At 71.7% G+C, this 227915-nt stretch carries 202 protein-coding genes, 8 tRNA genes and 3 pseudogenes (2 of these 213 only partly in view); 101 read left to right on the forward strand and 112 right to left on the reverse strand.

Features of this window, described 5'->3' with window-relative positions; translation table 11 throughout:
* The 3 genes from J2S42_RS30050 to J2S42_RS30060 all read left to right on the forward strand — a co-directional run.
* Positions 1–1169: the 3' portion of a hypothetical protein gene (locus tag J2S42_RS30050; protein WP_307244480.1), read on the forward strand. It extends 484 nt beyond the left edge of the window; the window shows 1169 of its 1653 coding nt (coding positions 485–1653); the start codon falls outside the window, past its left edge; the stop codon is at positions 1167–1169.
* 123 nt (positions 1170–1292) lie between these two features.
* Complete coding sequence (locus tag J2S42_RS30055; protein WP_307244482.1) at positions 1293–2291, forward strand: GNAT family N-acetyltransferase; 999 nt, start codon at positions 1293–1295, stop codon at positions 2289–2291.
* 1493 nt (positions 2292–3784) lie between these two features.
* Positions 3785–3988, forward strand: a complete 204-nt coding sequence (locus J2S42_RS30060; RefSeq protein WP_307244484.1) for a DUF3072 domain-containing protein — start codon at positions 3785–3787, stop codon at positions 3986–3988.
* On the opposite strand, the gene J2S42_RS30065 is transcribed toward J2S42_RS30060, so the two are convergent.
* The 3 genes from J2S42_RS30065 to bioB all read right to left on the reverse strand — a co-directional run bounded on the left by J2S42_RS30065 (position 3981) and on the right by bioB (position 5820).
* Positions 3981–4535 carry a GNAT family N-acetyltransferase gene (locus tag J2S42_RS30065; RefSeq protein ID WP_307244486.1) on the reverse strand — a complete coding sequence of 185 codons (555 nt, stop codon included), beginning with the start codon at positions 4533–4535 and terminating at the stop codon, positions 3981–3983. The two genes, J2S42_RS30060 and J2S42_RS30065, sit on opposite strands and share 8 nt — an antisense overlap.
* Positions 4532–4717: a biotin synthase auxiliary protein BsaP gene (gene bsaP / locus J2S42_RS30070; protein WP_307244488.1), complete on the reverse strand. Its 186-nt coding sequence runs from the start codon at positions 4715–4717 to the stop codon at positions 4532–4534. Before bsaP ends, J2S42_RS30065 begins: the two co-directional genes overlap by 4 nt.
* A 107-nt stretch (positions 4718–4824) precedes the next feature.
* Positions 4825–5820 (reverse strand): biotin synthase BioB, encoded by a 996-nt coding sequence (bioB, locus tag J2S42_RS30075; protein ID WP_307244489.1) that lies wholly within the window; start codon positions 5818–5820, stop codon positions 4825–4827.
* Positions 5821–5877: 57 nt separating this feature from the next.
* Here bioB and J2S42_RS30080 point away from each other — a divergent pair, with 57 nt between their 5' ends.
* Complete coding sequence (locus J2S42_RS30080; RefSeq protein ID WP_307244491.1) at positions 5878–7023, forward strand: aminotransferase class I/II-fold pyridoxal phosphate-dependent enzyme; 1146 nt, start codon at positions 5878–5880, stop codon at positions 7021–7023.
* Positions 7024–7340: 317 nt separating this feature from the next.
* Positions 7341–8096 (forward strand): dethiobiotin synthase, encoded by a 756-nt coding sequence (bioD, locus tag J2S42_RS30085; RefSeq protein WP_307249127.1) that lies wholly within the window; start codon positions 7341–7343, stop codon positions 8094–8096.
* A gap of 224 nt (positions 8097–8320) precedes the next feature.
* Here bioD and J2S42_RS30090 read toward each other — a convergent pair whose 3' ends face one another.
* A complete protein-coding gene (locus tag J2S42_RS30090; RefSeq protein ID WP_307244493.1) occupies positions 8321–9466 on the reverse strand; it encodes a cytochrome P450 in 1146 nt (381 codons plus the stop codon).
* A gap of 103 nt (positions 9467–9569) precedes the next feature.
* Here J2S42_RS30090 and J2S42_RS30095 point away from each other — a divergent pair, with 103 nt between their 5' ends.
* Positions 9570–12620, forward strand: a complete 3051-nt coding sequence (locus tag J2S42_RS30095) for an EAL domain-containing protein (RefSeq protein WP_307244495.1) — start codon at positions 9570–9572, stop codon at positions 12618–12620.
* 120 nt (positions 12621–12740) lie between these two features.
* On the opposite strand, the gene J2S42_RS30100 is transcribed toward J2S42_RS30095, so the two are convergent.
* The gene (locus tag J2S42_RS30100) at positions 12741–13328 is read right to left on the reverse strand and encodes a TetR/AcrR family transcriptional regulator (protein ID WP_307244497.1); all 588 of its coding nucleotides are present in this window, start codon (positions 13326–13328) and stop codon (positions 12741–12743) included.
* An 82-nt stretch (positions 13329–13410) separates the two neighbouring features.
* On the opposite strand from J2S42_RS30100, the gene J2S42_RS30105 reads away from it, so the two are divergent.
* The gene (locus J2S42_RS30105; RefSeq protein ID WP_307244499.1) at positions 13411–14346 is read left to right on the forward strand and encodes an alcohol dehydrogenase catalytic domain-containing protein; all 936 of its coding nucleotides are present in this window, start codon (positions 13411–13413) and stop codon (positions 14344–14346) included.
* Between the two features lie 85 nt (positions 14347–14431).
* Here the strand turns inward: J2S42_RS30105 and J2S42_RS30110 are convergent, their stop codons facing one another.
* Positions 14432–14815, reverse strand: a complete 384-nt coding sequence (locus J2S42_RS30110; RefSeq protein ID WP_307244501.1) for a winged helix-turn-helix transcriptional regulator — start codon at positions 14813–14815, stop codon at positions 14432–14434.
* 135 nt (positions 14816–14950) lie between these two features.
* Here J2S42_RS30110 and J2S42_RS30115 point away from each other — a divergent pair, with 135 nt between their 5' ends.
* The gene (locus J2S42_RS30115) at positions 14951–15595 is read left to right on the forward strand and encodes an FMN-dependent NADH-azoreductase (protein ID WP_307244503.1); all 645 of its coding nucleotides are present in this window, start codon (positions 14951–14953) and stop codon (positions 15593–15595) included.
* Between the two features lie 349 nt (positions 15596–15944).
* Here the strand turns inward: J2S42_RS30115 and J2S42_RS30120 are convergent.
* The 5 genes from J2S42_RS30120 to J2S42_RS30140 form a co-directional block, all read right to left on the reverse strand.
* Positions 15945–16019, reverse strand: a tRNA-Val gene (locus tag J2S42_RS30120).
* Positions 16020–16037: 18 nt separating this feature from the next.
* Positions 16038–16108 (reverse strand) — tRNA-Cys (locus tag J2S42_RS30125).
* A gap of 35 nt (positions 16109–16143) precedes the next feature.
* Positions 16144–16216 (reverse strand) — tRNA-Gly (locus tag J2S42_RS30130).
* Positions 16217–16370: 154 nt separating this feature from the next.
* A complete protein-coding gene (locus J2S42_RS30135; RefSeq protein WP_307244505.1) occupies positions 16371–17372 on the reverse strand; it encodes a TAXI family TRAP transporter solute-binding subunit in 1002 nt (333 codons plus the stop codon).
* The gene (locus tag J2S42_RS30140) at positions 17372–19417 is read right to left on the reverse strand and encodes a TRAP transporter permease (protein ID WP_307244507.1); all 2046 of its coding nucleotides are present in this window, start codon (positions 19415–19417) and stop codon (positions 17372–17374) included. Before J2S42_RS30140 ends, J2S42_RS30135 begins: the two co-directional genes overlap by 1 nt.
* 183 nt (positions 19418–19600) lie before the next feature.
* Between J2S42_RS30140 and J2S42_RS30145 the strand changes: the two genes are divergently transcribed.
* The 6 genes from J2S42_RS30145 (at position 19601) to J2S42_RS30170 (ending at position 27647) form a co-directional block, all read left to right on the forward strand.
* A complete protein-coding gene (locus J2S42_RS30145; protein WP_307244510.1) occupies positions 19601–20203 on the forward strand; it encodes a TetR/AcrR family transcriptional regulator in 603 nt (200 codons plus the stop codon).
* Positions 20204–20499: 296 nt separating this feature from the next.
* Complete coding sequence (locus tag J2S42_RS30150; protein WP_307244512.1) at positions 20500–21732, forward strand: alginate lyase family protein; 1233 nt, start codon at positions 20500–20502, stop codon at positions 21730–21732.
* 174 nt (positions 21733–21906) lie between these two features.
* Positions 21907–22782: an FAD-dependent oxidoreductase gene (locus tag J2S42_RS30155; RefSeq protein WP_307244517.1), complete on the forward strand. Its 876-nt coding sequence runs from the start codon at positions 21907–21909 to the stop codon at positions 22780–22782.
* 40 nt (positions 22783–22822) lie between these two features.
* The gene (locus tag J2S42_RS30160; protein ID WP_307244519.1) at positions 22823–23869 is read left to right on the forward strand and encodes a LacI family DNA-binding transcriptional regulator; all 1047 of its coding nucleotides are present in this window, start codon (positions 22823–22825) and stop codon (positions 23867–23869) included.
* A gap of 228 nt (positions 23870–24097) precedes the next feature.
* Positions 24098–26851, forward strand: a complete 2754-nt coding sequence (locus J2S42_RS30165) for a helix-turn-helix transcriptional regulator (protein WP_307244521.1) — start codon at positions 24098–24100, stop codon at positions 26849–26851.
* A gap of 607 nt (positions 26852–27458) precedes the next feature.
* Complete coding sequence (locus J2S42_RS30170) at positions 27459–27647, forward strand: hypothetical protein (RefSeq protein ID WP_307244523.1); 189 nt, start codon at positions 27459–27461, stop codon at positions 27645–27647.
* A 9-nt stretch (positions 27648–27656) separates the two neighbouring features.
* On the opposite strand, the gene J2S42_RS30175 is transcribed toward J2S42_RS30170, so the two are convergent.
* Positions 27657–28880: a sensor histidine kinase gene (locus tag J2S42_RS30175; protein ID WP_307244525.1), complete on the reverse strand. Its 1224-nt coding sequence runs from the start codon at positions 28878–28880 to the stop codon at positions 27657–27659.
* Positions 28881–29130: 250 nt separating this feature from the next.
* On the opposite strand from J2S42_RS30175, the gene J2S42_RS30180 reads away from it, so the two are divergent.
* Positions 29131–29862 carry an ABC transporter ATP-binding protein gene (locus J2S42_RS30180; protein WP_307244527.1) on the forward strand — a complete coding sequence of 244 codons (732 nt, stop codon included), beginning with the start codon at positions 29131–29133 and terminating at the stop codon, positions 29860–29862.
* Positions 29859–32465 (forward strand): FtsX-like permease family protein, encoded by a 2607-nt coding sequence (locus J2S42_RS30185; protein ID WP_307244529.1) that lies wholly within the window; start codon positions 29859–29861, stop codon positions 32463–32465. Before J2S42_RS30180 ends, J2S42_RS30185 begins: the two co-directional genes overlap by 4 nt.
* A 40-nt stretch (positions 32466–32505) precedes the next feature.
* Here J2S42_RS30185 and J2S42_RS30190 read toward each other — a convergent pair whose 3' ends face one another.
* The 7 genes from J2S42_RS30190 to J2S42_RS30220 all read right to left on the reverse strand — a co-directional run bounded on the left by J2S42_RS30190 (position 32506) and on the right by J2S42_RS30220 (position 42490).
* Positions 32506–33474 (reverse strand): glycoside hydrolase family 6 protein, encoded by a 969-nt coding sequence (locus J2S42_RS30190; RefSeq protein ID WP_307244531.1) that lies wholly within the window; start codon positions 33472–33474, stop codon positions 32506–32508.
* Positions 33475–33529: 55 nt separating this feature from the next.
* Positions 33530–34996 carry a cellulase family glycosylhydrolase gene (locus J2S42_RS30195; RefSeq protein ID WP_307244532.1) on the reverse strand — a complete coding sequence of 489 codons (1467 nt, stop codon included), beginning with the start codon at positions 34994–34996 and terminating at the stop codon, positions 33530–33532.
* Between the two features lie 61 nt (positions 34997–35057).
* Entirely contained in the window at positions 35058–36185 is a 1128-nt protein-coding gene (locus J2S42_RS30200; RefSeq protein ID WP_307244533.1) for an LCP family protein, read from the reverse strand.
* 48 nt (positions 36186–36233) lie between these two features.
* Positions 36234–37421 carry a prenyltransferase/squalene oxidase repeat-containing protein gene (locus J2S42_RS30205; RefSeq protein WP_307244535.1) on the reverse strand — a complete coding sequence of 396 codons (1188 nt, stop codon included), beginning with the start codon at positions 37419–37421 and terminating at the stop codon, positions 36234–36236.
* Between the two features lie 173 nt (positions 37422–37594).
* Entirely contained in the window at positions 37595–38413 is an 819-nt protein-coding gene (locus J2S42_RS30210) for a cyclase family protein (RefSeq protein ID WP_307244537.1), read from the reverse strand.
* A gap of 91 nt (positions 38414–38504) precedes the next feature.
* Positions 38505–39374, reverse strand: coding sequence for an endonuclease/exonuclease/phosphatase family protein (locus J2S42_RS30215; RefSeq protein ID WP_307244539.1), 870 nt, complete (start codon positions 39372–39374; stop codon positions 38505–38507).
* 71 nt (positions 39375–39445) lie between these two features.
* On the reverse strand, positions 39446–42490 hold the full coding sequence (locus tag J2S42_RS30220) for an FG-GAP repeat domain-containing protein (RefSeq protein WP_307244541.1): 3045 nt from the start codon (positions 42488–42490) through the stop codon (positions 39446–39448).
* Between the two features lie 427 nt (positions 42491–42917).
* Between J2S42_RS30220 and J2S42_RS30225 the strand changes: the two genes are divergently transcribed.
* Together J2S42_RS30225 and J2S42_RS30230 are read left to right on the forward strand one after the other, a co-directional pair.
* On the forward strand, positions 42918–50627 hold the full coding sequence (locus J2S42_RS30225; protein WP_307244543.1) for a ricin-type beta-trefoil lectin domain protein: 7710 nt from the start codon (positions 42918–42920) through the stop codon (positions 50625–50627).
* A 66-nt stretch (positions 50628–50693) separates the two neighbouring features.
* Positions 50694–51074, forward strand: coding sequence for an SMI1/KNR4 family protein (locus tag J2S42_RS30230; protein WP_307244545.1), 381 nt, complete (start codon positions 50694–50696; stop codon positions 51072–51074).
* A 238-nt stretch (positions 51075–51312) separates the two neighbouring features.
* Here J2S42_RS30230 and J2S42_RS30235 read toward each other — a convergent pair whose 3' ends face one another.
* The 6 genes and pseudogenes from J2S42_RS30235 to J2S42_RS42030 form a co-directional block, all read right to left on the reverse strand.
* Positions 51313–51873, reverse strand: coding sequence for a GNAT family N-acetyltransferase (locus tag J2S42_RS30235; RefSeq protein WP_307244547.1), 561 nt, complete (start codon positions 51871–51873; stop codon positions 51313–51315).
* Positions 51874–51894: 21 nt separating this feature from the next.
* Positions 51895–52341, reverse strand: a complete 447-nt coding sequence (locus J2S42_RS30240; protein ID WP_307244548.1) for a universal stress protein — start codon at positions 52339–52341, stop codon at positions 51895–51897.
* Between the two features lie 93 nt (positions 52342–52434).
* Positions 52435–53925 carry an L-arabinose isomerase gene (gene araA / locus J2S42_RS30245; RefSeq protein WP_307244550.1) on the reverse strand — a complete coding sequence of 497 codons (1491 nt, stop codon included), beginning with the start codon at positions 53923–53925 and terminating at the stop codon, positions 52435–52437.
* Positions 53926–54086: 161 nt separating this feature from the next.
* Positions 54087–54434, reverse strand: coding sequence for a S24 family peptidase (locus J2S42_RS30250; RefSeq protein ID WP_307244552.1), 348 nt, complete (start codon positions 54432–54434; stop codon positions 54087–54089).
* A 6-nt stretch (positions 54435–54440) separates the two neighbouring features.
* Entirely contained in the window at positions 54441–54608 is a 168-nt protein-coding gene (locus J2S42_RS42025; RefSeq protein ID WP_370879445.1) for a LuxR C-terminal-related transcriptional regulator, read from the reverse strand.
* A 230-nt stretch (positions 54609–54838) separates the two neighbouring features.
* Positions 54839–55123, reverse strand: a pseudogene (locus J2S42_RS42030) (response regulator); the annotation flags it as partial.
* Between the two features lie 382 nt (positions 55124–55505).
* Between J2S42_RS42030 and J2S42_RS30260 the strand changes: the two are divergent.
* Positions 55506–56105 carry a hypothetical protein gene (locus J2S42_RS30260; RefSeq protein ID WP_442320094.1) on the forward strand — a complete coding sequence of 200 codons (600 nt, stop codon included), beginning with the start codon at positions 55506–55508 and terminating at the stop codon, positions 56103–56105.
* Complete coding sequence (locus J2S42_RS30265; RefSeq protein ID WP_307244556.1) at positions 56084–56353, forward strand: hypothetical protein; 270 nt, start codon at positions 56084–56086, stop codon at positions 56351–56353. Before J2S42_RS30260 ends, J2S42_RS30265 begins: the two co-directional genes overlap by 22 nt.
* Before the next feature lie 6 nt (positions 56354–56359).
* Here the strand turns inward: J2S42_RS30265 and J2S42_RS30270 are convergent, their stop codons facing one another.
* Entirely contained in the window at positions 56360–57181 is an 822-nt protein-coding gene (locus J2S42_RS30270) for a DUF6807 domain-containing protein (protein WP_307244558.1), read from the reverse strand.
* 114 nt (positions 57182–57295) lie between these two features.
* Here J2S42_RS30270 and J2S42_RS30275 point away from each other — a divergent pair, with 114 nt between their 5' ends.
* Entirely contained in the window at positions 57296–58165 is an 870-nt protein-coding gene (locus tag J2S42_RS30275) for a UbiA family prenyltransferase (protein ID WP_307244560.1), read from the forward strand.
* 261 nt (positions 58166–58426) lie between these two features.
* Here the strand turns inward: J2S42_RS30275 and J2S42_RS30280 are convergent, their stop codons facing one another.
* Complete coding sequence (locus J2S42_RS30280; RefSeq protein WP_307244562.1) at positions 58427–58900, reverse strand: response regulator; 474 nt, start codon at positions 58898–58900, stop codon at positions 58427–58429.
* A gap of 68 nt (positions 58901–58968) precedes the next feature.
* On the reverse strand, positions 58969–59529 hold the full coding sequence (locus tag J2S42_RS30285; RefSeq protein ID WP_307244564.1) for a CGNR zinc finger domain-containing protein: 561 nt from the start codon (positions 59527–59529) through the stop codon (positions 58969–58971).
* Between the two features lie 69 nt (positions 59530–59598).
* Between J2S42_RS30285 and J2S42_RS30290 the strand changes: the two genes are divergently transcribed.
* Positions 59599–60609 (forward strand): EamA family transporter, encoded by a 1011-nt coding sequence (locus J2S42_RS30290; RefSeq protein WP_307244566.1) that lies wholly within the window; start codon positions 59599–59601, stop codon positions 60607–60609.
* Positions 60610–60727: 118 nt separating this feature from the next.
* Positions 60728–61246 (forward strand): SsrA-binding protein SmpB, encoded by a 519-nt coding sequence (gene smpB / locus J2S42_RS30295; RefSeq protein ID WP_307244568.1) that lies wholly within the window; start codon positions 60728–60730, stop codon positions 61244–61246.
* On the opposite strand, the gene J2S42_RS30300 is transcribed toward smpB, so the two are convergent.
* Positions 61212–62234, reverse strand: coding sequence for a Gfo/Idh/MocA family protein (locus J2S42_RS30300; RefSeq protein WP_307244569.1), 1023 nt, complete (start codon positions 62232–62234; stop codon positions 61212–61214). The two genes, smpB and J2S42_RS30300, sit on opposite strands and share 35 nt — an antisense overlap.
* A gap of 39 nt (positions 62235–62273) precedes the next feature.
* Entirely contained in the window at positions 62274–62768 is a 495-nt protein-coding gene (locus J2S42_RS30305; protein WP_307244571.1) for a hypothetical protein, read from the reverse strand.
* A gap of 49 nt (positions 62769–62817) precedes the next feature.
* Between J2S42_RS30305 and J2S42_RS30310 the strand changes: the two genes are divergently transcribed.
* The 5 genes from J2S42_RS30310 to J2S42_RS30330 all read left to right on the forward strand — a co-directional run bounded on the left by J2S42_RS30310 (position 62818) and on the right by J2S42_RS30330 (position 65866).
* Positions 62818–63141, forward strand: a complete 324-nt coding sequence (locus J2S42_RS30310; RefSeq protein WP_307244572.1) for a hypothetical protein — start codon at positions 62818–62820, stop codon at positions 63139–63141.
* A 510-nt stretch (positions 63142–63651) separates the two neighbouring features.
* Positions 63652–64131, forward strand: a complete 480-nt coding sequence (locus tag J2S42_RS30315) for a hypothetical protein (protein ID WP_307244574.1) — start codon at positions 63652–63654, stop codon at positions 64129–64131.
* The gene (locus tag J2S42_RS30320) at positions 64128–64700 is read left to right on the forward strand and encodes a hypothetical protein (RefSeq protein ID WP_307244576.1); all 573 of its coding nucleotides are present in this window, start codon (positions 64128–64130) and stop codon (positions 64698–64700) included. Before J2S42_RS30315 ends, J2S42_RS30320 begins: the two co-directional genes overlap by 4 nt.
* 38 nt (positions 64701–64738) lie before the next feature.
* Positions 64739–65329 carry a hypothetical protein gene (locus J2S42_RS30325; RefSeq protein ID WP_307244579.1) on the forward strand — a complete coding sequence of 197 codons (591 nt, stop codon included), beginning with the start codon at positions 64739–64741 and terminating at the stop codon, positions 65327–65329.
* 3 nt (positions 65330–65332) lie between these two features.
* Positions 65333–65866: a GNAT family N-acetyltransferase gene (locus tag J2S42_RS30330; RefSeq protein WP_307244581.1), complete on the forward strand. Its 534-nt coding sequence runs from the start codon at positions 65333–65335 to the stop codon at positions 65864–65866.
* A 3-nt stretch (positions 65867–65869) separates the two neighbouring features.
* Here the strand turns inward: J2S42_RS30330 and rhaI are convergent, their stop codons facing one another.
* The 6 genes from rhaI to J2S42_RS30360 form a co-directional block, all read right to left on the reverse strand.
* The gene (rhaI, locus tag J2S42_RS30335) at positions 65870–67033 is read right to left on the reverse strand and encodes an L-rhamnose isomerase (RefSeq protein ID WP_307244583.1); all 1164 of its coding nucleotides are present in this window, start codon (positions 67031–67033) and stop codon (positions 65870–65872) included.
* A 5-nt stretch (positions 67034–67038) separates the two neighbouring features.
* A complete protein-coding gene (locus tag J2S42_RS30340) occupies positions 67039–67392 on the reverse strand; it encodes an L-rhamnose mutarotase (RefSeq protein ID WP_307244585.1) in 354 nt (117 codons plus the stop codon).
* Between the two features lie 15 nt (positions 67393–67407).
* Entirely contained in the window at positions 67408–68478 is a 1071-nt protein-coding gene (gene rhaS, locus J2S42_RS30345) for a rhamnose ABC transporter substrate-binding protein (protein WP_307244587.1), read from the reverse strand.
* 37 nt (positions 68479–68515) lie between these two features.
* A complete protein-coding gene (locus J2S42_RS30350; protein ID WP_307244589.1) occupies positions 68516–69511 on the reverse strand; it encodes an ABC transporter permease in 996 nt (331 codons plus the stop codon).
* Positions 69504–70454 carry an ABC transporter permease gene (locus J2S42_RS30355; protein WP_307244591.1) on the reverse strand — a complete coding sequence of 317 codons (951 nt, stop codon included), beginning with the start codon at positions 70452–70454 and terminating at the stop codon, positions 69504–69506. The genes J2S42_RS30350 and J2S42_RS30355 overlap by 8 nt, the downstream gene beginning before the upstream one ends.
* A 133-nt stretch (positions 70455–70587) precedes the next feature.
* Positions 70588–72054 carry a sugar ABC transporter ATP-binding protein gene (locus J2S42_RS30360; protein WP_307244593.1) on the reverse strand — a complete coding sequence of 489 codons (1467 nt, stop codon included), beginning with the start codon at positions 72052–72054 and terminating at the stop codon, positions 70588–70590.
* A gap of 237 nt (positions 72055–72291) precedes the next feature.
* On the opposite strand from J2S42_RS30360, the gene J2S42_RS30365 reads away from it, so the two are divergent.
* The 6 genes from J2S42_RS30365 (at position 72292) to J2S42_RS30390 (ending at position 81462) form a co-directional block, all read left to right on the forward strand.
* The gene (locus J2S42_RS30365) at positions 72292–73335 is read left to right on the forward strand and encodes a LacI family DNA-binding transcriptional regulator (RefSeq protein ID WP_307244595.1); all 1044 of its coding nucleotides are present in this window, start codon (positions 72292–72294) and stop codon (positions 73333–73335) included.
* 509 nt (positions 73336–73844) lie between these two features.
* Positions 73845–75902 carry a bifunctional aldolase/short-chain dehydrogenase gene (locus J2S42_RS30370; RefSeq protein ID WP_307244596.1) on the forward strand — a complete coding sequence of 686 codons (2058 nt, stop codon included), beginning with the start codon at positions 73845–73847 and terminating at the stop codon, positions 75900–75902.
* Positions 75899–77323 carry a rhamnulokinase gene (locus J2S42_RS30375; RefSeq protein WP_307244598.1) on the forward strand — a complete coding sequence of 475 codons (1425 nt, stop codon included), beginning with the start codon at positions 75899–75901 and terminating at the stop codon, positions 77321–77323. Before J2S42_RS30370 ends, J2S42_RS30375 begins: the two co-directional genes overlap by 4 nt.
* A 161-nt stretch (positions 77324–77484) precedes the next feature.
* Positions 77485–80199, forward strand: a complete 2715-nt coding sequence (locus J2S42_RS30380) for an AbfB domain-containing protein (protein ID WP_307244600.1) — start codon at positions 77485–77487, stop codon at positions 80197–80199.
* Positions 80200–80392: 193 nt separating this feature from the next.
* Positions 80393–81145, forward strand: coding sequence for an SAM-dependent methyltransferase (locus J2S42_RS30385; protein WP_307244603.1), 753 nt, complete (start codon positions 80393–80395; stop codon positions 81143–81145).
* A 95-nt stretch (positions 81146–81240) separates the two neighbouring features.
* Entirely contained in the window at positions 81241–81462 is a 222-nt protein-coding gene (locus J2S42_RS30390; RefSeq protein ID WP_307244605.1) for a hypothetical protein, read from the forward strand.
* Positions 81463–81504: 42 nt separating this feature from the next.
* On the opposite strand, the gene J2S42_RS30395 is transcribed toward J2S42_RS30390, so the two are convergent.
* Positions 81505–81990, reverse strand: a complete 486-nt coding sequence (locus tag J2S42_RS30395) for a hypothetical protein (protein WP_307244607.1) — start codon at positions 81988–81990, stop codon at positions 81505–81507.
* Positions 81991–82069: 79 nt separating this feature from the next.
* Positions 82070–82615 (reverse strand): histidine phosphatase family protein, encoded by a 546-nt coding sequence (locus J2S42_RS30400; protein ID WP_307244609.1) that lies wholly within the window; start codon positions 82613–82615, stop codon positions 82070–82072.
* 177 nt (positions 82616–82792) lie between these two features.
* Here J2S42_RS30400 and J2S42_RS30405 point away from each other — a divergent pair, with 177 nt between their 5' ends.
* The 5 genes from J2S42_RS30405 (at position 82793) to J2S42_RS30425 (ending at position 85637) form a co-directional block, all read left to right on the forward strand.
* The gene (locus tag J2S42_RS30405) at positions 82793–84922 is read left to right on the forward strand and encodes an ATP-binding protein (RefSeq protein ID WP_307244612.1); all 2130 of its coding nucleotides are present in this window, start codon (positions 82793–82795) and stop codon (positions 84920–84922) included.
* A gap of 370 nt (positions 84923–85292) precedes the next feature.
* Positions 85293–85366 (forward strand) — tRNA-Leu (locus J2S42_RS30410).
* 14 nt (positions 85367–85380) lie between these two features.
* Positions 85381–85455, forward strand: a tRNA-Leu gene (locus tag J2S42_RS30415).
* A 13-nt stretch (positions 85456–85468) separates the two neighbouring features.
* Positions 85469–85550: transfer RNA gene (locus J2S42_RS30420), tRNA-Tyr, on the forward strand.
* Between the two features lie 13 nt (positions 85551–85563).
* Positions 85564–85637: transfer RNA gene (locus J2S42_RS30425), tRNA-Cys, on the forward strand.
* A 16-nt stretch (positions 85638–85653) separates the two neighbouring features.
* Here J2S42_RS30425 and J2S42_RS30430 read toward each other — a convergent pair.
* Entirely contained in the window at positions 85654–86172 is a 519-nt protein-coding gene (locus tag J2S42_RS30430; RefSeq protein ID WP_307244613.1) for a YcxB family protein, read from the reverse strand.
* Positions 86173–86286: 114 nt separating this feature from the next.
* Here J2S42_RS30430 and J2S42_RS30435 point away from each other — a divergent pair, with 114 nt between their 5' ends.
* Positions 86287–87252 (forward strand): methyltransferase, encoded by a 966-nt coding sequence (locus J2S42_RS30435; protein WP_307244615.1) that lies wholly within the window; start codon positions 86287–86289, stop codon positions 87250–87252.
* On the opposite strand, the gene pflA is transcribed toward J2S42_RS30435, so the two are convergent.
* The 3 genes from pflA to J2S42_RS30450 all read right to left on the reverse strand — a co-directional run bounded on the left by pflA (position 87245) and on the right by J2S42_RS30450 (position 90991).
* Positions 87245–87979 (reverse strand): pyruvate formate-lyase-activating protein, encoded by a 735-nt coding sequence (gene pflA / locus J2S42_RS30440; protein ID WP_307244617.1) that lies wholly within the window; start codon positions 87977–87979, stop codon positions 87245–87247. The genes J2S42_RS30435 and pflA overlap by 8 nt on opposite strands.
* Positions 87976–90234, reverse strand: coding sequence for a formate C-acetyltransferase (gene pflB / locus J2S42_RS30445; protein WP_307244619.1), 2259 nt, complete (start codon positions 90232–90234; stop codon positions 87976–87978). Before pflB ends, pflA begins: the two co-directional genes overlap by 4 nt.
* A 106-nt stretch (positions 90235–90340) precedes the next feature.
* Positions 90341–90991 (reverse strand): HAD family hydrolase, encoded by a 651-nt coding sequence (locus tag J2S42_RS30450; protein WP_307244621.1) that lies wholly within the window; start codon positions 90989–90991, stop codon positions 90341–90343.
* A gap of 54 nt (positions 90992–91045) precedes the next feature.
* Between J2S42_RS30450 and argG the strand changes: the two genes are divergently transcribed.
* The 3 genes from argG to J2S42_RS30465 all read left to right on the forward strand — a co-directional run bounded on the left by argG (position 91046) and on the right by J2S42_RS30465 (position 94512).
* Positions 91046–92485, forward strand: a complete 1440-nt coding sequence (argG, locus tag J2S42_RS30455) for an argininosuccinate synthase (protein WP_307244622.1) — start codon at positions 91046–91048, stop codon at positions 92483–92485.
* 105 nt (positions 92486–92590) lie between these two features.
* Complete coding sequence (locus J2S42_RS30460) at positions 92591–93133, forward strand: SigE family RNA polymerase sigma factor (protein WP_307244624.1); 543 nt, start codon at positions 92591–92593, stop codon at positions 93131–93133.
* The gene (locus J2S42_RS30465) at positions 93130–94512 is read left to right on the forward strand and encodes a hypothetical protein (protein WP_307244627.1); all 1383 of its coding nucleotides are present in this window, start codon (positions 93130–93132) and stop codon (positions 94510–94512) included. The genes J2S42_RS30460 and J2S42_RS30465 overlap by 4 nt, the downstream gene beginning before the upstream one ends.
* A 172-nt stretch (positions 94513–94684) precedes the next feature.
* Here J2S42_RS30465 and J2S42_RS30470 read toward each other — a convergent pair whose 3' ends face one another.
* The 6 genes from J2S42_RS30470 to J2S42_RS30495 all read right to left on the reverse strand — a co-directional run bounded on the left by J2S42_RS30470 (position 94685) and on the right by J2S42_RS30495 (position 100034).
* The gene (locus tag J2S42_RS30470) at positions 94685–96460 is read right to left on the reverse strand and encodes a carbohydrate-binding domain-containing protein (RefSeq protein WP_307244629.1); all 1776 of its coding nucleotides are present in this window, start codon (positions 96458–96460) and stop codon (positions 94685–94687) included.
* Positions 96461–96816: 356 nt separating this feature from the next.
* Positions 96817–97548 carry a polyphosphate polymerase domain-containing protein gene (locus J2S42_RS30475; RefSeq protein WP_307244631.1) on the reverse strand — a complete coding sequence of 244 codons (732 nt, stop codon included), beginning with the start codon at positions 97546–97548 and terminating at the stop codon, positions 96817–96819.
* Positions 97545–98114: a DUF4956 domain-containing protein gene (locus J2S42_RS30480; RefSeq protein ID WP_307244632.1), complete on the reverse strand. Its 570-nt coding sequence runs from the start codon at positions 98112–98114 to the stop codon at positions 97545–97547. Before J2S42_RS30480 ends, J2S42_RS30475 begins: the two co-directional genes overlap by 4 nt.
* 131 nt (positions 98115–98245) lie before the next feature.
* Complete coding sequence (locus tag J2S42_RS30485; protein WP_307244634.1) at positions 98246–98800, reverse strand: hypothetical protein; 555 nt, start codon at positions 98798–98800, stop codon at positions 98246–98248.
* Positions 98790–99251 carry a hypothetical protein gene (locus J2S42_RS30490; protein ID WP_307244636.1) on the reverse strand — a complete coding sequence of 154 codons (462 nt, stop codon included), beginning with the start codon at positions 99249–99251 and terminating at the stop codon, positions 98790–98792. The genes J2S42_RS30485 and J2S42_RS30490 overlap by 11 nt, the downstream gene beginning before the upstream one ends.
* A 21-nt stretch (positions 99252–99272) precedes the next feature.
* On the reverse strand, positions 99273–100034 hold the full coding sequence (locus tag J2S42_RS30495; RefSeq protein ID WP_307244638.1) for a metallophosphoesterase: 762 nt from the start codon (positions 100032–100034) through the stop codon (positions 99273–99275).
* Positions 100035–100674: 640 nt separating this feature from the next.
* Here J2S42_RS30495 and J2S42_RS30500 point away from each other — a divergent pair.
* From J2S42_RS30500 to J2S42_RS30510, 3 genes are read left to right on the forward strand one after another with little or no spacing between them, the layout of a single operon-like run.
* On the forward strand, positions 100675–104796 hold the full coding sequence (locus J2S42_RS30500) for a hypothetical protein (protein WP_307244640.1): 4122 nt from the start codon (positions 100675–100677) through the stop codon (positions 104794–104796).
* Between the two features lie 10 nt (positions 104797–104806).
* Positions 104807–106603 (forward strand): RHS repeat-associated core domain-containing protein, encoded by a 1797-nt coding sequence (locus J2S42_RS30505; protein ID WP_307244642.1) that lies wholly within the window; start codon positions 104807–104809, stop codon positions 106601–106603.
* An 18-nt stretch (positions 106604–106621) separates the two neighbouring features.
* Positions 106622–106945: a hypothetical protein gene (locus J2S42_RS30510; protein WP_307244644.1), complete on the forward strand. Its 324-nt coding sequence runs from the start codon at positions 106622–106624 to the stop codon at positions 106943–106945.
* 278 nt (positions 106946–107223) lie between these two features.
* On the opposite strand, the gene J2S42_RS30515 is transcribed toward J2S42_RS30510, so the two are convergent.
* Both J2S42_RS30515 and J2S42_RS30520 read right to left on the reverse strand, forming a co-directional pair.
* Positions 107224–108198 carry a helix-turn-helix domain-containing protein gene (locus J2S42_RS30515; RefSeq protein WP_307244647.1) on the reverse strand — a complete coding sequence of 325 codons (975 nt, stop codon included), beginning with the start codon at positions 108196–108198 and terminating at the stop codon, positions 107224–107226.
* Between the two features lie 50 nt (positions 108199–108248).
* Positions 108249–109079, reverse strand: coding sequence for a PfkB family carbohydrate kinase (locus J2S42_RS30520; RefSeq protein WP_307244649.1), 831 nt, complete (start codon positions 109077–109079; stop codon positions 108249–108251).
* 69 nt (positions 109080–109148) lie between these two features.
* On the opposite strand from J2S42_RS30520, the gene J2S42_RS30525 reads away from it, so the two are divergent.
* The 3 genes from J2S42_RS30525 (at position 109149) to J2S42_RS30535 (ending at position 111176) form a co-directional block, all read left to right on the forward strand.
* Positions 109149–109316: a hypothetical protein gene (locus tag J2S42_RS30525; protein ID WP_307244651.1), complete on the forward strand. Its 168-nt coding sequence runs from the start codon at positions 109149–109151 to the stop codon at positions 109314–109316.
* Positions 109317–109447: 131 nt separating this feature from the next.
* Positions 109448–109957: an RNA polymerase sigma factor gene (locus tag J2S42_RS30530; protein ID WP_307244652.1), complete on the forward strand. Its 510-nt coding sequence runs from the start codon at positions 109448–109450 to the stop codon at positions 109955–109957.
* The gene (locus J2S42_RS30535; protein ID WP_307244654.1) at positions 109950–111176 is read left to right on the forward strand and encodes a hypothetical protein; all 1227 of its coding nucleotides are present in this window, start codon (positions 109950–109952) and stop codon (positions 111174–111176) included. The genes J2S42_RS30530 and J2S42_RS30535 overlap by 8 nt, the downstream gene beginning before the upstream one ends.
* A gap of 36 nt (positions 111177–111212) precedes the next feature.
* Here J2S42_RS30535 and J2S42_RS30540 read toward each other — a convergent pair whose 3' ends face one another.
* Positions 111213–112307 (reverse strand): glycoside hydrolase family 53 protein, encoded by a 1095-nt coding sequence (locus J2S42_RS30540; protein ID WP_307244655.1) that lies wholly within the window; start codon positions 112305–112307, stop codon positions 111213–111215.
* A 173-nt stretch (positions 112308–112480) separates the two neighbouring features.
* Between J2S42_RS30540 and J2S42_RS30545 the strand changes: the two genes are divergently transcribed.
* The gene (locus J2S42_RS30545) at positions 112481–113362 is read left to right on the forward strand and encodes an NAD(P)-dependent oxidoreductase (protein ID WP_307244657.1); all 882 of its coding nucleotides are present in this window, start codon (positions 112481–112483) and stop codon (positions 113360–113362) included.
* Positions 113363–113375: 13 nt separating this feature from the next.
* Here J2S42_RS30545 and J2S42_RS30550 read toward each other — a convergent pair whose 3' ends face one another.
* The 3 genes from J2S42_RS30550 to J2S42_RS30560 all read right to left on the reverse strand — a co-directional run bounded on the left by J2S42_RS30550 (position 113376) and on the right by J2S42_RS30560 (position 115931).
* Positions 113376–114146 (reverse strand): sulfotransferase family protein, encoded by a 771-nt coding sequence (locus tag J2S42_RS30550; RefSeq protein ID WP_307244659.1) that lies wholly within the window; start codon positions 114144–114146, stop codon positions 113376–113378.
* A gap of 72 nt (positions 114147–114218) precedes the next feature.
* On the reverse strand, positions 114219–114884 hold the full coding sequence (locus J2S42_RS30555) for a TNT domain-containing protein (protein WP_307244662.1): 666 nt from the start codon (positions 114882–114884) through the stop codon (positions 114219–114221).
* Positions 114885–114980: 96 nt separating this feature from the next.
* Complete coding sequence (locus J2S42_RS30560; RefSeq protein WP_307244664.1) at positions 114981–115931, reverse strand: GlxA family transcriptional regulator; 951 nt, start codon at positions 115929–115931, stop codon at positions 114981–114983.
* Between the two features lie 131 nt (positions 115932–116062).
* Between J2S42_RS30560 and J2S42_RS30565 the strand changes: the two genes are divergently transcribed.
* From J2S42_RS30565 to J2S42_RS30575, 3 genes are read left to right on the forward strand one after another with little or no spacing between them, the layout of a single operon-like run.
* Complete coding sequence (locus J2S42_RS30565) at positions 116063–116527, forward strand: hypothetical protein (RefSeq protein WP_307244666.1); 465 nt, start codon at positions 116063–116065, stop codon at positions 116525–116527.
* Positions 116528–116529: 2 nt separating this feature from the next.
* The gene (locus J2S42_RS30570) at positions 116530–116772 is read left to right on the forward strand and encodes a DUF3817 domain-containing protein (protein ID WP_307249130.1); all 243 of its coding nucleotides are present in this window, start codon (positions 116530–116532) and stop codon (positions 116770–116772) included.
* A gap of 24 nt (positions 116773–116796) precedes the next feature.
* Positions 116797–117165: a nuclear transport factor 2 family protein gene (locus J2S42_RS30575; protein ID WP_307244668.1), complete on the forward strand. Its 369-nt coding sequence runs from the start codon at positions 116797–116799 to the stop codon at positions 117163–117165.
* Between the two features lie 3 nt (positions 117166–117168).
* On the opposite strand, the gene J2S42_RS30580 is transcribed toward J2S42_RS30575, so the two are convergent.
* Entirely contained in the window at positions 117169–117777 is a 609-nt protein-coding gene (locus J2S42_RS30580) for a class I SAM-dependent methyltransferase (protein WP_307244669.1), read from the reverse strand.
* Positions 117778–117806: 29 nt separating this feature from the next.
* On the opposite strand from J2S42_RS30580, the gene J2S42_RS30585 reads away from it, so the two are divergent.
* Both J2S42_RS30585 and J2S42_RS30590 read left to right on the forward strand, forming a co-directional pair.
* Positions 117807–118475 carry a nucleotidyltransferase domain-containing protein gene (locus tag J2S42_RS30585; protein ID WP_307244671.1) on the forward strand — a complete coding sequence of 223 codons (669 nt, stop codon included), beginning with the start codon at positions 117807–117809 and terminating at the stop codon, positions 118473–118475.
* A 73-nt stretch (positions 118476–118548) separates the two neighbouring features.
* Complete coding sequence (locus J2S42_RS30590; RefSeq protein ID WP_307244673.1) at positions 118549–119199, forward strand: hemerythrin domain-containing protein; 651 nt, start codon at positions 118549–118551, stop codon at positions 119197–119199.
* Between the two features lie 7 nt (positions 119200–119206).
* Here the strand turns inward: J2S42_RS30590 and J2S42_RS30595 are convergent, their stop codons facing one another.
* Entirely contained in the window at positions 119207–121087 is a 1881-nt protein-coding gene (locus J2S42_RS30595; protein ID WP_307244674.1) for a DEAD/DEAH box helicase, read from the reverse strand.
* 46 nt (positions 121088–121133) lie between these two features.
* Positions 121134–122894: a site-specific DNA-methyltransferase gene (locus tag J2S42_RS30600; protein WP_307244676.1), complete on the reverse strand. Its 1761-nt coding sequence runs from the start codon at positions 122892–122894 to the stop codon at positions 121134–121136.
* Between the two features lie 112 nt (positions 122895–123006).
* Between J2S42_RS30600 and J2S42_RS30605 the strand changes: the two genes are divergently transcribed.
* The gene (locus tag J2S42_RS30605; RefSeq protein ID WP_307244678.1) at positions 123007–124431 is read left to right on the forward strand and encodes an amino acid permease; all 1425 of its coding nucleotides are present in this window, start codon (positions 123007–123009) and stop codon (positions 124429–124431) included.
* A 42-nt stretch (positions 124432–124473) separates the two neighbouring features.
* Here the strand turns inward: J2S42_RS30605 and J2S42_RS30610 are convergent, their stop codons facing one another.
* Positions 124474–124698 (reverse strand): hypothetical protein, encoded by a 225-nt coding sequence (locus J2S42_RS30610; RefSeq protein WP_307244680.1) that lies wholly within the window; start codon positions 124696–124698, stop codon positions 124474–124476.
* A 123-nt stretch (positions 124699–124821) separates the two neighbouring features.
* Positions 124822–125478, reverse strand: coding sequence for a class I SAM-dependent methyltransferase (locus J2S42_RS30615; RefSeq protein ID WP_307244682.1), 657 nt, complete (start codon positions 125476–125478; stop codon positions 124822–124824).
* 83 nt (positions 125479–125561) lie between these two features.
* Between J2S42_RS30615 and J2S42_RS30620 the strand changes: the two genes are divergently transcribed.
* On the forward strand, positions 125562–126719 hold the full coding sequence (locus tag J2S42_RS30620; RefSeq protein WP_307244683.1) for a PQQ-dependent sugar dehydrogenase: 1158 nt from the start codon (positions 125562–125564) through the stop codon (positions 126717–126719).
* Between the two features lie 52 nt (positions 126720–126771).
* On the opposite strand, the gene J2S42_RS30625 is transcribed toward J2S42_RS30620, so the two are convergent.
* Positions 126772–127884 (reverse strand): serine hydrolase domain-containing protein, encoded by a 1113-nt coding sequence (locus tag J2S42_RS30625; protein WP_307244685.1) that lies wholly within the window; start codon positions 127882–127884, stop codon positions 126772–126774.
* A 103-nt stretch (positions 127885–127987) separates the two neighbouring features.
* Entirely contained in the window at positions 127988–129193 is a 1206-nt protein-coding gene (locus J2S42_RS30630; RefSeq protein ID WP_307244686.1) for a serine hydrolase domain-containing protein, read from the reverse strand.
* Positions 129194–129271: 78 nt separating this feature from the next.
* On the opposite strand from J2S42_RS30630, the gene J2S42_RS30635 reads away from it, so the two are divergent.
* Positions 129272–130051: an aldo/keto reductase gene (locus tag J2S42_RS30635; RefSeq protein WP_307244688.1), complete on the forward strand. Its 780-nt coding sequence runs from the start codon at positions 129272–129274 to the stop codon at positions 130049–130051.
* On the opposite strand, the gene J2S42_RS30640 is transcribed toward J2S42_RS30635, so the two are convergent.
* Both J2S42_RS30640 and J2S42_RS30645 read right to left on the reverse strand, forming a co-directional pair.
* Positions 130052–131386, reverse strand: coding sequence for a glycosyltransferase family 2 protein (locus J2S42_RS30640; RefSeq protein WP_307244690.1), 1335 nt, complete (start codon positions 131384–131386; stop codon positions 130052–130054).
* A gap of 11 nt (positions 131387–131397) precedes the next feature.
* The gene (locus J2S42_RS30645) at positions 131398–132360 is read right to left on the reverse strand and encodes a glycosyltransferase family 2 protein (RefSeq protein WP_307244692.1); all 963 of its coding nucleotides are present in this window, start codon (positions 132358–132360) and stop codon (positions 131398–131400) included.
* A gap of 560 nt (positions 132361–132920) precedes the next feature.
* Between J2S42_RS30645 and J2S42_RS30650 the strand changes: the two genes are divergently transcribed.
* On the forward strand, positions 132921–133790 hold the full coding sequence (locus J2S42_RS30650) for an LLM class F420-dependent oxidoreductase (protein ID WP_307244694.1): 870 nt from the start codon (positions 132921–132923) through the stop codon (positions 133788–133790).
* A gap of 61 nt (positions 133791–133851) precedes the next feature.
* A complete protein-coding gene (locus J2S42_RS30655) occupies positions 133852–135246 on the forward strand; it encodes a M20/M25/M40 family metallo-hydrolase (RefSeq protein ID WP_307244696.1) in 1395 nt (464 codons plus the stop codon).
* 6 nt (positions 135247–135252) lie between these two features.
* Here J2S42_RS30655 and J2S42_RS30660 read toward each other — a convergent pair whose 3' ends face one another.
* Entirely contained in the window at positions 135253–135840 is a 588-nt protein-coding gene (locus J2S42_RS30660) for a hypothetical protein (protein ID WP_307244697.1), read from the reverse strand.
* Positions 135841–135992: 152 nt separating this feature from the next.
* On the opposite strand from J2S42_RS30660, the gene J2S42_RS30665 reads away from it, so the two are divergent.
* Positions 135993–136484, forward strand: coding sequence for a hypothetical protein (locus J2S42_RS30665; protein ID WP_307244699.1), 492 nt, complete (start codon positions 135993–135995; stop codon positions 136482–136484).
* A 16-nt stretch (positions 136485–136500) separates the two neighbouring features.
* Here the strand turns inward: J2S42_RS30665 and J2S42_RS30670 are convergent, their stop codons facing one another.
* Complete coding sequence (locus J2S42_RS30670; protein WP_307244701.1) at positions 136501–137793, reverse strand: FAD-dependent oxidoreductase; 1293 nt, start codon at positions 137791–137793, stop codon at positions 136501–136503.
* Between the two features lie 116 nt (positions 137794–137909).
* Here J2S42_RS30670 and J2S42_RS30675 point away from each other — a divergent pair, with 116 nt between their 5' ends.
* Both J2S42_RS30675 and pcaF read left to right on the forward strand, forming a co-directional pair.
* A complete protein-coding gene (locus J2S42_RS30675) occupies positions 137910–138785 on the forward strand; it encodes a serine hydrolase (protein ID WP_307244702.1) in 876 nt (291 codons plus the stop codon).
* A 49-nt stretch (positions 138786–138834) separates the two neighbouring features.
* Positions 138835–140037, forward strand: coding sequence for a 3-oxoadipyl-CoA thiolase (gene pcaF, locus J2S42_RS30680; protein WP_307244704.1), 1203 nt, complete (start codon positions 138835–138837; stop codon positions 140035–140037).
* A 12-nt stretch (positions 140038–140049) separates the two neighbouring features.
* Here the strand turns inward: pcaF and J2S42_RS30685 are convergent, their stop codons facing one another.
* The 7 genes from J2S42_RS30685 to J2S42_RS30715 are packed head-to-tail and all read right to left on the reverse strand — an operon-like array spanning position 140050 to position 146224.
* Positions 140050–140850 (reverse strand): IclR family transcriptional regulator domain-containing protein, encoded by an 801-nt coding sequence (locus J2S42_RS30685; protein ID WP_307244706.1) that lies wholly within the window; start codon positions 140848–140850, stop codon positions 140050–140052.
* Between the two features lie 11 nt (positions 140851–140861).
* Complete coding sequence (gene pcaDC / locus J2S42_RS30690; protein WP_307244708.1) at positions 140862–141995, reverse strand: bifunctional 3-oxoadipate enol-lactonase/4-carboxymuconolactone decarboxylase PcaDC; 1134 nt, start codon at positions 141993–141995, stop codon at positions 140862–140864.
* Entirely contained in the window at positions 141992–143425 is a 1434-nt protein-coding gene (gene pcaB, locus J2S42_RS30695; protein WP_307244710.1) for a 3-carboxy-cis,cis-muconate cycloisomerase, read from the reverse strand. The genes pcaDC and pcaB overlap by 4 nt, the downstream gene beginning before the upstream one ends.
* Positions 143397–143963, reverse strand: coding sequence for a protocatechuate 3,4-dioxygenase subunit alpha (gene pcaG / locus J2S42_RS30700; RefSeq protein ID WP_307244711.1), 567 nt, complete (start codon positions 143961–143963; stop codon positions 143397–143399). Before pcaG ends, pcaB begins: the two co-directional genes overlap by 29 nt.
* The gene (gene pcaH / locus J2S42_RS30705; RefSeq protein WP_307244713.1) at positions 143953–144663 is read right to left on the reverse strand and encodes a protocatechuate 3,4-dioxygenase subunit beta; all 711 of its coding nucleotides are present in this window, start codon (positions 144661–144663) and stop codon (positions 143953–143955) included. The genes pcaG and pcaH overlap by 11 nt, the downstream gene beginning before the upstream one ends.
* A gap of 8 nt (positions 144664–144671) precedes the next feature.
* A complete protein-coding gene (locus J2S42_RS30710; RefSeq protein ID WP_307244715.1) occupies positions 144672–145424 on the reverse strand; it encodes a CoA-transferase subunit beta in 753 nt (250 codons plus the stop codon).
* The gene (locus tag J2S42_RS30715; protein ID WP_307244717.1) at positions 145421–146224 is read right to left on the reverse strand and encodes a CoA transferase subunit A; all 804 of its coding nucleotides are present in this window, start codon (positions 146222–146224) and stop codon (positions 145421–145423) included. Before J2S42_RS30715 ends, J2S42_RS30710 begins: the two co-directional genes overlap by 4 nt.
* Positions 146225–146442: 218 nt before the next feature.
* Here J2S42_RS30715 and J2S42_RS30720 point away from each other — a divergent pair, with 218 nt between their 5' ends.
* Genes J2S42_RS30720 through J2S42_RS30735 form a run of 4 tightly spaced genes read left to right on the forward strand, consistent with a single transcriptional unit; the run spans position 146443 to position 149703 of the window.
* Positions 146443–147408: an ABC transporter substrate-binding protein gene (locus tag J2S42_RS30720; protein ID WP_307244720.1), complete on the forward strand. Its 966-nt coding sequence runs from the start codon at positions 146443–146445 to the stop codon at positions 147406–147408.
* On the forward strand, positions 147405–148169 hold the full coding sequence (locus J2S42_RS30725; RefSeq protein WP_307244722.1) for an ABC transporter permease: 765 nt from the start codon (positions 147405–147407) through the stop codon (positions 148167–148169). Before J2S42_RS30720 ends, J2S42_RS30725 begins: the two co-directional genes overlap by 4 nt.
* The gene (locus J2S42_RS30730) at positions 148166–148924 is read left to right on the forward strand and encodes an ABC transporter permease (protein ID WP_307244724.1); all 759 of its coding nucleotides are present in this window, start codon (positions 148166–148168) and stop codon (positions 148922–148924) included. The genes J2S42_RS30725 and J2S42_RS30730 overlap by 4 nt, the downstream gene beginning before the upstream one ends.
* Before the next feature lie 2 nt (positions 148925–148926).
* A complete protein-coding gene (locus tag J2S42_RS30735; RefSeq protein WP_307244726.1) occupies positions 148927–149703 on the forward strand; it encodes an ABC transporter ATP-binding protein in 777 nt (258 codons plus the stop codon).
* Positions 149704–150679: 976 nt separating this feature from the next.
* Here the strand turns inward: J2S42_RS30735 and J2S42_RS30740 are convergent.
* The 6 genes from J2S42_RS30740 to J2S42_RS30765 all read right to left on the reverse strand — a co-directional run bounded on the left by J2S42_RS30740 (position 150680) and on the right by J2S42_RS30765 (position 155564).
* Positions 150680–152140 (reverse strand): aldehyde dehydrogenase, encoded by a 1461-nt coding sequence (locus tag J2S42_RS30740; RefSeq protein WP_307244728.1) that lies wholly within the window; start codon positions 152138–152140, stop codon positions 150680–150682.
* A 235-nt stretch (positions 152141–152375) separates the two neighbouring features.
* Positions 152376–153188: a hypothetical protein gene (locus tag J2S42_RS30745; RefSeq protein ID WP_307244730.1), complete on the reverse strand. Its 813-nt coding sequence runs from the start codon at positions 153186–153188 to the stop codon at positions 152376–152378.
* Entirely contained in the window at positions 153185–153685 is a 501-nt protein-coding gene (locus J2S42_RS30750; protein WP_307244732.1) for a hypothetical protein, read from the reverse strand. Before J2S42_RS30750 ends, J2S42_RS30745 begins: the two co-directional genes overlap by 4 nt.
* 1 nt (position 153686) lies before the next feature.
* On the reverse strand, positions 153687–154124 hold the full coding sequence (locus J2S42_RS30755; RefSeq protein ID WP_307244733.1) for a hypothetical protein: 438 nt from the start codon (positions 154122–154124) through the stop codon (positions 153687–153689).
* Positions 154125–154320: 196 nt separating this feature from the next.
* Positions 154321–154827 (reverse strand): hypothetical protein, encoded by a 507-nt coding sequence (locus J2S42_RS30760; protein ID WP_307244735.1) that lies wholly within the window; start codon positions 154825–154827, stop codon positions 154321–154323.
* Between the two features lie 257 nt (positions 154828–155084).
* Positions 155085–155564, reverse strand: a complete 480-nt coding sequence (locus J2S42_RS30765) for a MarR family winged helix-turn-helix transcriptional regulator (RefSeq protein ID WP_307244736.1) — start codon at positions 155562–155564, stop codon at positions 155085–155087.
* Between the two features lie 184 nt (positions 155565–155748).
* Between J2S42_RS30765 and J2S42_RS30770 the strand changes: the two genes are divergently transcribed.
* Entirely contained in the window at positions 155749–157908 is a 2160-nt protein-coding gene (locus J2S42_RS30770) for an alkaline phosphatase family protein (RefSeq protein ID WP_307244738.1), read from the forward strand.
* On the opposite strand, the gene J2S42_RS30775 is transcribed toward J2S42_RS30770, so the two are convergent.
* From J2S42_RS30775 to J2S42_RS30785, 3 genes are read right to left on the reverse strand one after another with little or no spacing between them, the layout of a single operon-like run.
* The gene (locus J2S42_RS30775) at positions 157859–158422 is read right to left on the reverse strand and encodes a DedA family protein (protein ID WP_307244740.1); all 564 of its coding nucleotides are present in this window, start codon (positions 158420–158422) and stop codon (positions 157859–157861) included. The two genes, J2S42_RS30770 and J2S42_RS30775, sit on opposite strands and share 50 nt — an antisense overlap.
* Positions 158419–159198: an MBL fold metallo-hydrolase gene (locus tag J2S42_RS30780; protein ID WP_307244742.1), complete on the reverse strand. Its 780-nt coding sequence runs from the start codon at positions 159196–159198 to the stop codon at positions 158419–158421. The genes J2S42_RS30775 and J2S42_RS30780 overlap by 4 nt, the downstream gene beginning before the upstream one ends.
* 47 nt (positions 159199–159245) lie before the next feature.
* Positions 159246–159860 carry a TetR/AcrR family transcriptional regulator gene (locus J2S42_RS30785; protein WP_307244744.1) on the reverse strand — a complete coding sequence of 205 codons (615 nt, stop codon included), beginning with the start codon at positions 159858–159860 and terminating at the stop codon, positions 159246–159248.
* Positions 159861–159934: 74 nt separating this feature from the next.
* Between J2S42_RS30785 and J2S42_RS30790 the strand changes: the two genes are divergently transcribed.
* Positions 159935–160654 carry a GAP family protein gene (locus J2S42_RS30790; RefSeq protein WP_307244746.1) on the forward strand — a complete coding sequence of 240 codons (720 nt, stop codon included), beginning with the start codon at positions 159935–159937 and terminating at the stop codon, positions 160652–160654.
* Positions 160655–160696: 42 nt separating this feature from the next.
* Here the strand turns inward: J2S42_RS30790 and J2S42_RS30795 are convergent, their stop codons facing one another.
* The 8 genes and pseudogenes from J2S42_RS30795 to J2S42_RS30830 all read right to left on the reverse strand — a co-directional run bounded on the left by J2S42_RS30795 (position 160697) and on the right by J2S42_RS30830 (position 167742).
* Positions 160697–161506, reverse strand: a complete 810-nt coding sequence (locus J2S42_RS30795; protein WP_307244748.1) for an endonuclease/exonuclease/phosphatase family protein — start codon at positions 161504–161506, stop codon at positions 160697–160699.
* 154 nt (positions 161507–161660) lie between these two features.
* Positions 161661–162149, reverse strand: a pseudogene (locus tag J2S42_RS30800) (phosphatase PAP2 family protein); the annotation flags it as partial.
* Between the two features lie 45 nt (positions 162150–162194).
* Positions 162195–163313: a YihY/virulence factor BrkB family protein gene (locus J2S42_RS30805; RefSeq protein WP_307244750.1), complete on the reverse strand. Its 1119-nt coding sequence runs from the start codon at positions 163311–163313 to the stop codon at positions 162195–162197.
* Positions 163310–164299: a diacylglycerol/lipid kinase family protein gene (locus tag J2S42_RS30810; RefSeq protein WP_307249132.1), complete on the reverse strand. Its 990-nt coding sequence runs from the start codon at positions 164297–164299 to the stop codon at positions 163310–163312. Before J2S42_RS30810 ends, J2S42_RS30805 begins: the two co-directional genes overlap by 4 nt.
* 61 nt (positions 164300–164360) lie before the next feature.
* On the reverse strand, positions 164361–165008 hold the full coding sequence (locus J2S42_RS30815) for a hypothetical protein (RefSeq protein ID WP_307249134.1): 648 nt from the start codon (positions 165006–165008) through the stop codon (positions 164361–164363).
* 56 nt (positions 165009–165064) lie between these two features.
* The gene (locus J2S42_RS30820; RefSeq protein ID WP_307244753.1) at positions 165065–166543 is read right to left on the reverse strand and encodes an endo-1,4-beta-xylanase; all 1479 of its coding nucleotides are present in this window, start codon (positions 166541–166543) and stop codon (positions 165065–165067) included.
* 136 nt (positions 166544–166679) lie between these two features.
* Positions 166680–167018, reverse strand: a pseudogene (locus tag J2S42_RS30825) (carbohydrate binding domain-containing protein); the annotation flags it as partial.
* A gap of 190 nt (positions 167019–167208) precedes the next feature.
* Positions 167209–167742 (reverse strand): hypothetical protein, encoded by a 534-nt coding sequence (locus J2S42_RS30830; protein WP_307244754.1) that lies wholly within the window; start codon positions 167740–167742, stop codon positions 167209–167211.
* A gap of 206 nt (positions 167743–167948) precedes the next feature.
* Between J2S42_RS30830 and J2S42_RS30835 the strand changes: the two genes are divergently transcribed.
* On the forward strand, positions 167949–168413 hold the full coding sequence (locus J2S42_RS30835; RefSeq protein ID WP_307244756.1) for a MarR family winged helix-turn-helix transcriptional regulator: 465 nt from the start codon (positions 167949–167951) through the stop codon (positions 168411–168413).
* Here the strand turns inward: J2S42_RS30835 and J2S42_RS30840 are convergent.
* The gene (locus J2S42_RS30840; RefSeq protein ID WP_307244758.1) at positions 168396–169346 is read right to left on the reverse strand and encodes a TIGR03557 family F420-dependent LLM class oxidoreductase; all 951 of its coding nucleotides are present in this window, start codon (positions 169344–169346) and stop codon (positions 168396–168398) included. The two genes, J2S42_RS30835 and J2S42_RS30840, sit on opposite strands and share 18 nt — an antisense overlap.
* Before the next feature lie 101 nt (positions 169347–169447).
* Here J2S42_RS30840 and J2S42_RS30845 point away from each other — a divergent pair, with 101 nt between their 5' ends.
* On the forward strand, positions 169448–170830 hold the full coding sequence (locus J2S42_RS30845; RefSeq protein WP_307244760.1) for a family 43 glycosylhydrolase: 1383 nt from the start codon (positions 169448–169450) through the stop codon (positions 170828–170830).
* A gap of 16 nt (positions 170831–170846) precedes the next feature.
* On the opposite strand, the gene J2S42_RS30850 is transcribed toward J2S42_RS30845, so the two are convergent.
* A complete protein-coding gene (locus J2S42_RS30850; protein ID WP_307244762.1) occupies positions 170847–171443 on the reverse strand; it encodes a DUF3558 family protein in 597 nt (198 codons plus the stop codon).
* Positions 171444–171777: 334 nt separating this feature from the next.
* Between J2S42_RS30850 and J2S42_RS30855 the strand changes: the two genes are divergently transcribed.
* From J2S42_RS30855 to yicI, 5 genes are all read left to right on the forward strand, one after another.
* Positions 171778–172803, forward strand: coding sequence for a LacI family DNA-binding transcriptional regulator (locus tag J2S42_RS30855; RefSeq protein ID WP_307244764.1), 1026 nt, complete (start codon positions 171778–171780; stop codon positions 172801–172803).
* Positions 172804–172882: 79 nt separating this feature from the next.
* Entirely contained in the window at positions 172883–174187 is a 1305-nt protein-coding gene (locus J2S42_RS30860; RefSeq protein ID WP_307244766.1) for an ABC transporter substrate-binding protein, read from the forward strand.
* A gap of 74 nt (positions 174188–174261) precedes the next feature.
* Positions 174262–175173, forward strand: a complete 912-nt coding sequence (locus J2S42_RS30865) for a carbohydrate ABC transporter permease (protein ID WP_307244768.1) — start codon at positions 174262–174264, stop codon at positions 175171–175173.
* Positions 175174–175189: 16 nt separating this feature from the next.
* Complete coding sequence (locus J2S42_RS30870) at positions 175190–176044, forward strand: carbohydrate ABC transporter permease (protein ID WP_307244770.1); 855 nt, start codon at positions 175190–175192, stop codon at positions 176042–176044.
* Between the two features lie 21 nt (positions 176045–176065).
* Positions 176066–178342: an alpha-xylosidase gene (gene yicI, locus J2S42_RS30875; RefSeq protein ID WP_307244772.1), complete on the forward strand. Its 2277-nt coding sequence runs from the start codon at positions 176066–176068 to the stop codon at positions 178340–178342.
* A 50-nt stretch (positions 178343–178392) separates the two neighbouring features.
* On the opposite strand, the gene J2S42_RS30880 is transcribed toward yicI, so the two are convergent.
* The gene (locus tag J2S42_RS30880) at positions 178393–179565 is read right to left on the reverse strand and encodes a PLL family lectin (RefSeq protein ID WP_307244773.1); all 1173 of its coding nucleotides are present in this window, start codon (positions 179563–179565) and stop codon (positions 178393–178395) included.
* A 357-nt stretch (positions 179566–179922) separates the two neighbouring features.
* On the opposite strand from J2S42_RS30880, the gene J2S42_RS30885 reads away from it, so the two are divergent.
* Positions 179923–180987: a hypothetical protein gene (locus J2S42_RS30885; protein ID WP_307244775.1), complete on the forward strand. Its 1065-nt coding sequence runs from the start codon at positions 179923–179925 to the stop codon at positions 180985–180987.
* Between the two features lie 187 nt (positions 180988–181174).
* On the opposite strand, the gene J2S42_RS42035 is transcribed toward J2S42_RS30885, so the two are convergent.
* The gene (locus tag J2S42_RS42035; protein ID WP_370879292.1) at positions 181175–181345 is read right to left on the reverse strand and encodes a hypothetical protein; all 171 of its coding nucleotides are present in this window, start codon (positions 181343–181345) and stop codon (positions 181175–181177) included.
* Between the two features lie 358 nt (positions 181346–181703).
* Positions 181704–182468, reverse strand: a complete 765-nt coding sequence (locus J2S42_RS30895; protein ID WP_307244779.1) for a hypothetical protein — start codon at positions 182466–182468, stop codon at positions 181704–181706.
* A gap of 178 nt (positions 182469–182646) precedes the next feature.
* Between J2S42_RS30895 and J2S42_RS30900 the strand changes: the two genes are divergently transcribed.
* Positions 182647–183741, forward strand: a complete 1095-nt coding sequence (locus tag J2S42_RS30900) for a citrate synthase 2 (protein ID WP_307244780.1) — start codon at positions 182647–182649, stop codon at positions 183739–183741.
* A 1-nt stretch (position 183742) separates the two neighbouring features.
* Here J2S42_RS30900 and J2S42_RS30905 read toward each other — a convergent pair whose 3' ends face one another.
* The gene (locus J2S42_RS30905; RefSeq protein WP_307244782.1) at positions 183743–184468 is read right to left on the reverse strand and encodes a hypothetical protein; all 726 of its coding nucleotides are present in this window, start codon (positions 184466–184468) and stop codon (positions 183743–183745) included.
* A gap of 195 nt (positions 184469–184663) precedes the next feature.
* Here J2S42_RS30905 and ahcY point away from each other — a divergent pair, with 195 nt between their 5' ends.
* A complete protein-coding gene (gene ahcY, locus J2S42_RS30910) occupies positions 184664–186097 on the forward strand; it encodes an adenosylhomocysteinase (protein ID WP_307244784.1) in 1434 nt (477 codons plus the stop codon).
* Between the two features lie 48 nt (positions 186098–186145).
* Here the strand turns inward: ahcY and J2S42_RS30915 are convergent, their stop codons facing one another.
* On the reverse strand, positions 186146–187330 hold the full coding sequence (locus tag J2S42_RS30915) for a LolA family protein (RefSeq protein ID WP_307244786.1): 1185 nt from the start codon (positions 187328–187330) through the stop codon (positions 186146–186148).
* A gap of 98 nt (positions 187331–187428) precedes the next feature.
* Between J2S42_RS30915 and J2S42_RS30920 the strand changes: the two genes are divergently transcribed.
* Both J2S42_RS30920 and J2S42_RS30925 read left to right on the forward strand, forming a co-directional pair.
* Complete coding sequence (locus J2S42_RS30920; protein ID WP_307244788.1) at positions 187429–188088, forward strand: response regulator transcription factor; 660 nt, start codon at positions 187429–187431, stop codon at positions 188086–188088.
* Positions 188089–188139: 51 nt separating this feature from the next.
* Positions 188140–189450, forward strand: coding sequence for a sensor histidine kinase (locus tag J2S42_RS30925; RefSeq protein WP_307249136.1), 1311 nt, complete (start codon positions 188140–188142; stop codon positions 189448–189450).
* Here the strand turns inward: J2S42_RS30925 and J2S42_RS30930 are convergent, their stop codons facing one another.
* The gene (locus J2S42_RS30930) at positions 189451–193368 is read right to left on the reverse strand and encodes a tetratricopeptide repeat protein (RefSeq protein ID WP_307244790.1); all 3918 of its coding nucleotides are present in this window, start codon (positions 193366–193368) and stop codon (positions 189451–189453) included.
* 104 nt (positions 193369–193472) lie between these two features.
* Positions 193473–193937 carry a MarR family winged helix-turn-helix transcriptional regulator gene (locus J2S42_RS30935; protein WP_307244792.1) on the reverse strand — a complete coding sequence of 155 codons (465 nt, stop codon included), beginning with the start codon at positions 193935–193937 and terminating at the stop codon, positions 193473–193475.
* Positions 193938–193978: 41 nt separating this feature from the next.
* Here J2S42_RS30935 and J2S42_RS30940 point away from each other — a divergent pair, with 41 nt between their 5' ends.
* Positions 193979–194512 carry a VOC family protein gene (locus J2S42_RS30940; protein ID WP_307244793.1) on the forward strand — a complete coding sequence of 178 codons (534 nt, stop codon included), beginning with the start codon at positions 193979–193981 and terminating at the stop codon, positions 194510–194512.
* A gap of 15 nt (positions 194513–194527) precedes the next feature.
* Here J2S42_RS30940 and J2S42_RS30945 read toward each other — a convergent pair whose 3' ends face one another.
* The 4 genes from J2S42_RS30945 to J2S42_RS30960 all read right to left on the reverse strand — a co-directional run bounded on the left by J2S42_RS30945 (position 194528) and on the right by J2S42_RS30960 (position 196764).
* Positions 194528–194710 (reverse strand): DUF4236 domain-containing protein, encoded by a 183-nt coding sequence (locus tag J2S42_RS30945; RefSeq protein ID WP_307244795.1) that lies wholly within the window; start codon positions 194708–194710, stop codon positions 194528–194530.
* An 85-nt stretch (positions 194711–194795) separates the two neighbouring features.
* Complete coding sequence (locus J2S42_RS30950; protein ID WP_307244797.1) at positions 194796–195251, reverse strand: RrF2 family transcriptional regulator; 456 nt, start codon at positions 195249–195251, stop codon at positions 194796–194798.
* Between the two features lie 51 nt (positions 195252–195302).
* Positions 195303–196169, reverse strand: coding sequence for a helix-turn-helix domain-containing protein (locus J2S42_RS30955; protein WP_307244799.1), 867 nt, complete (start codon positions 196167–196169; stop codon positions 195303–195305).
* A gap of 163 nt (positions 196170–196332) precedes the next feature.
* Positions 196333–196764, reverse strand: coding sequence for an SsgA family sporulation/cell division regulator (locus tag J2S42_RS30960; protein WP_306833366.1), 432 nt, complete (start codon positions 196762–196764; stop codon positions 196333–196335).
* A gap of 332 nt (positions 196765–197096) precedes the next feature.
* Here J2S42_RS30960 and J2S42_RS30965 point away from each other — a divergent pair, with 332 nt between their 5' ends.
* From J2S42_RS30965 to J2S42_RS30975, 3 genes are all read left to right on the forward strand, one after another.
* The gene (locus J2S42_RS30965) at positions 197097–197525 is read left to right on the forward strand and encodes a TIGR02611 family protein (RefSeq protein ID WP_307244801.1); all 429 of its coding nucleotides are present in this window, start codon (positions 197097–197099) and stop codon (positions 197523–197525) included.
* A gap of 136 nt (positions 197526–197661) precedes the next feature.
* Complete coding sequence (locus J2S42_RS30970; RefSeq protein ID WP_307243119.1) at positions 197662–198924, forward strand: IS4 family transposase; 1263 nt, start codon at positions 197662–197664, stop codon at positions 198922–198924.
* Between the two features lie 347 nt (positions 198925–199271).
* A tRNA-Val gene (locus J2S42_RS30975) sits at positions 199272–199343 on the forward strand.
* A 286-nt stretch (positions 199344–199629) separates the two neighbouring features.
* Here J2S42_RS30975 and J2S42_RS30980 read toward each other — a convergent pair.
* Positions 199630–200478 carry a hypothetical protein gene (locus tag J2S42_RS30980; RefSeq protein ID WP_307244802.1) on the reverse strand — a complete coding sequence of 283 codons (849 nt, stop codon included), beginning with the start codon at positions 200476–200478 and terminating at the stop codon, positions 199630–199632.
* 89 nt (positions 200479–200567) lie between these two features.
* Complete coding sequence (locus tag J2S42_RS30985) at positions 200568–200942, reverse strand: peptidase inhibitor family I36 protein (RefSeq protein ID WP_307244804.1); 375 nt, start codon at positions 200940–200942, stop codon at positions 200568–200570.
* A 238-nt stretch (positions 200943–201180) separates the two neighbouring features.
* Here J2S42_RS30985 and J2S42_RS30990 point away from each other — a divergent pair, with 238 nt between their 5' ends.
* From J2S42_RS30990 to J2S42_RS31010, 5 genes are all read left to right on the forward strand, one after another.
* Positions 201181–202044, forward strand: a complete 864-nt coding sequence (locus J2S42_RS30990; RefSeq protein WP_307244806.1) for an AfsR/SARP family transcriptional regulator — start codon at positions 201181–201183, stop codon at positions 202042–202044.
* 143 nt (positions 202045–202187) lie between these two features.
* Positions 202188–203462: an ABC transporter substrate-binding protein gene (locus J2S42_RS30995; RefSeq protein WP_307244808.1), complete on the forward strand. Its 1275-nt coding sequence runs from the start codon at positions 202188–202190 to the stop codon at positions 203460–203462.
* On the forward strand, positions 203462–204346 hold the full coding sequence (locus tag J2S42_RS31000; protein ID WP_307244810.1) for a carbohydrate ABC transporter permease: 885 nt from the start codon (positions 203462–203464) through the stop codon (positions 204344–204346). Before J2S42_RS30995 ends, J2S42_RS31000 begins: the two co-directional genes overlap by 1 nt.
* Positions 204346–205167 (forward strand): carbohydrate ABC transporter permease, encoded by an 822-nt coding sequence (locus J2S42_RS31005; RefSeq protein ID WP_307244812.1) that lies wholly within the window; start codon positions 204346–204348, stop codon positions 205165–205167. Before J2S42_RS31000 ends, J2S42_RS31005 begins: the two co-directional genes overlap by 1 nt.
* A gap of 29 nt (positions 205168–205196) precedes the next feature.
* Positions 205197–206864 carry an Hsp70 family protein gene (locus J2S42_RS31010; RefSeq protein WP_307244813.1) on the forward strand — a complete coding sequence of 556 codons (1668 nt, stop codon included), beginning with the start codon at positions 205197–205199 and terminating at the stop codon, positions 206862–206864.
* 73 nt (positions 206865–206937) lie between these two features.
* Here the strand turns inward: J2S42_RS31010 and J2S42_RS31015 are convergent, their stop codons facing one another.
* Positions 206938–207135 (reverse strand): hypothetical protein, encoded by a 198-nt coding sequence (locus J2S42_RS31015; RefSeq protein WP_307244815.1) that lies wholly within the window; start codon positions 207133–207135, stop codon positions 206938–206940.
* A 125-nt stretch (positions 207136–207260) separates the two neighbouring features.
* Here J2S42_RS31015 and J2S42_RS31020 point away from each other — a divergent pair, with 125 nt between their 5' ends.
* The 3 genes from J2S42_RS31020 (at position 207261) to J2S42_RS31030 (ending at position 209234) form a co-directional block, all read left to right on the forward strand.
* Positions 207261–208694, forward strand: a complete 1434-nt coding sequence (locus tag J2S42_RS31020; RefSeq protein WP_307244817.1) for a NaeI family type II restriction endonuclease — start codon at positions 207261–207263, stop codon at positions 208692–208694.
* A 168-nt stretch (positions 208695–208862) separates the two neighbouring features.
* Positions 208863–209057, forward strand: a complete 195-nt coding sequence (locus J2S42_RS31025; RefSeq protein WP_307244819.1) for a hypothetical protein — start codon at positions 208863–208865, stop codon at positions 209055–209057.
* Between the two features lie 54 nt (positions 209058–209111).
* Positions 209112–209234 (forward strand): hypothetical protein, encoded by a 123-nt coding sequence (locus J2S42_RS31030; protein WP_307244821.1) that lies wholly within the window; start codon positions 209112–209114, stop codon positions 209232–209234.
* Positions 209235–209260: 26 nt separating this feature from the next.
* On the opposite strand, the gene J2S42_RS31035 is transcribed toward J2S42_RS31030, so the two are convergent.
* From J2S42_RS31035 to J2S42_RS31050, 4 genes are all read right to left on the reverse strand, one after another.
* Positions 209261–209908 (reverse strand): DedA family protein, encoded by a 648-nt coding sequence (locus J2S42_RS31035; RefSeq protein WP_307244822.1) that lies wholly within the window; start codon positions 209906–209908, stop codon positions 209261–209263.
* Positions 209909–209979: 71 nt separating this feature from the next.
* Complete coding sequence (locus J2S42_RS31040) at positions 209980–211632, reverse strand: DUF4153 domain-containing protein (protein ID WP_307244824.1); 1653 nt, start codon at positions 211630–211632, stop codon at positions 209980–209982.
* Positions 211633–211775: 143 nt separating this feature from the next.
* The gene (locus J2S42_RS31045; RefSeq protein ID WP_442320095.1) at positions 211776–212936 is read right to left on the reverse strand and encodes a HAMP domain-containing sensor histidine kinase; all 1161 of its coding nucleotides are present in this window, start codon (positions 212934–212936) and stop codon (positions 211776–211778) included.
* Positions 212933–213610, reverse strand: coding sequence for a response regulator transcription factor (locus J2S42_RS31050; RefSeq protein ID WP_307244826.1), 678 nt, complete (start codon positions 213608–213610; stop codon positions 212933–212935). Before J2S42_RS31050 ends, J2S42_RS31045 begins: the two co-directional genes overlap by 4 nt.
* A gap of 209 nt (positions 213611–213819) precedes the next feature.
* Here J2S42_RS31050 and J2S42_RS31055 point away from each other — a divergent pair, with 209 nt between their 5' ends.
* The 3 genes from J2S42_RS31055 (at position 213820) to J2S42_RS31065 (ending at position 218806) form a co-directional block, all read left to right on the forward strand.
* Positions 213820–214101, forward strand: a complete 282-nt coding sequence (locus J2S42_RS31055) for a DUF2087 domain-containing protein (RefSeq protein ID WP_307244828.1) — start codon at positions 213820–213822, stop codon at positions 214099–214101.
* Between the two features lie 147 nt (positions 214102–214248).
* The gene (locus J2S42_RS31060; protein ID WP_307244830.1) at positions 214249–216315 is read left to right on the forward strand and encodes a DNA gyrase/topoisomerase IV subunit B; all 2067 of its coding nucleotides are present in this window, start codon (positions 214249–214251) and stop codon (positions 216313–216315) included.
* 10 nt (positions 216316–216325) lie between these two features.
* Positions 216326–218806 (forward strand): DNA gyrase/topoisomerase IV subunit A, encoded by a 2481-nt coding sequence (locus J2S42_RS31065; protein ID WP_307244832.1) that lies wholly within the window; start codon positions 216326–216328, stop codon positions 218804–218806.
* Between the two features lie 1397 nt (positions 218807–220203).
* Here the strand turns inward: J2S42_RS31065 and J2S42_RS31070 are convergent.
* Entirely contained in the window at positions 220204–222039 is a 1836-nt protein-coding gene (locus tag J2S42_RS31070) for a LamG-like jellyroll fold domain-containing protein (RefSeq protein ID WP_307244834.1), read from the reverse strand.
* 166 nt (positions 222040–222205) lie between these two features.
* Here J2S42_RS31070 and J2S42_RS31075 point away from each other — a divergent pair, with 166 nt between their 5' ends.
* From J2S42_RS31075 to J2S42_RS31085, 3 genes are all read left to right on the forward strand, one after another.
* A complete protein-coding gene (locus tag J2S42_RS31075) occupies positions 222206–222601 on the forward strand; it encodes a YciI family protein (RefSeq protein ID WP_307249139.1) in 396 nt (131 codons plus the stop codon).
* A complete protein-coding gene (locus J2S42_RS31080) occupies positions 222598–223791 on the forward strand; it encodes an RNA polymerase sigma factor (RefSeq protein WP_307244838.1) in 1194 nt (397 codons plus the stop codon). Before J2S42_RS31075 ends, J2S42_RS31080 begins: the two co-directional genes overlap by 4 nt.
* 105 nt (positions 223792–223896) lie before the next feature.
* On the forward strand, positions 223897–225000 hold the full coding sequence (locus J2S42_RS31085; protein WP_307244840.1) for a glycoside hydrolase family 19 protein: 1104 nt from the start codon (positions 223897–223899) through the stop codon (positions 224998–225000).
* A gap of 118 nt (positions 225001–225118) precedes the next feature.
* Here the strand turns inward: J2S42_RS31085 and J2S42_RS31090 are convergent, their stop codons facing one another.
* Complete coding sequence (locus tag J2S42_RS31090; protein WP_307249141.1) at positions 225119–225691, reverse strand: class I SAM-dependent methyltransferase; 573 nt, start codon at positions 225689–225691, stop codon at positions 225119–225121.
* 308 nt (positions 225692–225999) lie between these two features.
* Between J2S42_RS31090 and J2S42_RS42040 the strand changes: the two genes are divergently transcribed.
* Both J2S42_RS42040 and J2S42_RS31100 read left to right on the forward strand, forming a co-directional pair.
* Positions 226000–226710: a CdiA C-terminal domain-containing protein gene (locus J2S42_RS42040; RefSeq protein ID WP_370879294.1), complete on the forward strand. Its 711-nt coding sequence runs from the start codon at positions 226000–226002 to the stop codon at positions 226708–226710.
* Positions 226711–226737: 27 nt separating this feature from the next.
* Positions 226738–227196 carry a SitI3 family protein gene (locus J2S42_RS31100; protein ID WP_307244841.1) on the forward strand — a complete coding sequence of 153 codons (459 nt, stop codon included), beginning with the start codon at positions 226738–226740 and terminating at the stop codon, positions 227194–227196.
* 8 nt (positions 227197–227204) lie between these two features.
* Here the strand turns inward: J2S42_RS31100 and J2S42_RS31105 are convergent, their stop codons facing one another.
* Positions 227205–227915: the 3' portion of a 3-hydroxyacyl-CoA dehydrogenase NAD-binding domain-containing protein gene (locus tag J2S42_RS31105; RefSeq protein ID WP_307244843.1), read on the reverse strand. It continues 1413 nt past the right edge of the window; the window shows 711 of its 2124 coding nt (coding positions 1414–2124); its start codon lies beyond the right edge, outside the window; the stop codon is at positions 227205–227207.

Consider the following 227915-nt stretch of genomic DNA (forward strand, 5'->3'; position numbering starts at 1 on the left):
TGAACAGGGGCCGTACCCAGCCGGACGGCACCGCGATGGAGGCGCCGGAGCGGGTCGCGCCCGGGTGGATCCTGGCGCTGCCCGCGGACGCGAAGGGCGAGGGGATCGGTGCGGGCCCGATGCCGGTGGGCGCGGCGGTGCCGTCCGCACCGGCCGGCACGGCCGCGGTGCAGGTCCCGGCCGCGGCGCCGACCGGTGGCTTCCCGGTGCTGCTCGTCGTGCTGATCGTGCTCACGGTCCTGCTCGTGGTGGGCGCGATCGTGGGCTTCCTGTTGTTCCGCAAGCGTGGTGCCGCGCCTGGCCCGGCCTCGGGCCGAACGGTCCACGGCGCCGGTAACGCCGGTGCCGGTAAGGCCGCTTTCGGCAGGGCCGCGAAGGGGCGACCGGACGTCGCGCCACCGGCCCGTACGTTCGACACCGCCGCCTCCTGGACCATCGACCGCGCGCTCAGCGTGCTGGTCGCGGCCGCCGGTGCGGCCGGTCGCCCGGTCCCGCCGGTCTACGGCGTCTCGCTGGACGAGCACCACATGTCGCTGCGCCTGGCCGCGCCGGACGTGGACACGGTGGAGCCGTGGGAGCCGGCCGAGAACGGCCGCGTCTGGCGGGCGCAGCTGCGCGACCTGCAGGCGCTGCCCGCGGTCACCGTCGGCAGCCCGACGCCGCGCCTGGTCACGCTCGGCACCGCGGGCGGCACCCGCGAGCTGATCGACCTCGGCCAGGCCACCGGCGTCATCAGCATCACCGGCGACGCCGCGGCCTCGCGCGCGCTGATCGGCGCGTGGGCGGAGGAGCTGACCGGCAGCCCGTGGTCCGGCACCGTACGCGTGGTCGCCGGTGACATTCGCCCGCACCTGGACGGCGGCGAGCGGCTGATGTCGCTGGGCAGCGTCCGGGACGCGATCACCGCGGCCGAGGGCGACCGTTCCGCGGACGCGTTCGCGCTGCGCGGCAACCCGTCCGGCGAGGGACCCGGCGTGCTCATCCTCGGCTCCGTGCCCGGCGCGAAGGACCTGGAGCGGGTGCAGGCGCTGCTCACCGGCCCGCACGCCACCTGGGTCGCGGTCGTGCTCGGCCAGACCCGCTACGACCGGTGGCGCTTCACCGTCGCGGCCGACGGCCGGCTGGACGCGGGTGCGCTCGGCCTCACGGTCTACACGAAGGGGCGCTGATTTTCCGCCGGACCGCCGTCCGGTGGACGTGATGAGGGGCACGCACCGAAGTTCGCGCTGAGCAATAGGTCAGTAACAGCAGCGTGCGACGCTGAGGTCTCGGCGGAAAGGAGCTGAGGCGTCGTGGGGCTGTGGCGAATCAGGGCGACGGTGGACGACCGTCCGGGCTACCTGTCCGTGCTCACCGCGAGCCTGGCGCTGAAGGCGGTGAACATCCTGGCCGTCCAGGTGCACACCACCGAGGGCGGCGCGGTGGACGACTTCCTGGTCGACGCGCCCGACGCGATGACCGAGCGCGACCTGCTCGCCGCCGTCGAGAAGGGCCGCGGCCGGGATCCTTGGATCGCACCGGCCGAGCCGCAGGCGCTGGCGGACGCACCGACCAGCGCGCTCGGTCTCGCGGCCCGGCTGGTCCGCGACCCGGACTCGCTGGGCGACGCGCTCGGCGGCATGCTCGGCGCCACCGAGGTCACCTGGCGGGCGGAGCTGCCGCGCACCACGCCGCCGACCCGGTTCGGGCTGGCCCGCTCCGCGATGCGGCTGGCCGACCCGGCCGGTGGCGTCTACGAGATCGTCCGGACCGAGCCGGCGTTCACGCCCGCGGAGTACGCGCGGGCGCAGGCGCTGGTCGAGGTGGCGGCCGCCGCGCTCCGCGCCGCCGAAGAGCCGGTCACGCTGCTGCTCCCGGACGGCGACGAGATCACGATCCGCCCGGCCCAGAGCGAGGATCTTCCCGCGGTACGGCGGATGCGCGCCTGCCGGCTGACCGCCGGACCGTCCCGGGTGCACCGGCTGATCCCGCACGGCATGGTCGCGCTCGCCGGCGAGCGGGTGATCGGCCTGGCCGGTCTGGTGCCGGAGGGCGACATAGCCGAGGTGGGCCTGCTGGTCGACGACGCCTGGCGCGGGCGCGGCATCGGCGCCACGCTGCTCCGCCGGCTGCTCGCGATGGCCGGACGCGCCGGGCTGGCCGCGCTGGTCGTGCACGTGCGGGCGCGCGAGGAGGCGATGCTCTCCACGCTGGAAAGCCTCGGCCCGGCCTCCGCGCTGGAGCGCGACGCCGGCCTGGTCACGGTCACCCTTCCGATCACCCCGACCCGGGCGGCCTCACCGGCGTCCTAGCCGGCGGTGCCGCGGCGCAGCCGCGTGATCTTCGCTCAGCTGCCGGTCCGTGGCCGCAAGCCCTCCACCGTCATCGCTTTGCTCTGCTTACCTGACCACCCGCCCTACCCAAGCACCGACATGTCCCTTGCACCCCCTCACCCCCCAGGCAGCCAGTCGATATACCTCGCAACCGGATTCGGCGCGAAGGCGCGACCCGGCCCGGAGGCGCGACCCGGCCTGGTACGGGCGCGCGCCGGGCACCACACGAACGCGCGAAGCGCAGCGTCGGGCCGCACTGCGCGACGCTGCGCGGTGGCTGCTTCGGAGCGTGCGTGAGGCCCGCGTCCGAAATGTCGGCATATCTCGCGCCGTCTTCGAGTGTCCGTGTTCGCGGGAATCCCGCCTGCCCGGCTGAGCGATCAATCAGTGGTGCAGAAAGGAGGTCAACTTCGATGTTTGATCTCCTTTTCGCTCCACTGATTGATCACTCAGCGCTGGCGATGCCGCCTTCGGGCCGGCCCGGCGGAGAGCCGCCGGGCGCCTCGCCCCGGATATGGCGATATTTCGGGCGTGGGGTACGGGCGGCCGCCGGCTCGGTCGTGCGGTGCGAGATGTGCACGCCGGTGCCGGCTGCTTCGATTCGCGCGAAGCGGCCACCACCACATCTGGATCTTCGATCCCCCACGGATGGAAGATCGCCCCGGGCATCGGCCCACCCGCGGCGGCGAGCGAATCACGAGCACCACGACCTGCACCGCCGGCATCAATGCGAGACCAGCGGCGCACGAAACACCCGCATCACGGCCGCGTTGGTTCGGGACCGGTGGCGTGCGAAGCGCGCGCGACCACCGAGAGTGCGGGCATGCGCTGCGGGCATCGGTCCGGGACTGATCGCATGCGAAGCACGCGACCAGGGGTCAGCGTGGGTGTGCGCTGCCGGTGTTGAGACAGGACCGGCAGGCAGGAGCGCCAGCGACGACCGGTACCCCTGCCACTCAACTTAAGTTGATCACGGGTCCTGACCTGGGTTTGACCACGTACACCACCGCGTCCGCTCCCTGCCCGCCGCACCGCACGGGACGGCATCTGCGCCGGCCAGGGACTCGCTGCCCCACCAGGTCCGCGTCGAGATCAAAATAAGCTGAGTGGCGTTGGACCGGTGCCCGCGGGAGCACGCGGAACTCCGCCACGCCGGAAGCGGGAAGATCGATTTCGATTTCCGGCTCTTCGTAACGCGTTACATGGGTGAGGGGACGGATGCGCCCACATCCGTCCCCTCGGTGTCCTCCACTACGCGTAGTCGCGCGCGGCTCCACGGACAGGAGCGAGTGTAATGCGTTCGGGCAAGGAATCGTGCCCGCCGATCGGCCGAACGGCGTGGCAGGGCTCACGGCGTAGTCCGGCCGCCGTCATACCGGCGGCACTCGACGGCGTGCGTCGAACATCGGTTTGACCAGCGTGCGGCCGGGTAGGGGTACAGGCGTTCGAGAAGATCGCGGAAGGGGCCCGGCATGACCGACCAGCAGCAGAATTCGGCGCAGAAGGACCCGGCGGACTGGACCACCGGTGACGAGCCGGCGACCGGACCGCAGGAGTCCTACCTGCACACGCTGGCGAACGAGGCCGGCGAGCCGGCGCCCGAGGGCCTGACCAAGGCGGAGGCGTCGCAGCGGATCGACGAGCTGCAGCAGAAGACCGGGCGCGGCGTCAGCTGAGCTCCTCCGCCAGGAGGTCCATCAGCAGGCCGTCGTGCCAGGAGCCGTCGGGGGACCGCTCGTACCGGCGCATCACGCCGACCGGGCGGAACCCGGCCTTGGCATAACACCGGATCGCGGCCGTGTTCGCGGCGGCCGGATCGATCACCAGCCGGTGGTGGCCGTGCGCGTCGACCAGGTGCCGGGCCAGCGTGCGGATCGCGTCCGGGCCGAGGCCACGGCCGCGCACGGCCGGGTCGAGGAAGATGTCGATGCCGGCGTGCCGGTACATCGGGTCCGTCTCCTCATGCCACTGGATCATGCCGGTCACCGTGCCGTCGACCACGATCGCGAACGTCGGCGTCTCCGCGTCCAGGTGGTCGTCGGTGACCTCGGCGGCCAGGTCGTCCCCGCCACCCCACCAGCGCCGCACGTCCGGGTGGCGGCGGATCGCGGCCAGCGCCGGGATGTCCGCCGCCTCGGTCGGGCGCAGCAGCACCGTCGCGCCGTGCAGCACGGCCGCGCAGGACGGACCGCAGAGGGCGCCGGGCGCCGCGATGACGTTCATCCCGCCATCATGCGCGTTCCGTGCTCCGCGCACACCGCGCTCCAGCCGGACGGGAGGACCTGCACCTTCATCCTGCGCCGGCAGTCCGGGCAGAACCGCGGCGGCTCCAGCCGGCGGGCCGCCGCGCACGCGGTGTGGTCTGCGCCGGACAGCGCCTCACCGCACCGGTCGCACCAGGTCATCGGCACCTCACTGCGGTTTCGGACGGGACGGGCGGGTCTTCGGCGGGTGCGCGCCGGGCGGGCGGGTGGTGCCCGGGCGCGGGTTCGGCGGGCGCGGTCTCAAGCTGTCACAGGGTCGCGGACAGCGCCTTGACCGGCATGCTCAGCTCGTTCAGCAGCTCCAGGTCCGCGGTGGCCGGACGGCCGAGCGTGGTCAGGTAGTTGCCGACGATCACCGCGTTGATACCGCCGAGCAGGCCGTCGCGCGTGCCGAGGTCGCCGAGCGTGATCTCGCGACCACCTGCGTACCGCAGGATCGTCCTCGGCATCGCCAGCCGGAACGCCGCGATCGCCCGCAGCGCGTCCCGCGGCGCCAGCACCGGCTGGTCGGCCAGCGGCGTCCCCGGGCGCGGGTTCAGGAAGTTCAGCGGCACCTCGTGCGGGTCGAGCGAGGCCAGCTGCGCCGCGAACTCGGCCCGCTGCGCCACGCTCTCGCCCAGGCCGATGATGCCGCCGCAGCAGACCTCCATGCCGGACTCACGCACCATCCGCAGCGTCTCCCAGCGCTCCTCCCAGGAGTGCGTGGACACCACGTTCGGGAAGTACGACCGGCAGGTCTCCAGGTTGTGGTTGTAGCGGTGCACGCCCATCTCGACGAGCTCGTCGACCTGCTCCTGGGTGAGCATGCCGAGCGACGCGGCGACCTGGATGTCCACCGCCGCCCGGATCGCGGCGACGCCCTCGCGCATCTGCTTCATCAGCCGCGCGTCCGGCCCGCGCACCGCGGCCACGATGCAGAACTCGGTCGCGCCGGTCGCCGCGGTCTGCTTCGCGGCCTCGACCAGCTGCGGGATGTCCAGCCACACCGCGCGCACCGGCGAGGTGAACAGGCCGGACTGCGAGCAGAAATGACAGTCCTCCGGGCAGCCACCGGTCTTCAGCGAGACGATGCCCTCGACCTCGACCTCCGGCCCGCACCAGCGCATGCGCACCTCGTGGGCGAGCTGCAGCGCGGCGGGGAGGTCCTCGTCCGGCAGGGTCAGCACCTCGAGGATGTCGCTCTCGCCGAGCCCGATGCCGTTCTCCAGCACCTGGGTCCGGGCGCGATCGAGGATGTCAGCCATGGTCCGTACCCTACAAGGCGGTTTGGTGATGACTCACAAGACGCAGGGGGTGCCGTGGTGACACGCTGGCTGGACGCCCTGGACCGCAAGGCCGGCCTGCGCGCGCGGGCCGGGCTGACCCGGCGGCTGCGTCCGCGCGGCGTGTCCGACGAGGTGACCGACCTCGCCGGCAACGACTATCTCGGGCTGTCCCGGGACCCGCGGGTGATCTCCGCCGCCACGTCGGCGCTGCGTCGCTACGGTGCCGGCGCGACCGGATCGCGCCTGGTCAGAGGCTCGACGGAGCTGCACGCCGCGCTTGAGGCCGCGCTCGCCGACTGGCTCGGCACCGAGTCCGCGCTGGTCTACTCGTCGGGCTACCTGGCGAATCTGGGCGCGGTCCGCGCGCTGACCCGGCCGTCCACGACGCTGATCACGGACGCGCACAACCACGCGTCGCTGGTCGACGGCGTCCGGCTCACCGGCAACGCGCCGCAGATCACACCCCACAACGACCTTCCGGGGGTACGGGCGGCGCTCGCCGCCGGGCCGGCCGTGGTGATCACGGAGTCGGTGTTCTCGGTCGACGGTGACCTGGCACCCCTGCGTGAGCTGCACACGCTGGTGTCCGCGCACGACGGGCTGCTGCTGGTCGACGACGCGCACGCGCTCGGCGTGCTCGGGCCGTCCGGCGCCGGCGGCGTCGCGGCCGCGGGCCTGGCGGGCGCGCCGGACGTCGTGGTGACGGCCACGCTGTCCAAGGCGCTCGGCGCCGCGGGCGGGGTGATCGCGGGGCCGGCCGCGCTGATCCGGCATCTGATCGACACCGGGCGCACGTTCATCTACGACACCGCGCTGCCCCCGGCGACGGCGGCGGCGGCACTGGCGGCGCTGGAGCTGGCCCGAGCAGACGACGCGGGGCGGGCGGAGCTGGCGGAACGGGCCGGGCTCGCGTACGCGCGCCTGACCGGAGCCGGTCTGTCCGCGGCGCGGCCGGCCGCCGGTGTGGTGTCGGTCACGGCGCCGGGGGCCGCGGAGGCCGTGGCGTGGGCCGCCGCCTGCTTGGACGCCGGGGTGGCCGTAGGCTGTTTCCGCCCGCCGACCACACCGGACTCCCGGTCCCGGCTGCGGTTGACCATCAATGTGGGCGTTCCACGACCTGATTTCGAGCGAGCCCTGGACGTGATCGTAAAAACCGCACCTGAGCCGGTCCCCGCCTCATGATCTCCACCGACGAACCGGTCACCGAAGCCCGCGTCCCGGCCACACCGGCTGTCCCATCGGCGCCGACGGCGCTGGCGGCATCTGCCGCTCCGGCGGCGTCTGCCGGGTCTGCCGCTCCGGCGGCGTCTGCGGGGTCTGCCGCTCCGGCTGGGTCTGCCGCGTCTGCTGCCCCGGAGGGGTCTGCCGCCCCGGAAGGATCTGCCGCGGATGCCGAGGAGAGCCGGTCGCCGGCCGGTAGCCTTCCGCCGGCCGAGGTGACCGAGCCCGAGCCGGCCGGTGTGCCCGCCGCGGAGCCTGGCGACGCATCCGACGCGGAGATGGCTGGTGCGGTCGCCGCGGTGCCGGCAGAGGCGGGGGAGTGGCGCGGGATCGTGCTGGTGACCGGCACGGACACCGGGGTCGGGAAGACCATCGCGACCGCCGCGATCGCCGCCGCCGCCCGGCACGCCGGCCTGCGGGTCGCGGTGATCAAGCCGGGCCAGACCGGCACCGCGACCGACGAGCCCACCGACGCCGAGGTGATCGCGCGACTCGCCGGCCCGGACACGGTCCGCACGCTCGCATCGTTCCCCGACCCGCTGGCCCCGCTCGCCGCCGCCCGGGTCGCCGAACTGGAGCCGATCGAGCTCTACGCGGTCGTCGACGAGATCCGCGCCGAGGCCGGTAAGCACGACCTGGTGCTGGTCGAGGGCGCCGGTGGCCTGCTGGTCCCGATGGGCCTGCGCCCGTCCGGCGAGCCCTGGACCGTCGCCGACCTTGCCGTCACGCTCGACGCCAAGGCCGTCGTCGTCGCCCGCGCCGGTCTCGGCACGCTCAACCACACCGCGCTCACGCTTGAGGCCCTGGACCGCCGCGGCGTCCCCGCCCGGATCGTCATCGGCGCCTGGCCCGCCGCTCCCGAGCTGGTCCACTGGACCAACCTGACCGACCTGGTCCCCCAGCTGGCCGGTGCCATCCCCGACGCGGCCGGCACCATCGACCCCGGTGTCTTCCGCCGCTCCGCCTCCGGCTGGCTCACCCCCACCCTCTACGGCGTCCTCGACGACTGGCGCACCTGGGCCGAGGAACTCTGACCGGTCCGCGGCTGATTCGTCCGGGGTTTGCCGGACCCACCGCGGAACCTGAAGGGAGGAGCACCAGCCACGACCGGTGCCCGACGCCACTCAGCTTATTTTGATCTTGAAGTGGACCCGGTGGGGCCGGAGTCCCTGGCCGGCGCAGATGCCGTCCTGTGCGATCCGGCGGGCAGGGAGCAGGCGCGGTGGGGTGCTTTGCGAAACCCGGGCCAAACCGCCCACTAGGTGGGTGTATGAGCTTTTTGAGGTGCCACCACGAACGCGTCCGGCATGCGGAACGTCAGGTTGTCCGGTGCCCACGGTGCCCGCAGCACCGTTACGGAACGTAACATTTCGCGCGTCTCCTCCGTGACCACCTCCGCCTCCATGCGGGCCAGGCTGGCGCCGACGCAGCGGTGTGCGCCCGCGCCGAAGGCCAGGTGACGACGGCTGCCGGGCTGGCCGGGACGGAAGTCGTGCGGGGCGGCGACCACGGACGGATCCTGGCCGGCGGCGGTCAGCCAGAGCAGCAGACTACGGCCGGCCGGCACATGGACGTCACCCAGCGTGGTGTCTCGTGCGGCCACCCGCCGCCACGTGACGATCGGGGTGTCCAGGCGCAGCGACTCCTCGACGATGTCGGCGGCGCGGGCGTCCGGCGCCACCGCGGTGGTGGCGAGCCGGTGCATGAGCAGCGTCAGGAACTGGGACGTGGTCTCCTGGCCGGCCACCAGCAGGAAGAACAGCGCGCCGGCGACCACGTCGCGACCGTGACCGGCGGCGCGGAGGCGGGCGGCGAGGCCGTCGCCGTGGGCGGCGAAGTCGCGCAGGACGGTGTGGAACTCGCCCACGACGGTGGCGAGGTGTTCCTGCCGGCCGGCCGACAGGGGCGCCCAGAAGAGCTCCAGCGCCGCGCGGGCGAACGTCTTGACCGCGGCCGCCTCGGCGTCCGGCAGGTCGACCAGCCGGGCCAGGACCAGCAGCGGAAGGTCGGCGGCGATGGTGGCGTGCAGGTCGACGGACTCGCCGCGGGACAATGCCGACCGGGCCGACGCCACCCGCGCGCGGACCACGGACGTCAGCCACGGGCGCTGACGCGCGACCGAGTGCGGGTGCAGCAGCTCGGCGACCTCGGCGCGGATCGCGGGGTGACTGGCGCCGCCGTTGTTGGCGAGCGTCGGCGGCAGCCGGAAGCCGTGCCGGACCAGGATGCGCAGCGCGCTCGCCGGCATCGGGGTGACCGCGTCGAGCGCGTTGTCCGGGCGGTACGTGTCCGGGTCGGCCAGCACCGCGCGTACCTCGGCGTGCCGGGTGATCAGCAGGTGCTCGCCGCCGACGCCGTCGGGGACGAGACCGGAAGCCGGCGATTCCCAGAGTCGAAACAGCACGGGATCACGCTACTCAGGCGCGGCTGGTGCCGTTTTCCCTCATCCGCGCCGGAAGCGCGCCGATTGTCCGATAGGCGGGAGAGGCAGTGCTGGGGGGTCGCGGATGTCGGCACGACGGGTGAGCGTCGGCTTCACCGTCTGGCTCGCCGTGCTCACCGTGCTGTTCTACGCGTTTCCGCAGCAGAAGGCCCTCACCTGGGTGCTGATCGGCCTGTCCGGCGCGGCTGCGGTGGTGACCGGCGTCCGGCTGCACCGCCCCCGCCGCCGGCTGCCCTGGTACCTGCTGTCCGCCGCGCTGGTGGCGTTGACCATAGGTGACGCGTACTACAACTGGCTCGTCGAGGTGGCCCACGACCCGGATCCGTTCCCGTCGTACGCCGATGCGGTCTATGTCGTCGTCCCGGTGCTGTTGGCCGCCGCGCTGCTCCGCTTCATGGCGGCCCGCACCGTCGGCCGGGACCGGAACGCGCTGCTCGAGGCGCTGATGGTGACGGCCGCGCTGGCACTGCTGGCGTGGATCTACCTGGTCGCGCCGTTCATCCGTGACTCCGGCATATCGGTCACCGAGCGGGTTGCCGCGATCACCGGGCCGGTCGGTGATCTGGTCTGCGTGGCCGCGCTGACCCGCCTGCTGGCGACCGGCGGGCGTCGTCCCGCGTCCGCGAACCTGCTGGTCCTGGGCGTGCTGTCGCTGCTGGTCACGGACTGCCTCTACTCGATCGGCCTGCTCTGGAGTGACTGGCGGGCCGGTGGCCCGGTCGACCTCGGCTGGGTGATCTTCTACGGCGCGTCGGGCCTGGCCGCGCTGCAGCCGTCGATGCGCTGGCTGACCGAGCCGATGCCGCGCCTTCCCGGGTACGCGTCCCGCGCCAGCGCCTTCCAGGGCTCGATGCTGCTGGCCGTGAGCCTGGTCGGGCCGGTGGTGCTGCTGGTCGAGGCGATGCGCGGCAACGTGACCGAGGTCCCGCTGATCGCCTGCGTCACGTTGCTGATATCGATGTTCGGCGTGCTCTGGTCGACCGGCTCCCGCGCCCAGTTCGTGGCGACGCTGGACCGCGAGGCCGCGCTGCGCGAGGCCGGCGCCCGGCTGGTCTCCGCGACCACGGTCGACGCGGTCGTCGAGGTGGTCCGCTCGACCGTCACCCGGCTGCTGCCGCCGGACGCGCCGCATGCGGTGGTGTTCGCCGACGGTTCGGCCGCCGACCACGATGAGGACGGCGAGATCGGCGACCTGGACCGGGAGCCGTCCCCGCCGGGCCGGCGCCCGTGGCTGGCCGACGGACGCGAGCAGACCGGCTTCGAACGGATGCTGTGCTGCCCGCTCGGTGCCGAGCCGGTGCACACGCTCTACCTCGGCGCGGCGGAGGAGCAGCTGCGCCTGCTGGCCGGCTCGATGGAGGTGCTGGCGTCGCAGACCGGGCTGGCGATGGCCCGGATCGCGCTGACCGAGGAGGTGCACCGCGCGCAGAGCGAGGCGTACTTCCGGACGCTGATCCTGCACGCCTCCGACGTCATCATGATCGTTGACCCGGACGACACGATCCGGTACGCCAGCCCGTCCGCGCACGCCGTGCTGGCCGCGCCGGACCTGGTCGGCGCCGCCCTGGAGACCGTGATCGACCTGGCCGACCGCACCCGGTTCCGGCACATGCTGGCGCAGGCCCGGGCCGGCGTCGGCCGCCATGACGGCATGGATTTCACCGCGGTACGCAAGGACGGCGTCCGACTGCAGATCGAGGTCAACTGCCGGGACATGCGCGACGAGCCGACGGTCGCCGGCCTGGTGCTGACGCTGCGGGACGTCACCGAACGGCGCACGCTGGAACGCGAGCTCACCCACCAGGCGCTGCACGACTCGCTGACCGGACTGGCCAATCGGGTCCTGTTCACCGACCGGGCCCAGCACGCGGCCGCACGAGCCGGCCGGGACGGCACTCTGGTGGGCGTCCTGCTCATCGACCTGAATGGATTCCGCCTGATCAACGAGGCGCTCGGCCACACCGTCGGCGACCGCCTGCTGGTCGGGGTCGCGGAACGCCTGACCGAGGTCCTGCGGCCCGGCGACACCGTGGCCCGCCTCGGCGCCGACGAGTTCGCCGCGCTGATCGAGGACGTCAGCCACCTCGCCGAACTGGAGGAGATCGCCGGCCGGGTGACCACCGCGCTGACGACGCCGTTCACCATCGAGGGCGAGCAGATCGGCGGCATCGCCAGCGTCGGCGTCTCCACCACCGCGGAGGCTCGCGACGCGAACGAACTGCTCCGCCAGGCCGACCTGGCTCTCAACATCGCGAAGGCCGCCGGCCGCGGCCAGTGGCGCCGCTACCAGGCCGAGGTGCACTCCGCGCTGGTCGCCCGCCTAGAACTGCGGGCCGCACTGGAGCAGGCGGTCAGCGGCGGCCACTTCGTGCTGCAGTACCAGCCGATCGTCGACCTGCTCACCGACGAGGCCGCCGGGTTCGAGGCCCTGGTCCGCTGGAAACACCCGACGCGCGGCGTGATCCCACCGGACCAGTTCATCAACCTGGCCGAGGAGACCGGCCTGATCGTCCCGATCGGCCACTGGGTGCTGGAGGAGGCACTGCGCTCCGCCGAACGCTGGAACCGGCTGGTGCCGTCGGACCGCCCGCGCTACGTCAGCGTGAACGTCTCCGCCCGCCAGTTCCGCAACCCCGGCTTCATGGACTCGGTGCGCCAGATCCTGGCCGACTCCGGCGTACCCCCGCGCGCCCTGCTCCTGGAGATCACCGAAAGCCTGCTGCTGCGCGACGACGAACAGGTATGGGCGGACCTGGCCGCACTGCGCCAAACCGGCGTCCGCATCGCCATCGACGATTTCGGCACCGGCTATTCGTCATTGAGCTACCTGCGGCACATGCCGATCGACGTCCTGAAAATCGACAAATCCTTCATCGACGACATGGTCCACAGCCGCAAACAACGCGCTCTGGTCTCCGCGATCGTCCAGCTCGCGGACACGCTCGACCTGCGGGTGATCGCCGAGGGCATCGAGGAACCGGTACACCGCGAGATGCTGGCCAGCATGGGCTGTCCCTACGGTCAGGGTTACCTTTTCTCCAGGCCGGTCAACGCGGCCGACATCTACGGCTGGCTCGCGTCCCGCAGCAAGGCCGCCAAACCCGCACCGGCGTGATTCTCCCCGCCGGCCTGCCTGAACCGCCGGCGGGTGCGGCCGGCCCGGCGCGCGGTGCGACGACGACGTCCGGATCGGCGGGCGCCACCTCGACGGCCGCGTCGACAACCGAACGGCGGGTCACGACCGGGAGGGGCGTGCCCGGTTCGTGAGTCCGTCCATGAGCAGAGCGAGGAGGCGGGCCGTGCGCCCGTCGTCGGCCACCGGGTCCGCAACCACGAGGATTCCGCTGAGAGCCGCGACGATGTCGTCCGCGCGCACGTCGCTCCGGAGAATCGACGACGCTTCCCCGGCGTCGAGGATCACCTGAACCGCATGCGTCAACAGCGTTGCCGACTCTGATTTCGTCACCGAACCCGACGACGTCAGTGACTTCAGGACATCGGACATGCCCTGCTTCGTGGCGACGAAGGCGGCCCATCGGCTCATCCACTCCCGCAGCGCCTCGTCCGCCGGCAGCGCCGCGACCAGAGTCGCGGCGTCTGCGCAGAGCGTCTGCAACTCGGTGCGGAACACCTCCTCCACCAGCGCTTCCCGGGTCGGGAAGTGCCGGAACATCGTGCCGATGCCCACGCCGGCGTCGCGAGCGATGTCTTTGAAGGTCGGCGCGGCGTCTCGCGCGAACGCCGTCGCCGCCGCGGCGAGGATCCGCGCCCGGCTGCGCCGCGCGTCGGCCCGCTGCGTCGGGGAACTGCCCGTCTGCGTCATGTGGAGTCGGCTCCGTTTTGTGCTACCGTCGGCTCAGGCGGAGCCGACTCCGGTAATGCTACTGGTTCCTCAGGAGCGCATCATGCGAGCAGTCACGATCAGCAAGAACAACGGTTCCACCTCGATCTCGATCGGGGACCGCCCTGCCGTCGAGCCGGAATCCGGGTCGGTGCGGATCCACGTGGCGGCGGCGAGCGTGAACCCGTCGGATCCGTTCCTGTGGCACGCCGTCGAGAACGGCCCGGATGGCGTTTCGGTCGTCCCGGGCCTCGACGCGGCCGGCACGATCACCGCGGTAGGGCCGGGCGAGCGCCGGCTGAGCGTAGGCCAGCACGTCATGGCGATCGTGAACCCGCGTCGGCCCGAGGGCGGCGCGCAGGCGGAAGAGATCGTCGTCCCGGCGGCATCGGTCGTCCCGGTTCCCGGCGGCATCGGCATCACCGAAGCGGCGACGCTGCCCATGACCGGCCTGACCGCGCTGGAGGGCCTCCGGCTGCTCTCCCTGCCCGTCGGCGCCGTCCTCGCCGTCACGGGCGGAGCGGGACTGCTGTCATCGTTGCTCATCCCGCTCGCGAAGCGGCAAGGCCTCCGGGTGATCGCGGACGCGAAGCCCGCGGACGAGGAACTGGTGCGGAGTTTCGGCGCTGACGAGGTCGTTCCCCGTGGCGAAGCATTCAACGGAGCGGTTCTCCAGCTCGCGCCCGGCGGCGTCGACGCCGTGTACGACACCGCGAACCTGACGCGCGCCGTTCTTCCCGCCATCCGCCCAGGGGGCGCCATCGCAGTGATCCGCGGCTGGGACGACAGCGGGGATCCGGAGCGTGGCATCACCGTCCACCCGGTCAGCGTCGGCAAGGCGTTCTCCGACACGGCGGGACTCGAACTCCTCGCCGCGGAGGCGGCCGCCGGCCGCATTCGTCTGCGCGTCGCTGAGACGTACGCCCCGGAGAACGCACGAGCGGCGTACGAGCGAATGGAAGCGGGCGGGCTGAGGGGCCGCCTCGTCCTCACTTTCTAGAGGTTTTCCGCACCGGATGCGGGCCCGCGTCGCCGGCTCCCGGCGACATCGCCACGCCGTACTCGTGATTGGCCGCGGGCCCGGATCAGCCGCCGGTGTTCTCCCGGTGCGCGCGGATCTCAACCTGGTGGTCGCCCGCCCACCGTACGAGCGCGGAAGCCGTCTCCAACAGGCTTTCTCCCAGGGGTGTCAGCGAATACTCCACCCGCGGTGGCACCTCGGCGTAGGCCTCGCGCCGCAGTAGTCCGTCCTCACCGAGCAGCCGCAACGTGACGGTCAGCATGCGCTGTGAGATCCCCGGCACGATCTGCATCAGTTCGGAGTAACGGCGAGGGCCGTCGCGCAGGTTGCCGATCACCAGCAGACTCCATTTGTCGCCGACCCGGTCGAGTATTTCACGGACGAATTCACCGTTGTCGGCCAGCAGGTCACCGCAATCCTGCGCACGCGCCGCCCCGGTACCGCTCATGACGCACATTCTCCTTCGCTACGCACATGGATGTGCGCGCTGATACGCACACGAAAGTGCCTTTTGTAAGAGCCGAAATTGCGGCGCATGATCTCACCACGCGCCACTCCCGCGCACTCCCACGAGAAGGAAACCATGTCCTATTTGCTCCACATCGACGGTACCCTGTTCGACTCCGAGTCGATCTCCCGCCAGGTCGCCCGTACCTTCCGCGAGAACTGGAACGGGCGGGTCGTGCACCGCGATCTTGCCGCTTCTCCGGTGCCACACCTTACTGCTCCCGGCCTCACTGCCCGCCTCACCGATCCGGCCACGCACACGTCGGAGATCGCCGCGGCGCGAGGCATCCAGGACGAACTCATCGACGAGTTCCTGGGCGCCGGCGGCTACCTGTTCACGGTGCCGCTGTACAACTACGGCGTACCGTCGGCCTTCAAGGCCTGGATCGACCAGGTTGCCGTCGTCGGTCGCACCATCGCCATTCCGGATGGCGTTCCGGCGCGGGGACGTCCGGCGCTCGTGGTCTCCTCCCGCGGCGGCGCCTACATGGAGGGAGCGTCCCACTACGGCCGCGACCACCTGGTCCCGCACCTGGAGACGATCCTCGGCCTGGAGATGGGCCTGGACCTCACCTTCATCACCCCGTCCTTCGGCCTCGCCCCGGTCGTCCCGCCGATGGCCGACCTGATCCCCATGCACGAAGCCTCCCTGGCCGAGTCCCACGAGCAGGCACGCAAGCTCGGCGAGTCCTTCTCCTTCCGCCCCGGGGCCGCCGCATGACCTCGTTGGGGGACCGGGAGGTCGGGCGGGCCGGCTACGGCGCGATGCGGCTGCAGTGGCCGCTCGACGACCGTGGCCGCGCCCTTCCCGATGCCGGCCCAGCGACCGGACGAGCTGCGTGCCCAGGTGGAGTCGAACCGCATGGCCCTGGGCGTGGAGCAGCTGCCGCTCGTGTACCTCCGTCGCTACGACGTCGGTCCCGGCCGGAATCGTCCTCACCCCGGAGGCGGCCGGCCTGCTCGACCGCGCCCTGTGACCAGCGGCCGCTCGTCAACGGCAGCCGGTGAACTCCTCGCGCACCAGTAAACGCAAAAGGCCCCATCTTCGTTGCCGAAGATGGGGCCTGAGCTGGTGGGCGATACTGGGTTTGAACCAGTGACCTCTTCCGTGTCAAGGAAGCGCGCTCCCACTGCGCCAATCGCCCTGGGCAAAACTACTGCCGAGGTGGAGACGGGATTTGAACCCGTGTACACGGCTTTGCAGGCCGTTGCCTCGCCTCTCGGCCACTCCACCGAGGTGACCCCCGCGTGTTGTGGTGGCCGTCTCCGAGCGGACGACGGGATTCGAACCCGCGACCCTCACCTTGGCAAGGTGATGCGCTACCAGCTGCGCTACGTCCGCGTGCTATTCAGTTGGTTCGTACTGCTTGTCTTTCGTGTCGCTCAGGTCCCGTTTCCGTTCCCCGCTGACGAAGAGAACTTTAGCGGACCCCGGCGCCCACCTCCAAATCAGGGTCCCCCCGCGCGTCGCGCGGGGGGACGTGGACCGCGGGGAACTATCCCCCGAGCAGCGTCAACGCCTCGGCGGCGCCGCGGTGGAGGGGGACCGGGTCGGTCTTGCGGGCGTTGGCGACGTTCAGTTCGGCGGCGGCGGGGGAGGCCTGGGTGATCTGGTCCTTGCGGTCGAAGAGGGCCCTGGTGAGCGCGCAGGCGACGTTCGCGTCGAGGTCGTTCTTCACCAGCAGGACGTTCGGGACGACGACGGTCGGGGTGTCGGCGGGCAGCTTGTACGTCGCGGCCGGGATGACGCCCTGCTCGTACACCGGGTTGACCTGCTTCATCGCGGGGAGCAGCGGCGTGATGTCGACGAATCGCACGGACGAGGCGGACGTGGTGAACAGGTCGGTCAGGTTGGGGGTGGGCAGGCCGCCGGACCAGAAGAACGCGTCGATGCTGCCGTCCTTGATGCCGTCGACGGTCTTGGTGAGGTCGAGGCGCTGGGCAGCGATGTCCGTGGCGGGGTCGAGGCCGGCCGCGGTGAGCAGGCGGTTGGCGATGACCTCGGTGCCGGAGCGCGGGGAGCCGGTGGAGACGCGCTTGCCGCGCATGGAGGCCACGTCCGTGATGCCGGCGGACGTACGCGCGATCACCTGGGTGTAGTTGGTGTGGATGCGGGAGAGCGCGGCGACCGGCTGGGGCGAGGAGAAGGCGCCGGCGCCGTTGACCGCGTCGGCGGCCGTGTCGGCCAGCGAGAACGCCACGCCGTACGTACCGGCGACGAGCTGTTGGATGTTCTGCACGGACGCGCCGGTCTCGGCGGCGGTCGCCTTGACGGTGCCGCCGGTGGCGGTCGAGATCTGTTCGGCGAACGCGTTGCCCATCGTGTAGTAGACGCCGCCGACGTTGCCGGTGGCGATGCCGATTCGGGTCTCGGCCGCGACCTGGCACGTCACCTCGCCGCCGGTGTCCGTGGCGGCCCGGTCCTGCCGCCCTCCGCACCCGCTGGTCACCAGCAACAATGCCAGAGCAGACCCCACAACCGCTTCGACGGTACGCATCAAGCCTCTCCTCCCCGTTCGGACGACCCGGCGGACGTTTCAGCAGAAGAACGAGCCGGCACGGCGGTGAGCACCACGGCGGCCACGACGAGCACCGCCCCGGCCGCGATGCCGGCCGGGTCGAGGTAGAGCAGCAGCAGCCCGCCCAGCGCGGCGCACACCCGCGCGGGCACCCCGGCCGGGCCGGCGCCGAGCACCCACCCGCCGGTCGCCACGGCCAGCGCGGCCACGCCGGCCAGCGCGGCGGCCGTCGCCCACAGCACGTTCAGCAGTGGGCCGCGGCCGAGCAGGTACGACCCGGCGGGCGTCAGCACGAACGCGATCGGCACCAGGAACGCGGGCAGCGCGTACCGCAGCGCCTGCCACATGGTGGGCACGATCCGCCCGCCGGTGATCGAGGCGGCGCCGACCGCGGCCAGTGCGGTCGGTGGCGTCACCTCGGAGAGCACCGAGTAGTAGAAGACGAACATGGCGACGGCCGGTGCGGGCACGCCGAGCTGGAGCAGCGCGGGGCCGACGATGACCCAGCCGATGATGAACGACGCGGTGACCGGCACGGCCAGGCCGAGCAGGCTGAGCGCCACGGCCGCGGCGAGCACGGTCAGTGCCAGCACCACGGCCGGGTGGTCCGCGATCGCCTGCGCGGCCCCGATCAGCCAGGCGGCCAGCTTCGTACCCAGGCCGGTCTTGGTGGTGGTGGCGGTGATGACGCCGGCGGCGGCGCAGACCGCGGCGACCGGCAGCACCCCGCGGGTCCCGGCGGCGAGCGCGGTCGCGGTCGAGCGCACGGTCGGCCGGGTGCGCGGGTCGAGGAACGCCAGCGCGAACGCGGCGAGCGTGGCGAACACGACCGCGCGGGTGGCGGTGACGCCGGCGGCGAGCAGCACCACGATCAGGATCAGGGACGAGAAGTGGTAGCCGAACCGGGCCAGCAGCCGCCACGGCGACCCGGCCTCGACCTCGACCGGGCGGGTGCCGAGCCTGCGGGCGTCGATCTCGACCGCCAGCAGGATGCCGAGGTAGTACAGGATCGTCGGGATCATCGCCCAGCCGAGCACGGTCAGGTAGGAGACCTGGGTGTACTCCGCGACGATGAACGCGGCCGCGCCGAGCGTGGGCGGGGACAGGATCGCACCGACGCCGGCCGCGGCGAGCATGCCGCCGGCGCGTTCCGCGGGGTAGCCGGCGCGGCGCAGGATCGGCCAGGTGACCGCGCCGACGCTGACCGCGGTGGCGGTGCCGGAGCCGGAGACCGTGCCGAGCAGGAAACCGGCGGTGACCGCGGTGCGGCCGGCGGCGCTGCGCGAGCGGCGGAACGCGGCCACGGACAGGTCGACGAAGAACCGGCCGGCGCCGGACAGGTCGAGAACCGCGCCGTAGAGCGTGAACAGCACGATGTACGTGGCGGCGACGTCCAGCGGCGTGCCGTAGAACCCGCTGCCGGAGTTGTAGAGCGCGTCCACGATCTGCGCGAAGTCCAGCCCGAGGTGCGCGATCGCGTAGTCCTGCGGCAGCAGCCCGCCGTAGTAGCCGTACGCCAGGAAGACAAGGCAGACCACGGGCAGGGCCCAGCCGGTGGTACGCCGGGCGGCCTCCAGCACGAGCAGCAGCAGCGCGGCGCCGAGCAGCACGTCGACCGGGTCGAGCAGGCCCTGCCGGTCGAGGAAGCCGTCGTACCCGCCGCGGAACGGCAGCACCGGGTAGAGGCAGACCGCGGCCGCGAGTACGGCGAGGACCCAGTCCGCGATCGCGGGCCGGTCGCCGCCGCCGAGCAGGGCGAGGCGCGCGCCGGACCGGTAGGCGACGAAGACCAGCGGCAGCACACCGGCCAGGAAGACGATGAGGTAGAACTGACTGCCCTGGGGCATCGGCCGGAACACCTGCCACAGCGCGAGCAGCGAGATCGCGAGCGCGACGCCGCCGACCGCCCGCGCGGGACCGCCGCGCAGCTCCCGGGAGGGGCGTTCCTCGTCGTCGAACGCGGGTTCCGGAACGGGGTCGCGCGCGACGGCGGGACGCGTGGCCGGGCCTCCACCGTCCAACATGATCGGACTTTACCGCGCCATTTCCCGTTTGTAACGGTCGATCCCGAGAACACATTTCTCGACCGTGGTAATCCCATGGTGGGAATTTGCGGGCCAACGGTAGCCCGAAAGCGACACGGCGCCGGTATGAGTGACGTAAAGGGGGCATCCGTGAACTGGTATTCATCGGCTACGGTGTGTTTCGTGACCAGACGCCTAGCCGAGGTGCGCCTCGACGCATTACTGCGCACAGCCTGCGACGTCATCGCCGAACGCGGCCTCGCGAACACGCGGACCGCCGATGTCGCACGTGCGGCCGGTGTCAGTCAGGCACTCGTCTTCTACCATTTCGCCACCAAGGAACGACTGCTCGCTCAGGCATTCGCCTATGCGACCGAGCAGGACCTGCAGAAGCTCGATGCCATCCTGAAGTCCGCCGCGCCGCCGCTGGACCGGCTGCGCAAGCTGGTGCGCCTTTACACGCCCGGCACGCGCGCCAAGGCGTGGACCATGTGGATCGACGGCTGGTCCGAGTCCCCGCGCACGCCCGAGCTGGAGAAGATCTCCCGCCGTCGCGTGCTGCGCTGGCGGGAGGCGGTCCGCGAGGTCATCTCCGACGGCGTCCGGGACGGCTCGTTCACGTGCGAGGACGCGCAGGGCGCCGCCTGGCGCATCACGTCCCTGATCGACGGTCTCGCGGTCCAGGCCTCCGCGCACCCGCGAATAGTGCCGAAGGCCGCGATCGGCGGCTGGGTCAATGAGGCCGTCGCCCGCGAGCTCACCCTCACTCCGGAACAGCTGGCCTGACGGTCAGTCCCATCAAAGGCTGTGCGCACCGGTTCCACCGGACCGGCCACATGCCGGTACGGGCGTGCCGGGCGCGCAGCGTGCACCAGACCGTGTCATGTGTGCCGCGGGGCAGATCGGCGCTGAGCACCGGGACCCCACCGGCCGTGACCGCCTCGCGAATGCCGGTGAGACCGAGTCCGCCGAGATCCGCGTGGCCGAGGAGATCGGACATTCGCGCGCTCCAGGGCTGGGACCGGCGGATATGCGGCGGCCAGATTAGCGGTCGGGCGCCGGAGTGGGATAACGATTTACCGGTGAGGATCACCCGTACCCGTGCCGTGGCTGTCGGTCTAGTGGTGTTGCTGGCCGCGATCGTGGGCGGGGTAGTGGTCGCGCGGCAGGAGAGTCGGCCGGTGATCGCCGCGGAACCGTGGGAGGCGGCGGCGCCGACGGTGCTGGACCCGATGCCGGGCGGGGCGTTCCGGCATCCGGGGGTGCTGGTGGGGGCGGACGACCTGGCGCGGGTCAAGGGAGAGATCGACGGCGGGGCGGAGCCATGGGCGTCCGCGTTCGCGCAGATGGCGGGCACGCGCTACGGGAACGCGGACTGGCGACCGAGGCCGCGCGCGGTGGTGGAGTGCGGGCCGTACTCGAACCCGGATCTAGGCTGCGTGGACGAGGCGGAGGACGGCGTCGCGGCGTACACCCAGGCCCTGCTCTGGCAGGTGACCGGCGACGAGAGGCACGCGCGGGCCGCGATCCGGATCATCGACGCGTGGGCGGCCGTGCTGGAGCGGCACACGAACGTGAACGGCCCGCTGCAGTCGGCGTGGTCGGCGGTGCCGATGGTGCGCGCGGCCGAACTGATCCGGTACGGCTACGACGGCTGGGACCCGGCGCCGGCCGCGGCGATGTTCCGGGAGGTCTACCTGCCCGAGGTGATCGGCGGCGCGACCTGGACGAACGGCAACTGGGAACTGATCATGATGGAGGCGGCGACCGGGATCGCGGTCTTCCTGGACGACCGGGCGTCGTTCGACCGCGCGGTGGACCGCCTCCGCAGCCGGATCAAAGCCTATGTATACCTTGAATCCGACGGTCCGCTGCCGGTTGCGCCGCCCGGGGAGACGAACGTGCCGGAGGAGCGGCTGATCTCGTACTGGCACGGGCAGCGCGACCTCCGGGACGGCGTCACGCAGGAGACCTGCCGGGACTTCGGGCACGCCGGCTGGGGCCTGTCCGCGGCGTCGCACGTGGCGGAGACCGCGCGGCTGCAGGGTGTGGACCTGTGGTCGGAGATCGCGCCGCGGATGACGGCCGCGCTGGAGCTGCACATGCCGTACGCGCTGGGCGAACCGGCACCGTCCTGGCTGTGCGACGGCGAGCCGGACACCGAGTCCTACGCACCGCTGCCCGAGGCGGCCCGCCACCACCTGGTGGACCGCCTCGGGCTCGAGCTGCCGGCCACCACCGCGTACGTCCGGCGATATCGCCCCGCGGAGGCGGCCTACTTCTTCGCGTGGGAGACCGTCACCCACGGCGGCTGACTCACGGCTCGGTCACCTCGGCCGGGCCCGGGCCGGATCCTCGCGGTCGTAGGAGGTGAGGACGGCGGCGAGCTGACCGAGCAGACGGTCCGCGTCCAGGCCGGTGAGGCACTTCTCCAGCAGCCGGCACGTGCGGCGGATCCGCCGGGGCGGCGTCCCCTGGACGATGGCGGTATGACGGACGTGACGGTGGTGGGTGGCGGGATCATCGGGCTGACCGCGGCGCGGCGGCTGCACGAGGCCGGTGCGCGGGTGACCGTGATCGCGGCGGATCCGCCGGAGGAGACGGTGTCCACGGTGGCGGCCGCGGTCTGGTACCCGACGCATCAGGACCCGGACCCGCGCGTGCTGCGCTGGTCCGCGGAGGCCTATGCGGAGTTCACCCGCCAGGCGCACGACGGCGTGCCGGGCGTGCTGCTGCGCCGCACCCGGATGCGGGCCGCGGCGGAGACGCTGCCGTGGTGGGCGCCCGCGGCCGGTGACGTGGCGTACCGCGACGGCGAGCTGCACTTCACCGCGCCCCTGGTGGAGATGTCGCCCTATCTCGCCTGGCTGGCCCGGGACCTGCGGATCGTCCGCCGCCGCGTGACACACCTGAGCGAGCTGGACGGCCCGGTGGTCAACGCGACCGGCCTGGCCGCCCGCGAGCTGGCCGCTGACGACGCGGTGGAGCCGGCCCGCGGCCAGGTCGTGCTGGTGAAGAACCCGGGCCTGGACGTCTCGATCCGCGACGAGTCCCGCTCGCTCTACATCCACCCGCGCAGCCGGGACGTGGTGCTCGGCGGCACGTTCGAGCAGGGCCGCGGCGACCTGACGCCGGACCCGGCCGAGGCCGCCGCGATCAGGGCCCGCTGCGTGTCGGTGGAGCCCGCACTGGCCGGGGCCGAGGTGCTCGGCACGAGGATCGGACTGCGCCCCACCCGGCGCGGCGGCCCTCGCCTGGAACGGGTCGGCGACGTGATCCACTGCTACGGCCACGGCGGCGCCGGGATGACGATGTCCTGGGGATGTGCACGGGAGGTCACCGAGGCAGCTCTCAGAGTATCCTGACGCTTTCCCCAGCCAGGTTGCCCCGGAGCAAGGTGGTGGAATGCGGGTGGCGGGTCCGACGATCAGCATCCGGGACGTGGCACTGCACGCGGGTGTGTCCGTGGGCACGGTCTCCAATGTGCTCAACCGCCCGGACATCGTCGCACCGAGCACCCGCACCCGTGTGCTGGACGCGATCACCGTGCTCGGCTTCGTACCGAACGAGTCGGCCAGGCAGCTGCGCCGTGGCCGTGGCCGTTCGCTGGGCCTGGTGGTGCTGGACGTGGCGAACCCGTTCTTCACCGACGTGGCCAAGGGCGTGGAGGAGGCGACCGGCCCGGCCGGGCTCCCGGTGATCTTCTGCAATTCGGACGGCGACGCGGCCAAGGAATCGGCCTACCTGGACCTCCTGGAGGAGCAGCGGGTGCAGGGCGTGCTGATCACCCCGGTCGACGACGCGAACGCGCGGCTGCTCCGGCTGCGCGAGCGCGGCGTGCTGGTGGTGCTGCTGGACCGGGTGTCGCCGCGCGCGGAGCTCTGCTCGGTCTCGGTCAACGACGTGCACGGCGGCGAGCAGGCGCTGCGCCACCTGGTCGAGATGGGCCACGAACGGGTGGCTTTCGTCGGCGGGCCGTGGGCGCTGCCACAGATGCGGGACCGGTTCCGGGGCGGCGTGCGGGCGCTGGCCGAGGCCGGGCTGCCGGCGGACGCGCTGCGCCGGTGCGAGACGCCGAGCCCGACCGTGGCCGCGGGCCGGGACGCGGCGGCGCGCATCCTCGGCGTGCCGAAGGGGGCCCGGGCGACCGCGGTGTTCTGTGCGAACGATCTGCTGGCGCTGGGCGTGCTGCAGGGCATGACGCGGCAGCGCATTCGCGTACCGGAAGAAATCGCGCTTGTCGGATATGACGATATTGACTTCGCGGCCGCGGCGGCCGTGCCGATCTCGTCGGTTCGGCAGCCCCGTCAGCGTCTCGGCCGGACCGCCGCCGAGCTGCTGCTCGACGAGGCCACCGACCCGGGGTCGCACGTACACCGGCAGGTCGTCTTCGAGCCGGAGCTGGTCGTGCGCGAGTCGAGCCAGTTCACCCGCGGCGCCGGGACGACGTAATTTAACGATCAACGAGTAAGCTGTTCTCAGCCCGCAGACCCGCCGGAACGCCCATAAGGCCCCGGTCGGCCGGCACCGCCGTGACATCGGCTCCCGCTGCGTGTGAGCTGAAGCGTTACCGGCGGTCGGCCGCTGATAACGGTTGAGGGCGCCCGCCTGGTGGGGACGGGCGCCGACAGTTCGGAGATCACGCTGACTACCGACGTCTCGGCCCACGGTGTCCCCCTGGTGGGGCGCGCGGCGCTGCTCGGTGCGATCGAAAGCCGGCTGCGCGCCGGCGGCGGCGTGGTGCTCACCGGCCCGAGCGGCATCGGCAAGACCGCGATCCTCGACGCGGTGGCCCAGCGCGGCGACCGCGTGCTGCGGCTGGCCGCCACCGCGGCCGAGCGCTTCCTGCCGTACGCGGGAATGGCCGAGCTGCTCGCCCAGGTGCCGGACGACGTGGTCGAGCGGCTCCCCGGGCCGCAGCGCGCCGCGTTCGACACCATGCTGGTGCGCCGCGGCGACTCCCGCGGCCGGGGCGGGCGTGCCGAGCTGGCCCGCCGGCTGGCCTGGCAGAGCTGCCTCGAGGCGCTCAGCGAGCAACCGGTCCTGCTGATCATCGACGACGCGCAGTGGCTCGACGGCGCGTCCGCGGACGTGATCGGCTACGCCAGCCGCCGGCTCGCGGACCGGCCGATCCGCGCCGTGATCGCGCAGCGCTCGCCGGAGAGCCCGGCGATCCGCGCCCGGGTGGCGCACCTGAGCCCGCCGCCGGTGCAGGAGCTGACCGTGCCGCCGCTGGCCGAGGAGGACGTGACCGCGCTGCTCGACGCGCACGGCCTGAACTACTGGGCCGCGGCCCGGCTGCACGCGGACAGCGGCGGCAATCCGTACCTGGCGCTGGCGCTGGCCGGCGCGTTCGCGTTCGACGACCCGCCGACCGGCGACGCCCGGCCGTGGCGCCCCTGGCGGCTGCCGGAACAGGTGCGTGACGCGCTCGTCGACCGGCTCGACGCGCTGCCCGCCGCGGTCCGCGAGACGCTGTTCGCGGCCGCGCTCGCCACCCGGCCCACCGCGGCCCAGCTGCGGATGGCCGGCCGGCCGGACGCGGACCGCGAGCTGCGCGCCGCCGAGGCTGCCGGGCTGATCGCGGTCGAGCACGGCGTCGTTCACTTCACGCCGCCCGCGGTCGCGACCGTGCTGGCCGAGGAGGCGCCGGCCGACCGCCGGTCCGCCACGCACCGGCAGCTGGCCGCGACCGCGTCCGACCCGGTCGAGCGCATCCGGCACCGCGCACTGGCCAACGAACACCCGAACGCGGAGATCGCCCGCTCGCTGGTGTCCGCGGCCGAGACCGCGCTCCAGCGCGGCGCACCCGGCCTGGTCGCCGACCTCTACCTGCTGGCCGCCGACCGGACCGGCGGCGACCTGCACCCGGAACGGACCGAGTGGCTGGTCGCCGCCGCCGAGGCCGCCGCCGCCGCGGGCCGCCGCGAACTGTGCGTGCAGGCCGCCGAGTCGGTCTTCGCGGCGGACGCGACACCGGCCCAGCGGGTCCGCGCCCGGATCGCCGTGCTGGACGGCTCCGGCCAGGCACTCGGCGGCATGGAGGAGATGCTGGCCGCCGCGCTGGTCGACGCCGGCGACGACCCGGCACTGCTCGCGCCGCTGCGGCTGCGGCTGGCCTGGCAACGGCACCACCAGGGCAAGACCGAGCTGACCGAACGCGAGGCGAAGGCCGCGGTCCGGCTGGCCCGGATCGTCGGCGACACCGCGGTGGAGAGCATGGCCGGCGCGATGCTCGCCCAGGTGACCCGCGCGTCCGGCCGGCCCGACTACCTCCAGGTGCTGGCCGAGGCGCTGGCCGTACCGGAGGAGGCGGGCCGCGGCCGGCTGCACCACTCGCCGCGCTTCCTGGCCGCCCGGTTCGCGCTGTTCGACGACCGCCTCACCGAGGCCCGCGCGGAACTGCTCCGCATGTTGCCCGAGGCGGAACGCAGCGGCCTGGAGGAGCTGGTCGACATCCTGCGCAGTCTGGCCGAGGTCGCCAGCCGTGACGGGCACACCCGGGACGCGCTCGACTACGCCGCCCGCGCCGCCCGCCTGTTCCAGGAGAACGACCTGCCGCTCGGCCCCAGCTGGTACGCGATGGCCATCGCCGAACTGGCCGGCGGCAGCCCCGCCCGCGGCCTCAACTACGCCGAACGCGGCGTCCGCTCCTCCGAGGCCGACGCCGACATGATCTACCTGACCCGCAACCTGCACGTGCTCGGCCAGGCCCAGCTGGCCACCGGCGACAACGACGCCGCCCTCGCCACCCTGCGCCGCCTGCAACGCCTGGAGGCCGACCGCGGCTACACCGACCCGTCCACGCTGCGCTGGCACGGCGACCTGGTCACCGCGCTGGTCAACGCCGGCGAGGCCACCGCCGCCGCCGCGGTGGTGACCGAGGCCCGGGAGGCCGCGCAACGCCTGAAACGCTCCCGCGGCGTCCTGGCCGAACTGGACCGTGCCGAGGCCCTGATCCTGGTCCACCAGGGTGAGGCCGCCGCCGGGGCCGCGCTCGCGGCCGGCGCCGCGAAGACGTTCGCCGACCTCGGCCAGCCGATCGCCCAGGGCAACGCACTGCTGGCCCTCGGCCGCGCCGAACGCCGCCGCCGTCGTTACGCCGCCGCCCGCACCGCGATCGAATCCGCCCGGGACATCTTCAGCCGCGCCCACGCGACCCCATGGACCCAGCGGGCCCAGCGCGCCCTCGCCACCCTCACCGTCGGCGCCCAGCGCCGCGCCCCGGAGGAGGAATCCACCGGCGGCGGCGAGGTCCTGACCTCGACGGAGGCCCGCATTGCCACCCTGGTCCGGCAGGGCGCCAGCAACCGCGAGATCGCCACCCAGCTGTACCTGAGCGTGAAGACCGTCGAGGCCACGCTCACCCGTATCTACCGCAAGGTCGGCGTCCGCTCCCGCACCCAGCTCGCCTCCCGCCTGACGGAGGGTTAGGGCCGACAAGGGTTTCCTCGGTTTCGCCGCCGGGTTTCCACTACGTAACGTGGTCCTCAGCAAGTCACGAGGTGCCGCCCCGCGGTCCCCGGAACCGCCCGCCGACCAGCGGACGGATCCGCCCGCGTGTCCGACCAACACCCCGAGTACGGACCGGGAGGATTACCCCGCAAGGGGGACCTGGCCCCATATCCTCGGCACCCCCATATTCCGCACCGCCCGGCTCCGACCGCACCCCCCGCGGGCAGCCGGGCGTGTGCTCTTTCCAGCCCCCCTCGCGGGCCGCTGAAGACCCGGATCAAATACTTGATCTTCCCGCTTCCGGCGTGGTGCGGCCCGCATGCTCCCGCGGGCACCGGTCGTCGCTGGCGCTCCTCCCTGCCGGTCGAGTGGGTGGCCGACGGAAACCCCGGACGGCACGCGGCCGCGTCGAAGCACCCTGCCCGGCCGGTGAAGCATCAGGTCCCGCCGATGCCCGCTGCTGCCGCTGCGGCTCCGCGCGTCCGCGTCCGTGCCACGAGTGGGTGCGGCGTGAGGTGGTGGATCGAGCCGGCGCATGGGTGGCGGGCGGTGGGGTACGCGGGTGCCACGACGGAAGGGGTGTGTGATGACGAACGTGCAGCAGCCGGAGTTGCGGCGCAGTGGTGAGACGGCGACGACGAAGCAGCGGATCGAGGACGCGGATCCGGTGGAGGCGCCGGGTGGGGCCCATGACAAGTCGGACAAGCGGCCGGTGCCGGAGGGGCAGGTGTCGCCGTACGGTCCCGGCGAGAAGACGGCCGGCGACCACTCCTGACGGGGGCGGCTAGCGATACGGGAGCCGGGCCGAGACCGTGAAACCGGCCGCGGTGGCCGTGGCGGTGAACGTGCCGCCGAGCGCCTCGGCCCGCTCCCGCATGCCCAGCAACCCGTGACCCGGGCCGCCCTCCGGCGCGGGCTTCGACGCCGGCCCGTTCGTGACCGTGACCCGCAGATGCTCGCCGGCGCACGACACGCTGATCCGCACCGGAGCCCCCGGTGCGTGCCGCCCGGCGTTGGTGACGGCCTCCTGGACGATGCGGTACGCGGCCAGTGAGACCGGCTCCGGCGGTTCCGGCCGCACGGGATCCATCGCCAGCGTGATCGGCATGCCCGCGGCCGAGGCGGCGGTGACGAGGGCGGGCAGGTCGGCCAGCGTGGGCTGCGGCGCGCGTGGCACGTCGTGGGACGTGCGGAGGACGCCGAGCAGGCGACGCAGGTCGGTGAGCGTGTCGCGGGCGGCGTCGGCGATCGCGGCGAACTCTTCCTTCGACGGGGCGGAGACGTCGGCGACGCGGTACGGGGCGGTCTCGGCGCGGACCGCGATCATGGACATGTGGTGCGCGACCACGTCGTGCATCTCGCGGGCTATGCGGGCGCGTTCCTCGAGGACCGCGCGCTGCGCGCGGGCCAGGTCGGTGATCTCCTCCTGCACCTCCAGGATTTTCTCGGCGTGGGTGCGGCGGCGGACCTGGTCGCCGAGGATCAGCACGCCGGCCAGCGGCAGCCAGGCCTGGACGGCCTGGCCGGCTGGCGCGAGAAGCAGGCAGGGCAGCGCGACCAGCACCCCGATCCAGACGGTGACGCCGGCCGTGGTGCGGGCCGCGGCGATGCCCAGAACCAGCATCACGACGGTCACCTGGATCACGGTCCACGGCCACGGGTCCGTCGCGTGGTCGAGCCACAGCGTGCTGGTGAACGCGCCGGCGTAGGCGATCCGGACGGCGATCAGCGGACGCCAGAGGACGAACAGCAGCGGCGCGGTGGCCACCGTCGACAGCAGCGTCGCCTCGGCCGCGCCGGACGTGTCGCGGCTCGTCTGCAGGTCGGCCACGTTCACGGCGGTCAGTACGGCGACCGCGAGCACGCCGAGCGGGGTGAGCCACGGGCGCAGGCGCGCGAGGCGCGTGCCCGGCGCGGGCGGCGCGGTGGGGAAGTCCGCGCCGGCCAGCAACCGCGCGAGGTCGCGCAGCGGCGTGAACGAGCGCCGGGATGCGGGCGTTGCGGGCATTCGCGCAGAGTATCCGCCGGGTCGGCGGGCGTCGTGGCACTCCGGTAGTCATACCGGGGTATGACGGCATCCCGGCAGAAGCGGGCCGGAACCCGCAGAGGACCGCTCCGACGGTACGGGCGGGCGCGTGCTCCGACTTTCGGCGGAGTGAGCCCGGCCGGTTTCTGGCTCCCTGGGGTGATGCGGCCCGGCCACCACAGGCGCGAGGCTTCGCCACCGAACAGCCCCGCCACCGAAGGGAAAATCGACGATGATGCTCGCCTGTCAGGCTCACGACCTGGTGAAGGTCTACGGCCGCGGCGATACCGCCGTCCGCGCGCTGGACGGCGTCTCCGTGGGCTTCGGCCGCGCCGAGTTCACCGCGATCATGGGCCCGTCGGGTTCCGGGAAGTCGACGCTGATGCACTGCCTGGCCGGCCTGGACCGCGCGACCAGCGGCGCGGTCATGCTCGGCGACGTGGACCTGACCCGCCAGTCCGACAAGGTGCTGACCAAGGTCCGCCGGGAACGGATCGGGTTCGTCTTCCAGGCGTTCAACCTGCTGCCGCAGCTGACCGCGGCACAGAACATCACGCTCCCGCTCGACCTCTCCGGCACCAAGCCCGACCCGGCCCTGTTCGGCCGCCTCGTCGACGTGCTCGGCCTGCGCGACCGCCTCAAGCACCGCCCGAGCGAACTCTCCGGCGGCCAGCAGCAGCGCGTCGCCCTGGCCCGCGCGCTCGTCTCCCGCCCGGAGGCGGTCTTCGCGGACGAGCCGACCGGCAACCTCGACTCCCGCACCGGCGCCGAGGTGCTGTCCTTCCTGCGCAACGCGGTCCGCGAGTACGGCCAGACCGTCGTCATGGTCACCCACGACCCGGTCGCGGCCTCCTACGCCGACCGCGTGATCATGCTCGCCGACGGCCGGATCTCCGGCGAGATCCTGCACCCGACCCGCGAGTCCGTCACCGACGCGCTGCACCAGCTGGCCGGTGCCCGATGACCGTGCTGCGCACCCAGCTCGGTCATCGGGCACCAGCTGGCCGGTGCCCGATGACCGTGCTGCGCACCCAGCTCGCCGGCCTCGCCCGCCGCCCCGCCCGGCTGCTGCTCACCGGCCTCGCACTCATCGTCGCCGCCACGGTCGTGTTCGGCACCGTGCTCGCCCAGCGGATCATGACGCAGACGATCCTGGACACGTTCAGCGGTACGTCGGCCGCCGCGGACATCGTCGTCGGCGACGGGACGGGCACCTCGGCCGCGGCGCTGGACGTGGTCCGCCGGACGCCCGGCGTCGAGTCGGCGACCGCGCGCAACGAGGCGTTCTACGACGTACCCGCGGTCGCCGGCACCTGGTTGCAGGTCATCGGTGACCCCGGATCCGGGCCGCTGTCCGCGGTAACGCTGGCCGAGGGCGCCTATCCGTCGGCACCGGGCCAGATCGCGGTCACGCCCCGCACAGCCGAACGGATGGGCCTGGTGGTCGGCGGCACGCTGCGGATCCGGGCCGGCTCCGAGGCGCCGCACCGCACGCTTACCGTCACCGGTATCGTGCGCCCGGCGTCCGGCGAGGGCTTCGCGGGCAGTGCCTACACCACGAGTGAGCTGGTCGACGCGATGCTGGTGGCGGACGGCGCGGCGTCGCTGTCCAGCCGGATCGAGGCGCACCTCGCGCCCGGCGCCGACCCGGCCGCGGTCGCCGGGGAACTACGCCGCACGCTGCCGCGGGTGCCGGACCAGGGCGGTGGTCAGACCGTGACCGCGGGCGGGCAGCAGTCGTCCACGATGGTCACACCGGACGTGGTGCTCGGTGCGGAGCTGCGCGACCGGGAGGCCCGGGCCGCCGCCGACTCGATGGGCGAGCTGTTCTACCTGGTCGGCTTGTTCGTCGCGATCGCGGCCGCGGCGGCCGCGCTGGTCGCCACGGCCACGTTCCGGATCGTGTTCGCGCAGCGCATGCGGCAGCTGGCGCTGATGCGCGCGATCGGTGCCGGACGCGGTGCGCTGACCCGCGCGCTCGCGGCCGAGGGTGCGCTCACCGGCCTGGTCGCGGGCGTGACCGGCGTGCTGATCGCCTACCTGCTCGGTCTCGCGGCCGGTCCGGCGGCGCGTGTGTTCCTGGACGCGCGGCTCGCGTCGCCGGGCCTGCCGGTCGTACCCGCGTTGCTGGTGGTCCTCGGCACGACGCTGATCGCGCTGGTCGCGGTGCTCTCCCCGGCCGCGACCGCGAGCCGGGTGTCGCCGCTGGAGGCGCTGCGCAGCGCGTCCGTCACCGGGGCGCAGAGCGCGCTCGGCCGGGGCCGGTGGGCGTTCGGCCTGGTCCTGACGGTGCTGGCGGTGCTGCTGCTCGGGCTCGCGGTCGCGGGCCTGCCGGAGGCGGACGTGCCGGACAGCGGCAGCCCGGAGCTGTCGATGACCGCGACCGTCGCGTCCGGCACGGTCGCGTTCTTCTCGCTGATCGTGCTCGGCCCGACGATCCTGCGCCCGGTGCTGTGGCTGGCCGGCCTGCCGCTGCGCGCGTTCGGGCCGGCCGGGCGGCTCGCGGTCGGCGGCGTCGGCGGCGCGCCGAAACGGGCCGCGTCGGTCAGCGTGGTGGTCGCGCTCGCGGTCACGCTGACCGCGGCCGCGCTGATCGCGGTCTCCACCACGCGGATCACGATGGAGCAGGAGCTGGCGCTGAGCGCGCCCGCGGACCTGCAGATCGCGGCGCCGGAGGGCGAGCCGATCCCGGTCGGTGCGCTGCGGGCCGCGCCGGAACTGACCGGCGTGCTGCCGTTCCGGGTGGCCGAGGTGGCGTCCGGGGCGTCGACGTTCACCGTGGCCGACCTGTCGCTGGCGTCGCTGCCCACCGGCGACGACATCCGGGTCTCCGCGGGCTCGCTGGCCGACGCCGGGCCGGGGAGGGCGATCGCCTCGGACTGGTCGGCCGGTCTTCTCGAGGCCGGTCAGGGCCGGCAGGTCACGCTGAGCCGGAACGGCAGGACCGTGACCGTGACCGTGGTGGCGACGGTCGGCGGGCTGCCGATGGAGTCGATGTTGCTGCTCGACCCGGCCGACCTGACCGCGCTCGGCACACCGGCGGAGCCGACCGTGGTGCTGGCCGACGCGGCCGGCGACCGCAGCGCCGCGGTCCGGGCCGCGCAGGCGATCGTCGCGGGCGGCGGCGTGACCGTGCTCGCGGACGCGCGCGACGATCTCGCGGAGCAGCTGCTGCTGATCACGGTGGTCGCGCTCGGTCTGGTCGGGATGACGGTGGCGGTCGCGGTGGTCGGCGTGGGCACCACCACCGCGCTGTCCGTGGTGGAACGTCTGCGCGAGGCCGGTCTGCTGCGCGCGGTCGGGATGAGCCGCGGGCGGTTACGGGCGACGCTGCTGCTGGAGGCGTCGCTCTACGGCGTGGTCGGCGCGCTGCTCGGCCTGGCGCTGGCGGTGCCGTTCGCCTGGCTGCTGCTCGCCGCGGCCGGGCTGGACGCGCCGCTCGCGCTGCCCTGGGGTCAGCTGGCGCTGGTGGTGCTGGTCCTGGGCCTGCTCACCGCGGTGTCCGGGGTGCTCCCGGCCCGCCGCGCGTCCCGGGTCAGCCCGACCGCCGCGCTGGCGATGGACTGACGGTCCGGGGGCCCGTCGCCCGGGGCCCCCGGGACACCGGTCAGGCGCCGGTGATCAGGTGCTTCGCGAGCGCGGGGTCGAACGTGCCGGCCGGCGTGGTCGGGGCGATCCCACACGTACCGTCGGAATTGCCCGGGTTCTTGATCCAGAGTTGCAGCGCGGCCGGGTTGCCGGTCGCGCGCGCGCCGAGGCGGCGGCCGGCCGGGTTGCACCAGCCGTCGCCGTAGCCGTTGCCGTTCCGGCTGGTGTCGATCACGTACGGCGTGGTGCTGCCGAGCCGGTCCTGGATCATGCGGGAGTAGTCCGTGGCCCACGCGGTGTCGATGTAGTTGGAGACGTTGACCGCGAAGCCGTGGACGCGGGAGACCCCGGCCGCCTTCAGCCGCTGCGCGATGACGGTCGGTGTCACCCACTTCGGGTTCGCCGCGTCCAGGTACGCCCAGGTGTTCGGTGCCTTCTCGGCGAACATCCGGCCGGCGAAGTTGAGCAGCGTGTTGCGCTCCGCGATCTGGGCCGCGCTCATGCACTCGAAGTCGCCGAGCGAGTCCGGCTCGATGATCACGATCGCCGGCCGGTTCCCGATCGCGGCCGCGAACGTCGAGATCCACTGCATGTACGCCTCGGCGTCCGCGGCGCCGCCGGCCGACTCCTCGCCGCACGCGTCCCGGCCCGGCAGGTTGTACGCGACCAGCACCGGCAGTTTGTTCCCGGCGTCGACCGCGGTGCCGGTGTAGGCCGCGACGGCCGATCCGATCTGCGCGTCGCTGGTGCCGGTGAACCAGCGGGCCATCGGCGCGGTGGCGATGTTCGCCCGGATCGACGCGGTGTCCGGGTGAGTGGGGTTGGCGGCGACCCAGCGCGCGGACGGCGACGTGGGATTGACGAACAGCCCGTTCGTGATCGCGAACGGGTCACCGGCGACCGCGGCGTCCGCGGTCATCAGGGGGCCGGTGGCGAGCGCACCCGCGGCCACTCCGACGGTGACGGCTATCGACATCAATCGGCGCATGGCCGCAGACCCTAACCGGCCCCGGGGCCACCGCTGCCGGTGGCCCCGGGGTAGATCACGCGTTGAGCGCGGTCTGCTTCGCGCGGATCGAGGCGAACATCGGGTCGGTCAGCCGGCCCTGCAACGGGCACGGATCCTGCGCCGATACCGGGTTGTAGAGCACGACGCCCCAGATGTTGACGCCGGCCACGCCGGTGTAGGCCAGGTACGCGTTCAGCTTCCGGGTGACCACCGAAGCGCGGGCGGTGAGCGTGGTGCGGCAGCCGGACGCCGCCGCCTGCAGCCCGGACTCGCCGATGATCAGCGGTTTTCCGATCGACTGCATCTTCGCGAGCGCCGGCGTGAGGTGCCCGGTCACGATCGCGTTGCTGTTCTGCCAGTCGTACTCGTACTCGTGGATCGAGGCGATGTCGACGTGCGGGCCACTGTGGACGTACGCGAAGTCGGACGTGCCGTAGAACGCCTGGTACATCGTGCCGGTCGCGACCAGATGGTTCGGGTCGGCGGCCTTGACCGCGGCCGCGGCCTCGTCGAAGAACGCCTTGATGATCGCGTCGGTGTAGGCCGGGTCGGTGAACGAGCCCGGCTCGTTGATCAGCTCCCACCAGGCCACCGCGGTCGCGTCCCGGAACCGGGACACCACGGACGTCGCCCACGGCAGGTAGTTCGCCCGGAACCCGCCCTGGTACCAGGCGAGCGTCTTGTCCGCGCCCTCCTTCGAGCCGTTCATGCCGTCGTGCTCGCCGCAGTAGTTGCGCCCGTCCGCCAGTGTGAGGCTGACCCGCTGACCGTGCCGTTCCGCCGCGGCCACGATCCGGTCCAGCACCGGCAGCCCGTACGGCTGGAACGCCCAGGTCCTGGTCACCGTGTTGGGCGCGAGCTGCCCGAAGTAGGAGTCCAGCTGCGCGTCGGTCCACGGCACGCTGCCGTTGTCGCAGCCGCTCATGCCGAACGCGTTCAGGCCGGCGAACGTGTAGGGGCGCCCGCCGAGCATCAGCTGCGCACCGGCGCGGGTGACAAAACCGAGATCCGAGGAGACACGGTACGTGTCCACCTCCAGGAACCGGTCGCAGGTGCCGTCGCCGTACTCGTTGAGGAAGCGGAACGAGATCGAGTGGCTGCCCGCGGCCCACGACCCGGTCCACTGGTAGCGGCTCCACGCGCCGGTCACCGCGGTCCGGCCGACCACGGTGCCGTCGACCGCGACCTCCATCCGCGGTGCCGCGTCGGTGCTACCGCAGACGCCGCCCATCGAGCTCACCGACAGCGTGGTGAACGGCGCGGCCGCGGTGAAGCCACCGGTCGCGGCCGCGTTGTTCCAGATCGCCAGCGCCCAGCCGCCGGACGCGACCGGATCCTGGTAGGCCGATCCGTACGCCGGGTCGATGGTCAGGGTCTCGGCCTCGAACCGCGTCGCGGCGTGCGCGCCGGGCGCGGGGACGACGACCGCGGCGAGAAGCGCGACACCGAACGCCGCGACCCTGGCCGACAGCCCGCGTGCCGTCGTACCTGTTCTGATCATGGCGGTCATGCTGCCACGGCGCGGCCCGCCCTGTCAGTCCCGTTCATCGATGGATCGCGGGTCAGCGCGAGTTCGCAATATATTGCGGGTGCTCGATCAGGAAGGTGCTGAGCGTGCCGTCCTTCGCGGCCGCGAGCATCTGCAGCGACTCCGCGTCCAGCTGCTCGGCGCCGGTCTCGGCGGACGTGTTGAACGTACCCGCGTTGGTCTTGATCAGGGTCAGGTCGTTCGCCGCCACACCCTTGAGCGTGAAGAAGAAGTCGGCCACCGGCGTGCCCCGGGTGTCCAGGATGAATGCCTCGCCGGCCGCCTTGACCAGCTCGTTCAGCTTGCCGAGATCGGTCAGCACGCCGGACGAGGTGGCCTTCTTGACGATCGCCTTGATCAGCTGCTGCTGGTGCTGCTGCCGCCCGTAGTCGCCGTTGTCCAGGCTCTTGCGGATCCGCGCGTAGTCCAGCGCCCGGGTGGCGTCCATCGACCGGCACCCCGGCTCGTGCACCAGCGGCCGGCTGCCCGGCGGCAGCCCTTCCAGCCGCGGCGGGAAGACCTGGTCGTTGTACCAGCCCTGGACCAGCTTGCCCTTCGCGTCGATGCCGAGGTGCGCGGACTCGGCCGGCTCGGCGATGCACATGTCCACGCCGCCGAGCGCATGCACGATGCTGTGGAACCCACCGAAGTCGATCACCGCCGCGCCGTTGAACTCGATCCCGGTGTGCTTGCGCAGCGTCGCCGCCAGCACCTCGGTGCCGCGCCCACGCTTCTCCAGCGCCGTGCCGGGCAGCCGCGAGCCGTAGTAGAACGCCGCGTTGATCTTCTCCGTGGACCCGTCGAACTCGAACTCCTCGTTCGGCGGGATCTCCACCATCCAGTCCCGCGGTATGGAGATCAGATAAGCCTGATCATGCGTCTTCGGGATGTGCAGAATGATGATCGTGTCGGCCCGGAAGTCCTGGTCGCCCTCCCGCGCATCGATGCCGACCAGCAGCAGATTCACCGCCCCGTCGATATCGTTGCCCTCGGCCCGCGCGGCGTCCCCGCCGCCCCCGATGAGGTCGGTCTGCGTGATCGACTCCTCCGCCTGACCGATCAGCGTTTGCGCCGCCACCAGCGTGCCTCCGCTCGAGACCACCAGCACGGCCCCCGCCACCAGCAACAGCCGCGCCCACAGCGGATCCTTTCTCCGTCTCACACCCCGAAGACCCCGCGGGGGTACGTCCGGTGGCAGCTGAGACTCGGGTCACAGCGCCCCGCGGACCAGCAGCCCGGCCAGGATGACCAGCTGGAAGACGATCGAGACCAGCACCGCGAACCGCCCGAGGCCGGGCCGCGGGGTGCGGTGGCGCGGCTCGGAGAAGACGCGGTAACGGTCGAGGAGGTCGAGGATCTCCTCGACCCAGTAGAAGGACACCTGCGTCACCAGCCGGTGGCTCCTGGTCCGTGCGACGGCCGCCGCGGTCATCAGCCTGGCGACCAGCGGTTCGTCGAGCGAGTAGGTCCGGACGAACCAGTCCGTCCCCCGCGCCGCGGACTCGTGACCACCGTCGCCGCCGAGCAGGCACAGCGCCTCGATGGCCTGCAGCGTGCAATAACAGGTCGTCTCCCACGGCCCGGGCCCCCAGCTCCCGTCCGTGGACTGGGTTCTCGCGAGCCACGCGTACGCCCGCCTCACCCGGTCCGGCGCCAGCGGGACCGGCCCGGACGACCGGAGGCCGGACAGCGCGCAAGCGGTCTGCCAGACGGCCGGCGCGGAGCTGTCGTAAAGATTCGCCGGGGACCGGAAGCAGGCCAGGTCGTCGTCCCAGAACTCCCAGATCTGATTGCAGGTGCGGAACGCCGACTCACTGTCACCGAACCGGTTGAACGCCTGCATGGCGGCGCCGAGGAAACCGGCACCGAACCAGTACGAGTCCCGGTCCGGCCACCCGTGCGCGACGTTGAACCGCAGCCGGCCCAGCCCGCGGTCGATGCAGGGGTCGCCCGCGCGGTAGCCGCAGAGGTGCAGAGCGAGCAGCACGTGCGAGGTGTCCCAGGCGTCCTCGCCCCAGCCCCCGTCGGCCCGCTGCACGGTCTCCAGCCACGCCGCGGCGCGCTGGACGATGTGCCCGGGGCCGAGCGTCTCCCGGCCGCCGTCGGCCGTCCGGCAGTACCGGATGCCCACGCGGGCCAGCATGACTATCGTCTGCGCGGTGAAGCTCGGCTTCTGTCGGGGCACGTCGTCCGGGCCCCAGGAGCCGTCCGGGTGCTGGGCGGACAGCGCATCCGCCATGATGCGGAGCAGCGCGTGCGGTTCCGCACCGGTGTGCGGCGGACATACGGCCGCGAAGAAGCCCCGCACGCGGGTGGCCCGCTCCCGGAGTGCGGCGGCGGTCGCCGCGGGATCGTGACCGGCAGGGCGGATGCCCGTGTGCCGTACGCCGGGATGCATGGCGACTCCCTTTGCCGGGAGTGACTTCCGGATCAGGGGCCGAATCGCGGTGACACTCGTGGTCCATCAGGCCGTCTTCCGCCGGGCCTGCTTCGTCGATGCGGCTACTGTAGGCGACGACCGTCGATGCGCCCCGGTTCACTCATTCATCACTCCCGGCGCGCGGCGCCGGGTCAGGAGAGGGCGAGGATGCGGGCCGGGCCGCCGGAGCCCTGTTCCCACGGGATCAGGCCGACCACGAGGGTGGCGCCGCGGGCCGGGACGGTTTCCAGGTGGGCCAGGTTCTCGACGCCGTAGCGGTCGGCGCCGAGCAGGGTGAAGTGGACCGGGTACGTGGTGGAGCGGCCCGGGTCGAGGCTGAGCGTGTCGATGCCGAGGCAGCGGACGTGGCGGGCGCTGAGCAGCCATTCGCAGGCGTCCGCGCCGAAGCCGGGGAAGTGCATGGTGCCCTGTGCGTCCGGGTTGCGGTAGTGGGCGGCGGAGGTGGCGCGGCGGTCCCAACCGGTGTGCAGCAGGACGGCGGCACCGGTGGGGATGCGGCCCCACTCGCGTTCCCAGGCGCGCAGGTCGGCGACCGTGAGGACGGTGTCGGCGTCCCGGGTGGCGCGGCGCGCGAGGCTGATCGTGACGGCGGGCAGGATCAGCTCGTCCGGGGTGAGCTGGGTGGCGGTGCGGCCGCCGGGGACGAAGTGGACCGGGGCGTCGACGTGCGTGCCGGTGTGTTCGACGATCCGCCACTCCTGCATGTAGTAGCCGTCGTCCGGGATGGTCTTGTACGGGCCGCGGCGTGCCTCCTCACCCGGTGCGAACGTGGGGAACGCGGTGCTGAACGGGTGCGTCAGGTCCCGTACCGTGTGCTGCCTCCGGGAAGCGACCGCGGGCTGGGACGGGCCGAGGGTGAGCGCGGCCGCGGCGAGACCGGTGAGCGCGGCCCGGCGGGAGACCTCGGCCTGTGGGGATGCGGCGTGACGCAGGCATTCCTCGGTGCACATGGTGACTCTCCCATCGTCGGGTCCTCACTCAATGTGGCGCACCGTGTTAGCAGCGCGGGCACGACACGCCACATCCCGACAGAGTGAAACGTCAGTCGACCGAGACGCTGTAGATCACCACGTGGTGGTCGGAGTAGGCGGAGTCGCCGACCGCGCACCAGCGCTTCGTCTCCGTGCTGAACACGTAGTCGAGCTTGCCGCTCTGGTTGTTCCCGGTCCAGGTATCCCGGCCGTCCCGGACCGCGCCGGTCTGGTCGCACTCGCGGTAGCCGGGCGTGCCGGCGTCGGTGGCCCAGAAGCCGTCGGCCCACAGCCACTTCCGGGCGTTACCGGGCCGGTCCTGCGGCTGCACGTTGAAGTCGCCGCCGACCACCAGCGTGGGGAACGCCGCGACGATGGTCTGGATGTCCTTCATCTGATCGTCGGCGTACTCCCAGTCGGGCTGGTCGGGGTTGTTCTTCGCCGGGTCGAGGTGCACGTTGCAGAGCCGGGTGTCCCAGTACGTCGCGGTCACGCAGTGGAACGGCCGGGCGAGACCGTTCCAGGCGTGCGTGATCTCGTAGTTCTGCGGGCTGGACATGCCGGCCTTGACCACGATCGCGGTGCCGATCCGGTCGGTCCGGGTACCGCCGCAGACGCTGGTGCGGCGCACGCCGTCCGTCGAGTGCTGGTACGGCGCGAACGACTTGCTCCAGCCGCTGCCGAGCTGGTTCATCAGCAGCGTGAGGTCGTTCTCGCAGACCTCCTGCAGCAGTGCGGCGTGCACGTAGTTCGTCTCCACGTGGTACTTCACCACGTCGATCTTGTCCTGCGGGCCGCCGTAGGCGTCACATCCCCAGTTCAGCGACCCGCACATGTTCCACGACATGACCTGCAGGTTCTTCGGGGCGGCCGACGCCGCGGTGGCGGGGGCGAGCACGGCGATCAGGACGGCGGCCAGTAGCGAGGCCAGTCTGCGCACGGTGGGACTCCTTCACACGGAGCGGAACGGGCCCGGCGGCAGCACCGCCGGGCCCGCAGGACGAACGAGAATCAGGCGAGGGCCTTGAACGTGCTCACGTTCACCGGCAGGACGATCTTGACCTCACCGTTGGTGTTGACCTTGCTCGGGTAGTAGACGCGCACCTGGCCGTCGCTGGCCCGGCGGACCCACATGTCCGGGATGGCGTCGCCGTTCTGGTCCGGGATCGAGACGACCGCGGTGATCGCGGCCTCGGACCAGCCGGTGCCGTACTGCACGTCGCCCTGGCGGGACGCCGCGGCGGACTTCAGCGAGGCCAGGTCGACGCTCTTCGCGATCGTGCCCGGCTTGCCGTGCCGGATCGACATGATGCCGGTGTCCAGGTGGCGGAAGAGCAGGTCGGGCGTGCCGTCGAGGTCGATGTCCGCGACGTTGACGATCTCCCGGCGGTCCCAGCCGGTCGTCTCCATCTGCACGGCCTCGGCGAAGCTCGCGCCGGTGTACCCGGTGAGCGTCCAGAACGCGGTGCCGGACCGGACGAACAGGTCGGGGCGGCCGTCGCCGGTGACGTCACCGACCGCCTTGATCTGCGTCCAGGTGGACGGCGCCGGCGTGCCGGACGGCAGCATCACCGAGATCCGGTCGTCGACGTCGAAGCTGCCGTACCCGTCGCCGGGGTAGAGCCAGAACTTGCCGTCCGGGGTACGGGCGAACACGTCCGTGATGCCGTCGCCCGGGTACGCGTCGCCGAACTTGGCGATCAGCGCGGCCTTGCCGGACGAGTCCGTCCAGTGCCCGGCCGGGTTCAGCTCGGTGCCGTTGCGGTAGCCCGCGGCCAGCGACGAGTCCACCTCGCCGGTCATGCCGCCGGGGTAGCTGCGCAGGTTGCCGCCGCCGTCGATGACCAGCAGGTCGGCGCGCCCGTCACCGGTGACGTCACCCGGGCCGTCCGCCTCCGGGCGCGGCGGCACGTAGAACGAGTAGACCGTTGGCTGGCTGGGGTTGCCGACCGAGTCGTACGCCTTGACCGTCATGTTGATCGGCCCGGCGTGCGGCGGCTTCAGGTCCGTGACGGTGACCGCGTTCGCCGACGTCTTGGAGACCTCGGTGACGCCCTCGAACGCGTACGTGAACCGGGCCGCGCCCTGCGAGGTGAACGTGACCGTACCGGCCTGGCCGAACGGCTTCGTGGCCCAGGTGGCGCCGTCGTCGGTCGCCTCCGGGAAGTCCACGCTGGTCACCTCGGGCGCCGGCGGGCCGGACGCGTCGATGGTCACCTTGCACGGCGTGCCGGGGGTGGCGAAGTTGGGGGACTTGGCCGGCGTCGAGTTGCTGTCCTCCGCGTACGCGTCCCAGAGGTAGACGGTCTTGTCGACGAGCGTGGTCGAGGCGATGGTGACGGAGGCTTTTCCGCTGCTCAGGGCCGTGTGCGGGGTGCCGGCCGTGGGCATGGTCGAGCCCGACTTCCAGAAGCGGAAGTACACCGTCTTGAGGTTGCCGTCCGGGTCACTCGCGGTCGCGTTCAGCACCAGGTTGGTGCGGGCGACCGTGATACCGGCCGTGGAGCAGCTGCCGCCCGGCGTGCTGGCGAGCGCCGAGGGGTTGGCCGGCGGCCGGTTGTAGACCGCGGACAGCGAGGCCGACTTGGCGGTGAACTTGCGCCAGGTCTGCGTGTCCCCCTCGGAGGTGGCCCGCATGCCCATGGTCAGGTTGTTCGCGCCCGCGTTCGCGGCCTGCTGGGCGAACGCCTTGGCGTCGAACGAGGCGTAGTCGTCCTTGCAGGCGTCGCGGCCGTGTGCGAAGTTGCGCTTGTTCGCACCGGGGCTCGTGTTCCAGGTCGGCTGCTTGTTCCAGGTGGTGGCCGTGGAGATCGGGCCGGTCCACGCCAGCTGGAACTCGCGCGTGGTGCACGACCAGGAGTGCACGTTGAGCACCTTGAACGTGGCCGACTCGATGGTCGCGCCCTTGATCGCGGCGTCGAAGCCCATCCGCCAGAACGAGCGGGCGGTCATGCCGGTCTCGTCCTCGTGGCCGACGCGCGCCTCGGACGTACCGTTGTTGAAGTTCGTGCCGTTGTTGAAGTTGCTGTTCGGGTGCTGCTTGGAGACGAGCGTCCAGGCCAGCGTGGCGGTGTTCATGGTCGGGTCGAGGAAGACCGGGAAGCGCACGTCCTTGCCGGTGAGCAGGCCGGTCGCGCCCGCGTCGAGCCGGAGCGTGGCGTTCCCGGTGTTGTCACCGTCCAGCTTCACCGGCAGCTGCGCCGACTTCGCGCCCGGCTCGATGCCGCTGAGGCCGGAGAGACGCAGCACGTCCGCGCTGGTCGCGACGGAGGTGCGGGCCGCGGCGCCGGGCGGCAGCTCCGGGTCGGTGCCGGCCGAGTCCCAGCCGAACGGCGTCGGGATCGCGGTGATTTCCTTGCCGGCCTTGTCCAGCACCTGCACGCCGCCGGTGACCTTGTCGGACTTGAAGACCGCGGTCGTCGAGCGCAGGCCGTAGGTGACGGTGCGCACCGCGGCCTGCTTCGCGGCCTCGGGCGTCTTGACGATCAGCAGGTTCGCGAAGCCGCCCTCCTCGCGCGCGACCAGCAGCAGGTCCGCACCGGGCAGCACCTCGGGGTAGAGCGCGCGCGGCCCGTCCAGCACCGCCTTCGGCAGCGGGCCGGGCCAGGTGTACGTGATGGTGTGCTCGCCGACCTCCGCCTCGGCGAGCACACTCTCCGTGCCGCTGGTCCCGCCCTCGGCGAACCGCACCGGCGCCGGCGCGTTCGCGGGCCGCACGACGCCGCCGGAACCGGCCAGCGTGATGTCGATCGGCGCCCACTGGCCCGAGGCGTTCTTCGCCCGGGCCGGCACCGCGGTGATATCGGTGCGCAGCTTGCCGGTCGGCAGTGCCCAGGTCTGCGAGGTCTGCGTGGTCGCGGTCTCGACCAGGACGTCAGTGCCGGTGCTGGCCGCCTCCGCCATCGCGGCCTGCTCGTCGCGGGGCGCGGGGACCGGTGGTGCCGGCGGGGCGGCCACCGGTGTCTCGTCTCGATGTATCCACAGTGGTGACAAGGCGGCGACGAGCACCGCGGCGAGCGCGCCCGCGGTCAATGTTCGCCGCGTGCGCGTGCGCACGAAAGGGACGGTCACAGCGTTTTACTCCCCAGGGGCCAGGCGACGAATTGGACAGCCCGAGCGGTCCCGGCCGGGTCCGCGGGGCAGAGAGCGGGCACACGATCGCATACCCAGTGTGTTCTCAGGGTGTTATGAGGCCGTTATATAGCTCCATGAATCGATTGCGTGACGACCGGTTATATCCGCTCTGGCCGTTTTGTGCGTGGGATTTGCGCCTACAACGTTGAGTACCCCTTTTGGGCGCTCCGTCGGTAAGGTCCAGCTTTGGAGCCAAACATCGTGTGATCTAAATCTCTCGACCGAACGTTCGGTGACTGTCCGTGTACTTGTCCGGATGATCGTCGTGCCGCACAGTGCCCAGGCACGCGCCTTGAGTGGCGTGTCTTTTGTGGTGCCTACACGGGGAGACGCACCGATGCATGGTGGTATGGGTCCATTGTGGCCGCGGAAACGCGGTCGACGCTGGTCAAGGCCGGCACGCGCGACACTGATCGCGCTCCTGTCGACCACGCTGGTGGTCGCCGGGACGGGAACGCAGGGACTGGCGGTGCCGCCGTCCGGCGCCGACCGCAATCAGCAGGTCGACCTGCCGCCGCTGCCGGAGACCGCACCGGTCGACCAGGACGAGTCCGCGGACCAGACGCTCGAACCCGCGCCCGAGGTGCCGGTCGACCCGTACGCGCCGACCAACGTCGCGCCGTGGAGCGAGGGCACCGGCACGGTCGACCTGACCGACGTCGACCCCGGTGAGCTGGTCAAGGTCGCGGACCTGCCGGTGTCGCTGGGTGTGCCGCAGGGCGTCGAGCCGGAGGCGCTGGACGGACAGTGGACCGTCGACCTGGCCGCGCCCGAGGCGTCGCAGGACGCCGGCGTACCCGGTCTGATCATGAAGCTTTCGGCGCCGGCCACGGCGGACCCGGCGGCGTCCGTCGCGCTGAGCGTCGACTACACCACCTTCGCCGACCTGTACGGACCGCAGGCCGCCGACCGCTTCGGCCTGATGCTGCTGCCCGACTGCGTCTACGACGCGGTCGGCACCGGCGACTGCGCCCCCAGCGAGGGCGAGGAGGAGCCGGCCGAGCCGACTCAGCTGCTCTCCAGCGAGGTCACGGTCGCCCCTGCTGCCGCGAATGCTCGCTCCGCTTCGGGTTCGTCGGCCGAGCGCCGGATCGTGACCGGCACCGTGCCGGTCTCCGGCCTGCTCGCGGCGCCCGCTCCCAACGCCGGCGCGCGCGCCGCCGCCGCGGCCGACGCCGGCGGGGTCGTCGGCGCGCTGGACACCGGTGCCTCGGTCTCCGGCGACTTCACCGCGACGCCGCTGCTCTCCTCCGGCTCCTGGGCCGCCGGCTCGTCGTCCGGCGCGTTCACCTACTCGTACCAGGTCACGGTCCCGCAGACCGGCGGCGGCATGGCGCCGCAGATCAACCTGGGCTACTCGTCGCAGTCGGTCGACGGCCGCACCTCGTCGACGAACAACCAGGCCTCCTGGATCGGCGACGGCTGGGACTACAGCGCCGGCCAGATCACCCGCACGTACGCGGGCTGCCGGCACGACTCGAAGAAGGCCGGCTCCAACAACGCCAAGCACAAGACCGGCGACATGTGCTGGGGCTCGCAGAACGCCACGCTCTCGCTCGGCGGCACCACCACCGAGCTGGTCTACGCGAACGGCACCTGGACCACCGCGAACGGCGACGGCTCGAAGATCGAGCAGAAGTTCGACACCAGCCGCGGCAACGGTGACAAGAACGGCGAGTACTGGATCGTCACCACCCGCGACGGCACCCGCTACCACTTCGGCCTGAACAAGCTCCCCGGCTGGACCGACGGCAAGGCGGTCACCAACTCGGTGCTCACCATGCCGGTCTACAGCAACCACGCCGGCGAGCCCTGCTACAACAGCGAGTGGACGAAGTCCTGGTGCACCGAGGCGTGGCGCTGGTCGCTCGACTACGTCGAGGACCTCCAGGGCAACGCGATGAGCTTCTGGTGGACCAAGGAGGACAAGGGCTACTACGCCCGTAACTTCAACTGGAAGGCCCCGGTCTCGTACGACCGCGCCGGCTACCTCTCGCGTATCGACTACGGTCAGCGCAAGGACTCCATCTTCACCGCGACCGCACCGGCCAGCGTCTCGTTCAGCGTGGCCGAGCGGTGCTACGCCGAGGGCAGCCTCACCTGCTCCGCGGAGAACTTCAAATCCAAGGACCCGGGCAAATACCGCATCTGGTACGACACGCCGGCGGACCTTCGCTGCGAGGCGAAGAAGATGTGCTGGAACGCCGCACCCACCTTCTGGTCCACCAAGCGTCTGGACAAGATCACCACGTCCGCGCTGCGGGTCTCCGGCAGCACCACCCGCCAGGTCGTCGACGAGTACAAGCTCGACCAGACCTTCCCGGTCCTGAAGACCGGCCCGAACACCGCGCTGTGGCTCAAGTCCATCACGCGCACCGGTTACGGCCTGAACACGGCCGCGAACGAGCACATCACGCTCAACGCGGTCAAGTTCGAGTCCAACACCGAGGACATGCCGAACCGGGTCAAGAACGACAACCGGCCCGGCTTCTCCCGTCTCCGCATCGGCCGTGTGATCAACGAGTACGGCGGCGAGACGGTCATCAACTACAAGAAGCCGGAAGGTGACTGCGCCACCGGAACCGGCCTGCCGGGTAAGACGGACACGGCCGCGCTGAAGAACAACACGCGGTTGTGCTACCCGTCGTACTGGCACCCGGATCCCGAGGCCGAGCAGATCGACTGGTTCCACAAGTACGTGGTCGACTCCGTCGAAGAGCTCCCGAACGTCGACGGCAGCTCGAACACGGTCACCCGCTACCAGTACAACGGTGCCGGCTGGAAGCTCGCCGAGCAGGAGTTCACCAAGAAGTCCACCCGGACGTACTCCCAGTTCGCCGGATTCCAGCAGCTCACGGTGCTGACCGGCGCGGATGAGCCGGACTTCGGCGGCAAGGCCAGCAAGTCGGTCACCCGCTACTTCCGCGGCATGGGCGACGACGTCTCGATGAAGGACATCGCTGGCGTCGAGATCGCCAAGGACCGGGAGCCGTTCGCCGGCCGGATCGCGGAGGAACTTACCTACCCGACCGCCACCTCGGACACGGCGACGGAGTGGCTGACCCGCTCGGTCACCGTTCCGGCAGCGCAGGAACTGGCCCGGCGTAACCGCGACGACGGGCTCAGCCCGCTGATCGCGTGGCGGGTCACCGAGCCGCGTGCGATCTCCTACACCCGCTCCTCCGGCACCGGCGACGACACCCGCACGCTGCGCGTGCTCGAGACCAAGACCACCTACGACACGGTGTACGGGCTGCCGACGCTGGTCGAGTTCGCCGGGGATACCGGCAAGGCCGGCGACGAGACCTGCACGAAGCTGGAGTACCTGCACCGTGAGGACAAGAACCTCATCGGTCTCTCCAAGCAGGTGCTCGTGCTGCCGACGCTCTGCGGTGCCAGCCCGGACTTCTCCGATCTGAAGAAGCTCAGCTCCGCGGCCCGCACCGCCTACGACAGCGCCGGTTACGGGGTCGCACTGACGGCGACCACGCGCGGCCTGGCCAGCCAGACCTTCTCCCTGAAGGCGGACAGCACCGGCTTCCAGTCCGACGGCACCACCGGCTTCGACGCTATGGGCCGGGTCACCTCGACGACAGACGTCGACGGCAAGACCTCGACCATCACCTACGAGCCGGCCTCCGGGCAGGCCTTCAAGATCACCGAGAAGAACTCGCTCGGGCACGAGCAGATCAAGGAGATCGAGCCCGGCCGCGGCGTCAGCGTGCGCGTCACGGACGCGAACAAGCTGGTCAGCGTCTCCTCCTACGACGCACTCGGACGGCTGGTCAGCGGCTGGGCGCCTGGCCGTACGCCGAGCGCCACCACGCTGCCGGACTTCCAGGCGACCTACAGCACAAAGGCGGGCGAGATCCCGTACGTGACCACGCTCACTCGCGGCCACGACAACAAACTACAGAGCTCGATCACGTTCTTTGACGGTCTCGGGCGCGAACGCCAGTCGCAGGAGGAGGCGATTGGTGGCGGTCGGCTGATCACTGACACGCTGTACAACGGCTCAGGTGAGGTCTGGCAGACCAACAACGCGTACTACACCACCAGGAGCCCCGAGCCGAAGCTGTTCTGGCCGGACGCGGACACGGCCGTGCCGAATGCGACTCGTTACACCTACGACGGTCTCGGGCGAGTGCTCACCGAGATGCCGGTACTGAACGGTGCCGACAAACCGGACCGGGCCACCCGGTACGAGTACGGCGCTGACTGGTCGACGGTCATCAACCCGGCCGGCGCCCCGTCCTACCGTGTATTCAGTGACGCGAACGGGCTGACCACGCGGATCGACACTTTCAAGGACGGCAACCGGGCGGCGTTCACCAGCCTGCGGTATGAGTTCGACGACCGCGGCCAGATGGTGAAGGCGTCGCACGGGAGCAACGCTGGCAAGCAGTGGTCCTGGACGTACGACCAGCGCGGCCGCATGGTCACCGCCACCGACCCGGAAACCGGCACCACGACCACCACGTACGACCACCAGGACCGCCCCCTCACCACGACGAACGCGCGCGGCGTGACGCTGTGGAATGGGTACGACCAGCTGTCCCGGCCGACTCAGCAGCGGCTCGGCGACGCCAATGGCACGCTGCTGGCGTCGTACACCTACGACACCGCGGCGAGGGGCATCGGCCTGCCGGCATCGGTCACGCGGTATACCGACGGGCTGCCTTACACGCAGGCGATCGGCGGGTTCACCACCGACTACCAGCCGACCTCCACCACGCTGACACTGCCGGAGAGCATTGCCAACGAGTGGGGCCTCAAACCCACCTACACGTATAGCTACGACTACACCGACACGGGTCTGCCGGAAACGATGCAGATGCCGGCGGTCGGCGGCTTCCCCGCCGAGAAGCTGCTGGTGCGCTACACCAAGGACGGTCTGCCGCTGACCGTGTCCGGCCAGGACTGGTACGGCAGTGAGACCGCGTACTCGCCGTACGGGCAGGTGCTCCGCTCGACGATGGGCACGCATCCGTACCGGGTCTGGGCGCAGTCGACCTACGACGAGGCAAGCGGCGCGCTGACCGCGCAGCAGGTCTACCGGGAGAACGCCGGAAACAAGGCGCTGGTCGGTGGCAATCTCGCGAGCAACCGTGAGTACAGCTACGACCCGGCCGGCAACGTCACCGCGATCCGCGAGCGCGCGGACGGCATCGCGGAGCGGCAGTGCTTCACCTATGACGGGATCGGGCAGCTCACCAAGGCCTGGACCGCGAAAGATCAGCAGGCATGTCACGCCGGTCCGGCCAACGCGGACGGCACGAACAACATCGCGCCCGGGCAGGATCTCTCCGGCTACTGGCAGGAGTACGGCTACGACGATCTCGGCAACCGGAAGTGGGTCGCCAACAAGGACATCACCGGCGACCGGGCCAAGGACGTCGCGACCGAGTACTCGTACGGCAAGGCCGACGGCAGCCAGCCCGGCACGCTGACGAAGATCAAGAAGCGGTACACGACGCCCGAGGGTGCCGAGGTCGCCGCGGAGGCCGAGCGGCTCTATGAGGTCACCGGCGAGACGAAGACTGTCACCTCGCTGGACACGGGTGACAAGCAGGAGCTGTCCTGGACGTACGACGGGCAGATCGAGCGGATCACCGGTCAGGGCGAGAGCGGCAAGACCGCCTACTACGGGCTGGGCGACAAGTGCTTGGACCTGCAGTCCGGGCTGGCTCAGGCTGGTCAGCCGCTTCAGCTGTACGCGTGCAACGCCTCCATCGCGCAGAAGTGGACGTTCAAGGCCGTACCAAATCAGAACGACCCGAACCTGGGCACGCTGTCCGGCTACGACTCGTGGTGCGTGCAGCCGTCCGCGAACACCGCCGGCTCGGCCGTCGGCATGCAGAAGTGCGACAGGTCGGCGGCGCAGCGGCTGAAGCGGAATGCGTCGGGGCAGCTCACCCACGTTGCGTCCGGGCTGTGCCTGGCGGTCAAAGACGGCACCAACGCCAACAGCACGCCGATCGTGCTGGCCGCCTGTGATGCGGCGGCGGCCGGCCAGAAGTGGGACCCGCAGAACCACACCCGGTACATCTACGGGCCGAGCGGGACCCCGCTGCTGAGCATCCAGGGCAAGCAGGCCACGCTGGACCTGGGCGAGGCTCAGGTAACGGTGAACCGCGGCGGCGGGCTGGTCAAGACGCACCGCGGTTACGCCACGCCGGGTGGCAGCATCCTCCGATACGCGTACGGCGCGGGCGGATCGTCGCTGGTGGCCATCGCAACAGATCAGCAGGGTACGCCGTCAGCGGAGATCGTGCTCAAAGAGGGCATGGAGACGCGGATCCGCAAGCAGGATCCGTTCGGCAACCCGCGTGGTTCCGCCGCGATGACCGCCAACATGCAGACCGGCGCCGGGTTCGTCGGTGCCGGAAGGGACGACGCATCCGGTTACACCCGGCTCGGGGCGCGGCTCTACGATCCGGCGATCGGACGCTTCATGTCCGCTGACCCGATCGTCGACCTGCAGGATCCGATCCAGTCGAACGGATACGCGTACGCGCACAACAACCCGGTTACCTACTCGGACAAGTCCGGGCTGTCCGTCTCGCTGACCCCGTCGGAGATGGCGGCGGCGCTTGCCGGCGCCGGGCTGTCCGCAGCCCAGGTCTCCCAGGCTCAGGCGACGATGAACCAGTCGCTGATGTCGGTGATCCTCTCGGCCGCCTGGGGCGTCCTGGCCGAATTCATCGGCATCAATGACGCGATCGGCTGCTTCGGCGGCGACATGTGGGCCTGCGGGAGCCTGATCATCGGGGCCATCCCGTGGGGCAAGGTCGCGAAGATCCCGGGTGTGATCAAGGCGGTCAACCGGACCATCAACGCCATCCAGGCGTGGATCACGGCCAAGAAGACGGCCGAACGGGTGCTGGCCGCGGCGAAGATCGCCACCAACCAGGCGCTCGCCGCCAAGAAGGCGGCGATCGAACGAGCGAAGAAGGCCGCGGAGGCGGCTCGCAAGAAGGCCGCCGAGAAGGCCAACACGACGAGCAACAAGGCGGTCAACGAGGCCAAGAAGACCGGTGCGCCCGTCCACAAGGACGCCCAGGCGAAGGCGGCGCCGAAGTCGTCGTCCGCAGCCGGCGCAAGACCCGCCGCTGGCAAGACCCAGTCGTCGAAGCCCAGCGGCAGAGAAGGCGGTGCTTCCCGGGCAAAGGGCGGCACCAGCGGCGACAGCGGCGCGGGCCGGGCCGGTGGCGGCAGCTGTAAGACCAATAGCTTCATCCCCGGCACCCAGGTGCTGATGGCGGACGGATCGGCAAAGCCGATTGAGGACGTCAGGCCCGGCGACGAGGTGCGTGCCACCGACCCGAACACGGGTGAGACCACGACCCGGACGGTCACGGCCACCATCACCGGCGAGGGGGTCAAAAAGCTGGTCAAGGTCGTCGTCGACACCGACGGTGACCGGGGCACGGCGAGTGCTGAGGTCACCGCGACCGACGGCCACCCGTTCTGGGTGCCGGAACTCGGCGAGTGGATCGATGCGGCCTCCCTGCAGACCGGTCAGTGGCTGCAGACAGGCTCGGGCTCATGGGTGCAGATCGCCGCGGTCGAGCGCTGGACGGTGCCGGACGCCACCGTGCACAACCTGACGGTCGGCGAGGTCCACACCTATTACGTGCTCGCCGACGCCGAATCGGTCCTCGTACACAACTGCGGGCTGGCGGAGATCGCGGCGGACCATCGCACCAATGCGAACGGCGGGCTGGGTGTCAAGGAAGGTAAGAACATCGCCGTCATGCACACGCAGATCGACGGGCAGTCGCCAACGGTGGGAGTGGCGACCAGCGGCAAGCATGTCAACCCCGGTGAGGTGGGCATGCCCAAGACCAGGCAATTCGTGCCGCCGAACCCGTCGAGGCAATTCGATTCCGAGGTGTTCCTCTTCGAGGATCTTGCCACCCGTCTCACTCCGACATCTACCGGAACCGTCAATCTCTACTCGGAGCGGATAGTCTGTCCCAGTTGTGGAGACGTCATCGATCAGTTCAAGGCGAGATTCCCTGGCATCAAGGTCAATATCACGACCGGGCAGGACTGAGCAATGCACTCAATTTCTGAGCTGGCGGATCTGATTCGTCGCGAGGATCCCGAAGCTGTGCGAGGTGTGACGGCGCAGCAGGTCGCCGAGATCCAGGAGGCGTGGGGCGTCCCGCAGCTGCCGGCGGTGTATGTGGATTTCCTTACCCACATGGGGTTCGGAGCGGGCAGGGTGCTTCGCGGTACCGACGCGTTCTTCCCGGCCGTGCGCCAGATGAAAAAGTGGGGAGACGATTTCTTCCACGAGAACTCAGGAATTTCGCGGCCGGGCGAGGCAGTTGTGTTCGCAATGCATCAGGGCTATCTCGTCTACTGGATGTCGGATATTTCATCGCCCGACCCTGAAGTTGTGCTCTGCGCGGAAGGCGACCCGTCGCCATCGCGCGTCTGGCCTTCTTTCACGGCTTTCCTCAACTCGCACTACGAGGATGAGCCGGGGGTGAAATAGGCGCCTTCCCGGTTGGTCGTCCGGAAGGATTGATATTGTGAGCGGGAGCCGGATCGCGAGATCCGGCTCCCGCTGTCGTTCGTCAACAGTGCAGCGAGGCACGCTGGAGGGAATCGACGGCAGTCGTGTGCATGACGACCCTCGGGCTGCCCTGTCGACTCTGTTCGCCTTTCCTCCGGACGGTCAGGAGAGGCGACGGATAGATACGAACGATTCGGCCGTAGTAGTTCTCCGAGCGCTACTCCATCGGCGAGAGGGGAATTGCCGGACGTGCATCGGTTGGGGCGGAATGGAGGTCCCGCTCGAAGAAACGCCAGTGCTGCCGCATGTGCGCCGGGATCTCCGTCTCCTCGTAGGGGCCGCGCTCGACGAAGCCACGCGACAGGTAGAGGCGCTGTGCGTCGGTCATGAAACGGCAGGTGTCGAGCCGGATCGTGGTCGCGCCGAGCGTGCCGTGGGCCTCGGTGAGCAGCCGATCCAGCAGCGCGGCGCCGAGTCCGAGGCCGCGGCCGCGCGGGTCCACGTACATCCGCTTGACCTCGGCCATCTCAGGGGTGAGCGTGCGCAGCGCGGCGACGCCTACCGGCTCACCGTCGCGTTCCGCGACGATCAGAAGCCCTTTCGGCGGTACGAACGAGGGCAGCGATTCCCGGATGGCGCTCAGGTCGGTGGGGGAGTCCTCGACGCCGTACTCCTCGCGCAGCCGTCCCACGGCCCAGCTTAGATAGTCGCTCATCAGTGCGGTTACCGCGTCCGAGTCGGTGCTGAGATCTGCGTGGCGAAGGATGGTGGCGCTCATGACCCGAAGCCTAGAACGGTCTCAAGGTACGACGGTGACCGGCCATTTCGCGGTCCGGACCAGCCGTATCGCGACCGACCCGGCCAGCCGGCGCCCGAGCCCGGCGGAGGCGCCCACGATGATCCCGCTGGCCTTGACCTCCGTGGCGACCTCGCCCAGCACGCGCAGCGGATCGCCCGGCCGGACCACCAGGCGTGCGTCGACGCCCCACTCGCGGGCCTGCTGGTCGAGCATCTCCAGTAGCTCGGACTCGACCTCGCCCTGCGCCTCGACCAGGGCCTGCACGGCCGTCCCGCCGAAGGTGAGGAACGCGCCGGGCTCGCGCCGGACGTAGACCGCGAAGAGCCGCGCGCGCTGCCGCCGGGCGAGACCGAGGGCGTAAGCGGCGGCGCGCAGTGAGCTCTCGGAGCCGTCGACGCCGACGACCAGGGCCGACGGGCCGTCGGTGCCGAGTTCGAAAGCGCCCACGATCGCGGCCTCCTGGCTGTGCCGAAAGTAGGCGCGATTCTATGGCGACGGCCCGGGGAACGCGATATCCCCGGGCCGTCACCGAAACAAGACCTACAGCGCCCGCGCGAGGCGGTAGTAGGCGCTGTTCCAGCGGACGCGGTCGGCGAAGTCGTGCGTGGTGGTGTTGCCGTCGATCAGCAGCAGTTCGGTCTGCAGCATCGTGGCGAAGTCGCGCAGCGTCTCCGTACCGATGGCCTGGGTGAGCACCGTGTGGTGCGGGCCGCCCGCGGTCAGCCAGCACTCGGCGGAGGTGGACAGCGACGGCGCCGGCTTCCAGACCGCGCGGGCGACCGGCAGCTTGGGCAGCGGCTCGTCCGGCGCGGTCACCTCGATCTCGTTCGCGACCAGCCGGAAGCGGTCGCCGAGGTCGGCCAGGCCGACCACGATGCCGGCGCCGGGGGCGGCGTCGAAGACCATCCGGACCGGGTCCTCGCGGCCGCCGATGCCGAGCGGGTGGATCTCCAGGCGGGGCTTCGCGGACGCGATGGTCGGGCAGACCTCCAGCATGTGCGCACCGAGGATCTTCGGCTCGCCGGGGCCGAAATGGTACGTGTAGTCCTCCATGAACGAGGTGCCGCGGCCGGTGCCGGTGCCCATCGCCTTGAACGTGGCGACCAGCACGGACGTCTTCCAGTCGCCCTCGCCGCCGAAGCCGTAGCCGTCCGCCATCAGCCGCTGCACCGCGAGGCCGGGGAGCTGGCGCAGGCCGCCGAGGTCCTCGAAGTTCGTGGTGAACGCGCCGAAGTCACCCTCGGTGAGGAACGTGCGCAGACCGGCCTCGATCCGGGCCGCGTAGCGCAGCGACTCGTGCCGCTCGCCGCCGACGGCCAGCTCCGGCGCGATCTCGTAGGTGTCGGCGTACTCGCCGATCAGCGCGTCGATCTCCTTGTCCGAGGCGCCGTCGACGACCTCGACCAGATCGTTCACACCGTACGTGTTGACCGAGACACCGAACTGCAGCTCGGCCTCGACCTTGTCACCCTCGGTCACCGCGACGTTGCGCATGTTGTCGCCGAACCGGGCCAGCCGCAGGCTGCGCAGCTTCGTGACACCGGCCGCGGCCCGGATCCACTCGTCCACCCGGCGGACCACCGTCGGGTCGGACGCGTGCCCGGCGATCGTCTTGCGCGGCACGCCGAGCCGGGCCTGGATGAAGCCGAACTCGCGGTCGCCGTGCGCGGCCTGGTTCAGGTTCATGAAATCCATGTCGATGGTCGACCACGGCAGCGACACGTTGTGCTGGGTGTGCAGGTGCAGCAGCGGCTTGCGCAGCGTGTCCAGCCCGGTGATCCACATCTTGGCCGGCGAGAACGTGTGCATCCAGGCGATCACGCCGATGCAGTCGCGGTCCGCGTTCGCGTCCAGCATCACCTGGCGGATCGCGCCGGAGTCGGTCAGGACCGGCTTGCCGACGATCTCGGCGCTCAGCCCGCCGGCGGTCAGCTGGTCCTGGATGTCCCGGCTCTGCGCGGCCACCTGCTCCAGGGTCTCGGGTCCGTAGAGATGCTGGCTGCCGGTGAGAAACCAGATCTGATGCGTCATCGCAGGTTCCTGTCTGCCGTGATCGTGTGGATGGTGGGCTTTCCGCGGAACGATACGCACTCCCCGTCGCCGTCCGCAGGGTCATCGGCGGAGGACGCACCGACCCGCGCACGGCGAAAGTGAGCGCTCACATCTTGGATCATGGCACAGCCCCGTGCGGCTCAGGGGGTCCGCGTCTTCCCCGCGGTGCGCGGCCGCCCCCGGCCCGCCACCGCGACGCAGATGCCGTAGACGCGGGCGTGGTTCGTCCAGCCGTTCACCCGGCCCCGGTTGTTGCCGATCTGCACCCGCCCGTTCGCCGCGTCGACCGCGGACACGAGGTGCAGATAGACCGCGCCGGCCACCCGGGCCAGCACGATGTCACCGATCTCCACGCGCGCCGGATCCACCGGCGCCACGGTGACCAGGTCGCGGCTGTGGATCAGCGGCACCATCGAATTGCCGGCCGGCCGGAAGCTCACGGTCGCACCGGCGGCCACCCGCGCAGCCACGCCGTCCAGAACACCCATCGCGGGTCAGCGTGCGCCTCCCGGCCCGGCCGCGCCACCGGATGTCGGCGCCACGACCCCACTGCGAAGAGCGATGACCGCCAGCTGGGTACGGTCGCGAGCGCGGAGTTTCGCCAGCAGGCGGCTGACGTAGGTGCGAGCGGTGGCCGGGCTGATGAACAGCGCGGCCGCGATCTCCGGGTTCGTCTCGCCGAGGCCGACCCGGCCAGGACCTTCAGCTCCCGCTCGGTCAGGCCGGCCAGCCGCGGGTCCGGCGGCGGGGGCGGGTCCTGGGCGGCCAGCCGATCCATCACGTGCCGGGCCACCGTCGGTGACAGCAGGTTCCCGCCGGCCGCGACGGTGTGCACGGCGCGGCCCAACTCCTCGGCGCCGGTGTCCTTGAGCAGATAGCCGGCCGCGCCGGCCCGGACCGTGGTGTCGATCTCGCCGGGCTCGTCGAACGTGGTGAGCACCAGCACGCGCGTGCCGGGCAGCCGGGCGGTGATCTCGGCAGTCGCCTCGACGCCGTCGCCGCCCGGCATGCGCAGGTCCATCAGCACCACGTCCGGGCACAGCCGGCAGGCCTCGGTCACGGCCCGGCGCCCGTCGGAGGCCTCGCCGGCCACCTCGATGCCGGAATCGTTGCTGAGCAGCGCGCGCAGCCCGGCCCGCACCAGAGCCTGGTCGTCGACGATCGAAACCTGGATCATGCGGTACGCCCCAGCGGCAGCTCGGCCTGGACGGTGAAGCCCGCGGCGGTGTGCGCGGTCCGGAGCGTGCCGCCGAGCGCCCGGGCCCGCTCCGCCATCCCGGCCAGCCCGGCGCCGGCACCGGCGATGCCGTGCGGCGGGCCGGCGTCGCCGTGTCCGGTGTTTCTCGAAGGCGGACCACGCCACCGCCGACATCGCCTACCACGCGCCGAGCGGCTTCACCGCGACGTTCGTCAACGACGGCGCCGGGAAGTGGCGCACGCCGCCGGCCATCGACGCGGACCTGACCCGGGACACCGGAACCGGTGAGCTGCGGCTCAAGTTCGACAAGAGCGAGGGCAGCTTCTACTTCGCGGACTCGACCGGGCGCCTGCTGCGCAGTGTGCACAAGAACAACAACAAGATCACCTTCGGGTACGACGGGGGCGGCAACGTCACCACGGCCACCGACACCCAGGGGCGCGTGGTCCGGTTCGCGTACGCGAACGACCGGCTCGCCACGATCACCGACCCGGCGGGGCGCGAGGTCGGACTGACCTACACCACCGCGAACAACCTGCAGACCGTCACGGACGCGGCCGGTGGTGTGACCCGATACGACTACACGTCGGACCGGCTGTCGAAGATCACCACGCCGGAGGGGCGGGTCGTCGACCTCGGGTACGAGCCGGACACCTCGCGGATGCTCGACTACTACGAGCAGACCAACCCGGGCGGTACGCCGAGCGTGGCGCGGTACACCTTCACGTACCACGCCGGGCGGACCGAGGTGACCGACCCGAACGGCTCGGCCACGTCCTCGACCACGGACGGGATCACGACGCATACGTACGAGGTGCGGGACCGGGTCAAGGAGGTCAAGGACGCGCTCGGGCATAAGCAGGAGCGGAACGCGGCAGGCGACTCGTCGAGGCCGGGCGCGGAGACGCCGGGGGCACCCTCGTGCTACGGCGGGGCGGCGTGGACGAAGCCGGCTTCCTGACGTGGATAAAGGTGAAGGTCGACGGGAATCTGGTGGCGTTGCTCGCCTTCGCTGCCGAAACCTCTGTGCATCTCGCACCGGGGGAGTACGAGATTTCCGCCGAGTTCAGCCGTTACCACGGCGGGCCGTTGCGGATCGCGGTGAACGAGGGCGAGACGGACGCCGTGCGCCTGCAGACCGAGATGCCCATGGACCTCGGATTCGGGTACGGGTCACGTCGTGACGTGATTCGGGTGGAGCGGGAGTAGCGCGGTTCAGGCGCCCAGCGCGGCGGCCTCCGGCGGGGTCAGCGTGCCGTCGGCGACGACGGCGGTGTGGCGGCGGGAGATGGTGCCACCGGCCGGGATGAGCAGCGGCTTCTCCCAAGCCAGCGCGACGCAGACGCCGGGGTAGATGCCGGTGCGGGCGAACCAGTGGTCGCCGTCGCCGAGGCCGGAGAAGACCAGGGTGTGGTCGGCGGCGGCGAACGCGACCCAGGGGGCGGTGCCGCCGTTGACCACGGTCTCGCCGCGAGCGCCGGAGGCGTCGAAGACCTCGGCGGGGCCGGGGGCGCAGCGCCAGAAGAAGCCGCCGTAGCCCGCGGCGTCCGGCCGGCCGTTCGTGGCGGGGCTGCCGAGCGGAATGTCCCGGGACGGCGGCGCGGCCAGCGTGTAGGCCACCTCCAGCGCCCACGCACTGTCCGACACCGGCCGTACGGAGATCGTGCGGTCCTCGGTGATCAGTAGTGTGCCGTCGCGATCGAGCCAGTGCAGCGTCGAGGTGAACGCGTCCTCGGCGGCAGTGGGGGAGAGCCGAGAGGTGACGATCCGGCCGTGGTCGTCGAGCCAGGTGTAGCCCTGGCCGCGGACGTACGTGCGGCCGCCCCACAGGTTGGTGCCGGCCACGTCCTGCATGGCGACGGACGCGCCGAGGTGCCAGCGGTGGTCCTCCGGGAACGCGTCGGTGACCGGGACGCCGGTGAGCGTGGTGACGGGGTGCAGGTAGGGGCGGGGGCCGAGTGTCGGGTCCACGTCGGTGCCGTCCTGGAGGCGGGCAACCACGGTGCCGCCGACGGTGAGCCGGGCTGATTCGGCCATGAGTGCCACCTCCGGACATAGGTGGGAAAGCGCTTGCCACACCCTAGCGGTCGTCGATGGGCGCCGTCACCCTTCTCAGGTTCGTCACAGCGGGCGACGGCCAGGATCGGTCGCATGTTGCAGCGGTCTCGCGTGCGTACCCATCGGGCGGTCGTTCTCGCGGCGGTGTCGCGGCCGTGGTTCTGGCCGGTGTCCTGGGTGCCGGCCTACCTCGGGCTGGTGCTGGCCAGCGGCGAGCTGTCGCCCCGCGACCCGTGGCGGGCCGGGCTGACGCTGCTGGTGCTGGGGCCGCTGATCTGGGGTGCGGTGCTCGCCCACAACGATCTGCACGATCTGCCGACCGACCGGCTCAATCCGCGTAAGACGAGCGCGGGTGCGGTGTCGCCGCGGAACCTGCGCGTTTACTCGGCGATCGCGGCTCTTGCGGCCCTGGGGACGGCCGCGCTGGTCGGGCCGCTGTTCGTGCTCGGTGTGGCCGGGGTGCTGGCGCTCGGCTGGGCCTACAGCGCGCCGCCGCTGCGACTCAAGGCCCGAGCGGGCGCGGACGTGCTGGTCAACGCGTTGGTCGTGGGCGTGGTCGCGCCGCTCGGTGGCTGGTCGGTGGCACGCGAGCCGTGGGATTTCCCGTGGCAGATGGCGTTGCTCGGGCTGCTCTTCGCGGCCGCGTTCTACATCCCGACCACGGTCGTGGACCGGCCCGCTGACCTGCGGGCCGGATACTCCACGATCGCGGTGCGGTTCGGTGCGGGTGGCGCCTACCGGCTGGGGCTGTCACTGTGGACGCTCGCGCTCGGCCTGTCGCTCGCCTGCGCCAGCGCGAACGTGTTGATCCCCGCCGCGACGCTGCCCTACCAGCTGGTGATGGTGCCGGTGCTGCTCGGTGCCTACGCCTGGCTGACCAGATCACCGTCGATTCCCCGGCTTGCCGTGCTCGCGCTGCTCTTCGCGCTCCCGTCGACCGGCTTCGCCCTGTCGATCACCTGAGCGCCGCCGGTCACCTGAGCGCCGCCGGTCACCTGAGCGCCGCCGGTCACCTGAGCGCCGCCGGTCGCCGGGGCCGACGCCGGTTGCCGGGGCGACGCCCGGTTGTCGGGGCGTTGGTCGCCTGAGCGACGCCACCAACGTCCGCCGGGAGGTCCAGAAGATCGAGGCGCTCCAACGACTTGAATGACGCCTCGCTCACCAATAGTCGCTGGTCAGGCGACTGAAGCGCCGCCGGCCACGGGAGGCTCGGCGCGGTGGCGGTCACCAGCGTACGGATGTGTTTCGTGGGCCGGCCGGTGTCGCGAAGCGGTGCGGGCGGGCGTGCGTCGGGACGCGGCGGCGGGCGGGGGCCTCGTGGTGCAGCAGCTCGGCCAGCCGGGTGCGGAAGCGGCGCGGAGAGAACGGCTTGACCAGGTAGTCGGTCGCGCCGGCCGCGTAGCCGGCCTCGATGTCCGCGTCGTCGATCGCGGCCGACACCATGATCACTGGCAGGTCCCGGAGCTGCGCCTGCGAGCGCACCAGGCGGCACAGCTCCAGGCCGGTCATGGCCGGCATGCCGACGTCCGTGATGATCGCCCGTGGCGTCGCGGTCTCCAGGATGCGCGCGGCGGTGATCCCGTCCGTGACACAGACCGCGCGCAGCCCCGCGCCCTCGACCGACATGGCGATCAGCTCACGCAGATCCGGGTCGTCCTCGGCGACGAGGACGAGGTCGGTGGCGGGTGCGTTGATCATCTGCACTCCTGGTCTCGGTGGGCGGTGCGGGTCTCATGCTGTGCGCCCGCCGGAGCAGCCGCGGGCCGCTACGGGTTGCCGTTGAGGTGCTTGCGGCTCCGGTGGGCGATCATGTTCATCCGGTTGCCGCACCGCACGCTGCAGAACCGCTTGGACCCGTTCTTGGACAGGTCGACGAAGACGCCGGTGCAGTCGGTCGCGCCGCAGACCCGCAGCCGGCCGGTCTCGTCCATCCGGATCACGTCGATCAGCGCGAGCGCGGCCTCGACCCGCATGCGCACGGCCAGCGGCGCGTCCGGGTCGGTGGCGTGCAGGTGCCAGTCCAGGTCGTCGTGGCGGGCCAGGTAGGGCAGTGCCTTTCCCTCGCGCAGCATCCGGTTGACCACCTCGACCGCGGCGTCCCGGTCCAGCGTCCACACCTCGCGCAGCAGCTCCCGGGTGCGCCGCACCGCGCGCAGCTCCGCCTCGTCGTAGTCGATCCGCCCGGAGTAGGTATAGCGCCCGATCAGCGCCCGCAGCTGTGCGATCGTGGCCAGCTCGTCGGTGCCGGACCGGGACGCGCCGGCCTCGGTGTTCATCAGCGCCACGATGAAGTCCAGCGCCTCCTCGGTGTCAGGGGCAAAAAGCAATTTGACTCCTCACGGGTACGGGCCTAGCGTCAGGGTCATACGAACGTTAACCCATGACAGGGGTGCATCGTGAAGCAGTCCACCGGCCTGGTCGCCGCGCTCGCGTCGGCCGCGTCCTTCGCCACGTCCGGCGCCTTCGTCAAACCACTCCTGGAAGCGGGCTGGTCCCCGGCGGCCGCGGTCTCCGCCCGTACCCTCTCGGCCGGTCTGCTGCTGTTGCCGTTGGTGGTGTGGTCGCTGCGCGGGCGCTGGGGCACGCTGTGGGCGGGGCGGTGGCGGGTGCTCGGCATGGGCGCGATCGCGGTGGCGTTCACCCAGTTCGCGTACTTCGCGGCGATCTCCCGCATCCCGGTCTCCACCGCGCTGCTGGTCGAATATCTCGCGCCGCTGCTGCTCGTGCTCTGGGCGTGGGTGAGCACCCGGCGGGCGCCGCACGCGATCGTGCTGCTCGGCTCGGTGCTCGCGATCGGCGGCCTGGTGCTGGTGATCGGGCCGGGCGCGGTGCGGGCGGTGGACCCGGCCGGGCTGACGCTGGCGTTCGCGGCGGCGGTGGGGTGCGCGGTCTACTTCGTGGTGGGTGCGCGCCCGTCCGCCGGACTGCCGCCGGTGGCGCTGGCCGGTGCCGGGCTGCTGCTCGGCGGGCTGACGCTGGCGCTGATCGGGGCGGTGGGGCTGCTGCCGTTCACGGCGGACTTCGGAGACGTGACGCTGCTGGGCTCCGCGGTGCCGTGGTTCGTGCCGCTGGCGGTGGTGGCCGTCTTCGGCACCGCGATCGCGTACGCAACCGGGATCTTCGGCGCGGGGCGGCTGGGGTCGCGACTGGCGTCGTTCATCGGACTGCTGGAGGTGGTGTTCGCCTCGATCTTCGCGTGGCTGCTGCTCGGTGAGAATCTCACGGTCATGCAGATGGCCGGTGGTGTGCTGATCCTCTTCGGGATCGCGGCCGTGCACGCGGCCCCGCCGCAGACCGTTCCGGCCACCGTCGGCACCGAGGCGGGCGGTGCGGCTCAGGTCGCCGAGACCGTCCCGGCCGGCGGCGAGACGGAGGCCGCCGGCATCGCTCCGGCCGCGCTCGGGTAGGCGTGCGGCTTCGTGATCAGGGCGTCCCTCGCTCTGTGTGAACAGCTTGCGGGGCGCCCTGATGGCGCCACGGAATATGTCCGCGCGCCCGTGAGCGCCGCCGCGTAACCTGGCGCGCATGGCGAAGCGGGAGGACGGCGACGGGCGCACGCTCGTCGCGTCGAACAAGAAGGCCCGGCACGAGTACACGATCGTGAAGACCTACGAGGCCGGGCTCGTGCTGTCCGGCACCGAGGTCAAGTCGTTGCGTGCCGGCCACGTCTCGCTGAACGAGGCCTTCGCCCAGGAGCTGAACGGCGAGATCATGCTGCACGGCATGCACATCGCCGACTGGGGCTTCGGCGACTGGACCCGGCACGCGCCGCGCCGCACCCGAAAGCTGCTGCTGCACCGCGTGGAGATCGACCGCATCCTGACCAAGCTGCGCGAGGGCGGCGGCCTGACGCTGGTGCCGCTGTCGCTCTACTTCGCGAACGGGTGGGCCAAGGTCGAGCTGGCGCTGGCGAAGGGCCGCCGGTCGTACGACAAGCGGCAGGCGATCGCGGAACGCGACGCGAACCGGGAGATCGCCCGCAACCTGGGCCGGCACCTCAAGGGTCAGCTCAACGATCGGCGATCCGCACCGCGGCCTCGATGATCTCCAGCCCGGCCAGCGACTCGGCCGGGTCGACCGGCATCGGCGTGCCGCCGGTCAGCGCGGCCGCCACGCCCGCGTAGAAGCTCGGGTACGCTCCGGCCTCGGTCGGCACCGGCTCGGTGGCGTCGCCGGCGCCGAGCAGGCCCCAGCGGGACGACGGCTCCGTGCCCCAGTCCGGCGCGGCCGGGTCGCCGTCGGCCGCGAGCGCCGGCTCCTGCCCGTCCAGCCCGTGCTTGACGAACGCACCCGCGGAGCCCAGCACCCGGAAGCGCGGCCCGGGCTGCGCGGCGAGGCGGCTCATCCACAGGTGCGAGCGCACGCCGGTGAGGTGCCGCAGCGCCACGAACGCGTCGTCCGGCACGGCCGAGCCGGACCGGACCACGCCCAGCTCCGCGTGCTCCACCTCGGCCGGGCCGAAGAGCAGCAGCGCCTGATCGATGACGTGCGAGCCGAGGTCGTAGAGGACGCCGGCGCCGGGCGCGGTCTCCTCCTTCCAGGAACCCTCCTTCAGCGCGGGCTTCCACACCTCGAACCGCGACTCGAAGCGGTGCACCGTGCCGAGCGCGCCGGAGTCCAGCAGCTTCCGCACGGTCAGCAGGTCGCCGTCCCAGCGCCGGTTCTGGAACACGGTGAGCGGCACGCCCGCGGCCTCGGCCGCCTCGATCAGGTCCCGGCCCTCCGCGGACGTGGGCGCGAACGGCTTGTCCACCACCACCGGCAGCCCGGCGTCGATCGCGGCGCGCGCCTGCGGCACGTGCTGCGCGTTCGGCGAGGCGACCACGACCAGGTCGACGGCGCCGGAGGAGAGCAGCGCGGGCAGGTTCGGGACGATCTCGGCGCCGGGATGCGCGGCCCGGGCCTGCGCCGCGCGGTCCGGGTTCCCGGTCACGATCGCGGACAGTTCCAGGCCGGGCGTGGCGGCGATCAGTGGCGCGTGAAACACCCGTCCACCGAGTCCGAAACCGACCAGACCCACGCGAATCGCCATGAAAGCCGCCTTACGTCGTACCGTCGGATGATCTTGATCTTAGAGAGGGAACTCCTGCGGCGTGCCGGAACCACCCGCGGCCGAGTGCGGGGGTGGCGGGCGCTCGACACCACGCGCGAACACGCCCGGACGCGGCCTGGTCACCGCGAGCGGCACCAGGTGCACCGGCGGACCCGGGTCCTTGATCGCGCCCGGCGACCAGCGCACCCAGAGCGCGACCCGGCCGGCCGCGGCCTCGGCGCGCAACTTGTCCACGGTACGGCGGCGATCCGTGTGGTCCACCTCGATCGCGATCGGCAGCGCGCCACCGGGCCGGGCGCAGGCCACGTCCAGCACCGACTTCTGCCGGTCGAGCGGCGGCGGCAGCGACACCACGCTCGGCGCCCGGCGGTAGACCCGCCAGCCCTGCTCGGCGGCCCACGCCACGATCTCGTCGATGACCAGCGCGGTCACCTGATCCGCACCGAGGCCGTCGAAGGTCACGCCGTCCAGGCGCGCGCCGAGCGCGGCGGCCAGCTCCACCCCGTCGTCCATGGCGACCAAGCCTAGTTTCCTCGGTGGCCGGCGAAGCGTTCACCCATACGTGAACGAGACCTACACGGTACGGGTAGGACAGTTCGGGCATCCGGCGCACGCGCTGCACCTGGCGCTGTCGTTCCTGACGCTCGGCTGGTGGGTGGCGGTCTACGCGGTGCACGGCCTGGTCTGGTCGCACCGCCGGGAGAGCGTGACGATCACGGTGCCGGAGGGGTGCCGGGTGGAGTGGCGCGGCGGCTACCCCGAGGTGCTCGAACCGGACGAGTGGCTGGAACCGCTCACCCCGGCCGAACGCCGCCGCGTCCTGCGCCCCTACCTGCTGCCGGCCGCGATCGCGGCCGTGGTGATCGCGGTGCTGCTTCTTCGGTGACCGGTGGATCACGGAGCCTGGGGTGCGGCCGCGGCCACCCGTTCCAGCAGCAGCGTGCGCTCGCCCCGGGAGACGCGCTGGCCGATCGTGGGCGACGGCACCAGGAACGCGCGGGGCGATCTCGTCCGTGCTGAGGCCGCCGAGCAGCCTGAGCGTGAGCGCGGTGCGGGATTCCCGGGCAGCACCGGGCGACAGGCCGTGAAGATCAGCGCCAGCAGGTCGTCTCCGATCTCCCGTCCGCCAGCGCTCCGGCGACCCTAGCCGCCGGCCGCGCGCTCTCATGCTCCTCGAACGGCGGGACACGCTCTTCGACACCGGCGAAGTTCTTCCAGAGGATTCCCTGGACCGAGTGCTATGCCACGAAATTTCGGACATGGTCGCCTCGCTCCCGGCAGGGTCAGAATCCTTTCATAACGTATGAAAGGATCTTTCGCCCCTAGGACGGCGATGCCGGTGCGAGGCCCGTTTCCGGCATCCGGCGGGGACGACGGAGGGGCGTAGGCTGCGGCCGTGGTCGATGGGGAGTGGGCTGATCAGCGGAGACGGGCGATCCAGGCGCATGCGACGGCGGCGGAGGCGAAGCGGGAATCCGAAGTGGCGGAGGCCCGCGAGCTGATGCGGCAGTTCGTCGGCGAGGCCGAGGCACGGGGGATTCCGGCGGAGGACCTGACCGCGGTGCCGTTCGGCGGCGGAAAAGGACGGCTGCGAACCGGGTTGCGCGGCTGGTACCTGCGGGCCGACCGGTCGGTGGCGGTCGGTACGGACGGCGAGTTCTACTCGCTGACCGCGCCCGGCGGGCTGCTGGCGCGGCTGACCGGCGTGACCGTCACCCCGTCGCGCCCCCGGCTGATCGTGGGCGAGGGCGGCCGGGACGGTGAGTCGATGCCGCTGGCCGAACTCCTGCGGCGACGGCTGGGCGAGCGCCGTGACGCCGGCGAGCGCCGTGACCTCGGCGGGCACGGCCGGCACGGCGTAGGGTGGGACGGATGATCGAGCTCGACATCACCCCCGGCAACGACGGCAGCGACGGCCGGGCGAAGCGGGAGCCAGGGCTGCGGGAGCGGCTCTCCGCGTACCCGCGGCCGGTGGTCGTCATGGGTTTCGTTCTGGCCCTGGTCGCGGCGAGCGGCGTGGGCTATCTGGGGCTGCGCGACACCGGCGGCGCCCGCGGGCAGGACCTGACCGCGCACGTCGCGGTCGGTGATGACGAGATGGCGATACTCGGTGACGAGGCGCGGCTGCGTGGTATCGCGACCGTGACGAACGTGGACGACGAACCGGCCGTGGTGCACGCGGTGAGCGCGGAGTGGCCAGGCGTGCGGATCACGGTGACCGACGAGCGGGTGCACCGGGTGGCGCCCGGCGCGACCGCGCCGATGGGCGTGACCATCACGTTCACGTGCGCGTACGACGCGCTGCGCGGCTTGCACGGCCGGGCGCTGGTGGACACGCCGGACGGCGGCCGGGGCGAGGTCGAGCTGCCGATCACGGCGGTGCGGCCGTGGCACGCGATGCGGCACGGCGCCTGCGAGACGATCCAGAGCCGCCCGGCGAACTGACCCCCGCGAACCGGCCCGCGCGGGAGTAGGGTGGCCCGGTGATCGAGCTGGACGTCACCCCGGAGCGCGCCGCCGAGCCGTCGCCGCGTTCCGGCTGGCTGGCCTATCAGCGTGGCCGGATCGGCGCGGTCCCGTTCCTGATCGCGGCCTTCGTCGCCGGGCTGCTGGTGGGCGGCGGCGGCGTGTACTACGCCGGGGTGCTGCGCCCGCAGGTGGTGGCGGCCCAGGAGGCGGAGGCGCAGGCCCGCGCGGCGCCGCAGCTGCTGGTCGCACGCGATCCGAACGTCTTCGAGACCACGCCGGCCGTGCACGCGGTCCGCGCGGCGAGCCGGATCCTGGTGTCGAACACCGGGCAGTCCGACGTCGTGGTGCACGCGGTGTCCGCGCAGTCCGGCGGCATCCGGATGACGACGGACGTGGAGAAGCCGCGCTGGCTGCAGCCCGGCGGCACGACCGCGCTGGACGTGACGATCGTGTTCGACTGCGACGTCGAGGCACCGGCGCCCCCGGCCACGCGCGTGCTGGTCGAGGCCGCGGACGGCACCCGCAGCGAGATCACCTCCGCGGTGGATCTGACGTCCGCGGACTGGCCCCTGACCTACCTGTCGACGTGCAAAGAGGCCGAGTAGCGGATGTTCTCGCTGGATCTGGGCGACGGGCTGCGGCTGACGCTGGCCGAGGAGCGGCACGCCGGGGCGATCACCGAGCTGATGGTGCGCAATCAGGCGCGGCTGGCGCTCTGGCAGCCGTGGGCCGCGTACCGGCCGACCGTGGAGAGCACCCGGTCGTACATCCGCGGTGGTCTGGACCGGTTCGCGGAGGGGCGCGAGCACTACCTGATCATCGAGCACGCGGGCGTGCCGGTCGGCGCGTGCGGCATGCGGCGGGACCCGCAGACGCTGATCGCGGACGTCGGCTACTGGCTGGACGCGGCCGCCGAGGGGAAGGGCCTGGTCACCCGCGCGGTGACGGCGCTGACCGAGGCCGCGTTCGGCACGTACGGCATGCGGCGGGTGGAGATCCGCACGATGGTGGCGAACGCGCGGGCCCGGGCGGTAGCGGAGCGCTGCGGTTACGAGTTCGAGGGTGTCATGCGGCGGGCGATGCGGTTCGCCGACCGCAACGAGGACGTGGCGCTCTACGCTGCCGTAGAGCGCCACCCGTAGGAACTACGCGCCCCAGCCGGCCTGCTGGCCACCGACCCGGTCGGCGACGATCTTCTTCTGGTAGCCGCTGCGCTTGTACGCCGCGATCGGGTCCGGGTCCAGGCCGGCGTCCTCGCGGACCTCGCGGAGCAGCGGCCGGACGTCCGTGTTGTACGCGTCCATCAGCACCGAGTTCGCCTCCAGCACGTCCCCGGCGGCCTGCGCGGCGAACAGCGCGTCCCGGTCCACCAGCAGCGCCTTCGCGGTCGCCTCCTGGATGTTCAGCACCGACCGGATGATCGCCGGGATCTTCGCCTCGATGTTGTGGCACTGGTCGAGCATGAAGTTGATACCGGCGGCGGTCAGAGCGTCGGCCCGGACGATCTCGTACATGATCCGGAACAGCTGGAACGGGTCGGCCGCACCGGCCATCAGGTCGTCGTCCGCGTAGAACCGGCTGTTGAAGTCGAACGCGCCGAGCTTCCCCTGCCGGAGCAGGAACGCCACGATGAACTCGATGTTCGTGCCCGGCGCGTGGTGGCCGGTGTCGATGCACACCGTGGCCTTCGGGCCCAGTTCCACGCAGTGCGCGTACGACGTACCCCAGTCCGGCACGTCGGTGGCGTAGAACGCCGGCTCGAAGAGCTTGTACTCCAGCAGGATCCGCTGGTCGCCGCTCAGCCGGTCGTAGGCCTCGCGCAGCGCCGCCGCGAGCCGGTCCTGACGCAGCCGCAGGTCGTCCTGGCCCGGGTAGTTGAGTCCGTCGGAGAACCACAGCTTCAGGTCGCGCGAGCCGGTCTGGTCCATGATGTCCACGGCTTCGAGCAGGTGGTCGGTGGCCTTGCGCCGGACCGCCGGGTCCGGGTTGGTGACCGAGCCGAGCTTGTAGTCGTCGTCCTGGAAGACGTTCGTGTTGATCGCGCCCAACTGGATGCCGTTCTCCGCGGCGAAAGCGGACAACTTCGAGTAATCCGCGACCTTGTCCCACGGGATGTGCAGCGCCACGCTCGGCGCCACCCCGGTGAACCGGTGCACCGTGGCCGCGTCCGCGATCTTCTCCTCCGGCGTGCGTGGCACCCCGGCCTGCGCGAACACCTTGAACCGGGTGCCGGAGTTGCCGAACGCCCAGGACGGGGTCTCGATCCGCTGCTCGCGAAGTGCCTGCTTCACCGCGTTCAGGTCAGCCATGTCACTCACTTCTCCGTGATGGACGCCAGTTGGTCGTCCAGGTTGAACACCTCGGTCAGCAGCACGAACCCCTCGTCCGGCGGGCGCCCGTCGATGCCGGTGAAGAACTCCGACATCTCCGCCTGCCAGCGCGCGTTGACCTCGGTCCGTGCCATCGCGGCCTGCGCCGCGGCCAGGTCGTCCGCCTCGACGTATCCGATGAGGAGCCCGTCCGGGCGCAGGAACAGGGAGTAGTTGCGCCAGCCGGTGTCCCGCAGCGCGGCCAGCATGTCCGGCCAGACGGCGCGGTGGCGCGACACGTACTCGTCGATGCGATCCGGCTTGACGTGCAGTTCGAAGCAGTACCGCGGCACAACCACTCCCTGATCAGATGGTCAGAAGTCGAACTGGTCGATGTTCTGCGCGGTGAACTCGGTGGGCGGGCCGAGCACGATCTCGCCGTTCGCCGCGATCGTGTACTCGCCGAGCTTGCCGGCCGTGAACGTCTCGCCCTCCGCGCCGGTGATCCGGCCGGACGCGAGCGCCGCGCCGGCGTACGCGGCCAGGTAGCCGATGTCCGACGGGACCCAGAGCGCGAACTTCGAGACGGTGCCGTCCTTGACGTACTCGCGCATCTGGTTCGGCAGGCCCAGGCCGGTGATCGCGACCTTGCCCTTGTAGCTGGAGGAGGAGACGTACCGCGCGGCCGCCGCGATGCCCACCGTGGTCGGCGAGACGATCACCTTCAGGTTCGGGTACGACCGGAGCAGACCCTGCGCCTCCTGGAACGACTTCTGGTCCTCGTCGTTGCCGTAGACGGTCTTGACCAGCTTCAGCTTGCTGTACTCCGGCTTCTTCAGCTCCTCCTCGACGACCTTGATCCAGGCGTTCTGGTTGGTCGCGTTCGGCGTCGCGGACAGGATCGCGATCTCGCCCTCGCCACCGGCCAGCTCGTTCGCCATCGTCGCCAGGCTCTCGCCGATGCCCTGTGTGGTGGCCTGGTTGATGAAGACGTCCCGGCAGTCCCTGGACGCGTCCGAGTCGAACGAGACGATCTTGATGCCGGCCTGGCGGGCCTGCTGCAGCGACGGGCAGACCGCGTTCGGGTCGTTCGCCGCGATGCCGATCACGTCCTGCTGCTGCTGGATCAGCGTATTGATGTAGCTGACCTGACTGGACGCGGCCGCGTCGTTCGGTCCGACCAGCTTGTACTCGCCCTTCAGCTCGCCGACCGCGACCTCGCCGCCACCGGCCAGCACGTCCGAGTACGGGTTGTTCAGCTGCTTCGGCAGGAAGGCGATCTTCAGGCCCTCCTTGAGCGCGGCGTTCGGGTCCGCGGTCGCGGTGGACGCCGGTCCGGCCGCGCCGCTGTTGTCGCCCTTGCTGGTGCCACCGCACGCGGCGATCCCCAGCGTCAGCAGCGACGCGGTGGCCACGGCCAGCGCGCGCGTGGTGTGAGTCCTCATGGGTGCCCTTCCTCTGTTGCCACGGGAGATGTGAAGATCAAGAACTTTTCGCGGGTACGGCCCGGAGGCGCCGCCGGCGCAGCGAGTCGCGGACGCCGGCGATGACGTTGGGGAGCAGGACGGACGCGATCAGCAGCACGCCGGTCACGATGTTCAGCGCCTGGCCGGACACGTCCCGCAGGCGCAGCGCGTTCTGCAGCGTGGCCAGCAGCAGCACGCCGGAGAGCACGCCCCACAGGCTGCCCCGGCCGCCGAAGATCGAGACACCGCCGAGCAGCACCGCGGCCACCACGGCCAGTTCCAGCCCGGCGCCGTTGTCGGCCCTCGCACTGGAGTACCGGAGCGTCCACAGCACACCGGCCAGGCCGGCGATCGCGCCGCTCACCACGTACAGCCAGAACTTGGTCCGGGTGACGTTGATCCCGGAGAAGCGGGCGGCCCGGTCGTTCGCGCCGATCGCGAACAGCGACCGGCCGACCGGCGTGGCGTGCAGCACCAGCCCGAACAGCACCGCGAGCACGACCAGCACGATCAGCACGTTGGGGATCGGGCCACCGCCGATCGTGCCGGTGACCCAGCCGGTGAACGTCCACGGGAAGTCCGCGACCGCGGCGTCGCCGAGCACCACCAGCGCGAGCCCGCGGTAGAGCGCGAGCGTGCCGATCGTGACCGCCAGCGACGGCAGGCCGAGCCGGTTGATCAGCACGCCGTTGACGGCGCCGAGCAGCGCGCCGATCAGCACGCAGAGCGGGATGATCGTCTCGATGGTCAGCCCGCGGTTCCACAGGTCACCCATGATCGCGCTGGTCAGGCCGAGCGTGCTGGCCACGCTCAGGTCGATCTCACCGGTGATCACGATCAGCGTCATCGGCAGCGCGATCAGCGCGATCGGCAGCAGATCCAGGATCAGGAACGTGAAGTTCGTGCTGTTGCCGAAGTTCTCCACGCCGATGCTCGCGGCGACGACGACCACCGCCGTGACTGCGATGATCACGCTGTCCCAGCTCGCGAGCCGGCCCCTCAGCTCAGACATGCGAGTCCCTCTTCCGAAGCGTCCGGGCGATGCGCACCGCGACCAGCCGGTCCGCGCCGATGGCCAGCACGATCAGCGCGCCGACGATGGCCTGCTGCCAGAACTGGTTGATGTCCAGCACGGCGAGCGCGCTGCCGATCACGGTGAGCAGCAGCGCGCCGAGGCCCGCGCCCCAGATCGTGCCGCTGCCGCCGAACACCGCCACGCCGCCGACCACCACGGCCGCGACCACCTGCAGCTCGAAGCCGTTGCCGGTGGCCGCGTCGACGGTGCCGAACCGGGACGCGTGCAGCACGCCGCCGAGCCCGGCCAGTGCACCGCTGATCATGAACGCGATCAGCGTGTTCCGGGCGATCCTGATCCCGGCCAGGCCGGCCGCCTGCGGGCTGGAGCCCATCGCGTAGAGCTCGCGGCCGATCCGGTAGTTGCGCATCATCAGGCCGGCGCCGGCGATCACCACCAGCGCGATCAGGACCGGCCACGGTACGCCGAGGAACGCGCTGTTCGCGAAGGCCAGGAAGTGCCGGGGCACCTCGTCCGCGGTGACCTGCCGGCCGCCGGCCCACGAGTAGGTGAGGCCGCGGTAGGCGTACATCGTGCCGAGCGTGACGACCAGCGCGGGCACGTTGCCGAAGTGCACCAGCACGCCGTTGACCACGCCGGCCACCGCGCCGATCAGCAGGCCCAGCCCGAGCGCGGCGACCATCGGCAGGCCCGGGTTGCCCTGCATCACGGTCGCCACCGTGAACGCGCTCAGGCCGAGCACCGAGCCGACGCTCAGGTCGATGTGCCGGGTGATCACCACGACCGCCGTGCCGGCCGCGAGCACGGCCAGGATCGCGGTGTTGAGCAGGATGTCCGTGATGCTCTGTGTCCCGAGGAAGCGCGGCTGGTTGATCGCGGTGTAGGCGACCAGGAGCAGCAGCGCGAGCACGATGCCCATCTCGCGCTGCCTGAGTGGATTGCCCAACCTCGGGGGCCTCACTGCGGTCACGGACGTCACGATGCCGGGCTCCCGTCTGTACTGCGGTTCCAGCGCGGTCGGCGCTGAGCCGATGATTCAGTGGCAAGCTCCCTCATGACACCCGCTGTCCCATCGCGGCGTACATCACGGACTCCTCGGTGGCCTCGGCGCGGGCGAGCTCCGCGACCAGGTGGCCCTCGCGCAGCACCAGCACCCGGTCGGCCATGCCGAGCACCTCGGGCAGCTCGGACGAGACCATCACCACGGCCATGCCGTCCGCGGCCAGCTGCGACATCAGCCGGTGCACCTCGGCCTTGGTGCCGACGTCGATGCCGCGGGTCGGCTCGTCCACGATCAGCAGCTTCGGCGCGGTGGCCAGCCACTTGGCCAGCACCACCTTCTGCTGGTTGCCGCCGGAGAGCGTGCCGACCAGGTCGGAGAGCCGGCCGAACTTGGTCTGCAGCTTCCGCGTCCAGTCGGTCGCCTCGCGCCGCTCCGCGCCGCCGAACAGCAGGCCCAGTCGGGCCAGCGCGCCGGAGCGGGGGAGCGTCACGTTCCGCTCGATCGACAGGTCCATCACCAGACCCTGCTGGCGGCGGTCCTCCGGGACCAGCGCCAGGCCCGCGGTCATCGCGGCGCGCGGGTTGCCCGGCCGGAGCCGCTTGCCGAGGAACGTGACGGTGCCGCTGTCGTACGGGTCGACGCCGAACACCGCCTGCATCACCTCGGAGCGGCCGGAGCCGACCAGCCCGGCCAGCGCCACGATCTCACCGGCCCGCACCTCGAACGAGATGTCGCGGAAGACGCCGGCCCGGGTGAGCCCGTCGACGGTCAGCACCACGTCGCCGGCGGTCACGTCCTGCTTCGGGAAGAGCGCGGAGAGGTCGCGGCCGACCATCCGGCGGATCATGTCGTCCACCGTCAGGTCCTCGACCCGCTCGGTGCAGACGTGCCGCCCGTCCCGCATGATCGTGACGCGCTGGCAGAGCGCGGTGATCTCCTCGAACCGGTGCGAGATGAACATGATCGCGGCGCCCTCGTCGCGCAGCGACCGGACCACGGAGAAGAGCCGGCCGACCTCGACACCGGAGAGCGCCGCGGTCGGCTCGTCCATGATCAGGACTTTGGCGTGCGTGGCGAGCGCCTTGGCGATCTCGACGATCTGCTGGTCCGCGATGGAGAGGCCGCGGGCCGGCCGGTCCGGGTCGATCCGCACGCCGAGCCGGGCGAACAGTCGCTCGGCCGTGGCCCGCATGGCCTTCCGGTCGATCTGGCGCAGCCGGGTCAGCGGCGCGTTGCCCATCGCGATGTTCTCCGCGACCGAGAGGTCCGGGAACAGCGTGGGCTCCTGGTAGATGACCGCGATGCCGGCCGCCTTCGCGTCGGCCGGGGAACCGAACGCGACATCCGTGCCGCTCGCGCGCAGCGTGCCGGTGTCCGGCCGGTGCACACCGGCCAGCATCTTGACGATCGTGGACTTGCCGGCGCCGTTCTCCCCGACGAGCGCGTGCGCCTCACCGGCGTGCAGCGGGAAGGAGACGCCCTGCACGGCGGCGACCGCGCCGAAGGACTTGCTCACGTCCAGGGCCTCTAGTAACGCCGGGCCTGACGACGTGCTTCGATCTGTCGTCACGGGCCACCTCCGCGTCTCGTCGATGTAGTTGAAACATTTCAAGCGAGTTAGGGTGACGCTAGGTGGCGTCGGTCACACGTGTCAAGGCTGCGCGGGAAATCGTTAGGAAACATGACGTCCGTGTGGAGGTGCGTACCGTAGGGTGTCTCTACAACGTTTCAAAGTCCCCAGGAGTTCGCCTTGGTGAGCCAGCAGCGTGCCCGGCCGGGTTCCCGCACGCCCTCGGTCAAGGACGTGGCGGCCGCCGCGGACGTGTCGCTCGGCACCGTCTCCAATGTGCTCAACCGCCCGGAGCGGGTCAGCCCGTCCACCCGGGAGCGGGTCGAGCGCGCCATGGCCGAGCTGGGCTTCGTGCGCAACGAGTCGGCCCGGCAACTGCGTGCCGGGACCAGCCGCACGCTGGCGTACGTGATGCTGGATGCCACCAACCCGTTCTTCAACGACGTGGCGCAGGGCATCGAGCTGGCCGCGGAGGACGCGGACCTGTCGCTGTTCATCTGCAACAGCAACGGCCGCGCCGAACGCGAGGAGGCGCACCTCGACCGCCTGCTCCAGCAACGCGTGCAGGGCATCCTGATCACGCCGGTCAACGCGGACGCGCCGTACCTGGACGAGATCTCCCGTCGCGGCATCCCGGTAGTGATCGTCGACCGGCACCGCGACTCCGGCGGCTTCTGCTCGGTCGGCGTCGACGACGTGCTGGGCGGGCGGATCGCGGTCGAGCACCTGATCGAGCAGGGGCACCACCGGGTCGCGTTCGTCGGTGGGCCCGACTCGATCGGCCAGGTGCGCGAGCGGCTGGAGGGCGCCCGGCAGATCTGGGCCGAGTTCGGCCGCGACCCCGCCGACCTGGTTCACCTGCCCACCGAGGCGGTCACGGTCAGCGAGGGCCGGTCCGCCGGCGAGCGGCTCGCCGGGCTCGCGGCCCGCCGTCGGCCCACGGCCGCGTTCTGCGCGAACGATCTACTGGCGCTGGGCCTGCTGCAGCAGGCCGTGAGCGCGGGCGCGCGGGTGCCGGAGGACCTGGCGATCGTCGGCTTCGACGACATCGAGTTCGCCGCCGCGGCCGCGGTGCCGCTCACCTCGGTGCGCCAGCCGCGCCAGGAGCTGGGCCGCGCGGCCGCGAAGCTGCTGCTGGACGAGGCGATCAACCCGCAGCACCGGCACGAGCAGGCCACGTTCATCCCGGAGCTGGTCGCCCGCGCGTCCACCGCGAACCGCTCCTGACCGGGTGGGCGACGTGATGGGACCGGTGATGCCGGCTGCCGGCGCCGCGTCCACCCGCCGGGGCGTCCGGCGTCGCTCGCGAGCGCGGCAGCGGCCGGTCGAGGATGCGATATGGCGAAATGCCGGTCGCGGTGCGCCGTGATGCCGGTCGCGGTGCGCCGTGATGCTGGTCGCGGTGCGCCGTGATGCTGGTTACGGTGCGCCGTGATGCCGGCGCGGAGCAGCGAAACGCCGAGCCTGGAGCGGCGAAACGCCGGTCGCGGAGCGCCGAAATGCCGGCGCGGAACGGCGAGACGCCGGGAGCGGAGCGCCGGGTGCCGATGCCCGCGCGCGCGACCGTGTGCCGGTCGGCAGCGGCCGGCTCGTTGAACGTTTCATCCGATGCGCCGGGGTTGACCCGGCCCAGTCGCGCGACGTAGCCTGTCCGTGACTCATGAAACGTTTCACGTCGGCCGGACCATCGGCACGGCGTGTCCGGAAGTCCCGACCACCTCCGCGAGAAGGACACCATGACGAACCCCGCAGTGCGTGACCTGCTGGACCGCAGCAACCGGCTGGGTGCGGACCCGCGCAACACGAACTATGCCGGTGGCAACACGTCCGTGAAGGCCGCCGGCACGGATCCGGTGACCGGTGCGCCGACCGAGCTGCTCTGGGTGAAGGGGTCGGGAGGGGACCTCGGCACGCTGCGGGAGGAGGGGCTCGCGGTGCTGCGGCTGGACCGGCTGCGGGCGCTGGTGGACGTCTATTCGCGGGGTGCCGGCGGAGGCGGCCCGGTCGGCTCGGCGCGCGAGGACGAGATGGTGTCCCTTTTCGACTACTGCCTGCACGGGCGTGGTGGTGCGGCGCCGTCGATCGACACGGCGATGCACGGTCTGGTGGACGCGGCGCACGTCGACCACCTGCACCCGGACGCGGGTATCGCGATCGCGACCGCGGCGGACGGGCCGGCGCTGACCAAGGAGATCTTCGGTGACCGGGTGGTCTGGGTGCCGTGGCGGCGGCCGGGGTTCCAGCTGGGGCTGGACATCGCGGCGGTGCAGGCGGCGAACCCGCAGGCGATCGGGTGCATCCTCGGCGGGCACGGGATCACGGCGTGGGGGGCGACCAGCGACGAGTGCGAGCGCAACTCGCTGACCATCATCGAGACCGCGGCGGCGTACATCGAGGCGAACGGGCGGCCGGAGCCGTTCGGGCGGCTGATCGTCCCGGCGCTGGGCGAGGAGGAGCGGCACGCCCGGGCGGCCGCGCTGTTCCCGGTGCTCCGTGGGCTGGTGTCGACCGACCGGCCGCAGGTCGGGCACTACACGGACGTACCGGAGGTGCTGGACTTCGTGGGCCGGGAGCGGCTGGCCGAGCTGGCGGAGAAGGGGACGTCCTGCCCGGACCACTTCCTTCGTACCAAGGTCAAGCCACTGGTGCTGGATTGTGGTCCGGACGTGTCGATCGAGGACACCGTCGCGCGGCTGACGGAGCTGCACGAGGCGTACCGGGAGGACTACCGCGCCTACTACGAGCGGCATGCGACCGGCGACTCGCCGGCGATGCGCGGTGCGGACCCGGCGATCGTGCTGGTGCCGGGCGTGGGCATGTTCTCGTTCGGGGCGAACAAGCAGACCGCGCGGGTGGCCGGTGAGTTCTACGTCAACGCGATCAACGTGATGCGCGGCGCGGAGGCGCTGTCCGGCTACGCGCCGATCGACGAGTCGGAGAAGTTCCGGATCGAGTACTGGGCGCTGGAGGAGGCGAAGCTGCGGCGCATGCCGAAGCCGAAGCCGCTCGCCACCCGGGTCGCGTTCGTGACCGGCGGCGGGTCCGGCATCGGCCGGGCGATCGCGCTGCGGCTCGCGGCCGAGGGCGCCTGCGTGGTGGTCGCGGATCGCAACGTCCGCACGGCGCGGACGGTGGCGCACGAGATCGGCGGCACCGATCAGGCGATCGCGGTGGAGGCGGACGTGACGGACGGCGCCGCGGTGGCCACGGCGCTGGCCGTCGCGACCCGGGCGTTCGGCGGCGTCGACCTGGTCGTCAACAACGCCGGCCTCTCCGTCTCCAAGCCGCTGCTGGAGACCACCGAGGCGGACTGGGACCTGCAGCACGACGTGATGGCGAAGGGTTCGTTCCTGGTCTCCCGGGAGGCCGCGCGGATCATGGTCGCCCAGGGCATGGGCGGCGACATCGTCTACATCTCCTCGAAGAACTCGCTGTTCGCCGGGCCGAACAACGTGGCGTACGGCGCGGCCAAGGCCGATCAGGCGCACCAGGTCCGGCTGCTCGCGGCCGAGCTGGGCGGTTACGGGATCCGGGTCAACGGCATCAACCCGGACGGCGTGGTCCGCGGGTCCGGCATCTTCGCCGGTGGCTGGGGCGCGAAGCGGGCCGCGGTCTACGGCGTGCCGGAGGAGGAGCTGGGCGCCTACTACGCGCAGCGCACGCTGCTCAAGCGCGAGGTGCTGCCGGAGCACGTGGCGAACGCGGTGTTCGTGCTGACCGCGGGCGAGCTGTCGCACACCACCGGCCTGCACGTCCCGGTCGACGCCGGCGTCGCCGCGGCCTTCCTCCGATGACCGCACGGACCTTCGCGGCTGTCGACCTCGGCGCCTCCTCGGGCCGGGTGATCAAGGCGACGCTCGACGGGGCGACGCTGAGCCTCGACGAGGTGCACCGCTTCCCGAACGAGCCGGTCCGGGTCAACGGCACGCTGCACTGGGACATCCTCGCGCTGTACCGCGGCGTACTGGACGGGCTGCGCAAGGCCGGGCCGGTGGACAGCATCGGCATCGACTCGTGGGCGGTCGACCACGGCCTGCTGGACGCGACCGGCGCGCTGCTCGGCAACCCGGTGCACTACCGGGACGCGCGCACCACCGGCGTCTGGCGGGACGTGGCCGAGGCGATCGGCGAGGAGCGGCTCTACGGCATCACCGGGCTGCAACAGCTGAACTTCAACACGCTCTACCAGCTGTCGGCCGCGCGTGGCACGCCGGTGCTGGCCGCGGCCCGGCACGTCCTGATGATCCCGGACCTGATCGCGTTCTGGCTCACCGGCGAGATCGGCGCGGAGATCACCAACGCGTCCACGACCCAGCTCTACGACCTGAACAAGCGCGCCTGGTCCACCGAGCTGATCACCGAGGCCGGCCTCGACCCGGGCCTGTTCCCGCCGCTGCGCGAGCCGGGCACGGTGATCGGCCGGGCCCGGGACCTGGCCGGGCAGCCCGCGGTCGTCGCGGTCGGCTCGCACGACACCGCGTCGGCCGTGGTCGCGGTGCCGGCCGCGGACCCGCACTTCGCGTACATCTCCTGCGGCACCTGGTCGCTGGTCGGCGTGGAGCTGGACCGGCCGGTGCTCACCGAGGCCAGCCGCGCCGCGAACTTCACCAACGAGGGCGGCGTCGACGGCACGATCCGCTATCTGCGCAACGTGATGGGCCTCTGGCTGCTCCAGGAGTCCTGCCGCACGTGGGGTTCGCCGGATCTCGCGGAGCTGCTGGACGCCGCGGCCGCACGGGAACCGTTCGTCTCCGTGGTCGACCCGGACCACGAGGACTTCCTGGCGCCCGGTGACATGCCGGCCCGGATCGCGGCGTTCTGCCGCCGCACCGGCCAGCCGGTGCCGGCCGACCGGCCCGCGGTGGTGCGGACCGTCATGGACAGTCTCGCGCTCGCCCACCGGCGGACGGTCCGGGAGGTCGCCGCGCTCTCCGGCACGCGCGTCGACGTGGTGCACATGGTCGGCGGCGGCGCCCGCAACACGCTGCTCTGCCAGCTCACCGCGGACGCCACCGGCCTGCCGGTGCTGGCCGGGCCGGTCGAGGCAACCGCGCTGGGCAACGTGCTGGTCCAGGCGCGGGCTGCCGGTGCCGCCGGTCCGGACCTGGCCGCGCTGCGCGCGCTGCTGCGCGACACGCAGCGGCTCACCCGCTATCAGCCGGCCGGCGACCCGGCCGCGTGGGCCGCCGCCGTCGCGCGTCTGGGCTTTTCCTGACCTGCCCCGGTACGAACGGCGACCGCGGCCCGCCCGGCACCGAGACCGAGCGAGCCGCGGTCATTTCATCGACGTCTGCCGTTGCGTAGGCGAAGGGCGCGTTCTATAAACAACGTTATGTGAAAGCGCTCTCTCGTTACCCCACCACTGGGAGCAGGCCGATGAAGAAGGTCCTGACCTGGCTGGCGACCGCCGTCCTGGCCGCCGGTTCCGCGATCCTGATGTATCCCGGCGCCGCGAACGCCGCGTACATCCCGAAGACGCCGCCGCTGTCCACGCCGTGGACCTCGCAGGTGTCGCCGACCCACCCGCTGCCGGAGTACCCGCGCCCGCAGCTGACCCGGCCGGACTGGCAGAGCCTGAACGGGCAGTGGCAGTTCGCCGCGTCGACGCAGATCACCACGCCGCCGGCCGGGCAGACGCTGGCGGAGACCGTGCTGGTGCCGTACCCGATCGAATCCGCGCTCTCCGGGATCATGCGGCACGAGGACACCATGTTCTACAAGCGCACGTTCACCGTGCCGGCGTCCTGGGCCGGGCGGCGCGTGCAGCTGAACTTCGGCGCGGTCACCTGGCGGGCGAACGTGTGGGTGAACGGCGCCGCCGCGGGCTCGCACACCGGCGGGTACGACGCGTGGTCGCTGGACGTCACGCCGCACCTGAACGGCGGGACCAACGAGCTCATCGTCGGCGTGCACTCGCCGGTGGACGCGGCCGGCATCCCGCTCGGCAAGCAGCGGCTCAACCCGGGCGGCATCTTCTACACCGCGGCGTCCGGAATCTGGCAGAGCGTGTGGCTGGAGCCGACCACGCCGGGGCGGATCACCCGGCTGGACACCACTCCGGACGTACCCGGGCAGGCCCTCGACCTTGATGTGCGGACCGTGAACGCGACCGGTCAGACCGTCACCGCGACCGTCTCCACCGGCGGTACCACGGTGGCGACCGCGTCCGCGCCGGCCGGCACCCGGCTGCGCATCCCGCTGCCGGGTGCGCGGCTGTGGAGCCCGGACGACCCGTTCCTCTACGACCTGCGCGTCACGCTCTCCGGCGGCGACAGCGTGGGCGGATATTTCGGCATGCGGTCCGTCTCGACCGCGGTGGTGAACGGGTTCCTCCGGCCGGTGGTGAACGGGCGGTTCTACTTCCAGATGGGCACGCTCGACCAGGGCTACTGGCCGGACGGCATCTACACCGCGCCGACCGACGAGGCGCTGCGCTTCGACCTGGAACGGCAGAAGGCGCTCGGCTACAACACGGTCCGCAAGCACATCAAGGTCGAACCGGCGCGCTGGTTCTACCACGCGGACCGGCTCGGGCTACTGGTCATGCAGGACATGCCGTCGATGCGTACCGGGGTCACGCCGTCCGCGTCCGACCGGGCCAATTTCGAGGACGAGCTGCGGCGGATGATCGACCAGCTGCGCGGGATCACGTCGATCGTGCAGTGGGTCCCGTTCAACGAGGGCTGGGGCGAGTACGACGAGGCGCGGATCACCGACCTGGTCAAGGCGTACGACCCGACCCGGCTGGTGAACGGCAACTCCGGCTCGAACTGCTGCGGGCGCGATCCGGGCAACGGCGACGTGGTCGACGATCACATCTACGTCGGCCCGGGTCTCACCCAACCACCGAGCACGACCCGGATCGCGCAACTCGGCGAGTTCGGCGGGCTCGGGCTGCGGGTGGCCGGGCACGAGTGGTCGCCGGGCAACGGCTTCGGCTACGAGATGGTCGCGGACACGACGGCGCTCAACCGGCGGTACGTCGAGGTGACGGACACGCTGCAGGGGCTGATCCGGTCGCGCGGGCTGTCCGGGTCGATCTACACCGAGCCGACGGACGTGGAGAACGAGGTCAACGGCCTCTACACGTACGACCGGCAGGTCTTCAAGATGAATGTCGATCAGATCCGGGCCGCGCACCTGGCCGTCCAGGGTGCGGCGGCGTGGCTGCGGCCCGGCGAATCGATCTCGCTCGGCGTGACCACGCCCGGTTTCACGGACCGCTACCTGCGTCACGCGAACTCGCTCGGCGTGACGTCCCCGGTCTCGTCCGACGCGCTCTCCCGGCAGGACACCACGTTCCGCGTCCGGGCCGGGCTGGCCGGCAGCGGATGCTGGTCGTTCGAGTCCCGCAACTACCCCGGCCGCTACCTGCGGCACGCGAACTCACGGATCCGGCTGGACGCCACCGACGGTTCCGCGCTGTTCGCCGCGGACGCGACGTTCTGCGCGCGGACCGGGCGGACCGCCGCGGGCATCTCGTTCGAGGCGTACAACCAGCCCGGCCGGTTCCTGCGGCACTACAACGGCGAGGTGTGGATCGCCGGCCCGGCCGAGAACCCCGCGTCGTACGCCGCGGACACCACCTGGCAGATCGCGTCCCCGTGGTGGCGCAGCGGCGCCGACCTGACCACCGGCGCGCGGATCTCGCTCGGCGTGACCACGCCCGGCTTCACCGACCGCTACCTGCGCCACCAGGACTCGCTCGGCGTCACGTCCGTGGTCACGTCCACGTCGGACGCGACCACCCGCGCGGACGCCACGTTCACCGTCCGTCCCGGCCTGGCCGACCCGTCCTGCTACTCGCTCGAGTCGGTCAACTACCCCGGCCGCTACCTGCGCCACTCCAACTTCCGCCTCCGCCTCGACGCCACCGACGGCGGCACGGTCTTCCCGTGGGACGCCACGTTCTGCGCGGAGCCCGGCACCGGCGGGGTGACGCTGCGGTCGTACAACATGGCCGGCCACGCGGTCCGCCACTACTCCGCCCAGGTCTGGATCGCCACCTCCGGCGGCCCGCACACCCCTCAGGACGCCGCAGCCGGCTTCCCCGCCGACACCACATGGCGGATCGCGGCGCCGCTCGGCTGACCCGCTCGTAGCTCCGGGCCGCACCCTGTCGCGGGCCGGAGCTCCGTGAGGCCGATGGGTCAAAACCCGTCGCGGGGACGGGCGGGGGACGTTAGCGTGCGGGGGAAGCTCGGAGCGGGAGTGTGGTGACCTATGACCGTCGTCGGTGTGTTCTCAGGGAAGCGATCAGGAGACCGAGACGACGTGAGGAAGCATGACCGTGGATCTACCGAGGCATTTTGTCATTCGAGAGAGTAGTCATCGGGTTCTGAACCCGATCGAGCCGGCGCAGCTGGCGACGCTGGGGGCGGCGCTGCGGCTGCCGGTGGGCGGTACGGTGCTGGATCTGGCCTGTGGCAAGGGCGAGCTGTTGTGCACCTGGGCGCGGGATCACGGGATCACCGGCACCGGCGTGGACATCGGCACCGCGTTCCTGGCCGACGCCCGGGAGCGGGCGGCCGGCCTGGGTGTCGCGGACCGCGTCGCCTTCGTGCACGGCGACGCCGGGGAGTACGTGGCGGCGGAACTGGTGGACGTGGTGGCGTGCATCGGCGCGACCTGGATCGGCGGGGGTACGCCGGGCACGGTGCGGCTGATGGAGCGGAGCCGGAAACCAAGCGGGATGCTGCTGGTCGGCGACGTGTTCTGGCGGGTGGATCCGCCGCGCGAAGCGGTGGACGCACTGTTCGGGGATCTGCGCGGCGTGGACTGCCTGCCGCTGCCGGAGTCCGTGGAGCGGTTCCACGCGCTGGGGTACGACGTGGTCGAGTTCGTCGCGGCGGACGAGCGTGGCTGGGACCGTTACGTGGCCGCCGGCTGGCTCAGCATGCGGCGGTGGCTGGACGCGAACCCGGACGACGAGCTGGCGCCGGAGATCCGGGCGGAATTGACCCGATCCCAGCTGCACCATGTGCGCTGGCAGCGGCCGTACCTGGGCTGGGGGACCTTCGCCCTGATGCGCCGGTAGGCGCTCGGCCGCCGGACGCGGGATCACGGCAACCGGCCGTCAAGATCGGTCTGCTAGCCTCTGCGCCGTTCCATTGTGGAAGACCTGGAGGACCCATGGCAGTCACCGGTGATCTGAGCAAGATCGTCGACAAGGAGTACCAGGACAAGAGCCTCGAGGAGATCGCGGCCGCGCCGGTCGCGGCCCTCGCCGGCATCAGCGAGACGGGTGCGAAGTACCTGCGCGACGCCCTGGGCATCAAGACGATCGGCGAGCTCGGCCGGAACAAGTACTTCCGCGCCTCCGCGGCGATCGTCGACCTGCTCGACGCCAAGTAGGAAGAGCACGAGGGGGTACGTGTCCGTACCCCCTCGTGTGTCTCACAGCAGAGCCGTGTTCCAGACCTCCGAGGCCTTCTCGTGGGAGCCGACGCCCTCGTGGAAGGCGTCCGCGATCTTCAGGAACTCCTCGCGTTCGACGTTGTCGAAGCCGAGGAACCGCGGGCGGTGCACGGCGAAACCCTCCCGGTCGGTGTGCGGGCGGTACGGGATGGCCACCGCCATGGCGCTCCGCTCCGGGAAGTAGGAGACGGCGCGCACGATCAGCGCGTCGATGCGCGGCGTGGCGGCGAGGTGGATGAAACCCTCGACGACGAGGGCGGCCCGGGTGGCCGCGAACTCGTTGGACTCGAGCGCATCCTGGCCGTTGCGGACCGAGATGCCCGGGTCGTCGCCGGCGAAACGGGCCATGGCGCGGTCGCCGTCGGCCTGCTCGTATCCCATCAGCGGGACGAGCTTGTCGCCGGTGGACACGCTCCAGATGGCGTGCGCTGCGAAGAACCCAGCTAAGCGGGCTGTCTCTTGCATGGCTCGAAAGGATACGGGACCCCGGCTACACCTGACGTTGCGCGCGTTTGTCAAGATGCCGATCCGGGTGAGGTCGAGATCACAAGTGGCTGACCTCGTTGAACGCCATCAGCGCGGGCGGCCGGCCGGGCCGGTAGAGGATCGTGGTGAGCCCGCAGTTGACCGCGTTCAATCCGAGCCAGCGCGGCTCCGGCGCGTCCAGCGCGTCCCGGACGAACCAGCCCACGGTGAACGCGTGCGTGACGATCAGCTCGTGCGTCTCGGTCTCGGCCGGCCGCGCGAATCTGGCCAGGGCCGCGCGGGCCAGTGCTTCGCCGAGCGCGTACTCCTCCTCGGTGACCTCCGCCAGGAAGTCCTGGAACACGCGCGGCAGCGCGGCCCGGTCACCGACCGGCGGGACGTAGTCACCACAGACATCGAGTTCCCGCACCGGTACGCCGGGCAGCCGCGACGCGATGATCCGGGCGGTCTCCGCGGCGCGCGGCAGCGGACCGTGGTGCAGCGACGCGATCGGTAACGCGGCCAGCCGGTCGCCGGTCGCCGCGGCCTGCCGCCGCCCGGTCTCGGTGAGCGCGCCGTCGGCCGCCTCACCGTGCCGGACCAGGTGCACGTAACGCGCTGTCATGATGTTGTCTTCATCCCTTTCGGACGGTGGGGTGCACGAAAAGTGACGGCCGCGACCGGGGATGATGACTCTGGGTATCTGAAAGCCGAGTTTTCTGTAACCCCCGGTATGACTTTCGGTAGATTGAACCCGATGGCCGGTCACTCTACGGTATGTCGAGTGAATGCCGTGAGATCAATGAGCGCCCTCCCGATCCGCTCCGTCGCGGACCGGCTGCGCCCGTCGTACCGGGCGGCGTTCCTGGGGCGGCAGCCGGAGATCACGGCGTTCCACGAGCTGCTGCGGCCGGACAGTCCACACGCGCTGCTGATGGTCGAGGGACCGGCCGGGATCGGCAAGACCGCGCTGCTGGCCCGGTTCGCCGACGAGGCGCGCGCGGCCGGCCGGCCGGTGCTGCGCGTCGACGGCCGGGACGGCGACGAGGAACGCGCGGGTACGGCCGGGCCGGGCGCGCCCGTGGTGCTGGTCGACGACGCGGACCGGATCCCGGCGCTGGAGGCGTGGCTGATCGACCGGCTGCTGCCGCGGCTGCCGATGGACGCGCGCGTGGTGCTGGCCGCGCGGCGGTCGCCGGTCACCCGGTGGAGCGCGGACCCGGGCTGGTTCCAGGCGATCCGTCCGCTGCCGCTCGGCCCGCTGAGCCGGATGGACTCGAGTTCGCTGCTGCACCGGTTCGGCGTCGCGCCGCAGCTGCGCCGGGAGATGATCGCGTTCGCCGGTGGGAACCCGTCCGTGCTCGCGCTCGCGGCCCGTACCGTGCAGACGTCCGGCCGGGACGGTGACGGCTGGGTGCCGACGCTGGAGCTGCTGGACCGGGTGGTCGAGGCGTGCGCCGGCCCGTTCCCGTCCGGCACCCACCGGCGTGCGCTGCAGGCCGCCGCGCAGTCCATCGTGATCACCGAGGATCTGCTGCGCGCGGTGGTCGGCGACGAGGCCGCCGCGATGTTCGAGTGGCTGCGTACCCAGTCGTTCATGCACGCGTCGCCGTTCGGCCTGCTCCCGAACGGCGCGGTCCGCGCCTCGGTGGACGCGCAGCTGGCCCGGCGGGACCCGGACGGCCACCGCGCGCTGCACGACCGGATCCGCGACTACCTGTTCGCGCGCGCCCGGGTCGCGGCCGGTGACGCGATCATGCCGGCCATGGTGATGCTCGGCTACCTGCACCGCCGGTTCGGCGCGACCGCGTTCTACGACCGGATCCTCGGCATGCCGACCGGCGCGCCGGAGGACTCGGCCACGGGACCGGCGACCAGCGGCGTGTACGAGGACGCGGTCGACCCGGCCGAACTGCCCGCGCTGCTGGCGCTCAGCGACGAGCCGGAGATGGTGGCGTTCTGGTTCGCCCGGCAGCCGTCCGCGTTCCGGGCGTACCGGCGGGAGGACCCGATCGCGCTGCTGGACATCGCGCGCGCCGGGCCGTTCCACCCGCTGGAGCCGCGGGCCCGGCGCGGCGAGCTGATCGGCTTCTCCGCGCTACTGCGGCTCGGCGTGGAGGACGTGGCCGCGTGCGAGCACGACCCGGTGCTGGCGGCGGCGTGGGCGTACACGCACACGGCCGCGCCGCTGACCGCCGGTGAGGAACTGGACGTGCTCCGATTCGTGGCCCGGCCCGCGACCGGCGCACCGGCGGCCCAGCGCCCGGCCGGTGAACGCCTGGCCGATCCGCTGGAGCGCCGCCGCGCCGCCGCGGTCCAGGACCTCGCGGTCTACCGGGTGCTCGGCCGCGTGGTCCGGGCCGATCATCCGGCGTGGACGTTCCTGGCGACCGCCGACCCGGCGCCGTGGGCCGGCGCGCTGCGCTACTTCGACATGCCGGGCACCGGGCTGACCGTGGCCGGCGGCGGCCGGGACCGGCACCTGTTCGCGCACGACTGGCGCGCGGCGCCGCCGGCGGAGTGGCTGGCCGCGAACTCCCGGCGCCCGGTCGAGGAGCTGCCGCCGCGCGCGGGCACCGGCCTGGCCGTGCTGACCCGAGCCGAGTTCGACACCGAGGTCCGGTCCGCGCTGCGCGCCTGGCGCCGGCCGGAGCGGCTGGCGGACAGCCCGCTGCTGCGCACCGGCCTGGTCCGCGACGCGGACGACCCGGTCGAGGCGCTGCGCCGCACGCTGGCCTCGGCGGTGGAGGCGCTCGGCCGGCAGAGCCGGACCGCGAAACAGCACCGCGTGCTGACCACCACGTTTCTGAGCGGCGCGCCGACCCAGGAGGCGGCGGCACGCCGGCTGGGGCTGCCGTTCAGCACGTACCGACGTCACCTCACGGTCGGCCTGAGCACGCTCTGCGACCGCCTCTGGCTCGGCGCGGACTGACGGCGGCGCGTTCGAATAAATGCTTGCTATTCTCCGCGGCGGGCTATTAACGTATTAACCAGCTTCGGCGAGCCGGAGTGACAGCTGTTTAAGTGACAGCTATTGAAGTGGCAGCTGTTTGAGTGACAAAAGCTGAGGGAGACGGTCATGTCGGGTCAGGTGCTTCGCGCGGCGCGGTCCGCGGTGGCGTTCCCGGCCCGGTCCTGTCCCGCGGCCCTTGGCTGTCTATATCTCTCCCTCCTTGCGCCTCGGGGCGGTTGTCCGAGCTGACCAGCGTCAGCGCGCGACCACGCCGCCCCTCCCGCAACGGGATCGGGCGGTTTTTCTTTGCCCGCCCACATTCACTTTCCGCAATCCTCTATTTCATCATGCCTTCGTATCCCAATTGGTAGAGGAACGGCGTTGAGGGCGCCGGTGTTGCGCGTTCGAATCGCGCCGGAGGCACGTAACAAAAGAGGGCCCGGGTAGCCCAACTGGCAGGAGGCACGCCGTTCAGGGCGGCGACAGTGTGCGTTCGAATCGCACCCCGGGCACGTACCACCCCGCGCGGGCGCGCCGACGCTGGAGAGTCGGGGGCGGCTGTAAACCGTCCGCATCGTCTGAGCAGGTTCGAATCCTGCCGCCCGCACGTACGTCCCCGCGTCCGCATGTCCGAGAGGCCAGGAGCGCGACTGCACATCGCGTCACACCGGTTCGAATCCGGTTGCGGACTCCAGTGCGCCCGCCGCGTGTCAGCGGGTGCGGAAGGGCTCGTCGATGATCATGCCGCGTTCGACGAGGAAGGTCTCCAGGGCCTGTTCCTGTTCGTCGGTGAGCGGCTCGCGCGGTACGTCGAAGGAACGGCCGCCCTCCTCGGCGCGGAAGAAGTACGCGTGCGGGATGCGGACCGCGTAGCGGATGGCGGCCCAGTTCCAGGTGGTGCTGCCGATCGGGGTGGTGGACTCGAGGGCCTCGTCGGTGATCAGCCAGTCGCGCGGCGTGCACCAGGAGGCGGGTACGGTCAGTTCGTCCTGCCAGATGTCGTGGGCGCGGATGCACAGGCCGATGCCGATCAGGATCAGCGCGAGACCGGCCAGCGCCAGCTCGTCCTTGATGCCGGTGGACAGCAGCGCGGTGAGGCCCCAGGCGGTCCCGGCCGGGATCAGCAGTACGCCGCCGAGCAGGCTCGGTGCGGCCGCGGCGCGGCCGGCCTGCGTGCGCTGCTCGCGGAAGTACTCCTGGGGGCGCGCGTACGTGAACTCGATTCGCACCGGTTGATCGTAGGGTGTCGCCCCCACGGGACACTGTGGAGGCGGCACCGGCGCGCGGTCGGCTGGCGGACCGAGTGATTGATCTGATCTGTCTTCGTCGATAGCCTGCCGCGCATGGACGTGGTGACGGCGGAGCGGATCATTCGGGTCGGTCGCGGGTTCGCGCTGGCCAAGGCGCTGTTCGTGGCATCGGAGGCGGGCCTCTTCGAGGCCGTCGGCGCCGGTGCGACGCTGGAGCGGATCGCGGAGCGGGTCGGCATGCCGGAGCGTTCGGTACGGCGGATCTGCCAGCTGCTGGCGGACGGCGGGCTGCTGGCCCACGAGGACGGGCGGTACCGCAACGCGCCGGACGCGGAGGCGTTCCTGTCCGGCCGCGGGCCCGCGGACCTACGGCCGATGCTGCGGTTCTGGGACGTGGTCAGCTATCCGGGGTGGACGGAGGCGGAGCGGGCGTACCGGACCGGCGAGGGCGTCTACCCGCCGCTGTCGCCGATGCAGGTGGAGGCGTACGAGTCGGGCGTGGCCGTGGTCACGGCCGCGGCGGCGGGCGCGCTGGCCACGTCGTACGACTTCGGCGCGCACAAGCGGGTGCTGGACGTCGGCGGCGGGCTCGGCACGTTCTTGCTGCCGATCCTGGCGCGCGCGCCGCACCTGACCGGCGTGCTGGTCGACCTGCCCGAGGTGGCGGAGCTGGCGGCGCGGCGGCTGGCCGGGGAGCCGCGGATCGAGGTGGCCGGTGCGGACGTGCTGACCGATCCGCTGCCGGCCGGGTGCGACGTGATCGTGGTGGCGAACGTGCTGCATCTACTGACCCCGGAGCGCTGCGTGGCGCTGCTCGGCCGGTTGCGCGAGGTGGCCGAGCCGGGCGGTCGGCTGTTGCTGGTCGACTGGTGGCGGGACCCGGTGGAACCGCACCCGGACAGTGTGAGCGGCGCGTCCGAGTTCCTGATGTTCAGCGGCGGCGACACGTACGAGGCGAGCGAGGCGGCGGACTGGCTGACCGGCACCGGATGGCGGCCGCTGGAGGTGCGCGAGGTGCTGCCGCCGACCGGCGTCCTGATCGCGGAGCCGGTCATGTGACGGTCAGCCCGCGGGCGCGGAAGACGTCGCGGGCCGCCTCCACCGCCTCGTGCGCCGGCGGCACCGTGTCACGCAGTGGGAACTCCACGCCGATCGCGTCGTACTTGTGCCGCCCGAGCCGGTGGAACGGCAGCACCTCGACGCGCTCGACCGTGGGCAGCTCCGCGACGAAGTCGGCGATCCCGGCGACGTTCGCCGGCTCGTCGGTCAGGCCGGGGACCAGCACGAACCGTACCCACATGGGCTTGTGCAGGGAGGCCAGCCGGCGGCCGAAGCGCAGCGTCGGCGCGATCTCACCGGTGCCGGTGACCCGGCGGTAGGTGGCCGGGTCCCACGACTTGACGTCCAGCAGCACCAGGTCGACCGCGTCCAGCAGCGTGTCCGAGGCCCGGTCGCCGTAGAAGCCGGAGGTGTCCAGCGCGGTGTGCAGCCCGTGCATCTTGCACGCGTGCAGGAACGCCTCGGTGAACCGGGCCTGCTGCAGCGGCTCGCCGCCGCTGAGCGTCACGCCGCCGCCGCTGACCTCGATGAACCGCTCGTAGCCGCGCAGTACGGCCATCAGCTCGTCCACGGTCATCAGCGTGCCGCTGCGCCGGTACCAGGTGTCGGGGGAGTGGCAGTAGAGGCAGCGCAGCGGGCAGCCGGCCAGGAACGCTACGAACCGGGTGCCGGGCCCGTCCACGCCGATCGACGTGTCGAACGAGTGGACGGACCCCTGGATGTTCACAGCGACCCGTGGAACGTCCGGGAGACCACGTCCTGCTGCTGCTCCCGGGTCAGCCGGACGAAGTTCACCGCGTAGCCGGAGACCCGCACCGTGAGCTGCGGGTACTTCTCCGGGTGCTCCATCGCGTCCTCCAGCGTCGCGCGGTCCAGCACGTTGACGTTCATGTGGAAGCCGCCGGTGCCGGTGTAACCGTCCAGCACGCCGACCAGGTCGGTGATCCGGTCCGCGCGGGTGTGCCCGAGACCGTCCGGCGTGACCGTGCAGGTCAGCGAGATGCCGTCGCGGGCCGAGGCATACGGCAGCTTCGCCACCGAGAGCGCGGCCGCGACCAGGCCGTGCTTGTCCCGGCCGTTCATCGGGTTCGCGCCCGGCGCGAACGGCTGACCGGCGCGGCGGCCGTCCGGGGTGTTGCCGGTGTGCTTGCCGTAGACCACGTTCGACGTGATGGTCAGCACGCTCATCGTCGGCTCCGCGCCCCGGTAGGCCGGCTGCCGCCGGATCCGCGACATGAACTCCTCGACCAGCCAGGTGGCCATCGCGTCGACCCGGTCGTCGTTGTTGCCGAAGCTCGGGTAGTCACCCTCGATCTCGTAGTCCACGGCCAGGCCGGTCTCGTCGCGGATGACGCGGACCGTCGCGTACCGGATCGCGGAGAGGCTGTCCACCGCCACGCTCAGGCCGGCGATGCCGGTGGCCAGGAAACGGTGCACGGGGTAGTCGTGCAGCGCCATCTCCAGCCGCTCGTACGCGTACCGGTCGTGCATGGCGTGGATGACGTTGAGCGCGTCCACATAGGTCTCGGCCAGCCAGTCCAGCGTGTGCTCGTACGCCGCCACCACCTCGCCGAACTCCAGCACGTCCGATTCGACGGGCCTGGTGGCGGGCGCGACCTGCTCGCCGGACATCTCGTCCCGGCCGCCGTTGATCGCGTAGAGCAGCGCCTTCGCCAGGTTCGCCCGCGCGCCGAAGAACTGCATCTGCTTGCCGACCCGCATGCCGGAGACGCAGCAGGCGATCGCGGTGTCCTCGCCGTACTCGGCGCGCAGCGCCTCGTCGTTCTCGTACTGGATCGCGCTGGTGTCCAGCGACACCTGCGCGCAGAACCGCTTGAAACCCTCGGGCAGGGTACGGGACCAGAGCACGGTCAGGTTCGGCTCCGGCGCCGGGCCCAGGTTGTAGAGCGTCTGCAGGTAGCGGAAGCTGGTCCGGGTGACCAGCGGCCGGCCGTCCACGCCCACGCCGCCGATGCTCTCGGTCACCCAGGTCGGGTCGCCGGAGAACAGCGCGTCGTACTCCGGCGTGCGCAGGAACCGGATGATCCGCAGCTTGATCACGAAGTCGTCGACCAGCTCCTGCGCCTCGATCTCGGTCAGGTCACCGGCCGCGATGTCCCGTTGCAGGTAGACGTCGACGAACGTGGCGGTCCGGCCGAGCGACATCGCGGCGCCGTTCTGCTCCTTCGTCGCGGCCAGGTAGGCGAAGTACAGCCACTGGATCGCCTCGCGCCCGTTCGTGGCCGGCCCGGAGATGTCGTACCCGTAGGACGCGGCCATCGCCTTCAGCTCGCGCAGCGCCCTGACCTGCTCGGCCAGCTCCTCCCGGTCGCGGATCACGTGCTCGGTCGAACGCGCCTGGTCCAGCGCGGCCTTCAGCGTGATCCGCTCGGTGATCAGCCGGTCCACGCCGTAGAGCGCGACCCGCCGGTAGTCGCCGATGATCCGGCCGCGGCCGTAGGCGTCCGGCAGGCCGGTGATGATGTGCGAGCGCCGGGCCTTGAGCACCGCCTGCGGGTACGCGTCGAACACCGCGTCGTTGTGCGTCTTGCGGTACTTCCCGAACGTCTCCCGCACGGCCGGGTCCAGCTCGTACCCGTAGGCCTTCAGCCCGTTCTCCACCATCCGCAGGCCGCCGTTCGGCATGATCGCCCGGCGCAGCGGCGCGTCCGTCTGGAGGCCGACGATCAGCTCGTTGTCCCGGTCGATGTACCCGGGCGCGTGACTGGTGATCGTCGACGGCGTGCGCGCGTCCACGTCGTAGACGCCGCGCTCGCGCTCCACCGGGAACATCGCCTGCAGCTTCGCCCAGACGTCCAGCGTCCGGCAGGTCGGGCCGGTGAGGAAGTGCTGGTCTCCCTCGTACGGCGTGTAGTTGTCCCGGATGAACCCGGCCACGTCGACGTCCCGCCGCCAGTCCGAACCGGCGAACCCCCGCCACGCGTCCGCGGTCGACGTCCGCGCCTGCACCTGTGCCGTCATCGCCGGCCTCCCCTCTCACCGTTCCCGCCCAGCGTCGTCCGGCGAGCGGCGCACGGACAGGGCCGGAGGTCCCGGCCGGTCCGGGCCCGAGGGCCGGCCTCGCGGCTCAGGTGATCTTTGTCAGGACGTCGTCGATGGTGGCGTCGGCGGCGCTGGTGAGGAGCAGGTCGGCGGCCGTGAAGCGGGAGCGGTCGGCGTGCGGGTTCGGGATCGCGACGCAGCGCAGGCCGGCCGCGTGGGCCGCGGCGACGCCGTGCGGCGTGTCCTCGAACGCGAGCGCGTCCTCCGGCGGCAGGCCGAGGCGGGCCAGCGCGAGGCGGTAGACGGCCGGGTCGGGTTTGTGCGCGGCCACCTCGTCGCCGGTCGCCACCGTCTCGAAGCGGTCCAGCAGGCCGGCCTGGTTGAGCATCGCGGCCACGTGCGGGCGCGGTGAGCTGCTGGCCACCGCGAGCCGCAGGCCCAGCTCGGCGGCCCGGTCGAGCCAGGCGACCACGCCGGGGGCCGGGGTGAGTGCGGCGTTCAGCGTGAGCCGGTAGGCCTGCCGGCGGCGGTGGCTGCTCTCCCGGTCGAAGCCGGCGCCGACCGCGGCGGCCAGCGCGTCGTAGCGGGGCTCGTTCGCGTCGCCGCCGTGGTCGGCGAAGAAGCCCGCCGGATCCAGTTCGAGACCGTGCTGCCGGTACGCCCAGCGCCAGCTCTCCAGCAGCGTGGTCTCCGTGTCCATCAGCAGTCCGTCGAAGTCGAAGATCAGCGCCCGCATGGAGACGAGTATCCCAGTTGCATGATCATGCGTGTGTCTGCATATACTTTCAACGTGTCCAAGGTGCTTACGTCATTGCCCGCCGGCGAACGTGTCGGCATCGCCTTCTCCGGTGGTCTCGACACCTCCGTGGCGGTCGCGTGGATGCGCGAGAAGGGTGCGGTGCCCTGCACGTACACCGCCGACATCGGTCAGTACGACGAACCCGACATCGCGTCCGTCCCGGGCCGTGCCGGGCAGTACGGTGCGGAGATCGCCCGGCTGGTCGACTGCCGCGCCGCGCTGGTCGAGGAGGGTCTGGCCGCGCTGGCGTGCGGCGCGTTCCACATCCGCAGCGGCGGCCGGGCGTACTTCAACACCACGCCGCTGGGCCGCGCCGTGACCGGCACCATGCTGGTCCGCGCGATGCTCGACGACGGCGTGCAGATCTGGGGCGACGGGTCGACGTTCAAGGGCAACGACATCGAGCGCTTCTACCGGTACGGTCTGCTGGCCAACCCGTCGCTGCGCATCTACAAGCCGTGGCTGGACGCGGCGTTCGTGGAGGAGCTCGGCGGCCGGCACGAGATGTCGGAGTGGTTGCAGGCCCGTGACCTGCCGTACCGGCACAGTACGGAGAAGGCCTACTCCACCGACGCGAACATCTGGGGCGCCACGCACGAGGCGAAGTCGCTGGAGCACCTGGACGTCGGCCTGGAACTGGTCGAGCCGATCATGGGCGTCAAGTTCTGGGACCCGTCCGTGGAGATCCTCCCGGAGGACGTGACGGTCCGGTTCGAGCAGGGCCGGCCGGTCGCGATCAACGGCAAGACGTTCGCGAACGACGTCGACCTGGTGCTGGAGGCGAACGCGGTCGGCGGCCGGCACGGCCTCGGCATGAGCGACCAGATCGAGAACCGGATCATCGAGGCGAAGTCGCGCGGCATCTACGAGGCGCCCGGCATGGCGCTGCTGCACATCGCGTACGAGCGGCTGGTCAACGCGATCCACAACGAGGACACGCTGGCGACGTACCACAACGAGGGCCGCAAGCTGGGCCGGCTGCTCTACGAGGGCCGCTGGCTGGACCCGCAGGCGCTGATGAGCCGCGAGTCGATCCAGCGCTGGGTCGGCGCCGCGATCACCGGTGAGGTCACGCTCCGGCTGCGCCGCGGCGACGACTACTCGATCATCGACACGTCCGGCCCGGAGTTCAGCTACCACCCGGACAAGCTGTCCATGGAGCGCACCGAGAACGCCGCGTTCGGCCCGATCGACCGGATCGGCCAGCTCACCATGCGCAACCTGGACATCGCGGACTCGCGTGCCCGGCTGGAGCAGTACGCGCGGATCGGCATCGTCGGTGGCACTCAGGTGATCGCGGCCCAGCCGTCCACCACCACGCTGATCGGCGCGATGCCGGCCGGTGGCGCCGAGGCCATCGCGGCCAGCCCGACGGTCCCGGCCGAGGACCAGCTGCTCGACGCGGCAGCCATGGAGTTCGGCACCGACTGAGCGGTCTTTCTGACGGAAGCCGGTCGCGGGGGTCCCGCGGCCGGCTTCGTCGTGTTCCGGCTCCCGCTCAACCATCGGCGGGGTACGGAGCGTTTGCGATGTGTGATGTCGATTGATTCGGGTCGAAGACCCCCCGACGACGGATTCCGCGAGTTCGTCCGGGCGCAGTGGGGGCCGCTGACCCGCACCGCCTACCTGCTCACCGGCGACCGCAGCTACGCGGAGGATCTGGTCCAGACCGCGCTGGAGAAGACGCACCGCCGGTGGCGGCGCGTGTCCGCGATGGACGCGCCGGTCGCCTACGTGCGCCGGGTGATGGTCACCACCGCCATCTCCTGGCGGCGGCGCCGCAGCCTCGGCGAGATACCCGCGCAACCGGCCGACCGGGTGCAGACCGGCGACCCGTACCAGCAGGTGGTGGAGCGCGACCACCTGCTCGCCGGACTGCGGGAACTGCCGCCGCGGATGCGCGCGGTCCTGGTGCTGCGCTACTTCGAGGATCTCAGCGAGACGGACATCGCGGCCGCGCTCGGCTGCTCGACCGGCACCGTGAAGAGCCAGGCGTCGCGCGGCCTCCAGCGCCTCCGCGACCGTGCCGGCACCGCCGACGCCGACCTGACCGTCGTCCTGAAGGAGAGCCGGGCATGAACGTCGAGACCATGCTGCGCGACGGGCTGGCCGGCCAGGCCGCCTCGCTGGAGCTGCCCGAGGACCCCTGGCCCGGATTCGCCGGCCGGGAGCGGCGGCACCGCCGTCGCCGTCGCGTTCGCGCCGGTGCCTTCGCCGTGGTGCTGACCGCGCTGGTCGGTCTGCAGTCCGGTGTGCTGCCGATGCCCGGCTGGGTGCCCGGCATCGCGATCGCGGCGACGAACAGCGCGCTGCTGAACAGCCCGCCCCGGGGCACGCTGGCCGGCGACGCCGGCTGGCAGGACGGGATGCGCGCCCTGATCGAGGTCGGCAACGTACCGGGCGAGAACTGGGAGATCACCGACCGGCGCGACATCACGTTCCTCTACGCGTCGGACGTCGGTGACCGGCGGCTCGCGCTGGTGCACGTGCCGCTGCGCCTCGGTTTCCTCACCGACCAGCAGCTCGCCTGGTACACCGGCCCGGCCGGCGCCGCGCCCGCCGAGATGGTGCCCGACAGCTTCAGCCGGGGGGTGGAACAGGCCCGGAGCACCATGTACGCCGCCGCGGACGCGCCTGGTGCCATCGCGGTGGTCGGCCCGGTCGGCTGGACCGCGTCGATCAGCAACGGTCACACGTTCGGCGCGGACGGACGGGTACGGCACGCCCCGCCGGTCACCGGTGCCGTCGGCAGCGGATTCGTCGAGATGGTGGTGCCGCCCACGCCGGTCATGCCGAGCCCGGTCATGACGCTCAGCCGCGGCGACGAGGTGATCACTCTCGACGTCAGCGGCTGGTACGACGGACCGGCCCACGATCCGGACGCCTACCGGGCGGTGGCCGCGGACGCGCTCGGCGACCGGGACTTCGACCCGAACCTGCTCGGCGAATGGATCAGCAACGCGATCGCCGTGCAGGGCCTGGCACTGGACGGACTCCGGGTCGAGGTGCGCTGGACGGGCATGATCGACGGGCAGCCGACGGCGTTGTTCACGGTGCAGCAGCGGCCGGGTGACGGCGTGCTGGCGTTCGCGGTGAGCGCCACCGGCGAGGGTGCGTCGCTGGAGACGCTGCGGCTGCTGCTCCCCGAACAGGGTGCGGCCCAGCGGCCGATCGGGTGGCGCAAGCACACCAGCACCTCCGAGCGCACCGACCGGATGGTCCTGGTCGGGCCGCCCGGCGCGACCACCGTGACCGTGGCCGTGGACGGCGGGACACCGGCCCGGATCACGCTGGACGACACCGGTCGCGGCGAGACGACGGTGCCGCTGGACGCGACATCGGTGCTGCTCGTCGCGTATGCGGCGGACGGCACGGAGATCGCGTCGTCGCCGGTGCCGCCGTTCGAGGGCGGGCCGGGCATCATCGGCGACTCACCGGCGACCCGGGTCGTTCCCTGACCCACGCGGCCGCCGAACGGGTGCCGTCCCGTTCGGCGGAGGCGGGACATGATGCGGCCGCAGCGGCTCTGCGGGGGCAGGAGGGCCGCTGCGGCCGGCGAGGAAGGGCGCCATCCGGGGGAGGATCGCGTGTCCTCTGTGTACCCGCGGCGGCCGGCGGGCAAACCTCCGGTCAGCCTCGGGTCTGGGTGCCGGCGGTGACCGTGGTGACCTGGGTGCCGGAGAGGGTGCCGCCGGTGTAGAGGCCGCCGCCGACCGCGGTGCCGGAGACGGCGCCGCCGGTGCGGATCGCGTAGGTGGTGCCGCGGGTGATCTGCGCGGAGGAGAAGACCACGCTGCGGAACGCCTTCGTGGACTGGAACGCGGCTAGCTGCGTGCCGGACGTGGTGGCCAGGTGCACGATCGTGCCGGCCGCCTGGTTCGCGGAGAACGTGACCTGCACCCATCCCTGGCCGGAGCTCGGCAGCGTGCTGGTGCTGGAGCTGATCCCGGCGGAGAGCAGCACGCCGGCGGTGATGGTGAGCGCGCCGTTCGCGTCCAGGCCGCCCTCTCCGCCGCCGCGGGTCGGTGAGCCGTTGACCACGACCGTGCCGCCGCCGACGGCGAGCGCGCCGTTGGAGTCGAGGCCGTCCGTGCCGCCGCTGACCACCACGGTGCCGCCGGTCACCGAGATCAGCGCGTTCGGGCTGTTCTGCATCTCGCCGGTGGCCGGGTCGGACGCGTTGACGGCGTCGTCGGTGGCGGTCGCGGAGATCGTGCCGCCGGACAGGAAGACCTTCAGGCCCTCGATTCCCTCGTACGACCGGGAGACCGTGACCGTACCGGCGCTGATCCGCACGTCCGTCTCCGCGTGCACGCCGTCGTCGCCGGTCGCGATCGTGGTGGTGCCGCCGTCGACCGTGACGCCGCCGTCCGAGTGCAGGCCGTCGTCGGAGGCGTCGATCGTGGTGCGGCCCTCGCTGATCACGGCGAGTACACCGGCCTTGACGCCCTTGGTGCTGGCGGTGCCGGGCGTGACGGTGCTGCCGCCGCCGGCCTTCGCGGTCACGGTCCCGCCCGTGACGATCACGTCGGTCTCGCCGTTGATCGCGTCGCCGGCGGTGGAGGTGGCGTTGACCGTGCCGGCGCCGACGTAGACGTACCCGCGGGTGGTGTCCTCGTCGTTGTCGGCGGTCACGCCGTCACCGGCGGACGTGGCCGTGATCGTGCCGCCCGCGACGTACACGTAGTCGCGGCCGCGGATGCCGTCGTCCTTCGCGGTCACGGTGATCGTGCCGGAGTCGATGTACAGGCCGTCCTTGCTGGCGATGCCGTCGTACGCGTTGCCGGTCACGGTCAGCGTGCCGGTGCCGGTGATCGTGGTGTCCGCGGCGGAGAACAGCGCGGCGTTCGGCTCGTCCACGCCGCTCGGGTAGCTGTAGACGCTCGCGTCGCTGAGCCGGTTCGTGCTGCCGGCCTGGAGCACCACCATGACCTCGTCCGCGGCGATCACGTTGACGGCCGAGGACGTGCTGTTCGCGACCGTGACGCCGTTCAGGATCAGGCGGACGAGGCCGGTGCCGGGGCTGTTCACCGCGATCTGGCCGTTGGTGAGCGAGCCGGAGAAACGGTACGTCCCGGCCGCCGTGACCGTGATCGTCTGGCCGGAGACCGTGACGTTCGGGCTGGTCGTGGTCGCGCCGGAGCCGGTCAGCGAGACGGCGGCGACGTCCGCCTCGGTCCAGGTGTGGTCGGCCGCGCTGTCGTGGTGCGGCTGGTTCGCGGCGAGCGCGGCCGCGGCGGCCGGACCGGCGGCGAGCACGGCGGCGCCGGCCGCCGCGGTGGCCGGGACGACGGCCGCGTGCGCCGCGGGCTGGGCGACGGTGGCGAGAAGGCCGAGTGCGGCGGCGGTGCCGATCGCGAGCGCGGCGGCGGCCGGCCGGCGTTTGTCGGGTGCGGAGCGTGACATGCGAGGAGTCCTTGTCGTGACGGGTCGGCGCGCTGGCCGATCGGGGTTCCCGCTGGTGGGTGCGGCTGGTCACCGTCCGGACCCGAGGCGGTCCGGCCGGGCGTTGCGTTATGTGGTCGTGCGATCGGGGTCGAGCCGGGGATCGGTCCGGTGCGAGGCTGGCCGGCGTCCTGGCCGGCCGTTGCCCTGCGCCGGCCGCACCCTGTTGCCGGTTTCGGTTCGGCCGGCCACCGGCCGGCTCTGTCCGTGCGCCCACTCGACGTGCAGGGAGGAGCGCCAGCGACGACCGGTGCCCGCGGGAGCAAACGGACTGGAGCCGCCGGAAGCGGGCATATCAGCTTTTGACCGGTCTTTCGTCAGACCGGCTTGAAATGGCGGCGAAGTGTGCGGCGCCAGGGGGCCGACGGCAGGTCCGGTCGCAGTGCGGCCAGGCCGGTCGCGTATTTGGAGATCGAGACCGGGCGGTGGCCGTGTGCCCAGAGCAGCCGGTCGACCGGGCAGGCGCCCGCACCGGTCTTCGTCTCGACGACCGCCACGTGCGGCAGTCGCAGGCCGCGCCCGTCCGTGTCCTCCCAGGTCAGGTCCGTGTCGATGGTCGCCCGTGCGGTCCCGGCCGGGTCGAGCAGCGTGCTCCGGCGGTAGCGGGTGACCAGCGTCGGCGCGAAGCTGGTGGCGTCGCAGTCGCCGAGCACGCCGGTCACGAACGAGGCGCCGGGCGCGACCGTGGCGTGGTCGTCCGGCAGGTACGGGAGGCGGTTCTTGACCGTGCCGCCGCGGCCGCCCTCGGTCTTCACCTCCAGCCAGCAGAGCGCGGACTCCACGTACAGCCGGGTTCTGATCTTGAATCGGTGCCGCCGCCGATGCGCGGTGAGCCGGAAACTGCGCAGGTCAGGCGTGTCGAAATAGACGGACTCGTAGCGGAACACGCGCCCGCCGTCGATCTCCAGCACCCGGGTGCGCGGGTCGAGCCGGGGGAGCAGCGTGCGCACGTCGGCCAGCGGCAGCACGTACTTGCGGTCGACCCGGGTCTGCAGCGCGGCCGTCGCCAGCAGTTCGGCCAGGCCCACCGGTTCCAGCTCCGCGATCATGCGGGCACCTCCACCAGCGTGGTCCGGTGCGAGTAGCGGACCTCGACCACGGTCGTCTCGTTCACCAGGTCGAGCCGTTCCACGGTCGCGGAGTGCACGCGCGCGCCGCCCAGGATCCGCTCCAGGTGGGCGACCAGCGCGGTCTGGTCCGTGATCGCGCCGTCCAGGACCATCACCTGCCGGCGGTACGTACGGAGCAGCCGCGGATGGTCGCCGACGTACATGACCACCAGGATCAGCGCCATCAGCGCCGGCCCGAGCCAGAACGGGCCGCCGCTGAGCGGGCCGAGGATGCCGAGCGCGAGCGCGGAGAAGTAGTACGCCACCTCGTGCTGGTCCAGCTCGGTGGAGCGGAGCCGGATGATCGACAGCACGCCGAACAGCCCGAGCCCGAGGCCCGCGCCGACGCTGCTGGAGCTCAGCGCGCCCGCCACCGCCAGCACGCCGACGTTGACACCGAGGTACGCGACGACCAGGTCGCGGCGCCGGTGGCGGGGGAAGTAGAGCCCGAAGACCAGCAGGTTCACCGCGATCAGGTCGATCGCGAACAACGCGAGCCGGGACATGAGATAGCGTCCTTCCGAGGTTGCCAGCCGGGGTGCGTCAGGTGAACGGCGCCCGACGTGCCGATGACATATTTATCGACACCGATGGCCAGAGTAAGCCTTAATTCGGGCTTTTCAACCTCAGAGTTACCTCAAAGTCCGGGCGTGCAGGCCCGCGACGCCGCGTCGTCCCAGCCGGTGCCCTTCAGCCCGAGCAGCTGCCGGGTCTGCCGCGTCACGCCGTCGTCGGTGGTCACCCAGACGTCCACCGGCACCGGCGCCAGCGGCACGCCCGGGTTGCAGTCGACCACCGCGACCGCCTCCATCGTGGTCGCGACGCCCGGCGCGATCCGCCGTTGCCGCTCGATGCCGGTCAGCGTGATCCCGGTCGCGGCACCCTGGAACGCCCGCACCTCGACCGGCAGCGGTCCCGCGTTGATCAGCAGGACCGGGCCGGTCAGCTGGGTGCGCAGCAGATTGCCGCCGGTGTGCCGCGGCGTCTCGCCGGGCTGGAGCACCAGCGTGACCACGGCGCTCCGCTCCCGGCGCGTGCGGTCGTGCTCCCATCGCGCGCCGAGCACCGCGCCACCGGCTGCGCCGGCTACCAGGACAACGGCCACCAGCGGTACGGACACGCCCGCTCGCCTGCGGTCGGCCCGGTCCTCGTCCGGCGGGCCGATCTCGATGATCCGCGGATCATCCGTCATGGTGTTCGGCTCGGGCGATCTCGTCGAACGCCATGGTCAGATAGTCGCCGAACGGCCGTGTGGCCAGCAGGCTCGCGATCAGCAGCGCACCGTGCCGGGCCTGGGCCGGCGCCTTCGGCGGCGCGTCGTCACCCTCCGGGTCGTAGACGCCGAGCGCACCGGCCAGCAGCACCAGCACCACCTGCGGATCCACGTCGTCCTGCCAGGCCATCGCGTCCCGCACGCAGGCGGCCAGCACCGCGCGGACGTCGTCGCTGTCCACGCCGTCCTGATGCGACTCCTCGACCAGCATGCGCACCACCGCGCCGAGCACCCGCCCGGTCCGCTCCTGGTCCTGCGCGGCCAGCGCCTCCACCGCGGCGCCGAACGCCTCGGCGTCCCGCGCCCGCGCGGCCTCCACCGCGTCGGTGGCGGGGACGGCGATCGCGCGGGCGGTGGCGGGAAGCTTCATGCCCCGGAGCGTAGTACGTCGCTACACCAGCACCGTCGCGTTGCGCAGATAGAGCGGAGACCAGGCCGGCGCGCCCGCCGTACCGTGCCGCGGGTCCACGCCGATGAACGGCATCCGCTTGATCATCGTGGTGGTGTGCCGCGCGTCCCGGTCCACCGTGGTCCGCTGCCGCAGCCGTTCGGCGCAGCGCCATTCCCCGCTCGTGAAGTCGACGATCGTGTCGTGCCCGTGCACCTGGCCGAACGGCGGGAAGTCGGTGCCGGTCAGCCACCCGTGGTAGAGATCCGGGCCGGACTCCGCCCAGAGCGGACCGCGGAGGCTGCGCAGGAGATCGTCGGGGCGGGTGTTGAGCAACTCGGCCGCGGTACTCGCGGTCACCGGCTCACCGAGCGCGCGCCAGGACTCGACGGTGAGGCCGGCGTGGGTGACGAGCAGGTCGTCGCCCTGGGCGGTGCGGACCGCCGCGGCGACGCGCATGCGGTCGCGGAGCCACCAGCCGGCGATGAGGCCGGCGTCCGCGTCGGCGAGCGGGTCGGGCCAGAACGGGGCGCTCAGGCCGGCGTAGGGGGCCTCGTGGTTGCCGATGAGCTGGATCCAGCGGGCGGGGGCGGCGTGCAGGCGCTCGGCGACCAGCTTGAGGACGCCGGCGCTGTCCGGGCCGCGGTCCACCAGGTCACCGACCTGGATGACGGTGATCTCCGGATCCTCTGTCAGCGCGGGAAGTACGGCGGCCAGCTGATCAGCACATCCACCCACATCCCCTACGATCACCACGGTCGACATCCGCCAAAGGTACCCACCCGGCCCGGTTACGGGTTTCATGGTCCGCTTTCGAGGGACAGGACGTCACCCCCCCGGCGCCGAATATGCCGGACAGGGCGACCCGGCGAAGAAAGAATGCCGCGCTGTGGGGCGCTATTTCGGATGGCCCGTTTCCCTTCAGTGCACGTGGCTTCCGGAATCACAAATCAATGAAGACGCACATTGCTTGCATGGTCCCCATGTCAATCGCCGAGTGGCGAGGCGTGGCGCACCCGGCGTGGGGCTGTTTAAGAAGTTTTGCCAACTTTATCCGCTTTTGCGCCTTTGCTATAAGTAAGTCCTCGGTAACCCTCCGCAATAATGAGTCTCTTTTATATCGCATCGCGGTATTTGTGGTAATCGACTGTATATAGACGTTGCAGAATGTTGATCAAGGCTTCTAGGGTGCGGCGAATCGTTTTTCAGGCGCCTGGGAGGAGCCTTCGTGCAAACAACATTCCGTTCATCAGCTGTTTTCCAACGATGGCGACCGGCAAACCCGTATCTCATCTCGTTCACGGCGGCGGCGCTAACCGCAACGCTGCTGATGGCAACCCCGGCGGCGGCCGCTCCGCTGTCGTCGGATCCTCGGATCGGTGACCGTTCGGTCACGGTGTCCGAGGTGAAGGCCACGTCGGTGACGCCGCCGAGTGCCGACGAGTGGAAGCCCGGCAAGGTCTCGCTGCCGAAGGCCGGCACCGCCGACCTGACGGTCTCGGGTGGCGACCGGGCGGTCGCGGTGGGCGGCCTGCCCGTCACGGTCGCACCAGCCGCGCTGGATGCGGACGTGCCCGGCCGCCGGGCGGAGGCGGAGGAGCGCCGGCAGCCGTCGAAGGTGCGGGTGACGGTGGTGGACCCCGCGGTTCTCGAGAAGATGGGTGCGGTTACTGCGGTGCGGGTCAGTCGTGCCGACGGCGACTCGGCGGCCGGTGCGATTCGGCTGACCGTGTCGTACGCCGGGTTCGCCGGGATGTACGGCGCCGCGTGGGCGAGCCGGGTGCGGATGGTGCAGATCCCGACCTGTAGCGATCTCGCTATGTCGGCCGGCGGCTGCCAGATCACCAGGACCGATCTGAAGGGCATAGCCAGGGACGGTGAGGCTGGCACGGTCACGGCGGATGTGCCGTTGGCCGGTGACGCCGCGACCACGGTAGCGCTGATGGCCGATGCCGTCTCGGACAACGGCACGTTCGCGAAGACGTCACTGGCGCAGTCCTACAGCTGGGCCGCCGGTGAGTCGGCCGGCGACTTCAACTGGTCGTACCCGATCACGGTGCCACCGGCGCCGGGTGGGTTCAACCCGCAGATCTCGCTCAACTACAACTCCGGCTCGGTCGACGGCCAGACCAACGGCGAGAACACCCAGACGAGCTGGCTCGGTGAGGGCTGGAGCTACGAGCCGGGGTATGTCGAACGGTCGTATCGTCCGTGCAAGGACGATCTGGCCGGTGCCACACCGGTGCACAACAATGCCACGAGCGACCTGTGCTGGCGTGACTACAACTTGACCATGGTGCTCAACGGCAGGGCCACCGAGCTGGTCCGGGACAGCACCACAGGTCAGTGGCGGCTGATGGACGACAACGGCGCGAAGGTCGAGTACGTCACCGGCAGTGGCAACACCGGGAACTGGCAGAACGAGCGGTGGAAGATCACAATGCCGGACGGTACGAAGTACCACTTCGGCTGGAGTCTCATCGACAACCGGGCGACCAACTCGGTGCTCGGCGCACCCGTATTCGGCAACCATGCGGGCGAGCCGTGCCTGCAGACCAGTAGCTTCGCGGCGTCGTGGTGCTCGATGGCGTACCGATGGAATCTGGACCTGCTCGAGGACCCGAACGGCAACGCCATCACGTACTTCTACTCCAAGAGGTTCAACTACACGGCGCTGGCTAACAATCCGAACCAAACCCATATCTACGACCGTGCCAGCGTGCTCAATCGCATCGAATACGGCGCCAAGGGATGGCCGCTGCCGGCGAGCCCGCCGATGCAGGTCATCTTCAAGACCGATGTCCGGTGCCTTGCCACCGCATGTGGGACCGAGGCCAGCCCCATCACCGCGGCTTGGCCGGACACGCCATGGGATTTGCGCTGCGGTGCGGGCAGCAGCGTCTGCAGCAACAACATCGCACCGTCGTTCTGGTCCACGGACCGGCTGACGGAGATCACCACCGAGGTCGCGGTGGGGTCGTCCTTCCAGAAGGTCGACAAATGGACGCTGGGGCATCAGTTCCCGGTCACCGGAGAGAACGAGAGGACCACCTCACCGGCCCTGTGGCTGGCATCGATCTCCAGAGAAGGCTTGACGAATGGGGCGACCACTTATCCGCTGCTGACATTCCACGGCACCCCGTTCGGTAACCGCACCGACTACAACGTTGCCTTGGACGTGCCGCAGACGAACAAGTACCGGATCACGCAGATCCGGACCGAGACCGGTGGGGCGATCGACGTCACCTACGAGGGCCCGGACTGCACTATCACCTCGCTACCGGCTGAGGTGGCCGAGAATACGATGCGGTGCTTCCCGCAGTACTACGCACCGCTGGCGAGCCCTGGCGGCTGGTCGTGGTGGAACAAGTACCGGGTCCGGAGAGTCGTCGAGCGAGATCTGGTGGGCGGCTCACCCGATGTCGTGCACGCCTATGACTACAACACCAGCGGCTCGTCCACGAATGTGCTGTGGGGTCACAACGACAACGCCTGGAGTGCGTCGCTGTCGTACCGCAGCTGGTCGGACTTCCGCGGTTGGCGGACCGTGATCGAGACGACCGGTGCGACCACGGAGACGCAGGAGAAGACGGTCCGCACCTATTTCCGCGGCCTGCACCAGGGCCGGACCGACGCGGGTGAGTTCGCTCGTACCGCGACCATCACGGATTCGCGCGGCACGGTCTGGAACGACGAGCTGCCGTACCGCGGTTTCCTGCTGGAGGAGCAGACGTTCGACAGCGTCACGGCCACGACACCGGTCCGCAAGGAGCGCAACCAGCCGTGGCTGCACCAGACCGCGCAGCGCAACCAGGCCAACTCGGCGCCGAGCGTGTTCAAGGCCAACTATCTGGAGACCGGCGTCGAGGAGACGTGGGACTACGTCGCCGCGTCGAACTCCTGGCGTAAGACCGAGGTCCGGCACGAGTTCGACACCACGTACGGGCAGGAGACGAAGACCACCGATCTCGGTGATGTGGCGACGGCCGCGGACGACACCTGCACGACGTACGCGTACGCCCGCAACACCACCACCTGGCACCTCGACTACGTCTCCGAGGAGATCACGACCGACTGCGCCACGCCGGGAACGGTGCTCTCCGGTACCCGGTCGCAGTACGACGGCGGCGCGCTGCATGCGGCACCGACCGCGGGCAACGTCACCAAGGTCGACGAGCTGACCACGGCCGGCGGAGGCTGGGAGACCACCGCCCAGACGACCTACGACCTGATCGGCCGACCGCTGACCGAGACCGACGGTCTCAACCGGAAGACGGAGACGACCTACACCCCGGCGGGCGCGAACCGCACCACGTCCATCAAGGTCAAGAATCCGGCCGGTCACGAGGTGGTCCGAAACCTCGACGTGCGTGGGCAGGACACGACGGTGGTGGACGAGAACTCGAAGACCACCACGACGCAGTACGACGCGCTCGGCCGGATCACGAAGATCTGGCTGCCGGGCCGGGCCACCAGCGCGTCGGCGAACGTCGAGTACGTCTACGGTGGCTCGAAGACGGTCGCGAACTGGGTGCAGACGATCGAGCTGGGCCCGAACGGTAACGCGATCAACTCGTGGGAGATCTACGACGGCCTGCTGCGCCTGCGGCAGTCGCAGAGCACCGCGCCGGACGGCGGCCGTACCATCTCCGACGTCCGCTACGACACTCGCGGCTACGAGGCGAAGAAGTCGGAGTTCTACAACGCGTCCGCGCCCTCGGACACGCTGCAGACCTTCTCCGATGCCGAGGTCGGCTCGCAGACCCGCTATGCGTACGACGGGCTCGGCCGGGTCTCCCGTGAGTCGCTGTGGTCGCTCAACGTCGAGAAGTCGGCGATCGTGACGACCTATGACGGCGACCGCGTCCACGTCGACCCGCCGGCCGGCGGCACCCCGACCACGACGCTGCTGGACGTGACCGGTAACCCGACCGCGCTACGGCAGTACACCGGCGCCGCACCGGCCGGCACCTACGACGAGACCACCTACGCCTACGACCGGCTCAACCGTCTCGTCACCGTGACGGACCCGGCCGGCAACGACTGGACCAGCACCTACGACCCGCGCGGCCGGGCTCTGACCCGCACCACGCCGGACGCGGGCACGACCAGCTACACCTATGACGCCGCGGACCAGATGGTGACCCGCACCGACGCCCGCAACGTCACGCTGACCGACACTTACGACAATCTCGGTCGTATCACCGAGCGGCGGCAGGGTACGACGCTGCTGGCCGCGTGGACGTTCGACACCGTCGCCAAGGGACAGCCGTCGACCAGTACGCGCTACAGCAACGGCAACGCTTACACTTCCGCCATCACCAGCTACGACGACGGCTACCGTCCACTGTCGACGACAGTGGCGATTCCGGCTGCCGAGGGTGTGCTGGCCGGCACGTACACCAACCAGTTCACCTACAAGCCGGACGGTTCGCCGAACACCGTCGTCACCGCGTCCGCCGCGGGCTCGCCGGTAGGCGGTCTGCCGCTGGAGACGCTGCAAGTACGGCTACAGCAGCGCCGGTGACGCGGTCTCGGTGTCGTCGCAGTCCGCGACCTATGTCTCGGGCACGTCGTACACGTTCGACCGGCTCGTCGCCCAGCAGATCCTCGGCGTCACCGCGAACCAGCGGCTGCGGGTCAGCAACACCTACGACCCGGCCACCCGGCGACTGACGAACCGGCAGATCGACGCGGAGAACGCCACCACAGCCAACTCCTGGGACGACAAGTTCACCACCGAGTACGGTTACGACGCCACCGGCAACGTCACCGCGATCGCCGGAAAGACCGCCGGCGCCCGCGACCAGGTCGAGTGCTACAGCTACGACCACCTGCGGCGCCTCACCCAGGCCTGGACCGAGGCCGACTGGGGCTGCACCACTCCGCAGCGCACCGGCGCCGACCCGTACCGGCTGTCCTGGACCTACGACAAGACCGGCAACCGCACGACGCAGACGGCGTACGGCGCCTCGGGTAACACCACCGACGTCTACACCTATCCCGCCGCCGGAGGCGCCAAGCCGCACGCCGTCACCAGCATCACCGACGGCTCCGGCACCGACTCCTTCACCTACGACAACGCCGGCAACACCACCGCTCGCACCGTCGACGGCGTCGCGCAGACGCTGACCTGGGACGCCGAGGGCCACCTGGCCACCGTCACCCAGGGCGCCGACCAGCACGGGTACGTCTACGACGCCGCCGGCAACCGCCTGCTGCGCCGCGCGCCCGGCACGGTCACGCTCTACCTGCCCGACGGCACCGAGCTCAAGCTCACCACCGCCTCCGGCCAGGTCGACGGCTCCCGCTACTACACCCACAACGGCGAGACCGTCGGCGTCCGCACGGTCACCGGCCTCACCCGCCAGTTCGCCGACCACCACGGCACCAGCAACGTCGCCGTGGCCGCCAACGGCACCATCACCCGCCGCCGCTCCCTGCCGTTCGGCGAATCCCGCGGCACCGACCCCACCTGGACCGGCGACAGAGGGTTCGTCGGCGGCACCAGGGACTCCACCGGCCTCACCCACCTGGGCGCCCGCGAATACGACCCGGCCACCGGCAGATTCATCAGCCAGGACCCGGTCATCGACTTCAACGACCCCCAGCAAACCAACGGCTACGCCTACTCCAACAACAGCCCCGCCGCCTTCACTGACCCCGACGGTCTCCGCTCTACCGATATCGTCACCAAGCGCGTCGTCAAGAAGGCCATGGGCTCAATCGCCAAGAAACCGACGGCAACCAAGACCGTCGCCAAAATCGGCACCAAGAAGCCTGTCGGTGGCAGCATCGGCAGAAAGGCCATCGTCACGCCGGTGAAGAAGACTGTCGGCAAATCTGGCACCAAGAAGCCCGCCGGTGGCAGCATCGGCAGAAAGGCCACCGTCACGCCGGTCAAGAAGGCTGTAGGAAAAACCGGCCGCAACGTAGGGGCGAGAGGCGTTTCAAAACCTCCGGCCTTCAGGGCGATAAAGAACCCATCGCCATCACCAATGCCAAGTCCCGGTGATGGTCCCGTCCAAAATTGCGCGGAACAAAGCAACTGCAATTTCTATAACTGTATGCCAGGCAGTATCTGCAACTTCAATCAGGGGAACCCGGTGCCTGTTCCGAACCCGTCCCCTGCGCCGGCCGCACCTCGGGACGGTGATGAATACTCACTCGATGAGTTGATCACGGACATTGGCATTATCCTCGCGGGTGCGGGCATTGGCCTCTTCCTGGGGCCTGTCGGTGCTGTGGCCGGCGCAGTTGCTGGGCTTGGTATTGTGCTGATGATTCGAGGCTGTGAGGCGACTAAGAGCCGCTGTCGTTTTGGGTCGCAATAATGAAAGTTGGATTAAGCTATGGGAACATTTAAGGACATTGTAAGCATTGCGGTGGACCGGGGTGCTGCATTGAGGCTGGCGCAGGAGGCGATTTCTAGCTTGCCCAACCTGAAAACCCATGTCCATGTTGGCGAAAGTGTTGTATCGGCTAGAACCAAGGTAAGCATTCTCTCTTGGGAGGAGGAGGTCATGTGCACCGCGTATGCGAGCTCGGTCGGTACGGACTTGCACGTAGAGAGTCGATCGTCGTTCCATCTGACTGCCGTTGATTACGGAGTCAACCGGAAAAATGTGGAAGCGATAGTCGAGCACATTCGCAGAATTGGCGCAATAGGCAACTGAAATGATAGCGTTCAATCTATCGATCTAGTTGATGATCAGATAGTATAGGAATGCATTGGATGTCGTCGCGGTCTGGTGAGATTAGTCGCCGGGCCGCGACGCCGATCTATCTGACCGTAGATCGTCATCCGCGGGAGTGCAGTGAGATGCAGAGTAGCCACCGCGCGCTCATCGTCAAAAGCCGGATCGATCGGGCTTTCGCTCCGGCACCGGTACCACTTGAGGTCCGATCTGCGAGGCCGCAGACGTTGGAGGCTGACGGTGGTCTGAGCTTCCCCCTAGAGCCACCCCCGCCGGGCTGCCTGGAAGGCTAGGCCGGTGCGGGTGTCGACGCCGGCGATGGACATCAGGCGGTCGAGGCGGCGTTGGACGGTGCGGCGGCTGACGCCGAGCTGGGAAGCGATCGACTTGTCCGGCAGGCCGGCCACGAAAAGCGACAACAGATGCTTCTCGGTCGCGTCCGCGTCCGCTTCCTCGATCAACCCGCCGGCCAGCCGCAGCGGCGTCGCGCGTTCCCAGTGCGACTCGAACAGCGCCAGCAGCGCGTCCAGCAGCTCGCTGCGGTGCACCAGCGCCGCGGTCGGCTCGACGAATCCGCGCTCCCCGTCCGGCACCAGCGGGCAGATCGCGGTCCGCCGGTCCGCGATCGCCAGCCGGACCGGCAGCGCGGGCAGCGTGCGGGCCTCCTCGCCCAGGCGCACGCTCTCCGTGATCCCGGTCAGTTCGCTCGGGTCGGTGAGCAGGTCGCGTTCGTATATCGCCCGATACCGCACCCCGCGCTGCAACGCGCCGGGCTCCTCCGTGTTCTCCGTACCGGGCATCGCCAGCGGGTTCGCCCGGCAGAACCACAGGATCTCCTCGCGCGCCTCCATCTGCACCGTGTGCAGCCGGGCGCGCAGTGCGGCGCGGCCGTGCACGATCTCGACCAGGCGGTCCGCGTCGCGGCGGCGGGTGATGTCGCGGAACTCCTCGGACAGTGCGGCGACCGAGCGGCGGGCCTCCTCCAGTGCGGCCTGACGGCGCAGCAGGCGGTCGCCGAGCGCGACGTCGGGGGCGAGTGCCACGTAGACGGCGCCGTCGCCGGTGCGTTCCGCGGCGAGGCCCTGGTCGCGCAGCGCGTGCAGGGCGCGGGCGGCCTCGTCGTGCCGGACCGACGCCCGCCGGGCGACCTCATCGACGTCGGCGGAGCCGAGCCGGATCAGCGCGCGGTAGACGCGGTCGTGCTCCGGATCCAGCAGTGCCCCGTCCTCCATGAGCACACTCTACGAAGGGGACATGAAATTCGGTCATACTGCCCCGGTCATCATGTGTCTGTATGGTGCATCCAGGTCCGGGTGCCGAAGTGCGCGCAGGCCCGCGACGCGGTGCGGGCCGCGGCGGCCAGCAGCGACGGGAAGCCGGCGAGCCCGCGCGCCGCGATCCCGAACGTGAGCGCGCCGTGGAACACGTCGCCGGCGCCGAGCGTGTCCACGACCGTCACCGCGGGCACCGGCACCTCGCCGGACGTGTCGCCGGGTCCCCACCAGCGGATCGGGCGCGCGCCGTCGGTGACCGCGAGCCACGGCACGTCGTACCGTCGAAAAGGAAAGTCGGCCGAGGCCGCGAGCACGTCGACCAGTGGCAGCAGCCGTTCGGTGCCGTCCTTCCAGCTGCCCGCGTCCATGATCGTGACGATCCCGCGCCGCCGCGCCTCGGTCAGCGCGGCCTCGGCCAGCGCCGGGTGGTGCCCGTCCACCTGAAGGGCCGACACCCCGTCAAAGTCAAAATCATCCGGCGGTACGAGGTGCGCGCCGGACGCGTTCGTGGACGCCACGGCCCGCGCGCCGGTCGCGGCCGTGACCAGGATGCTCGATACCGACGGCGGGCCGTCGTGGTCCGGCGTCAGGTCCCGCACCGCGACCCGGCAGGACGCGAGGTCGGCCCGGATGCCGCCCGCGAGCGGATGCCGGCCGATGCCGGTGAGCAGCGTCGCGGTGCCGCCGAGGTGGGCGAACGTGACGGCCGCGTTGGTGGCCGGGCCGCCCGCGGCGACGGTCTGCCGCAGCGCGGTCACCTTCTCGTTCGCACCGGGCACCCGGGTCACCGACTGGATCACGTCGAGCGTGCACAGACCTGCGAAGACGGCGTGGGCCACACCTGCGCACCCTACGGCCTGGGACGGCACCCGCAGTAGCAGGGCGTGCCGGGCGCCGGGCGATACCACGTGCGGGACGCCCATGGCCGCCGCGGCGCGAACGAGCGGCGCGGCACCGGCGGCGCATCATCGTCGATCGGCGTCGCGGCGGACGGCGTCCACGGCTCGTACTCGTCGCCACTGAAAGGGGTCACCGCGCTCACCTCCGCGTCCAGGAAGAACACTCACAGTCTGTAAGTGCGAGCCCGGCAGCGCCCACCGCAGCGGCTGCCGCGAAGGCGACATGGCGACATGTGGACACTCGCAGCATTTCCACGAGCCGGCGCGTGACAGGGTGACCCGTTCTTCACGCCGACAGGAGCGCGCCGATGGCTGACCCCCCTCCCGAGGAGTTCGCGGAGCTGTATCGCGGGCACTTCCACCGGCTCGCCGTGCAGCTCTACGCGTACCTCGGAGATCACGCGGAGGCCCAGGACCTGACGCAGGAGGCGTTCGTCCGCGCGCTGGAGCGGTGGGACACGATCAGCGGGTACGACGATCGCGCCGCCTGGGTCCGCCGGGTCGCCTGGAACCTGGCCACCAGTCGGCTGCGCCGCGTCCAGATCGCGTTCCGGCACCTGGCGCGGCAGCGTGAGCAGCACGTCGCCGGCCCGGAGCCGGATCACGTCGACCTGGTCCGCGCGCTCGCCACGCTGCCCGGCCGGCAGCGGCGCGCGCTGGTCCTGCACTACCTCGGCGGCCTGAGCACGGCGGAGATCGCGGTGCAGGAGAGCGTGGCCGAGGGCACGGTCCGCTCCTGGCTGACCCGCGGTCGGACCGCGCTCGCCGCCCGGCTCGACGACCCGATCCTGATCCTGCCGGAGGTGCGCCATGGCTGATCGCCTGGACGAGGCATTCGCGCGGTTCGAGGCGTCCGCGACGCCGCTGTTCCGGCCCGCGCCGGTGGCCGCGCTGTCCACGATGGCCCGCGCGCGGCGACGGCGGTGGCCCGGCCTGCTGGCCGGCGCGCTCGTGCTGCTGGTGGGCGGGCCGGCCGGCGCGCTCGCGGTGGCCGGCGGGGACCTGCGGGGGATCGCACCGGAGCCGCCCGGCATCCCGAACCGGGAGCATCTGCGGGAGCCGCAGTTCGGCTTCGCGCCCGGCATCGTCTGGACCTACGCGAACGGCAGGTGCGTCGAGACCGGGTGCTGGCCGTCCCAGCTGGCCTCGTCCGTGGATCAGGGCCGGACCTGGCAGGTCCGGACGGGCGCCGAGGGCTTCCAGGACGCGGAGCTGATCGTCTCCCCGCGCGGCACCGTCTTCCTGCGCGAACCGGGCGACAGCATCCATCGGGTGCTGCCCGAGACCGGTGCCAGCATCGTGACCGCGGCGCTGCCCGGGCCGCCGGAGCTGCTGCTGGAGAACGGCGGCGATCTGATCCTGGCGTGCCCGGGCCAGGAGACCTACGGCGGCCCGGACGCGCTCTCCTGCGACCGGCCCGAGGTGACCGACCTGACCACGGTCGTCACACCGGCCGTCCCCGGCGGCATGGGCCGCCTCACCCAGCTGGCCCGGGCCGGCGACGGGCGCGTCTGGCTGCTGGGACGCGACCCGGACTCCGGGACGTTCTGGCTCAGTTCCTCGGCGGACGACGGCGCGACCTGGGACCCGCCGGTGCGCAGGGACGGCGATCCGGCGGGCGTCCGTCTCACGGTCTCCCCGGTGGACGGCGACGCCTGGGTCGTGGCCGGCGGCCCGGTGCGCGTCTGGCGGCTGACCCACGACGGCGACACGGTGATCGTCGAGGACGGCGACGGCCGGAGCGTGGCGGATCACGCGGGCGGGGTCGCGGCGGAGGGCGAGAGCACGCAGTTCGACGCGGCGGAGCCGTCGATGGTCCGCGCGCTCGGCCGGGGCGTGCTCGCCGCCGCGACGCCGGACGCCGGCCTCTGGATCTTCCAGCCGGGCGACGGGCGGATGCCGATCGACGAGGACCTCGCCGCGGTGAGCGTGGACGTGCTCGCGGACGGCGCGCTGGTCGTCCGGGACGCGGCGGGCCGGTTCGGCATCGGTACCGGCGACGGCTGGGACCGCACCTGGACCTGGTCGGAGCCGTGACGGGGGCGGGCGGGGCGGTGCGCCCCGCCCGCACGATCAGCTGATCCAGCGCACCGCGGAGTTGAACACGCCGGTCCAGTTGAAGACCGCCATGTTGTCCCAGCCGTCGCCGGAGTTCTGGATGTCGTGCGGGTCCCAGCCGTTGCCGGGCACCGCGTACCAGGTCGGCTCCCAGTAGAAGACGCCGACCGCACCGCCCGCCTTCGCCGCGTTCTGCACCGCGGTGAACGCGGCGCCCTGGCCGGCCCAGGTGGCCGGGTACCCCGGGCAGGCGGTGGTGATGCTGTTGCCGGTGCCGTCCGCGTTGTTCAGCGTGAACGGCGCGGCCGTCTCCGCGAGGACCACCGGCTTGCCGTACCGGCTGATCATGTCCTTGATGACGGTGGTCAGGTTGGTCATCGTGCCGTGCCAGTTGCAGTAGTACGACAGCGCGGTGATGTCCCAGGGCACGCCGGCCGCGCGGATGCCGTCGTAGAACCAGCGCGCGTTCGCCAGGCTGTCCGAGTTCGCGGTGTGGATCAGCACCTGGGTGCCCGCGTTGCACGCCTTGACCGCGTTGTAGCCGGACTTCAGCAGCGTGGCGAGCGGGCCGAAGTCGTTGTTGACGATCCTGCCGTCGTTCCACAGCATGCCGACGTTGATCTCGTTGCCGATCTGGATCGTGTCCGGCGTCGTACCCTGCGCCTTCAGGCTGTTGCACAGCCCGTACGTGTGCTGGTAGACGTCCGTGGCCAGCGCGCCGAGCCCGTGGCTCGCCCAGGCCGCCGGTTTGGTCTGCACGCCCGGGTCGGCCCAGGTGTCCGAGTAGTGGAAGTCGATCAGCAGCGCGAGGCCCTTGGCCTTCACGGTCCGCGCGTAGGCCAGCACCTTCGCCGCGTTGTTGTAGCCGCTCACCGGATTCACCCACACCCGGAGCCGGATGTAGTTGACGCCCGCGCCGGCCAGGATGTCCAGCGGGTCGGCCGGCACGCCGGCGGCCGTGTAGTACCGCGCACCGAGATCGGTGGCGCGTTGCAGCGTGGAGACGTCCGCGCCGCGCATGGACAGCGTGCTCGCCTGCGCCGGTGACGCGACCCCGGCCAGCACGGCGGCACCGAGCACGGTCGCGGCGAGGGCGGATCGCAACGACATGGAGCCTCCTCGATTGAAGCTTTTCGATGGCTTGTGAGCGCTCACGGTAGACCGTCCGGACCAAAACCAAAAGACCTTCACGGTACGGTGGGAGCGCTCACAAGCGTGCTCCGAGACCGGCGCCGGGTACCCTCGCCTCCGCACAGTGCACGAACGCGAAGGTGAGGAACCCCATGGACGTCGGTTTCATCGGGCTCGGCGGGATGGGCCGGCCGATGGTCGCCAACCTGGTCAAGGCCGGTCACACGGTCCGGGTGTGGAACCGGTCGCCGGAGCCGGTCGCGGCCTCGGTCGCGGACGGCGCGATCGACGCCGGCTCGCTCGCCGAGGTGTGGCAGGCCGACGTGGTCATCTCCATGCTGGCCGACGACGCGTCCGTGCGCGCGGTGCTGCTGGACGACGTGCTGCTGGCCGGCGCGCGGGCCACCGTGCACGTGAACATGGCCACGGTCTCGGTCGCGCTGGCCCGCGAGGCCGCGGAACTGCACGCCGCGCACGGCATCGGCTACGTCTCCGCGCCGGTGCTCGGCCGGACCGAGGTGGCCGCGGCCGGCGAGCTGAACATCCTGGCGTCCGGTCCGGCCGCGCTGCGGGAGCGGGTCGAGCCGCTGTTCGCCGCGATGGGCCGGCGCACCTGGCCGCTCGGCGACGGCCCGGAGCAGGCGGTGATCACGAAGATCTCGGCGAACTTCATGATCGCGGCGGCGATCGAGTCGATGGGCGAGGCGGCCGCGCTGACCGAGGCGCACGGCGTCGACCCGGGCGCGCTGATCGAGCTGCTGACGAACAGCATCTTCCCCGGCGTGGTCTACACGGTCTACGGCAACATGATCAAAGAGCGGCGGTACGAGCCGGCGAACTTCCGGCTGCCGCTCGGGCTCAAGGACGTCACGCTCGGCCTGACCGCCGGCTTCGACGCGCGGGTGCCGATGCCGTTCGCCGGTGTGCTGCGCGACCAGTTCCTGGACGCGATCGCGCACGGCGACGCGGACCAGGACTGGGGTGCGGTCGCCGAGGTCTCCCGCCGCCGCGCGAACCTGCCCCGCGAGTCCTGAGCCGGACGGCCGCTCAGCGGCGGAGGCGGCGGCGCAGCAGCACGGTCGCGGTGCCGGCGACGGCGCCGGCCGCGGCGGTGGCCAGCACCGGCATCAGCGCCTTCCGCCGCTGGGCACCGCTGGTCCGGGCGAACTCCTGCTGGTCGTTGATGTGCGGGAACGGCTCGTCCGGCGGCGTGGTGCCGAGGAAGTCGCAGAGCGGCTTCCACCCGTCCGCCACCTCGAAGACCAGCAGGCGGTCGGCCGGCACGGTCGCGATCACCTCCGCCGTGTGCTCGTCGAACAGCCGCGCGAACCGTTCCGCGCCACCGCCCGGGTCACCGTGGAACGACCGCTGCACGACCAGCCGCTGGGTCATCTCGAAGAACGCGCCCATGTCCGGCCGCAGCCACCCGCCGAGCCGCATCAGCGGCCCGATCACCGGGTGCCGGGCCTGGCGCAACGCGCGCAGGATGGTGGCGTCCATGCTCCGGTACCAGCGGTACGGGTCACGCACGGTCAGGATCACGCGCGCGTCCGGGTACGCCTCGACCAGCTCGCGCCAGAACGCCACGCCGGGCCAGTCGAGCGTGCTGTCGAACCCGTCGAAGATCTCCTGCCACGGTGGGTCGACCGCGCCGTCCGCCGCGTCCGCGGCCTTCGCGGCGGCCAGCCAGCCGCGCGCACGGGACGGCTTCTCCAGCACCGCGAGCATGTGGTAGCACGGCCCGTAGCCCAGTCGCTCCAGCGCGACCTTCAGCGACGCCGTACCGGTCCGCCCGAATCCCACCCCGATGACCCGCATGCGTCGGACGCTACGCGCCGTGAGCGTGACGCGGATCGATTCGCCTTCTTTATTTCATCGACCGAAAAAGTCTCAGTCCGCGGCCGGGTCCTCCTCGACCAGATAACCGTGATCGATCAGCCAGTCGACCGAGATCTCGTCACCGGCCTCCGGCAGGTAACGGCCGTCCAGTCTGTACTGCAGGCCGAGGCCGGGCTGGCCGAACCAGGGCGCGATCGGGCCGGCCTCGACCGTGAACGGGCGCAGCACGCAGTACACGTGGTAGTTGCTCTGCGGCGTGCCCGCGGGCGTGTTCAGGTTCTGCGGCGGCAGCGCCCGCTGGAGGTAGAGCGTGTCCACCGGTGCGAGGAACCGCCCGCCGTCGTACCCGAACCGGTCGATCCGGCTGCCCGCGATCATGGTCTGCTGGTAGCGGACCGCGACGCCACGCAGGATCAGGAACCCGTCCTCCGGCGGGTACACCCAGCCCTGCGCCGTACGGTAGCGCGCGGTGAACGCCGCCACGCTCATCCCGCCGAACCGCCGGTACCCGGTCATCAGCGACTCGGCCGGCTCGCCGTCCGGCAGCTGCTCCGGACCGAGCTCGCCGCGGTCGGCGTAGAAGTCCGCGGTCGGTTCCGCGGCCGGCGGCGTACCCGGGCGGCAGGGGCCGGCGATCGCGGCGGCGGCCGGCGTCGGTGCGGCGACCGCGACGAGGACGGCCGTGACCACGGCGGTGGCGAGCGAGCGAATCTTCACCGGTACCCCCAGACGAAATGTCTCCAAACAGGAGCATTCTGGGCGGCGGTCGGCCGTGATGAGCCGGAATTCGGCAAGATCGCCCCGACCCGGCCACTAGCGGGTATGGTCCCGGAACGCCGACCGGTACGCGGCCGGGCTGGTCCCCACGGTCCGCCGGAACCGCTCCCGGAACGCGGTCGGCGACCCGAACCCGACCTGATCGGCGATCCGGTCCACCGGGTGCCCGGTCGTCTCCAGCAGGTGCTGCGCCCGCCGGACCCGGGCCCGCAGCAGCCACTGCAACGGCGTGCTGCCCAGCTGCTCGCGGAAGTGCCGGTTCAGCGTGCGCGTGCTCATCCCGGCCTGCCGTGCCATGTCGTCCAGCGTCAGCTCGCGGTGCGCGTGCTCCTCCAGCCAGCGCAGCAGCGGCTCCAGCTCCGACCCGCGCGGCGTGGCCGGCAGCGGCCCCACGATGAACTGCGCCTGCCCGCCCTCGCGCTCCAGCGGCATCACGGACAGCCGCGCCGCGTCCGCCGCCACCGCGGAGCCGTGATCGCGGCGCACCAGGTGCAGGCACAGGTCCAGCCCCGCGGCCGCGCCCGCGGACGTGAGCAGCTGGCCCTCGTCCACGTAGAGCACGTCCGGGTCGACCGTGATCTCCGGGTGCCGTTCCGCGAGCGTGGCCGCGGCCAGCCAGTGCGTGGTGGCACGCCGGCCGTCCAGCAGCCCGGTCCGCGCCAGCACCAGCGCGCCCGAGCAGATCGACGCGATCCGGGTGCCGCGCGCGGCCGCGTCCCGCAGCGCGGTCAGCGCCGCCGCCGGCACCGGAGCGTCCGGGTCGGCCAGCCCCGGCACGATGATCGTGTCCGCCGTCGCCAGCGCGTCCAGCCCGTGCGGCGCCCGCAGCGTGAACGCACCGGCCTCGACGTCGCGCGCCGGACCACAGACCAGCACACGGTACGGCGTGCGCCCGTCCGGCAGACGGGTGCGGCCGAACACCTCCAGCGGCGTCGCGAGATCGAACGGGACGACGCCGTCCAGCGCCAGCACGGCCACCGTATGCATGGCTGGAATTCAACCATGCGCGGGTCGGCCGCCCACCGTGTGACCAGCTGATTCACGGTTGGCGAGAATCCGTTGGAACATGGCAACTTCGCCACTGCCGCGGTGCGCCGGGCACGCCTACCGTCGTCGCGGTGACGAAGTTCCTCCTCGCCGTGCACGTGCTGGCGGCGATCATTGCGATCGGGCCGATCACGGTGGCGGCCAGCATGTTCCCGGCCATGATGCGGCGCGCGCTCGCCGTCCCGCCGGACCCGCAGGCCGCGTCCTGGGCCCGGCTGCTGCACCGGATCTGCCGCGTCTACGCGGTCGCCGGCGTGGCCGTCCCGGTGTTCGGCCTGGCCACGGCCAGCAGCCTCGGCGTCCTCACCGACGCGTGGCTACTGGTCTCGATGGCGCTCACCGTGGCCGCGGCCCTGCTGCTGACGCTCGTCGTGCTGCCCCACCAGGCCGCGCTGACCGCCGGCCTGGACGCGCCGGAGCCACCGGCCGGCCGCGCGATCCCCCGGCTGGCGATGGTCACCGGCATGTTCAACCTGCTCTGGGCGGTCGTCACGGTGCTGATGATCGTCCGGCCCGGCTCGACCACGGGGGCGTGACCATGGCACGCCCGCTGCGCTTCGCGGCGGCGGTCGAGGCACTGTCGCTGCTGGTGCTGCTGCTCAACCTGGCCACCGTGCACATCGACGCGGTCGCGTCCCTGACGGGCCCGATCCACGGCTGCGCCTACCTCTTCGTCATCATCGCCGCGTTCCGGCTACCCGGCCTCACCCGCGCCGGCCGGCTCCGCTCGCTCGTACCGGGGATCGGTGGTCTTCTGGTCCTGCGGGCCGGATCGACCTGAGACCAGCGTTAGAGCGGACCCGCCATGACCGCGAGCGTCATCGCGGGCCGGACGAGGGGCTGGTGCGTCGCGGACCTCAAGGGCCGCGACGAGGTGCTGGCCTACACCGGTGGGATCTTCGCGAGATTCGATCCGCTGGTCTGGCGCGGCCACGAGTGGACCGTGTCGCCGGACGGGCGGGCGGTGTTCTTCCACGGCGTCGGCGACATGGTCGTCGCGCGCATCGGACGGCCGTACCGGAACACGTACACGATGCGGTTCGACGTCGAGGACGGCCGGGTCGTCCGGATCGCCGAGTACGGGAACGCGCTCATGTTCGCCGGCCTGGATGTCCGGCCGAACCGCACGGAACTGCGCGCCCTGCTCCGGGCGGTCCGGCGTCCGGTTCGCTGACCGTCACCGTTCCGCGGCGACGGCCGCGAGCATGGCGTGCGGGCGGTGGCCGTCCTCGGCGGGGCGCTGGAGGCGGTCGGTCTCGGTGAAGCCGGCGCGGGCGAGGCGGTCGGACATCTCGTCCACCGGGTAGCGGTAGGCGGTGGTGACCTTGTGGTCGAACGCCTCCGTCTCCGGGCCCTCGAAGAAGCCCAGCACCAGCGTGCCGCCGGGCGCCGTGACCCGGCGGAATTCGGTGAGCACCCGGTGCAGGTCCGGCGGCGGCAGGTGGATCAGCGAGTAGAACGCCAGCAGGCCGGCGACGGAGTGGCCGGCGGCGTCCAGCGCGTCCAGCGAGCCGAGCCGGTAGCGGCCGTCCGGGTGGGTGGCGCGCGCGTGCGCGATGAACGCCGGGACCAGGTCGATGCCGGTCGCGTCCGCGCCGAGCGCGCGGAGGTGGGCGGTGAGGTGGCCGGGGCCGCAGCCGAGATCGAGCACCGGGCCGCGGTGACCGGCGAGGTGCCGGCCGATGAACGCGAGGTCGTCCGCGTGCACCCGGTCGGCGGCACCGAAGAGTGCGATGTAGAGGTCGGCGACGGCCGTGTACGACCGCCGGATCCGCTCGGTGTCCACGGCCGGACTATATCGGCGACCATGGGGCGATGGATCCGATGAAGGACGCCGGAGATCTCGTCGCCGATCGTTTTCCCGGAGCGACCTGGGCCATCCTCACCGGCAGCGTGCTCGGCCCGTACCGTACCCCGGGATCTGATCTTGACGTGGTGGTGATGCGCGGTGACGGGCCCGGCTATCGGGAGAGCCTGTACTTCCGCGGCTGGCCGGTGGAGCTGTTCGTGCACACGCCGGCGAACCTGGAGCGGTTCATGGCCCGGGAGCTGGCGGCGCGCAAGCCCAGCACGCACCGGATGATCGCGCACGGCGCGGTGCTGCGCGGCGATCCGGGTGACCTGCCCGCGCGGTGCGCCCGGGTGCTCGCGGCCGGGCCGCCGCCGTTGACCGGCGCGGAACGGGAGCGGATCCGGTACGGGCTGACCGACCTGCTCGACGATCACGCGCACGCGACCGACCCGGGCGAGCGGGCCGTGATCGGCACGACGCTGTGGCTGGAGACCGCGCGGGCGGCGCTGGCGTTCGCCGGCCGGTGGCTCAGCACCGGCAAGTGGCTGCTCCGTGACCTGCGGGAACTCGATCCCGCACTGGCCGCCCGCTGGCTGGCCGCCCGGGACGACCCGGCCGCGGTCGCCGGGCGGGTGCTGGCCGCGGCCGGTGGCCCGCTGTTCGACGGCTACCGGGTGGCGGCGCCGGACTGACGGCGTTTCGAGTGGATTTGCGCGGGTATGCGATAGCGCTGTCCACGGAACATTCGGGGGAAAGGCGTGGCTCATGGACGCGGTTGACGCGATCAAGCAGGACCACCAGCGGATGGAGGAGGTCTTCGCGCGGCTGGAGGCCGGGGACGGGGACCGGCGGGCGCTGCTGACCGAGGTCGAGAACCGGCTGGAGGCGCACTCGCTCGCGGAGGAGCAGGAGGTGTACCCGGCGATCAAGAAGGCGGCGCCGGACGAGGCTGACGAGGTCGACCACGGGTACGACGAGCACTCCGAGGCCGAGTCGCTGCTGCACAAGGCGCAGAGCCTGGTCGACTCGCCGGACTTCGACGACGCGCTGCAGGAGTTCCTCGAGGCGGTGCGGCACCACGTCAGCGAGGAGGAGAACGAGATCCTGCCGGCGCTGGCGGACGCGGTCGACGACGCGGAACTGGAGCGGCTCGGCGCGGCCTTCGAGGCGAAGCGGCGCGAGGAACTGCGCGAGTCCGGCCTCGACGAGGACGACGAGGAGCACGGCGCGGCCACGGATCTCGACGAGATCAGCGGCACGGCGTCCGGCATCACCGCGGCCGGCGGGGACGGCGCGTCGGCGGATCTGGGCGAGATGACGCGGGCGGAGCTCTACGAGGAGGCGAAGCGCGCGGAGGTGCCGGGGCGCTCGCACATGAGCAAGGACGAGCTGAAGGACGCGCTCCAGCACACGTGACCCGGCCCTACCGCCGGCGGCGGTAGGCGGCGGCGATGAGCTCGGCCAGCGCGTCGGTGGCCCGGTCGGCGGCGGCGGTGTCCCAGCGGGCACCGCCGCCGCTGCCGTCGCCGCCGTTGCCGTCGGGCGTCGCGGAGCGGCCGGCGAGGTAGGCGCCGGCCAGGCGGGTGGCCTCGGCGACCTCGGCGATGGTGGCCTCGACCAGGGGGAGGGCGAGCAGGCGGTCGGTGAGGTCCTGGACGGCTTCGGGATGGTCCCGCCGGTGCGGCCGGCCGTCGATCAGGAGACCGGCGGCGCTATCGGCACCACCGCTGCCCGCGCCGTCGATCAGGAACCGGGCGGTGTTGCCCGCGCTGCCGGTATCGGCAGCGCCGAGGCCCTCTACGCCCCCGGCGCCGATGGCGTAGGCGGCCCCGGTGGGAATCGCGGCCAAGGAGAACCGGGCGGCCCGCAGCGGCACCGGCGCCTTCCCGTCCGGCGCTTCCCCGTCCGGCGGCGGCACCGGCTCGATCGGCGTCCGGGCCGCGGTCAGCGCCCGGTCGTAGCCGCTGATCCGCAGCAGCGGCGCCGCGCCGACCGTGAGCGTGGCCTCGTCGCCCGCGTGCGCGACCGTCCCCCGGGAACCCGGCGCGATCGCGGCGCGCAGCTCGTCCGTACCGGCGAGCAGCTCGCGGTACGACTCGTGGGTCAGCACGTCGACGGCGTCGACCGCGGGCACGCCGACCCGGCGGCCGTAGGGCAGGCGCAGGCCGCGGCCGAGGACCTGTTCGGTGAGCGTCTCCGAGGCGAGCGCGCGCAGCGCCAGGATCACGCCGACATTGGGCACGTCCCAGCCGGAGCTGAGCTTGTCGACCGCGACCACCGCGCGTACCGGTGAATCTGTCTCCGACACGCGGGCCAGCGCGCGCAGCGCGTCGTCGCTCGACCTCGACGTCACCAGCAGCACCCGCCCGTCGCCCGGCAGCAGGCCGGCCAGCACGTCCGCGACCTGCGCGGCCTCGTTGACGACCCGGCACACCACGAAGATCAAAGGCGTCACCGGGGGTACGCCGTGCGCCGCCGCCCACGCGTGCCAGGCGACCTCCTTGGCCGCCCGCAGCCGACACGCCTCCCACAGCCGCCCCTCCCGATCCGCCGCCGCGGGATGATCCGGTGCGGCGGGGCGGTCGGGCGCCGTGGGGTGGTCGGGCGCGGCGGGGTGGTCGGGTGCGCCGACGAGCACCGGCACCGAGACCAGGCCGTCGGTGATCGCGGCGGCGAGCGGGTAGCGGAACACCACCCGGTCCCGGTCGGCCCGGTCCGGCGTGGCGGTGAAACCGATCAGCGCGCGCGGCGCCAGGTCCCGGACCGCCGCGCCGAACGCGCGTGCCGCCTCCCGGTACACGTGGTGCTCGTCCGCGACCACCACCAGGTCGTCCGTCTCCGCGAGCCGTTGGTAGAGGCCGGCGCCGAGCGTCTCGTCCACCGCGCGCAGCCGGCGGTTGACCGTGGCGCCCGGCCGGATCAGCTGCTGCACCGTGAAGACGTATAGCGTCAGCCCGTCTTGCGGCGGCGCCGGCCCGGTCACGACCGAGACCGGATGGTCCGCGCCCGGCACGAAGCGCGGATGCCCGGGCGTGAAGTTGCCGATCGTCTTGTCCCGGATCGCGGTGCCGGGCGTGACGATCAGGACGTGCCGAACGCCGCGTTCGGCCAGGTAGTCCACCAGCGCGGCGCTCACGTAGGACTTGCCGACGCCGGTGGCCAGCTCGCAGACCACCTCGCGCCCGTCGCCCGGCGCCACCGCACGGGCCGCCGCGGCCAGCGCGGCCGCGTTCGGCGCCCGCAGGTCCATCGCGGCCGCGATCTGCGCGACCAGCCCCGCGTCGTACGGCAGCCAGTCGCTCACCGCACCACCCACCGGCGCCAGAGCAGGCCGGCCCGCCGGATGCCGGTCATCGGGTCACCCGCCGGTGCCTTAACAGATCGTCCGGTGCCTTCAGCACGCGTGAGCCCGGCCGCAGCGTGCGCAGCAGCGCGGCCGTGCCGGGGAGCACGGCCCGGCCGACGATGGTGACCGTCTCGTCCGCGCGCAGTGCTGCCACGGCGTCCGCCGCGACCCGGTCGTCGACCACGCCGTCCGCGACCGCGAGCCGGGTGCGTCCGCGGACGCCGCTGAACGGGCCGTGCGGCAGCACCCGGAAGCCGAGCTGTGCCGCGACGAACTCCGGCGGCAGCGCGTCCAGCAGCAGCCGCCCGCCGGCGAGTGCGTAGCGCGCGGGGGCGACGGCCAGCGCCCGGAAACCGCCGCCGCCGGACCACTCGCGCACCACCGTGCGGCGGGTCCGGGACGCGTGGCCGAGCCGCCGGTGCAGCACGCCGAGCGCGTCCGCGCCGACGCCGTCCAGCAGGCCGGCACCCGCGAGAGCCGCCACGGTACGCCGTGCGGCCGCCACCTCGGCGGGCGTGACGCCGTCCGGCAGCGGCTCGGCGGGCGAGACGATCTCGTCGCGGGTGACGCCGCCCGGGTCCGCGCCGTCCACCACGGTCCGCAGCCGGGGGAGTGTGAACGCGGCGACCGTGGCCGCGCTCTGCTCGACCGCGACCCAGCGGCGGCCCAGCTTGTGCGCCACGGCCGCGGTGGTGCCGGAGCCGGCGAACCCGTCCACCACCAGGTCGCCGGGGCAGGTGGCGATCTCGATGATCCGGCGCAGCAGCGGCTCCGGCTTCGGCGTGGCGAACGGTTCCGCGCCCGGGAAGAGCCGGCGCAGGTGGTCGCGCTTGGCGTCCTGGTTCGTGCCCACCTCGTCGGCCGGCCACCAGGTGCGTGGCACCAGGCCGGGCTGCACCTCGTGCCGGTACCGCTTGATCACCGGCAGGCTGTCGCCGGTGCGGCCGAACCAGACCCGGCCCTCCGCGCGGGCCCGGTCCAACGTGGCCGGGCTGAACCGCCAGTACGACCCGGCCGGCGGGCGGACCACGCGGCCGGACGGCAGCTCGACCGCGAACCGGTTGCGCTCGCTGCCGCTCTTCGCGGTGCCGTTGTCGCCCTGCAGCCACGGACCGCGCGGGTCGCCGTCCGGGTTCCGGTACCGCCCGTCGACCAGCGCGGTGCGCGGCAGCAGGTTCCGTACCGTGCGCCAGCCGGGGCCGGACGGTGCGTAGACGTGGATGTAGTCGTGCGCGGAGGACAGGTCGGTGTCGTTGCGGCGGCCGCGGTCCTTCTCCCAGACCACGGTGCCGACGAACGCGGACCGGCCGAGGACCTCGTCCAGCAGCACCTTGCAGTACGCGCTCTCCGCGTCGTCGAGATGCACCCAGAGTGAGCCGTCCGGCGCCAGCAGGTCGCGGGCCAGCAGCAGCCGTTCGCGCATCATGGCCAGCCAGATCGAATGGTCGAGGCCGTCGTCGTACTGCGCGAAGGTCTGCCCGGTGTTGAACGGCGGATCGAGATAGACCAGCTTGGCCGCGCCCCGGTAGGCCGGTGCCCACTCCGGGATGCGGGTCAGCGCACGCAACGCGTCCCGGCAGTCGCCCTGGATCAGCAGGTTGTCGCGCGGCCCGCCGGTGACCTCGCCGACCCGCGCGGTCTCGCCGAGCAGCCGCACCTCGGCCAGGCGCGGATCCCCCGGATCCACCCACGAGTAGCCGCCGTTTCCGTCGCACAGCAGTGCCCGGTCCCGATGGACCCAGGAAAGGTGCAGGCGACCGCTCACAAATTGATTACCCTAGCCGTACCAGCGGCAGGTTTTTGCCCGGAAACGCGCAATCGCGCAGCAGATGAACGCCGAGTCGGCTTTCCGTCCAGTGCGGGTAAAGGCGTTGACCATGGTCGATTCCGTGGGTTTGCGCCGCAGACTGTTCGCCACCCGCTCGGTGGACTCACTGGTGGCCGACACGGCCGTGGACGGTCAGTCGCTGAAACGCGCGGTCGGGCCGGTGCAGCTGACCGCGCTCGGCGTCGGCGCGGTCATCGGCACCGGCATCTTCGTGGTGATCGGCGAGGGCGCCGCGCTGGCCGGTCCCGGCGTGATCCTCGCGTTCGTGCTGGCCGGGCTCGCCTGCCTGTTCTCGGCGCTGTCCTACGCGGAGCTGGCGTCGTCGATGCCGGTGTCCGGCAGCGCGTACACGTACACGTACGCCACGCTCGGCGAACTGGTCGCCTGGATCATCGGCTGGGACCTGATCCTGGAGTACGGCGTGGCCGTCGCCGCCATCGCGGTCGGCTGGGGCGGCAACGTCAACGCGTTCCTGGACGCCACGTTGGGCGTCGAGCTCCCGGCCGCGATCTCTCAGTCGCCGCCGGACGGCCGGTTCAACCTGCCCGCCGTGGCCGTGGTCCTGATGATCACCGCACTGCTCGCGCTCGGCGTCCGGGAGAGCGCCCGGGCCAACCTGGTCATGGTGGTGGTCAAGCTGGCCGTGCTGATCTTCTTCATCGTGGTGGCCTGCACCGCGATCAACACCGGCAACTTCACCCCGCTGCTGCCGCAGGGCGGTGACGGCGTGGTCAGCGCCGCCGCGCTCATCTTTTTCGCGTTCATCGGCTTCGACGCGGTCACCACCGGCAGTGAGGAGGCCCGCAACCCGGCCCGGGACCTGCCGATCGCGATCATCGGCTCGCTGGTCATCTGCACGGTCTTCTACGTGCTGGTGTCGATCGGCGCGATCGGCATCGCCGGTGCCGGCACGCTGGCCGGCAGCGACGCACCGCTCGCCGCCGCGCTCTCCGACGGCGCCGGGATCACCTGGGCGGCCGCGATCCTGGCGTTCGGCGCGCTGGTCGCGATCACCAGCGTGGTTCTGGTCATCCTCTACGGCCAGACCCGCATCTTCTTCAGCATGTGCCGCGACGGCCTGCTGCCCCGCCGCCTGGCCTCGCTGCACCCGCGCTTCGGCACGCCCGCGAAGCTGACCGTCGGCCTCGGCCTGCTGATCTCCGTGCTGGCCGCGCTGGTGCCGCTGAGCGAGATCGTCCGGCTCACCAACATCGGTACGCTGTTCGCCTTCGTCCTGGTCAACGTGGGCGTCCTGGTGCTCCGCCGCACCCGGCCGGACATGCCCCGGCCGTACCGCGTGCCGTTCTCCCCGGTCCTGCCGGTGCTCGGCATCGCGTTCGCGGTCTACCTGATGATCGACCTGCCGGGCAGCACCTGGCTCCGCTTCGCGCTGTGGCTGCTGGCCGGCATCCTGATCTACGCCTTCTACGGCTACCGCCACTCCCGCCTCCGCCGGCAGGACGCTTCCTCCTGACCTTCTTCGGTGCGATGCGGCCGGCGTCCGCGGTGCGGTGCGTCAGGTGGTCCGGCGGATGGCGGCGACCCGGGCGAGGACCTCGCGCTCCTTGATCTCACGGCCGTCGTCGGCGAGCTGGATGCCGCGCAGCTGGATCCAGTCGCGGCGCTGGCCCGCGCCGATCGCGGTTATCCGGAGCGTGAGCGTGCCCAGTCCGTAGCAGTAGTCGGGCTCCGGGATCTGGACGGTGTCGCCGATGCGCAGGGGTGCCGATGGGCCGGTCACGGCAGCCAGCTCCTTCGAGGTGCCGGGAACCGCCGCACGGTGGGCGCGGCAGGCTGTCGGAGGGTTCTGTGGATACAGCGCCAAACGACCCAGCAGCGCCCGGGTGATCGGAGGGACTGACGCCTAATCGGGGGACGACGGCCGCAGCACGGTGGCGTGCTTGGTGTCCGCGTTCTCCAGCGCACCGACCATCGGCACGTCGTATCCGGCGATCACGGTGAGCCGGCCGTGCGGCAGGTAGGCCCGGCCCGGGTCGCCGGCCAGCACGTCCGTGCCGCGCGCGGCGGCGCGTTCGAGGAACGCGAGCATGCGTGCGGACATCTCGCGGCTGTAGAAGACGTCGCCGGCGAGGAGCACGTCCACGTCCGGGCTCGCCGGAGCGGTCAATAGATCGTCGCCGTTCGGTGTCACCGTTCCATGTACCGCGTTCGCCCGGGCGTTGAGCGTGATGGCCGCGACCGCGTACGGGTCGATGTCGTTGGCGATCACCTGCCGGGCACCGGCGAGCGCGGCGGCGACCGCGACCAGCCCGGAGCCGGACGCGAGGTCCAGGACGGCCTTCCCGCGTACAATTTCCGGAAAATTCAGGATGTGGCGGGCGACGGCCTGACCACCGGCCCACGCGAACGCCCAGAACGGCGGCGGCTGGGAATCCCCGGTGTGCGACTCGGTGTGCTCCCACAGGGAGATCGCGTCCTGCGCCAGGTGCAGGCGTACCTCCGGCACGAACGGCACGGGCGCGAGCCGGGTGTGCGCCAGCACGAACTCGGTCGCGGACACGGGGTTGGCCTCCAGGGGAACGGGAACCGAGCAGGCTCTCGGTGAACCGGGTAGGAAGAAGGAAACCACGCGGGAGGTCGGGCATGACGCAGCGGGTAGGAACGAGCCTCGGGCTGGCGCTGATACTGGTGCTGGCGGCGGGCTGCACCGAGGACGAGCCCCCGGAGGCGGCCGCCACCACCGGCCCGCCACCGGCCGCGTCCGCGCCGGCTCCGGCTCCCAGCTCCGCGTCACCCGGCCCGAAGGGCCCGCCCGACCTCGGCGCGCAGCCGCGGGAGATGGCGACGGACCTCGAGGTGCCGTGGGGGCTGACGTTCCTGCCGGACGGTTCCGCGTTCGTCGCGGAGCGGGAGACCGCGCGGGTCCGGCACGTCCCGGCGAACGGCGGCGAGACGCGGGAGGTGTACGAGATCCCGGGCGTGGAGCCGGGCGGCGAGGGCGGCCTGCTCGGGCTCGCCGTCAGCCCGGACTTCGCGACCGACCGGTGGCTCTACGCGTACTTCACGGCCGCGGACGACAACCGGATCGTGCGGGTGAGGGTGCGCGCGGACAACCGGGGCGTGGACGGCGACCCGGAGGAGATCTTCACCGGCATCGCGAAGGCGAACATCCACAACGGCGGCCGGATCGCGTTCGGGCCGGACGGCCTGCTCTACGTGGGCACCGGTGACGCGAACGTGAAGCCGCGCTCGCAGGACCCGCGCAGCCCGAACGGCAAGATCCTGCGGCTCACGCCGGAGGGCGACGCCGCGCCCGGCAACCCCACCGAGGGTTCGCCGGTCTTCTCCCTCGGCCACCGGAACGTGCAGGGCCTGGCCTGGGACGCGGACGGCAAGCTCTGGGCGACCGAGTTCGGGCAGAACCGGCTGGACGAGGTCAACCAGATCGAGCCGGGCCGCAACTACGGCTGGCCGGACGTGGAGGGCGAGGGCGACACCGCGGACGGCAAATACACCAACCCCAAGGTCACCTGGGGTACGGCGGAGGCGTCACCGTCCGGGATGGCGATCGCCGGTGACACGATCTACGTGGCCGCGCTGCGCGGCGAGCGGATCTGGACCGTCCCACTGGACGGGCAGGACACCGGCGAGCCGAAGGCGGAGTTCGGCGGCGAGTACGGCCGGATCCGCACGGTGGCGATCGCGCCGGACGGCGCGCTGTGGCTGACCACGTCCAACACCGACGGGCGCGGCGACGTCCGCGACGGCGACGACCGGATCCTGCGCTTCCCGGCCGCATGAATGCGAGAACGCTCCGGGGGTACGCGTACCCCCGGAGCGTTCTTCGCCGGTGTCAGCGGCAGAACGCGGTGTCGACCGCGTCGAGCACGTGCTGGTGCCGCTCCGCGGAGTCCGGCGTCGTGGTGAGCGCGATCGAGACCGCGCGGCCGTCCGTGGTGGCGCCGCCGCGGGTCTCGAAGCCGGGCAGGTCACCGCCGTGTCCCCAGTAGACGCCGCCGCAGCTCAGCGGCGAGCTGGCCAGGCCGAGCCCGTAGCGGGCGCCGGGCCACAGCCCCGCGGACGCGTCCACCGTCCGCTGCATCTCGGCCAGCTCGGCCGCGCCGAGCAGCTTGCCGTCGAGCAGCGCGCGGAGGAACGTGTTCAGGTCGCGCGGCGTGGCGATCATCTGACCGGCCGCCCAGCCCCAGGACGGGTCCAACTCGGTGACGTCGGTCCGGTCCGGGCCCAGGTAGCCGCGCGGGTGCGGGGTGCGGATCGACTCGTCGCCGACGCCGGGGAAGTACGTGCGGCGCAGCCCCACTCGGTCGATCACCCGCTCGGTGATCTGCTCGGCCAGCGGCCGGCCCGTCACCCGCTGGATCAGCAGGCCGAGCACCACGTACCCGGTGTTGCTGTACCGCCACCCGGTCCCGGGCGCGAAGTCCGGCGCGTGCGCGAACGCGACGTCCAGCAGTTCGCGCGGCTCCCGGTAACGGTGCCGGCCGGTGTCGAAGCTCTCGTCCGGCATGTGATCGGTGTAGTTCGCCAGCCCGCTGGTGTGCTGCAGCAGCTGGCGGACCGTGATCTGCGCGCCGTTCGGGACCAGGCCGGGCAGGTACGTCTCGATCGGCTCGTCCAGGCCGACCGTGCCCTCGCCGGCCAGCTGGAGCACGACCACGGCGGTGAACGTCTTGGTGTTGCTGCCGATCCGGACGTAGCCGTCGCGCGGCGGTTTCGCGCCGGTGCTCAGGTCACCGACGCCGGCGGTGAGATCGCGCTGCCGGCCGGAGCGGTCCGTGACCGAGGCCAGCGCGCCCGGGAAACCGTGCGTCCGGACCAGCGCGTCCAGCGCGGACTGTGTGGCACCGCCGGCGTGGGCCGATACCGGCGCCGGCGCGGTGACCAGGGTGAGACCGGTGAGCAAAGCCAGCGCGGTAGCGGTGCACCGGCGGATCGTCGTCGTCATGCCGAGAAGCCTCGCGGAATCCGCGGCCGGAGACGATCCGGGCAGGCCCCGTTCCCGGGGTAGGGCCAGGCCTACCCGCAGAACGCGGTCTGCATCGCGCCGGCTACCCGCAGAACGCGGTCTCCACCGCGCCGACCACGTGCAGGTGCGCGGCGCGGCCGGACGGGCCGGAGGTGACCGCGACCGTGACCGCGCGGCCGTCCGCGCGGATGCCGCCGCGCGTCTCGAAGCCGGGCACGTCGCCACCGTGGCCCCAGTACGCGCCGCCGCAGCGCAGTGGCGTGCGGGTGAGGCCGAGGCCGTACCGCACGCCGGGCCACATCTGGCCGCCGGTGTCCACGGTCTTCCGCATCTCGGCGAGCTCGCCCGGGCCGAGCAGCCGGCTCTCGAAGAGCAGCGCGCGGAAGAACGCGTTCAGGTCGCGCGGTGTGGCGATCATGGCGCCGGCCGCCCACGCCCAGGACGGGTCGGAGACCGTGACGTCGTCGCGCGGGTCGCCGTCGTACGCCCGGGGGTGCGGCGCGCGCAGCGTCTCCTCGTCGCCCTTCGGGAAGTAGGTCTCGCGTAGGCCGAGCCGGTCGATCACGCGCGTGGTGATCTCGTCCGCGACCGTGCGCCCGGTGAGCCGCTCGATCATCAGACCGAGCACGACGTACCCGGTGTTGCTGTACCGCCAGCCCTTCCCGGGCGGGAACGCGGGTCCCTTCGAGAACGCTATCCGCAGCAGGTCGGCCGGGCTGCGGTAGAAGTGCCGGCCCTCGTCGAAGTCGGAGTCCGGCATGAAGTCGGTGTAGTTCGCCAGGCCGCTGGTGTGCTGCAACAGCTGCCGCACCGAGATGTTCTTGCCGCCCGGCACCACGTCCGGCAGGTAGGTCTGGATCGACCGGTCGAGCTGGACCCGGCCCTCCGCGACCAGTTGCAGCACCACCACGGCCACGAAGGTCTTGGTGTTGCTGCCGATCCGGACGTACCCGTTCTCCGGCGGTGCCTCGCCGGTGGCCAGGTCCCCGGTGCCCGCGGTGTAGTCACGGGCGTCGCCGCCGGGGTCCTCGACGGACGCGAGTACGCCCGGGAACCGGTCCGTGGTGATCAGCGCCGCCAGGCTGCGCCGGAACGCGACGTCCTGCTCGGTCTCCGCGGGCGGCGCGTCCGGAGTCTCCCGGACGGCCGGTGCCGGTGCCGGTGTCCCGGCCGGCGCTCGCGCGAGCTCCACGGCCGGCTCCCGTGCGGCCAGCGCGACCGCGGCGATGACGGCGAGGACGAGGAGCAGCGCGATCGCCGCGGTGATGGCCTTCGCGCGGATCGTCATGCCTCAAGAGTGCGGCACGACGGCATGTTCGCGAAACGACAATCGGTGCCCGTCGCCGGACCGCGATAGATTGCGGCCATGACGGTTCCCACGGTCACACTTCCGCTACCGGACGGTTCGGCCGCCGAGATGCCGATGGTCGGCTTCGGCACCTGGCGGATGCGGGGTCAGCAGGCCTACGACGCGACCCGCGCCGCGCTCGACGCCGGTTACCGGCACATCGACACCGCCACCATGTACGGCAACGAGGCCGAGGTCGGCCGCGCGCTCCGGGACAGCGGCGTGCCGCGCGAGGACGTCTTCCTGACCACGAAACTGCTGGCCGAGGACGCCGGCCGGGAGAAACGGGCGCTCACCGACAGCCTGCGCAACCTCGGCGTGCAGCAGGTCGACCTGTGGCTGATCCACTGGCCGCCCGGCGGGCTGGCCGCGCCCGGGGTGTGGCGGGAGTTCATCAGCGCGCAGGACAGCGGTTTCGTCCGGTCGATCGGCGTCAGCAACTACGCGCCGGAGCAGATCGACGAGCTGGCCGAGGCGACCGGGCGGCGGCCGGTGGTGGACCAGATCCCGTGGAGCCCGGCCCGGCACGACGCGCCGCTGCTGGCCGACCTGCGTTCGCGCGAGGTGGTGGTCGAGGGCTACAGCCCGATCAAGCGCACGCCGATGGACTCGCCGGTGCTGGCCGAGATCGCCGGGCGGCACGGGCGGACGCCGGCTCAGGTGGTGCTGCGCTGGCACCTCCAGCACGACATCGTCATCATCCCGAAGTCGGCGCACCCGGACCGGATCGCGGAGAACATCGACCTGTTCGGCTTCACGCTCACCGACGAGGAGATGCACGCCCTCGACCGTCTGTGATCAGGGATTGGCCGGGTAGTGGCGCTCGGCCAGCCGGCGGCGGCGTTCGTCGCGCAGACCGGTGAGGTAGGCGCGCGGGCCGGCCAGCAATCCGGCCCGGTGCGCGCCGCGCAGCTCGGCCGGTGCGCCCGCGGGCAGCAGCGGCGCGCGCAGGCTCCGCCGTGCCTGGCCGAGCAGCGGCAGCGCCAGCAGCGGCTCGGCCATCAGGATCGCGGTGTGCAGCGCGGCCAGCCCGGTGCCGCGCCCGGCCAGCTGCGCGCGCAGGCCGTCCAGGTCACGGCGGTGCCGGCGGCGGACCAGCACGGACGGCTCGTACGCGATCGTGCCGCCGTGCAGCCGCACCTGGGTGAACGCGAGCGTCTCGGCCGCGGTCCGGGCCGGTGTGCCGGCACCGAGCGCCACGTCCCAGCCGCCGATCCGCTCGATCACGTGCGGCCGGAACACCATGTTCGTGCCGGACCCGGGCGGTGGTGCCGCGGCCAGCGGATGCCGCCGGTGCTCGGTCGCCGGCCCGAACCGCTCCGCGGTGAACGACGGCTCGTCCAGCCGCTGCGCCCACAGCTGCGCGTCCGTCTCCAGCTCCGCCGGTACGACCGCGCCGGTGATCACGTCCGCGTCCGGGTGCCGGGCGAGCGCGCGGGCGATCTCGGCCAGCCAGTGCACGTCCGGCACCGCGTCGTCGTCGATGAACGCGAGCGTCTCGCCCGGTGCCGCGGCCACCGCCCGGTTACGCGCGTGCGACAGACCCGGGGTCTCCTCGCGCAGGTAGTCCACGGTGATCCGGCCCGGTGACTCGGCCGCGCGGGCGGCGTCCAGCACCACCTCGGCGGTCTCCCGGCTCTCCGGCGCGTTGTCCACGACGAGGATCCGGAACCGCGGGTACTCCTGCGCGAGCAGCCCGTCCAGGCAGCGGGACAGCGCGTCCGGGCGGTTCCGGGTGCAGATCACCACGGTCAGCCGCGGCGGGTCGGTCAGCAGCGCGACCCGGTCGGACAGATATGCCGGTACGGCCTCCGGTATCGCGCCGCCGAGGGGCAGCGGCCCAACCGCGTTGATCCCGGCCGCGGTCAGCCGGGACCGGACCGCGTCGCCGAGCCGGGCGTCGATCGCGTCCGCGACCGCCTCCGGCGTCAGCCCACCGTCCGGTACGTCCAGCAGCAGCGCGCCGACCGGCTCGGTGAACGCGCGGATCAGCAGCCAGGCGTGCGCGATCCGGCGCCCGTCCGCGTCGATCGCGGGCACGGCCGGGACCGGGTCGTAGAGCTCGACGTCGCGGACCAGCGCGGCGCGGGTGAGCCGGAGCGGGCGGAGGATCCGGCGGATCGCGTGGTCCATGCCGGGCAGGCTCATCGCCGTACCCCCGCCGTGACCTTCTGGGTCTGGACCGGCACCGGCCGGGGCGCGGGCGGCCGCGTGGTCAGCTCCAGCACGCCACCGGCCGCGGCGGCGGTCGCACCGGCGGCGACCGCACCGGCCCGGCGGAGCGCACCGGGGGCGCCGCCGCGCAGCAGCGCGCGCAGCGGCCGGGCCGGCGTGCCGGGCAGCACGGCGCGGAGCGGGCCGCGGCCGGACCTCGCGGCGATCCGGCCGGCGTGGAAGCAGCGGCGCAGCAGGTGCCGCATCGTCATCCGCTCCGGGGTGACCGGGTGGTGGACGCGCGCGTCCGGCACGAAGATCCAGAGGCCACCGGCCTCGGCCATCCGCCGGCACAGCGCGGCGTCGCGCGCTCCCGGCCGCTCCGCCGGACCGCCGTACGGTGCGGAGTCGTCGCGGTTGCCGAAACCGCCGACCGCGATGAACGTCTCGCGGCGCACGGCCATGGCGGCGGAGCGGACCTCGGCCGTGGGCGCGGCCGGCTTGGCCGGGTCGGTGGCGCCGACGGTCCAGAGCAGCTCGTCCGGGAACCAGGCGGGGCGGCGGCCGCTCCAGGCCGGCAGGATCGCACCGCCGGTGCCGGTCACGGCCCGGTCCGCGAACGGCGTGAGCAGCGCGGCCAGCCAGCCGTGGTGGGCGCGCACGTCGTCGTCGAGGAACGCGATCAGCGGGGTGATCGCGTGGAACGCGCCGGTGTCCCGGGCACCGGCCGCGCCGCGGCGGAACCGGTTCGCCAGCACGGTCACACCGGGCAGCTCGTGCCGGGCCTTCTCGTACAGCGCGGCGTTGTGGTCGACTACCACCACGATCTCGGCCGGCGCCGGGACCTGCGCCCTTGCGGACTCGACCGCGTGCCGCAGCGAGGTCCAACGGTGCTCGGTGCGGCAGGGGATGACCACGGTCACCGGGGAGATGGCGTGCACGTCTGTGTTCACCGAGGGTGACATGCGGGTCCTCTCAACGACGGCGGCGCCGGAGGGGGAGCGGCGCGCGTCTAGAAACTAGCCGCCGGTCACGAAGAGTCAACCGGCCTCGTCGCCGACCGCCGGAACCGTGCGTGACCGGGTTCTTCAGGTCCTGCTTGACCAGCGGATATCGGCGTCACCGGCGTCACGGTTTACGGTGTTCAAGAATCCGCCCGGCGGGGCCTGCACCGGGCCGGGCCGGGCGCGCGGGAGGGTCGTGCGTCGTCCGGATGAAGCGGGCAAATCGCCGTCACTGTGCGCAATTATGTGTTCTATGTCACAACGCCTCAGAACTACGGAGTGTGACCGGCGGGTTGCGATTGGGCCGCGAGTGCGCTGGATACAGTGCTCATGTGCAGGTCAAGCCGTGCGTCTGCGGGCATCCGAAGGCCGCCCACGAGCACTTTCGCCGTGGGTCGGACTGTGCCGTCTGCGGCCCGGAGAAGTGCCCGATATTTCGGCGGCGCCGATGGTGGCGGCGGACGTAATGTCGAGCTGACGGATTATCTGCCCGACGGAATGGATGCCGCGTGAAACTCGGCCTGCACATCTCCGACTTCACCTGGGGCGTCAGCGCGGACCAGCTCGCGCCGACGGTCGCCCGGATCGCCCGGGACGCCGACGACGCCGGCTTCGACCGGATCAGCGTCATGGACCACGTCTGGCAGATCGCGGTACACGGGCCGCCGGAGCACGAGATGCTCGAGGCCTACACCACGCTCGGCTTCCTGGCCGCGCACACCAGCCGGGTCAAGCTGCTCACGCTGGTCACCGGCGTGGTCTACCGCGAACCCGGCCTGCTCGCCAAGATCGTCACTACGCTCGACGTGCTCTCCCAGGGGCGCGCCATGCTCGGCATCGGCGCCGCCTGGAACGAGGACGAGTCGCGCGGTCTCGGCCTGTTCTTCCCGCCGACCAAGGAGCGGTTCGAGCGGCTGGAGGAGGCGCTGCGGATCTGCCGGCAGATGTTCGACGGGCCGGAGGGCGCATTCCACGGCAAGCACTACACGCTGGGGCGGACGCTCAACAACCCGCGACCGGTCAGCCCGCGGGTGCCGATCCTGATCGGCGGCAGCGGCGAGAAGAAGACGCTGCGGTTCGTCGCGCAGTACGCGGACTCGTGCAACCTGTTCGCCGGGCCGGATGTCGCGCACAAGATCGAGGTGCTCAAGCAGCACTGCGCGGACGTGGGCCGCGACTACGACGAGATCGAGAAGACCGTGATCTACCGGTACGACCTCGGCGCCGGCGGGTCGCGGGTGGAGCAGACGCTGGAGGACCTGGCGGGCCTGAGCAAGCTCGGCTTCGCGGTCGCGCACGGCGGCGTGAAGAACGTGGCCGACCCGGCGACGCTCGCGCTGTTCCGGGAGCGGGTCGTCCCGGAGGCCGCGAAGCTCTGACCCCGGCCGCCTCATCGACAGGTATGGACTTGACGGGCCGCGGCGGCCACAGTGGTTTCTCATGGACATCGATTCCGGCGGTGTCGGCCGCCGTACCGTGTTGACCACCGCTCTGGTGTCCGCCGCGACGGCGGCAACGGCCTCCCCGGCCGCGGCCGCCCCCGCCGTCGTCACCGGGCCCGGCGTTCCGGTCACGCCACAGCCGCCGGACGCGGAACTGCGGCGTGCGCTGCGCGAGGTCTCGCCGGCGCGGATCGAGGCGATCGTGCGGAAGCTCGCCTCGTTCGGGACCCGGCACACGCTGTCCGCGCAGGACGATCCGGTGCGTGGCATCGGTGCGGCGCGCGACTGGATCTTCGAGGAGCTGAGCCGGTACGCGGCGGCGTCCGGCGGGCGGATGACCGTGCGGAAACAGTCCTACACGCAGGAACCGGCGAACCGGATCCCGGTGCCGACGGTGATCACGAACGTGCTGGCCACGCTGCGCGGCGACGCGGAACCGGACCGGGTCTACCTGGTCTCCGGGCACTACGACTCGCGGGTCAGCGACGTCATGAACGCGACCGCGGACGCGCCCGGTGCGGACGACGACGCGTCCGGTGTCGCGGTCGCGATGGAACTCGCGCGGGTCTTCGCGACCCGGCGGGTCAAGGCCACGATCATCTTCGCCGCGGTGGCGGGCGAGGAGCAGGGACTCTACGGCGCCGCACACCTGGCCGGGCAGCTCAAGGCCGCGGGTACGGACGTGCAGGGCATGTTCACCGACGACATCGTGGGAGCGCCGAACGAGGCCGGGGGTGCGCACACCGTACGGCTGTTCGCGGAAGGGGTGCCCACGTCGGAGACGCCGGCGCAGGCGGCGACCCGGCAGTCCGTGGGCGGGGAGAACGACTCGCCGGCGCGGCAGCTCGCGCGGTTCGCGGTGAGCACGGGGGCGAACGCGGCGACCGGGATGCGGATCCGGGTGGTCTACCGGCGGGACCGTTACCTGCGCGGCGGGGATCAGATCCCGTTCCTGCAACAGGGGTATCCGGCGGCGCGGTTCACCGAGCCGCGCGAGGACTTCGCGCACCAGCATCAGGACGTGCGGGTCGAGGACGGGGTGCGGTACGGGGATCTGCCGGAGTTCTGCGACTTCCCGTACATCGCGCGGGTGGCGCGGGTCAACGGGGCGGTGCTGTGGGCGCTGGCGCAGGGGCCGGGGACGCCCAAGGGCGTGACCGTCGTGACGTCGAACCTGACCAATGACACCCAGTTGCGGTGGCAGGGCGGCGCGGCCGGATATGAGGTCGTGTGGCGGGAGACGACGGACGCGGACTGGACGCACGTGATCGCGGTCGGAGCGGTCAGCGCCGCTACGGTGCGGTTGTCGAAGGACAACGTGTTCTTCGGCGTGCGGGCCGTCGATGCCGCCGGACGGCGTAGCCCGGTGGCGTTCCCGGTGCCGGGGGCGTGACGCCGATCAGTCCGTGGGGCAGTAGTCCCAGACGTCCGGGTAGGCGGCGGGTGTGTCGCGGGCCGTCGCGTCGGCGCAGGCGAGGAAGCCGGAGTCCATGCTGTTCCAGGTGGTGAGCGTGCCGGTGATCGGGGTACTGGGGGCGCAGGTGACGCGGAAGGCGGCCTCGACCAGCGTGGTCCCGGTGTAGGCGAGCAGCCAGCCGTGCTGGGTGGAGTTCTCCAGCATGGTGTGCAGCTGGGTCAGTTCGTCCTGCGGCGAGGTGTCCGGACCGAGGCTCTGGTTGCGCAGCTCGCCGAGGGACCGGGCGAGCGTGGGGATCCAGGAGCGGTCGGTGCCGTCGCCGGTGACCTCGGGCGTGAAGGGCCGGTCGAGCAGGTCGCGCCAGGTGGTCCGGGTGTCGTCGCGGTAGCGGGCGACCACGTGCAGCAGCGCGGGGGTGGAGCTGGGCTCGTCCCAGTCGACGGCGCCGGTGTCGGGGGTGCACGGCGGTGGCGGCGGGGACGTGGTCGGCGCGGGCGCGGGGGAGCCGCCGCAGGCGGTGAGCGCGAGCAGGGCCGCGAACGCTGCGACGCGCCGAAACGGGGCCCTCATCGACCCAGGATGGCAGGCCGCGGGGGCGCGGATGGTGAGCATCGACGAAGGTGCATGAGATCGGCTAGGCTGCCGGGGTCGGGCCGGGCGACAGGGCATCCCCAGCGCGGCGGCAAACCGTGCCGCGGCGCGCAGCAGACGGAGGGATTCTCATGCGCTGGACCGGCTTTCCGCTGGTGGCGGCGGCCATGGTGGCGCTGACGGCCTGTGGCACGGCGCCGGGGGCGGGTGGCGGTGCGCCCGCGATGCCGCAGACCGCGGCGGCGGTGCCGAAGAGTGCGAACGTGGCGGACGCGCTCGAGGCGGTCAACGCCCAGTTCGCGGCGGTCAACGCGGGTGACTGGGCGAAGGCCTGGGACGGGTGGACGGACGCGGCCAAGGACGAGATCGCCAAGGACGTCTACGTGAAGACCAACGAGGCCTGCCCGGCGCTGGCCAAGGCCCGGTTCGAGCTGGAGCGGGTCACGCCGGTCGACGACACGACCGTGGACGTCGGGTGGCGGCGCGACGGGATCAGCGAGCACGGCACGTCCCGGCTGGTCGGGACCGTGTGGCAGTTCGACCCGGGCAGCACGCTGGTGGAGTACGCGGGCGGGGCGGACGCGGCGATCGCGAAGCGCAAGGAAGCGGGGCAGTGCGGCTGAGCGGGTGCGGCGGGGGTCACTTCCCGCCGCGCAGCACCCGCAGCACGATGCCCGGGCGCATCAGGTCGGCCGGCGGGCGCAGCAGGTGCTGGACCTCCAGCCAGACGCGGCGCACCTCGGGCACGGTGGTCGAGACCGCCGAGAGCCGTTTGATGTACGGCCGGGTCAGCGCGGCGGTCCGCGGGCGGTGGCCCATGGTCTCCGGGTACGCCAGGTCCGCGCCGGTCGAGAACCGCCACGGTGCCGCGGCGATCCGGCCGATCTCGGCGTAGAACTCGCGCGCGAAACCGGACGTGGCCCGCGGGTGCCCGTCGAGCAGCCGGCCGAGCGCGAGCGCGTCCAGCGCCGCGCACGCCATGCCCTGACCGTAGACCGGGTTGAAGCTGCAGAACGCGTCGCCCGCGGCCACGTACCCGGACGGGGGGTTTCGCAGTTTGTCGAAGCGACGCCGCCGGCTCGCCGGGTAGGTGAACGAGGCCGTGCCGGTCAGCGGCTCCGCCCGGGCGATGAAGTCGGCGAGCAACGACACCGGCAGCTTGCCGATGCTGTCCGAATAGGAACCGAGGGAGTTGTGCACGCCGGCCACCGAGATGATCCAGCGGTCGCCCTCCAGCGGCCACGCCATGCCGGCCGCCTTCTCCGCCGGCGCGACCGGGGAGATCAGCACCGCGGCGGCGCCGTCGAAGTCGCCGGGGGACCGCGGGTAGACGCGCGTGGCGTACTTCGTGTGGGTCGAGACCTCCTCGCGGGCCGGTGCCGGGAAGCCGAGGTCCGCGAGCCAGCGGTCGGACCGCGTGCTGCGGCCGGAGCAGTCCACCACCAGTTCCGCGGGCAGTTGCTCGCCGGTGTCCAGCCGGACGCCGCCCACGCCGCCGGCCGCGGGCAGCAGGGCGGCGACCGCGGTCCCGTCCCGGACCGTGACGCCGGGCAGCGCGAGCACCCGCCGGCGGAGCGAGAACTCCAGCAGCGGGCGGCTGACCGACAGGATGTCCAGCCCGACCGGGAATCGCGGCCAGAACCGGCCCTCGCGGTGGATCAGCATGTCGCCCGCGGAGTCGAACCGGACCGCACCGGCCGCGATCAGCTCGTCGCCCAGGCCGGGGAACAGCTCCTCCAGCGCGCGCCGGCCGGAGATGAGCAGGCCGTGCGCGTGTGCGGACTGCGGCGTGCCGCGGCGGACCGACGGCTCGTCCGGGAGACGGTCCCGGTCGACGACGGTCACCTCCGCGAAGCGGTCGGCGAGCGCCCGGGCGGCGCACAGACCGGCGATGCCGGCACCGATGACGATCGCGCTCGCCGGTCTCGACACGTCGCGCATCCTCTCCGTTGCTTCCGGTGACCCCGTACCCATTATTGAGCGTCTATTAAGATCATGAGGTGCCGGCGGTGAGACGGCTTCGAGACTTCGCTGGCAGCGTGCTCGCCATGCCACGTATTCCGCTCCCGTTCGCCCTGCTCACGGCCGCCGTCGTGGCCGTCGTCACGGGGTCGGTGCTCACCCTTCCGGTACGTCCCGGCGACGGGACTCCCGCGGCCGAGGCGGAGCCGCGCGTGACGGCCGACCCGCGGACCGAGGCGCGGCGGGCGTGGGACGCGCGGGCGGCGGAGCTGACCGTGGCGCTGGCCGCGGAGAGCGCGGGAGTCGCGGTGATCGACAACCGCACCGGCTTCACGTACGGCCACCTCGGCGGCGCCGCGTTCGAGTCGGCCAGCGTGGCGAAGGTCGGCATCCTGGCCGCGGTGCTGCTGCTCGCCCAGGATCAGGGCCGCGAACTGACCGCGGCGGAGAACCGGCTGGCCACCCGGATGATCGGCGTCAGCGACAACGACGCGGCCACCGCGCTGTACGCCGAGATCGGCGCCGCGGCCGGGTTGGGTGCGGCGGTCGCGCGACTCGGGCTGACCGGCACCGTGCCGGACGAGAGCTGGGGCCTGACCCGCACCACGCCGGCCGACCAGGCCCGGCTGATCAGCGCGCTGCTGGTGCCGGACAGCGCGGAGGGCGCGTTCAGCGACTACTCCCGGCAGGTCGCGGAGACGCTGATGACCTCGATCGACGCGGACCAGGACTGGGGCGTGAGCGCGGCGGCCACGCCCGGCGAGCGGGCCGCGCTGAAGAACGGCTGGCTGAGCCGGGACACCGAGGACGGCACCTGGATCGTGAACAGCGCCGGTCGGATCACCGGCGGCACCGCGGACCTGACACTGGTGGTGCTGTCCCACGGCAACGCCGGCTACCGGGTGGGCGTTGACCGGGTGGAGAAGGTCGCCATGCTCACCCGCGCCACGCTGGCCGTCTAGTCGGTACGCTGGACGCACTGGTGTGCGGAGAGCGAACAGGAGGCGGCTCATGGCGGAGGCGTACATCGTCGGCGGCGTGCGAACCCCGATCGGGCGGTACGCCGGGGCGCTCGCCCCGGTGCGGCCGGACGACCTGGCCGCCCACGTCATCCGCGAACTGCTCCGGCGGCACCCCACGGCGGACCCGGACGCGATCGACGACGTGGTCCTCGGCTGCGCCAACCAGGCCGGCGAGGACAACCGCAACGTGGCCCGGATGGGCGCGCTGCTGGCCGGGCTGCCGGTCGAGGTGCCGGGCAGCACGATCAACCGGCTCTGCGGCTCCGGCCTGGACGCGGTCTCCTACGCGGCCCGCGCGATCCGGTCCGGCGAGGCCGACCTGCTGGTGGCCGGCGGCGTGGAGAGCATGAGCCGGGCGCCGTTCGTGCTGCCGAAGGCGGAGACGCCGTTCGGCCGCGCCGCCGAGATCGCGGACACCACGCTCGGCTGGCGGCTGGTCAACCCGCTGATGGAGGCGCAGTACGGCATCGACTCGATGGGCGGCACCGCGGAGAACGTGGCCGAGGACCACCGGATCTCCCGCGAGGACCAGGACGGGTTCGCGCTCCGCTCCCAGCGGCGGGCCGCGGCGGCACAGGTCAGCGGGCGCCTCGCGGAGGAGATCGTGCCGGTCGCGGTGCCGGTCAAGCGCGGCGAGCCGATCGTCGTGGAGCGGGACGAGCACCCGCGCGAGACCAGCCTGGAGAAGCTGGCGAAGCTGCCCACGCCGTTCCGTCCAGGCGGCACGGTCACGGCCGGGAACGCGGCCGGGGTCAACGACGGCGCCGCGGCGCTGCTGATCGCGAGCCGCGCGGCGCTCGAACGGCACGGCCTCACGCCGCTGGCGCGGATCACCGGTGCGGCCACGGCCGGCGTCGAGCCGAGGATCATGGGCATCGGGCCGGTCCCGGCCACCCGGAAGCTGCTCGGCCGCGCCGGGCTCACCGTCGGCGACCTGGACCTGATCGAGCTGAACGAGGCGTTCGCGGCGCAGTCCCTGGCCGTGCTCCGCGGCCTGGGTCTGCCCGACGACGCCGCGCACGTCAACCCGAACGGCGGCGCGATCGCGCTCGGCCACCCGCTCGGCATGAGCGGGGCGCGCCTCGCGCTGACGGCGGCGCTCGAGCTGTCCCACCGCGGCGGCCGCCGCGCGCTGGCCACCATGTGCGTCGGCGTCGGTCAGGGCATCAGCGTGCTGCTCGAGGCCCCGTAGGAACGCGGCGGATCAGACGGCTCGCAGGGCCGGGGAGGGGCCGGCCATGCGGAGGTCCTCCTCGATCCGGGCGGCGGCGGCCAGCAGCGGCGGGAGGAGTTCGTCGTGCAGCGCGGCGACGGACGTGCGGCTGGCGTGGACGGAGATGTTCACCGCGGCGACCACCTTGCCGTTGCGGTCGCGGATCGGCGCGGCCATCGAGCGCAGCCCCTCCTCCAGCTCCTGGTCGACGATCGCGTAGCCCTGGGCGCGCACCCGGCCGAGCTCGGCGCGCAGCGCGGCCTCGGCCGTGACGGTGCGCGGGGTCAGCTTCTCCAGCCGGACGCGCCGCAGATAGTCGTCGAGCGTGGCGTCGGGCGCGGCGGCCAGCAGGACGCGGCCCATCGACGTCACGTAGGCGGGGAAGCGGGTGCCGACGTTGATCGAGACTGTCATGATCCGGCTGGTGGGCACGCGGGCCACGTAGACCACGTCGTCGCCGTCCAGGACCGAGACCGAGGACGACTCGCGGACCTCGGCGACCAGGCGTTCCAGGTGCGGTTCGGCGACCTCGGGGAGCGAGATGCTGGACAGGTACGCATAGCCGAGCTCGAGCACGCGCGGGCTGAGCCGGAACATCCGGCCGTCGGTGTGCACGTAGCCGAGGTCGGTCAGCGTGAGCAGGAAGCGGCGGGCGGCGGCACGGGTCAGGTCGCAGATGCGGGCGACCTCACTGAGCGTCAGCTCCGGGCGGGTGGCGTCGAACGCCCGGATGACCGCCAGCCCGCGTTCCAGCGACTGGACGAAGTGTCCCTCCCGAGCGCTTTCCGTCACGGCGTGCAACCTTACTCTTCCTCGGCCAGCACCCGGCGGGCGACGGCCAGCGCGGCGTTGCTGGCCGGCACGCCCGCGTAGACCGCGGTGTGCAGCAGCACCTCGCCGATCTCCGCGGCGGTCAGGCCGTTCCGGCGGGCCGCGCGCACGTGCATGGCCAGCTCGTCGTGGCAGTGCAGCGCGGTCAGCACGGCAAGCGTGATCATGCTGCGGCTGCGGCGGTCGAGCGCGTCCCGGGACCAGATCTCGCCCCACGCGTACCGGGTGATGAAGTCCTGGAACGGTGCGGTCAGCGGCGTGGTGCCGGCCACCGTGCGGTCCACGTGCTCGTCGCCGAGCACCTGCCGGCGCACGATCATGCCGGTGTCCCCGGCCGTCCGGTCCTCCAGGTGGTCGAGGAGCAGCGCGGTGACCGCGTCGGCGCGTTCCACGGTGGCCAGGTGCGCGGCCTCGGGCAACACCACCAGGCGCGCGCCGGGAATCCCGTCCGCGATGAGCCGCCCGTGCGCCGGCGGCGTGGCCGGGTCGTCCTGGCCCGCGATCACCAGCGTGCGGGCGGTGATGGAGGCCAGGTCGGCGCGCTGGTCCATGTGCTGGACGACCGCGCACGCGCCGGCGTACCCGTCCGGCGGGGTTTTGCTGATCATGTTTTTGAGCCGGTCCACCAGCTGCGGGTGGCGCTCGGCGAACCCGGCGGTGAGCCAGCGGCCGGCCACCGCGTCCGCGACCGCCCGGGTGCCGTGCGCGCGGACGGTCCGGGCCCGGTCGGCCCAGGCCTCGGGCGGGCCGAGCCGGGCGGACGTGCAGCAGAGCACCAGGCGGCCCACGCGCTCGGGCGCGTGCGCGGCCAGCCACATCGCGGTCATCCCGCCGAGCGAGAGTCCCACGACGTGCGCGGACGCGATCCCGAGCCGGTCCAGCAGCGCCAGCGCGTCCCGTCCGAGATCATCAAGGGCATAGTCCCCCGGCGGTACGGGTGAGCGCCCGTGCCCCCGGGTGTCACAGCGGATCACCCGGAACCGGCGGCTCAACGCGGGCATCTGCGGGTCCCACATGCTCAGGTCGGTGCCCAGCGAGTTCAGCAGCAGCAGCGGCGGCGCGTCGACCGGCCCGTCCAGCACGTGATGCAGCTCCACCGCGGTCATGCGTCTCCCTTGGGGTGGGCGGCCAGGGCACGGTCGACCAGCGGGCCCGCGCTGCCCAGGTACGCCGCCGGGTCGAGGAGCGCGGTCACCGTGTCCGGGTCCAGGTGCGCGGTGACGCGCGGGTCGCCGGCGAGCGGGCGGCCGGCGCGCACCACGTCCGCGACCAGGTCGTGGGCGGCGTCCCTGCCGATCGTCGGTGCCAGCGCGCCCGCGACCCGCTCGGCCAGCAGCGCGCCGCCGGTCAGGTTCAGGTTCGCGCGCATGCGTACCGGGTCGATCTCCAGGTGGGTGAGACAGTCGCGCAGCCAGTGCGCGGCCGAACCGGTGGCCCGCAGCAGATCGGTGAGCGGCAGCCACTCCGCGTGCCAGGCCCCGGCGGCGCGCTGGTGCTCGTGCGGCATGGCCGCGAAGAGCGTGGCGGCCAGGCCGGGTGCGCGGGCGGCGGACGCGGCGGCGGAGATCGCGGCGATCGGGTTGGCCTTGTGCGGCATGGTCGACGATCCGCCGCGGCCGCCGCCCTCGCGCACCTCGCCGATCTCGGTCTGCGCCAGCAGGACCACGTCCCGCGCGATCTTCGCTACCGTGCCGGCCGCACCGGCCAGCACCCCGGCCAGCTCCGCGATCCGGCCCCGGTCGGTGTGCCAGGGCAGCACCGGCTCGTTCAGCCCGAGTTCGTCCGCGAAAGCGGAGATCAGCTCCGGCCCGATCCGGCCGTCGCCGGCGGCAGGCGGCCCACCGCGCCGCGCCGCGCCGGCGCCGGGCGCCGCCAGGTCGTCGATCGCGGCCAGCGTGCCGGTGGCGCCGCCGAGCTGAGCCGCGAGCGTGCCGTGGCGGACCCGGGCCAGGCGGGCGCCGGCGGCGTCGAGTGCGGTCGCCCAGCCGGCCGCGATCAGGCCGAACGTGGTCGGCAGCGCCTGCTGGAGCAGGGTGCGGCCGGCGATCGGCGTGTCCCGGTGGGCGGCGGCGAGCGTGGCGGCGCGGTCGGCTGTGGAGGCCAGGTCGGCGCGCAGCGGGCCGGTGGCGCGGTGGGCGACCAGCATCGCGGCCGAGTCGATGATGTCCTGGCTGGTGGCGCCCGCGTGGGCGAACCGGGCCAGGTCCGGTGGCAGCCCGGCGCGCAGTGCGCGTACCAGCGGCACCACGGGATTTCCGGCGGAGACCGCGTCGCGGGCCAGCGCGGCCGGATCGAACCCGGACGCGCGGCAGGCGTTCGTGATCGCCACGGCGGCGGCCGGCGGGATCAGGCCGAGGCGGGCCTGGGCGCGGGCCAGCGCGGCCTCGGCGTCGAGCATGGCCCGCAGCCAGGCGATGTCGCCGACCGCGTCGTGCACCGGCCCAGCGGACAGCACCCCGTCGAAGAGCCCGCGCCCGGCGGAAGCCGGGCTGTCGCCGGAAGGTGGGTCAGAGTGCGAAGAAGACGGTCTCATCATCCCCCTGCAACCGGATGTCGAAGCGGTAGCCGTCGCCGTCCGGCGTCGCGAGCAGCGTGGACCGGCGGGCCTCCGGCACGGTCGCCAGCACCGGGTCGGCCGCGTTCGCCGCCGGCTCGTCGGCGAAGTAGATCCGGGTCACCACGCGGTGCAGCAGCCCGCGGGCCAGGACCGAGACGTCGATGTGCGGCGCCTGCGGCCGGCCCTCGCGGTCCGGCACGACGCCGGGCTTCAGCGTGATTATCGCCCAGTCACCGGCGTCGTCGGTGGGACACCGGCCGAATCCGCGGAAGCCGGAGTCCGCCGGGCCGCGCGGGTCGTCCGGGTGCGCGAAGCCGCCGGCCGGGTCCGCCTGCCACGTCTCGATCAGCGCGTCCGGCACCTCGGCACCGGCGCCGTCGTAGACCGTGCCGAAGATCCGGATCGCGCCCGGCGTGCCCTCCTCGACCACGGAGTGGCCGTCCGGCCAGGGCAGGCCGATCGACAGGTACGGCCCGACCGTCTGCGACGGCGTGAGCCCGTCGAACTCAGTCGTCATGCGGGTCCTCCGTCGGTGTTCCGTCCGCACCGGCCAGCACGATGTCGAACCGGAAGCCGAGCGCCCACGACTCCACGGTGGCGTCCAGGTCGAACCGGGCGATCAGCCGGTTCCGCGCGCGCTCGTCCCGCACCGAGTTGAAGATCGGGTCGTACGCGAACAGCGGATCGTCGGGGAAGTACATCTGCGTCACCAGGCGCTGCGTGAACGCGCGCCCGAGCAGCGAGAAGTGGATGTGCGCCGGCCGCCACGCGTTCGGGTGGTTGCCCCACGGGTAGGCGCCCGGCTTGACGGTGACGAACCGGTAGTGCCCGGTCTCGTCGGTGAGGCACCGGCCCACGCCGGTGAAGTGCGGATCGAGCGGTGCGTGGTGCTGGTCCCACCGGTGCTGGTAGCGCCCGGCCGCGTTCGACTGCCACACCTCGACCAGCGTGTGCGGGATCGGCCGGCCACCGGCGTCGCGCACCTGCCCGTGCACGATGATCCGCTGGCCCTGTGCCTCACCGCCGGGCGCGAGCGTGAGATCGGCGTCCGAGGGACGCACCCGGCCCTCGCCGAGCAGCGGGCCGGTGACCTCGGTGAGCGAGTGCGGCAGCAGCACGAACTGCTCGCGCGGCGCCCGCAGCACCGTCGACCGGTAACCCGGGGAGAGCAGCGGCGGGTGCGTCGTACCGTCGTCGCGCCGGTAGGTCGGCAGCATGGACCCTCCTAGCTCGTCGGGTTCTCGAGCGCGCGCAGCACGCTCAGCTCGGTGTCCGTCGGCGCCGCGGTGGTCCGCAGTTCGGCGGCGACGCGCAGCTCCCAGCCGGTGGCGGCGCGCACCTCGTCGAGCGTGACGCCGGGGTGCAGGTGGGTGAGCGTGAGCTCGCAGGTCTCCGGGTCCGGCGCGAGCATGCCGAGGTCCGTGACGACCAGTTGCGGGCCCCGGCCGCGCAGCCCGTGCCGTTCCCGGTCGCCCGGCCCGGCACCGAAGCCGACCGAGGTCACGAAGTCGACGGTCGTCACGAACGTACGCCGGCTGTGTGCCACGATCACGATGACCTCGCGGCACGACGCCGCGATCTCCGGTGCGCCGCCGGCGCCGGGCAGCCGTACCGTCGGGTCGGTGTAGTCCTTGCCGATCACGGTGGTGTTGATGTTGGCGAACCGGTCGAGCTGCGCGGCGCCGAGGAAGCCGACGTCGATCCGGCCGGGCTGAAGCCAGTAGTTGAAGATCTCCGGCACCGAGACCACCGCGTCCGCGGTCTCGGCCAGTACGCCGTCGCCGATGGAGAGCGGCAGCCGGTCCGGCTTCGCGCCGATCGTGCCGGACTCGTAGACCAGCACCAGGTCCGGCGCGTGCGTCCGGCGGGCCAGGTTGGCGGCGGTGCTGGGCTTGCCGATGCCGACGAAGCAGCTGGTCCCGGGCGCCAGCGCCCGCGCGGCCGCGACCGTCATCATCTCGCCGGGGGAGTAGGTCACCGGAGCACCTCCGCACGCAGCCACGCGGTGAACGCGTCCCGGTCCCGGGAGATCGCGTCCCACGACCGGTAGTACGCGTTGTCCCGCTCGTAGTAGCCCATCGCGTACGACGGATGGGCGCCGCGTGGCACCTCGGCCACGCAGGTGATCGCCCAGCCCGGCAGCACCAGCGCACCCGGCCGCGGCTCCAGCTCGTCGACGATCTCCTCGACGGTGACCAGCGAACTTCTCGAAGCCAGCACCACTTCCTTGTGTACGCCGCTGATGCCCCAGATCTGCACGTTGCCCCGCCGGTCCGCGCGCTGCGCGTGCACGATCGCCACGTCCGGGTTCAGCGCCGGCACCGCGGTCAGCACCTCGCCGGTGAACGGGCAGGTGATCGGCGCGACGGTAGCGGTCCGGCCGGGCAGGTCGGTGCCGGTGTAGCCGCGCAGCACCGCGAAGGGCAGCCCGGCCGCGCCGGCCGCGTACCGGTTCGCCATACCGGCGTGGCTGTGCTCCTCGATCTCCAGCGGGACCGGCCAGCCGTGCTGTGCCGCGTCCCGGAAGCGGTGCAGCGAGCCGACGCCCGGGTTGCCGGCCCAGGAGAAGACCAGCTTGCGCGCGCAGCCGGCGCCGATCAGCTGGTCGTAGACGATGTCCGGCGTCATCCGGACCAGCGTCAGGTCGCGGCGGCCCTGCCGGATGATCTCGTGCCCGGCCGCGACCGGGATCAGGTGGGTGAACCCCTCCAGCGCGACCGTGTCCCCGTCGTGGACGAGCCGGGCGACCGCCTCGGCCAGCGTGGTGATCTGCCCCATGGCGCTCCCGGAATTCACGTTGTGCGTTTTACGCACAGAAGTTCGTCTGACGAACGTAACCCCGGGTCAGGGGCAGCGTCAACGACGGCCGGGCCGTAACAATATCGACGAACGGGATTGACGTGGTCCACGTCACGCCTCTACGTTCTTCATGAGAACGTCTGTTCGGATAGCGCACAGGTATAAATCGGGCAAAACACCCCACCCGGGAGATCCATATGCGCCGCTACCTCGCCGTCGCGCTCAGCGCCGCGGTGCTCGCCGCCGTCACCGCGTGTGGCGGCTCCCCGGCCGAGGAGCCGGACACCGGCACGTCCGGCCCGCGCCCGGTCACGGTCGGCGTGATCCCGATCGTCGACGTGGCCCCGATCTACCTCGGCAAGGAGAAGGGCTTCTTCTCCTCCCGCGGCATCGATCTGGAGCTGGTCACCGCGCAGGGCGGCGCCGCGATCGTGCCCGGCGTGCTCAGTGGCGACTTCCAGTTCGGCTTCAGCAACATCACCTCACTGATGATCGCGCAGACGAAGAACGTACCGGTGCGGATCGTGGCGAACGGTGCCGCGTCCACCGGCGAGCCCGGCAAGGACTTCGGCGGCGTCGCGGTGGCCAAGGGCAGTTCGATCACCAGCGCGGCCGGGCTGTCCGGGCGGAAGGTCGCGGTCAACACGCTGAAGAACATCGGCGACACCACGGTTCGCGAGTCGGTGCGCAAGGCCGGCGGCGACCCGGGCACCATCGAGTTCGTCGAGATCGGCTTCCCGGACATGCCGGCCGCGCTGGAGAGCGGCCAGGTCGACGCGGCCTGGGTGGTCGAGCCGCAGCTGTCCGCGGTCAAGGCCGCGGGCGGCACCGTGATCGCGTCCAACTTCACCGACACCGCGCCGAACCTGACGATCGCGGCCTACTTCGCCGGTACGAAGCTGATCGCCGAGGACCCGGCGCTGGTCAAGAACTTCACCGAGGCGATCAACGAGTCGCTGGCGTACGCGGACGCGCACCCGGACGAGATCCGTACCGTGCTCAGCAGCTACACGAAGATCAGCGAGGAGGTGCGGGCCGCGCTGATCCTGCCGAAATGGCCCACCGAGGTGAACCGGGCGTCGCTGGAGACGCTGGCCGCGCTCGGCAGCACCGACGGCATCTTCGGCGGCACCCAGCCGGACCTGGGCAAGCTGCTGCCGTGAAACCCGTCCTGGGGCTCGCCGGTCTCGGCGGGTTCGTGCTGCTGCTGGAGATGATCCCGCGCGCCGGCCTGGTCCCGTCGCGATACCTCCCACCGGCGGCCGACATCGCGGTCGCGCTCGTCGGCGAACTGGCCGACGCCGCGTTCTGGGCCGCGCTCGGCGACACGCTGCTGGGCTGGGTGCTCGGCCTGGCGATCGCAAGCGTGGCCGGGGTCCTGCTCGGACTGGTGATCGGCGCGGTACCGGTGCTGCGTGAGCTGACCGCGTCCACCGTGGAGTTCCTCCGGCCGATCCCGTCCGTGGCGCTGATCCCGCTGGTCGTGGTGCTCTACGGCGCCAGCCTGCAATCCAAGCTGGTGCTGGTGGTCTACGCCGCGTTCTGGCAGATGCTGGTCCAGGTGCTCCACGGCGTGCGGGACGTCGACCCGGTCGCGGACGAGACCGCGCGCGTCTACGGCCTCGGCCGGGCCTCCCGGATCACGCACGTGCTCTGGCCGACCGCGCTGCCGTACGTGATGACCGGTCTGCGCCTCGCCGCCGCGGTCGCGCTGATCCTCTGCGTCACCGGCGAGCTGGTGATCGGCGCACCCGGGCTCGGCGCGCGGATCGCGGTCGCACAGACCTCCGGCGCGATCCCGGACCTGTACGCGTTGATCGTGGTCACCGGCATGCTCGGCGTCGCGATCAACGTGGGCGCCCGCGCGGTCGAGCGGCACGCGCTGCGCTGGCATCAGTCGGTCCGCGGCGAGGTCGCGGTATGAGAATCGTCTACTGGCTGACGCTGCCGCTGGTGCTGATCGCGGCCTGGTGGGTGGCGACCGCGGACAGTGCGGAGTTCTACGTACCGCCGCTGCGGACCGTCGTGGAGGCCGCACCCGGCGTCTGGACCCCGGCCCGCCTGCGCCAGGACGTCCTGCCGAGCCTGCTGCGGCTGCTGGCCGGGTTCGCGCTGGCGCTGCTGATCGGCGTCGCGCTCGGCGTGCTGATCGGCGGCCGTCCCCGGGTGCGCGCCACGGTCGAGCCGGTGCTGGAGTTCCTGCGCGCGGTGCCGCCACCCGTGCTCGTACCCGTGATCATGCTTTTCGCCGGCATCGGCGACGGCATGAAGATCCTGGTCATCGTGTCCGGCTGCGTCTGGCCGATCCTGCTCAACACGGTCGAGGGCGTGCGCGCGGTCGACGGCGTGCTCACCGAGACCGCCCGCGCCTACGGGCTCACCGGCCCGGCCCGGCTGTGGCGGCTCACGCTGCCGGCCGCGAGCCCGCAGATCGTCGCGGGCGCCCGGCAGGCGCTCTCCCTCGCGATCATCCTCATGGTGATCAGCGAGATGTTCGCCGCCAGCTCCGGCCTCGGCTACACCATCGTCGAGTTCCAGCGCAGCTTCGCGATCCCGGAGATGTGGACCGGCATCATCCTGCTCGGCCTGCTCGGTGTTGCGCTCTCCGGCCTGTTCCGGCTGGCCGAGACCGCGATCCTGGGCTGGCACCACGGCCTCCGCCGCGCCCGGAAGGGATGACCATGCTCGACGTCAACGGCCTGCGGAAGACCTACACCGGGGACGGCCGCACCGTCGAGGCGATCCGCGACCTCACGTTCACCGTCGCCGACGGCGACCTGACCTGCCTGGTCGGCCCGTCCGGCTGCGGCAAGACCACGCTGCTCAAATGCATCTCCGGCCTGCTCCCGCCGTCCGCCGGCACGGTCACGTTCGCCGGCACGCCGGTGACCGCGCCACCGCCCGGCATGGCCGTCGTCTTCCAGGAGTACGGCCGCAGCCTCTTCCCCTGGCTGCGCGTCGCGGGCAACGTCGAACTGCCGCTGCGCCAGAAGGGCCTGCCCCGCGACCGCCGCCGCGAGCTGGTCGACACGTCGCTGGCCGCGGTCGGCCTGGCCGACGCGCACTCCGCCTACCCGTGGCAGCTCTCCGGCGGCATGCAGCAGCGCGTCGCGATCGCGCGGGCGCTCGCCTACGAGCCGCGGGTGCTGCTGATGGACGAGCCGTTCGCCGCCGTCGACGCCCAGACCCGCGCCGACCTGGAGGACCTGATCCGCGACCTCTGGCAGCGCCTCGGCGTCACCGTCCTCTTCGTCACCCATGACATCGACGAGGCCGTCTACCTCGGCCAGCGCGTCCTGATCCTGTCCGCGTCCCCGACCGTCATCCGCGAGGACCTCCCGATCGACCTGCCGGACGCGCGCGACCAGCTCCACACCCGCGCACTGCCCCGGTTCACCGAGCTGCGCACCCACGTCTACGAACAGATCCAGGCCGCGAAGAAGCGGATAACCGCGTAGCTGTACCGCTCCCGGCCTCGCCACCCGGCCGGGCCTCGCCGCCGTGCCCCGATCCCGCCACGTTACCGGCCGCGTATAGCGGGCCGCTTCCGCCGGTGGCTGTCTCCGCCGGCGGCCTGTTTCTGCTGGTGGGCTGGTTCCGCTGAGGTCGTTCCGTGCGTGGGTCGCTTCCGCCGGCGGCCTGTTTCTGCTGGTGGGCTGGTTCCGCTGAGGTCGTTCCGCGAGCGGGTCGTTTCCGCTGGTGGGCTGCTTCCGCTGGGGGTCGTTCCCCCGAACGGGAGGCTTCCGCTGACGGGTAGTTTCGCGGGCAGGCCGCTCCCGCCAGCCGGCCACTCGCGCCGGCTGGCTGTTTGCGGCGCGCTCAGCTCCCGGGTCAGCGCCGCCTGGTCGGCTGCTTCGCCGGGCGACCTGAACGCCACCGCAGCCGAGCCGGCCTACTCGCGCTACCTGACCGAAATTTCCTGATAAAGCTCTCAGCTGCCGTATCCGGCGATCTCGTCCGCCGCGTACCCGGTGCCTGAGCGATCAATCAGTGGAGCAAAAAAGATATCAACTTCGATAAATGACCTCCTTTTCGTTCCACTGATTGATCACTCAGGGCGGATCGGCGTCGCTCAGCGGCGGCGGACTGCGACACGCGGGGCGGGACACGACGATATTTAGGGCGGGTGGCGCCCGCGGCACCGCCGCACCGCCGCACCGCCGTGCTGCCGTCCTGCCGCGCTGCTGTGCCCGCCGTGCTGCCGGGCTGTTGCGCCCGCTGTGCCCGCCGTGCTGCCGGGCTGTTGCGCCCGCTGTGCCCGCCGTGCTGCCGGGCTGTTGCGCCCGCTGTGCCCGCCGGGCTGCCGGGCTGGTGCGCCGGCCGCGTCTGCCGGGCCGCCGCGTCTGCCGGGCCGCCGGGTCTGCCGTGCTGCCGCAACGGCAGCGCGTGTGGCGGTCGGGGGGGTGGGTGGTGTGCCGGGTGCGGGGCCGGGGATCAGAACGGGAAGTGTTTGGGGCGCTGCTGGAGGGTGATCCAGCGGAGGTCGGTGAACGCGTCGATGCCGGCGCGGCCGCCGAAACGGCCGTAGCCGGAGGCCTTGACGCCGCCGAACGGGGCGATCGGCTCGTCGTCGACGGACTGGTCGTTGATGTGGACGATGCCGGTCTGCAGGCGGCGGGCCAGGTCCAGGCCGCGGGACAGGTCGGACGTGATGACGCCGGCGGTCAGGCCGTACGGGCTGTCGTTCGCGATCGTGACGGCCTGGTCGGCGTCGTCGACGGTGAGTACGGTGCAGACCGGGCCGAAGATCTCCTCGGAGTGGATGCGCATGTGCGGTTCCACGCCGGAGAGCACGGTGGCGGGGTAGAGCGCGCGGTCCGGCGTGCCGCCGCCGGCGGCGATCTTCGCGCCCTGGGCGGTGGCCTCGTCGACCAGGCCGGCCACGCGGCGGGCGGCGCTCTCGCTGATCAGCGGGCCGACCACGGTGGACGGGTCGGACGGGTCGCCGGCCGGCAGCGCGGCGGCCTTCGCGGCGAGCAGCGCGGTGAACTCGTCCGCGACCGAGCGGTGCACCAGGATCCGGTCGGCGGACATGCAGATCTGGCCGGCGTTGAGGTAGGCGCCGAACGCGACCGCGTTCACCGCGTACTCCAGGTCGGCGTCGTCCAGCACCAGGATCGAGTTCTTGCCGCCCAGTTCCAGCACGGCCGGCGTGAGGTGGCGCGCGGCCAGCTCGCCGATGCGCCGGCCGACGCCGGTGGAGCCGGTGAAGTTGACCCGGCGGACCCGGTCGTCCGCGATCAGCGTCTCCGCGATCGCGGCCGCGTCCGCGCGGTCGTTGGTGATCACGTTGAGTGCGCCGGGTGGCAGGCCGGCCTCGTGCAGCAGGTCGGCCAGGTAGTGCGCGGCGATCAGCGGCGCGTCCTCGCTGGCCTTGACCACCACGGTGTTGCCGACCGCGAGCGGCGTGGCGATCGCGCGGGTGCCCAGGATGATCGGCGCGTTCCACGGCGCGAACGCGGCGACCACGCCGGCCGGCTGGCGGATGCCGAGCGCGAGCGCGTCCGGGTTGTCGGTGGCGAGCACCTCACCGAGCGGCGTGCTGACCAGCGCGGCGGCCTCGCGCAGCATGCCGGTGGCCAGGCCGACGTTGAACATGGCCCAGCCGAACGGGCCGCCGGTCTCCGCGCCCATCAGCGTGGCGGCCTCGTGCGCGCGCTCCTCGAGCAGGTCCGCGGCCCGGTTCAGGATCTTGCGGCGCGTGGTCGGCGGTGTGGCGGTCCAGGCGGGGAACGCGGCGTGGGCGGCGTCGACCGCGCGGGTGACGTCGGCCGGGGTGGCGGCCGCGATCCGCGACAGCGGCCGGCCGGTCCAGGGGTTGAGGTCTTCGGTGGTGCGGCCGCCGGAGGCGGGGACGTGCTCGCCGTCTATCAGCAGGTGCCGGGTGTCTGTCACGTGTGGCCCCTCAAAAGTTCGCATGGCGCACAACAGTTACCCATAAGAACGCTAGAGGTGGCTCACGTAACAGTCAAGAAACGCGGGAACCCCGCCGATCGTGGGCCGATCGCTGCAGGGGAGGCGGCAGCGATCGGTCCGCGACCGGCGGGGCTCCCGATGGCGCACCGGCCACCTCCGGGGCCACCGGAGAGTGAAGCCTGAGAGCCTGGTGCGCCGGGCCGTACCGGACGGGTCAGAGCGTGATGATCTTGATGTTCTTCAGCGTCACGTCGCCGCCCTTGCCCTCGGCGGAGCAGATGTTGATCTGCTTGACCTTGCCGGAGCCGTCCGTGGTGTTGAAGCAGAGCACGTAGTTGTTCGCGTCGCCGCCACGGACCTCGATGGACACGTTCTTCCGCAGCCCCTCGCCGTTGTAACCCTTGACGTCGACGCCCTTCAGGCCCCAGACCGCGCCGCCGCCGTACGTGTTGCAGTCGTCGCGCTGGTTGAGCTTGTCCGAGACGACGTTCCAGCACTTCGCGACCGCGCCGCCGTTCGTGCCCTTCGGCACGCCGGCCCGGGCGATGGCCGCGTCGTTGATGGTCCGCGCCACGCCGCCCTTCTGTACGGTCACGTTGTTCAGGTAGACCTTGCCGCCCTTGGCCGTGGCCCAGCACTTGGTCATCTGGCCGGTGCCCTTGGGCCGGTGGTTCTCGCACTTGTCAGCCGCGATGCCGACGCCGGCCGCGGCCCGGTCCAGCGCGGCGAGCGCGGACGCGTTGGTCCGCGCGGCGGACTGGGACACGAAGATCTCAAGGTTGCTGAGCCCCACCGAACCGCCGGCCGCGTTCGCCTTGCAGTTGTTGAGCTGGAGCTTGTAGCCGGTCTTCTTGGCCAGGCTGAGCGCCGCCGCGACGTTGCCGCAGACCACGGTGGAGTTGCCGTCGCCGCCCTTGAGCATGATGTCGGCGTCCGCGGCCGAGGCCGGAGCCGCGGTGACGGCCAGCGCCAGTGCCAGCATGCCGGAGGCGACCGCGCCGAAGCGCGTCAGGTGTTGCAGTCTCATGGTGTGATCCCTGTGTCGGAGGAGGTCGCGGGCCCGGCGAGCGTCTGCACGGCGCCGGTGGCGAGGTCCTGCACGGTGACGGTGAACGTGCGGGTGAGCGTGGGACGGCAGTCCAGCCCGGTGATCACCGGTGGCTGCACGGAGAGCCCGATGACCTGCTCGCCGGCGCGTACGCCGGAGCCGTCGGCCCGGTGCTCGGAGACCACCTCGGTCTCGGCGGACGCCTGCGAGCTGAGCGAGAGGCCGCCGCCCACGCAGGTGACGTCGACGTTCCCGGTGGCCCGGATGGACACCAGGCCGGCCGACCACGGTTTCGTGCCGGTCTCCCGGAACTCGACCTTGAGCAGCGTGCCGTCCCAGGTGGCGAACGTCTTGTCCACGGTGAACGCCGGCTTCGGATCCGCCGCGTGCGCCGGGGCGGGCGCGGCGGCCGACGTCGCCACGGCACCGGTCACAAGACCGATCAGCACCGCCGGCGGTACGGTGTGCGCGCGCATCTCAGGCGCCCGCGGCGTACTTGCGTTCGCAGCCGGAGTACCAGGCGTTCTTCGCGGGGCCGAGGCACCGGTCCTGGCCGGAGCCGCCGTCCACCTTGCCGCCGCCCGGCCCGGCCACCAGCCGGTCGTCGTCCGCGCCGCCGTACAGCGTGTCCCAGCCGGCGCCGCCGACCAGCATGTCGTCCCCGGCGCCGCCGATCAGGATGTCGTCGCCGGCCAGCCCGATCAGGATGTCGTCGCCGCCGAAGCCGCAGATGACGTCCCTGCCGTTCGTGCCGAGCAGCTTGTCCGCACCGGACGTGCCGTTGATGGTGCAGGCCGGCCACGGCTTGGGCGTGGCCGGGGGCGCCGCCTGCGCCACGCCGGGCGCGAACGAGGCGGCCAGGGTCAGGGAGAGCGAGGCGCCCGCCAGGAGGGCGCCGCGGAGCTGATCGGTCATCTGCCATTCCTTCCAGGACTGCGGACACAAGGGGCGCGGCGTGCGCTGAGAGCCGGTGCACGCACGTGCCGACGAGTCGAGGAGCGCGGTGGTCCCCGCGCCACGCGGACGGCCTCGGCGTGTCACCGGTGCCGTCCGCGCAGCGGGGGAGGACCGCAGTGGTGAGAGGACCGGCCGCCCGGCCCTCTCAGCGGAATCAGCTGGTCTGGATGACCGTGAAGTCGACCTTGGTCAGCTTGACGTCGCCGCCCTTGGAGTCCGCGATCGCGGCGCAGTCCTGGTTGTTCTTGGCGGTCGCGGTGCCCTGGAGCACGTTCGCGCAGGCGGCGTAGGCGTTGGCGTTGCCGCCGACGATCTTGATGTCCGCGCTGTTGTACTTCTTGCCCTTGCCGCCGGACGCGTCCTGCAGAACGTTGAAGTTCACGTCCTTCAGGACCACGCCGCCACCCTGCGCGGACGAGATGTTGCTGCAGGTCTGGTTCTTCGGGGCCTTCTTGCCCCACTTGGCGTAGACCTTGGCGTAGTTCATGCACGCGCCGAACGCGGTGGCGTCGCCGCCGACGATGGCGATGTCCGCCTTGTTGGTGGTGCTGGACGACGGGCCGAAGCCGGCGGCGGCCGGCGCGGCGGCCACGGCGACACCGAACGCGGCGGTGGCGATCATCAGGGAGATACGGCCGGTGGTGGCCATGGTGATCTTCATGGTGAGAGCTCCTGAAGGACACGTGCCGGAATCGGTCCGACGCCGACCCGAGGACTTGCAGTAACCGGAGGTAACTGCGTAATCACTCAGGCAGGCAAAGACTATGTAGCCCGGCGGCAAAGAGCCCGTATTTTCGGCATGTGAAGGCTGTCGCGTAATTTACACTACGATATCGTAAAAAATCCGGCATGTCGGACATAGGGAACTAGAGTGGAACGTTCCCGGGTGTAGTGATCGGCGACGGCGCCTAGTACCCGTTATTCGGCGATCAAACCCTTCTGCGGCACAGAATCCGGCGCCCCGCCGAGCCGTTCGGCCACCCCGTCGTTGAAGCGCTCCAGCAGGTCCGCGAACCGCTCCCGGTCGTCGGCCGGCCACTCGCCGGTGAGTTCGCGCAGCAGCTCCCGGCGTGCCGCGCGCATGCCGAGCAACACCTCGGTCCCGTGCCCGGTGATCTCGATCAGCGCGGCACGCCGGTCGCCCGGGTCCGCGGACCGGCTGATCAGCCCCTCGCCCTGGAGTGCCTGTACCTGGCGGCTGACCGTGGAGACGTCCAGCGTGAAGAGCGTGGCGAGCGTGGTCAGCCGCATCGGGCCGTCGTCGTAGAGCCGGCCGAGAATGCTGTACGCGGAGCGCTCCAGCTGCCGCACCACGCCGGGCAGCCGCAGATGGATCCGCTGGGTGCGCCGCACCAACAGCGTCAGCTCCCGCTCGATGCGATCCTGCGCATCCGTCATCAGCGCACACTCTCTCTCGTCCTCGGCCGGCATGGACCCCGTACCGGCATGGACCCCGTACCGGCCGGGAACAAGTGTCCCCGGACGGCGTGGCACCCGGCAATCGTGTGCGCCGGGTCACCATCGTGGCGGACCGCTCGCGCGTGCGAGGGACCGGCGCGCGCGGCTGTGCCAGAGTGCAGGGATGCTCGACCGCCCCAGCCTGAAACAGGCCGACCCAGGCCGGCTCCGGCTGGGACTCCGGGTGCTGCGCGACTGGCGGCCCACGGTCCCGCGGTTCCGCGCGCTGCTGCGCTCGATGGCCACGTCCTTCGTGGTGCTCGCGGCCACGCTCTGGCTGCTCCCCGGCGTCAACGCCAGCGGCCTGGTCGCGCTGCTCTGGCTGGTCGCGCTGGTCACCGGCGTCGGCGCGCTGCTGCGCCCGCTGTTGCTGGTGCTGGCCACCGTGCTCGGCGGGCTCGGCGCGCTGCTGCTCGGCGTGGTGGTGCAGGCGATCATCATGTACGTCGCGCTGCGCCTGAACCCGGCCGCGAGCATCACCGGCTTCGAGGTCGCGTTCGCCGCCTCGTGGATCGCGCTCGGCCTGGCCGCGCTGGTCAACTGGGTGGTCGACGCCGGCACCGACGACACGTTCGTGCTGGAGACCATGCGCCTGATGTCGCGCGTGCGGCGCAGTCACCCGCGCCCGGACGACTGCGACCGGGACGGCATGATCATCGTCCAGCTGGACGGCGTGTCCGCGCCGCTGCTGCGCTGGGCCGTGCGCGCCGGCAACCTGCCGAACCTGGGCCGCTGGCTGCGCGCCGGTACGCACCGGCTGGCCTCGTTCCACACCGGCGTGCCGGCCACCACGCCCGCGGTGCAGGCCGGCATCCTCTACGGCGACGTGCGCCAGGTGCCCGCGTTCCGCTGGTACGAGAAGGCCGATCGCCGCCTGATGGTGACGAACCGGCCGCGCGACGCCGCCGAGATCGAGCGCCGCCTCTCCACCGGCCGCGGACTGCTCCGTGACGGCGGCGTCAGCATCAGCAACGTGTTCCCCGGCGACGCGGAGACCTGCCTGCTCACCGTGTCCCGCGCGGCGCTGCCCGGCCCGTCCTCGTCCGGCTACGCCGCGTTCATGACGTTCGGCCTGGCCCGCGCGCTGGTGCTCGGCCTCGGCGAGATCATGAAGGAGCTGTGGCAGAGCCGTCAGCAGCGCCGCCGCGACGTGCAGCCGCGGATCGGCCGGGGCGGCTACTACCTGCTGCTCCGCCCGGCCACGAACGTACTGCTCCGGGACCTGAACGTGTCGCTGATCGCGGAGCAGATGGCGAAGGGCGCGCCGGTCGTCTACTGCGACTTCGTGGACTACGACGAGGTGGCGCACCACGCCGGGCCGGCCCGGAACGAGGCGCTGCACTCGCTGGAGGGCCTGGACCGGGTGGTCGGCGTGCTGCACCGGCTGGCCGCGGACGCGCCCCGCGACTACCACCTGGTGATCCTCTCCGACCACGGGCAGGCGCAGGGCGCCACGTTCCGGCAGCGGCACGGCGAGCGGATCGAGGACGTGGTGCAGCGCCTGGTCCGCCCGACCGCGCCGGCCCGCTCGTCGACCGCGCCGGTGGAGCAGTGGGGGCCGGTGAACGCGCTGCTCACCGAGGCCGCGAACCGGTCCGGTGCGACCGCGGCCGCGACCCGCGCGGCCACCCGCAAGCGCTCCGCGGGCGGGCAGGTCACGCTCGGCCCGGCCGACGGCGAGAAGTCCGCGGTGGAGGCCGGTGACCCGGAGTCCGTGGTGGTCGCGTCCGGCAACCTGGCCATGGTCTACCTGCCGCACCTGCCCGGCAAGGCCACCCGCGACGAGCTGGACGCGGCGTACCCCGGTCTGGTCGAGGGTTTGATCTCACATCCGGGTGTCGGGCTGCTCGTCGTGGACGAGGCCGGCGGGCCGGTCGCGCACGGCGCGCGAGGATCACACCACCTGGCCGGCGGTACGGTCGACGGCGAGGACCCGCTGCTGCCGTACGGTCCGCGTGCCCGCGCCGACCTGCTGCGTCACCAGGGCATGGATCACGTCGGCGACCTGGTGCTGATCAGCCCGGTCGACCCGGCGACCGAGGACGTGGCCGCTTTCGAGGAACTGGTCGGCTCGCACGGCGGGCTGGGCGGCTGGCAGACCGAGGCGATGGTGGTGCACCCGGCGGCCTGGGCGCGCGAGTCCGAGGAGTTCGTCGGCCCGGACGCGGTGCACCGTCAGCTGATCACCTGGCTGGAGAAGCTCGGTGCCCGTGCCCCCGCGCTCGACGACGAGGTCAGGCCGTCGCCTCCCGCCGTCGATGCACCCAGCCGGCCACCTGCGTGACCACCACGACCAGCACGATCGCGGCGACCACGCCCTCCCACGGGCGCGGGAACACGGTGCCGCCGAGCATGCCGACGCTGGCGTAGACCGCGGACCACAGCAAGCAGGCCGGTGCGTTCGCGTAGAGGAACGTTCGCCAGGTCACGCCGATCACGCTGGCCGCCAGCAGCATCGGGATCCGGCCGCCGGGCACCAGCCGGGAGACCAGCAGCACCGGCACCTCGCGGCTGCGCAACTCGGTGCCGAGCCGGTCCAGCCGCGCGTTGCCGCGCAGCCAGCGCAGCCGGCGGGCCAGCGCCTCGCCGCCCCACCGGCACAGCGCATAGGTGGCCAGATCGCCGAGGTACGCACCGAGCGCACCGGCCAGCACCACCAGCACGACCATGACCGGGTTCTCGTGCGCGGCCAGCGCGGCCGCGCCGCTCACCGCCGCGCCGGTCGGCACGACCGGCAGCACCGCACCGAACGCGACCACGCCGAACAGCGAGACCAGGGCGCCGAGACCGAACGTCACGACGCGCCGATCTCCGCGGACTCGCCGGGCGCGAGCAGGTGGGTGCGTACGTCCGGCAGCAGCTCGCCGGTCAGCCGCGCGAACTCGGTGCCGGGCGAGTGGAACATGTGCGGCCGGACCCGGCCCATGCCGACCGGCCAGAACGTGCCGTAGTGGATCGGGATCGCCTCGGCCGCGCCGGCCCGGCGCACCGCCTCGGCGCCACCGGCCGGGTCCAGGTGCTGGGCCGGGTGCAGGCTCGGGCCCCAGCCACCGACCGGCACCAGCGCCAGGTCGACCGGGCCGAGCAGCGACATGCCGTCGAACAGGCCGGTGTCACCGGCGAACCAGGTGCGGGCCGAGCCCTCGATCAGAAAGCCGAGCGCGTCACCGCGCAGCCGGGACCAGGGGCCGCGGCCGCCGTCGTGCGCGGCGGGCACCGCCCGTACCGTGACGTCCTTGATCTTGGTTTCCTCGCCGGCGGCGAGCTCGACGCAGTTGCCGGAGTAGTGACCGCCGAGCCGGCGGTGGATCAGGCCGGTCGCGCCGCGCGGCACCACGAAGACCGTGTCCGGCGGGATCCGGCGCAGCGACGGGATGTCCAGGTGGTCGGCGTGCAGGTGGGAGACGAGCACCGCGTCCGGCGGGCAGGGCAGCACCGGGCGGGGACCGCGCATGCGGCGCAGGTGGGCGAGCCGGTCACCGAGCAGCGGGTCGGTGAGCAGCCGAACCCCCGAATCCTCCAGCCAGACCGTGGCATGCCCCCACCACGTGGCCGTTACCGCCGCGCTGTCCACGATCCCCACCGTACGGGACGATCACCGACCGCCCGCAGCGAGACACCTCACCGGGTGATCTCGTGCAACGCCGCGGTCAGCGTCGCGCGGACCGCTGCCGGTGGCATCTGGCGCGGGTACATCAGCGCCTGCAGCGACAGGCCGTCCACGATCACGTGCAGCCGGGCCGCGCGCGCCTCCAGGTCCGGATCGTCCAGCGGCGCGGTCAGCTCGTCCGGCCCGGACCGGCCGTTGAGCCCGGTGACGGCGCGTCGGCACAGGTAGCGTGTGCCGTCCCAGGCCGCGTCGCGGGCCGCGTCCAGGCCCCGGGCGATCCGCGACCGGTCCGCGATGGCCACGAAGACCAGCACCTCGATCCGGCGCTCCTCGTCCAGCGGCAGCAGCTCCTCCAGCACCGCGATGACCCGGTCGAACGGGGCCAGCGACGCATCCTCGAGGTGCACCCGGATGCGCTCCGGCACCCGTTCCATCATCAGCTGGGCGGCGAACGTCAGCAGCTCGTCCTGGGTGGAGAAGTAGTGCCTGATCGCGCCGGTGGACCAGCCCGACTCGGCCGCGACCGCGCGGACGGACGCGGCGTTCAGCCCGTCTCGGCTGATCACCCGCCACACCGCGGTGGCGAGCTCGAGGCGGCGCTGTTCATGATCCACGATCCGGGGCACCCGTCTTTTTTAGCACGACTGTGTTACCTTGTTTTTCACACGACCGTGCTAAATAAACCGGGGGAAGGACGCTCGTGGACCTCCTGACGCTCGCCGGCCTGGCCGGTCTGGCGCTGATCGACAGCACCAGCATCGGCACGCTGGTCATTCCCATCTGGATGCTGCTCGCACCGCGGGTGCGGGCCTCCCGCTTCCTCACCTACCTGGCCACCGTCGCGATCTTCTACGCGATCGCCGGCGTGCTCCTGGTGCTCGGCGCGGAGGCCGCCACCACCGCACTGGCCGGCCTGTCCGACGCGGCCTGGGTCAACTGGGTGCAGCTGGCGATCGGTGTCGGCCTGTTCGCGTACAGCTTCCGGTTCGACGGCGCCCGCGCCCGGCGATCCGGGCGCGGTCCCGGCCGCGCGGACCGCTGGAAAGCCCGGCTCACCGGCGAGAACGCCACGGTCGGTGCCATGATCGGCCTCGGGCTGGGCGCGGCGGCGCTGGAGATCGCCACCATGCTGCCGTACCTGGCCGCGGTCGGCCTGATCACCTCCGCCGGCCTGCCGGTCCCGCTGTGGCTGGCCGTCCTCGGCGGCTACGTGGTGGTGATGATCCTGCCGGCGCTGCTGCTCGGCGCGCTGCGCGCGGTGGCCCGGCACCACGTCGAGCCGCTGCTCACCCGGGTCAGCGCGTGGTTCGCCGAACACAGCGACAGCACGCTCGGCTGGGTCTTCGGCATCGCCGGCTTCCTCCTGGCCCGCGACGCCGCGTTCCGCCTGGGCCTCTTCAACCAGTGGATCAACAGCTAGCGCGCCCACCCGGGCTGTGCGGCCGGCGCCGACGGAAGCGGGTCAGGGGACGGGCCAGGACAGGTCGAGGGTGGCGAGGACCGGGTAGTGGTCGGAGGCGGATTCGGATGGGCCGCCGGTGAGGGGCTCGCAGTGGGTGCAGAGGGCGGCGAGCGGGTCGCTGCCGAGGATGTAGTCGATGCGCATGCCGTCCGCGGCGAATTCGCGGCCACCGCCCCGGGTGGTGGGTGCGGTGCGGGGCCGGCCGTGCGAGCCGGCGGCGGTCCAGAGGTCGCGGTAGCCGGCGGCGTGCAGCGTCTCGATCGCGCGGGTGTCCGCGGTGCCGGGCACGTGGCGGCGGACGTGGCGGGCGCGGTAGAGACTGGGCATCGCGGCCAGGCGTGCGGTGTGGTCGGTGTCCGGGGCGAGCGCGTTCAGGTCTCCCATCAGCAGCGCCATCCCGGTCGCGGGGCTGGTCTCGCGGGCCAGCCGGGCGGCCTCGTGGCGGCGGCGGGAAGCGGAGAACGGGTTGAGGTGGGCGCTGGTCACGGTGAGCGGGCCGCGATCGGTGTCCACCTCCACGATGGACGCGGCGTGGTGCAACGGGAGCCCGACCACGCGGTGCCGCCGCACCCGGCCGGGCGGGCGGACCAGCACGGCCACCGGCATGCCGAGCGTGGCGCGGGCCAGGTGGCCGGTCATGCCGAGCGCGGCGGCGGCCTGCGCGAGACGGCGGCCGCGGCCGTTGTCCCAGCCGCGCAGTTCCTGGAGCGCGAGCAGGTCCGGCCGGTGCGCGTCGACGATGCCGAGGATGTCGTCGAGCCGCGAGCCGCCGCCGTTGCGGATGTTGTACGTCATCACCGTCAGTGCCATGCGGATCTCCTGACCCGGGGAACCGGCGGCACCGGAAGAACCGGCCGCGCCGGGAGAAGCCGGGGGCGGGCCGGCGCACCCGGTGAGCGGCCGGTGCCCAGCCGCCGAGCACGTCGGAGACGAAGTGGACGCCGAGCGCGACCCGGGTGAATCCGGCCAGCAGCACCAGCGCGACCCACGCCGCGATCGCGACCCGCCGCCGGCGCGGCCGCAGCAGCGGCATGAAGATCAACAGCACGGCACCGTACGCGACGACCGTGCCGAGCGCGTGACCGCTCGGGAAGCTGTTGCCGGGTGCGGTCGCGATCGGCACGTCGACCACCGGCCGCAGACGCCCGACCAGGGTCTTCAGCGTCGGGTCGAGGACCAGCGCGCCGAGGCCGGTGACGACCGGGTAGAGCGCGAGCCGGACCTGCCGGCGCAGCAGCAGGCCGGCCGCGACCACGGCGAGCAGCAGCGGCGTGACCGGCGGGCCACCGGCCACCGAGATCCCCTCGAGGACCGCGACCAGCGTCCCGTGCCGGGATACGACCGCGTTGAGGTGCGCCGCGACGGCGTGGTCGAGCGCCAGGATCAGCCCGAACGCGAACAGCAGGATCAGCCCGAGCACGGATCGCTCGGTGAAACGCCGCCACGCGGTCATCGGCCGGACCTCCCGGGGCGACCTCCTACCCGGACGTGCGCGCGGCTACACCACCGGGGGGCGGCGCGGGCGGACGGACTTGCGGCCGCCGTCCGGCTTGACCGCGAAACCGGCGCTGAACGACCGTACCCGCGAGGCCTTGATGGTCTGCTTCTTCGCCGACCGGGGCCGGGGGAGGTGCGGCGCGTGCGGGCGGTCGTCCCTGTCCGAGGGCTGCCAGCGGTCCGGTTCGGCCGGTTCGGGCACGCCGACGCGGGCCGCCTCCAGCTGGGCCGCGAACGCGATGCCGAGGAAGAGCGCGATGCCGGTCAGGTTCGCCCACAGCAGCAGCGCGATGATGCCGGTCAGCGGTCCGTACGTCTCGCCGAAGCCGCCGGAGAAGCGCACGTACCCGGCGAGCAGCAGGCTGGTCACCCACCACAGGATGGTGGCCAGCGTGGCGCCGAACAACAGCCAGGACAGGCCGGGCTGGCGGCGGCGCGGCGCGAACCGGAAGATCACGCCGATCGCGATGATCACCAGCGCGAGGCTGGCCGGCCAGCGGACCACGTCCCAGACGTCCGCGAACATCTCGCCCCAGCCGGGGTAGCGGGCCTCGATCGAGTTGCCGAACGGGCGGCCGGCGACCAGCGTCAGGAAGCCGAACAGCGCGGGTACGCCGGCCAGCACGGCCAGCGCGGCGGCGCGGACGTACTTGAGCACCGCCGGGCGGTCCCGCTCGACGCCGTAGATCCGGTTCGCGCCGCGCTCGATCTGCGCCATCGTCTGGGTCAGCGACACCATGCCGGTGATCAGGCCGAGCGTCAGCGCGAGCTCGCCCGCGTCCTCGGTCGCGTCGTCCTCGGTGAGCAGGTCCGCGACCACGTCGTGGCTGGCGCCCGGGGTGAGCGCCAGGATGGTGTCCGCCACCACCAGGCCGCCCTCCTCGGCACCGAGGTCGGTGGCGAGACCGGCGAGCGCGATCAGGAACGGCACCACCGCGAGGCACAGCTGCAGCGCGAGCGCGCGCGAGTGGCTGAACCCGTCGCCGTAGCGGAACCGGACGAACGCGTCGTGGAACAGGTGCCAGCGGCCGTAGACGCGCAGCGCGTTCCAGGCGTCGTCCGCGGACAGCTCGTCCCCGGACATCAGCTGCGTCTCGGGGACCTGATTGGTGCTGCTCACGCCTTCTCCCTCACCCGGTCGGCGCCCTCGGCCAGATCGCGGGCGCGCTCCGGCCGGGGCACGCACAGCACCAGCGCCTTCGGCCGGAGGCGGACGCGCAGCACCTCGGCCGGTGCGATCAGGTCGCCGTCCAACTGCCGCGGCTGCGCCCGGTTGCTGCGGATCTCGACCTCGGACGCGGTGTACAGCTCCATCCGCGGCACCCGCCGCCACCGGTAGAGCACGCCGAGCCCGAGCACCACCCACTGGCCCAGGCTGCGCGCGGTCACCACGGCCACGTTGAACTGGCCGTCGTCCGGTTCCGCGTCGGCCAGCAGGCGCACGCCGCCCTGCAGCCGGCCCACGTTCCCGATCAGCACGGTACGGGCACGCCGGTCCAGCACCCGGTTGCCGTCCAGCCTGATCCGCACCCGCATCGGCCGGTCCCGGATGTGCCGGGCCGCGCCGAACAGGTACGCGATCCAGCCGATCCGCTTCTTCGCCCGCTCGGACGTGCCGGCGAGCATCTGTGCGTCGAAACCCATGCCGGCCATCACCGCGAAGCAGTCACCGGTCTCGTCCACCTCGCCGACGTCGATCAGCCGCCGCCCACCGTCCAGCACCACCTGCACGGCCGCGGCCACGTGCCCCTCCAGGCCCAGGTTCGCGGCCAGCAGGTTGCCGGTGCCGGAGGGAAGCACGGCCATCGCCACGCCGGTCCCGGCCAGCCCGGTGATCGCGGCCCGGACCGTGCCGTCGCCGCCGGAGACGAAGACCACCTCCGCACCGGCCGCGACCGCGGCACGCGCCTGGCCGCGGCCGGGGTCCTGTGGCGTGGTCTCCAGCCACAGCGGCTCGGGCCAGCCGGCTATCGCCAGCCCTTCACCGATCAGCCGTTTGTGCTCGTCGAGGTCGGCGACCTTCACCGGGTTGACCACCACGGCCGTCCGCACCGGCCGGGGTACGGCCGCGCGCAGGACCGCATGCGGCTGCCCGCTGTCTTCCATCACGGCCGACAGTGTGCAACAACCGGACGCGGCGGGCGACCCATCGGGCGTACGCCACAGCTCACTCGGGTGATTCGGCGATCGCGGCGGCCACTCCGGCGGGATCGGCGAGCATGTGCAGGTGACCGCCGCGGAGCGTGCGGACCGGCCAGCCACGGCGTGCCGCGTCGGCGCGCTCGTCCGCGTAGGCGTCGCCGAACGCGAGGTAGGTGGCCGGCCGCGCGTCCCACCCGGCCGGCGCGTCCACGCTCGCGGCCAGGTAGCCGAACGGCATCCGCGCCTGCTCGCGCTCGACCGCCGCCCTGGTCGCGGCGTCGGGGAAGAGCGCGTCGACCGCGTCCGGCGGCCACCAGCCGGTCCACGGCGGCAACCGGCCGTCCGAGCCGGCCAGGTCCTGCAGCGCTGTCCGGAGACCCTCGGGAGCCACGGGGGTACGGCCGGCGCCCGGCGGCAGGATCGCGTCGGTGAACACCAGCCGGCGGGCGTCGCGGGCACCGGCGAGCGCGGGCGCGTACAGGCCGGCGTTGCTGTGCGGGACCAGGACCAGATCGTCGCGCTCCGGGATCTGCCGCGCGAACGACGCCGCGATCTCCGCCGGGGTGTCGCCGCGCGGCGCCGGGACCACCACGTCCGGCCCGAGCAGCGCGGCGACCGGCGCCCACACGGCCGGCCCGAGGAACGGGCTCGGCATCAGCACGTAACACGGCATGCCCCCGTTATACGCGCCGCGGGCGGGCCCCGGGGTGCCGCCGGGGCCCGCCGGTCTCAGGCGGTGGTGCAGGTGGTGCCGTTGAGCGTGAACGCGGCCGGTGCCGGGTTCACGCCGGTCCAGCCGGCGAGGAAGCCGACGCTCGCCGAGGCGCCCGGCGCGAGCGTGCCGTTCCAGGCCGCGTTGCGGATCGTGACCGCGGTGCCGGACTGGCCGCCGGCGCCGCCCCACACCTGGCTGACCCGCTGGCCGCCGGTGAACTCCCAGCCGAGCGTCCAGGACGCGAGCGCGGCCGGTGCGCCGTTGGTGACCTTCACGTCGCCCTGGAAGCCGCCCGGCCACTGGCCGGTGACCCGGTAGGTGACCGTGCACGCCCCGGCGGTGCCGGACGGCGTCGGGCTCGCGCTGGCGCCGGGACTCGCGCTCACGGTCGGCGTCGGTGTGCCGACCGTGCCGATCCTGGACGGGTCGACCACGCCCCAGTACGCGTCCTTCGCCTGCAACCGGGTGTCGAAGAGCAGCGGCGCGTCCTTGCGCGTCACCGGGAACGTGTCCAGCCAGGTGTCGTCGTCCGCCAGCCCCCAGACCGTCACCGAGGTGATCTCCGCGGCGTACCGGCGGTAGAGCGCGAACAGGTCCCGGTACTTGTACGCCACCTTGAGCAGCCGGTCCGCCGGTGGCGTGGGGAACGACTCGGACTCGCTGGTGTAGATCGACACGTCCATCTCGGTGATCTGCTGTTCCACGCCGAGCGGGACGAACTTCTGGATCATCGCCTCGACCTCGGCGGTGGCCGGCCAGTCGATGTTGACGTGCATCTGGTGCCCGACCGCGTCGATCGGCACGCCCTCGCTCTTCAGCAGCGCGACCAGCGCGTACAGCTTGTCGCGCTTGGCCGGCACGTTCGTGTTGTAGTCGTTGATCACCAGCGTGGCGTCCGGCGCGACCTCGCGGGCCACCCGGAACGCGGTGCGGATGTAGTCCAGCCCGGCGATCTCGTACCAGCGGCTGCGCCGGTAGCCGTCGGGCTGCGACTCGTCGATCACCTCGTTCACCACGTCCCACACCGGTATGTCGTCGCCGTAGTGGCCGACCACCGCGCGGATGTGCGCCTCCAGCCGGGCCAGCAGCAGCGCCTTGTTCGCCGCGGTGGCGGTCATCGGTGCGCCGGTGTCGTCCAGGAACACCCAGGCCGGCGTCTGGTTGTGCCAGACCAGCGTGTGACCGCGCACCGCCATGTCGTTCGCCTGCGCGAACGCGACCATGGTGTCCGCGTCGGCGAACCGGAACGTGCCCTCGGACGGCTCGGTCGCGTCCCACTTCAGCGCGTTGCCGGGCGTGACCGAGTCGAAGTGCTTGGCCAGCAGCTTGCCGTGCTCGCCGAGCAGCGCGGCCGGTGTGATCGCGGCGCCGACCGGGAACTCGTCCACCACGTCCTTGATCGACGGGATGCCGGTCTGGATCGGCGTGGCCGGTACGTACGAGACGGTGACGTCGTCCAGGTGGAGGTCGCCCGTGCTGTCCGCGGTCTCCACGTACAGCGTGAGGTAGTCGACCTCGGCCGTGAGCGTGTAGCGGCCGGTCAGGTTGACCCGAGCCGCCGGCCGTGAGCGCGGTGTTGCCGGCCACCTGGTCGTAGGCTGTGGTGCCGTCGGTACGGCGCTCGACGCTGAGCCGCGCGCTGTCCGACCCGGCGGCGAGCCGCACCCAGGCGGAGATCGTGTACTGGATGCCCGGCCGGAACGTGTCCAGCACGTCCAGCACCGGGCCCTCCCAGGCGGCGGTCCGGCCGGTGATCGCGAGGCTGCCGGAGCCGCCGTGCGCGACCGTGCCGCTGGGTGCGACGGTCTCACCGCCGCGCGGCACCCAGCCGCCGGCCGTGCCGTCCTCGAAGGTGTGGGTCACGACCGTGACCGGTTCATCCGCGTGCGCGTTCGCCAGCGGTACGAGCACGGCCGCGAGAAGTCCGGCCGCGACGACGGGAGCGAGGCGCGTCCATGTCGCGCGCATATCTGGGCTGCCTTTCCGGGGCACGGGACGGCACGCGTGGTGACGCGGCCAGGACAGGCCCGGCACGAGCCCGCGTGCCGGCGGCGCCCCGGCACACCGCCCCGGGCTCCCGGCCGGAACGGTTCACGGGCGCGTGGAGCCCGCCGAGTCACCGATGGTGATCGATGCTATGGGTTTTCCTGGCTGCACGTCAACGCGCGGCCGTGGCCAGGCACGCGGCGGCGGTCCCGGCCAGCGGTGCGTCCGGGCCGGCCGGCACGATCATGACCGCCGGGTGGGCGGCGGCCAGCTCGGCCAGTTCCGCGGCCGGGTCGCCGCCGGACCAGACGACCAGCCGGGCTGGGATGGCGCGGGCGGCCGCGTCGGAGATGGCGGCCCACGGCACCTCCGCGCCGAGCCGCCAGCTCTCCACGCCGTGCTCGAGCAGCACCGCGGCGAGCGCGGTGAGCGGCAGGTCGCCGGGCTCGCCGGGCGGGGCCGCCAGCATCACGGTGGGCGCGAGGTCGCGGCGGGCCAGCCGGCGGAGGCGCTCGTCCAGGGCCGCGCGGACGCCGGCGGCCAGCGCCAGCGCGGGCGCGTTGGCCGGGCCGGCGGTGGCGGCGAGCGCGGGCGCGCAGAGGTGCGTCCAGGTGTCCAGCGTGCCGTCGGTCTCCAGCGCGTCGCCGACCAGGCGGGCCACGGCGCGGTCGTCGACCCGGCCGGCCGCGGCGAGCAGCCGGCGCATCGGGCCGGGAGTGACCGGGGTGCAGCCGCCGGAACCGGGTAAGAAGACGGTGCGGTGAAGGCGGGGCGCGGATGTCACGGGGTGGGCCTCACAAGCGTCTGCGGTGGTGTGCAAGGTTGATGCGAGGCGCGGCCGTGGCCGTACCGGTGCACGGTTTTCAGATTGGTTCGATTTTCGTACCATCCTAACGAAGAGGTGGCAACCCCGTGGCGGACAGCCGTGCGGTGCTCATGGCGCTGGAGCGGATGAAGCAGTCGCACCTGACGCTGCACCACGCGGTGGCGCGACGACTTAAGATCAACTCAATCGACGCGGAGGCGATCGCGCACCTGATAGCGGACGAACCGCTGACCCAGGAGGTGCTGCGCGCCCGGCTGCTGATCAGCAAGAGTGCGATGACCGCGCTGGTCGACCGTCTGGTGCGGGACGACTTCCTGGTCCGGCACGCGAACCCGGCGGACCGGCGCTCCACGCTGCTCACCGTCTCCCCCCGGGCCCGGCACGGCTGGGCGAACGGCATGCAGCGGGTCTTCGACACGATGGACCCGGTGGCGGCGGCGCTCGGGCCGGACGCCGCCGCCGTGGTGGCCGAGTTCCTCGACCGCGTCACCGAGCTGCAGCTCAAGCTGGCCGACGACGTGATGCGCTACCGCTCAGAAGCGGGGGAGTAGTTCCTTCTGCGCCCACTCCAGGAACTCCGGCTGGCTGTCGCCGCCGACCTGGACCACGGCCACGTGGCTGAACCCGGCGTCGACGAACTTCTGGATCGCGGCGACGTGCTTCTCCACGTCCGGCCCGCAGCTGACCGCCTCGGCCACGTCCTCCTCGCGCACGGTCTGGGTGGCGGCCGCGAACGACTCCGGCTCCGGCAGCTCCGCGTTGACCTTCCAGGTGAGGCCGGACCAGCGCCACTGGTCGTGCACGATCTTGCGGCAGGCCTTCTCGTCCGGGCCCCAGCAGATCGGCACCTGGCCGTACCGGTTCCCGGTGCCGCCCGCCTCCCGGTAGGAGTTCAGCAGGTCCGCGTCCGGCTCGATCGCCACGACCGCGTCGCCGTACTCCGCCGCGAGCCGGGCCGAGGAACTGCCGGAGATCGCGACGGCCATCGGCACGTGCGCCTCGGGCCGGTCCCAGATCCGGGCCTCGGGCACGTCGAAGTACGTGCCGGAGTAGGTCAGCCGCTCGCCGGCCAGCAGCGGCCGGATGATCTGCAGCGCCTCCTCGAACATGTCGTGCCGGTCCTGCACGTGCGGCCACGGCCCGACCACGTGCTCGTTCAGGTTCTCGCCGGAGCCGAGCCCGAGCGTGAACCGGCCCTCGGAGAGCACGCCGACCGTGGACGCCTTCTGCGCCACGACGGCCGGGTGGTAGCGGCGGATCGGGCAGGTGACGTACGACAGCATCTCCACCCGCGAGGTGGCGTGCGCGACCGCGCCGAGCACCGACCAGGCGTAGGGCGAATGCCCCTGCGACTCCAGCCACGGGTTGTAGTGGTCGGACATCACCAGGTGGCCGAACCCGGCCGCCTCCGCGCGGATCGCGTAATCCACCAGCTCCCGCGGTCCGGACTGCTCACTCATCAACGTATAGCCAATGGACACCATGGGCGGACAACCTCCTTCGACGGGTACGCCTTACCCGCGCGTCCGGCGGCGAACCTTGACACCGGGCATGTGACCGCTAACATTCGTACCCTTGAATCCTCTTGCCTCCGGAGGCGACCGTGCTCCGCACCGTGCTCGCGGGTGTCGTCCTGTCCGTGTCCGCCGTGGTGGGCGTCGACGCGGCCGCGGTGCTGCCGGCCGGTGCCGCGTCGCTGGAGTCGGTCGGCAACCCCGGGCGGTACGTGCGGCACCAGGACTCGCTCGCCCGGCTCGATCCGGTGAGCCCGGTCAGCGCGGCGCAGCTCAAGTCGGACGCCACGTTCACGATCGTCAACGGCCTGGCGTCGCCGGCGTGCTACTCGTTCCAGGCGCGGAACGGGCAGTTCCTGCGGCATCGCGACTGGCGGCTGCGGATCGACACGAACACCGGCGACGCCACGTTCCGTGCGGACGCCACGTTCTGTGCCGTGGACGGCGCGCTCGCGTCGTACAACTATCCCGGCCGGCGGGTCCGGCAGCGGGACTTCGCGCTCTGGCTGGACGCCGTCGTCGACACGCCGGAGTTCCGTGCGGACAGCGCGTTCCGGATCGTCGCGCCGTGGGCGCCGCGCACCACGCGGAACCCGGTGCTCCCCGGCCTGTTCGCCGACCCGCACATCGCCGCGTTCAACGGCCGCTACTACCTCTATCCGACCACCGACGGGTACGCGAGCTGGTCCGGTACCTACTACAAGGCGTTCTCCTCGGCCGACCTGGTCACCTGGACCGACCACGGTGTGATCCTGGACCACGGGCCCGACGTGTCCTGGGCCGACAACTCCGCGTGGGCGCCCGCGGTCGCGGCCGCGAACGGGCGCTACTACCTGTACTTCAGTGGCGGCGCGGCCGGTGGCAACACGGCGAAACAGCTCGGCGTGGCGGTCTCCGGCTCGCCGGCCGGCCCGTTCCGGGACGCGCTCGGCGTGCCGCTGGTCCGATCCGGGCAGTTCTCCGGCGGGCAGGCGATCGACCCGATGGTCTTCACCGACGACGACGGACGGTCCTATCTGTACTGGGGTCAGGGTGTGGCGCGGGCGGTGCCGCTCCACGCGGACATGGTGTCGTTCGACCCGGCGCAGGTCCGGACGATCACGCCGGCCGGCTACAACGAGGCGCCGTTCGTGTTCAAGCGGAACGGCGTCTACTACCTGATGTGGTCGGAGAACGACACGCGCAGCGAGGACTACCGCGTCGCGTACGCCACCGGCGCCGGGCCGCTCGGGCCGTGGACGCCGCGAGGCGTGGTGCTGCAGAAGCGGCTCGACGCGGGGATCAAGGGGCCGGGGCATCACTCGGTGGTCCGGGCGCCGGGCACGGACACCTGGTACATCGCTTACCACCGGTTCGCGGTCCCGGCCGGCGACGGCACCAACCGGGAGACCGCGATCGACCCGATGACGTTCGGCGCGGACGGCTCGATCCGCCCGGTCGTCCCGAGCCCGTGACCGGCCACCGGGTGCGCTACCCGAGCTTGGGCAGGATCTTCGTGGCGACCTGCTTGGCGACCTTGAGGTTCGCGGCGTCCTCGCCGCCCCGGGCGTAGACGTCGAGCAACAGCGTGCCGGTGCGCACGTACAGGTGGCCGGACTGGGTGAAGGCGTCGTCGCCGAGGCCGGGGACCGGCGTGCCGGTGCTGGCCTGCCGGGCGAACTCGGTCTTCGTGGTGTGGCTGAGGAAGACCGCGAGCTGGCCGTCGGTGAGCTGCCACTGGCAGAAGCGGGCCGCGGCGGTCTCGTCCTCGCCGTCGGGGTCCACCTGGCTGACCTGACGGCCGGTCAGCGCGATGACCTCGATCCGGGTCAGCAGATCGCAGGGGTCGCCGATGGTGGCGCCATCGGCCGGCTTCGTGCCGCCGGGCTTGCCGTTCGGCAGTCCGGGCATGCCGCTGGGCAGCGCGTTCGGCAGGCCGGACGGCTTCCCGGTTTCGGCGGGCGCGGGCGTGGTGGCGGCGGGCGGGGCGGGCTCGGGGTTCTCCGTGCTGATCAGGACGCAGCCGGAGAGCGCGGGCACGGTGAGGACGGCGGCGGCGATCAGCGGGAGGGCGCGGCGGCGGATCATCTCTGACTCTCCGGAGGGCAGGTCGGCTGGCGGATGTCTCGAAGCCTGTGGCACGGCGGGTGCCGGCGGCGGTCGCGCGCCGGATCGCGGCACATTTCCGGGAGTCCGCGGGTGACGGTGCGGGCCGCCGGGTTGCCGCAGGTGGTGGCGGAGTTCGATGTGCCGCGCGGTAGCCGGAGCCCGCCGGTCGCGGGCCGGTAACGCCGAGGAAATCCCGCAGTCATGCCATTGACATGACGTACGTCTCAGTCGTAGCTTTCCAGTCGAAGCGTTTCGACTAACCGCTTCGACGCAGCTGACCTGCGGTTTTGCGACACCAAAGGAGGTGGGTCACATGGCTTCCATGGCCGACGTGGCTCGCCGGGCGAACGTCGCGGTCTCCACCGTCTCCTACGCGCTGAACGGCACACGGCCGGTCGCGAAGGCCACGGCGGACCGCATCCACCGGGCCATGGACGAGCTCGGCTACCGGCCGAACGCGCTGGCCCGCGGCCTGGCCAGCCGGCGCAGCCGGAACGTGGCACTGATCTTCCCGATGCTGGAGCGCGGCCTCGGCCTGACCGAGATGGAGTTCGTCAGTGCGGCCGCGGAGACCGCCGGTGACCTCGGCTACCACCTGGTGCTCTGGTCCACGCCGCTGGGCGACACCGAGCTGCTCACCAAGCTGACCCGGCAGGGCCTGGTCGACGGCGTGGTGATCATGGAGGTGCACCTGGCGGATGCGCGGATCGAGATGCTGCGCCGCACCGGCGTGCCGTTCTGCATGATCGGCCGGACCGGCGACAACGGCGACGATCCCTTTGCCGACATCGACTTCGAGAGCACGGTGCGGGACGCGGTGGCGCACCTGCGGGCGCTCGGCCACGAGAAGATCGGCTTCATCAACCACTCGCGCGCCTCGTACGACGCCGGGTACGGGCCGTCGGTCCGGGCCGCGCACGCGTTCGAGGACGCCGCGGGCGCGGACGGCGTCAGCCGCTTCTGTGACGACTCGCCGACGGCCGGCCGGGAGATCTGGCGCGAGCTGACCGCGGCCGCGCCCGGCGTGACCGGCCTGATCGTCATGAACGAGCGGGCGAGCGCGGGCGTGCTGGCCGCCATCGCGCAGCAGGGGGCACGCGTACCCGAGGATTTTTCGGTACTTTCGGTCGCTTCCTCCGAGCGGGTCGCCGAGATGACCTACCCGCCACTGACCACGTTCCACCCGCCCGCGGCGGAACTGGGCCGGCTGGGCGTGCAGGTGCTCATCGATCGCCTGGAGGGGCGCGAGGTTCCGCTCGTGCAACAGCTCATCCCCTGCCGGCTGGTGCTGCGTGACAGCACCGGCCCGGCGAACCGACAACCGGGGGCCGGGAACTGACGTCCCGGTCCCGCACCGAAGAGGCACGTCTTTCTTATCCACTCACCAGAGGCACCAACCGCTCCATCAGGAGGACGGCATGTTCCGTACCAGGAAGATAGGGGTTGTCGCGGCTGCGCTGGCCGTGACCGCGTCCCTCGGGCTCGCGGCCTGTGGCGGCGACGACTCCGGCGATTCCGGCGACGGCAAGACCCTGCGGCTGTGGCACTACGAGGGCCCGAACAGCGCGATGGGCATCGCCTGGGCCAAGGCCATCGAGGACTTCAAGGCGTCGCACCCGGGCGTCGAGGTGGTCTACGAGGAGAAGGGCTTCGAGCAGATCCGGCAGAACGCCGGCATGATCCTGAACTCGAACGAGGCGCCCGACCTCATGGAGTACAACAAGGGCAACGCCAGCGCCGGTCTGCTGTCCAAGCAGGGCCTCCTGACGGACATGACCGAGGAGGTCACGAAGCGCGGCTGGGACCAGAAGATCCCGGCGAGCATCGCGACCACGTCCAAGTACGACCAGAACGGCGTCATGGGCGGCGACAAGTGGTACGGCGTCACGAACTACGGCGAGTACGTGATGGTCTACTACAACAAGGACGAGTTCAAGCGGCTCAATCTTGAGGTGCCGACCACGCTGGCCGAGTTCGAGACGGTCATGCAGAAGTTCAAGGACGACGGCAAGACCCCGCTCGCGGTCGGCGGCGCGGAGTACCCGGCGCAGCAGATCTTCTATCAGCTGGCGCTCTCCGGCGCGACCAACGCGTTCGTCGACGACTACCAGCTCTACAAGAACAAGGTCAACTTCCAGGGCCCGGAGATGACCAAGGGCGCCACCAAGTTCGCCGAGTGGGTCAGCAAGGGCTACATCGCGAAGGACTCGGCCGGCGTCAAGGCCGAGGACATGGGCGTCAGCTTCATCCAGGGCAAGTCGCCGATCCTGATCTCCGGCTCCTGGTGGTACGGCCGGTTCACCGACGAGATCAAGTACGACTGGGGCACGTTCCTGTTCCCGGGCAACACGCTGCAGGCCGGCTCCGGCGGCAACCTCTGGGTCGTCCCGACCAGCGCGAAGAACAAGTCGCTGGCCTACGACTTCATCGAGATCACGATGAAGCCGGAGATCCAGGCGCTGCTCGGCAACTCCGGTGGCGTCCCGATCGGCGCGGACGCGTCCACGATCACCGACCCGAAGAACAAGGAACTGATCGAGAACTTCAACAAGATCAACGCCGCCAACGGTCTGGCGTTCTACCCGGACTGGCCCGCGCCCGGCTACTACGACGTGCTGGTGGCCGGCATGCAGAACCTGATCAACGGTTCGAAGGACCCGAAGGCGGTCCTGGACGAGATCGCCACGCCGTACAACGACAACCTCGCCAGCATCGGCAAGTAGCAGCACCGGCACCGCGCCGGCGGCCCCACCGGGTCGCCGGCGCGGGGCCGTCACTGAAAGGCGCCCCCCTCACCATGGCCAAGACCCGGTCCCGGCAGGGCGGCAAGAGCGGCTACCTGCTCTTCCTGCTCCCCGGCGTGCTGCTGTTCACCGCCGTCATCATCATCCCGCTGATCATGAACATCGGGATCAGCTTCACCCGCTGGCAGGGCATCGGCACCCCGCAGTGGGTCGGGCTGGAGCACTACGAGCGGCTGATCCACGACGCGAACTTCTGGGCGTCGTTCCGCAACATCCTCTTCATCATCGTGGCGATGGTGGTCGTACCGACGCTGCTCGGTCTGTTCCTCGCCGCGGTCCTCTTCGACTACGTCGGCAAGAGGATCGGCCCGGGTACGGCCAGCGTCTTCCGCTCCGGCCTGTACCTGCCGCAGGTGCTCCCGGTCGCGGTCACCGGCATCGTGTGGGGCTGGTTCCTCAACTCCAGCACCGGCGTCTTCAACTCGATCCTGGACAGCATCGGGCTCGGCTTCCTCGCGCAGAACTGGCTCGGCGACCCGCAGTGGGCGCTCTGGTCGGTGATGTTCGTGATGGTGTGGGTCCAGCTCGGCTACCCGGTCGTGATGTTCATGTCCGGCCTGCAGCGCGTCGACCCGGAGCTCTACGAGGCCGCGGATCTGGACGGCGCCGGCTGGTGGCAGAAGTTCACCCGGATCGCGGTCCATCTGATCAAGCCGGAGATCTACGTCGTGCTGGTCACGACGACCATCTCCGCCCTCAAGATCTTCGGACAGATCTTCGTGCTGACCCGCGGCGGACCGGGCAACTCCACGCTGGTCCCGTCCTATTTCGCGTGGCAGAACTTCTTCGAGAAATTCAACGCGGGGTACGGCGCGGCGATCTCCACGGTGCTGACGCTGATCATCATCGTGCTGACCTACGTCTTCCTGCGGATCCAGACCGCCGACGAGCGGCGGGGAGCCTGATATGTCGACTGACACCGTGACGAAAGCGCCCGCCAAGGCGAGCAAGCCGGGCGGCCTCGCCACCAAGACGCTCGTGCTGGCCGGCCTCACGATCTTCACCGGGCTGGTGCTCGCGCCGTTCCTGGTCGTGCTGATCAACGCGTTCAAGTCCTCGGAGGACTACAGCCAGGGCGGGCCGCTCGCGCTGCCGTCCACCCTCTACTTCCAGGGCATGATCGACTTCTGGAACCGGGTGGAGTTCGGCGAGAAGCTGTGGAACAGCTTCGTCATCGCGGCCTCGGTCGCGGTGCTCGCCGTGATCATCAGCGTGCTCAACGCGTACGCGATCGGCATCGGCCGGCTCCGCGGGCGTACCGCGTTCCTGATGTTCTTCCTGCTGGCCAACCTGCTGCCGCAGGAGGCGCTGGTCTACCCGCTGTACTACCTGTCGAAGCAGTTCGACCTCTACAACACGCGGCTGATGGTGATCATCATCTTGACCGCGATCCAGGCCGCGTTCGGCACCTACCTGCTGTCCAGCGTGTTCCGCGACTTCCCGCCGTCGCTGCTGGAGGCCGCGGCGCTGGACGGCGCCGGGAAGCTGCGCACGCTGATCCGGGTGGTCGTGCCGACCAGCTGGCCGACGCTCTCCGTGCTGTTCACGTTCTTCTTCATCTGGACGTGGAACGAGTTCTTCCTCCCGCTCATCTTCCTGATCGACAACGACCTGCAGACCGTGCCGCTGGCGCTGGCCGTGCTCCAGGGACAGCGCGAGGTCGACATCACCACCACGGCCGCGTCCGCGCTGCTGGGCATCGTGCCCGCGGTGCTGTTCTTCCTCATCTTCCAGCGCACGCTGACCCGCGGGGTCATGTCGGGCGCGGTCAAGTAACCATCCTCGGAGGACCCGGAAATGAAGTTCAGCAACGGCTACTGGCGGATGCGGGACGGGGTGAGCCCCCTGTATCCGATGGAGGTCCGCGACGTCCAGGTCGACCGGGACGCGCTGACCGTCTACGCGCCGACCAAGCGGATCGTCACCCGGGGGGACACGCTCAACCTGCCGCTGCTGACCGTCCGCGCGTCGTCACCGGCGCCGGGCGTCATCTCGATCAAGACGACGCACTTCGCGGGGCGGCGTCCCCGTACCCCTCAGTTCGATCTCTCTGTTTCGGATGTCGCCGTCGAGATCGCCGACGACGAGCAGTTCGCGTCGCTGACCAGCGGGGAGCTGACCGTCCGGTTCCACAAGGGCGACCAGTGGAAGCTTGACTTCCTGGCCGAGGGGCGGGTGCTGACGTCCAGCGGCTACAAGAACCTGGCCGCACTGGACGTGGAGGGCGAGGGTTCGTACGTCCGGGAACAGCTGCTGCTCGGCGTCGGCGACACGGTCTACGGTCTCGGCGAGCGGTTCGGGCCGTTCGTGAAGAACGGGCAGGTCGTCGACATCTGGCAGGAGGACGGCGGCACCAGCAGCGAGCAGGCGTACAAGAACGTCCCGTTCTACCTGACCAACGCGGGGTACGGCGTCTTCGTCAACTACCCCGGCGGCGTCTCGTTCGAGGTGGCGTCCGAGTCGGTGTCCCGGGTCGGCTTCTCGGTGCCCGGCCAGGAGCTGGAATACCTCGTCATCTACGGCCCGACGCCGAAGGACGTCCTCCGTCGCTACACCTCGCTGACCGGGAAGCCCGCGCTGCCGCCGGCCTGGTCGTTCGGGCTGTGGCTGTCCACGTCGTTCACCACCGACTACGACGAGGAGACGGTCAACAAGTTCGTCTCCGGGATGGCCGACCGCGACCTGCCGCTGTCCGTCTTCCACTTCGACTGCTTCTGGATGCGCGAGTTCCACTGGACCGACTTCGAGTGGGACCCGAAGGTCTTCCCGGACCCGGTGGGCATGCTCAAGCGGCTCAAGGACCGGGGCCTTCGCATCTGCGTCTGGCTGAACCCGTACATCGCGCAGCGCTCGGTGCTCTTCGAGGAGGGCGTGGCCAACGGCTACTTCCTGAGGACCACCGACGGCGACGTCTGGCAGTGGGACCTGTGGCAGGCCGGCATGGCGCTGGTCGACTTCACCAATCCCGAGGCCTGCGCCTGGTACGCGTCGAAGCTGCGCGGGCTGCTCGAGCAGGGGGTGGACGCGTTCAAGACCGACTTCGGCGAGCGCATCCCGGTCTCCGGCATCGCCTGGTACGACGGCTCCGACCCGGAGAAGATGCACAACTACTACACGCACCTCTACAACAAGGTCGTGTTCGACGTGCTCCGCGAGGTGCGCGGCGAGGGTGAGGCGGTGCTGTTCGCGCGGTCCGCGACCGCGGGCGGCCAGCAGTTCCCGGTGCACTGGGGCGGCGACTGCGAGTCCACGTTCGAGGCGATGGCGGAGAGCCTGCGCGGCGGGCTGTCGCTGTCCGCGTCCGGCTTCGGGTTCTGGAGCCACGACATGGGCGGGTTCGAGGGCAAGCCGCACCCGGCCGTGTTCAAGCGGTGGATCCCGTTCGGGCTGCTCAGCTCGCACAGCCGGTTGCACGGCAGCCAGTCGTACCGGGTGCCGTGGGAGTTCGACGAGGAGGCGGTGGACGTACTGCGCACGTTCACCAAGCTCAAGGCACGGATCATGCCGTACCTGTTCGGGCAGGCCGTGCAGGCGCACGAGCAGGGCGTACCGGTGATGCGCCCGATGGTCGTCGAGTTCCCGGACGATCTCGCGGTCACACACGTCGAGCGGCAGTACATGCTGGGCGACAGCCTGCTGGTCGCGCCGGTGTTCAGCGAGGGCGGCGACACCACGTTCTACACGCCGGCCGGTGAGTGGACGCATCTGCAGACCGGGGAGACGTTCACCGGTCCGGCGTGGCACCGCCGCACGGTCGGCTTCGGCGAGGTGCCGGTGCTGGTCCGGCCGGGCACGGTGCTGGCGCTCGGCGCCGTCGACGACCGGCCCGACTACGAGTACGCGAACGGCGTCACGCTGGCGCTCTACGCGCTCGAGGACGGCTTCGACGGCGTGGTGTCCATCCCGGCGGCCGACGGGACCGAGGCCGCGCGCTTCTCGGTCGTGCGCTCCGGTGACGCGATCACGGTGACGCGGGAGGCCGGTGCGGCGCTGCCCTGGCGGATCCGGCTCGGTCACGCCGGCACGCCGATCTCGCTCGACGCGGACACGTCCGGTCACATCGTGACGCTCTGAGACACATCGGGGGCACGGCGTGCGCCGTACCCCCGATGCTTCTCAGACGGTTACTTCAGCGTGCCGCCGAGGTACGCGAACGACCCGTACGGGCTGTTCGGCGCCCACTGCGACTTCGCGTAGAGGGCGTTGTCCGTGCCGCGCACGAAGACGGTGACCCGCCAGTCGTGGTTGCCGGACGCCTCGATCTCGTTGGTCAGCACGCCACCCTCGCTGGCCCAGTCGGTCCAGCCGGCGCTGCCGTTGTCGTACTGCACGCGGGTGTAGAGCGCCTTGTCGGTGCCGCGCACGAAGACCTGCAGCTTGCCGCTCTTGGTCAGGACCGCGGCCGGGTTGCTGGTCAGCACGCCGCCGAGGCTGGTCCAGTTCGTCCAGTTGCCGCTGTTCGGCGACATCTGGCGACGGGTCCACAGCGCGTCGTCGGTGCCCTTGGCGAAGACCTGGATGCGGCCCTTGCCGTCCAGCACCGGCTCGGCGTCGCTGGTCAGCTCGCCGCCGACCGACTTCCACGGCGTCCAGCTGCCGCTGTTCGCGTAGGACTGACGGCGGGTCCACAGTGCGTCGTCGGTGCCGCGGGCGAAGATGTTCAGCCGCTGGTCCTTGTCGAACGACACCGAGGTCTCGCTGGTGATCTTGCCACCGAGCGACTGCCAGCTCGTCCAGTTCGTGCTGTTGCGGTCCTTCTGGCGCTTCGTCCAGACCGCGCCGTCCGTGCCCTCACCGAAGACGATCAGGCGGCGGGCCTGGTCCGAGGTGACGGTCGGGTCGCTGTTCAGCACGCCGCCCAGCGTGGTCCACGAGGTCCAGCTGGAGCTGTTCGGCGAGGTCTGGCGCTTGGTCCAGATCGCGTTGTCGGTGCCGCGGGCGAACACCTGGATCCGCCGGGCCTCGTCGATGCCGACGCGCGGAGCGCCGGTGATCACGCCGCCGAGGCTGACCCAGTTCGTCCACGAGCTGGAGCCGCGCTTGATCTGCGTCTTCACGAACACCGCGTCGTTGGTGCCGCGGACGAACGCCGAGAGACGACCGTCGCGGTTGAGCGCCGTGTCGATCGCCGGCGCCTCGGCCGGGCCCGCGCTGCGCGTGGTGACCGGCTTGGCCGGCTTCGCCCCGACCGGCGCGGCCTGCGCCGGAGCCGAGCCGATCACGCCGCCGAGCAGCGTGAGCGCGGTGGCCGTGACAATGGCGCCCCGTACACGTCGGGTTGCGACTGCACCCTCCATGACGTTTCTCCTTCCGTTTCAGGTGGCGCTCCCGGACCAAGCCGTCCTTCTCGGACGGATGGTGGAGGTTCGGGTGGTGCGCGCCCCTGGCTGGTGGGGTTTGTGATCGAGTCCGATACGCGCGCAATGCCCGTTCTGACCGACCACAACGGAGCGTAATTTGCCGATCGCCTTTCCGTGGCGACTTCTCCGCGTCGCCACGCCGCCGCCCCTGTCGCGTAAGTGACACTTAAAGTAAATAGGGGGAAATGACGGCATATTAACGGCTTTTTGAGGCGAGCAACCGGATGATTTGTGGTGAAACCCGTCGGCGCCATCGGTCCCCTGTGCTACCGGCGAGACCTTTAGCATGTGTCGATGCGCTGGCTCTGGTCCGTTCCGGTGATCCTCGGCATGGCCGGCCTCGCGGCGGCCGCGGTCCTGCTCCTGCTGCCGTGGCCGGCCAGTGCCGCAGCCGCGGCGGTTGCGGTGCTGCTCACGACGCACCCGTCGATCGGCCGGACCGCGGACGGGCCGGCCCGCGCGCTGCTGCGCGCGATCCCGCTGCTGGCCGCCGCCGCGATCATGCTGCGGATGTGGGAGCTGAGCCGGTGGCGTTCCGTGGACCCGCTCCAGGGCGCGCTCGGCGTCGACCGCTACCGGACCGCCTACGCGGCCCAGCTCCTCGCCGCCAGCAGCCTGCTGCTGGCGATCGCCTGTGCCGGTGCGGCCATCACCCGATCCCTGTACCGATCACGCTCCGCGACGCCGGTCCCGCCGGCTGCGCGGCCCGCCCCCGGTATCTCCGCCGCACCCGACTCGCCTGCGGCACCCGACTCGCCTGCGGCACCCGACTCGCCTGCGGCACCCGACTCGCCTGCGGCACCGGACTTGCCTCCTGCGCCGGGTATATCGCCTGGTGGGCCGGTCTCGCCTGGTGGACTCGGCGCGCTTGCTGGGTCTCGCGCGCTTGCTGGGCCGGGCGTGCCCGCTGGGCCGGGCGTGCCCGCTGGGCCGGGCGTGCCCGCTGGGCCGGGCGTGCCCGCTGGGCCGGGCGTGCCCGCTGGGCCGGGTCTGCCTGCGACGCGGGCTGTGGGCGTATCCGACATGTCGGTCTCGCCCGCCGCGGTCGCGGTCGCGGCCGTCGGCGGGCTTCTGCTCGTGGTTGCGGCGTGGCTGGCGGTGCGGGTCGCCGTGGCCGGCGGTGAGGTGCTGCGTGCCCACGTGGAAGCGGCCGCGATGACCAGGGGAGATGCGTTCGTGCAGCAGGGCCTCAGGTATTCGGCCGCCGACGCGGGGCCGGTCCTCGACACCGGGTCCGCCGCGCTCGCCGGTGCGGCACTGCTCGGTGCGACCCTCGCGGTCCTGGCCGGCGCCCGGCTCACGATCCTGGCCCGCGACGCCGGCTCGCGACCCCGGCTCGCGACCCCGGACCGGATCTGACCGTCGATCCGCGAAGAGCTGTGGGCCCGGACGCGGCTACCGCGTGACCGGCGGGGCGGTCGCGCCTGGCCGTCGGTCCTCAAGAGGTTGGGGGTCCTGAGCCGGCCACCGCGTGACCGGTGCCCGCGGGAGCACTGGGAACCCGGCCACGCCGGAAGCGGGAAGACGGATTCTTGCTGCTTTTTCGCTATGCGGGTGTCCGCTCCCTCTCCAGGCGGTGGATCAGGCGGCGGACGATCAGGAGCGGGATGATGCCGAGGGCGCCGAACGAGATGTCGATCAGGGTCCAGCCCCAGGGGATGTCGCGGATCGGGCCGCAGATCGCGGCCAGCGGGAGGATGCCGGCGCAGGCGATCATGCCGAACTCGACCACCCAGACGTTGCGGACCGGGTCGCGCAGCGGGCCGGCGAACGCGACCGCGATGACCAGGTGGGCGAACGCGAGCCAGTCCGCGGTGTAGAGGACGAACGGGTGCCGGTCGTTCGTCTCGATCAGGCCGTCGCGGACGCGGGTGATCCAGCCCGTGTCGTCCGGGACGACGGCCGCGAGCAGCCGCAGCTCGGTCTCCAGTGGGAACGCGGTGATGCCGCTGATCGCCAGGGCGGCGATGAAGAGGATCAGCCAGGCGCGGATGCGGGTCAGCGTGCTGACGACCGCGAGACTAGGGCCGCGCCGGCGCCGGGTCGTGGGTCTTCACCGGACCTGCACCGGGCTGCTACAGCGTCATCATCTTCGCGGCCAGTGCGACCGGGGTGAGGTCGCCGCCGCGCAGGTCGGCGGCGGCGGTGGACTCGCCGATCGTGTCCAGGTGCTCCGCGGCGGTGCGCAGCGCGCGGTCGTCGCCGCTGAGCAGCTTGCGGGCGATGTGCGTCTGGGCGGCGGTGAGTTTCGCGAACGCGCAGGCGTCCAGCGCGGCGATCACGCGTTCGTCGAGCGTGCCGTCCATCGCGCGGCGGGTGCCGATCTCCAGCAGCCACTTCGGCCACCACGCGTAGCGGCCGACCAGGCTGCCGTAGCGGATGGCCTCCTCGGGGGAGCGGCCGGCGGCCAGCAGGTTGACGGCGAGCGCGGTGTCGAAGCGTTCCAGGCGCAGCGCGGTCATCGCGAGCAGCAGCGTGGGGTGCGCGCCGAGCAGCGGTTCCGCGGCGGCGGCCGCGCCGGGGTAGTCGCCGGCCACGGCGGCGTCGACGGCCTGGGCCTCGGTGAGGCGGGTGCTGTCCGAGTCGACCCGGTTCAGCGTGCTGCGCAGCCGCTGCCGGGCCGCCTCGGCGTCGTCCGCGAGGGTCTCGTCCAGCGGGCGCAGCAGGTGCCGGTTCACGGTGGCGGCGGCCAGCTCGACCTCGCGGCGGACCAGCGGGTTGGCGATCCGGGGCGAGAGCGCGGTGGTCAGCTCCTCCAGGAAGTACGGCGCGTCGAAGTGCTCCGAGGTGGCGAGCAGCTCCGCCCACCAGGCCACCGAGTGCGCGGCTACTTCCTCCATTTGTCCAATATATGGTTAAAAATGGGCATGGTCTGGGCGAAAGCCGTAGGCGCGGTCACTCGGGTCGTGGCTTGGGTCACGTAACGTATCGCCCGGCGGTAACGTACGGAAAACTCCGACGAAACGACGGTTTCCCCGCGCCGGGACGCCGTCCCCCGGTGCCTGTGAGGAGGGGACGATGACCACGTTCAAGCCCGGTCTCGAAGGTGTGATCGCATTCGAGACCGACATCGCGGAGCCGGATCGTGAGGGCGGCTCGCTGCGCTATCGCGGCGTGGACATCGAGGACCTCATCGGCCAGGTGTCGTTCGGCAACGTCTGGGCGCTGCTGGTCGACGGCGAGTTCGGCCCCGGCCTGCCGCCGGCCGAGCCGTTCCCGGTGCCGGTCCACTCCGGCGACATCCGCGTCGACGTGCAGTCCGCGGTCGCCATGCTCGCGCCGTACTGGGGGCTGCCGCAGCTGCTCGACGCGTCCGACGAGCAGGCCCGCGCCGACCTGGCCCGGGTCTCGGTCACCGCGCTGTCGTTCGTCGCCCAGTCCGCGCGCGGGCTCGGTCTCCCCGCGGTGCCGCAGAAGGAGATCGACAAGGCGGACACCGTGGTCGAGCGCTTCATGCGCCGCTGGCGTGGCGACCCGGACCCGCGGCACATCAAGGCGGTCGACGCGTACTTCATCTCCGCGGCGGAGCACGGCATGAACGCGTCCACGTTCACCGCCCGGGTCGCCGCGTCCACCGGCGCGGACGTGGCGGCCTGCATCTCGGCCGCGATCGGCTCGCTCTCCGGGCCGCTGCACGGCGCCGCGCCCACGCGCGTCCTGCAGATGCTGGAGGCGGTCGAGTACTCCGGCGACCCGGCCGGGTACGTCCGCGGCGTGCTCGACCGCGGCGAGCGCCTGATGGGCTTCGGTCACCGGGTGTACCGCGCGGAGGACCCGCGCGCTCGCGTGCTCCGCCGCACCGCCAAGGAGCTCGGAGCACCACGGTACGAGGTGGCCGAGGCGCTGGAGCGGGCCGCACTGGAGGAGCTGGCCGCCCGCCGCCCGGACCGCGTCCTGCCGACCAACGTCGAGTTCTGGGCCGCGGTGGTGCTCGACTTCGCCGAGGTCCCGGCGCACATGTTCACGTCCGTGTTCACCTGCGCGCGGGTCGCCGGGTGGAGCGCGCACATCCTGGAGCAGAAGAAGCTCGGCCGGCTGGTCCGGCCGTCCGCCCGCTACACCGGGCCGGACTCGCGCAAGCCGTCCGCCGTACCCGGCTGGGACTCGCTGTAGGTCACGGCGCGAGCGGCACTCCGAACGCGGCGCCGGCCCGGAGGTCCGCGATCAGCGCGTGCACCGCCGCGGGCCCATCGGCAGTGGCGAGCCAGTGGCTGACCAGGCAGGCCGCCTTCGCGTACGCGTTGTCCGCGGCCGCGGTGGTCAGGTTCCAGTCGCGGGTGGTGAGCGGCAGCGCCTCCGCGAGCGGCATCAGGCACCGGCCGGCCGCGCCGGTGGCCGGCGCCAGGTAGCGCGGATCGTCCGAGACGACGACCGCGAGACCCTCGTCGAACCACTGCGGGACGGTGGCGGGCCCCAGCCGCTGATGCAGTTCGACGTGGGCGAGTTCGTGCGTGGCGATGACCGGGTCGACGCCGGCCGGGGCGAGCATCACGCCGCGGTTCAGGATGGCGATGCCCTTGCTGCCGCCGCCGTGCAGCCGCTGGTAGCAGTCGTCGGTGACGCAGGCCAGGACGCGGGGCGCGCTGACCCGGCCGCCGTAGAACGCGCGCAGCATGGTGTCGGCGGTGGCGAGCGCGGTGCCGACCGCCGCGCGCTGGGCGTCCGTGGCGCCGCGTTCCACGTACACCCGGGGCTGGGTTTTGGTGAGGCCGTAGCAGGCCGGGCAGGCCAGCGCGACGACGGACGGGTGGACCACGGCCAGCGTCGCGATCGTCGTGACGATCAGCACCAGCGGGATCGCGGCGAGCAGGATCACCCGGCGGCGTCTCAGGGGATTCACGGTCGTGATTCTAGGGCCGGACGGTGTTCCGGATCGCGGCGCAGCGGAGTTAGACTCGGGGCAGGCCGAGAGGCGCTGCGACGGACCGATGAGTCCGCCACGCTCGGCCGGTGTTGTTTCACGAAGGGCGCCTCCGTACCGCGGAGGCGCCCTTTTCGTCGTCTCCCGGTATCGCCGCACGGCCTGACGAGGCCGATGGCGTCACACAAGAGGAGAAAAAACGTGAAAAATCAGGACTACAAGATCGCGGACCTGTCGCTGGCCGAGGCCGGGCGGCACCAGATCCGGCTCGCCGAGCACGAGATGCCCGGCCTGATGGCGCTGCGCACGGAGTACGCGGACACCAAGCCGCTGCGCGGCGCGCGGATCGCCGGCTCGCTGCACATGACCGTGCAGACCGCGGTGCTGATCGAGACGCTGGTCGCACTCGGCGCCGAGGTCCGCTGGGTCTCCTGCAACATCTTCTCCACGCAGGACGAGGCGGCCGCGGCCGTGGTCGCGGCCGGCACCCCGGTCTTCGCCTGGAAGGGCGAGACGCTGGAGGAGTACTGGTGGTGCACGATGCAACTGTTCGACTTCGGGGACGGCCAGGGGCCGAACCTGATCGTCGACGACGGCGGCGACGTCACGCTGCTGGTGCACAAGGGCGTCGAGTTCGAGCGGGCCGGCGCGGTCCCGCACGCGGCCGAGGGTGACCACGAGGAGCAGCGGATCATCCTGGAGACGCTGCGCGCGAGCCTGGCCGAGGACCCGCAGCGGTTCACCCGGATCGTGGCGGGGCTGCGCGGCGTCAGCGAGGAGACGTCGACCGGCGTGGCCCGGCTCTACCGGATGGCCGCGGAGGGCACGCTGCTGATCCCGGCGATCAACGTCAACGACTCGGTCACCAAGAGCAAGTTCGACAACAAGTACGGCATCCGCCACTCGCTCGCGGACGGGCTCAACCGGGCCACCGACGTCATGCTCGGCGGCAAGCTCGCGGTGGTCTGCGGCTACGGCGACGTCGGCAAGGGCGCGTCCGCGGCGCTGCGCGGGCAGGGCGCGCGCGTGGTGGTCACCGAGATCGACCCGATCTGCGCGCTCCAGGCCGCGATGGACGGCTTCCAGGTCACCACCGTCGACGACATCGTGGAGCAGGGCGACATCTTCATCACCACGACCGGCGGCACGGACATCATCACGGCCGCGCAGATGGCCCGGATGAAGCACAACGCGATCGTCGGCAACGTCGGCCACTTCGACACCGAGATCGACATGGCCGGGCTCGCGGCGTACCCCGGAGTCGAGAAGATCGAGGTCAAGCCGCAGGTGCACGAGTGGCGCTTCCCGGACGGGCACTCGATCCTGGTGCTCTCCGAGGGCCGGCTGATGAACCTGGGCAACGCGACCGGGCACCCGAGCTTCGTCATGTCGAACTCGTTCGCCAACCAGGTGATCGCGCAGCTCGAGCTGTGGACCGGCGAGTACGGCGTCGCGGTGCACATGCTGCCGAAGCACCTGGACGAGAAGGTGGCGCGGCTGCACCTGGACGCGCTCGGCGTCCGGCTGACCACGCTGACCAAGGCGCAGGCGGAGTACCTCGGCGTCGCGGTCGAGGGGCCGTTCAAGCCGGAGCACTACCGGTACTGACGCACGAAAGGGGCGCCCCTCCGCCAGGAGGGGCGCCCCGCTGCACCGTCAGTTCGCCGCGGCGACCTCGTACAGCTTCTCCGGTGCGACCAGGCCCGCGTAGAGCTTGCCGTCGTCCGTCACCAGCACGCTGAACAGGTTGCCGGAGAGCAGGTTGCCCTTGCCCCAGGCACCGCTGACCTCCGGGAACGTCTCGGACAGCGCGGACAGCTGGTCGGTGCTCAGCCCGTTCTCGGGTGCGGCCTCCGGCTTGCCGTCCGGCTTCTCCGAAGCCGGCACCGCGCCCTGAGCCGCGTTGACGTCCGCGGTGAAGACCGTGGTCCAGCCCTCGCCGACCGTCTTCGGCTGCGCCGCCTCCGCCACCTTGTCCATCGCGGCCTTCTCCTCGGCCGTCGGCTCCTTGCCGGCCTCGGCCTCGAGCTCCTCGGTGTTGCCCTCGGTGACCGTGCCACCCGGCGGCGGGTTGAACGCGAACTGCTCCGCGTCCGGCCGGCCGAAGTCGACCTGGGTGAACGCGATCTTGAATGCGGACACGTTGTCCTTCTTCGCCAGCACCTCGACCCGCAGCGGGATCTTGTGCTCGCCGTCGATCGCCAGCCGCACCTCGCCGACCAGCGACGCGTCGTCACGCGGGCGCAGGATCAGCTCGTACGCGTCCCGCCCGGCCACCTTCGCCGACCGGCCCACCACCACCTCGGTGGTCGGGTCCACCGCGGCGAGCGCCTGGTCGGCGGCCTCCTGCGGCGTGGTCGGCAGGTCCGAGGCGAGCGGCATCGGCGCGTCGTCCGCGTGCTCGGCCGGCACCGTCCAGTGCTGTGCGGTGTTGCCCGCGCTCTGCCAGATCCACACGTCCGTGCCGTTGCGGATCACGTCGGTCTGGCCGAGCGTGCCGACCAGCGCGACCCGGGACTTGTCCGGGTCCGAGTGCCAGACGCGCAGCGTGTTCGTGCCGGCGACCAGCGAGCCGAGGCTGCCGGTCTCGCCGCCGACGTCCGCGGCCAGCTTCGCGATGCCGGGCAGGCCGAGATCCGCGGACTGCACGACGGTGCCGGACAGGCCGTCGACCTTCGCGTTCTGCAGGTCGACCAGGAGCTCGGCCGCGCTGCGCTGCGGGAGCACCGAGTCGGCGCCCGCGGCGAGCGCGCCCACCGCGGCGCCTCCGCCGATGATGGTGACCGCGGCGGCGGCCGGGATCAGCCAACGCCGGGCCGTCTGGGATTTCATCAGTGACATGGGTGTCGCACCTCCTGCACACCATGATGGGGCGGCGTGCCTGTGACGAAGCTGAGCCGCTGAGACCGGCCTCAGCCGCCTCGTGGCACTGTAACCTCATGCGACTGCTGGTGGTCGAGGACGAGGCCCGGATGGCACGGGCGGTGCAGCGCGGCCTGCAGGCCGAGGGGTTCGCGGTGGACGTGGCCGCGGACGGCCCGACCGGGCTGGAGATGGCCCGGCACGGCGGATACGACGCGATGATCCTGGACGTGATGCTGCCCGGCCTGTCCGGTTACCGCGTGGTGCGGCAGCTGCGCGCGGAGGACGTCTGGCTGCCGGTGCTGATGCTCAGCGCGAAGGACGGCGAGTACGACCAGGCGGACGGGCTCGACTGCGGCGCGGACGACTACCTGACCAAGCCGTTCTCGTTCGTGGTGCTGCTGGCCCGGCTGCGCGCGCTGCTGCGGCGCGGCGCACCGCAGCGGCCGGCCGTGCTCACGGTCGGCGACCTCACGCTCGACCCGGCGCAGCGCCGGGTCGAGCGGGCCGGTACCGCGATCACGCTGACCGCGCGGGAGTTCGCGCTGCTGGAGTACCTGATGCGGCGCGAGGGCGAGGTGGTCTCCAAGACCGAGCTGCTGGACCACGTGTGGGACGCGGCGATGGATACCGCGCCGAACGCGGTGGAGGTCTACGTCGGCTATCTGCGCCGCAAGATCGGCCGGGATCTGCTGGAGACCGTGCGCGGCGCGGGCTACCGCCTGTCGGCGGTCTAGATGCCACACCCTTCGCCGGTACGTCGTGAGCGCTCGCTGCGTACCCGGATCGTGCTGCTGGGGGTCCTCGGGCTGACCGTGGGACTCGCGATCGGCGGGATCACGCTGATCGGCGCGCTCGGTTTCGCGCTGAACCGCACCGCGGACGCGGAGGCGGCCAAGACCGCGCAGGCCGTGGTGGCGCTGATCCGGGAGGACGTGCTGCCGAACCCGGTGCCGGTCGCCGGAACGGACGTGCGGGTGCAGGTCGTCGACGCACAGGGGCGCGTGCGGAACTCGTCGATCGGCGCGGACCGGCTCATCCCGATGCTGCACGGGGACGAGCTGGCCCGCGCGGCCGGCGGCCAGCGCGTGCTGATCGACGGCGTGCGCCTCGGCATCGAAGGGCCGGTGCTCGTCGTCCCGGCCGACGCGGGTGACGGACTGACCGTGCTGGTCGGCAAGTCGATGGGAGATCTGTACCAGAGCGCGGCCTATGTCCGTACCGCGTTGCTGGTCGCCTTTCCGCTCCTGGTGGCCGTGCTCGCGATCGTCGGCTGGCGGGTCGTCGGCGCCACGCTGCGCCCGGTCGAAGCGCTGCGGCGCGGGGCCGAGGAGATCACCGGCGGCGGGCGGGCCGGGCGGCTGCCGGTCCCGGCGTCCCGCGACGAGATCCACCGGCTCGCGGTCACGCTCAACGACATGCTCTCCCGGCTGGACGCGGCCCGCGCCCGGCAGCGCGCGTTCGTCGCGGACGCGGCACACGAGCTGCGCAGCCCGCTGGCCAGCATGCGGGTGCAGCTGGAGGTCGCCCAGCGGCTGCCCGGCGACACCGACTGGCCCGCGTTCGTGGACGACCTGATGCTGGACGCGGACCGGCTCTCCCGGCTCGTCGACGACCTGCTGCTGCTGGCCCGCGCGGACGACTCGGCCGAGGCCGCGCGCCGCACCGCACCGGTCGAACTCGCCGAGCTGCTCACCGACCTGGCCGCGCGCTACCCCGCGGTCGTGTTCACGCCACCGGCCGAGCAGTACTGGACCGACGGCGACGCGGACGCGCTGCGCCGCGCGGTGTCGAACCTGCTGGACAACGCGGGCCGGCACGCGCGGTCGGCGGTCACGCTGACCGTCGGCACGGACCGCGACCGGCACCTGATCGCGGTCACCGACGACGGCCCCGGCATCCCGGCCGCGGACCGGGAACGCGTCTTCGACCGGTTCACCCGGCTCGACGACGCGCGCGCCCGCGACGCCGGTGGCTCCGGCCTCGGGCTGGCCATCGTCCGCGAGGTGGTCCGGCTGCACCACGGCACGATCACGCTCGCCGACGCCACCCCGGCGGGCCTGCGCGCCGAGATCCGCCTCCCGGTCCTGCCCGAATGATCAGCGGGTGGTGCACACCTCCGGCGCCTTCTCGATCTGGCTGGTCGAATAGACGATCGCGACCGTGAAGCAGTAGTCAGCGTCCGGGTTCAGGTTGTAGACCGGGTACTGCTCGCTGCCGGCCGGCAACTCCTCGATCGCCACCGAGTTGCCGCGCCGGCCGCCGGTCAGCACCACCGGGCCCTCCGCGTTCTCCGGGTACGTCCAGGTCAGCGTCACCTGAGTGCGCGAGTCCTGGATCCGCACGTCCGACGGCGGGCCACCGCCCGCGCGCGCCGGAGCCTCGGCCGGCGGCGGCGTGGCACCGGCGGACGGAGGGCTGGCGGTCGGTGCCGGCGGCGGCGTCTCCCGGGTGTCGCGCTCGGTCAGCAGGAAACCGCCGATCACCACGACCGTGCCCAGCCCGACCGCGACCAGCGCGGCCACGATCTTGCCGGTCGGGCGCTCCGGGTAGCGCTCCGGCGCGAGCCCGGGCACGCGGCGGGCCGGCACCAGCATGCCCGCCGGATGCCGCTGCGCCGCCGGGCCCGCGGTCAGTGAACGATCGCCCTGGGTACGGCGGTGCGCCTTGATCTGTGGCTGGCCGGGCTGGCCGTAGCCCGGCGCCAGCGGCGAGTACCGGCCGCCGGGCGGAGGCGTGCGGACGCCACGGGCCTGCGAGCGCCACGGCTGGTCGTGCCGCGCCTGACGCTGCGCGTAGCCGCGCGGCGGCTCCTCGGCGGGCGGACCGCTCTCCGCCGGAGCCCGGTTCTCGGCCGGGACCGGATGCCGCGACGGCGCCACCGCGGGCGGCGCGGCCTGAGCCGGATGCCCGGCGAGATCGTCGAACACCGCCGGCGGCAGCGGCGCGGCGGAGCCGTCGTCCGTCCAGTAGCGCTCGTCCGGCGCGGGCCCGCCGGGGTCCCGGCCGTAGCCGGCCGGTGCGGGGCCACGCTGGTCGCCGTAGGGGTCCGGCGTACCGGTGTGGTCGCCGTAGGGGACCGGCGTGGGCGGTGTCGCGTATCGGGCGGGCCGTGCTTGCGGCGGCACATGCGGCTGCTGCCCGGGGGGCTGCTGCGGGGTGGCCGGGGGTGCGGCCGACCAGGCGCCGGAAGCGTCCGGCGGCCGCCAGGCCGGCGGTTCGTCCAGCGGCCAGTCGCCGTATGGTTCCTCCGTCTCGGGCTGCGCGCCGCTCCAGGCGTACGCGGTGCCGGGTGTCGCCGCCGGGCCGGCGTCGGCCGGTGGTGCCGTTCCGGGTCGCACGTCGCTCCACGCGTGGGCGGTGCCGGGTGTCGCCGCCGGGCCGGCGTCGGCCGGTGGTGCCGTTCCGGGCCGCACGTCGCTCCACGCGGGCGTCGCGGTGGTCCCGGCGCCGGCGGACCGGTCCGTTCCCGGCCGTTCCGCTTCCGGCCGGGAACCGCTGCCGCCCTGCCGGGCACGGGTGTCGGAGGAACCCTCGGCCGGATCGGCGTCGCCCGGTCCCGCCGGTGGCGGGACCGGGGCCGGGTGGGCCGAGGCACCGGAGACCCACGGGGTGGACCGCGGGATGCCGGACGCGGGATAGCGCGGGGTGGGGGCGGCCTCCGGCGGAGGCGTTCTGGCCGGCGGCGTCCACGGCGTCGCGCCGCTGTCGCTGCCGCGGGGCCACGGCTCCGACGGACCCCGCTCGGTGGGCGGCTGCCATGCCTCCGGCCGGTCGGCCCGGGCACGCCACGGCGCCGCCTGCTCACCGGTTTCCGGCCGGTGGGCCGGGGGACGCCACGGCGGCGTCTGCTCGTCGGCCACCGGCGCGGCGCCCGCGGCAGCCGCACCGGACTCCGGGACAGCCGGCGGCCGCGGCTCGTCCGGTGCCCAGGCCGACGCGGCGGCTGCCAACGGTGCGTCGGCACCGGAAGCGTCAGCCCCGGCGGGCCGGGGCGCGGAGTAGAAACTGACCGCACGCCACGGCTCGATGTCGTCGCCACCCTGTAGCGGCGGATGCCATGGTCCGACCACCGGCGCGTCATCGCGCTCGGCCAGCCCGCCGAAGCCGGTGGCGCGCTCCGGCGGGGCGCCGCCGTCGTGATCATCGTGGCCGGGCGGGTGGTGCGGCGGTGCGGCGGGATCAGGCTGCGGTGCCGTGACGGCGGCGGTCTCCGGATCGGCGGGCACGGTCTCGGAGGCCGCGGATGTGAGCGCCGCGGCCTCGGACGCCGTGAGTCCAGGAGTTTCCGATGCGGGCGTCACCGGTTCGTCGGCCGCTGACGCGGCCGCTACCGCTTCGGGAGCCGCTGGCGCGGACGCGGCGGGTTCGTGCGCCGCTGGCGCGGACGCGGCGGGTTCGTGCGCCGCTGGCGCGGACGCGACCGGTTCGTGAATCGCGGGTGCGGACGCCGTGCGGTCGGGATCCGCCGATGCCGGCTCTGCCTGTGCGGGTGACGCGGGCTCCAGGTCTGCCGGTGGCCGGTGCCAGGCTTCGGTGCCGTCGTCCTCGCCGGAGCCGTGCCATGCCTGGCTCTCCGGGCGCTCAATGTCGGAAAAGCCGTCCTGTTCGGACGCATGAACCGGCGGCTCGCCGTCGTCATGTGCGAAAGCTGTCCGCGCTGACGTGTCCACCGGCTCGGGCGAAGCGCCGTGCGAGACCCCGGGCGGAGAGGAGTAGCCGGCATCCCCTGTAGCGGCCCCACCGTCCACCGGCAGCGGGTGGTCGGCATCGTCCTCGCTTGCCGGCCCTGCGCTCGGGGCCGGCTGTTCGCCGGAGTCCGCGGCTCGCGTCGTCGCCGGCTCGCCAGCCGCAACCGGGACGATTCGCGCGTCCGCGTGGGCATCCGGCGTGCCGGCACCGGTGGCGGGGGTTGCGCTCCCCGCACCCGGCGCCGGTTCGGCCTGCCGCTGCGGTGCTGTGCCCCACGGGGTGCCGGCCGCCGGGCTTTCCCGCTGGGGTCCCGGCGCCGCGTCCGCGACCGGGCCGCCGGCATCCAGCCACTCCGCGTCGCCGTCGGCGGCGGTGCCGAGCCTCGCGTCCGCCGCGCTGCCGGGACGGCCCGCGCTGTCGGGACCGGCCGCGCCGCCGGGACCCGCTGTGTCACCGGAGTCCGCGGTGCCGGCGGACTCCGCCGTGCCGCCGGGCCCGGTCGGCTCCGAGGCGGGCTCCGAGCCGGCGTTCGCGCTGGCCGGGGCGGCTTCCGGCGTACCCGGGAAGGGGTGTGGGGTTTCGGTGAGGGGCGGGTCGGCGGAGAAGTCGTCGTCGGCGGGGGAGACGTTGCGGCAGATGTGTTCCGGGTCGGCGGAGGCGCGGGCCAGCGCGGCGATCTGGGCGGCCATCGGGTGGCCGGCCGGCAGGTACTCGCGGCAGAGGTCGCGGGCACCGCTGAAGAGCTGGTGGGCCTCGCCGAAGTTGCCGCAGTCGCGTTCCATGGTGCCGAGGCGGGCGAGCATCTTGATGCCGGCGGGATGGCCCTCGCCGTAGGTCTCGCGGTGCCTGCGGTACGCGTCGGCGAGCAGCCGGCGGGCCGTCACGCACTCGCCGCGGGCGTGTTCGACCGTGGCCAGGTCGGCCTGCGCGGCCAGGACGCGCATCGAGCCGGGCCCGTCGACCAGCGTGAGCCGGGCGACCACGTCGCGGTAGAGGTGCGCGGCGGCGGCGTTCGCGCCGACGCGGTGCAGCACGGCGGCGAGCGTGGCGGCGGCGACCACGGTGCGTTCGTCGGCCGGGCCGCGCAGGCGCCGCTGGGCGGTGTGCGCGAACGTGGCCCAGGCGCGGGCCGAGTGTGGTTCGCCGAGCGCGACCAGGATGCGGGCGAGCAGGCCCGCCGCGTCGGCCAGGTCGGCCGACGCGCGCAGCGGATCGACGTCGACGGCGGCGAGCGCGTCACTGAGCAGCATCTGGGCGGCCCCGAGATCGCCCGCGCCGACCAGATCCTTCGCGTGCGCTGTCAGTGCAGCCAATCCGTGGGACACGTGCCCCATAGTGCTCGTTCCGGAACGATGTGTTCAAGTGGGCGCTCTCGGCGGTGGCGTCCCGGGAATGCCGTACCGGGCGATTCCGGACTGTCGCGAAGCCGTCAGCGCAGCTCGTGTTCCGGGTCGAGGTGGTCGAGCAGGCGGGTGCCGATCGCGCCGAGCTGGGCGAGCTGTTCCGGGCTCAGCTGGTCGAAGAGGTGCGCGCGGACGCCGTCGACGTGCCGGGGTGCGGCGGCGGCGAGCACCTCGTAACCCCGTTCGGTGAGCACGGCGAGCTGGCCGCGCCGGTCGGTGGGGCAGTCCTCGCGGCGCACCCAGCCCTGTTCGGTGAGCCGGGTGACCGCGTGCGAGATGCGGCTGCGGGACGAGGCGAGCGAGTCGGCGAGGTCGCTCATCCGCATGCTGCGGTCGGGTGCCTCGGAGAGCCGGACCAGGATCTCGTAGTACGCGTGCGGCATGCCTGAGTCCCGCTGCAGTTCCCGGTCCAGCGTCTCCAGCAGGGCTCGGGAGGCGAAGAGGAACGCCCGCCAGGTGCGTTGCTCCTCGGGGTTCAGCCAGCGCGTCATGACCGTATGATAATCAACTAGTTGAACCTTCAACTACCAACATGGACGAAGGGATCGTCATGGGTGTCGTCCGGCTCAACCACGCCGTGCTGTACATCAGCGACCTCGACCGGAGTGTCGCGTTCTACCGGGACGTGCTCGGCTTCCGCCAGGTGCCGATGACGCCGAACGGGTTCCGTGCCGCTTTCATGCAGGCGCCGGACTCGACGAACGACCACGACCTGGGGCTGTTCGAGATCGGGCCGGCCGGCCCGTCGGCGGCTGGGCGGGCCACGGTCGGGCTCTACCACCTGGCGTGGGAGGTCGACACGCTGGACACGCTGGAGCAGGTGATGGTGGCGCTGGCGAACGCGGACGCACTGGTCGGCACGTCCGACCACGGCACCACCAAGAGCCTCTACGGCCGGGACCCGGACGGGCTGGAGTTCGAGGTGGTCTGGCTGATCCCGAAGGACCTGCTGGACGACGCGGCACTGGCCGCGCGCAGGACCATCGGCCGCCTGGACATCGACAAGGAGAAGACGCGGTACGGGGGTCAGACGCGCGGCGGAGTGGGAATCTCCGTGAGCGCCTGACCCCCGCCCCAAGGCCTAGCTGGCGCGGGACTTGTCCTGCTTCCAGGAGAACGGGCCGGGCAGGTCGACGCGGTGCGCCCGAGCCCGGGAGTTCCAGGACCAGCGACCGATCTTGATGCTCCACGACGAGAAACCGTTCTCGGTGAAGTTGAGGATCAGCGGTCCGAACTTCTTACGCTTACGGAACATCAGGCCCATGGCGTGTTGCTCCCTTCGTCTGCATAGCTGCCGGGGTTGTCGAACATGTGCCCGAAACCCCGGCAGAGCAAACGTTCGGGTGAATTCAGCGCGGTTCCCATGCGTCGGGCCTGGTCGTCAGCTTCTTGACGTGGTTGGGCAGCCGGCCGCTCACCACGTCGGCCAGGCTGGTCTCGTCCACCACTTCGCGCACCGCGCTGCGGACCGCGACCCAGAGCTTCGGCAGGTTCTCCGCGGCGCCGTCGTACCGCGTCTCCTCGGGGCGCATGCCGCGGACGCCGGCCAGCGGGCCGTCGACCGCGCGGAGGATCGCGCCGATCATGATCTCGCGGGGCGTCTGGGCCAGCGTGTAACCGCCCTCGGCGCCGCGCTGGGCCCGGACGATGCCGGCCCGGCGGAGGTCCGCGAGCACGGCCTCCAGGAACTTGCGCGGCATGTCCTGCTCCTGCGCGATGGCCTGGGCGGACATCAGTGAGGGGTGAACCGACGCCAGGCTGAGGGCGGCTCGGACGGCGTACTCACCACGCGCGGAGATCTGCACCCACACATTGTGACCTGAGCGCGCCGGGAACGTACGCCGCCCCGCTCTGTCCTAGAAAGTGTGGAACGCGGTGGTCCGCAGCAGATGCGGGCCGGGCGCCTGAGCCTCCAGCGGCGGGCCGGGCAGCGCGGCCCGGAACGCGCCGGGTGAGCAGCCGGTCTCCCGGTGGAAGAAGCGGCCGAAGTTCGTCGGCTCCGGGAAGCCCAGCGCCCGGCCGATGTCCGCGATCGGCGTCTCCGTGCAGGCCAGCAGGCGCCGGGCCTGTAGCGCCACCCGGTCGTCGATCACCTGTTTGGCGCTGCGCCCGGTGGCGGCCAGGCAGGCCCGGGTGAGCGTGCGGACCGAGCAGCCGAGCAGCTGCGCGTACTCCTCGACGCGGCGGCTGCGGGAATACCCGGTCTCGATGGCCTTGCGGAACTCCTGGAACACGGCCGGCTCCGGCGGCGCGGGATCCCCGGCGATCAGCGCGATCCGCAGCATCAGCACGGTCAGCTGGTGGCGCAGCAGGTCGTCGGCGAGCGGCGTGCCGGCGTGCCGCTCCCGGTCCACCATCAGCTGGCTCACCTCGCTGATCACGGCGTCCTCGTCCTCACCGGCCAGCTGCCACCCGCACCGGCCGCCGGGCTGCCAGTGGTCCGGCAGATCCTCGGGGTGCCAGGAGACGACCACCGCGTCCAGCCCGGCCCGGCGGCTGAGCCGGATCGCCTGGCCCGGCCGGGCCCACAGCAGCGTGCCCGGCCGGCAGTCGTGGCGGACGAAGTCGATCTCCTGCGCGCCCTGACCGACCGTGACCAGCAGCAGGAGGTTGCGGTCGAGAAGATGCGGTCCGTCACCCGGGACATCGCTGAGCGTAGTGGCGCCGATGCCTGAAGGGCGTGCGGGCTCGTTGCCCGGTCGTGCCTGACCGATACCGACCATCCGACTCACGGTAACCGTCCCTGGCCAGGGCCGCATCCCCGCATTCTGTTTGTTGCACATTTATGGCAATTTCGCGGTTTTTCTGCGGATACGACTGACCCGCGCGTACCGGATGGTATCGCGCGGGTCATATCAGTTCTTCTGTCCTTTTTAATGCCGCCTTTTATCGCCCCGCCAGCAGCCGGTTCACGGCCGCGTCCACGTCCAGGTGATCGCCCTCCCGGCCCCGCGGCACCACCACGTACGTCCGGCGAAGGAACCGGACCAGTACGCTGCGTGGCACCTCGAAGAGGGCGTTCCCGTCCGGCGACGACAGGGCCAGGGCGACGAAGTCACCCTTCGGCGTGGCCCACGGCCACACCCGGACGTCGCCGATCCCGGCCGGCTCGTCGAGCCCGGTGACCAGTAGCTCCCGCGCGAATGACCAGCTCACGGCCTCGCCCCCGGCCGTCTCGGCGTGGAACAGGACGTGCACCGCGTACGGATCTGACGGGTCATAGCGAAGGCTGGCGCGCACCGGCAACGCGGTAGCATCCGGTGCGACAAGCCGCAGCGACGTCTCGACCTCGACGGTCGTCGGTCGGATGACACTCATTGACGTTCTCCCCCCGGCACCGCTGCGGGGTACTCACCCCGCGTATCCCATACTCAGCGGATACATCCGATTACGCTCCGTCATACGCTGATCTCACCCAGTAGTAGGAAGTCGGTACCGAACTGGTCTTCCAAAAGCGGATTTCTAGTAAGATCCCGGCGTCTTGCCTGCTCCTCGGTCCGCCATCGCGGCGATACCAACGTCGACTCACTCCGGTAACGTCGTGTTGTCCCGTTCAGTGACGGCCCTAGCGCTACCGGGGGTAGGTAATGACGGCAAATCCCTCCACGGCGTCCAATTCCGGGGTGGCAACCGTGGGTGATCATGAAGAGGTGGAAACCCTCGAAGAGGCCGTCCGGCCCGCGCCCGCATGGCGACGCCGCATCACCGGCACGCTCGACGGCATTCGCGCCAACCCCACCGGCCGGATAGCCCTGAAGATCGGCATCGGCGTCCTGGGCGCGATCGTGGTCGCGGTCGGCATCGTCGCGATCCCGCTCCCCGGCCCCGGCTGGGGCATCGTCATCGTCGGCCTCGCCATCTGGGCCATCGAGTTCGCCTGGGCCCGCCACCTGCTCCACTTCACCCGCAAACACGTCCAGGCCTGGACCCGCTGGATCATGCGCCAGCCGTGGCCGCTCCGCTCCCTCCTCGGCCTCCTCTGCTTCGTCTTCGTCAGCGCGATCGTCTGGCTCTCCCTCCGCCTGACGCTCGGCATCGACCTCATCCAGGTCGGCCTGAACCTCCTCGACCGCTTCTAGGACCCCGAACCGATCTTCCCGCTCCCGGCGCGGCCGGGATCCGCACGCTCCCGCGGGCACCGGTCCAATGCCACTTAGCTTATTTTGATCTTGGTTGCCTGGTGGGTGGTCTGGTGGCTTTGTCTGCTTCGATGGTGTGGTGTCGGGTGTGGGGGTGCGGCCGGATCAGGTGTCGGTCGGTGTGCTGGTGACGGCGGTGCCGCGGGATGCGGTTGATGGGGCGGTGGCGCAGTGCGGTGTGGGTGCGAAACGGTCGGATGGGAAGTTGCCGCCGCATGTGACGGCGTATCTGACGATGGGGTTGTGGCTGTTCGCGGATGATGACTATGCCGAGGTCGCGAAGAAGGTGACCGGTGGACTGGACCGGTTCGGGTGCTGGGATGCGGGCTGGTTGGCGCCGACGCCGGGTGGGATTTCTCAGGCCAGGAAGCGGCTGGGCCGGGATGTGCTGGCGGAGGTGTTCGAGCGGGTCGCCCGGCCGGTCGCGTCACCGGTCACGTCAGGTGCGTGGTTGCGGGACCGGCGGGTCCTTGCCATCGACGGGTTCGACGTGGACGTGCCGGACACGATGGAGAACGCGGCCGAGTTCGGGTACTCCCGGACCGGTGGTGGCCCGTCGGCGTTCCCGAAAGCCCGGGTCGTGGCGTTGACCGAGTGCGGGACACACGCGTTCCTGGCGGCGGAGGTCGGCGCGTATGCGGTCGCCGAACAGACCCTGGCCATGCCGTTGTATTCGCGGCTGCGACGCGGGGAACTGCTGACCGCCGACCGTGCCTTCTACTCGTTTACGGCGTGGGACCGGGCGCAGGCGACCGGCGCGGACCTGCTGTGGCGGATCCAGGCCGGGATCAGGCTCCCGGTGATCGAGATCCTCGGCGACGGCACCTATCTGACCGTGTTGATGGACAAGACGATCCGCGGTGGCCGCCGGGACCGGATCCTGGCCGCCGCGGCCGGCGGGACCCTGGACACCTGCGACGACGCGATCAACGACCGTGGCCTGCCCGCCGCCCACCTGGTCCGGGTCGTCGAGTACGACGTCCCGGACCGGGCCGGTAACGGCACCGGTGAGCTGATCACCCTGGCCACCACCATCACCGACCCCGCCCAGGCCGGCCCGGACGAACTCGCCGAGGCATACCACCTGCGATGGGAACACGAAACCGCCAACGACCAGCTCAAAACCCACCTCCGCGGGCCCGGCCGGATCCTGCGCTCGAAACTGCCCGACCTCGTCCACCAGGAAATCTGGGCCTGGCTGCTCGTCCAGCACGCACTCACCGTCCTGATCACCGCCGCCGCCGACGCCGCCGCGATCGACCCCGACCGGATCAGCTTCACCGACACCCTGCGCCTCGTCCGCCGCTCAGCCACCGGCTCAGCGGCCATTTCCCCCTGAGGACTGGACCACCCAGCTACCCACCATCTGGACCCACATCACCCGGGAACTCAACCCCACCCGACGCCACCGCACCTGCCCCCGCGCCGTCAAACGCTGCCGCCGCAACATGTACCGGCCCAAACGACGCGACGAACCCGCCAGCACCCGACACACCGGCCCCGCCACCATCCGCCTCCACCCACCATCAAGATCAAAATAAGCTAAGTGGCATTGGGCACCGGTCGTCGCTGGCGCTCCTCCCTGCCGGTCCCGCGTGACGAAGAGCGGGCGCCGGCAGTCCCCCCGACGCGCCGGACCCCGATGTGCGCGAGGGCGGGGGCCTCCGGTACAGTTCTGTCTCGCAAGGGCGATTAGCTCAGTGGGAGAGCGCTCCGTTCACACCGGAGAGGTCACTGGTTCGAACCCAGTATCGCCCACGAGATGCAGGGGCCGTGTGTTCGCGGGAAGCGCGAACACACGGCCTCTCGTCATTTCTGCTCAGGGGGCCGAGCCCCCTGAAACCCCGCGGTGTGGTGGTTGCCTGCGTGGGCCGGTTGCGTGTGGTGTCGGGGGTTGCCTGCGTGGGCCGGTTGCGTGTGGTGTCGGGGGTTGCCTGCGTGGGCCGGTTGCGTGTGGTATCGGGGGTTGCCTGCGTGGGCCGGTTGCGTGGGGCGAGTGCCTGCGGGTGTGGGGGGCCTGCGGGTGTGTGGCTCTGTGGCGGGGCTAGGTGGCGGAGATGATGCGGTGGGCGCGGTCGATGGCGGCGTGCCGCATGGTCCACAGGGTGTGCAGGCCGGCGCGGAGGTCGGGGGTGAGGGTCGCGGCCTCGGCGATGCGCTGGGCGGTGGTCACGGCCTCGTTCAGGCCGGTGTCGTACTCGCAGGTCGCGTCGGCGCGGGCGACGGCCAGCTCGGACAGCGCGGTCTGCCGCAGCTCGGGGGTCAGCTCCGGGCCGGACGGCCGGGGGGCCTCGACGAGGCGTTGTTCGATCTCGCGGCGCGGGTCCTGGAGGCTCCGGTAGGTGAATCCGGCCTCGTGCATGCACCGTGTCCAGGCGGCGATGCCCTGCTGGTAGACGGCGTCCTGCTCGGTCCGGGACAGCACCAGGTTCGCGTAACCCTGGAAGGAGTAGTAGAGCCGGTCCCAGTCCGCGCCGTAGAGCTCGCTGCGGGCCTCGGCCACGCATCCGTCGGTCGGTACCACCAGCGGGGTGCCGTCGGGCATGGTCAGGGACTGGCGGTTCTCCTCGGACCCGGTCAGCGCGGTGCGCCATTCCTTCTGCTCCGCGCCGGTCATCGACTCGATGATGGGGGCGTTGGGATCGGGTGGCTGCGCGGCCGCGAGGAATTCGGCGGTCATGCCGTAGCCGTCGGTGCGTGCCGTGGCCGGATCGAGCAGCCCGTACGGGTTGGCGGCGCTTGCCCTTTCGTGGTCCGTGCTCGGCGCCCGCTCGTAGCGCAGGCCGCGTGCGGCCATGCAGTCCTGCACCAGCACCTGCGACGCGTCGTGGAGCAGCCGGGTCTCCTCGGCGGTGAACATCACGGCGCCGTCCAGCGGTCGTGGCGGTGGCACCTGACCGGGGGTGGTGCCGCCGGACGCCGTCAGGCATCCGGCGGCACCTATCGCCACCAAGAGAGAGGCGAGCCGGTGACGCATGCGGATCACACGCACCAGTCGTTCGACGCGACGTTCTTGTAGTAGACGGTGCCGCTGAGGTCCGGGGCGGTGTAGCCCCGCGGCAGGACGAAGCTGCTGCCGCTCCAGTTCAGCCCGCTGTAGATGCGGACGTTGCAGCTGTTGCCGTTGTTGTACAGCGACACGGCGTTGTTGAACTTGTTGTACTGCAGCAGGTTCGCGTTGTCGTCGGCGACCCGGCCCGGGGTGCCACCGCCGTTGGCGCTGAGGTAGGCGCACAGGTCACCGCCGGCGCAGTCGGACCAGCCGGCGCTCGCCGACGAGGCGGTTCCGGCGGCCAGCGCCGCGGTCGCCACAACGGCCAGTGCGCCGCCGGCGATGGCCTTCTTGAGGATGTTCATCCCCACTCCCTTCCGTAGTGGTGAGCCGTGGGGCTCGAGCACCACTCTGGATCAGCGATCTTGCGCGCCTCTTGCGCGGACGATGCGTGCCGCAAGCGCCGGAGAAGCGCCGCGCATGCGCCGGTCACGTGCGAGGCCGGCGGTTCGCGGGGTGACCGCGGGGCTTCGCCAGGGGATAGAGTGGCGCCCATGCCTAGACGGCGCCGGCGCAAGCCGCCGCCCGTTACGGGGAGGCAGAATGGATTGGGATTTTCGCCTGCTCGGACCACTGGAGATCCGGGCCCGGGGAATGTCCGTCGAGGTGTCGGCTGCCCGGCAGCGAGCAGTGCTGGTGATTCTCCTGCTGCAAGCGGGCCGGGTCGTGGCCGACCGTCAACTCATCGAGCAGCTCTGGGGAGCGGATCCGCCGCTGAGTGCCCGTCAGACGCTGCAGTCACTGGTGTGCCGCCTGCGGCGCACCCTGGAATCGGTGCCGGAGGCCGAGCGCATCCTGCACACGCGTGCTCCGGGCTATCAGCTGGCGGTCGCTCCGTCCGCGGTGGACCTCAACCGGTTCCGCGCGCTCGTGGTGCGCGGCCGGGAGGCCCTGCGGCAGGGCGACGCCCGGGGCGCGGCCGACGATCTCGGCGCGGCGCTGCGGTTGTGGCGGGGTGACCCGCTGGCCGACGTGGCCGCGGCGGGGCTGCGGGAGTCCGTCGCGCACGGCGTCGCCGGCGAACGGCTGGACGCGGTCGAGGAGTGGGGCCGGGCGCAGCTCGGCCTGGGCCGCTATCAGGAGGCGGTGGTCGAGTTGCAGGCCGTCGGCGCGGCACATCCGCTGCGGGAGCGGCTGCACCACCTCCTGATGTGTGCGCTCTACGGCGTGGGCCGGCAGGCCGAGGCGCTGGCCACCTATCGGGTGTTGCGCAGGCGGCTGATCGCCGACCTGGGCGTGGAACCGAGCCGTGAGCTGAGCGAGTTGCACGCCCGCATGCTCAACCACGACGAGTCGCTGCGGCTGTCCTTCGATCCGGTGCGGCCCAGGCCGTCCCGGACGATGACCGCGCAGCGGCGGGTGTTCACGGCACGCCGTGCGCGGCGGTCGGTGCTGCGTCACCGTTGACCGTTCGGCCCCGGGCCGTCGCCGTCCCGGGGCCGGGCGGTTCCCTCGCGTTGCCGTTGTATCGCCTCACTTCTATATTCGCCGGTAGGCGCCGGCGAAAGTGGGGCACGACGATGTTCAACCGATGCGTACGGCTGGGACTGGTGGCACTGCTCGTCGCCGGCTGCGGCGGGGTCGGCGGGGCCGGTGGCGGGGACGGCGCCGCGGTGACGCTGACGATGATGGGCTTCGGGACGGGGGACGAGATCGCGCAGACCCGGTTCGACGCGGCGAACGCGCGCATCGCACCGGCGACCGCGACGGCGGCCGAGGGCAGCTTCGACGCGCAGCAGTTCCTGTCCGCGGTGGCGTCCGGGAAGCCGCCGGACCTGGTCTACATGGAGCGTCGGCTGCTGGGCACGTACGCGGCCAAGGGCGCGCTGATGCCGCTCGGTGACTGCGTGACCCGCGAGCGGATCGACGTGGCGGCGTTCCGGCCGGCCGCGGTGGCGGAGGCGACGCTGCGCGGCGAGCTGTACGGGCTGCCGGACTTCTACAACAACCGGGTCCTGATGATCAACGATGCGGTGGCGGGAGCGGCCGGGCTGGCGACGGACGACTGGGACGCGCTGGCAGCGAGTGCGCAACGGCTGACCGTGACCGAGGCGGGGCAGCTGCGGCGGATCGGGTTCGACCCGAAGATCCCGGAGTTCCTGCCGATGTGGGCGCGGGCGAACGGCGCCGAGCTGGTCAGCGCGGACGGCCGGACCGCGCGGCTGGACGACCCTCGGGTGGCCGAGGCGCTGGAGTTCACGGTCGGGCTGATCCGGGCGCAGGGCGGCTGGGCCGCGTTCAAGTCGTTCCGCGACACGTTCGACTTCTTCGGCGCGCGGAACCAGTTCGCGAGCGGGCAGCTGGGCGCGTTCCTGATGGAGGACTTCTACCTGAACGTGCTGGCCGAGAATTCGCCGGAGGCGACCGTGACGGTGGCGCCGTTCCGCGGGCGGGACGGGAAGCCGGTCGACTGGATCAGCGGGAACGCGTGGGCGATCACGGCCGGTGCCGCGCACCCGGATCAGGCCTGCCGGTGGATCGCCACGATGACGGCGAGCGAGACCTGGATCGCGGCGGCCCGGGCACGGGCGAAGGTGCGGGCGGACGCGGGCAAGCCGTACGCCGGGACGTTCACCGGCAACGTGCGCGCGGACGAGGTGATCTTCCGGGACGTGGTGCAGCCGACCGACGCGGTGCGGACCGTGCTCGAGACGCAGGAGTCCGGGTTCGCGCTGCCGGCGATGGCGGCCGGTGAGGAGTTCAAGGCGGCCTGGCAGGACGCGGTCAACCGGGTGCTGGACGGGCGGCAGTCAGCGGCGGAGGCGCTGGCGCAGGCGCAGCAACAGGCGCAGGCCGCGCTGGACGCGGCGAACCGCGGCACCTGATGGCGCGCCGCGAGACGTGGGCCGCGTACGGCTTCCTGGCGCCCTGGATCATCGGTTTTCTGGTCTTCCTGGCCGGGCCGATGGCCGCCAGCCTGGTGCTGTCGTTCACCGACTACGACGCGCTGACCGGCACCGCGTTCGTCGGCGCGGAGAACTACCGGACGCTGATCGCCGATCCACGGGTCCGGACGAGCCTCGGCAACACGCTCTTCTACACGGCGCTGCACGTGCCGCTGACCATGGTGGTGTCGCTCGGGCTGGCGCTGCTGCTCCACCGCGCCGGGCGCCGGTCGGCCGGGTTCTTCCGGACCGTCTTCTACCTGCCCACGGTCACGCCGAAGGTCGCGGTCGGGGTGCTCTTCCTGCTGCTCTTCAACGGACAGTCCGGGCTGGTCAACCAGGTGCTCGGGCCGGTCGGTCCGGACTGGACCACGGACCCGGCGTGGATCAAGCCGGGGCTGGTGCTGATCGGCGCCTGGAGTCTGGGCAGCACCGTGATCATCTACCTGGCCGCGCTCCAGGACGTGCCCCGGGACCTGCACGAGGCGGCGCAGATGGACGGCGCGGGCGCGTGGGCGCGGTTCCGGGCGGTGACCGTACCGGCGATCAGCGGCGCGCTGTTCTTCACGCTGATCATCAACACGATCAGCTCGCTGCAGACGTTCGACGAAGTCTACACCGCGTTCTACGGCAGTGCGAACCAGCAGACCTACGGCAGCGACGCCGCGCTGTTCTACGTCGTCTACCTGTTCCAGCAGGCGTTCCAGTTCCTGCACATCGGGTACGCGTCCGCGCTCGCCTGGCTGCTTTTCCTGATCATCATGGCGGTCACGCTGGTGCAGGTCCGGCTGAGCCGCCGCTTCGTCCACTACGGGGGTGGCTGATGGCGCGCCGCTGGCCGATCTGGACCGGGCTGGCGCTGGCCGCGGTCGTCTTCACGTACCCGTTCGCCTGGCTGGTCAGCGCGTCGCTGAAGCCGCGGCCGGACGTGTTCGACAACGCGTTTATCCCGCGCGAGTGGGCGCCGGAGAACTACGTGACCATCTGGTCCGCCGCGCCGGTGCTGACCTGGCTGACGAACAGCGTGGTGGTGGCGCTGGCCGCGGCCGGCACCGTGACGGTCTCCAGCGCGATCGTGGCGTTCGGGTTCGCCTACTTCCGGTTCCCCGGGCGGAACGCGCTGTTCGCGCTGGTGGTCGGCACGATGATGCTGCCCGGCGCGGTGACCATGATCCCGACGTACCTGATCTGGAACGAGCTGGGCCTGGCCACCACGCAGGTGCCGCTCTGGGCGCAGAACCTGTTCGGCAGCGCGTTCTACATCTTCCTGATCCGGCAGTTCTTCCTCGGCGTGCCACGCGAGCTGTTCGAGGCCGCGCGGGTCGACGGCGCCGGGTACTGGCGGCTGTTCTGGCGGATCGCGGTGCCGCTCTGCCGGCCCGCGCTGATCGTCACGTTCGTCTTCGAGCTGCGGGCCAGCTGGTCCGACCTGCTGCGACCGCTGATCTACCTACGCGACCCGGCGCTGTTCACCATGCCGCGCGGCATGAAGGCGATCCTCGACCAGTTCGGCCAGGCGGGGGAGGCGCGCTGGGAGGTGGTGCTGGCCGGCGCGGTGCTCACCACCGTACCGATGATCGTGGCCTTTCTGCTCTGCCAGCGGTATTTCATCGAGGGCGTCGCCACGCAGGGCCGGAAGGGCTGAATCTTGCGATCGCTGTGCACACTGATCCGGTGCAGCTTGCCATTGATCTCGGTACGTCGACCACCGTCACCATGTCCGGCACCCAGTCGCTGATCATGGACTCCGCCGTCGCGGTCACCGCGGAGGGCACCATGCTGACCGGCCCGGACGCGCTCGCGGCCGACCCGGAACGGGTGGAGCGCCATCCGAAACTGCGGGTCGCGGACGGGGTGATCCGGGCCGGTGGGCGTGAGCTGCCGGTCGGCTACACGCTCGGCGCGCTCCTGCACCGCGCCGGCACCGGCGGCGACGCGATCACGCTCACCCACCCGGCCGCCTGGGGCCCGGCCCGGCTGGCGGCGCTGGCCGAGGCCGCGACCTGGGCCGAATTCTCCACGGTACGGATGGTGCCGGAGCCGATCGCGGCCGCGTTCCACCTGGTATCCACTCTCGGCCGTCCGGAGCCCGGCATCGCCGTCTACGACCTGGGCGCCGGGACCTTCGACGTCACGGTGGTCCGGTCCGGTCCGGACGGCCTGTCGATCGTGGCCACGGACGGGCTCGCCGACGCCGCCGGGCTGCACCTGGACGCGATCGTGGTCGGCATCGCGCGGCGGCTGACCGTGGACACGGCGCCGGACGTGTGGGCGCGGCTCACCGGCCCGCAGACCGCGGACGACCGGCGGGCACAGCGGGACCTGTGGGATGCCGCGCGCACGGTGAAGGAGGAGCTGTCCACGCAACCGGCCGGGTGGCTGCGGGTGCCGATGCTGGCGACGCCGGTCGAGATCGGCCGCGCCGCGTTCGAGGCGGAGGCCACGCCGCTGCTGGAGCGCACGGTGGCGCTGACCGTGCAGACCGTGCAGCGCTCCGGGGTGCCGGTGACGGCGGTGCTGCCGGTCGGCGGCGGCGCCCGGATGCCGCTGGTGGCGTCGTTGCTGCACCGCGCGCTGGGCATCGCGCCGATCGCGGTGGAGGCGCCGGAACTGGTGGTGGCGCAGGGGGCACTGGCGATGCCGTGGGCGGTACCGGTCGCCGCGGCTTCCCCGGCCGCGGCACCCGTGCCGCAGCCCGCACCGAGTGGTTGGCAGCAGCCCGTGCCGGGCGGTTGGCAGCAGCCCGTGCCGTGGCAGGCCGTGCCGGGGCAGCCGGTGCCGGGGTATCCGCGCATCGAGACGGTCGAGATCGCGACCAACGCCGGGACCGGGATCACGCTGCGCTGGATCGACCGGGAGCCGGACGACGACGGCCGCGGCGGCACGCACGAGGAGCCGCGGTTCCTCGCCACCGGCGGCCGCGTCCAGGTGTTCGGCACCGCGGACGGCCTGCTCGCCTACCTGCACGGCGACGCCGCGCACGACCTCCGCGACCGCCCCGGCTTCGCCGAGTTCGCCCGCTGGGTCACGCCGCCCGTCCTGTTCCCGGCCCCGGACCACCGCTACGAGCTGGACCTGGTCGTCGACAACCTCGCCGGTGGCCGGGACGCCTGGATCCCGCAGCTGCTGCTCGGTGCCGGCACGATCGCGCGCGACCTCTCCTACGCGCTCGACCTGGACGTCTGGACGCTGCTGGCCCCCGAGTCCCTGCTGGACGACTTCGACGAGGCGCTGCGCCGCAACAGCCGCTGGAAGCTCCGCGGTTTCGACCCGGCGCTCCTGATCCAGCACTGGCAGCAGGTCATCGACGAACTCGACGACGCGATCGATCACCACGCCTGACCTGCATTGCGGCAGCACCCCGGAGGTGGTGGCGCGTCCACAGGCCGGGCTGAGGCGTACCGCGCGGTGCGGATCAGGTGAGGTCGAGCGCTCCAGTGGCGGCAAGGAGAGCCAGGACGGTGGGGATCGTCAGGGCGAAGGCGGCGGCTGCTGCTCTTACCCGCCCCGCCCAGGAGGTGTGCGGGAGGGCAGCGGCGATTGTGGCGACGACGATCCCGACGAGCACTGCCACGACGACCAGCAGGATCCTTGTAGCCGACACATTGTTCACTGAACATCCTCCCGCTTGGTTGTTTGGCACAAGCGTGCCGTACCGGTGGAAGCAAAGGAAGAGTAAGATGAAGTTTCCTGAACTTCATTTTCTTTCGGTGAACAATTCGGCAATGAAGGAGTACGGTGGCACGCCGAGAGGGCAGCGCTGGCCGTCCGTGGACGAAACTACGGGGTGACGGTCCGGAGGAGAACGAGCTCGCCGACCTGCTGCGCACGCAGCTGGACAACCGAGGCATGACGCTGGGGCAGCTGGCGGACGCGCTCAAGGCCGAGTTCCCTGACGGCAACATGCCCGGCGTATCGACGCTTTCCAAACGTTTCGCCGGGGAAGGCTTGCAGGGCACCAGGAGTGGAACACTGGTCCGGGCCGTCATCCAGATCTGCGCGTCGCCGGATGACGTGGAGGCCTTGCAAGCCCGGGCGGAGGAACTGCTTGGACGCGTGCGGGCACGGGAGTCCATGGCCGAGATCAGTCGCGCTCGGGGGCTGTCCGCGGCGGTGATCGCGCCGCCGCCCCCCGGCACGGCGACTGAGATGCGGCGTCTGCGCGAGGAACTGGAACGCGAGCGCGAGCTTCGGCACCGAACCGAGCGGACGCTCACCTTCTTCATGGGCCTGCTGGCAGCCGGAGCCGCGGCTGAGCCGCCAGGGCCCTTCTCGGCGTCGGCGCCGCCGGCCGAACAGGTCGAGACCAGCATCGCGCCCGAACCTCTTCGGCAGGCCGCCCCGGAGGTGAAATCTTCACCGGCGCGGCCGCAGCCGCCGACCAGCGACGCCGAGTTCGGCCTGGTGGTTCACTGGTTCCGCCACGCGGACCCGGATGGCGCGCGGACGCTGTCAGCCATCAGGCACGCGACCGACGGACTCCTTGACGGTCCGGGCACCGGGCGCTACAGCGTCGCCCAGCTCAGCAAACCCGAACGAGCCTTCCTCGGCCGTCGGGTCGAGCTTGCGATACAGCGCGAATTCGGCTTGCCGGACAGTGCTGATCTCGACTTCTCCGTCGACGGGGTAGACGTCGAGTTCAAGTTCAGCGGTAAGCGGGCAGGGTGGCTGATCTCGCGGCAGCTGGTAGGCCGGGTCGTGCTGCTGGTCTACAGTGACGAGGAGCGGGGGACGTGGGGAGCCGGGCTTCTGCGCGTCACACCGGAAATGCTGGCGGGTCCTACAAACCGTGACGGCAAGTCGTCGCTTCGTCGTACGGATCTCGCCGCCGTGACGTGGCTCGCTGAGGACTCGCCATTACCCCGCAATGTCTTCTTGAGGTTGGGTGACGAGGCGGCCCGTGAGGTCTTCGCGAAGCAGGGGGCGGTACACCGGGTCGCTGAGCTGGCTCGGCGTGCCGAGGGTGAGGTCATCGAGTTCAACGACGTCGCCACGGCCGCGATGCAGCTGAATGCATGGCGGCGCCTCCGTGAGGCTCGGGAATTGCTCGCCCAGGAAGGTCTCCAGATCGTGTCGGCGGCGGACAATGACCGGACGCAAGCGCTCGATGTTCCCCCACTGGGAAGGGATCAGTTGGCGATCGTCCGGTACGAGGCGGGCGCCGGACAATGAGCTGCAGGTTCGTCGCATCGACTACCTGCAACCGAAGCGCGAACCGGGCGGAGCCTGACGGACGGTGGCGGTAACGGCCGCGACCAGCATCGTACGTATCGACATTCGCCGGATGCTGCCGCGGGAATTCCGATGCCCTCCGCCCGCCACGGCAGCAGAATCGGCGGCATGGACCTCGACGATCCCCGGCGGCTGGCCTGGATCCACAGCACGCTGATCCGTGCGGTGGCGCGGCTGGCGCTGGACGCGTACGCGCAGCGGGACTATCTGGACGTGATCGGCACCGCGGGTCTCGCGGACGAGCTGGCGCTGGAGCTGGGCGAGGCGGAACTGCTGATGGACCAGCTCGAGGAGGCCGGCTGAATCTCCGAGGCGGACGCCGCGCTCGTCCGGCGGATCGGCCTCCTGCTCGACGCGATGGGCGAGGCGCTGTGGGATCCGGACGTGCTCGCCACCGCCCGCGAATGGGCGGCCGTCCGGGCGGCGGCGTGCCGGTTCATCTTCGGTACCGAGGGTGTCGTGCGCGTCCCGCGGCGCTGAGCCGCGGGACGCGCACGACCACGCGGTCAGCGGTCGGCGGCCGGGGCGAGTTCCAGGGCCGGGGTCTCGGTGACCGAGACCGGAGCCGGGGCCTTGCGGCGGCGGGCGAGCAGCCAGCGGCCCAGCTCGATGGTGACCGTGAGCGTGATCGCCATGCCGAGCGCGAAGATCACGCCGAGCAGCTTGTTCTCCTCGAACGCGGCGCCGCCGAGGTAGCCGATCAGGCCGGAGTAGGCGGCCCAGGAGAGCACGGCGAGCGTGTCGTAGGCGGCGAACCGGGTCCGTGGGTAGCCGCACGCGCCCATGGTGAGCGTGGCGGCGGTGCGGCCGCCCGGGATGTAGCGCGCGATCACCAGCAGCACGCCGCCGCGCCGGTGCAGCGCGGCCGTGGCCCAGTCGAACGCGGCACGACGGCGGCCGGTGGCGGGCAGCCGCCGGGCCAGGCCGGTGGAGCGGCCGATCTGGTAGGAGATGTGGTCACCGCAGAACGCGCCGGCCGCGGCGGCCACGATGATCAGCGCAAGATTCGGTTCGCCGGAGACGGCGAAGACGCCGGCGGTGATCACCATGGTCTCCGACGGTACGGCCGGGAAGAACGCGTCCAGCAGTGCCAGCCCGAAAAGGGCCAGGTAGACCCACGGGGACGTCACCGCGGCCTCCAGCAGCTCGATCATGCTGTCGACGCTATGAAGCACCATGGGTCTCCCACATCCGGCGAAAGTCAGACTCCGACCCGGAGATTGACTCAGGGATATGTACAGCGGGTGGCGTCCGGCTGACCGTCGAGAATCCGGCGGGCCTGCACTCGGGCCAGGTTGAGGTCCGTCCAGCCGTCCGGGTTCCCACCCAGGTCCCCGGCGATGCCGGAGAGCAGGCAGCCGCGCAGCGCGGCCGGTGCGTCCGCCAGTTCCGGCACCGCGTCCGCGGACAGCTGCCGCAGGTACGCGGTGTCGATCCGGTCCTCGTTCAGGTTGTGCCGGGCGATCAGCGCGTCCGGGTTCACCGCGACCAGCGCGAGCAGCGCCAGCACGGCCGTGCCGAGCACCGCGCGGGGCAGCCACCGGGCGCGCAGCCGGACGCCGGCGGCCAGCACCATCACGAAGACCGCGCCGAGCCAGATCTCGCAGGTGAACACGAGCACGCGTAGCCGGGTCAGGCCGTAGACGTCCGCGTACAGCGTCATCCGGGACAGCGCGGACGCCACGATCAGCAGCGTCAGGCCGGCCAGCGCGCCGAGCAGCACGCGGACCAGGACCCGGTCGGTGCCGGTCGCGCGCGGCGCGGTGAGCGCGGCCACGCCGAGCACGGCCAGCGTGAGGCCGGTGACGATCAGCAGCTGCCAGAAGCCGGACCGGGCGTACTCGGCGTAGGTCAGGCCGGCCGTGGCCAGCACGTGCTCCGCGCCGCCGAACAGCACGGCCGCCTGCACCAGCACGAACGCGCCGAAGAGCAGGTCAAGGGCGACAACCGGGAGCAGCCATTCGGTACGGCGGACCGGCCGGCGCAGCGGTTCGTCCAGATCCGCGGTGGCCGGTGGCGCGGCCCGGGCGAACGCCAGCGCGCCGAGCAGCAGGACGAGCACGGGGAACAGCACCAGCATGCGGGCCGGTACCGACCCGTCCAGCTCGGGCAGGGACGCGCTGATCAGTTCCTCGAACGCGGCGTCCGCGGAGACGAACAGCCCGCCGAACACGAGCAGCAGCGCCGCGGTGAGCAGGATCGGCAGCGCCAGCCGGGGCGAGTCGGCGGTCCGTCCGCGCCGCAGCGTGCGGGCGCCGCGGGCCAGCCACGGCATCGCGCGGGCCGCGGCGGCCGGCAGGCTGACGACGAGGTAGGCCAGCGCCCGGATCGAGTGGCCGCCGCCGGTCGCCAGCACGGCGGTGAGCAGCGCGGTCACCACGCAGAGCGCGAACAGCCAGCCGGCCGCGCGGATCGTGCCGGCGCCGAGCAGCAGCACGGTGGCGGCGGTCCACAGGTAGCGGTCGGCGCGGTGGCCGGGGCCGGTGGCCGGGAGCGTGACGCGGGCCGGCGGCATGGCCGGGCGGAGCCGGACCCGGCCGGCCACCACCAGCGCGGCCGTGGCGGCGAGCGCGGTGAGCAGCCAGCCGAGGCCGGGGCGGGTCAGGTTCATCGTGCCGGCGCCGATCGCGGCCGCGGCCAGCAGTGCGATCACCGCGGCCGGTGCGGCGGGCGCGTCCGGCCCGAGCCGGCGCTGCGGGAACTGTGCCGGCCAAGGCCCGTGCACCAGCAGCGGGACCGGACCCGGCGGGCCGGGTCGCGGCGCCGGCGGTATCGGTGCGGTCCCCGGTGCCGGTGCGGCCGCGACCGGGGCCGGGTGTGCGGGGGTGGCAGCGGCGGTACCGGCCGGCTGGGGGCCGGATGGCGGGCTCGCGTTCATGTCGGAACTCCCGGGGGTGAGGCGTGTGCGGGCGCGCGTCGTCGGCCGGCCGGGTGCGGTGCACGGCGGACGGCGGAGACGCGAGCTCACTGAGATGACGTGACTGGAGGTGGCGTACGTACCGCTGATGTGGTTATCGGGTTTTATGAATGTGCGGCGGGGAGCCGGACCTGTAGGTGTGCGCCGGTCATCGAGTCGCCCGGGCCCGGGTCGACGACCGCGATGCTGCCGTGGTGCAGTTGCACCACCCAGCGCGCGATCGCCAGCCCGAGCCCGGTCCCACCCCCGGTGGCCCGCTCGCCGCGGGTGAAGCGTTCGAAGACGCGCTCCCGCTCGGCGACCGGGATGCCGCTGCCCTGGTCCGCGACGGAGAAGAGGAGATCGTCGCCGTCCGGGTGGGCGCTGAGCCGGATCGCGCCGCCCGGCGGACTGTGCCGGGCCGCGTTGTCCAGCAGGTTCGCGAAGAGCTGGTGCAGACGCTCGGGGTCGCCGTCGAGCGCGAGGCCGTGATCCGCGTGCAGCTGGATCGGGACCGACGGGTGGTTGACCCGCGCCTCCGCGACCACGGCCGCCAGGAAGTCGTCCAGCGCGATCCCGGTGCGTTCCATCGGTACGATCCCGGCGTCCAGACGGGACAGGTCGAGCAGCTCCGCGACCAGGCGGCCGAGGCGTTCGGTCTGGGCGAGCGCGGTGCCCATGGCGGCCGGGTCCGGCGCGGAGACGCCGTCGACGATGTTCTCCAGCATGCCGCGCAGCGCGGTGATCGGCGTGCGCAGTTCGTGCGAGACGTTCGCGATCAGCTCGCGGCGCTGCCGGTCCGCCGCGTCCAGGTCCGCGGCCATCAGGTTGAACGCGGTGGCCAGCTCGCCGACCTCGTCCCGCGAGTTGGTGTGCACCCGGCGGGTGTAGTCGCCGCGGGCCATGTGCCGGGCCGCGTCCGTCATCTCGCGCAGCGGCACGGTCGCGCCGTGTGCGGCGATCTGCAGCGTGAGCAGCGCGAGCGCGACCGCGGACGCGATGAACGCGACGTTCAGCGGGATCCACTCCAGTGAGTACCAGAGGACGAGCAGGCCGACGCCGCCGGCCAGGCCGAGCGCGAGGGACAGCTTCGCCTTGATCGAGCGGACCGGGTCGAGCGGGCGAGGGAGCCGGCCGAGCAGTTTCTCCACCGCGTCCATCAGCGGGCGGACCGGCGGCCGGGCGCGCAGCCAGCTGCCGGCCCGGTAGATCCGGTCCAGGATCAGCGAGCCGCACCGGATGATCCACGGAAGATCGCCGGCGGGCCGGCCGCGGACCGTGCTCACCTGCCGACCTCGAGCGCGTAGCCGACGCCGTGCACGGTGCGGATCAGGTCGGCGCCGAGCTTGCGGCGCAGGCCCTTGATGTGGCTGTCCACGGTGCGGGTGCCGGACGCGTCGGCCCAGCCCCAGACGTCGGCCAGCAGCCGCTCCCGGGGCAGCACCGTGCGCGGCCGGCCGGCCAGGTGCACCAGCAGGTCGAACTCGGTCGGCGTCAGGTGCGCCTCGACGCCGTTGCGGGTGACCCGGCGCTCGGCCCGGTTGATCTCCAGGTCGCCGAGCACGATCGGTGGCTCACCGGCCGAGGCCTTGGTCATCCGGCGCAGCAGCGCGTGCACCCGGGCGGTCAGCTCGCGCATCGAGAACGGCTTGGTCAGGTAGTCGTCCGCGCCGACCGCGAGCCCGACCAGCAGGTCCGTCTCGTCGTCCCGCGCGGTCAGCATCAGCACCGGCACCGGGCGCTCGGCCTGCAACCGGCGGCACACCTCCAGGCCGTCGAAGCCGGGCAGCATCACGTCCAGCACCACCGCGTCCGGGCGGATCCGGCGCGCGGCCTCGACCGCGGACGGGCCGTCACCGGCGCAGTGCACCAGGAAGCCCTCGGCGCGCAGCCGGGCGGCGACCGCGTCCGCGATCGTGCGCTCGTCCTCGACGACCAGAATCGTCCGTTGTGCGGCCATGTGTCCCCTCCTGCGGCTTCGCTCGACGGTGACTCTAAAGACTGATCGTGCAGGCCGGACGCGCAAGTTGTGAACGAACCGTGGAGATCGGGCCCGTACCGCCACATGATCTTGATCTTGGGTCCTGTCCACAGTGGAAATCGGTTGACCGCGGCACGCCCGGCCTCCAGGGTGACGTGGATCTCGATTGCCGTTCCGGAGGTGACCCTGTGTCAGACGCCGACGACGCTGCCGTCCGCACGTTCGTGCGCGACGGTCGCCTGACCGCGATGCCGGGCAAGCTGACCCGCCGCCGTGCGGTGCTCGACCACCTCGCGCGCGTGTCGTTCGAGCCCGGTCGGCGCTACCGTGAGACCGAGGTCAACGACGTCCTCCGTGCCTGGTGCGACGGGGTGCCGGGGGTCGACCACGTGGCGATCCGCCGATATCTCATCGATCTGGACATCCTGGCGCGGGAAGACGGCCTCTACTGGCGTGCCTACGAGGCGTGATTAGCACAAACGTGCGATAGTCTTCCGGTCCCGGGCGTGAGACGTGCGGCATGGAGCGACGGACTCGTCGGACCCGGCGGTTAGAGTCGCTCCAGTCGTGTTACGGCGCCACCCAGCACAAGCGCGAGGATCTGGAGTCAAGAACCGGTGACTGCACAGCCCGAGACCCTGTACGGGGCAGCCGACCTCACCCACCTCGAGGGGCTGGACGCGGTCCGCAAGCGCCCCGGCATGTACATCGGGTCCACCGACAGCCGTGGCGTGAACCACCTGTTCAACGAGATCGTCGACAACTGTACGGACGAGGGCGTGGCCGGGTACGCGACCCGGATCAAGGTGACGCTGCACGAGGACGGCTCCGTGCAGGTCGACGACGACGGCCGCGGTATCCCGACCGACACCCACGCCAAGTCCGGCATGTCCGGCGTCGAGCTGGTGCTCACCCGGCTGCACGCGGGTGGCAAGTTCGGCGGCTCCGGCTACAAGACCTCCGGCGGCCTGCACGGCGTCGGCGCGTCCGCGGTGAACGCGCTGTCGCTGCGCTACGACGTGACCGTGCGGCGGGACGGCAAGATTCACGAGATCTCGTTCCGGCACGGCGTGGCCGGCGAGTTCCACGGCCCGGGGCCGGACGCGCCGTTCACGCCCGCGCCCGGCCTGCGCGTGACCGGCAAGATGAAGCGCGGCGAGCCGACCGGCACCTCCACCCGGTACTGGTACGACGCGCGCTATTTCGAGGCCGGTGCCGCGCTCGACGTCGAGGCGCTGCGGATGAAGCTGCGCAACACCGCGTTCCTGGTCCCCGGCGTGACCTACGTGCTGCGCGACGCGAACGTGGACCCGATGTCCGGCACCGGCACCGAGGAGTTCCACTTCCCGAACGGCCTGGCCGACATGGTCGACTTCCTGGCCCCGTCCAGCGAGAAGCCGGTCTCCGGCACCATCCTGATCAACGGCACCGGTACGTACCGGGAGAACGCCGCGGACGAGAACGGCGTGATGCGCGCCAACGTCGAGCGGCTCGCCGAGATCGAGATCGCGTTCCGCTGGGGTACCGGCTACGAGCGCACGGTCGAGTGCTTCACCAACACGATCCGCAACGTGCACGGCGGCACGCACCGCAAGGGCTTCGAGCGGGCCGCGGTGCGCGCGCTGGTCGAGGCCGTGAAGAACACCCGCGGCCTGCTCAAGCCGAAGGAGGAGCCGCCGGTCCTGGACGACGTGCTGGAGGGGATGACCGCGGTCATCCACGTGCGCGTGCCGGAGCCGCAGTTCACCTCGCAGACCAAGGACGAGCTGTCCACGGCCGGTGTCACCCGGGTGGTGCAGCAGATCGTCGAGGCACGCCTCAAGGAGTGGGTGCAGGACAAGAAGACCAAGACCGAGGCGCGTACGGTCCTGCAGAAGATCGTCGACGCGGGCCGGGTGCGGCTCACCCAGAAGCAGCAGAAGGACGCGGCCCGCCGCAAGACCGCGCTCGAGGGCGCGTCGATGCCGGCCAAGCTGGTCGACTGCCGTTCCACCGGCGTGGACCGCAGTGAGCTGTTCATCGTCGAGGGTGACAGCGCGCTCGGCACCGCACGGATGGCGCGCTCGTCCGAATATCAAGCGCTGCTGCCGATCCGCGGCAAGATCCTGAATGTGCAGAAGGCCAGCCTGCAGCAGGTGCTGGACAACGCCGAGTGCTCCGCGATCGTGCAGGTGCTCGGTGCCGGCTCCGGGCGCACGTTCGACGTGGGCGCGATGCGCTACGGCCGGATTCTGATCATGGCGGACGCGGACGTCGACGGCTCGCACATCCGGACGCTGCTGATCACGCTGTTCGCCAAGTACATGCGGCCGGTGATCGAGGCCGGCCGGCTCTACGCCGCGATGCCGCCGCTGCACAAGATCACCACCAAGGGCCGCTCGCCACAGACGATCTACACGTACACCCAGCCGGAGATGACCAGCACGGTCGCGCGGCTCACCAAGTCGGGCAAGCAGGTGGTCACGCCGATCCCGCGGTTCAAGGGCCTCGGCGAGATGGACGCGGACGAGCTGTGGGACACCACGATGAACCCGGCCTCGCGCGCGGTCCGGCGGATCACGCTCTCCGACGTCGACGCCGCGGAGCGCACGCTCGAACTGCTGATGGGCGAGAAGGTCGAGCCCCGCAAGAACTGGTTGATCAACTCTTCCGACCGCGTCGACCGCGACGCCATCGACGCCTGAGGAACTGGTAATGGCTCGCCGCAAGGATTCCAAGTCCGCCAAGGTCGACCTGTCCGCGTTCGACGCGGCCGGGGCGCGGATCATCGACAACCCGCTGACCACCGAGGTCGAGGACTCCTACCTGGAGTACGCGTTCTCGGTCATCCACTCCCGGGCCCTCCCGGACGCGCGCGACGGCCTCAAGCCGGTGCACCGCCGAATCCTGTTCTCCATGTACGAGCAGGGTTACCGGCCGGACCGCGGGCACGTGAAGTCGGCGCGCGTCGTCGGTGACGTGATGGGTAAGTACCACCCGCACGGCGACGTCGCGATCTACGACGCGATGGTGCGGCTCGCCCAGGACTTCTCGCTGAACGTGCCGTTGATCGACGGCCACGGCAACTTCGGCTCGCCGGACGACGGCCCAGCCGCCGCGCGATACACCGAGGCGCGCATGTCCGGCGAGGCGATGCTGCTGGTCGGCGAGCTCGGCGAGGGCACGGTCGACTTCGTCCCGAACTACGACGGCTCGCTGGAACAGCCCTCCGTGCTGCCCGCCGCGTTCCCGAACCTGCTGGTCAACGGCACGTCCGGGATCGCGGTCGGGATGGCGACGAACATGATCCCGCACAACCTCGGCGAGGTGGTGACCGCGGCCCGGTGGCTGATCAACCACCCGGACGCGGACCTGGACAAGCTGATGACGTTCGTCCCCGGGCCCGATCTGCCGACCGGCGGGCTGCTGCTCGGGCTGGACGAGGTGCGCAAGGCGTACGAGACCGGCCGCGGCGTGGTGCGCATGCGGGCCAAGGTGCAGATAGGGCCGCTGGAGGGCTCCCGCGGCCGGCAGGCGATCACGGTGACCGAGCTGCCGTACGGCATCGGCTCCGAGAAGGTCATCGAGAAGATCACCGACGAGGTCAACAAGACCCGCCGCCTCCAGGGCATCGCCGACGTCAAGGACCTCACCGACCGGGAGAACGGCACCCGCCTGGTCATCGAGTGCAAGGTCGGCGTCAACCCGCAGGCGCTGCTCGCCGACCTCTACCGGCTCACGCCGCTGGAGCAGTCGTTCGGCGTCAACAACCTGGTCCTGGTCGACGGCCAGCCGCAGACGCTCGGGCTGAAGGCGTTGCTCGAGGTGTTCCTCCGGCACCGCTACGAGGTGGTCACCCGGCGGACGGTGTTCCGGCGTACCAAGCGGCAGGAACGGCTGCACCTGGTCGACGGCCTGCTGATCGCGCTGCTCGACATCGACCGGGTGGTCGCGCTGATCCGGTCCAGCGACGACGCGGCGTCCGCCAAGGACGGTCTGATGGAACAGTTCGGGCTCTCCGAGATCCAGGCGTCGTACATCCTGGACACGCCGCTGCGCCGGCTCACCCGCTTCGACCGGTTGGAGCTCGAGTCCGAGCAGGAGCGGCTCAACTCGGAGATCGCCGCGCTGTCCCGGATCCTGGACGACGAGAAGGTGCTGCGGAAGGTCGTCTCGGACGAACTCGCCGCCGTCGCCAAGGAGCACGCCACGCCGCGCCGGACCGCGCTGATCGACGGCGACCTCAAGGAGGTGCTGGCCGCGTCCGTACCGGCCGGGCCGCTCGAGGTCAAGGACGACCCGTGCCAGGTCATCCTGTCCGCGACCGGGCTGGTCGCGCGCACCGCGGCCGAGTCCGAGGAATCGTCGGAGAGCACCCGCCGCAACGGCCGCGACCGGCACGACGCGGTCCGCGCGCTGGTCCACACCACGGCCCGCGGCCAGGTCCTGCTGATCACGAACAAGGGGCGCGCGTTCAAGACCGACGTCCTCCCGCTCCCGGTCCTGCCGGAACACGTCGGCACGGTCTCGCTGCGCGGCGGCATGTCCGCCAGCGAACTCGCCGACCTCGACCCGGGCGAGCACGTCATCGGCCTGGCGCCGCTGGTGCCGAAGCCGGGCGAGACGCTCGCGCTCGGGACTCGCCAGGGCGTCGTCAAGGTGTGCGCGCCGGAGTGGCCGGTCCGCGCGGACGTCTTCGAGGTCATCGGCCTCAAAGAGGGCGACGAAGTGGTCGGCTGCACGTGGATCGGCGGCGGGGAATCGCTGGCGTTCCTCACGTCGGACGCGTCGCTGCTCCGCTTCCCGGCGTCGCTGGTGCGGGCGCAGGGCGTCAAGGGCGGCGGAATGGCGGGGATAAACCTCGCGGCGGGAGCGTCGGTGGTGTTCTTCGGCGCGATCGGCATCGACGATCCGCGGCACGGGGCGCCGCTGGTGGTCACGTCGACGGGGCGGACGGTGAAGGTGACGCCGTTCAACGACTACCCGGCGAAGGGACGGGCGACCGGTGGGGTCCGGGCGCATCGGTTCCTGAAGGGGGAGGAAGCGCTGGCGGTCGGCTGGATCGGCGTGCGGCCGGCGGCGGCCACGGCTACCGGGGAGCCGATCGATCTTCCCGAGATCGACCCGCGGCGGGACGGGTCGGGTGTGGCGGGGGTGTGCCCGGATCTGATCGGGCATTTGATCGAGCGGGACTGAGTTTCGTGTTGGGGCGGGTGGGGGGTTGGACCTGCCCCCTTTCTTTGTGGGGGAAGGGGCAAGGGCGGGCCTCCGGCGGGTCTCGGCTCCGGGGGAGGCGAGGGCTTCCGGGGTCTGAGGGGTTTGCTGGCGCCGTTGCTGTTTTTGTGGGGGTCTGGGTTTCGTCTCGTGTGCCTGGCTGCCCCGTCTGCTGTCGGCCAGGCGGAGCCGAGCAGATCATCGGCAGGGCCGCCAGCTTGGGTGGGGGTCGGCATGTCCGGCGCTGGGGCGCCGGTCATGCCTTTGTTGCGGTTGGGTGGGGGGTGGCGGCCCTGCCGATGATCTGCACCTCAAGGGTGGTCGACAGCAGACGGGGCAGCCAGGCGGTGGCGATTTGCGCGGTGCGCGCCTTGAAGATCGAAGGCGGGTTCCGTTCCCGGTAGGCGGGAGGTGATCTTCTTGTGTCGGTGGCTGCTGTCGGTCGTCTGAAGTGGTCGTCGGACGCAGCCGGTATCTCGTTGCGGTGGGCTGATGAGGCGCCTGTCGATTCTGTGCCGGGAATGTCGGCATTTGGTGCCGTGGGATTGCGGCGTGGGTGGTGCGGATCTCGTTGTGGAGTGCTTGCTGGGCCTGAGTGATCAATCAGTGGAGCGAAAAGGATATCAACTTCGCTAAATGATATCCTTTTTGCTCCACTGATTGATCACTTAGGGTTGCTAGGTCGATTTATGGCCAGATGGCGGCTGCTGATCTTATCGCTGAATGCCGCAATAGGGTGATATTTCCGGCGCCGGGACATGATGGCAACGCCTTTGATCTCTTATCCCACGCGGACACCTGTCGCCGCACCACGCGAGACGACGGGGTCTTGTCGCGCGCAGCCTCCGCCGGTGTGACCAAGGCTGGCGGGCCCGGCGATGATCTGTTCGGCTCGTCCCGGGCGACGGGTAGACGGGGCATTCGGGCACCCGAAACCTAGCCGGCCACCACGAAACTCAGCCGGGCCAGCGGCCGTCGAGCCACCCGGAAAGTCACGCCCTCCGGGGACCTGCCGGAGGCGCCTTCGCTCTTTCCGAGCCCTGTTCCGCCGGCGGCTGACATCGCTCGCCCGCGGAACCAGGCCCTGATGCCGAAACGGCTCGGTGCGTCCGTACCGGTGGCCAGGATCTGCACCGCAGGGATCTTGCCGCCTCGGTCCATGTGGGGGAGGGGCGCCGGCGACCACCGTTGCTCGCTCCGAGCGTGCGGAATCCTCCCGCCGGAAGCGGGTGCATCCGCCCTGGAGGTTGCCGTCTCGCGAAGCCGCCGGGCCGCGATCCGCGAGACGGCGCTACCCCTGACGGACCGACAGCGGGGTAGGCGGGCGCCGGGCGGCGCGCAGGGTGAGTGGTGGGCCGCCCGGCGCCCTGGGGGAAGGTCTAGAACGTGCTGGTCAGGAAGTCACGGGTGGGGAGAGCACGGGCGGTGATGCGGACGTCGCCGATCCAGCCGTAGAAGCCCTGGCCGAAGCGTTCGGCGAACTGGGTGGCGCCGATGGTGAAGGGCTTGCCGAGCGTGGCAATGCCGCGCGACGGCTGGGTGGGGTTACGGGCGATCTTCGAGCCGTCGATGTAGATGGTGGTGCGGCGGCCGTCGTTGACCACGGCGACGTGCATCCAGCGGCCGACCGGGAGGGCGTGGCTCCACGAGGTGGGGTCGGCGTCGCGGTCGTTCGGGTAGACCACGTACTGGAGGAAGCGCTCGCCGGAGAGGTTGAGGCTGCAGGTCGGTTCGTCCTGGGACCAGCCGCTGGTCTTACCGGCGTCGCCGGACCGGCCCTGCCAGCTCAGGATTCCCATCCACGCGTGGTCGCCCTCGAACGGCGCGGGGAGTTTGATGAACGCCTCGATGGTGTAACCGCGTTCGAACGTCAGGGAGTTCAGCGGCGCGGACGGGCCGGTGGCGAGGATGGCGCCGCGGTCGGGGGACTTGCCGCCGTTGAAGCGGATGCTCGCGTGTGCGGGCGCGCCGAGGTGGTGGTCGGCGGAGAGCAGCAGCGGTGCGCCGGCGCCGATCGACGCGACGGTCAGGTCGTTGCCGCGCTTGGCCAGGTCGCGGACCACCGTGCCGTTCGCGACCGTGGCGCCGTCGGTGAGGCCCAGGTTGTCGAAGCGCCAGTAGGCGACGGTGTCGCGCAGCACCACGGCGGAGGCCGGGCGGGACGCGGGTGGCACGATCGGGGCGAAGCCGGCGAACCGCGCGTCGAAGTCGATCGGCAGGGAGAAGCGGTCGACCGGGCCGGTCAGTTCGATCGTCTCCTCCTCCAGCGCGGTCCGCTTCGCCGGGTCCTTGGCCAGGAACCACGGGGCGATCGTGGACACGTCGATCACGCCGCGGGCCAGGTCGAACGCGTACAGGCGGATCATCCCGGCGCCGCCGTAGTAGCGGTCCTGGTAGTTGGTGATGTGCACGTGCACGTCGTGACCGGCGTCGTTCTTCAGCACGGTACGGCCGGGCGGCCAGTAGTGGCCGTTCAGCGTCAGGAAGATCTGGTCGTTGCGCCGGATCAGCTTGTCCCACAGCGTCTGGCCGTAGGAGGAGAGGTACGCGGTGCCGTTGTCGTCCGCGTAGGCCAGGTCGTGCGTGGTGACGATCGCGGGCAGTGTCCGGTGCTCGTCCAGCACGGACTGCGCCCAGGCGACACCGGCGTCGGAGATCCGCCAGTCCAGCGCCAGGATCAGCCACTGGCGGCCGCCGGCCTTGAGCACGTGGTAGCTGTTGTAGCCGTCCGGGGACGCGCCGCCGAACGTGGGCGCCTTCGCGAACCGCTTCGGGTTGAACGCCCGCAGGTACGCGGAGTCGCCGCGGGTGTCGGCCGTGGTGCCGCCGTTGATGTCGTGGTTGCCGGCCAGCACGCTGTACGGGACCTTGCCGTCCAGCTCCTTGAACGTCTTCGACGCCAGCTCGATCTCGTGCTCGCTGCCGTGCTCGGTGACGTCGCCGAGGTGGGTCATGAACGCGACGTTGCCGTCCTTGCGGGCCTCGCGGAGGTACGCGAACGTGGCCCGCAGCGGCTCCGGGTCGGACGCGTCCTCGTCGAAGAGGTACTGCGTGTCCGGCAGCACCGCGATCGAGAAGCGCGGGCTGTCCACGTCGAACTTTCCGCTGCCGGCCTGGGCGGGCGCGGCGTCGAGCACGCTGCCGGCGACGAGCCCGGCGGCCGGTGCGGCGACCGCGGTCTGCAGCAACGTGCGGCGTGGCAGGCGCTGGGACATGGTGACTCCCAAGGTGTGCTTCGGGTGATCCGGCGTGAGCCTGGCCCGCGACGATGGCCGGGAACTGAAAAATCACGATCGTCCACGGGTACGTGTCGAGAACGGCCCGCTGGCTTCTACCTCGTCATGAGAACGTCGACGACATGAGGAGCACACCGTGAAGTACATGCTGATGATGCAGTTCTCCCAGGCGAGCGCGGACTTCCCGCAGATCTCCACGTGGAAGCCGGAGGAGATCGAGCGGCACATCGCGTTCATGGGGGAGGTGAACGCGACGCTGACCGCGTCCGGCGAGTGGGTCTCCGGTGAAGGGCTGGCCGACCCGGCCGAGCTGAAGATCGTCCGGTCGGACGCGAACGGCACGCCGGTGGTGACCGAGGGGCCGTTCCCGGAGACGAAGGAGTTCCTGGCCGGCTACTGGATCGTGGACGTGGAGACGCCGGCCCGCGCGCTGGAGCTGGCCGCGTACGTGTCGAGCGCGCCCGGCCCGGAGGGCAGGCCGCTGCACATGCCGATCGAGGTGCGCCAGATCATGGAGGCGCCGACGCCGGACGCCTGGTGACCCGTTTCTCCGGGGAGGACCTGCTGCGCGATCTCGCGCCGCAGGTCCTCGGCGTGCTCACCCGCCGGTTCGGCGACTTCGCGGCGGCCGAGGACGCGGTGCAGGAGGCGATGTTGGCCGCGTTCCGGCAGTGGCCGGACGAGGGCCTGCCGGCCAATCCGCGCGGGTGGCTCATCCAGGTCGCGCACCGGCGGTTCATCGAGCAGATCCGCAGCGACGGTGCGCGCCGCCGGCGCGAGATGTCGGTCTTCGCGCTGAGCGACCCCCTGGTGGATGCCGTCGCGGAGACCCGGGACGACACACTGGAGATGCTGTTCCTCTGCTGCCATCCGGCGCTGTCCCCGGCGTCCGCGGTCGCGCTGACGCTGCGCGCGGTCGGCGGGCTGACCACGGCGGAGATCGCCCGCGCGTTCCTGGTGCCGGAGGCGACGATGGCGCAGCGGATCAGCCGGGCGAAGCGAACCGTGGCCGCCGGGTTCGCCCGGCCCGGTGACCTCTCGGCCGTACTCCAGGTGCTGTGTCTGATCTTCAATGAGGGACACACCAGCTCGGCCGGGCCGTCGCTGCTGCGGGTGGAGCTGTCCGCCGAGGCGATCCGGCTGGCCCGGGCCGTGCGCGCACTGCGCCCGGACTCCGCGGAGACCGGCGGGCTGCTCGCACTGATGCTGCTGACCGAGGCGCGGGCGCCGGCGCGGACCGGGCCGGTCGGTGAGCTGGTGCCGCTGGCCGCGCAGGACCGGTCGCGGTGGGACGCGGCCGCGATCGCGGAGGGAATCGCGCTGGTGCACGAGGTGCTGCCGCGCGGGCCGGTCGGGCCGTACCAGGTGCAGGCCGCGATCGCGGCGCTGCACGACGAGGCACCGACCGCGGACGAGACCGACTGGCCGCAGATCCTGGCACTGTACGGCGTCCTGGAGCGCCTGACGCCGAGCCCGGTGGTGACGCTGAACCGGGCGGTGGCGCGGGCGATGGTGGACGGGCCGGCCGCGGGGCTGGCGATGCTGGACGCGCTCGCGGAGGATCCGCTGTTGGCCCGCGGGCACCGGCTGCCCGCGGCCCGGGCGCACCTGCTGGAGATGGCCGGGTCCGTCACCGAGGCGATCGCGGACTATCGGCTGGCGGCGGCGCGGACGGCCAGCGTGCCGGAGCGGAACTACCTCACGCTGCGTGCTGCCCGGCTCGCCGAATGAACTATAAGGTTCATTTACCGTTCCTTTAGGCCGCCGCTCATGCCGCCGCTGACACGATCATCCGGTCCTCGGATACACGGCTGTGCGGAATGGGAGTGGTGTGCGGTGAAGCTTCGAGTCGTCGCTACGGTACTGGCGATCGCGGGGGCGGGTACCGCCGCCGCGATCCTGCCGATGACCATGGCCTCGGCGGCCGAGTGCGCCAGCCCGTACAGCGCGTCCGCGGTGTACTGGGGCGGCAGCACGGCGTCGTTCGGCGGGCACAACTGGAAGGCCAAGTGGTGGACGCAGGGTGAGCAGCCGAGCGCGGCCGGGACCGGGGTCTGGGAGGACCAGGGGTCGTGCGGCGGCGGTTCGTCCTCGGGCGGGGGTACCACCGCGGCCTGTAATCACCCGGCGTGGCATGCCGGTAAGGCGTATGTGACCGGAAATATCGTGAAGTACACGGACGGTAAGTCCTACATAGCCGAGCACGACAATCCGGGGTACGACCCGATCATCAGCACCTGGTTCTGGGAGCCGTACACCTGCTCCGGTGGCGGCGGCACCGTCCCCACCCCGCCGGCGCCGACCGGCGGGACCAACCCGTCCGGGTTCGTGGTCTCCGAGGCGCAGTTCAACCAGATGTTCCCGGCGCGGAACCAGTTCTACACGTACGCGGGTCTGGTGCAGGCGCTCTCCGCGTACCCGGCGTTCGCCGGCACCGGCAGTGACACCGTGCGCCGGCAGGAGGCCGCCGCGTTCCTCGCCAACATCAACCACGAGACCGGCGGGCTGGTGCACATCGTCGAGCAGAACACCGCGAACTATCCGCACTACTGCGACGCCGGCCAGCCGTACGGGTGCCCGGCCGGCCAGGCCGCGTACTACGGTCGCGGGCCGATCCAGCTGAGCTGGAACTTCAACTACAAGGCCGCGGGTGACGCGCTCGGCATCGACCTGCTGCGCAACCCGAACCTGGTGCAGAACGACGCGGCCGTGGCCTGGAAGACCGGCATCTGGTACTGGATGACGCAGACCGGCCCCGGCACGATGACCGGCCACGACGCGATGGTGAACGGGCGTGGCTTCGGCGAGTCGATCCGCAGCATCAACGGCGCGATCGAGTGCAACGGGGGCAACCCGGCGCAGGTGCAGAGCCGGGTCGCGGCGTATCAGAAGTTCGCCGGAATCCTCGGCGTGACGCCGGGCGCGAACCTCAGCTGCTGAGTCGTCGCACAGTAACGAGGCCGGTGCCGCCCGTCGCGGCACCGGCCTCTCTGTTCCTGTTTCCCGGGTACGGCGTGAGCGCGCCCCTTGCCTGTCAGATGATCAGGCCGGACCGGTCTTACGCCGTTTCCCACTTCAGGGTCAGCCGTAGCCCGATCGTGCCGTACCGTTCGATGTGGATGTTCGTGAATTCGCTCCGCCGCGCCAGCCCGGTCAGCTGCTCCGGCGTGTGCGCCCGGCGGCGCAGCCAGCCCAGCGTCACCCGGGTGTACAGCGCCTTGCCGCCGGTCAGCCGCATCGGGCCGACCTGCGCCGCGATCCGCGCGCGGGTGGCCCGCGGGTCCAGGTCCTCGATCATCGCCACGCCACCGGGCCGCAGCACGCGGTGCATCTCGTTCAGCGCGCCGACCGGACGGAAGACGTTCGTGAACGCGGCCTGACAGATGATCAGGTCGAAGGACGCGTCCGCGAACGGCATCGTGGCCGCGTCACCCTGCCGGGAGTCGACGGTCACGCAGTGCGCCGCCGCCCGCTCGCCGACCATCGCGGCGAACGTGTGACTGGTGTCCAGCGTGGCGACGCACGCCCGGCCGGCCAGCTCGACCGCGAGATGACCCGGGCCGGTCGCCACCTCGAGAATGTCGGCCGCGTGCGCGGTCAGCCGCGCCGCGTCCGCCCGCCACTCGGCCAGCTGGCTCCCGGTGCCCGGACCTGGGCGTAGGGGTGCGCCATCGCGCCCTCCATCTCCGGGCTCAGCCTGCTCTGGTCATGTGTTTCTCCTGTTCACGGCTTGGATTCGCGATCAGGAGGCCCGTCAAGGCAGGGAGTGCACGCGCGGTAGTGCGTGTACTACGCTCGGCGGTCGGGATCTCCACGACGGCACCGGGCGAGGTGACTTCCTTGGCGCGGCCCAGAGGATCGGGGGACGGCGGAGGTGCCCCGCCGGCCCACGGCGACGGCGACGGCACGACACCGCGTCACCGCTCCAGCGGAACATCCGTGAGCAGCGTGGCCGACGGCCAACGGATCGCGGCAGAGGAGGCGGATGCCGGCCGGGCGCCCGGATCGCGGACGGGAACCGGCTGGCCCGCCGGATACGGTGGCACCGCAGGCCGGAGTTCCGACGGCACCGGCACCGGGTGGCCGGAACGTGACGGGCGCGACGAGCCGGCGTCCGGCGCCGACAGCGACCCCATCGGTGATCAGGACTCGCCCGTGGACCGAGACAATCTCCTCACTCAGCCGACCGGTGAGGAGGGCGGCGAGCCGTCGGGCAGGCCGACCCGGATCAACCCGAGGGACGACTACCCGACCCGCCGATCCCTGGAGATGGAGAATTCAGCGGCTGCTCGGCTCGCCGCGGAAGGCTATCGGGTCGAACAGAACCCGTCGCCTCAGGATGTCGCGCAAGCCCGGCAGAACGCCGGTGATGCGGGGTTGCCGCAGAAGAGACCGGACTATCTGATCGAGGGCCGGGTGTTCGACGCATACTCGCCGACCGCTGCGGACAAGACGGTGTACTACCTCGCCGACGAGGTGCAGGCCAAGATTGTGAAGGGCCAGACGCAGCGGGTGGTGGTCAACCTAGAGGATTGGCGTGGAGACGTGGACGCGTTGCGGAGGCACTTTCACGATTCGCCGGTGCCGAACCTCAAGGAACTGAAGATCATCACGCCGGAGGGCGACATCATCCAGGTAGTTCCCGAGTAATCAGTCCTGACGAGGAGAGCGCGAGACATGGGAATCGAGTATCGGCTGACCTTGGCCGGAGCCGTCCCCGCCGATGAGGTGGCGATGCGGGCGATGCCGGAGGTGGCGGACCGGCCGGTCGGCAGTCCGGCGTTGCTGTCGGCGGATCTGTACGACAGCCACGGCTTCTTCTTCACCATCGTGCCGAGGAAACGCGGTTCGGTGGCCGCGGAGGCCGACGACGGCATGTGGACGTGGGATCTCTCGGAGAACGTCATGGTCAGCTTCGACATGGACAAGTTCGACGAGGCTGAGCAGGGCGAGCGTGCGCTCGCCGCCATGCTGGTGGTGGTGGGCCGGGTGCTGGGCAGCGGTGATGAGGATGCCGCGTTGACGCTGAACGGCGATGTGCTGCTGCTGACCCGGCTCGGCGGCGTCACGGCGAAGCACAGCCGTGCCGCGTGGTGGGAGCACCACGCCGCCATCGGGGACATCATTCAGGGCTGAGTGGCCCGCTACTCGAAGCGCTCGCCCCGCTCCGCCTTGCGCAGGAGCAGCGGTGGGGGTGTGAAGCGGGGACCGTAGCGGTCGGCGAGCTGGTTCGCGCGGGTGATGAAGCCGGGGAGGCCGCCGGGGTACTGGTTGATGTACTGGAGCACGCCGCCGGTCCAGCCGGGGTAGCCGATGCCGAGGATGGAGCCGATGTTGGCGTCGGCGACCGAGGTGAGGACGCCCTCGTCGAGGCATTTGACGGACTCGACGGCCTCGATGAAGAGCAGGCGTTCCTTGAGGTCCTCGAACGGGATCGCGGACTCGCGCTTCGCGAACGCGGCCAGGCCGGGCCAGAGGCGGGTGCGCCTGCCGTCCTCGTAGTCGTAGAAGCCGGCACCGCCGGAGCGGCCGGGGCGGCCGGCGTCGACGAGGTGGTCGATGACGGCGTCGGCGGGGTGCGGGACCCAGGCGTCGCCGGCGGCCGCGGCGGTCTCCTTGCGGATCTTCTGGGGAAGCGTGAGCGTCAGCTCGTCCATCAGCTGGAGCACCGGTGCGGGGTAGCCGGCCTGGCTGCTGGCCTGTTCGATGGACGGCGCGGGCACGCCCTCGGCGAGCATGGCGACGCCCTCGTTGGTGAACGTGCCGATCACCCGGCTGGTGAAGAAGCCGCGGCTGTCGTTGACCACGATCGGCGTCTTGCGGAGGCGGCGGACGACCGCGAGCGCGCGGCGCAG

It is taken from the genome of Catenuloplanes indicus (assembly GCF_030813715.1).
Classification (GTDB): domain Bacteria; phylum Actinomycetota; class Actinomycetes; order Mycobacteriales; family Micromonosporaceae; genus Catenuloplanes; species Catenuloplanes indicus.

Bases quoted from the DNA above. Each gene is read 5' to 3' on its own strand.
- J2S42_RS31050 (WP_307244826.1), bottom strand. From the start codon at position 213,610: ATGGCCGCACAACGGACGATTCTGGTCGTCGAGGACGAGCGCACGATC.
- J2S42_RS30885 (WP_307244775.1), top strand. From the start codon at position 179,923: ATGCGCTGGCTCTGGTCCGTTCCGGTGATCCTCGGCATGGCCGGCCTC.
- J2S42_RS30840 (WP_307244758.1), bottom strand. From the start codon at position 169,346: ATGGTGTCCATTGGCTATACGTTGATGAGTGAGCAGTCCGGACCGCGG.
- J2S42_RS30110 (WP_307244501.1), bottom strand. From the start codon at position 14,815: ATGAGCGGTACCGGGGCGGCGCGTGCGCAGGATTGCGGTGACCTGCTG.
- J2S42_RS31030 (WP_307244821.1), top strand. From the start codon at position 209,112: ATGGGCGAGGCGCTGTGGGATCCGGACGTGCTCGCCACCGCCCGCGAA.
- J2S42_RS30235 (WP_307244547.1), bottom strand. From the start codon at position 51,873: ATGAGCGCCACCATCCTTCGCCACGCAGATCTCAGCACCGACTCGGAC.
- J2S42_RS30140 (WP_307244507.1), bottom strand. From the start codon at position 19,417: ATGTTGGACGGTGGAGGCCCGGCCACGCGTCCCGCCGTCGCGCGCGAC.
- J2S42_RS30065 (WP_307244486.1), bottom strand. From the start codon at position 4,535: ATGAACGTCATCGCGGCGCCCGGCGCCCTCTGCGGTCCGTCCTGCGCG.
- J2S42_RS30355 (WP_307244591.1), bottom strand. From the start codon at position 70,454: ATGGGCATCGTGCTCGCGCTGCTGCTCCTGGTCGCCTACACCGCGATC.
- J2S42_RS30405 (WP_307244612.1), top strand. From the start codon at position 82,793: ATGAGCGCCCTCCCGATCCGCTCCGTCGCGGACCGGCTGCGCCCGTCG.
- J2S42_RS30375 (WP_307244598.1), top strand. From the start codon at position 75,899: ATGACCGCACGGACCTTCGCGGCTGTCGACCTCGGCGCCTCCTCGGGC.
- yicI (WP_307244772.1), top strand. From the start codon at position 176,066: ATGAAGTTCAGCAACGGCTACTGGCGGATGCGGGACGGGGTGAGCCCC.
- J2S42_RS30720 (WP_307244720.1), top strand. From the start codon at position 146,443: ATGCGCCGCTACCTCGCCGTCGCGCTCAGCGCCGCGGTGCTCGCCGCC.
- J2S42_RS30330 (WP_307244581.1), top strand. From the start codon at position 65,333: ATGTTCTCGCTGGATCTGGGCGACGGGCTGCGGCTGACGCTGGCCGAG.
- J2S42_RS30485 (WP_307244634.1), bottom strand. From the start codon at position 98,800: ATGACGGATGATCCGCGGATCATCGAGATCGGCCCGCCGGACGAGGAC.
- J2S42_RS30535 (WP_307244654.1), top strand. From the start codon at position 109,950: ATGGCTGATCGCCTGGACGAGGCATTCGCGCGGTTCGAGGCGTCCGCG.
- J2S42_RS30390 (WP_307244605.1), top strand. From the start codon at position 81,241: ATGGCAGTCACCGGTGATCTGAGCAAGATCGTCGACAAGGAGTACCAG.
- J2S42_RS30465 (WP_307244627.1), top strand. From the start codon at position 93,130: ATGAACGTCGAGACCATGCTGCGCGACGGGCTGGCCGGCCAGGCCGCC.
- J2S42_RS30435 (WP_307244615.1), top strand. From the start codon at position 86,287: ATGGACGTGGTGACGGCGGAGCGGATCATTCGGGTCGGTCGCGGGTTC.
- J2S42_RS30765 (WP_307244736.1), bottom strand. From the start codon at position 155,564: ATGACGGATGCGCAGGATCGCATCGAGCGGGAGCTGACGCTGTTGGTG.
- J2S42_RS30495 (WP_307244638.1), bottom strand. From the start codon at position 100,034: ATGTCGACCGTGGTGATCGTAGGGGATGTGGGTGGATGTGCTGATCAG.
- J2S42_RS30400 (WP_307244609.1), bottom strand. From the start codon at position 82,615: ATGACAGCGCGTTACGTGCACCTGGTCCGGCACGGTGAGGCGGCCGAC.
- J2S42_RS30935 (WP_307244792.1), bottom strand. From the start codon at position 193,937: ATGACGCGCTGGCTGAACCCCGAGGAGCAACGCACCTGGCGGGCGTTC.
- J2S42_RS30920 (WP_307244788.1), top strand. From the start codon at position 187,429: ATGCGACTGCTGGTGGTCGAGGACGAGGCCCGGATGGCACGGGCGGTG.
- J2S42_RS30100 (WP_307244497.1), bottom strand. From the start codon at position 13,328: ATGACGCAGACGGGCAGTTCCCCGACGCAGCGGGCCGACGCGCGGCGC.
- J2S42_RS30655 (WP_307244696.1), top strand. From the start codon at position 133,852: ATGGACATCGATTCCGGCGGTGTCGGCCGCCGTACCGTGTTGACCACC.
- J2S42_RS30275 (WP_307244560.1), top strand. From the start codon at position 57,296: ATGTTGCAGCGGTCTCGCGTGCGTACCCATCGGGCGGTCGTTCTCGCG.
- J2S42_RS30745 (WP_307244730.1), bottom strand. From the start codon at position 153,188: ATGAGACTGCAACACCTGACGCGCTTCGGCGCGGTCGCCTCCGGCATG.
- J2S42_RS30385 (WP_307244603.1), top strand. From the start codon at position 80,393: ATGACCGTGGATCTACCGAGGCATTTTGTCATTCGAGAGAGTAGTCAT.
- J2S42_RS30170 (WP_307244523.1), top strand. From the start codon at position 27,459: ATGACGAACGTGCAGCAGCCGGAGTTGCGGCGCAGTGGTGAGACGGCG.
- J2S42_RS30940 (WP_307244793.1), top strand. From the start codon at position 193,979: ATGGACGAAGGGATCGTCATGGGTGTCGTCCGGCTCAACCACGCCGTG.
- J2S42_RS30860 (WP_307244766.1), top strand. From the start codon at position 172,883: ATGTTCCGTACCAGGAAGATAGGGGTTGTCGCGGCTGCGCTGGCCGTG.
- J2S42_RS30515 (WP_307244647.1), bottom strand. From the start codon at position 108,198: ATGGAGGACGGGGCACTGCTGGATCCGGAGCACGACCGCGTCTACCGC.
- J2S42_RS30880 (WP_307244773.1), bottom strand. From the start codon at position 179,565: ATGGAGGGTGCAGTCGCAACCCGACGTGTACGGGGCGCCATTGTCACG.
- J2S42_RS30955 (WP_307244799.1), bottom strand. From the start codon at position 196,169: ATGGTCGGTATCGGTCAGGCACGACCGGGCAACGAGCCCGCACGCCCT.
- J2S42_RS30630 (WP_307244686.1), bottom strand. From the start codon at position 129,193: ATGACGATCCGCGCGAAGGCCATCACCGCGGCGATCGCGCTGCTCCTC.
- J2S42_RS30570 (WP_307249130.1), top strand. From the start codon at position 116,530: ATGGCACGCCCGCTGCGCTTCGCGGCGGCGGTCGAGGCACTGTCGCTG.
- J2S42_RS30475 (WP_307244631.1), bottom strand. From the start codon at position 97,548: ATGATCGCGGAGCTGGAACCGGTGGGCCTGGCCGAACTGCTGGCGACG.
- J2S42_RS30985 (WP_307244804.1), bottom strand. From the start codon at position 200,942: ATGAACATCCTCAAGAAGGCCATCGCCGGCGGCGCACTGGCCGTTGTG.
- J2S42_RS31040 (WP_307244824.1), bottom strand. From the start codon at position 211,632: ATGAACGCGAGCCCGCCATCCGGCCCCCAGCCGGCCGGTACCGCCGCT.
- J2S42_RS30855 (WP_307244764.1), top strand. From the start codon at position 171,778: ATGGCTTCCATGGCCGACGTGGCTCGCCGGGCGAACGTCGCGGTCTCC.
- J2S42_RS31025 (WP_307244819.1), top strand. From the start codon at position 208,863: ATGGACCTCGACGATCCCCGGCGGCTGGCCTGGATCCACAGCACGCTG.
- J2S42_RS30750 (WP_307244732.1), bottom strand. From the start codon at position 153,685: ATGCGCGCGCACACCGTACCGCCGGCGGTGCTGATCGGTCTTGTGACC.
- smpB (WP_307244568.1), top strand. From the start codon at position 60,728: ATGGCGAAGCGGGAGGACGGCGACGGGCGCACGCTCGTCGCGTCGAAC.
- J2S42_RS30225 (WP_307244543.1), top strand. From the start codon at position 42,918: ATGGGTCCATTGTGGCCGCGGAAACGCGGTCGACGCTGGTCAAGGCCG.
- J2S42_RS31070 (WP_307244834.1), bottom strand. From the start codon at position 222,039: ATGTCCCAGCGCCTGCCACGCCGCACGTTGCTGCAGACCGCGGTCGCC.
- J2S42_RS30605 (WP_307244678.1), top strand. From the start codon at position 123,007: ATGGTCGATTCCGTGGGTTTGCGCCGCAGACTGTTCGCCACCCGCTCG.
- J2S42_RS30185 (WP_307244529.1), top strand. From the start codon at position 29,859: ATGACCGTGCTGCGCACCCAGCTCGGTCATCGGGCACCAGCTGGCCGG.
- J2S42_RS30660 (WP_307244697.1), bottom strand. From the start codon at position 135,840: ATGAGGGCCCCGTTTCGGCGCGTCGCAGCGTTCGCGGCCCTGCTCGCG.
- J2S42_RS30960 (WP_306833366.1), bottom strand. From the start codon at position 196,764: ATGAGTGTCATCCGACCGACGACCGTCGAGGTCGAGACGTCGCTGCGG.
- J2S42_RS31100 (WP_307244841.1), top strand. From the start codon at position 226,738: ATGGGAATCGAGTATCGGCTGACCTTGGCCGGAGCCGTCCCCGCCGAT.
- J2S42_RS30545 (WP_307244657.1), top strand. From the start codon at position 112,481: ATGGACGTCGGTTTCATCGGGCTCGGCGGGATGGGCCGGCCGATGGTC.
- J2S42_RS30770 (WP_307244738.1), top strand. From the start codon at position 155,749: ATGCTCGACCGCCCCAGCCTGAAACAGGCCGACCCAGGCCGGCTCCGG.
- J2S42_RS30945 (WP_307244795.1), bottom strand. From the start codon at position 194,710: ATGGGCCTGATGTTCCGTAAGCGTAAGAAGTTCGGACCGCTGATCCTC.
- J2S42_RS30735 (WP_307244726.1), top strand. From the start codon at position 148,927: ATGCTCGACGTCAACGGCCTGCGGAAGACCTACACCGGGGACGGCCGC.
- J2S42_RS30665 (WP_307244699.1), top strand. From the start codon at position 135,993: ATGCGCTGGACCGGCTTTCCGCTGGTGGCGGCGGCCATGGTGGCGCTG.
- J2S42_RS30850 (WP_307244762.1), bottom strand. From the start codon at position 171,443: ATGATCCGCCGCCGCGCCCTCCCGCTGATCGCCGCCGCCGTCCTCACC.
- pcaB (WP_307244710.1), bottom strand. From the start codon at position 143,425: ATGATGAGACCGTCTTCTTCGCACTCTGACCCACCTTCCGGCGACAGC.
- J2S42_RS30830 (WP_307244754.1), bottom strand. From the start codon at position 167,742: ATGCGCCGGCTGCTCGCCGCGGCCGGCCGGGTCGACGACCGCGCCGTG.
- rhaS (WP_307244587.1), bottom strand. From the start codon at position 68,478: ATGAGGACTCACACCACGCGCGCGCTGGCCGTGGCCACCGCGTCGCTG.
- araA (WP_307244550.1), bottom strand. From the start codon at position 53,925: ATGACGCATCAGATCTGGTTTCTCACCGGCAGCCAGCATCTCTACGGA.
- J2S42_RS30715 (WP_307244717.1), bottom strand. From the start codon at position 146,224: ATGGGGCAGATCACCACGCTGGCCGAGGCGGTCGCCCGGCTCGTCCAC.
- J2S42_RS31075 (WP_307249139.1), top strand. From the start codon at position 222,206: ATGCTGATGATGCAGTTCTCCCAGGCGAGCGCGGACTTCCCGCAGATC.
- J2S42_RS30640 (WP_307244690.1), bottom strand. From the start codon at position 131,386: ATGGACCACGCGATCCGCCGGATCCTCCGCCCGCTCCGGCTCACCCGC.
- J2S42_RS30675 (WP_307244702.1), top strand. From the start codon at position 137,910: ATGCCACGTATTCCGCTCCCGTTCGCCCTGCTCACGGCCGCCGTCGTG.
- J2S42_RS30760 (WP_307244735.1), bottom strand. From the start codon at position 154,827: ATGAAGATCACCATGGCCACCACCGGCCGTATCTCCCTGATGATCGCC.
- J2S42_RS30350 (WP_307244589.1), bottom strand. From the start codon at position 69,511: ATGTCTGAGCTGAGGGGCCGGCTCGCGAGCTGGGACAGCGTGATCATC.
- J2S42_RS30210 (WP_307244537.1), bottom strand. From the start codon at position 38,413: ATGTGCACCGAGGAATGCCTGCGTCACGCCGCATCCCCACAGGCCGAG.
- J2S42_RS31065 (WP_307244832.1), top strand. From the start codon at position 216,326: ATGGCTCGCCGCAAGGATTCCAAGTCCGCCAAGGTCGACCTGTCCGCG.
- J2S42_RS30135 (WP_307244505.1), bottom strand. From the start codon at position 17,372: ATGCGTACCGTCGAAGCGGTTGTGGGGTCTGCTCTGGCATTGTTGCTG.
- bioB (WP_307244489.1), bottom strand. From the start codon at position 5,820: ATGGCTGACATCCTCGATCGCGCCCGGACCCAGGTGCTGGAGAACGGC.
- J2S42_RS30060 (WP_307244484.1), top strand. From the start codon at position 3,785: ATGACCGACCAGCAGCAGAATTCGGCGCAGAAGGACCCGGCGGACTGG.
- J2S42_RS30540 (WP_307244655.1), bottom strand. From the start codon at position 112,307: ATGTCGTTGCGATCCGCCCTCGCCGCGACCGTGCTCGGTGCCGCCGTG.
- J2S42_RS30575 (WP_307244668.1), top strand. From the start codon at position 116,797: ATGACCGCGAGCGTCATCGCGGGCCGGACGAGGGGCTGGTGCGTCGCG.
- J2S42_RS30320 (WP_307244576.1), top strand. From the start codon at position 64,128: ATGATCGAGCTCGACATCACCCCCGGCAACGACGGCAGCGACGGCCGG.
- J2S42_RS30625 (WP_307244685.1), bottom strand. From the start codon at position 127,884: ATGACGACGACGATCCGCCGGTGCACCGCTACCGCGCTGGCTTTGCTC.
- J2S42_RS30395 (WP_307244607.1), bottom strand. From the start codon at position 81,990: ATGCAAGAGACAGCCCGCTTAGCTGGGTTCTTCGCAGCGCACGCCATC.
- J2S42_RS30160 (WP_307244519.1), top strand. From the start codon at position 22,823: ATGCGGGTGGCGGGTCCGACGATCAGCATCCGGGACGTGGCACTGCAC.
- J2S42_RS30530 (WP_307244652.1), top strand. From the start codon at position 109,448: ATGGCTGACCCCCCTCCCGAGGAGTTCGCGGAGCTGTATCGCGGGCAC.
- J2S42_RS30635 (WP_307244688.1), top strand. From the start codon at position 129,272: ATGACGGTTCCCACGGTCACACTTCCGCTACCGGACGGTTCGGCCGCC.
- J2S42_RS30755 (WP_307244733.1), bottom strand. From the start codon at position 154,124: ATGACCGATCAGCTCCGCGGCGCCCTCCTGGCGGGCGCCTCGCTCTCC.
- J2S42_RS30280 (WP_307244562.1), bottom strand. From the start codon at position 58,900: ATGATCAACGCACCCGCCACCGACCTCGTCCTCGTCGCCGAGGACGAC.
- J2S42_RS30175 (WP_307244525.1), bottom strand. From the start codon at position 28,880: ATGCCCGCAACGCCCGCATCCCGGCGCTCGTTCACGCCGCTGCGCGAC.
- J2S42_RS30155 (WP_307244517.1), top strand. From the start codon at position 21,907: ATGACGGACGTGACGGTGGTGGGTGGCGGGATCATCGGGCTGACCGCG.
- J2S42_RS30590 (WP_307244673.1), top strand. From the start codon at position 118,549: ATGGACGCGGTTGACGCGATCAAGCAGGACCACCAGCGGATGGAGGAG.
- J2S42_RS30585 (WP_307244671.1), top strand. From the start codon at position 117,807: ATGGATCCGATGAAGGACGCCGGAGATCTCGTCGCCGATCGTTTTCCC.
- J2S42_RS30450 (WP_307244621.1), bottom strand. From the start codon at position 90,991: ATGCGGGCGCTGATCTTCGACTTCGACGGACTGCTGATGGACACGGAG.
- J2S42_RS30205 (WP_307244535.1), bottom strand. From the start codon at position 37,421: ATGCATCCCGGCGTACGGCACACGGGCATCCGCCCTGCCGGTCACGAT.
- J2S42_RS30460 (WP_307244624.1), top strand. From the start codon at position 92,591: ATGTCGATTGATTCGGGTCGAAGACCCCCCGACGACGGATTCCGCGAG.
- ahcY (WP_307244784.1), top strand. From the start codon at position 184,664: ATGGCGTCACACAAGAGGAGAAAAAACGTGAAAAATCAGGACTACAAG.
- J2S42_RS30550 (WP_307244659.1), bottom strand. From the start codon at position 114,146: ATGCGGGTCATCGGGGTGGGATTCGGGCGGACCGGTACGGCGTCGCTG.
- J2S42_RS30815 (WP_307249134.1), bottom strand. From the start codon at position 165,008: ATGCCGTGTTACGTGCTGATGCCGAGCCCGTTCCTCGGGCCGGCCGTG.
- J2S42_RS42035 (WP_370879292.1), bottom strand. From the start codon at position 181,345: ATGATCGCCTGCGCCGGCATCCTCCCGCTGGCCGCGATCTGCGGCCCG.
- J2S42_RS30250 (WP_307244552.1), bottom strand. From the start codon at position 54,434: ATGGGTGTTCTGGACGGCGTGGCTGCGCGGGTGGCCGCCGGTGCGACC.
- bioD (WP_307249127.1), top strand. From the start codon at position 7,341: ATGGCTGGTGCGGTCGCCGCGGTGCCGGCAGAGGCGGGGGAGTGGCGC.
- J2S42_RS30095 (WP_307244495.1), top strand. From the start codon at position 9,570: ATGTCGGCACGACGGGTGAGCGTCGGCTTCACCGTCTGGCTCGCCGTG.
- bsaP (WP_307244488.1), bottom strand. From the start codon at position 4,717: ATGACCTGGTGCGACCGGTGCGGTGAGGCGCTGTCCGGCGCAGACCAC.
- J2S42_RS30380 (WP_307244600.1), top strand. From the start codon at position 77,485: ATGAAGAAGGTCCTGACCTGGCTGGCGACCGCCGTCCTGGCCGCCGGT.
- J2S42_RS30900 (WP_307244780.1), top strand. From the start codon at position 182,647: ATGACCACGTTCAAGCCCGGTCTCGAAGGTGTGATCGCATTCGAGACC.
- J2S42_RS30730 (WP_307244724.1), top strand. From the start codon at position 148,166: ATGAGAATCGTCTACTGGCTGACGCTGCCGCTGGTGCTGATCGCGGCC.
- J2S42_RS30865 (WP_307244768.1), top strand. From the start codon at position 174,262: ATGGCCAAGACCCGGTCCCGGCAGGGCGGCAAGAGCGGCTACCTGCTC.
- J2S42_RS30795 (WP_307244748.1), bottom strand. From the start codon at position 161,506: ATGGCACTGACGGTGATGACGTACAACATCCGCAACGGCGGCGGCTCG.
- J2S42_RS31005 (WP_307244812.1), top strand. From the start codon at position 204,346: ATGGCGCGCCGCTGGCCGATCTGGACCGGGCTGGCGCTGGCCGCGGTC.
- J2S42_RS30480 (WP_307244632.1), bottom strand. From the start codon at position 98,114: ATGTCCCGGCTCGCGTTGTTCGCGATCGACCTGATCGCGGTGAACCTG.
- J2S42_RS30560 (WP_307244664.1), bottom strand. From the start codon at position 115,931: ATGCATACGGTGGCCGTGCTGGCGCTGGACGGCGTCGTCCCGTTCGAT.
- J2S42_RS30990 (WP_307244806.1), top strand. From the start codon at position 201,181: ATGGATTGGGATTTTCGCCTGCTCGGACCACTGGAGATCCGGGCCCGG.
- J2S42_RS30180 (WP_307244527.1), top strand. From the start codon at position 29,131: ATGATGCTCGCCTGTCAGGCTCACGACCTGGTGAAGGTCTACGGCCGC.
- J2S42_RS30510 (WP_307244644.1), top strand. From the start codon at position 106,622: ATGGGAACATTTAAGGACATTGTAAGCATTGCGGTGGACCGGGGTGCT.
- pcaG (WP_307244711.1), bottom strand. From the start codon at position 143,963: ATGACGACTGAGTTCGACGGGCTCACGCCGTCGCAGACGGTCGGGCCG.
- pcaF (WP_307244704.1), top strand. From the start codon at position 138,835: ATGGCGGAGGCGTACATCGTCGGCGGCGTGCGAACCCCGATCGGGCGG.
- J2S42_RS30105 (WP_307244499.1), top strand. From the start codon at position 13,411: ATGCGAGCAGTCACGATCAGCAAGAACAACGGTTCCACCTCGATCTCG.
- J2S42_RS30300 (WP_307244569.1), bottom strand. From the start codon at position 62,234: ATGGCGATTCGCGTGGGTCTGGTCGGTTTCGGACTCGGTGGACGGGTG.
- J2S42_RS31035 (WP_307244822.1), bottom strand. From the start codon at position 209,908: ATGATCGAGCTGCTGGAGGCCGCGGTGACGTCCCCGTGGGTCTACCTG.
- J2S42_RS30115 (WP_307244503.1), top strand. From the start codon at position 14,951: ATGTCCTATTTGCTCCACATCGACGGTACCCTGTTCGACTCCGAGTCG.
- J2S42_RS30915 (WP_307244786.1), bottom strand. From the start codon at position 187,330: ATGTCACTGATGAAATCCCAGACGGCCCGGCGTTGGCTGATCCCGGCC.
- J2S42_RS30490 (WP_307244636.1), bottom strand. From the start codon at position 99,251: ATGAAGCTTCCCGCCACCGCCCGCGCGATCGCCGTCCCCGCCACCGAC.
- J2S42_RS30270 (WP_307244558.1), bottom strand. From the start codon at position 57,181: ATGGCCGAATCAGCCCGGCTCACCGTCGGCGGCACCGTGGTTGCCCGC.
- J2S42_RS30470 (WP_307244629.1), bottom strand. From the start codon at position 96,460: ATGTCACGCTCCGCACCCGACAAACGCCGGCCGGCCGCCGCCGCGCTC.
- J2S42_RS30895 (WP_307244779.1), bottom strand. From the start codon at position 182,468: ATGGAGGAAGTAGCCGCGCACTCGGTGGCCTGGTGGGCGGAGCTGCTC.
- J2S42_RS30620 (WP_307244683.1), top strand. From the start codon at position 125,562: ATGACGCAGCGGGTAGGAACGAGCCTCGGGCTGGCGCTGATACTGGTG.
- pcaH (WP_307244713.1), bottom strand. From the start codon at position 144,663: ATGCTGCCGACCTACCGGCGCGACGACGGTACGACGCACCCGCCGCTG.
- pcaDC (WP_307244708.1), bottom strand. From the start codon at position 141,995: ATGACCGCGGTGGAGCTGCATCACGTGCTGGACGGGCCGGTCGACGCG.
- J2S42_RS31000 (WP_307244810.1), top strand. From the start codon at position 203,462: ATGGCGCGCCGCGAGACGTGGGCCGCGTACGGCTTCCTGGCGCCCTGG.
- pflB (WP_307244619.1), bottom strand. From the start codon at position 90,234: ATGACGGCACAGGTGCAGGCGCGGACGTCGACCGCGGACGCGTGGCGG.
- rhaI (WP_307244583.1), bottom strand. From the start codon at position 67,033: ATGGCTGACCTGAACGCGGTGAAGCAGGCACTTCGCGAGCAGCGGATC.
- J2S42_RS30190 (WP_307244531.1), bottom strand. From the start codon at position 33,474: ATGCGCCGATTGATGTCGATAGCCGTCACCGTCGGAGTGGCCGCGGGT.
- J2S42_RS30370 (WP_307244596.1), top strand. From the start codon at position 73,845: ATGACGAACCCCGCAGTGCGTGACCTGCTGGACCGCAGCAACCGGCTG.
- J2S42_RS30305 (WP_307244571.1), bottom strand. From the start codon at position 62,768: ATGGACGACGGGGTGGAGCTGGCCGCCGCGCTCGGCGCGCGCCTGGAC.
- J2S42_RS30810 (WP_307249132.1), bottom strand. From the start codon at position 164,299: ATGGAAGACAGCGGGCAGCCGCATGCGGTCCTGCGCGCGGCCGTACCC.
- J2S42_RS30195 (WP_307244532.1), bottom strand. From the start codon at position 34,996: ATGATCAGAACAGGTACGACGGCACGCGGGCTGTCGGCCAGGGTCGCG.